Origin of the sequence: Flavobacterium movens (assembly GCF_039581425.1) — a bacterium.
GTDB classification, from domain to species: domain Bacteria; phylum Bacteroidota; class Bacteroidia; order Flavobacteriales; family Flavobacteriaceae; genus Flavobacterium; species Flavobacterium luteolum.
The window spans coordinates 1-230,686 of record NZ_JBCPXY010000009.1; the positions used below are offsets into that span (position 1 = coordinate 1).

Annotated in this window: 171 protein-coding genes (1 of these 171 cut by a window edge); 84 read left to right on the top strand and 87 right to left on the bottom strand. The window is 35.1% G+C overall.

Going from position 1 to position 230,686, the window contains the following annotated elements:
• From AAYQ05_RS16095 to AAYQ05_RS16105, 3 genes are all read right to left on the bottom strand, one after another.
• Nucleotides 1–4,698: beta strand repeat-containing protein (locus AAYQ05_RS16095; RefSeq protein ID WP_343544414.1), on the bottom strand; the 4,698-nt coding region annotated here is incomplete at its 3' end.
• Between the two features lie 56 nt (nucleotides 4,699–4,754).
• The gene (locus tag AAYQ05_RS16100) at nucleotides 4,755–6,698 is read right to left on the bottom strand and encodes an OmpA family protein (protein ID WP_343544415.1); all 1,944 of its coding nucleotides are present in this window, start codon (nucleotides 6,696–6,698) and stop codon (nucleotides 4,755–4,757) included.
• An 11-nt stretch (nucleotides 6,699–6,709) separates the two neighbouring features.
• Entirely contained in the window at nucleotides 6,710–7,621 is a 912-nt protein-coding gene (locus AAYQ05_RS16105; RefSeq protein ID WP_343544416.1) for a PorP/SprF family type IX secretion system membrane protein, read from the bottom strand.
• 1,337 nt (nucleotides 7,622–8,958) lie between these two features.
• On the opposite strand from AAYQ05_RS16105, the gene AAYQ05_RS16110 reads away from it, so the two are divergent.
• Nucleotides 8,959–11,112: a TonB-dependent receptor gene (locus AAYQ05_RS16110; protein ID WP_343544417.1), complete on the top strand. Its 2,154-nt coding sequence runs from the start codon at nucleotides 8,959–8,961 to the stop codon at nucleotides 11,110–11,112.
• Nucleotides 11,113–11,238: 126 nt separating this feature from the next.
• On the opposite strand, the gene eptA is transcribed toward AAYQ05_RS16110, so the two are convergent.
• Nucleotides 11,239–12,759: a phosphoethanolamine--lipid A transferase EptA gene (eptA, locus tag AAYQ05_RS16115; RefSeq protein ID WP_343544418.1), complete on the bottom strand. Its 1,521-nt coding sequence runs from the start codon at nucleotides 12,757–12,759 to the stop codon at nucleotides 11,239–11,241.
• Nucleotides 12,746–13,573: a phosphatase PAP2 family protein gene (locus tag AAYQ05_RS16120; RefSeq protein ID WP_343544419.1), complete on the bottom strand. Its 828-nt coding sequence runs from the start codon at nucleotides 13,571–13,573 to the stop codon at nucleotides 12,746–12,748. Before AAYQ05_RS16120 ends, eptA begins: the two co-directional genes overlap by 14 nt.
• 617 nt (nucleotides 13,574–14,190) lie before the next feature.
• Between AAYQ05_RS16120 and AAYQ05_RS16125 the strand changes: the two genes are divergently transcribed.
• The 7 genes from AAYQ05_RS16125 to AAYQ05_RS16155 all read left to right on the top strand — a co-directional run bounded on the left by AAYQ05_RS16125 (nucleotide 14,191) and on the right by AAYQ05_RS16155 (nucleotide 22,459).
• The gene (locus AAYQ05_RS16125; RefSeq protein ID WP_343544420.1) at nucleotides 14,191–14,607 is read left to right on the top strand and encodes an EamA family transporter; all 417 of its coding nucleotides are present in this window, start codon (nucleotides 14,191–14,193) and stop codon (nucleotides 14,605–14,607) included.
• Between the two features lie 79 nt (nucleotides 14,608–14,686).
• Nucleotides 14,687–15,364 carry a response regulator transcription factor gene (locus AAYQ05_RS16130; protein WP_343544421.1) on the top strand — a complete coding sequence of 226 codons (678 nt, stop codon included), beginning with the start codon at nucleotides 14,687–14,689 and terminating at the stop codon, nucleotides 15,362–15,364.
• Nucleotides 15,333–16,622, top strand: a complete 1,290-nt coding sequence (locus tag AAYQ05_RS16135; RefSeq protein WP_343544422.1) for a sensor histidine kinase — start codon at nucleotides 15,333–15,335, stop codon at nucleotides 16,620–16,622. The genes AAYQ05_RS16130 and AAYQ05_RS16135 overlap by 32 nt, the downstream gene beginning before the upstream one ends.
• Nucleotides 16,623–16,711: 89 nt before the next feature.
• Nucleotides 16,712–17,122, top strand: a complete 411-nt coding sequence (locus tag AAYQ05_RS16140) for a PepSY-like domain-containing protein (RefSeq protein ID WP_343544423.1) — start codon at nucleotides 16,712–16,714, stop codon at nucleotides 17,120–17,122.
• Between the two features lie 10 nt (nucleotides 17,123–17,132).
• Nucleotides 17,133–19,544 carry a TonB-dependent receptor gene (locus AAYQ05_RS16145; RefSeq protein ID WP_343544424.1) on the top strand — a complete coding sequence of 804 codons (2,412 nt, stop codon included), beginning with the start codon at nucleotides 17,133–17,135 and terminating at the stop codon, nucleotides 19,542–19,544.
• A 75-nt stretch (nucleotides 19,545–19,619) separates the two neighbouring features.
• Nucleotides 19,620–21,578, top strand: coding sequence for an LTA synthase family protein (locus AAYQ05_RS16150; protein ID WP_343544425.1), 1,959 nt, complete (start codon nucleotides 19,620–19,622; stop codon nucleotides 21,576–21,578).
• 2 nt (nucleotides 21,579–21,580) lie between these two features.
• Nucleotides 21,581–22,459, top strand: a complete 879-nt coding sequence (locus AAYQ05_RS16155; protein ID WP_343544426.1) for a diacylglycerol/lipid kinase family protein — start codon at nucleotides 21,581–21,583, stop codon at nucleotides 22,457–22,459.
• 68 nt (nucleotides 22,460–22,527) lie between these two features.
• Here AAYQ05_RS16155 and AAYQ05_RS16160 read toward each other — a convergent pair whose 3' ends face one another.
• From AAYQ05_RS16160 to AAYQ05_RS16170, 3 genes are all read right to left on the bottom strand, one after another.
• A complete protein-coding gene (locus AAYQ05_RS16160) occupies nucleotides 22,528–23,598 on the bottom strand; it encodes a glycosyltransferase family 9 protein (protein ID WP_343544427.1) in 1,071 nt (356 codons plus the stop codon).
• An 81-nt stretch (nucleotides 23,599–23,679) separates the two neighbouring features.
• Nucleotides 23,680–24,441, bottom strand: a complete 762-nt coding sequence (locus AAYQ05_RS16165; protein WP_343544428.1) for a phosphatase PAP2 family protein — start codon at nucleotides 24,439–24,441, stop codon at nucleotides 23,680–23,682.
• A gap of 244 nt (nucleotides 24,442–24,685) precedes the next feature.
• Nucleotides 24,686–27,142: a TonB-dependent receptor gene (locus tag AAYQ05_RS16170; RefSeq protein ID WP_343544429.1), complete on the bottom strand. Its 2,457-nt coding sequence runs from the start codon at nucleotides 27,140–27,142 to the stop codon at nucleotides 24,686–24,688.
• A 175-nt stretch (nucleotides 27,143–27,317) separates the two neighbouring features.
• Between AAYQ05_RS16170 and AAYQ05_RS16175 the strand changes: the two genes are divergently transcribed.
• Nucleotides 27,318–27,668 (top strand): helix-turn-helix transcriptional regulator, encoded by a 351-nt coding sequence (locus AAYQ05_RS16175; RefSeq protein ID WP_343544430.1) that lies wholly within the window; start codon nucleotides 27,318–27,320, stop codon nucleotides 27,666–27,668.
• A gap of 21 nt (nucleotides 27,669–27,689) precedes the next feature.
• Here the strand turns inward: AAYQ05_RS16175 and AAYQ05_RS16180 are convergent, their stop codons facing one another.
• The 3 genes from AAYQ05_RS16180 to AAYQ05_RS16190 form a co-directional block, all read right to left on the bottom strand.
• A complete protein-coding gene (locus AAYQ05_RS16180; RefSeq protein ID WP_343544431.1) occupies nucleotides 27,690–28,724 on the bottom strand; it encodes a sulfite exporter TauE/SafE family protein in 1,035 nt (344 codons plus the stop codon).
• Nucleotides 28,725–29,096: 372 nt separating this feature from the next.
• Entirely contained in the window at nucleotides 29,097–29,756 is a 660-nt protein-coding gene (locus AAYQ05_RS16185) for an outer membrane beta-barrel protein (RefSeq protein ID WP_343544432.1), read from the bottom strand.
• A 308-nt stretch (nucleotides 29,757–30,064) separates the two neighbouring features.
• A complete protein-coding gene (locus AAYQ05_RS16190; RefSeq protein ID WP_343544433.1) occupies nucleotides 30,065–30,625 on the bottom strand; it encodes a hypothetical protein in 561 nt (186 codons plus the stop codon).
• Nucleotides 30,626–30,807: 182 nt separating this feature from the next.
• Between AAYQ05_RS16190 and AAYQ05_RS16195 the strand changes: the two genes are divergently transcribed.
• Complete coding sequence (locus AAYQ05_RS16195; RefSeq protein ID WP_343544434.1) at nucleotides 30,808–31,212, top strand: helix-turn-helix domain-containing protein; 405 nt, start codon at nucleotides 30,808–30,810, stop codon at nucleotides 31,210–31,212.
• 85 nt (nucleotides 31,213–31,297) lie between these two features.
• On the opposite strand, the gene AAYQ05_RS16200 is transcribed toward AAYQ05_RS16195, so the two are convergent.
• Together AAYQ05_RS16200 and AAYQ05_RS16205 are read right to left on the bottom strand one after the other, a co-directional pair.
• The gene (locus AAYQ05_RS16200) at nucleotides 31,298–32,335 is read right to left on the bottom strand and encodes a hypothetical protein (protein WP_343544435.1); all 1,038 of its coding nucleotides are present in this window, start codon (nucleotides 32,333–32,335) and stop codon (nucleotides 31,298–31,300) included.
• Between the two features lie 69 nt (nucleotides 32,336–32,404).
• Nucleotides 32,405–32,632, bottom strand: coding sequence for an SH3 domain-containing protein (locus AAYQ05_RS16205; RefSeq protein ID WP_343544436.1), 228 nt, complete (start codon nucleotides 32,630–32,632; stop codon nucleotides 32,405–32,407).
• A gap of 16 nt (nucleotides 32,633–32,648) precedes the next feature.
• Between AAYQ05_RS16205 and AAYQ05_RS16210 the strand changes: the two genes are divergently transcribed.
• Nucleotides 32,649–32,990 carry a hypothetical protein gene (locus AAYQ05_RS16210; RefSeq protein WP_343544437.1) on the top strand — a complete coding sequence of 114 codons (342 nt, stop codon included), beginning with the start codon at nucleotides 32,649–32,651 and terminating at the stop codon, nucleotides 32,988–32,990.
• 149 nt (nucleotides 32,991–33,139) lie between these two features.
• Here AAYQ05_RS16210 and AAYQ05_RS16215 read toward each other — a convergent pair whose 3' ends face one another.
• The gene (locus AAYQ05_RS16215) at nucleotides 33,140–34,162 is read right to left on the bottom strand and encodes an META domain-containing protein (RefSeq protein ID WP_343544438.1); all 1,023 of its coding nucleotides are present in this window, start codon (nucleotides 34,160–34,162) and stop codon (nucleotides 33,140–33,142) included.
• A gap of 327 nt (nucleotides 34,163–34,489) precedes the next feature.
• Nucleotides 34,490–35,125 (bottom strand): MEDS domain-containing protein, encoded by a 636-nt coding sequence (locus AAYQ05_RS16220; RefSeq protein WP_343544439.1) that lies wholly within the window; start codon nucleotides 35,123–35,125, stop codon nucleotides 34,490–34,492.
• Nucleotides 35,126–35,295: 170 nt separating this feature from the next.
• Between AAYQ05_RS16220 and AAYQ05_RS16225 the strand changes: the two genes are divergently transcribed.
• Nucleotides 35,296–35,541: a ribbon-helix-helix domain-containing protein gene (locus AAYQ05_RS16225; protein WP_343544440.1), complete on the top strand. Its 246-nt coding sequence runs from the start codon at nucleotides 35,296–35,298 to the stop codon at nucleotides 35,539–35,541.
• Nucleotides 35,534–35,812 (top strand): type II toxin-antitoxin system RelE/ParE family toxin, encoded by a 279-nt coding sequence (locus AAYQ05_RS16230; protein WP_343544441.1) that lies wholly within the window; start codon nucleotides 35,534–35,536, stop codon nucleotides 35,810–35,812. The genes AAYQ05_RS16225 and AAYQ05_RS16230 overlap by 8 nt, the downstream gene beginning before the upstream one ends.
• 65 nt (nucleotides 35,813–35,877) lie before the next feature.
• Here the strand turns inward: AAYQ05_RS16230 and AAYQ05_RS16235 are convergent, their stop codons facing one another.
• From AAYQ05_RS16235 to AAYQ05_RS16245, 3 genes are all read right to left on the bottom strand, one after another.
• A complete protein-coding gene (locus AAYQ05_RS16235) occupies nucleotides 35,878–36,576 on the bottom strand; it encodes a DUF1826 domain-containing protein (RefSeq protein ID WP_343544442.1) in 699 nt (232 codons plus the stop codon).
• A gap of 216 nt (nucleotides 36,577–36,792) precedes the next feature.
• Nucleotides 36,793–38,157 carry an NAD-dependent succinate-semialdehyde dehydrogenase gene (locus AAYQ05_RS16240; protein WP_343544443.1) on the bottom strand — a complete coding sequence of 455 codons (1,365 nt, stop codon included), beginning with the start codon at nucleotides 38,155–38,157 and terminating at the stop codon, nucleotides 36,793–36,795.
• A 210-nt stretch (nucleotides 38,158–38,367) separates the two neighbouring features.
• Nucleotides 38,368–39,795 (bottom strand): amino acid permease, encoded by a 1,428-nt coding sequence (locus tag AAYQ05_RS16245; protein WP_343544445.1) that lies wholly within the window; start codon nucleotides 39,793–39,795, stop codon nucleotides 38,368–38,370.
• 236 nt (nucleotides 39,796–40,031) lie between these two features.
• Between AAYQ05_RS16245 and AAYQ05_RS16250 the strand changes: the two genes are divergently transcribed.
• A complete protein-coding gene (locus AAYQ05_RS16250; RefSeq protein WP_343544446.1) occupies nucleotides 40,032–42,257 on the top strand; it encodes an NHL domain-containing protein in 2,226 nt (741 codons plus the stop codon).
• Between the two features lie 70 nt (nucleotides 42,258–42,327).
• Here AAYQ05_RS16250 and AAYQ05_RS16255 read toward each other — a convergent pair whose 3' ends face one another.
• The 8 genes from AAYQ05_RS16255 to AAYQ05_RS16290 form a co-directional block, all read right to left on the bottom strand.
• Nucleotides 42,328–43,095, bottom strand: coding sequence for a lamin tail domain-containing protein (locus AAYQ05_RS16255; protein WP_343544447.1), 768 nt, complete (start codon nucleotides 43,093–43,095; stop codon nucleotides 42,328–42,330).
• A gap of 10 nt (nucleotides 43,096–43,105) precedes the next feature.
• Entirely contained in the window at nucleotides 43,106–44,389 is a 1,284-nt protein-coding gene (locus AAYQ05_RS16260; protein ID WP_343544448.1) for a hypothetical protein, read from the bottom strand.
• A 7-nt stretch (nucleotides 44,390–44,396) separates the two neighbouring features.
• The gene (locus AAYQ05_RS16265; RefSeq protein ID WP_343544449.1) at nucleotides 44,397–45,935 is read right to left on the bottom strand and encodes a M14 family zinc carboxypeptidase; all 1,539 of its coding nucleotides are present in this window, start codon (nucleotides 45,933–45,935) and stop codon (nucleotides 44,397–44,399) included.
• A gap of 5 nt (nucleotides 45,936–45,940) precedes the next feature.
• Nucleotides 45,941–47,284, bottom strand: a complete 1,344-nt coding sequence (locus AAYQ05_RS16270) for a putative porin (RefSeq protein ID WP_343544450.1) — start codon at nucleotides 47,282–47,284, stop codon at nucleotides 45,941–45,943.
• Between the two features lie 6 nt (nucleotides 47,285–47,290).
• A complete protein-coding gene (gene iadA / locus AAYQ05_RS16275; RefSeq protein ID WP_343544451.1) occupies nucleotides 47,291–48,442 on the bottom strand; it encodes a beta-aspartyl-peptidase in 1,152 nt (383 codons plus the stop codon).
• Between the two features lie 13 nt (nucleotides 48,443–48,455).
• The gene (gene dcuC, locus AAYQ05_RS16280; protein ID WP_343544452.1) at nucleotides 48,456–49,823 is read right to left on the bottom strand and encodes a C4-dicarboxylate transporter DcuC; all 1,368 of its coding nucleotides are present in this window, start codon (nucleotides 49,821–49,823) and stop codon (nucleotides 48,456–48,458) included.
• Between the two features lie 411 nt (nucleotides 49,824–50,234).
• Complete coding sequence (locus tag AAYQ05_RS16285; RefSeq protein WP_343544453.1) at nucleotides 50,235–51,182, bottom strand: aldo/keto reductase; 948 nt, start codon at nucleotides 51,180–51,182, stop codon at nucleotides 50,235–50,237.
• 99 nt (nucleotides 51,183–51,281) lie between these two features.
• Nucleotides 51,282–52,370 (bottom strand): NADH:flavin oxidoreductase, encoded by a 1,089-nt coding sequence (locus AAYQ05_RS16290; protein ID WP_343544454.1) that lies wholly within the window; start codon nucleotides 52,368–52,370, stop codon nucleotides 51,282–51,284.
• 223 nt (nucleotides 52,371–52,593) lie between these two features.
• Here AAYQ05_RS16290 and AAYQ05_RS16295 point away from each other — a divergent pair, with 223 nt between their 5' ends.
• From AAYQ05_RS16295 to AAYQ05_RS16315, 5 genes are all read left to right on the top strand, one after another.
• Nucleotides 52,594–52,959 (top strand): DsrE family protein, encoded by a 366-nt coding sequence (locus AAYQ05_RS16295; protein ID WP_343544455.1) that lies wholly within the window; start codon nucleotides 52,594–52,596, stop codon nucleotides 52,957–52,959.
• A 151-nt stretch (nucleotides 52,960–53,110) separates the two neighbouring features.
• Nucleotides 53,111–53,578 carry a nucleoside deaminase gene (locus AAYQ05_RS16300; RefSeq protein WP_343544456.1) on the top strand — a complete coding sequence of 156 codons (468 nt, stop codon included), beginning with the start codon at nucleotides 53,111–53,113 and terminating at the stop codon, nucleotides 53,576–53,578.
• 2 nt (nucleotides 53,579–53,580) lie between these two features.
• The gene (locus tag AAYQ05_RS16305) at nucleotides 53,581–54,459 is read left to right on the top strand and encodes a helix-turn-helix domain-containing protein (protein WP_343544457.1); all 879 of its coding nucleotides are present in this window, start codon (nucleotides 53,581–53,583) and stop codon (nucleotides 54,457–54,459) included.
• Nucleotides 54,460–54,508: 49 nt separating this feature from the next.
• Complete coding sequence (locus AAYQ05_RS16310; RefSeq protein WP_343544458.1) at nucleotides 54,509–54,676, top strand: hypothetical protein; 168 nt, start codon at nucleotides 54,509–54,511, stop codon at nucleotides 54,674–54,676.
• A gap of 24 nt (nucleotides 54,677–54,700) precedes the next feature.
• Entirely contained in the window at nucleotides 54,701–55,060 is a 360-nt protein-coding gene (locus AAYQ05_RS16315) for a hypothetical protein (RefSeq protein WP_343544459.1), read from the top strand.
• A gap of 52 nt (nucleotides 55,061–55,112) precedes the next feature.
• On the opposite strand, the gene AAYQ05_RS16320 is transcribed toward AAYQ05_RS16315, so the two are convergent.
• From AAYQ05_RS16320 to AAYQ05_RS16355, 8 genes are all read right to left on the bottom strand, one after another.
• The gene (locus tag AAYQ05_RS16320) at nucleotides 55,113–56,471 is read right to left on the bottom strand and encodes a DUF3108 domain-containing protein (RefSeq protein ID WP_343544460.1); all 1,359 of its coding nucleotides are present in this window, start codon (nucleotides 56,469–56,471) and stop codon (nucleotides 55,113–55,115) included.
• 97 nt (nucleotides 56,472–56,568) lie between these two features.
• Entirely contained in the window at nucleotides 56,569–57,492 is a 924-nt protein-coding gene (locus AAYQ05_RS16325; RefSeq protein WP_343544461.1) for an NAD-dependent epimerase/dehydratase family protein, read from the bottom strand.
• A gap of 68 nt (nucleotides 57,493–57,560) precedes the next feature.
• On the bottom strand, nucleotides 57,561–59,678 hold the full coding sequence (locus AAYQ05_RS16330) for a cation:proton antiporter domain-containing protein (protein ID WP_343544462.1): 2,118 nt from the start codon (nucleotides 59,676–59,678) through the stop codon (nucleotides 57,561–57,563).
• 3 nt (nucleotides 59,679–59,681) lie between these two features.
• The gene (locus AAYQ05_RS16335; protein ID WP_343544463.1) at nucleotides 59,682–60,257 is read right to left on the bottom strand and encodes a hypothetical protein; all 576 of its coding nucleotides are present in this window, start codon (nucleotides 60,255–60,257) and stop codon (nucleotides 59,682–59,684) included.
• A gap of 121 nt (nucleotides 60,258–60,378) precedes the next feature.
• Entirely contained in the window at nucleotides 60,379–62,778 is a 2,400-nt protein-coding gene (locus AAYQ05_RS16340) for an arylsulfatase (protein WP_343544464.1), read from the bottom strand.
• Nucleotides 62,779–62,828: 50 nt separating this feature from the next.
• On the bottom strand, nucleotides 62,829–65,210 hold the full coding sequence (locus tag AAYQ05_RS16345) for an arylsulfatase (protein ID WP_343544465.1): 2,382 nt from the start codon (nucleotides 65,208–65,210) through the stop codon (nucleotides 62,829–62,831).
• Nucleotides 65,211–65,422: 212 nt separating this feature from the next.
• The gene (locus tag AAYQ05_RS16350; protein WP_343544466.1) at nucleotides 65,423–67,000 is read right to left on the bottom strand and encodes an arylsulfatase; all 1,578 of its coding nucleotides are present in this window, start codon (nucleotides 66,998–67,000) and stop codon (nucleotides 65,423–65,425) included.
• Between the two features lie 59 nt (nucleotides 67,001–67,059).
• Nucleotides 67,060–69,432 (bottom strand): sulfatase-like hydrolase/transferase, encoded by a 2,373-nt coding sequence (locus tag AAYQ05_RS16355; protein WP_343544467.1) that lies wholly within the window; start codon nucleotides 69,430–69,432, stop codon nucleotides 67,060–67,062.
• Between the two features lie 390 nt (nucleotides 69,433–69,822).
• Between AAYQ05_RS16355 and AAYQ05_RS16360 the strand changes: the two genes are divergently transcribed.
• From AAYQ05_RS16360 to AAYQ05_RS16425, 14 genes are all read left to right on the top strand, one after another.
• Nucleotides 69,823–71,025, top strand: coding sequence for a glycoside hydrolase family 88 protein (locus AAYQ05_RS16360; RefSeq protein ID WP_343544468.1), 1,203 nt, complete (start codon nucleotides 69,823–69,825; stop codon nucleotides 71,023–71,025).
• Nucleotides 71,026–71,036: 11 nt separating this feature from the next.
• Nucleotides 71,037–73,019 carry a heparin-sulfate lyase HepC gene (hepC, locus tag AAYQ05_RS16365; RefSeq protein WP_343544470.1) on the top strand — a complete coding sequence of 661 codons (1,983 nt, stop codon included), beginning with the start codon at nucleotides 71,037–71,039 and terminating at the stop codon, nucleotides 73,017–73,019.
• A 156-nt stretch (nucleotides 73,020–73,175) separates the two neighbouring features.
• Complete coding sequence (hepC, locus tag AAYQ05_RS16370) at nucleotides 73,176–75,152, top strand: heparin-sulfate lyase HepC (RefSeq protein ID WP_343544471.1); 1,977 nt, start codon at nucleotides 73,176–73,178, stop codon at nucleotides 75,150–75,152.
• A gap of 880 nt (nucleotides 75,153–76,032) precedes the next feature.
• Nucleotides 76,033–79,185 carry a SusC/RagA family TonB-linked outer membrane protein gene (locus tag AAYQ05_RS16375; protein ID WP_343544472.1) on the top strand — a complete coding sequence of 1,051 codons (3,153 nt, stop codon included), beginning with the start codon at nucleotides 76,033–76,035 and terminating at the stop codon, nucleotides 79,183–79,185.
• 18 nt (nucleotides 79,186–79,203) lie between these two features.
• The gene (locus tag AAYQ05_RS16380; protein WP_343544473.1) at nucleotides 79,204–81,090 is read left to right on the top strand and encodes a RagB/SusD family nutrient uptake outer membrane protein; all 1,887 of its coding nucleotides are present in this window, start codon (nucleotides 79,204–79,206) and stop codon (nucleotides 81,088–81,090) included.
• Between the two features lie 198 nt (nucleotides 81,091–81,288).
• Nucleotides 81,289–82,254 carry an ROK family protein gene (locus AAYQ05_RS16385; RefSeq protein ID WP_343544474.1) on the top strand — a complete coding sequence of 322 codons (966 nt, stop codon included), beginning with the start codon at nucleotides 81,289–81,291 and terminating at the stop codon, nucleotides 82,252–82,254.
• On the top strand, nucleotides 82,241–83,491 hold the full coding sequence (locus AAYQ05_RS16390) for an MFS transporter (RefSeq protein ID WP_343544475.1): 1,251 nt from the start codon (nucleotides 82,241–82,243) through the stop codon (nucleotides 83,489–83,491). The genes AAYQ05_RS16385 and AAYQ05_RS16390 overlap by 14 nt, the downstream gene beginning before the upstream one ends.
• 165 nt (nucleotides 83,492–83,656) lie before the next feature.
• Nucleotides 83,657–85,036, top strand: coding sequence for a sulfatase family protein (locus AAYQ05_RS16395; RefSeq protein WP_343544476.1), 1,380 nt, complete (start codon nucleotides 83,657–83,659; stop codon nucleotides 85,034–85,036).
• Between the two features lie 37 nt (nucleotides 85,037–85,073).
• Entirely contained in the window at nucleotides 85,074–87,743 is a 2,670-nt protein-coding gene (locus AAYQ05_RS16400) for a DUF4962 domain-containing protein (protein WP_343544477.1), read from the top strand.
• 8 nt (nucleotides 87,744–87,751) lie between these two features.
• A complete protein-coding gene (locus tag AAYQ05_RS16405; protein ID WP_343544478.1) occupies nucleotides 87,752–90,430 on the top strand; it encodes a DUF4962 domain-containing protein in 2,679 nt (892 codons plus the stop codon).
• Between the two features lie 76 nt (nucleotides 90,431–90,506).
• Complete coding sequence (locus tag AAYQ05_RS16410) at nucleotides 90,507–94,547, top strand: hybrid sensor histidine kinase/response regulator transcription factor (protein ID WP_343544479.1); 4,041 nt, start codon at nucleotides 90,507–90,509, stop codon at nucleotides 94,545–94,547.
• A gap of 187 nt (nucleotides 94,548–94,734) precedes the next feature.
• A complete protein-coding gene (locus AAYQ05_RS16415; RefSeq protein ID WP_343544480.1) occupies nucleotides 94,735–95,883 on the top strand; it encodes a BT3233 family polysaccharide utilization protein in 1,149 nt (382 codons plus the stop codon).
• A gap of 32 nt (nucleotides 95,884–95,915) precedes the next feature.
• Nucleotides 95,916–96,707, top strand: a complete 792-nt coding sequence (locus AAYQ05_RS16420) for a gluconate 5-dehydrogenase (RefSeq protein ID WP_343544481.1) — start codon at nucleotides 95,916–95,918, stop codon at nucleotides 96,705–96,707.
• 500 nt (nucleotides 96,708–97,207) lie between these two features.
• Nucleotides 97,208–100,807 carry a heparin lyase I family protein gene (locus AAYQ05_RS16425; RefSeq protein ID WP_343544482.1) on the top strand — a complete coding sequence of 1,200 codons (3,600 nt, stop codon included), beginning with the start codon at nucleotides 97,208–97,210 and terminating at the stop codon, nucleotides 100,805–100,807.
• A 104-nt stretch (nucleotides 100,808–100,911) separates the two neighbouring features.
• Here the strand turns inward: AAYQ05_RS16425 and katG are convergent, their stop codons facing one another.
• On the bottom strand, nucleotides 100,912–103,185 hold the full coding sequence (gene katG / locus AAYQ05_RS16430) for a catalase/peroxidase HPI (protein ID WP_343544483.1): 2,274 nt from the start codon (nucleotides 103,183–103,185) through the stop codon (nucleotides 100,912–100,914).
• A 484-nt stretch (nucleotides 103,186–103,669) separates the two neighbouring features.
• Here katG and AAYQ05_RS16435 point away from each other — a divergent pair, with 484 nt between their 5' ends.
• The gene (locus AAYQ05_RS16435; protein ID WP_343544484.1) at nucleotides 103,670–104,461 is read left to right on the top strand and encodes a polysaccharide lyase; all 792 of its coding nucleotides are present in this window, start codon (nucleotides 103,670–103,672) and stop codon (nucleotides 104,459–104,461) included.
• A 102-nt stretch (nucleotides 104,462–104,563) separates the two neighbouring features.
• Here AAYQ05_RS16435 and AAYQ05_RS16440 read toward each other — a convergent pair whose 3' ends face one another.
• From AAYQ05_RS16440 to AAYQ05_RS16460, 5 genes are all read right to left on the bottom strand, one after another.
• The gene (locus AAYQ05_RS16440; protein WP_343544485.1) at nucleotides 104,564–105,547 is read right to left on the bottom strand and encodes a GNAT family N-acetyltransferase; all 984 of its coding nucleotides are present in this window, start codon (nucleotides 105,545–105,547) and stop codon (nucleotides 104,564–104,566) included.
• A gap of 161 nt (nucleotides 105,548–105,708) precedes the next feature.
• Nucleotides 105,709–106,377: a GNAT family N-acetyltransferase gene (locus AAYQ05_RS16445; RefSeq protein WP_343544486.1), complete on the bottom strand. Its 669-nt coding sequence runs from the start codon at nucleotides 106,375–106,377 to the stop codon at nucleotides 105,709–105,711.
• 60 nt (nucleotides 106,378–106,437) lie between these two features.
• Nucleotides 106,438–106,584: a hypothetical protein gene (locus AAYQ05_RS16450; protein WP_343544487.1), complete on the bottom strand. Its 147-nt coding sequence runs from the start codon at nucleotides 106,582–106,584 to the stop codon at nucleotides 106,438–106,440.
• Between the two features lie 610 nt (nucleotides 106,585–107,194).
• Nucleotides 107,195–108,217, bottom strand: a complete 1,023-nt coding sequence (locus AAYQ05_RS16455) for an LLM class flavin-dependent oxidoreductase (protein WP_343544488.1) — start codon at nucleotides 108,215–108,217, stop codon at nucleotides 107,195–107,197.
• Nucleotides 108,218–108,361: 144 nt separating this feature from the next.
• Entirely contained in the window at nucleotides 108,362–109,978 is a 1,617-nt protein-coding gene (locus AAYQ05_RS16460) for an arylsulfatase (RefSeq protein ID WP_343544489.1), read from the bottom strand.
• Nucleotides 109,979–110,611: 633 nt separating this feature from the next.
• Between AAYQ05_RS16460 and aspT the strand changes: the two genes are divergently transcribed.
• From aspT to AAYQ05_RS16480, 4 genes are read left to right on the top strand one after another with little or no spacing between them, the layout of a single operon-like run.
• The gene (aspT, locus tag AAYQ05_RS16465; protein ID WP_343544490.1) at nucleotides 110,612–112,306 is read left to right on the top strand and encodes an aspartate-alanine antiporter; all 1,695 of its coding nucleotides are present in this window, start codon (nucleotides 110,612–110,614) and stop codon (nucleotides 112,304–112,306) included.
• A gap of 35 nt (nucleotides 112,307–112,341) precedes the next feature.
• On the top strand, nucleotides 112,342–113,988 hold the full coding sequence (gene aspD, locus AAYQ05_RS16470) for an aspartate 4-decarboxylase (protein WP_177209752.1): 1,647 nt from the start codon (nucleotides 112,342–112,344) through the stop codon (nucleotides 113,986–113,988).
• A gap of 28 nt (nucleotides 113,989–114,016) precedes the next feature.
• The gene (locus tag AAYQ05_RS16475; RefSeq protein ID WP_343544491.1) at nucleotides 114,017–115,066 is read left to right on the top strand and encodes a type II asparaginase; all 1,050 of its coding nucleotides are present in this window, start codon (nucleotides 114,017–114,019) and stop codon (nucleotides 115,064–115,066) included.
• Nucleotides 115,067–115,086: 20 nt separating this feature from the next.
• On the top strand, nucleotides 115,087–116,280 hold the full coding sequence (locus tag AAYQ05_RS16480; RefSeq protein ID WP_281632413.1) for a porin: 1,194 nt from the start codon (nucleotides 115,087–115,089) through the stop codon (nucleotides 116,278–116,280).
• A 382-nt stretch (nucleotides 116,281–116,662) separates the two neighbouring features.
• Here AAYQ05_RS16480 and AAYQ05_RS16485 read toward each other — a convergent pair whose 3' ends face one another.
• The 4 genes from AAYQ05_RS16485 to AAYQ05_RS16500 are packed head-to-tail and all read right to left on the bottom strand — an operon-like array spanning nucleotide 116,663 to nucleotide 121,456.
• Complete coding sequence (locus AAYQ05_RS16485) at nucleotides 116,663–117,862, bottom strand: ABC transporter permease (protein ID WP_343544492.1); 1,200 nt, start codon at nucleotides 117,860–117,862, stop codon at nucleotides 116,663–116,665.
• Nucleotides 117,831–119,006, bottom strand: a complete 1,176-nt coding sequence (locus tag AAYQ05_RS16490) for an ABC transporter permease (RefSeq protein WP_343544493.1) — start codon at nucleotides 119,004–119,006, stop codon at nucleotides 117,831–117,833. The genes AAYQ05_RS16485 and AAYQ05_RS16490 overlap by 32 nt, the downstream gene beginning before the upstream one ends.
• Before the next feature lie 5 nt (nucleotides 119,007–119,011).
• On the bottom strand, nucleotides 119,012–120,004 hold the full coding sequence (locus tag AAYQ05_RS16495; RefSeq protein WP_343544494.1) for an HlyD family secretion protein: 993 nt from the start codon (nucleotides 120,002–120,004) through the stop codon (nucleotides 119,012–119,014).
• Nucleotides 120,005–121,456 (bottom strand): TolC family protein, encoded by a 1,452-nt coding sequence (locus AAYQ05_RS16500; RefSeq protein WP_343544495.1) that lies wholly within the window; start codon nucleotides 121,454–121,456, stop codon nucleotides 120,005–120,007.
• A 632-nt stretch (nucleotides 121,457–122,088) separates the two neighbouring features.
• On the opposite strand from AAYQ05_RS16500, the gene AAYQ05_RS16505 reads away from it, so the two are divergent.
• Together AAYQ05_RS16505 and AAYQ05_RS16510 are read left to right on the top strand one after the other, a co-directional pair.
• The gene (locus tag AAYQ05_RS16505; RefSeq protein ID WP_343544496.1) at nucleotides 122,089–124,077 is read left to right on the top strand and encodes an alkyl/aryl-sulfatase; all 1,989 of its coding nucleotides are present in this window, start codon (nucleotides 122,089–122,091) and stop codon (nucleotides 124,075–124,077) included.
• A gap of 167 nt (nucleotides 124,078–124,244) precedes the next feature.
• Entirely contained in the window at nucleotides 124,245–124,925 is a 681-nt protein-coding gene (locus tag AAYQ05_RS16510; protein WP_343544497.1) for a metal-dependent hydrolase, read from the top strand.
• A gap of 165 nt (nucleotides 124,926–125,090) precedes the next feature.
• Here AAYQ05_RS16510 and AAYQ05_RS16515 read toward each other — a convergent pair whose 3' ends face one another.
• Complete coding sequence (locus AAYQ05_RS16515; RefSeq protein ID WP_343544498.1) at nucleotides 125,091–125,927, bottom strand: alpha/beta fold hydrolase; 837 nt, start codon at nucleotides 125,925–125,927, stop codon at nucleotides 125,091–125,093.
• A 275-nt stretch (nucleotides 125,928–126,202) separates the two neighbouring features.
• Here AAYQ05_RS16515 and AAYQ05_RS16520 point away from each other — a divergent pair, with 275 nt between their 5' ends.
• Nucleotides 126,203–126,991, top strand: coding sequence for an alpha/beta fold hydrolase (locus AAYQ05_RS16520; protein ID WP_343544499.1), 789 nt, complete (start codon nucleotides 126,203–126,205; stop codon nucleotides 126,989–126,991).
• 86 nt (nucleotides 126,992–127,077) lie between these two features.
• Here AAYQ05_RS16520 and AAYQ05_RS16525 read toward each other — a convergent pair whose 3' ends face one another.
• A complete protein-coding gene (locus AAYQ05_RS16525) occupies nucleotides 127,078–129,048 on the bottom strand; it encodes a sigma 54-interacting transcriptional regulator (RefSeq protein WP_343544500.1) in 1,971 nt (656 codons plus the stop codon).
• Nucleotides 129,049–129,254: 206 nt separating this feature from the next.
• Between AAYQ05_RS16525 and AAYQ05_RS16530 the strand changes: the two genes are divergently transcribed.
• Together AAYQ05_RS16530 and AAYQ05_RS16535 are read left to right on the top strand one after the other, a co-directional pair.
• Nucleotides 129,255–131,690: a histidine kinase dimerization/phosphoacceptor domain -containing protein gene (locus AAYQ05_RS16530; protein WP_343544501.1), complete on the top strand. Its 2,436-nt coding sequence runs from the start codon at nucleotides 129,255–129,257 to the stop codon at nucleotides 131,688–131,690.
• Nucleotides 131,691–131,916: 226 nt separating this feature from the next.
• On the top strand, nucleotides 131,917–132,687 hold the full coding sequence (locus AAYQ05_RS16535) for an alpha/beta hydrolase (RefSeq protein WP_343544502.1): 771 nt from the start codon (nucleotides 131,917–131,919) through the stop codon (nucleotides 132,685–132,687).
• Between the two features lie 77 nt (nucleotides 132,688–132,764).
• Here the strand turns inward: AAYQ05_RS16535 and AAYQ05_RS16540 are convergent, their stop codons facing one another.
• From AAYQ05_RS16540 to AAYQ05_RS16560, 5 genes are all read right to left on the bottom strand, one after another.
• The gene (locus AAYQ05_RS16540; RefSeq protein ID WP_343544503.1) at nucleotides 132,765–134,189 is read right to left on the bottom strand and encodes a SusD/RagB family nutrient-binding outer membrane lipoprotein; all 1,425 of its coding nucleotides are present in this window, start codon (nucleotides 134,187–134,189) and stop codon (nucleotides 132,765–132,767) included.
• Nucleotides 134,190–134,201: 12 nt separating this feature from the next.
• Nucleotides 134,202–137,393, bottom strand: coding sequence for a SusC/RagA family TonB-linked outer membrane protein (locus tag AAYQ05_RS16545; protein WP_343544504.1), 3,192 nt, complete (start codon nucleotides 137,391–137,393; stop codon nucleotides 134,202–134,204).
• Nucleotides 137,394–138,268: 875 nt separating this feature from the next.
• On the bottom strand, nucleotides 138,269–138,712 hold the full coding sequence (locus AAYQ05_RS16550) for a hypothetical protein (protein ID WP_177209761.1): 444 nt from the start codon (nucleotides 138,710–138,712) through the stop codon (nucleotides 138,269–138,271).
• A 182-nt stretch (nucleotides 138,713–138,894) separates the two neighbouring features.
• Entirely contained in the window at nucleotides 138,895–139,530 is a 636-nt protein-coding gene (locus AAYQ05_RS16555) for a hypothetical protein (RefSeq protein ID WP_343544505.1), read from the bottom strand.
• A gap of 185 nt (nucleotides 139,531–139,715) precedes the next feature.
• Nucleotides 139,716–139,919: a hypothetical protein gene (locus tag AAYQ05_RS16560; protein WP_343544506.1), complete on the bottom strand. Its 204-nt coding sequence runs from the start codon at nucleotides 139,917–139,919 to the stop codon at nucleotides 139,716–139,718.
• 183 nt (nucleotides 139,920–140,102) lie between these two features.
• On the opposite strand from AAYQ05_RS16560, the gene AAYQ05_RS16565 reads away from it, so the two are divergent.
• Nucleotides 140,103–141,530: an FAD-dependent oxidoreductase gene (locus tag AAYQ05_RS16565; RefSeq protein WP_343544507.1), complete on the top strand. Its 1,428-nt coding sequence runs from the start codon at nucleotides 140,103–140,105 to the stop codon at nucleotides 141,528–141,530.
• A gap of 400 nt (nucleotides 141,531–141,930) precedes the next feature.
• Nucleotides 141,931–142,134 carry a hypothetical protein gene (locus tag AAYQ05_RS16570; protein ID WP_177209765.1) on the top strand — a complete coding sequence of 68 codons (204 nt, stop codon included), beginning with the start codon at nucleotides 141,931–141,933 and terminating at the stop codon, nucleotides 142,132–142,134.
• Between the two features lie 41 nt (nucleotides 142,135–142,175).
• Here the strand turns inward: AAYQ05_RS16570 and AAYQ05_RS16575 are convergent, their stop codons facing one another.
• The 7 genes from AAYQ05_RS16575 to AAYQ05_RS16605 all read right to left on the bottom strand — a co-directional run bounded on the left by AAYQ05_RS16575 (nucleotide 142,176) and on the right by AAYQ05_RS16605 (nucleotide 149,007).
• Nucleotides 142,176–142,424 carry a hypothetical protein gene (locus tag AAYQ05_RS16575; RefSeq protein ID WP_177209766.1) on the bottom strand — a complete coding sequence of 83 codons (249 nt, stop codon included), beginning with the start codon at nucleotides 142,422–142,424 and terminating at the stop codon, nucleotides 142,176–142,178.
• A gap of 174 nt (nucleotides 142,425–142,598) precedes the next feature.
• Nucleotides 142,599–143,618: a cytochrome-c peroxidase gene (locus tag AAYQ05_RS16580; protein ID WP_343544508.1), complete on the bottom strand. Its 1,020-nt coding sequence runs from the start codon at nucleotides 143,616–143,618 to the stop codon at nucleotides 142,599–142,601.
• A 58-nt stretch (nucleotides 143,619–143,676) separates the two neighbouring features.
• On the bottom strand, nucleotides 143,677–144,543 hold the full coding sequence (locus tag AAYQ05_RS16585) for an MbnP family protein (protein ID WP_343544509.1): 867 nt from the start codon (nucleotides 144,541–144,543) through the stop codon (nucleotides 143,677–143,679).
• Between the two features lie 250 nt (nucleotides 144,544–144,793).
• On the bottom strand, nucleotides 144,794–145,162 hold the full coding sequence (locus AAYQ05_RS16590) for a hypothetical protein (RefSeq protein ID WP_343544510.1): 369 nt from the start codon (nucleotides 145,160–145,162) through the stop codon (nucleotides 144,794–144,796).
• Nucleotides 145,163–145,429: 267 nt separating this feature from the next.
• On the bottom strand, nucleotides 145,430–147,409 hold the full coding sequence (locus AAYQ05_RS16595; protein ID WP_343544511.1) for a TonB-dependent receptor plug domain-containing protein: 1,980 nt from the start codon (nucleotides 147,407–147,409) through the stop codon (nucleotides 145,430–145,432).
• Between the two features lie 4 nt (nucleotides 147,410–147,413).
• Nucleotides 147,414–148,337, bottom strand: a complete 924-nt coding sequence (locus AAYQ05_RS16600) for a hypothetical protein (protein ID WP_343544512.1) — start codon at nucleotides 148,335–148,337, stop codon at nucleotides 147,414–147,416.
• A gap of 259 nt (nucleotides 148,338–148,596) precedes the next feature.
• Nucleotides 148,597–149,007 (bottom strand): hypothetical protein, encoded by a 411-nt coding sequence (locus tag AAYQ05_RS16605; RefSeq protein WP_343544513.1) that lies wholly within the window; start codon nucleotides 149,005–149,007, stop codon nucleotides 148,597–148,599.
• A gap of 443 nt (nucleotides 149,008–149,450) precedes the next feature.
• Here AAYQ05_RS16605 and AAYQ05_RS16610 point away from each other — a divergent pair, with 443 nt between their 5' ends.
• From AAYQ05_RS16610 to AAYQ05_RS16670, 13 genes are all read left to right on the top strand, one after another.
• The gene (locus AAYQ05_RS16610) at nucleotides 149,451–150,266 is read left to right on the top strand and encodes an alpha/beta fold hydrolase (RefSeq protein WP_111424722.1); all 816 of its coding nucleotides are present in this window, start codon (nucleotides 149,451–149,453) and stop codon (nucleotides 150,264–150,266) included.
• A 59-nt stretch (nucleotides 150,267–150,325) separates the two neighbouring features.
• The gene (locus AAYQ05_RS16615) at nucleotides 150,326–150,643 is read left to right on the top strand and encodes a phosphoribosylpyrophosphate synthetase (protein WP_343544514.1); all 318 of its coding nucleotides are present in this window, start codon (nucleotides 150,326–150,328) and stop codon (nucleotides 150,641–150,643) included.
• 81 nt (nucleotides 150,644–150,724) lie between these two features.
• Complete coding sequence (locus AAYQ05_RS16620; protein WP_343544515.1) at nucleotides 150,725–151,357, top strand: hydrolase; 633 nt, start codon at nucleotides 150,725–150,727, stop codon at nucleotides 151,355–151,357.
• 107 nt (nucleotides 151,358–151,464) lie between these two features.
• The gene (locus AAYQ05_RS16625) at nucleotides 151,465–152,793 is read left to right on the top strand and encodes an alginate export family protein (protein WP_343544516.1); all 1,329 of its coding nucleotides are present in this window, start codon (nucleotides 151,465–151,467) and stop codon (nucleotides 152,791–152,793) included.
• A 54-nt stretch (nucleotides 152,794–152,847) separates the two neighbouring features.
• Nucleotides 152,848–153,582, top strand: coding sequence for a M17 family peptidase N-terminal domain-containing protein (locus tag AAYQ05_RS16630; protein WP_343544517.1), 735 nt, complete (start codon nucleotides 152,848–152,850; stop codon nucleotides 153,580–153,582).
• Between the two features lie 7 nt (nucleotides 153,583–153,589).
• On the top strand, nucleotides 153,590–155,476 hold the full coding sequence (locus tag AAYQ05_RS16635) for an amidohydrolase (RefSeq protein ID WP_343544518.1): 1,887 nt from the start codon (nucleotides 153,590–153,592) through the stop codon (nucleotides 155,474–155,476).
• A gap of 10 nt (nucleotides 155,477–155,486) precedes the next feature.
• Nucleotides 155,487–155,921 carry a DoxX family protein gene (locus tag AAYQ05_RS16640; RefSeq protein WP_343544519.1) on the top strand — a complete coding sequence of 145 codons (435 nt, stop codon included), beginning with the start codon at nucleotides 155,487–155,489 and terminating at the stop codon, nucleotides 155,919–155,921.
• Between the two features lie 361 nt (nucleotides 155,922–156,282).
• Nucleotides 156,283–156,756, top strand: a complete 474-nt coding sequence (locus tag AAYQ05_RS16645; protein WP_281632382.1) for a Dps family protein — start codon at nucleotides 156,283–156,285, stop codon at nucleotides 156,754–156,756.
• 8 nt (nucleotides 156,757–156,764) lie between these two features.
• Nucleotides 156,765–157,436, top strand: coding sequence for a YoaK family protein (locus tag AAYQ05_RS16650; protein WP_343544520.1), 672 nt, complete (start codon nucleotides 156,765–156,767; stop codon nucleotides 157,434–157,436).
• Between the two features lie 121 nt (nucleotides 157,437–157,557).
• Nucleotides 157,558–157,848 carry a GNAT family N-acetyltransferase gene (locus tag AAYQ05_RS16655; RefSeq protein WP_343544521.1) on the top strand — a complete coding sequence of 97 codons (291 nt, stop codon included), beginning with the start codon at nucleotides 157,558–157,560 and terminating at the stop codon, nucleotides 157,846–157,848.
• A gap of 191 nt (nucleotides 157,849–158,039) precedes the next feature.
• Entirely contained in the window at nucleotides 158,040–158,660 is a 621-nt protein-coding gene (locus AAYQ05_RS16660; RefSeq protein ID WP_343544522.1) for an alpha/beta hydrolase, read from the top strand.
• Nucleotides 158,660–159,010 carry a cupin domain-containing protein gene (locus tag AAYQ05_RS16665; RefSeq protein ID WP_343544523.1) on the top strand — a complete coding sequence of 117 codons (351 nt, stop codon included), beginning with the start codon at nucleotides 158,660–158,662 and terminating at the stop codon, nucleotides 159,008–159,010. Before AAYQ05_RS16660 ends, AAYQ05_RS16665 begins: the two co-directional genes overlap by 1 nt.
• Nucleotides 159,011–159,568: 558 nt before the next feature.
• Nucleotides 159,569–160,507, top strand: coding sequence for a ring-cleaving dioxygenase (locus tag AAYQ05_RS16670; protein WP_343544524.1), 939 nt, complete (start codon nucleotides 159,569–159,571; stop codon nucleotides 160,505–160,507).
• Nucleotides 160,508–161,233: 726 nt separating this feature from the next.
• Here AAYQ05_RS16670 and AAYQ05_RS16675 read toward each other — a convergent pair.
• The 8 genes from AAYQ05_RS16675 to AAYQ05_RS16710 all read right to left on the bottom strand — a co-directional run bounded on the left by AAYQ05_RS16675 (nucleotide 161,234) and on the right by AAYQ05_RS16710 (nucleotide 172,717).
• Complete coding sequence (locus tag AAYQ05_RS16675; RefSeq protein WP_343544525.1) at nucleotides 161,234–162,016, bottom strand: hypothetical protein; 783 nt, start codon at nucleotides 162,014–162,016, stop codon at nucleotides 161,234–161,236.
• An 81-nt stretch (nucleotides 162,017–162,097) separates the two neighbouring features.
• Nucleotides 162,098–163,507 carry an efflux transporter outer membrane subunit gene (locus AAYQ05_RS16680; protein ID WP_343544526.1) on the bottom strand — a complete coding sequence of 470 codons (1,410 nt, stop codon included), beginning with the start codon at nucleotides 163,505–163,507 and terminating at the stop codon, nucleotides 162,098–162,100.
• A 2-nt stretch (nucleotides 163,508–163,509) separates the two neighbouring features.
• Nucleotides 163,510–166,668: an efflux RND transporter permease subunit gene (locus AAYQ05_RS16685; RefSeq protein WP_343544527.1), complete on the bottom strand. Its 3,159-nt coding sequence runs from the start codon at nucleotides 166,666–166,668 to the stop codon at nucleotides 163,510–163,512.
• 27 nt (nucleotides 166,669–166,695) lie between these two features.
• Nucleotides 166,696–167,829, bottom strand: coding sequence for an efflux RND transporter periplasmic adaptor subunit (locus AAYQ05_RS16690; RefSeq protein ID WP_343544528.1), 1,134 nt, complete (start codon nucleotides 167,827–167,829; stop codon nucleotides 166,696–166,698).
• A 498-nt stretch (nucleotides 167,830–168,327) separates the two neighbouring features.
• On the bottom strand, nucleotides 168,328–169,083 hold the full coding sequence (locus AAYQ05_RS16695; RefSeq protein ID WP_343544529.1) for a LytR/AlgR family response regulator transcription factor: 756 nt from the start codon (nucleotides 169,081–169,083) through the stop codon (nucleotides 168,328–168,330).
• Between the two features lie 5 nt (nucleotides 169,084–169,088).
• A complete protein-coding gene (locus AAYQ05_RS16700) occupies nucleotides 169,089–170,183 on the bottom strand; it encodes a sensor histidine kinase (RefSeq protein WP_343544530.1) in 1,095 nt (364 codons plus the stop codon).
• 39 nt (nucleotides 170,184–170,222) lie between these two features.
• Nucleotides 170,223–171,269: a beta-ketoacyl-ACP synthase III gene (locus AAYQ05_RS16705; RefSeq protein ID WP_177209785.1), complete on the bottom strand. Its 1,047-nt coding sequence runs from the start codon at nucleotides 171,267–171,269 to the stop codon at nucleotides 170,223–170,225.
• A gap of 614 nt (nucleotides 171,270–171,883) precedes the next feature.
• Nucleotides 171,884–172,717: a universal stress protein gene (locus tag AAYQ05_RS16710; protein ID WP_343544531.1), complete on the bottom strand. Its 834-nt coding sequence runs from the start codon at nucleotides 172,715–172,717 to the stop codon at nucleotides 171,884–171,886.
• A 630-nt stretch (nucleotides 172,718–173,347) separates the two neighbouring features.
• Between AAYQ05_RS16710 and AAYQ05_RS16715 the strand changes: the two genes are divergently transcribed.
• On the top strand, nucleotides 173,348–173,746 hold the full coding sequence (locus AAYQ05_RS16715) for a DoxX family protein (protein WP_343544532.1): 399 nt from the start codon (nucleotides 173,348–173,350) through the stop codon (nucleotides 173,744–173,746).
• 431 nt (nucleotides 173,747–174,177) lie between these two features.
• On the opposite strand, the gene AAYQ05_RS16720 is transcribed toward AAYQ05_RS16715, so the two are convergent.
• The 8 genes from AAYQ05_RS16720 to AAYQ05_RS16755 form a co-directional block, all read right to left on the bottom strand.
• Entirely contained in the window at nucleotides 174,178–174,945 is a 768-nt protein-coding gene (locus AAYQ05_RS16720; protein ID WP_343544533.1) for a LytR/AlgR family response regulator transcription factor, read from the bottom strand.
• Nucleotides 174,926–175,942, bottom strand: a complete 1,017-nt coding sequence (locus tag AAYQ05_RS16725; RefSeq protein ID WP_343544534.1) for a sensor histidine kinase — start codon at nucleotides 175,940–175,942, stop codon at nucleotides 174,926–174,928. The genes AAYQ05_RS16720 and AAYQ05_RS16725 overlap by 20 nt, the downstream gene beginning before the upstream one ends.
• A gap of 276 nt (nucleotides 175,943–176,218) precedes the next feature.
• Complete coding sequence (locus tag AAYQ05_RS16730) at nucleotides 176,219–176,947, bottom strand: DUF1223 domain-containing protein (RefSeq protein WP_343544535.1); 729 nt, start codon at nucleotides 176,945–176,947, stop codon at nucleotides 176,219–176,221.
• A gap of 89 nt (nucleotides 176,948–177,036) precedes the next feature.
• Nucleotides 177,037–177,447 carry an organic hydroperoxide resistance protein gene (locus tag AAYQ05_RS16735; protein WP_343544536.1) on the bottom strand — a complete coding sequence of 137 codons (411 nt, stop codon included), beginning with the start codon at nucleotides 177,445–177,447 and terminating at the stop codon, nucleotides 177,037–177,039.
• Nucleotides 177,448–177,543: 96 nt separating this feature from the next.
• Nucleotides 177,544–178,536 carry an alpha/beta fold hydrolase gene (locus AAYQ05_RS16740; protein WP_343544537.1) on the bottom strand — a complete coding sequence of 331 codons (993 nt, stop codon included), beginning with the start codon at nucleotides 178,534–178,536 and terminating at the stop codon, nucleotides 177,544–177,546.
• Between the two features lie 353 nt (nucleotides 178,537–178,889).
• On the bottom strand, nucleotides 178,890–179,300 hold the full coding sequence (locus tag AAYQ05_RS16745) for a cupin domain-containing protein (RefSeq protein WP_343544538.1): 411 nt from the start codon (nucleotides 179,298–179,300) through the stop codon (nucleotides 178,890–178,892).
• 567 nt (nucleotides 179,301–179,867) lie between these two features.
• Entirely contained in the window at nucleotides 179,868–181,124 is a 1,257-nt protein-coding gene (locus AAYQ05_RS16750; protein ID WP_343544539.1) for an aspartyl protease family protein, read from the bottom strand.
• Nucleotides 181,125–181,296: 172 nt separating this feature from the next.
• The gene (locus AAYQ05_RS16755) at nucleotides 181,297–183,885 is read right to left on the bottom strand and encodes a dermokine domain-containing protein (RefSeq protein ID WP_343544540.1); all 2,589 of its coding nucleotides are present in this window, start codon (nucleotides 183,883–183,885) and stop codon (nucleotides 181,297–181,299) included.
• 547 nt (nucleotides 183,886–184,432) lie between these two features.
• On the opposite strand from AAYQ05_RS16755, the gene AAYQ05_RS16760 reads away from it, so the two are divergent.
• From AAYQ05_RS16760 to AAYQ05_RS16770, 3 genes are all read left to right on the top strand, one after another.
• Nucleotides 184,433–184,666 (top strand): hypothetical protein, encoded by a 234-nt coding sequence (locus AAYQ05_RS16760; RefSeq protein ID WP_095931884.1) that lies wholly within the window; start codon nucleotides 184,433–184,435, stop codon nucleotides 184,664–184,666.
• A 269-nt stretch (nucleotides 184,667–184,935) separates the two neighbouring features.
• Nucleotides 184,936–185,274 (top strand): nucleotide pyrophosphohydrolase, encoded by a 339-nt coding sequence (locus tag AAYQ05_RS16765; protein WP_343544541.1) that lies wholly within the window; start codon nucleotides 184,936–184,938, stop codon nucleotides 185,272–185,274.
• Nucleotides 185,271–187,460: a DNA/RNA helicase domain-containing protein gene (locus AAYQ05_RS16770; RefSeq protein WP_343544542.1), complete on the top strand. Its 2,190-nt coding sequence runs from the start codon at nucleotides 185,271–185,273 to the stop codon at nucleotides 187,458–187,460. Before AAYQ05_RS16765 ends, AAYQ05_RS16770 begins: the two co-directional genes overlap by 4 nt.
• A gap of 64 nt (nucleotides 187,461–187,524) precedes the next feature.
• Here the strand turns inward: AAYQ05_RS16770 and AAYQ05_RS16775 are convergent, their stop codons facing one another.
• The gene (locus AAYQ05_RS16775) at nucleotides 187,525–188,994 is read right to left on the bottom strand and encodes a DUF8370 family protein (RefSeq protein WP_343544543.1); all 1,470 of its coding nucleotides are present in this window, start codon (nucleotides 188,992–188,994) and stop codon (nucleotides 187,525–187,527) included.
• Between the two features lie 277 nt (nucleotides 188,995–189,271).
• Complete coding sequence (locus AAYQ05_RS16780; RefSeq protein WP_343544544.1) at nucleotides 189,272–190,015, bottom strand: SDR family oxidoreductase; 744 nt, start codon at nucleotides 190,013–190,015, stop codon at nucleotides 189,272–189,274.
• A 335-nt stretch (nucleotides 190,016–190,350) separates the two neighbouring features.
• On the opposite strand from AAYQ05_RS16780, the gene AAYQ05_RS16785 reads away from it, so the two are divergent.
• Complete coding sequence (locus AAYQ05_RS16785) at nucleotides 190,351–190,686, top strand: winged helix-turn-helix transcriptional regulator (protein WP_177209806.1); 336 nt, start codon at nucleotides 190,351–190,353, stop codon at nucleotides 190,684–190,686.
• A 377-nt stretch (nucleotides 190,687–191,063) separates the two neighbouring features.
• Nucleotides 191,064–192,140 (top strand): calcium:cation antiporter, encoded by a 1,077-nt coding sequence (locus tag AAYQ05_RS16790; protein WP_343544545.1) that lies wholly within the window; start codon nucleotides 191,064–191,066, stop codon nucleotides 192,138–192,140.
• A 99-nt stretch (nucleotides 192,141–192,239) separates the two neighbouring features.
• Here the strand turns inward: AAYQ05_RS16790 and AAYQ05_RS16795 are convergent, their stop codons facing one another.
• Together AAYQ05_RS16795 and AAYQ05_RS16800 are read right to left on the bottom strand one after the other, a co-directional pair.
• Entirely contained in the window at nucleotides 192,240–194,093 is a 1,854-nt protein-coding gene (locus AAYQ05_RS16795; RefSeq protein WP_343544546.1) for a peptidase associated/transthyretin-like domain-containing protein, read from the bottom strand.
• Between the two features lie 105 nt (nucleotides 194,094–194,198).
• The gene (locus AAYQ05_RS16800) at nucleotides 194,199–194,693 is read right to left on the bottom strand and encodes a hypothetical protein (protein ID WP_343544547.1); all 495 of its coding nucleotides are present in this window, start codon (nucleotides 194,691–194,693) and stop codon (nucleotides 194,199–194,201) included.
• A gap of 433 nt (nucleotides 194,694–195,126) precedes the next feature.
• Here AAYQ05_RS16800 and gnd point away from each other — a divergent pair, with 433 nt between their 5' ends.
• The 4 genes from gnd (at nucleotide 195,127) to AAYQ05_RS16820 (ending at nucleotide 200,854) form a co-directional block, all read left to right on the top strand.
• Nucleotides 195,127–196,536 (top strand): NADP-dependent phosphogluconate dehydrogenase, encoded by a 1,410-nt coding sequence (gene gnd, locus AAYQ05_RS16805; protein WP_343544548.1) that lies wholly within the window; start codon nucleotides 195,127–195,129, stop codon nucleotides 196,534–196,536.
• 34 nt (nucleotides 196,537–196,570) lie between these two features.
• Nucleotides 196,571–198,100 carry a glucose-6-phosphate dehydrogenase gene (gene zwf, locus AAYQ05_RS16810; RefSeq protein ID WP_343544549.1) on the top strand — a complete coding sequence of 510 codons (1,530 nt, stop codon included), beginning with the start codon at nucleotides 196,571–196,573 and terminating at the stop codon, nucleotides 198,098–198,100.
• A complete protein-coding gene (gene pgl, locus AAYQ05_RS16815; RefSeq protein WP_343544550.1) occupies nucleotides 198,084–198,800 on the top strand; it encodes a 6-phosphogluconolactonase in 717 nt (238 codons plus the stop codon). The genes zwf and pgl overlap by 17 nt, the downstream gene beginning before the upstream one ends.
• Before the next feature lie 329 nt (nucleotides 198,801–199,129).
• The gene (locus AAYQ05_RS16820; RefSeq protein WP_343544551.1) at nucleotides 199,130–200,854 is read left to right on the top strand and encodes a tetratricopeptide repeat protein; all 1,725 of its coding nucleotides are present in this window, start codon (nucleotides 199,130–199,132) and stop codon (nucleotides 200,852–200,854) included.
• Nucleotides 200,855–201,010: 156 nt separating this feature from the next.
• On the opposite strand, the gene AAYQ05_RS16825 is transcribed toward AAYQ05_RS16820, so the two are convergent.
• From AAYQ05_RS16825 to AAYQ05_RS16835, 3 genes are all read right to left on the bottom strand, one after another.
• Nucleotides 201,011–201,559, bottom strand: coding sequence for a hypothetical protein (locus AAYQ05_RS16825; RefSeq protein ID WP_343544552.1), 549 nt, complete (start codon nucleotides 201,557–201,559; stop codon nucleotides 201,011–201,013).
• A gap of 346 nt (nucleotides 201,560–201,905) precedes the next feature.
• Nucleotides 201,906–202,505, bottom strand: coding sequence for an REP-associated tyrosine transposase (locus AAYQ05_RS16830; protein ID WP_343544553.1), 600 nt, complete (start codon nucleotides 202,503–202,505; stop codon nucleotides 201,906–201,908).
• A 184-nt stretch (nucleotides 202,506–202,689) separates the two neighbouring features.
• Nucleotides 202,690–203,049, bottom strand: a complete 360-nt coding sequence (locus tag AAYQ05_RS16835; protein ID WP_343544554.1) for a nuclear transport factor 2 family protein — start codon at nucleotides 203,047–203,049, stop codon at nucleotides 202,690–202,692.
• Between the two features lie 240 nt (nucleotides 203,050–203,289).
• Between AAYQ05_RS16835 and AAYQ05_RS16840 the strand changes: the two genes are divergently transcribed.
• From AAYQ05_RS16840 to AAYQ05_RS16870, 7 genes are all read left to right on the top strand, one after another.
• Nucleotides 203,290–203,649, top strand: a complete 360-nt coding sequence (locus tag AAYQ05_RS16840; RefSeq protein ID WP_177209817.1) for a hypothetical protein — start codon at nucleotides 203,290–203,292, stop codon at nucleotides 203,647–203,649.
• 216 nt (nucleotides 203,650–203,865) lie between these two features.
• Nucleotides 203,866–204,960: an efflux RND transporter periplasmic adaptor subunit gene (locus AAYQ05_RS16845; RefSeq protein ID WP_343544555.1), complete on the top strand. Its 1,095-nt coding sequence runs from the start codon at nucleotides 203,866–203,868 to the stop codon at nucleotides 204,958–204,960.
• A gap of 50 nt (nucleotides 204,961–205,010) precedes the next feature.
• Nucleotides 205,011–208,127 (top strand): efflux RND transporter permease subunit, encoded by a 3,117-nt coding sequence (locus AAYQ05_RS16850; RefSeq protein WP_343544556.1) that lies wholly within the window; start codon nucleotides 205,011–205,013, stop codon nucleotides 208,125–208,127.
• Nucleotides 208,128–208,130: 3 nt separating this feature from the next.
• Nucleotides 208,131–209,621 carry a TolC family protein gene (locus AAYQ05_RS16855; RefSeq protein WP_343544557.1) on the top strand — a complete coding sequence of 497 codons (1,491 nt, stop codon included), beginning with the start codon at nucleotides 208,131–208,133 and terminating at the stop codon, nucleotides 209,619–209,621.
• Nucleotides 209,622–209,780: 159 nt separating this feature from the next.
• Nucleotides 209,781–210,341, top strand: a complete 561-nt coding sequence (locus AAYQ05_RS16860; protein WP_343544558.1) for a Crp/Fnr family transcriptional regulator — start codon at nucleotides 209,781–209,783, stop codon at nucleotides 210,339–210,341.
• A 73-nt stretch (nucleotides 210,342–210,414) separates the two neighbouring features.
• Nucleotides 210,415–210,741 carry a DMT family transporter gene (locus AAYQ05_RS16865; protein WP_026728926.1) on the top strand — a complete coding sequence of 109 codons (327 nt, stop codon included), beginning with the start codon at nucleotides 210,415–210,417 and terminating at the stop codon, nucleotides 210,739–210,741.
• A 456-nt stretch (nucleotides 210,742–211,197) separates the two neighbouring features.
• A complete protein-coding gene (locus AAYQ05_RS16870) occupies nucleotides 211,198–211,644 on the top strand; it encodes a GNAT family N-acetyltransferase (RefSeq protein ID WP_343544559.1) in 447 nt (148 codons plus the stop codon).
• Nucleotides 211,645–211,648: 4 nt separating this feature from the next.
• On the opposite strand, the gene AAYQ05_RS16875 is transcribed toward AAYQ05_RS16870, so the two are convergent.
• Entirely contained in the window at nucleotides 211,649–212,512 is an 864-nt protein-coding gene (locus AAYQ05_RS16875) for a LysR family transcriptional regulator (protein ID WP_343544560.1), read from the bottom strand.
• A 61-nt stretch (nucleotides 212,513–212,573) separates the two neighbouring features.
• Here AAYQ05_RS16875 and AAYQ05_RS16880 point away from each other — a divergent pair, with 61 nt between their 5' ends.
• Both AAYQ05_RS16880 and AAYQ05_RS16885 read left to right on the top strand, forming a co-directional pair.
• Complete coding sequence (locus AAYQ05_RS16880) at nucleotides 212,574–213,095, top strand: GNAT family N-acetyltransferase (RefSeq protein WP_343544561.1); 522 nt, start codon at nucleotides 212,574–212,576, stop codon at nucleotides 213,093–213,095.
• A 1-nt stretch (nucleotide 213,096) separates the two neighbouring features.
• Entirely contained in the window at nucleotides 213,097–213,984 is an 888-nt protein-coding gene (locus AAYQ05_RS16885; protein ID WP_343544562.1) for a DMT family transporter, read from the top strand.
• Nucleotides 213,985–214,243: 259 nt separating this feature from the next.
• Here the strand turns inward: AAYQ05_RS16885 and AAYQ05_RS16890 are convergent, their stop codons facing one another.
• Nucleotides 214,244–215,578 carry a sensor histidine kinase gene (locus AAYQ05_RS16890; protein ID WP_343544563.1) on the bottom strand — a complete coding sequence of 445 codons (1,335 nt, stop codon included), beginning with the start codon at nucleotides 215,576–215,578 and terminating at the stop codon, nucleotides 214,244–214,246.
• Nucleotides 215,579–215,580: 2 nt separating this feature from the next.
• On the bottom strand, nucleotides 215,581–216,930 hold the full coding sequence (locus AAYQ05_RS16895) for a sigma-54-dependent transcriptional regulator (RefSeq protein WP_343544564.1): 1,350 nt from the start codon (nucleotides 216,928–216,930) through the stop codon (nucleotides 215,581–215,583).
• Nucleotides 216,931–217,216: 286 nt separating this feature from the next.
• Here AAYQ05_RS16895 and AAYQ05_RS16900 point away from each other — a divergent pair, with 286 nt between their 5' ends.
• From AAYQ05_RS16900 to AAYQ05_RS16915, 4 genes are read left to right on the top strand one after another with little or no spacing between them, the layout of a single operon-like run.
• A complete protein-coding gene (locus tag AAYQ05_RS16900) occupies nucleotides 217,217–217,927 on the top strand; it encodes an ABC transporter ATP-binding protein (protein WP_343544565.1) in 711 nt (236 codons plus the stop codon).
• 3 nt (nucleotides 217,928–217,930) lie between these two features.
• Nucleotides 217,931–220,342 (top strand): ABC transporter permease, encoded by a 2,412-nt coding sequence (locus AAYQ05_RS16905; protein ID WP_343544566.1) that lies wholly within the window; start codon nucleotides 217,931–217,933, stop codon nucleotides 220,340–220,342.
• Between the two features lies 1 nt (nucleotide 220,343).
• The gene (locus AAYQ05_RS16910) at nucleotides 220,344–222,755 is read left to right on the top strand and encodes an ABC transporter permease (RefSeq protein ID WP_343544567.1); all 2,412 of its coding nucleotides are present in this window, start codon (nucleotides 220,344–220,346) and stop codon (nucleotides 222,753–222,755) included.
• 32 nt (nucleotides 222,756–222,787) lie between these two features.
• Nucleotides 222,788–225,211 (top strand): ABC transporter permease, encoded by a 2,424-nt coding sequence (locus AAYQ05_RS16915; RefSeq protein ID WP_343544568.1) that lies wholly within the window; start codon nucleotides 222,788–222,790, stop codon nucleotides 225,209–225,211.
• 205 nt (nucleotides 225,212–225,416) lie between these two features.
• Here AAYQ05_RS16915 and AAYQ05_RS16920 read toward each other — a convergent pair whose 3' ends face one another.
• Together AAYQ05_RS16920 and AAYQ05_RS16925 are read right to left on the bottom strand one after the other, a co-directional pair.
• Nucleotides 225,417–226,028 carry a DUF417 family protein gene (locus AAYQ05_RS16920; protein WP_343544569.1) on the bottom strand — a complete coding sequence of 204 codons (612 nt, stop codon included), beginning with the start codon at nucleotides 226,026–226,028 and terminating at the stop codon, nucleotides 225,417–225,419.
• A gap of 79 nt (nucleotides 226,029–226,107) precedes the next feature.
• Nucleotides 226,108–226,920 carry a helix-turn-helix domain-containing protein gene (locus tag AAYQ05_RS16925; RefSeq protein WP_343544570.1) on the bottom strand — a complete coding sequence of 271 codons (813 nt, stop codon included), beginning with the start codon at nucleotides 226,918–226,920 and terminating at the stop codon, nucleotides 226,108–226,110.
• Nucleotides 226,921–227,173: 253 nt separating this feature from the next.
• Here AAYQ05_RS16925 and AAYQ05_RS16930 point away from each other — a divergent pair, with 253 nt between their 5' ends.
• Entirely contained in the window at nucleotides 227,174–227,743 is a 570-nt protein-coding gene (locus AAYQ05_RS16930; protein WP_343544571.1) for a Crp/Fnr family transcriptional regulator, read from the top strand.
• Between the two features lie 56 nt (nucleotides 227,744–227,799).
• Nucleotides 227,800–229,491, top strand: coding sequence for a dihydroxy-acid dehydratase (gene ilvD, locus AAYQ05_RS16935; protein ID WP_343544572.1), 1,692 nt, complete (start codon nucleotides 227,800–227,802; stop codon nucleotides 229,489–229,491).
• Nucleotides 229,492–229,601: 110 nt separating this feature from the next.
• On the opposite strand, the gene AAYQ05_RS16940 is transcribed toward ilvD, so the two are convergent.
• Entirely contained in the window at nucleotides 229,602–230,156 is a 555-nt protein-coding gene (locus AAYQ05_RS16940) for an NAD(P)-binding domain-containing protein (protein ID WP_343544573.1), read from the bottom strand.
• A 163-nt stretch (nucleotides 230,157–230,319) separates the two neighbouring features.
• Between AAYQ05_RS16940 and AAYQ05_RS16945 the strand changes: the two genes are divergently transcribed.
• Nucleotides 230,320–230,686: the start of a sensor histidine kinase gene (locus AAYQ05_RS16945; protein WP_343544574.1), read on the top strand. 2,645 nt of this gene lie beyond the right edge of the window; the window shows 367 of its 3,012 coding nt (coding positions 1–367); its start codon is at nucleotides 230,320–230,322; its stop codon lies off the right edge, out of view.

The window sequence follows — 230,686 nt, forward strand, 5'->3', positions numbered from 1 at the left end:
CACTACCGCTTTTCTGGTATTGACGGCATTCTCGCACACACCATCCCCGCTCACGCTCACATAGTACGTAGTGGTTGTTGCAGGACTAACGTTATAGGTAGCTCCAGTGCTGAGCACCGTTGTGCTGGTCTGGTCGGCATACCATCTGAAGACCGGAGTGGTAACCGTAGTGGATGAAGCCGTCAGCGTGGCGGATGCTCCCGCACAGATCACAGCATCGGAGGCTGTAATATCGGAATCAAGTCCCAAAGGATTAACCGTCACCGCTACCGCCTTTCTGGTATTGATTGCATTCTCGCATACAGCATCACCGCTCACGCTCACATAATACGTAGTGGTTGTTGCCGGCGTCGGGCTGTAGGCAGCTCCAGTGCTGAGCACCGTGGCGCTGGTCTGGTCGGCGTACCATCTGAAGACCGGAGTGGTAACCGTAGCAGATGAAGCTGTCAGCGTGGCCGATGCTCCCGCACAGATCACAGCGTCGGAGGCTGTAATATCTGAATCAAGCCCCAAAGGATTAACCGTCACCACTACCGCTTTTCTGGTATTGACGGCATTCTCGCACACACCATCCCCGCTCACGCTCACATAATACGTAGTGGTTGTTGCAGGACTAACGTTATAGGTAGCTCCAGTGCTGAGCACCGTTGTGCTGGTCTGGTCGGCATACCATCTGAAGACCGGAGTGGCAACAGTTGATGAGGAGGCAGTCAGCGCAGCGGATGCTCCCGCACAGATCACAGCGTCGGAGGCTGTAATATCGGAATCAAGTCCCAAAGGATTAACCGTCACCACTACCGCTTTTCTGATATTGACGGCATTCTCGCACACCCCGTCACCGCTCACACTTACATAATATGTAGTGGTGGTTGACGGAGAAGGACCATAGATTTCTCCTATTGAAAGTGGCGTAACAGATGTTTGATCCGCATACCAAATGAACTCAGGATTAATAAGAGATGATGATGCGGTTAAAACTGCAATCTCACCCGAACAAATAGTCTGATCAGCCACAATTATATCTGCGTCCGTCGCTAATGGATTGATTGTCACTGTCACCGCTTTTCTGGTATTGATTGCGTTTTCACATACTGCATCCCCGCTCACACTCACATAATAAGTCGTAGTTGAACCTGGCGAAGGACTGAAAGTTGCTCCATTATGAAGTATAGTTGTTGCCGTCTGGTCAACATACCATCTGAATACTGGAGTAGTCACTGTAGTCGATGAAGCTGTCAAAACAACTGCATCATTTGGACAAGCTGTGACATCTGTAGCTACTATATCTGTAGCTGTTGCTAAGCCGTTAACTGTAACTGTTACAGCTTTTCTTGTATTGATGGCATTCTCGCAAACTCCAGTACCAGCAACACTTACATAATACGTAGTAGTAGACACGGGTGAAGGATTATATGTGGCTCCAGTACTCAATACTGTTGAAGTAGTTTGATCAGCATACCATCTGAAGACCGGTGAAGCGACACGTGAAGAAGCGGTCAAAGAAGCAGTAGAGCCTCCACAAATTTCTTGATTATCGGTGGCTATATCAGATGATGTAGCCAATGAATTTACTGTCACTACAACTGCTTTTCTTGTATTTACTGCATTTTCACAAACTCCGTCCCCGCTTACACTCACGTAATACGTTGTAGTTACGGCTGGAGAAACAGTATAAGTATCGCCAGTGTAGAGAACTGTAGCACTTGTTTGATCGGCATACCATTTAAAAACTGGCGTGGTCACGGTAGCTGATGAAACCGCTAGTGCTGCAGAAGAACCGGCACATATTGTTGCATCTGTACTTACTATATCAGAATCAAGCCCTAAAGAATTTACTGTTACAACAATTGGTTTTCTATTATTGATCTCATTCTCACAGACATCATTACCTTTTACACTTACATAATACGTTGTAGTTGAGGTTGGAGAAACAGTATACGTTGTACCAGTATTAATTGCTGTCGTACTAGTTTGACCAGCATACCATGTAAAGGTAGGAATACCAATAGTCAATGTACTTACCGTTAGCGTAGCACTACCGCCAGGACAGACTGCACTATCTGCACCCGTAATATCAGATGCGACAGCAGAGGTATTGACATCTACAGTAATCATTCTTGTTGTTGCGGCTGATGGACAGCCACTCAAGCCAGTTATAGTATAGGTAATTGTTGCAGTTCCCGGTCCATTACCAGTAATTACCCCATTTGCATCTACAGTGGCAATACCAGGATTATCTGTACTCCAAAGTCCGCCCGGGTCGCCATCAGTAGTAAAAAGGGTTGTATCTCCAGGACATAAATTCTGTTTTCCTGATAAAGTCCCCGGATTTGCTTGAATAATATTTACTGAATAAACAGAAGGTATAACCGGACAACTTCCCGTTTGTATTATTGTATATTTTATATTCGTTGTACCACGTGCAACACCGGTCACCACGCCATTTATATCAACTGTTGCAATCGTTATATCCTCGCTTTCCCAAACACCTCCTGGAGTACCGCTCGAAGTTAATGCAGAAGTACCACTAATACAAATATCCTGATTTCCTGAGATAGTACCCGATTCTGCCGCATCTTCAACAGTAACGGTTCTTGTTGCAGATACATTTGTGCATCCTCCCGTTCCTGTTATTGTATAGCTTATAGTTGTAGTGCCAGCTAATAATCCCGTAATTATTCCACTGCTGTCTACAGAAGCAATTGTAGGGTCTAGACTGGACCATGTCCCCCCCGCATCACCATCTGAACTAAAAGTGGTCGTTGTTCCTTGGCAGATATTTTGCGTTCCTGATAAATTTCCGGCATTTGGTGGTGCAGTTATGGTCAAAGTTACAGGAGTCCGCACTGCTGTGACACACGTACCATTATTTCCTTGTGCATAATAAGTAATGGTCCCAACAGCACTAAGAGTTGGAGAAGCTGCAATATTTCCTCCCGCAGCTGCATCATACCAAACAACAGACTGGCCAGCAGGAACACTTGCGGTTGCTGTAAGTGTAGTTGGAAAACACCCCTGGGATGATACGGTTGTATCTACTGGAACACTAGCCGCCGTTAAAGTAATTAACGCATTGTTGGATATGTTCCCATCTGCATCCCTTCCATTGTAAGCAATTGGTGTTGGACTTATTACACTGCTTGATTCTGGTTCAAAAGTTACTTGTCCAGATGTATTGATTTTCCATATTCCATCTCCTGGAATAGTCATTTGTATTATATCGCCAAAACCATCTACAACAATATTTGTTGCAGTGCCGGGATTCACTAATCCTGTTGTAAGGGGGACAATAACTTCTCCTGTAGTGTCATTGGAGAGTACATTAATCAGACCAGAAGGTGAACCAACATTAAAACAGGCAAAATCAGGCGTTGCAGCCGGAAGCCCAATGGCATAATCTTCAACTTCCCCATCCATAAAAGCACCTCCGGAATCAGCAGTCGTTATAGCTTCTGTGGTTACTCGCACCCTAAGATATGTTTTTGCATGTCCGGATGTATTGGTCAATGTAACATTATTCCATGTAAGGTTTACGCTTCCTGACAATGTTCCCGCGGGAGTTGTTGCGGTAGTACCTTCTCCTTGCTGAAAAACACCATCATTGTTCCAGTCAATCCATGCCACATAATTTGCTGCAAGCCCTGTATTATTGTGAAAATTGGCAGCAACTGTATAAGTGTTGATTAATTGTCCATTATTGGTCAATGGCGGAATGGTCGGAACACCATCATCATCAATAGAACTATTAGCCAACACAGAAGGCTGACCATCCGCCTCAGCAAGATTTGAATCTCCTAACGAAAGAGTACCAACAACCCCGTGCGAAGGACCGCCTGATGCCAACAAGGTTTTATAACTGTCTGGCGCATCACCAAAATCAGAACTAATTGTTATTACGATTGGACTTAAACCGGAAGCTTGAACGTTGGCCTGGCCTGTAACGCTCCAAATACCTGTCATTAGAAAAAAATCTGTCACTTTGGTTGCGGACGAAGGTGGCGTAAATAACACCTGATGATTTAAATCATCTGGCGTTCCCGAGCCTCCATTTGTTGTCTGGCGTCTTATGGTCATTGCGTTTGGCAAAGCGGCCGAAGCAGTAGCGCCAATAGAATTATTAATTAAAGTCCTCCAGCTGTGTCCTGCTGCAGAAGTATTTATATTTTGATTTGTAAGTTGTGTCGTCGGACCGCTGATGGAATAAGGGACATATGTATTGCCATTATATCCAAAAAAAGCCACCCACTCTGCATTTCCGTTCGGTGTGCCATGAACCCCATCGATATCTAAAGCAAGAAAATTGATGCTGGAAATTGGCCTGCTGAAATAAATCCTGAAACCAATACTGTTCGTGCAGTTGTTTCCCAATCCATTATCGGCATTTTGGGTATTCGCCATTTGAATTTTAGTGAAATTTGTCGGTGTTTTATCTCCCACATAAGCAGGAAGGGTAATTCCTGTGAACAGTCCTCCAATATCTGGTCCCGCAGTTCCTGAACCCGCGGCTCCTGTAGAATGTGTGGCGCTGCCTGTAGTTATCATCTGTGCTTTTACAATAGTCCCATCAGGCATTCTTTTTCCATTTGGCATTGAGCTTAAAATATCAGCAATTGAAAAACTGTAATTCGTTTGAGCAGATACACTTGTTATTAAAAACACTGTAATAAATACTAATAAGATTTTAACTGTATTTTTCATTATCGATAAATTTTAGTGTGCTATATTTTTTTCTTTCAGATAAGTTGTAGCCGACTTTACAAAGCAGTAATTATAAATTCGCTTCGTCTATTGGCTTGATGTTCTTCTTCGGTACATTGAACCCCATCTGAACATTTATTGACAAGTTGTGTCTCTCCGTATCCTTTTCCAGTCAAGCGATCGGCTTTTACGCCATTTTTTATCAACCAATTAATTGTTGATTTTGCTCTTCGGTCAGATAAAGCTTCGTTGTATTGATGCGATGCTCTGCTATCGGTATGCGAACGAATATCAAGTTTCATATTAGGATACTCATTTAATACCGCCAGTATTTTTTCTAAATCTATGGCCGCTTCTGTTCTGATATTGGATTTATCCAAATCAAAGTAGATCATTTTTATACCAAAGCAAACCCCTAGATCATCGCCAACAGTTACTCGGCAAATACTTCTATCTAAAGCGATTGGCAAGCTGGTTTTTCCGTTATTTTTGGGAATAGTTATGGCTACTTCTTTAGTTTCATATTCTGCTTTTTCAGCTCGGACTTGATACGATTTACCGCATTCTACAGAAAAAGAATAATTTCCTGAATCGTCTGAAATGGTAGTATTTTTAACAGCCATTTGATCGTCATACAAAGTAACCTTAGTTTCTGGCAAAACTGCTCCTGTTTGAACATCGGTTATGACTCCATAAAGTTCCTGAATACAATTAAGTCTTCTAGTTTCTAAGAAACTATAGATGTCATCAGAGCCATGACCCCCGTCTTTATTTGAACTAAAATATCCTTTTCGGGTCGCAGGATCAATGATGTAGGCGAAATCATCTTTGGGAGAATTGACATCTGAACCTAAATTTTGAATATTGCTTATTTTGCCATTAGAATCAATATTGGCCACAAAGACATCCAAACCTCCCAAACCGGGATGACCGTCTGATGAAAAATAAATCTCATTTTCACTTGTTACATACGGGAACGTTTCTTTTCCTTCTGTATTGATTGTATTGCCAAGATTTTCTGGAGTACCATAGCCACCATTTGAATTTATGCTTACTTTATACAAATCGGATTGTCCGATTGTGCCTGGCATATCAGAAGCAAAATAAAGTGTTTTTTCATCTGGACTCAAGGCAGGGTGCGCTACACTGTATGTATTGCTATTAAAAGGAAGTTCGGTAATATTTGACCATTTATTATCCTTATCTAACGTGGCTTTATAGATTTTTATAAAGGTAGTTTTGTTCTCATCTTTTCCTTTTTTTCCGTTGAGGTAATTATTTCTAGTGAAATAAACAGTTTTACCGTCACGCGTAAAAACCGGAGAAGCTTCGTGGAATTTGGTATTTATTGCAGATTTAAACTTATTTACTTTTGTCGATTTTCCGGTTTCAGGGTCAAGATCTGCATTGTAGATATTCGTAAAATATTCACCGGTCCATTTATGTTTTCGCTGTGTAAAATTTCCTGTATCTCTGGCAGAAGCAAAATAAAGTTTGTTGTTGTAAACAAATGATCCGTAATCTGAATATTTGCTGTTGACCCCAGCATCTTCAATTTTATATCTTCCCGAATTTGCTTTTATTACATCCAAATAATTTACATCGTCTTTATAAAGTTTTCCTCTGTTGTCATTTTTTGATTTCAGATAAAAATCATCCATAAGCTTATTTGCTTTGTCAACCTCGCCTATTGATTTTAGTGATTGTGCATATCTGTAATAATACTCGGGTTCAACAGCGGTATTCATTGCAAACAACTCGCCGTACCATTTTGAAGCTCCTGCAAAATCAGAATTAAAATAATAGGAGTTGCCTAGCTTTTTAAACATATCCTCAGATTTGTAACCTTTATTGGCTACTTTTTCGTATGTTTTTATTGCATCGACGTAAGCGTAATTATCATATTTTTTATCTCCAGAATTTACTTTAGCTTGCTGCGCATAACTGCCAAAAGAAAAAGTACTTACAACTGTAAGGAAAAGTAGTGTATAGTTTTTCATGATACTTTTTTTTAGAAGAAACGAGGAGTTGTGATTTTGCCATTGTTTATGAAGAATTCATAGCGCAGAAATATTTCATGCGAACCAGAATTATAGTTCCTTAATTTGGTGGTTTCTTGATCGTATCCATAGCCAACATATAATCCATCTGTGATTTGAAATCCAGCCATCGCACTCACGGCAGCGTCCCAACGATAGGCAACTCCGAGTGTCAATTTTTCGAAGAATAAAAAATTAGCCGATACATCAACCTGAAGTGGTGCTCCTTCGACCATTTTAGTCAACAGTGCTGGTTTAAATTTTATTTCTTGTGAAAAATTAAAAACATAACCGCCTATCAAGTAGTAATTGATTTTGTCTTTATAAATTGCTACATCATTGTCGTCATATCTGTTGGTCTGAATAAAGTTGGGAACAGACAATCCAATATAAGCTCGATCTGAATGCCAATAAATTCCAGCTCCTACATTTGGAGATACATCGCTGTCTAAGTTTTGAAATTGAGGATCACCTTGATTTTCAGGATTTAGTTTACTTGCATCAAGATTAAAGACATCAACCGAACCTTTTATTCCGAAAGAAAGTTTCCAGGTTTCTGATGTGGGAACAGTATAGGACAAATCTACCGAAAACTCATTCTCATTTGTAGGTCCAATTTTGTCATTGACTAAAGAAGCACCGAGTCCAATATTGCTATTGTTTATCGGAGTATTTACAGAAATTGTATTTGTTTTTGGTGCACCATCTAGCCCTACCCATTGGTCGCGATGCAAAGCAAAAACACTCAAAACGCCACGAGAACCGGCATAGGCAGGATTTATGTTTATTGTGTTGTACATATATTGCGTAAACTGCGCATCTTGCTGTGCATAACTGCCGCAATATCCAAATAGAAATATGTAAAAAAGTAGTTTTTTCCTCATCTTTCAAATTTTTAAATTTAACATTAAGGCATGACGAATTAGTCATAAGAACTGACGTTCTGCAACAAAATCAATAGAATAAATGACTGATTAGTCAAATCAGTTCCAATAGCTTTATTGGAATCTTACAGACTAGACCAAAGGGAAATGATAAAATTTTAGGAGTGTAATATCCGGCTTGGAAAATATAAAGTGAATCAACACTTTATCAAAAGGCTTCAATTGTTTGGCTGATAAAGAATTTTAAACTTTATTAAGCACTTAATGACTTAAAAAAGGCGCAACAAAAAATTGATGACAAACCGAATGAGTTTATCATGAATTGATTTATGATGGGGTAGGCAAAAAATTTGAGGGCAGAAATTCAATTAATAATACACTCATTTTATTGATCAGATAAAATAAGGAAATCTAGTTCTCATATCATTTCTTTTACAATGAGAACTGGTTAACAGCCTGCATTAAAAAAATCAAACAAAATAATTTTAAGATCTCTAAAGATTCAAAATTTTAGTAGTTAATTTACTCGCTCAATCATACTATTATATAAAAATTTCTGGTTACTAAAGTTCAAAAACACAATAATAGTATTAAACCTCTTACAAATCTAAAACTTTTATATTGATAATCAATGATTTAAATTATTTAATTTTACATTTTAACATAAATAATTCTAAATCCAGCTTTTTCTACTTTTACTTTTCCTGAAGATAGCTCTAAAGAAAAAACCAATTTTTAACTCCGTTGGAACAACAAGCACGTAATTCATAGAGCCAAAGAAAGACAATTCTAACTGAAGTTAGAATAATATTTATAGAATTGCATCTTGGTTTACTGGCATGAACCAATAGAGTTTTTACATTTTTTTTAATCAATCCCCAACAGGACATCTAAACCAAATTTACAAAGCCAATGGAAGACAGACATTACTTGTAGTAAGCCAATCTCTTCAAATCATCCAAAAAAGATGTTGTAATTTGTCCTGTCGAGGTCACTAAAAAACGTTAATTCTTAGGAATTAACGTTTTTTTTATGCCTTCATTCTACACTATTAATTTCCTTTAAAAAAAAAAATAAGCAGTTTATACTTATCAGATTATTAAACCTTCGTTTGTTGATGAAAATTTTGATTTTTCTTAAGATTTCCTTAAGACATTTCAATTTCTTTAAAACCAAATTAATCCACAACAGCAAGAATAATTCTAAATATCAAACACTTACAATTCATATTTAGATAAATATTGGCAACTGTAATCCAAATATCATGATTTTAAGATTGTGTGAACTACTATATTTGTTTATTTTTGACTATTTTAATTAAGTCTAAATAAGTAAAAATGAAATTCTATCTACCCTTTATGCTGCTTCTTATAGCAGCAAATTCTCTATCCGCACAGACAAATAAAAATAATTCAGAACAACAAGCTGTTCAAGATACAATCAAAGAAAAATCAAAATCTGATAATGAATTGCACGAAGTTGTAATCTCTGCAACCAGACAGCCTGAAAGTTTGGATCAAGTTCCTTCTTCGGTAACTCTTATTTCTAAAAAACAGCTTCAGCAACAGTTAAGCATAAGCACTAATCTTATTGACATTCTAGGTGCCTCAGTTCCCGGACTGGGATTCAGTACCAATAGAACCTCTAACTTAGGGCAAACTCTACGAGGACGTCGTGTTCTAGTAATGATTGATGGTATTCCACAATCTACACCTTTAAGAGACGGCGCTAAAGATATCCGTTCACTTGATCCTGCGGCCTTAGATCGTGTGGAAGTCATCAAAGGAGCAACTGCTATTTATGGTAACGGTGCCGACGGAGGTTTAATTAACTACATTACTAAAAAAGCAGATCAGAATAAAGCTTTCAGCGGAACTACTGAAGCAGGAAGTGCTTTTTCATTAATTAAACCAAAGGAAACTGCGGGATTCTTTATATCGCAACTCTTCAGCGGTAAAATCAATAAATTTGATTATGTGGTCAGTGGCCGTTATGAAGAAACAGGTCTTTATCGTGATGCAAAAGGAAGAGTTCTTTCGCCAGATTATGGTATGAATGACCTGCGAAACTGGAATGCATTTGCGAAACTTGGCTATGACTTCAATCCAGATAATCGTCTAGAAGTTATGTATAATTATTATAAAAGTACTCAGATTACCGACTACATCGCAAAGGCTGGTGTTTATGGAAACTTCGACAAACCGACCATTGGAGTTATAGGTCAAAGACCTGGAGAACCTGAAGGAACTCCATACAACCACAATGCAAGTTTAACTTATACTGGAAAAAATATTATAGGCCATACAGATCTGAGCGCCGTTTTATATTTTCAAGATTATTTAACTGTAATTAATTACAGCGATTTTTTTGAAAATAATGGTCAACCTGCAACTCAAAGTAAAAAGTTCGGATTCCGTCTCAATATGAACAGTCCTTATGAGGTGAGCAGTCTGATTAATGGAAATATAACCTACGGACTCGACATTCTTTCTGATATAACAGATACTCACCTAACTGATGGAAGACTAGTTATCCCAGAAATGAAAATGTCTAATCTAGCTCCTTATTTCCAGATCAAAAATATGTTCGGACCTAATTTAGTTCTGAAAACAGGTTTAAGACTAGAGAATGTTCATATTTCTGTACCTGATTATACTACAATTGCAATTCGCAATTATGTAACAAGCACTTACGTTGGCGGCGGTATCGCTGTCAATGGCGGAGATTTAAACTTTAACACCTTGATGTTTAATGCGGGACTTCGATATACGAAATGGAATGCTTTTAAGCCGTTTGCTAGTTTTTCACAAAGTTTCAGTGTTGCCGATTTAGGTCTTGTATTGCGCGCGGCGAAAGAAAATACGGTAAGCAATACCTCTATTAAAGCAGTAGTAGCCAATAATTACGAAGTAGGATTCTCAGGCTCTGTTTCTGATTTATCTTATGAAGGAGCTGTTTATTATAGCACTTCTAAACTAGGCGCTTCTTATGTGTATGTCAACGGAAATCCACAGATTTCACGTTCACCAGAGAAAATTTATGGTTTTGAATTTGGAGCGAAATACAGATTTCACCCAAAATTTGATCTTGGAGCAAACTATTCTTATACGGAAGGTAAACGAGAAACTGCTACAGGAGAAGTATATCTTGGAGGAGATCGCATCAATCCGCCTAAATTAACTGCTTTTGCAGCATATAGACCAATAGAGAACTGGTCAATCTTTACCCAAATGATTAATACTTCTGGAAGAGATAGATTTGAACCAGTAAACGGTGCGTATACTTATGGTACAGGTCCTATTAAAGCATTTACTGCTTTTAATCTTTCAACAAGCTATATTTTCAGAGAAAAAACAACGCTTCGTTTGGGAGTCGAAAATTTGTTTAACAAAGATTACTTTTCTGTAATCTCTCAATGGCAAGTCAATAATATGAGCTATGTTAAAGAAAACGGGACTCGCATGACTGTAAGTCTTTCTCATTCTTTCTAAAAATTATTATTCTTATTATCATAAAGTTTTTCAAAAAGAAAATCTTCGATAGATTGTTACCTTGTTTTTTTATTTTTTTTGATCAAAAGCTGTCCTTTGCGGACAGCTTTTTTTATTTTCTGGCCATTATTTAAAAATATTCAGTTCTTCATTGTAAACAGGACTTCCTATATTTAGAAAATTTAAAACACTATGAAACACATGATTTTGCGATACTGTTTCATTTGGCTTAAGCTGTTTTGAATTATCTGATACCCAAACAATAAAAGGAATTTCATATTGTTCTTTAGGAGCAATACTCAAAGGCACGCCATGCATATACAAGTTCTTTTCTCCTAAAGATTCTCCGTGATCTGAAACAAAAATCATAGTGCTTTTGTATTCTTTTAATTCTTTTAAATCATCAATAATTTTAGAAAGAATATAATCGGTATAAACGATGGTATTATCATAGGCATTCATCAATTCCTGCTGAGAGCATTTACCCAATTCTACACTGTTGCAAACAGGTTTAAAAGACTCAAATCTTGGCGGATATTTCTTGCTGTACAAAGGCCCGTGACTGGTGCTGGTATGCAATACAATTAATACTTTATTCTTTTTACTGGATAATATCTGTTCTTTCAGTCCCGTGAGCAAGATTTCATCATAATTGCATCCTTCTCCTTTGCAGTCCTTCATCAAATATTCCCTATTTTGATAATTTTTGATATGAACAGGAGGCTCTCCCCAATTTGTTGTTCTCCAAATGACTTCTACATTATTCCTGTAAAGATAATTTGGAAGAATCTCATACAAATCATCAGAATTGGTATGTTCTAAAATACACTTAACACCAGCTGTTGTATAGGTTGCACATGACGAAGCATCAAAATGAAAGAGGTTCTTTTGTGCAGACAAAAACGGATTAGTATTTTTCTTGTAACCATAAAGAGAAAAATTCTGTCTTCTCGCCGATTCACCAATAACCAAAACAACAACCGATTTCTGATTATCTTTTATAGTAGCTTTTGGCAGTAAAATTTCTTTTTCATTCTTTTTGTATTTGTGGATGTAAAAAAGCGAAATGTTTACCGAATAAGACCATGGCATTGCAAGTCCGCCTAATTTTTTGGAGTTTTTATCAATCCAAAGCCAATTGCTTGCATTTGCAAAAACTAAAACAGCAATAAATAGTAAGGTAAGTGAGGAAAGAGTCAGAAACTTTCGCAATGAATCCTTTATTATTTGTGCTTTTATAATGAAAATTGCAGGAATAACGCCTAGAAAAATAATGTAAAGAATTAATTTAACCGAGAAAAAACTGCTTGATTCTTCAAAATTAGTATTCAGTATATTGCCAATCATGCTTTCATCAATTATAACACTGTAAGTATTAATAAAATAAACTGCAACAGAATTAATCAGAAAGAAAATCGTAAGTAAAAATTTTCCAAGATTACGAGAAAGAGAAAAAAACAAATAAAAAACAAAAGCATTTAAAACCAGCATTAATATTATTAAGCTGATAATCAATACTAATCCGTTAAAACTTTTGTAATCAACATTATTAAAAACATAGCTGTAAAATGGCAAGTGAAAGAATAAAAAATTCAAAAAACTCATTAGTAAAACAAAATGAGTAAGTCGCAGGTTATTTTTTAACATAGATATAAATGATTAAAAACAATGATACAGCCACGCAAATTAAAGCGTAATAAAAAATTAATAAATTCTCAGAAAGTATTCTACAGATTAACGAAATGCAACATCCCAAAAACAACAGCATAAAAATAGGATAATATTTTTTGTCATTAATCCATGTCCAAATTTTATACTTTCTGTTGATAAAAATACCCGAAAGTCCTGCAATATATCCTATAATTCCTCCTGTAATAACATCAATCGGATAATGTGCCCCAACACCTACTCTTGTAAAAATCAGAATCAATCCCATTATAACAATAAAAAAAGACCAAATAAATTTATACGACAGTTTCTTTGGCATAAATCCATACAGTAAAACCGACAATATTGTAAATATAGTTATCGAATGTCCTGATGGTAGACTATTATGTCCGCAAACAGCCTTACCTACGATATAAAAACTGTTATTATTAAAAACTGCTGCTGGTCGTGGAACTGCGAATGCCTTTTTCAATACACACGAAAATATAAGCGAAACAAGCAATCCTGAAAGTAACGATTCCCAAACTTTTGGAGCAAAAACAAATAAACTGCTTAAAAATGATAAAAAAATCATTGCATCTCCAAACTGTGTTAAATTGTACTCAAGTTTTGGATAGTGTCCTAAATAATAATTTATAGTGTAGAAACTCTTCTTTTGAATCTCAATATAACTGTTAACTGTCATCGCGTTATGACAGTATAAAAATAGCATTATCGCAGTTAAGAGAAACAGCGGAATAAAAAATGAAGAAAGTCTAAGTTTTGAATAATTAAGAATAATATTGGTATTCATTATATTTCTGGGTAAGAATTATGTATTAATTTAGATGAATCAAATAGTACTGCTGTGGCGGTAAAAACACTAGGAACCAATCCATCTTTTAGGAGAATTTGAAGTATAAAAAGCAGAGAGAAAAATCGGAGAACTACTTTGAGTCAGAATAAATTCTAAACTTGGATTAAGATTTAAAGAATCTATAAATGCTGAATTCAGGTTTTTACTTTTAAAAACAAAAAAAGTAATCTGCGTAAGAAATAAAAGAGAAAAGCAAAGTATTGAAACCGATGAGAGAATATAGATTCTACGGCATCTATGCTTAATTAATCTGTTCCTGCCTTTCATGTTTAATTATTAAAAACAGGCCAAAGGAATTTGTCAATTTAGAAGAAATTTAGAATTTTTGATAGGTTCTATTTTTATTTGCAAAAGATTAACGAATAGGTCTCAAAAACTTTACATTACAAGCAGTACTTGCTTAAGCGTAGACAAATACTTATTTAAAAAATTCAGGATTAATTCAAAGTTTAGGTATAATTTGAAAAATTATTTTTACCTCTTTTTTTATCCAATTTATTAAAGAACGTAACAATAGATTTTCGATTTAAAATTTAAATGAAAAACAAAAACATATGTGGATCGTATTTGCTTTACTTTCAGCTTTCTTTGCTGCACTGACGGCTATATTTGCAAAAATAGGCATCAAAAATGTAGACAGTGATTTGGCTACTGCAATCAGAACTGTCATTATTCTAATTCTCGCTTGGGGCATTGCGTTTGCCAGAGGTGGCACAGCCACAATTAATTCTCTTTCCAAACAAAATCTGATTTTTATAATTCTCTCTGGTATTGCCACAGGCCTCTCTTGGATATTTTATTTTAAAGCACTGCAGATTGGAGAAGTATCCAAAGTTGCTCCTGTTGATAAACTGAGTGTAGCTATCGCTATAGTGCTTTCTGTTATTTTCCTACACGAAAAAATCAGTTTTCTAGGTATTATGGGGGTACTTTTAATTATCTGCGGTACTATATTAGTAATTTATAACTAACTTTAAAATGTGCACTAAGATATATTTGACTATATTTAGTATTCAAAGTTTCTTCAAAATTCATTTGTAAAATTGCAGCATGAAAATCTTAATTATAGAAGACGAGCAGGAAATTGCTCAGAGTATAAAGAATTACTTTAAAGACAATGGCATACAATGTGAGACTGCTAAAAATTATAGTCTGGCATTGAGCAAAATCGAAAATTATGATTATGACTGTATTCTTTTAGACCTTATGCTGCCCGACGGTGACGGTTTTGATTTATTAAGGGAACTTAAAAGAAAAAACAAAACAGATGGCGTAATCGTGATTTCGGCAAAAGAAAATCTGGAAACTCGTATTGAAGGATTTAATCTTGGCGCCGATGATTATCTCACTAAACCTTTTCACCTGGCTGAACTTTTGGTTCGCATGCAGGCTTTAATTAGACGTAAAAATTTTAAAGGAAATAACAATATTGTTTTCAACGAAATTACAATTGATATTCTCTCCAAATCAGTTACGGTAAATGATCAGAAACTAGATCTTACAAAGAAAGAACTCGATCTTCTGCTATTTCTAATCGGAAACGAAGACAAGGTGCTTTCAAAAGCTGCAATTGCAGAATATCTTTCGGGAGATATGGCCGATATGCTTGATAATCACGATTTCATCTACGCGCACATCAAAAACTTAAAAAAGAAAATTCATCAAGCAGGTGGTAGTGATTACATCAAAACCGTATATGGACTTGGATACAAATGGGAAAATGACTAAAAAGAAACTGCTCCATAAAACCACCAGAAGCTTCCTTATTTTTGCTGTTATCATACTTCTGGTTTCTGCTCCGGTATTCTATTATATTAGCCAGTGGCTCTATATTTATGAAACCGAAGAGGTCTTGCTTATGCACAAAGGCGAATTTGAAAAAGAAAGCCGAGAAAATTTTACTGAAGCAGATATAAAACTCTGGAATAAATACAATCGTGATGTTATGATTGTTCCAGATATGGGAATTACCAAAGATTCTATTGTTGGCAAAATGATGTATGATGAAACGGCTGGCGAGAAAGAACCTTTCTATCTTATTTATGCTCCAGTTGATATTAATGGAAAAAGATATACTTACACGGAGAGAATAAATCTCTTGGAGATGGAGGGAATGGTTTACAGTGTAGCCATTATGTTCCTTCTTATCATTATCATTCTTCTTATCGGAATTATATTGCTTTCAAAAAATACGGCTGCTAAATTGTGGAAACCTTTCTACAACACACTAAACCAAATTCATGAATTTGAAATCGATAAAAACAAAGCACCTCACTTTCCTCCTACAGATATTGAAGAATTTGACAGTTTAAATAAGAGTCTCCAGCTCTTAATTGAAAAAAACACCGCCATCTATAAAAGCCAAAGAGAATTTGTAGAAAATGCCGCGCACGAACTCCAAACACCTCTTGCGTTATTTCAAACCAAAATAGATACGCTTTCACAGCTTGAATTAAATGAAAAGCAGTCTAATCTTGTAGGTTCATTGAGCAGAGATGTTTCTAGACTTAACAGGCTTAATAAAAACTTATTGCTGCTTTCTAAAATTGATAATGAGATTTATCTTGAAAAGAATGATATTCTAATCAACGATTACATCAAAAAACATCTTGATTTTTTTACAGAACAAGCAACCTCAAAAAATCTGACTGTTATAACAGAATTTACATCTGACTTAAAAATTAACGGAAACCCAGCTCTGACAGAAGTTTTGATAAATAATCTTTTCTTGAATGCAATTCGTCACAACGAAAAAAATGGAAAGATAGTTATAACAACTCTTCAAGATGAATTAATATTCTCTAATTCGGGCGACAAAACGCCTCTTGTTATAGACAAACTCTTCAACCGTTTTTCAAAAAGCAATCCATCCTCTCAAGGCAATGGACTAGGTTTGGCCATTATTAAAAAAATTACAGAATTAAACCATTGGCAAATCAAGTACAGTTTTTCCAACAATCTACATAGTTTTAGCGTTAAGTTTTAAAAATTCAAACTTCCTACAGATTCACTTTTCAAATTTGTGCTAGGTTTTTTATTAATTAAAAAAAATAGCACAAATGAAAAATTCACTTCTTGCTTTTAGCACTGCTTTTTTCCTGCTTTGTTTCTGCACAGAACATAAGCGGTAAAGATGTTCCCAATATTGTAAAATCAACTTTTCTAAAATCCTATCCTAATCAGCCTGATGTAAAATGGGAAAAGGAAAAAGGTAACTATGAAGCCAATTTCAAAACTGGTAGTACAGAACGCGCCGTGCTTCTAGATGCTAATGGAAACATATTGGAAACGGAAGAAGAAATCAGCGTTAAAAAACTTCCTGCCAAAGCTCTCGCATACATCGAAAAAAACTACAAACACAAAAAAATCAAAGAAGCTGCCCAAATAACTGATAGTCATGGTACGATTACCTTCGAAGCACAAGTGTCGTCAATCGATTTAATTTTTGACAAACAAGGAGCCTACATTAAAAGTATTGCAGATTAAAACCACACCAATGAAATTAAAAATATTCTTAGTACTGTCGCTACTTATAGCGAAAATTTATAATGTTACAGCGCAGAACTCAACTGCAACCATCTCAGGAATAATTAAAGATAAAAATTTAAAAACAGCAATTCCTTATGTCAACGTAGCATTAAAAAACACCAAAGACCAAAAAATAGTTGCTGGCACCGTTACCAATGAAGAAGGACGTTTTAATGTCCCTGGAGTTCCTTCTGGAAATTACACCCTCGAAATCAGTTCAACAGGCTATAAAGGCAAATCTCAAAAACTTTTTGTTGGAACTCTTTCTGATTTTTTAGATTTAAATAGTATCGATCTTGAAGAAGATATTAATGCTTTATCTGAAGTTGTAGTTACTTCAAAAACTTCTGAAGTGAGCAATAAAATGGATAAAAAAGTATTCTCGGTAGCAGATAATATTACCCAAAGCGGAGGATCTGTACTGCAATCCATGCAAAGTCTCCCGGGCGTAACGCTTCATGATGGAAAAGTGCAGCTGCGCGGCAATGACAAAGTAATGGTTCTTATTGACGGAAAACAGACTGCGCTTACAGGTTTTGGAAACCAATCGGGTCTTGATAATATTCCGGCTTCTGCTATTGAAAGAATTGAGATCATAAACAATCCTTCTGCTAAATTTGATGCCAACGGAAATGCAGGTATTATAAATATCATTTATAAAAAAAACAAACAAGAAGGATTCAATGGTAAAGTTGGAATAAGTTCTGGATATGGCGCCCTATGGGAACGAAAAGCCAATCTGCCAACAATTCGTCCGCAGTATCAGGTTACTCCAAAAATAAATCCTTCACTCTCACTTAACTACCGAAAAGAGAAAATTAATGCTTATCTACAAGCCGATTATCTTTACACAGAAACCCTAAATAAAAACGAATTTGTAACCAGAACTTATGATGACGGCAGCGTTATTAATCAGCAGACGGTCAGAAATCGCAACACACATTTTACTACGCTCAAAACAGGACTGGATTGGAATTATAACGAACATAATAGTTTTTCATTTTCTGGGCTTTTTGGAAGTGAAAAAATCATTGACAATGGAGATGAACCATTCTTCAATCAAGATTATTCGCAACGACTTCGCCTGTGGTCATTTTTAGAAGATGAACTTAAAACAACCGTAATGGCCAGCGCATCTTACGAACATAAATTTAAACAGCCTGGACATAAATTAAATGCAGGAATCAACTATACTTATCATCAGGAAGATGAGAAATATTTCTTTACCAATACTCTTCCTTCTTCTGTTGGACAGGATTCTTTTAAGCTTCTTTCGGATGAAAAGGTTATCGATATTAATCTTGACTATATCAAACCATTAAAATACGGAAGGTTTGAAGCGGGTTTTAAATTTAGAAACCGAGAAATTCCAACCAATATGCAATTCTTTCCAGGAGAAAACTCCCCGATTGATGCCAATGCTGGCGGTTGGGCCAATTATAAAGAAATTATTCCTGCTCTATATTCTAATTATATTTACGAAACGAGCAAAATTGAGGCAGAAATCGGACTTCGTCTTGAATATGTCGATCTACAGTACGATGTTAATCCTGATCATCCTACCTATAAAAGTGACGGTTATAATTATACAGAACCATTTCCTAATGTTCGTTTTGGATATAAAATAAATGATGAAAATAAAATTACTGCCTTTTATAATCGCAGAGTAGACAGACCTGCAGAAGTAGATATTCGTATTTTTCCAAAGTATGATGATGCCGAAATTATAAAAGTTGGTAATCCTGCTTTGCGTCCGCAGTTTACAAGTGCTTTTGAGGTTGGGTACAAAAAAACAATGCCAAAAGGCTACTTCACCTCTTCTGTTTACTACAGAATTATAAATGGAACTATTTCCCGAATTGCAACTACTGTTCCTGGAAGTACTTTGATATACAATGTGTTTCAAAATGCCGATAAAAGTTCTTCAGTCGGAATTGAAGCTGTATATTCTCAAGAAGTAACATCTTGGTATTCTTTTAACATTAACGGAAACCTTTATCAAAACACAATTGACGCCTTTACCGTTACGAATCTTTATCCTATTCCAAGTATTTATCATGGAGACCGTCAGCAGGTGGTTTCAGGAAATTTAAAATGGAACAATACTTTGCAATTAGGCAAAACATTGAAAGGTCAAATTTCTACACTTTATCTTGCTCCAGATATTATTCCGCAGGGAAAAATTGGCTCGAGATTCTCTGTTGATCTTGGACTTAAAAAAACAGTACAGAAAGGTAAAGGAGAAGTATTTTTAAATGCTACAGATATTTTTAATACTCTGGTAATACAAAAAACAGTTCAGGGCGAAGGTTTTAGCTATAATAGTAAAGATTATTACGAAACACAAGTTGTTCGATTCGGTTACAGTTATAAATTTTAATATTCACTAATAAAACCAAAATTCAGATTTAATTCAGAATTGAGTTGTAAAATTTGCCTCACTTTTTTTAATGTTATGGGTAAATTATCTTTTCGTTCTGGCAGATATGCTGTATTAGTTCATTTCATAATCTGGTTCTTAATTCTATCTCAAATTCTTAGAATTACTTTTTTCATTTGGCAATATGATGAGGTTTCTTGGAGCATCATCAATTTTATAAGAACACTGCTCACCGGTTTTTTCTTTGATATAGGAACCATCTCTTTTGTGTCGCTGACAGCAGTTTTATATTATACGATTATGCCCAATAAATGGATTGGTTCTTATCTGGATCGAATTTTGGTTTATTTTTTTACCACATTAACCATTTTTATTCTTGTTTTTACCTTTTTTGCAGAACTTACTTTCTGGGATGAGTTTAAAACTAGGTTCAATTTTATCGCGGTTGATTATCTAATTTACACACACGAAGTGGTAGCCAATATTGAGCAGTCCTACCCTCTTCCATTACTGGTTGGCGGTGTGCTGCTTCTCACGATTGCTTTTATTTTTATTTTTTACAAAAGACAAGCCTTCACTACAACTTTTACAGCAAAAGCAAATGCCAAGATTAGATTGTTGGTCTTGGGTTGCACTATTGCGGTGAGTTTGTTTTTTGGCTTTTTTGTTCATAATTATCAAGCCGAATGGTCTGATAACCGCTATAATTCTGAAATTTCAAAATCAGGAATTTATTCTTTTTTTGCCGCTTTTCGCAACAATCAAATGAAGTATGTTGATTTCTATACTTCTATCGATAATGATGAAGCTTTTGCGATAATTAAAGAAAAACTTAAAACTCCAAATGCACGTTATAATTCAATGGGATATTCTATCCACAGAACTATAACCGACAGTATGCCATCGTCTTCAAGAAAAAATGTGGTTTTTGTTCTTGTCGAAAGTCTTAGCGGAAGCTTTTTGAAGGAATTTGGAAACAAGGAAAACATTACTCCTTTTATGGACAGTCTGGCTCAAAAAAGTATATTTTTTAATAATCTTTATGCAACAGGCACTAGAACAGTTCGCGGTATGGAAGCTGTTACATTATGCATTCCTCCGACACCTGGACAATCTATCGTAAAAAGACCCGAAAATCAAAATCTTTTTACGGTTTGCAGTGTTTTTAAATCTAAAGCATATGATTGTAATTTCTTTTACGGAGGCGACGGTTATTTTGATAATATGAATGCTTATTTTGGCGGAAATGGCTTTACCATTTACGACCGAGGACGTGGCAGTGTATTGAGTGATAAAATTAAAACCGTAAGACATAATATAAATGACAATGAGGTAACTTTTGAGAATGCGTGGGGAATTTGTGATGAAGATATTTTTAATAAAATGCTCAAAACAGCCGATGAGCAGTATAAAAACAAAAAGCCTTTCTTCAATTTCGTTATGACTACTTCCAATCATAGACCTTATACTTATCCTGAAGGAAAAATTGATATTCCCTCAGGAACTAGCCGAGAAGGTGCTGTAAAATATACTGATTTTGCTTTACGAGAACTCTTTAAAAAAGCTAGCCTAAAGCCTTGGTTTAAAAACACTATCTTTGTTATTATTGCAGATCATTGTGCTAGCAGTGCGGGAAAAGATGAAATTGATGTAGCCAATTATCATATTCCAGCATTTATTGCAAACCTGCCTGAAGAATACAATCAAAAAATAGACAAACAGTGTTCTCAAATTGATCTTTGGCCTACCTTGTTTTCTATTTTCAGATGGAACTATGAATCTGATTTTTTCGGAAATAATGTGTTGGATCCTAAATTTGAAGAACGAGCATTAATGGGAACCTACCGAAAATTGGTATTGATGAAAAAAGAAAAAGTGATGATTTTGTCAGACCAGAAAAAACAGGCTTTTTATACTTGGAACAAGCAAGATAACAGTCTTAAATCCTTACCTATGGACAAGTCTTTCCTAGAAGAAACTATAGCTTGGTATCAGACTGCAGATTACCTTTTTACAAATAAACTTTTAAAATAATAATGATCTACATACATTTTATAATCAATCCAATTTCTGGAAGTGGAAAGCATAATATCACCACTTCTTACCTTTTGAGTCAATTCCCAAAGGAAGAGTACCAAATTGAGATCGATTATACGAAACAAAAAAAACACGCTATTGAGTTGGCAAAAACAGCCGTTGCAAACAATCCGCATTATATTGTTGCATGCGGTGGAGACGGCACTATAAACGAAGTAGCATCAGCTCTTATTGGCTCTAATATTAAACTGGGAATAGTTCCCGTCGGATCAGGAAATGGATTAGCCTCAAATTTAAATATTCCGCGAAATTTTGATAAGGCCGTGGAAATTATTAAAAAAGGAAATACAGTTTCTATTGATGTTGGAAAAATAAATCAATACTATTTTTTCAGTAATATGGGAATTGGTATTGATGCTATGATTATAAAGAAATACGAACATTCGGGAAACAGAACCTTATCTTCGTATATTAAAGCGGCGCTTTCTTCAAGTTTTCAGTTTAAACCACAATATACCGTTGTTTCTTCTGACGGAAAAAAACACGAAGTAAATCCTTTTATGCTCTTTATTTCCAATTCTAACGAAATGGGATACAATATGAGCCTTACTCCAAAAGCAAGTCTTAGTGATGGTGTTCTCGATATGGTTATTATTCCTGAACTTACATTTTTAGAAAAATTGCTGCTTGGTCTTAATGTACTGAAAAATTCAATCGAGAAGTTTAAAAAAGCACAGCATGCACTAGTACGAGAGGTACATATAGAAATGCCTCATAAAATTTTTATAGACGCACAAATCGATGGGGAATTTCAGAACTTAAAAACCAATATTATCCAAGTTAGTATTCTACCGAAAAGCATTGAAGTCTTGGTTTAATTTCCTTGAAAACGATTTTCAACTCCAAATAAGTTTCTTTATCAGTAATCTTATTTGGAGTTTTATTTTTAAATGACCACTTCTCTGTCAAGCAAAATTTCGTCCATTACCAAAATGTATTGGTTTTTATTTACAATAGCATTGGTATCAATTCCGATTGAACCAAATCCATAAGGTTCGTATTTTTTAAGATTAGAAACAGAGAACAATCCCAGCGTGCTGGTATGCGATGCATTTGCCAGATGCATTATACCACTATCAGCCCCAATAAACAAAGCGACATTGGCCAGTACAGAACCTATTTCACGAATGTCTTTGCTATAAAAACTGGCTGCTTTAAACTGAATCTGAGATACATTCTCTACAGGTAAAATTTCAAGTAGATTATAGTCTCGTTCGTATTTTGCTTTTAAAAGCTCATAGAAATCCTCCCACCAAAATTCCGAAAAACATTTATTTCCTGTAGCATAAGTAAAAAAAGCAACTGTCTTTTTATTATTATCAAATTTATCCAAAAGGATTTTTCTGCCTTGAACAAGTTCTTGAGCGCTTAATTTAAGATCTGTTTCTGAGACTGGATTTTCAGTACGCTCTAAACCAATACTTTTTAAAAATGCTCTAAAATTGTATACTGGATATTTTGCAATATGTTCATAATCATCTGGTCTTAAAACATTCTCATCGAGATCATCTCCAAAAAATTTAAAAGTGGCTTTAGAGCGTTCCACAGCAAGTCTTCCCGATGAGGAATCTTTATCTACATTTATGGCTATATCATAGGTTTTACGTTCAATTTTAAGCCAAACTTTTAGATAAATTAAAAGATTTCTGAAAGGTTTTTTAGGCAAAACAATCACTTCTCCTGTTTGGCTATAATTATTTAAAATCAATGGCATTAATCCTCCTTTGACAAAAAAATCAATTTGCGCATCAGGAAAAATAGAATTGATTTCCTTAACTAAGGGAGTAATAAGCAGCAAGTTCCCGAGTCGTGCGTTCGGTCGACAGATTAAAATTCTTTTTACCGCTTTCGGATCTTGAATAAATTTATCAGAAAACTTAGGGGAAGAACCAATGTTTTTAGTCAAAAAACGCATTGCAGTTCTTCGAAAAGCATTCACTTTTTTAGGTATTTTCATTTATACAGAAAGATTTAAAGCTTAAATCAGCTTTGTGGTATTTAAATACTTACGTTAAATTCAAATTACTTGCGATGTACCTTAAAACTGTACAACCATTCCAGCGCCCATTTGCTTGCCATTATAAAAAGGAGCAATCATCGAGGTTACTTTGTTTTCTTTGGAAGGAAAAAAAGTGTTTTTTACATACGGAAACAGCCAGTATGCCGCTTTGGTGCTTAATATTCCAATTCCCGCTCCTGCCGCAACATCGGTAAGCCAATGTCTGTTATTGTACATTCTAAAAAGTCCCGTTCCTGTCGCAACTATATAACCGCTTATTCCGTACCAAATAGATTGATCTTTATATTCCTGCCAGAGAAATTCAGCTCCAGCAAAAGCATTTGCAGTATGTCCTGAAGGAAAAGAATTATTGGCAGAACCATCTGGTCTTTCTACTTTCGTAATACTTTTTAAAGCAAAAACCGTAGTGCTCATCATCAGATACGATGTAGCCAAAATTATAGATCGGTCTTTCAGGTTGTTTTTCCCTTTTATGCCCATCGCATTTAGAGCGTACACAGATGCAGCAGGTACATATTGCGAAAAATCATCGATAGTGATTTTATTATCAATATGTTCGTTTACCTCTTCTTTAATTTCTGCATTAAAACCCTTAAGCTGATCGCTTTCAAGTCCGATAAATCCATAACCGATAAGCACGGTGGGTATGATAAGCTGCTTATAATTAAATTTTAAATTATGGACGGTATCAGTATCCTTTACCGCTATAGAATCAGAAACAGTCTTTTGTGCATTTGTAACCGTTATACTCAAAAGAAATAATAAAAAAAATTTTCGCATTTTAAGAGAAATTAGAAATCGAAATTAAACTGGCTATCAAACTATTGAAGTTTTATTTCTAAAAACTATCGCAACTTTAAACAGCACATAACCCAAATAAATCCGAATTAGCTGCAGCAATAAACAACTCATAATAAACCATTTAATTTCAATGCAAAACTCTTTAGTAATCCTGAATTAATTCTGAATTAATTCTGAATTAATCTCCTGCGATTCTTAATATTGCATTAAGCAATACAATAAATTAAATGGTTGGCTGTTGAGGTTCATTGTGATTATCGCCTTCTCCTTTCTTAAATTCTAATTTTCCGAATTTATAGCTAAACGAAATTCCAAAAGACTGAACAGGAATTTCTTTTATATTCACCTGATTAAAACTCGCACCATATTTAGTCGATCTTTGGCTCATATATTTATTAAAAGGATTCGCCATTGTTAATCCGATACTTGCAGATTTTTGCAGAAACTGCTTTCTTAGAGCCAGATTATAAAAGAATGAAGCTGGTCGATTTCCTTGAATATTTTTCTGAGAAGAGCGGTAATTTCCAAAAATCTCTCCGGTAAAAGAAGGTGCAAACTGATAGCTCAAATTCAAATTTGCTCTGTAATTAAAGCCGCTCACAGTAGGCAAAGAAGGATTGGTTGTTGTACGGTCTCCAAATTCAATTGTAGATCTTATATTTAGCTTTTCATCAATTTTAATAGATCCAAATAAGCTTGCTCCAATATCGGTTTGAGTTCCAATATTGTAACGCTGTGTTAGCGTTACATCTGTATAATCTGTTCCGTTGACATTCAGCACAGAATGATAGGTAGAAAAGCTCTGGATATCATCGGTATTTCGTCGGTAATAACCAGAGAAATAAATATTGGCATTATTAGTAAAATTTTTACTGTAGCCTAGTTCAAAACGATTCCCAATTTCTGGCTTCAAAAATGGATTTCCTGTACTAATGTTATGCGGATCGCTGATATTAAAAAACGGATTTAATTCTTCGTAATCAGGACGTTCTATTCGATAGCTATAAGAAAATTTGACAGACTCATTTTCGTTGAATTTATGCTGAACAGTAAAAGATGGAGCAAAAGTATTGTAATCAGGAATACTTACTCCAACGAAATCGGCAGTTGTATTGGTGCGTTCATATCGAAGACCCGCTCTTCCTTCTAAAAAGTTTTTAAACAATGAAAAAGATGTAGATGCATACGCTGCATAAATATTTCGTTTGTACTGAAATCCATAAGTTTGCCCCTGATTATTTATATAAGAACCATCTAATGCAAGAGTATCTGTAATGACATTACTGTTGATGTTTTCTAAAGATACTTTTGATCCCATTTCAAAGACAAATCCCTTAGAAATTGGTCTAACAAAATCTAGAGAAAGTTCTACTTGATGATCGTTTCCTGGATTATAACTTCTAAGTCCTGAAGTCGGGTTTACATTGTCTCTATAATCGGTTTCCTGCGACGCATCATTTGTGCTTTTGCCATAACTTGACGTTACCAGAAAATTCAATTCTTGATCTTCTCTATCAAAAGTCTTTTTATATCCTAAACTCCAATCGATTGCATTATTTTTAAAATTACTTACAGAATTTCTTTCGCTCATAATTTCAGACAAAACAGTACCGTCAGCCAAAGAAGAAGTTTGGTCTTGCAATGTGATTCCAGATGAATTATTCTCAAAATGATTATATCCCAAAGTAGCCGTTAATTCGTCTTTTGGTGTTATGCTCCAATTTGCATTTATCCCCGTTTGATAACCGCTTCTGGTAAAAGGACTTGTGCCATTTTGATACAATCTGTTTATACTGTCTCTAGTTGCATTGTAAGAAATACGGTCGCTTGAGCTTTTTGTTTTCGTTGTCAATTGCTTATTTCCGCTAAAATATACACCTACGCCAAAATTTCCTTTTCGTGCATTTAGATTAAAAGAACCATTCTCTAATCTTGTTCCTGCCGATAAGTTTATACTGCTGTTAATTCCTTGAACTTTACTTTCTTTTAAAACAATATTTATAATACCTCCAGTTCCAGCTGCATCATATTTAGCGCCTGGACTGGTAATAACTTCAATACTTTTGATCTGACTTGCTGGTATAGATTGCAGTGCATCTGAAACGCTGGCTCCAAATATGCTCGAAGGTTTCCCGTTTATTAAAAAACGGATGTTTGGATTTCCTTGCAACTCCACATTTCCGTCAATATCAACACTTATCATTGGAACATTCTTTAGAACATCAGTAGCAACACCACCCTGACTATTAAGGTCATTAGCAGCGTTATAAACCATTTTATCAATTTTGTTTTGAACGGTCTGCGTTTTTGAAACAATTTTTACTTCATCTAATTGATTTGATGAAGGAACCAATTGAATATTTCCTAGATTAATTGAATTTCCCGAAGTATTTACTTTTACAGCATTGTACACGATTTCTTTATAACTGATAAAATCGATGGTAATGCGATATTCGCCCGTTTGAAGATTATCTATTGAAAACATTCCGTTCTGGTCGGTTGTCTGGCCATTAAAAGGTTTGCTTTCTCCAGTGCGAAACACACTTACAATAGCCATTTCTATAGGAACTTTTGTTTCAGAATCGATCACCTTTCCAGTGATTTTTGCTTTCGCATTAGAAGATTGTGCAACCGCCGCAAAAGGCAGAATATAAAGCAGACATAAGATAAAATAGCGCATAGAGAAAATTTATTTCAGCAAAATAAAAACTCAAATCTGAATATATCTTGAAGATTTTCATTGCTCTTTTATTTTCTAAAATGTATTAAAAAGCGAAAAATTCAGAATTAATTCAAAATTGGCTTTCATATTTGGAAACACTTCAAACAATAATTCTTCTGAAAATTAAATAGCCTTGAAAAAAGTAAAACTTATCGAAATGCGCCTGAAACGGGAAATAAATCAGGATTTGATGGCCGTAAAAGTCAACATGACTCAGCCTACTTACAGCCGCAAAGAAAGAGGACTTACTAGCATTACTGCTGCAGAATGGGACAAAATAGCTGAAGTTTTAGGCGTTGACAAATATGAAATATACGAAAACAGTTCCCGAAACAGCATGCTCTCTGGAAATCTGAAAAAAACAAATACGATTATTCCTCCTGATCTCCTTGAACAGATTGAAAGCCTTAAAAAAGAAAACAAAGAATTGAAAGCAGAAATCAGAAGATTAAAAGCTAGAAAAAATAAAAAAGATTCGAAGTAAAATCTGACAACGATTTTTAATTCACTTAAAATCAATCTTATGAATCAGTTTATTGTTTTTAAAATAATAAGCTTCATAAGATGTTTTATTTATTGCATATACAGCTTCAATAATTATTTTATCTGCATTGTTGCTTATGCTTTTTACCAATGATTGCTGTTCAGCAGTCAAATCCTTCATCGGAATTATTTGTTCAAACTCAAAACCTTCGTCATAAGTAAATTCCATTGCAAAACGTGCATTTTGCCATTTTAACTTTGCTTCAATTCCTTTTGACATGGAAGTTGCGGTAAAGTTCCCTCCTTTTTCCATTGCCAAAGTTGATGTTGTTTTTCCTAGAATTACAAATCCAGAAAGTACCATTGCATAATAGCCGATTTTTTTGAAAACAAACTCGCTTAATTTTGGCAAAACCCACTTCATAGACAAAGATGAAAGTATAGCTGCAACGGCAACTACAACTCCTATCGAAATGACTTTCATTGATATCAATCCAAAAAGTGTGTACAGAACTATTTTAATTAAATGAAGAATAATTTCGTTGGCCGCTCTCGTAGCAACTATCTCCTCTTTTGATAATCCATAGCGCAGATAAAATTTATTAAAAAGAAGTCCAACAACTCCGGTAAGACCTGAAAGAAATCCTGCTGAGAATCCGATAAGGCATAAAAGCCAATTTGCTGTCTTTTCTCCTGCATTTATTTCCGCAGGCTTTTTAAAAATAAACGGAAGATTGCTTATCAGGAAAAGTCCCATTGCGATTTCTAAATATAATGGATTTAAAAATTTAAGCAACCACGCTCCTAACCAAACTGCGGGTATTGCTGCGGGAACAAAATATTTGACAATATGCCAGCAGATATTTTTCTTAAAAAGAATAATTCTCGAAGCAGAACTTGTAAACGTTCCTATTGAAAGAGCTGCAGGAACCTGATTCATTGGCAATAGCGCACCAAGAATTGGAATGAGCATAAGCCCTGCTCCGCCTCCACAGATTGCACTTATAGCAAATGCCAAAAAACTGCAGATAAATATTATTATTAAACTTGTAACCATTTTATGTTTATTAAACTTTGTTTATCTAACTTGAAAAAAGTAAGGCAAGTTATAAACGAATGTTGAATAAAACCTGAATAAGGTTTTGGCTCTAATTTTCTAGTTACAAGCATCATAAAATAAGTTAATAAAAGCACTATCAAATGTTTCCAAAAAGTCTGGCAATATGGCAGTGCAAATAATCAAAATGCTTTTTCAAATTTTAATATATCAGTTCGCGAATCTAGAACCACACACTAAAAATGTACAATTCTAAAATCAAAAAAAAGACAGATACCAAAATATCTGTCTTCATTTATAACGATAAATAATTAATGTAATTTAAAGAACCTTCGAAACTTCTAAGACTTCTATAAGAGATTAATTTCTAGATTATTTTTTGCTAAAATCATAGCTTAACGAAGCACCAAGTCCGAACTGAAATGTTGATGCATAATCAGTAACTGCCACTGGTCCCCAATAGTAGTCCCAATAATAATCATATCCAACAGCTGCCGACATAGACTGCAAATAAGCATGAAGATTAATAGACAATGGCGAATCTGTTTTTACTTTCACACCAGCTTTAATCTCCCAAGCAAAATACGTTCCGTTGCCGCTTCTTGGCGTTTCAAGAATTGAAACTCCTAAACCAGCACCAAGAAATGGAAGCGCTTTTTGAGAGCTTGAGCCAAAATAATACGTGTAATCTGCCAATATGTAGTTGATTGCACCTTTATCGTCTCCAGCATTAAGCTGAGTTCCAGGCGGAATAGTGTTGGCACCATTCGTTATTCCAACTTTCGTATACAAAGGCATGTGTGTATCTAGCCTGTTATACTTTAACTCGATCGAAGCATTATCCATTATAAAATATTCCAAACCTATTCCGTACTCAAAACCATCTTCTACCTTGGCGTAAGAAGAATCAAAATCTACTCTGTCGGAAAAAGTATATCCTCCGTACAGATTAAGCAAAAATGACTGACTGCTTTGCGCTGACATTGCCAGTGAAAGGAAAAAAAAGAAACCTAATAAATGATACTTTTTCATAATTTAAAATTTTAGTTTGTAATAATGGGAGTTACTATTTTCAAGCCAGTTAGCTTAATTGAAACTAGAGTCTGCATCAATGGCTTATTTATACCCAAAGTTATCTTACAAAAACGATTCTCTGCTAAAATGCCAGCTCAATTATGTTTCATATTATAAAATGAAACCATATTTTATGAAATTTCTGGAAAATTATGTGTGTTATTTAGAAATAAAAGTGCTGTTAACAGCTTTTTATAGTTTGCAGAACAGAAAAACGGAAGACATTTATTTAGCTTCTTTTATCTTAGAGTTAGATAAAAGATATTTTATTCTGCCAAAGAGCCAATCTGTTTTGTTTTCTTGATTTTCTCGACTCCCCTTTCTCTTATTAATTCTGCCGCATCGAGCATTTTTATGACATAAATATAAGGTGTCGTTAAATCAGGGTCAGAATCTGCGACATGCGGAGACAATGAAAGTTCTAGAATTTGATATAGAAAGGATTCAAATTCTTCTGGCGTTCTTTCTTCGAATGCTTTTTGAAATACTATAAAGGGATTCTCGTACTCTTCTTTTGTGAGGGATGAAAGATGAAAAACCGTTTCAGATCGCAAAGAAGCTGCAACTTTCCATTTCTTGCTTTTCTCTTTCAGACAGCAGCAAATTTTGAGGAAAGATTTGATAACCGTATACAAAACAAAAACATCTGAAGGATTGTCTTCTTTGCAGACTTTTGTTTTATAACAGTATAATACCGCTTCGCTTAAACTCTGTTTGTAATAATCGAGGTCTGCAAAAGTAAAAAAAGCATCGATTGCCTTAAACGGATTTTCTGCCGTATATCCTGTCCAAAAGCTAGTTTCGAAGGTTGTTTTATTCTTTTTCATGGCTTATAGTTTAAAATTCTAAAGCGAAATTCTGTTCTTTCTAAAGGATAATCTATTCTAAAAACAGATATATTATCTTACAAAAATAGATTCGATTTTACCGTATATTTTTCTATCTTTGAAACTTAGGATTTTTAATCTAGACAGATTTATCTTGAACCTTTAGAAAATTGATACTCATTATGGAACAGAAAATACATCAGGGAAGAAACGTAAAACGTTTTAGAGAAATGCTTAACATAAAGCAGGAAGCTTTGGCTTATGATCTGGGCGAAGACTGGAACCAAAAGAAAATTTCTATGCTCGAGCAAAAAGATGTAATTGAAGAAAACCTACTGAAACAAATTTCAGCGGTATTGAAAATTCCTGTTGAAGCTTTTCAGAATTTTGATGAAGAACAAGCGGTAAATGTTATTGCAAATACTTTTGGTGACAATGGTATTGGATATCAGAAAAATGATAATCCTATTTTTAATCCTGTAGAGCAAGTGCTAAGACTTCACGAAGAAAAAATTGCTTTGTATGAAAGAATGTTGAAAGAGAAAGATGAAATGATGGTGAGGCTTGAGAAATTGATTGGGAAGTAATTGTTTATAGAAATATATAATTTTAGAAAGAGACTTTTTTGGGTCTCTTTTTTATTGAAAATAATTCAATATCATATGTAATTGTTTATTTCCAGATTTCTTTAAAAATCACTTTTCCAAAGAAATAATCCCCATTAAAATTATCCATAATCATTTGTATCTCTGTTCCTGCTTTCAACATAAGATTTTCTATATTTTGGGGAGATAAAATGGAAACTAGTTTTAAATTTTCATTAATTACACTTTTATAATCTATTTTTAGTTTGAATAAATTTTGATCACTTGAATTAACTTCTTCAATCTCAAAATCTAAATTTTTAAATTCTTTTCTATACCCATGTAAAGAACTTGAAATAGGGTCATTAATTATTAAACCTCCAAGTAAAGGTATGCTAATATTAACAGCATTTATCTCCAATTCAAGATTAATTTTCGTTATAGTCTTGGATTTAAATATGCTTTTTTCAGTTTTATGATTTGTAGCAATGTCAATTTTATGCCTATTCGTGAAACAACCAATACCTGTGTCAGTGAAACTATATATTTTTTGGTAATTTGTATTTATAACGTTAGACCACATAAATGACTCATTAATATATTCTTCAATAGAGTCTTTTTCCTCTTGGGTGGTACTGAGTTTTATATCATTTTTTTGTATCATTAAACTTGAATCATCAAAAAAAACCAAATCAATGGCCTTTACTTTTAAAAATGAAACAGTATAATAATGAACTTGAGTTAACTTTTTTATAAAGTTTTCATCTATTTTAGTAGATTCCTGAACAACAATTCCATAAGCTTGCGCTTTCAAAATCGCAGGTTTAGTAAATGAATTTGTTGTTGACGCTATTGTAATATCTATTCCTAAATCATTTTTTTTTGTTGCAAGTTGCTCAATCCAAGTGACATCTTGCACCGTAGTCGGTCGATCTCTACATTCAATGGAAATCTTTCTTTCAATATTTTCTTCATCCTTAAAGCTAATTAATATATCAACCTCTCTTTTACTTCCTGTAATTTTGTCTATTAAAAAACTAGGAGATTCAACTTTATAGATTGAAGGATCAAGTATTCTATAATATTTTTCATACTCAATCTCAAATTCTCTTCCTTTTCTACTCATTTTAATTATTCTTTTTAATGTTTATTACGTTAAATTAAATACATTTTGGGATTTGGCTAAATATTTCCTCTATATCTTATATACATATTTCGCATTCACATATCCAAAATTACCCGATTGAATCACCTTCACCTGCAGCCATTCCCCATCAATAGCAATAACCATTAAGATATCATATCTTTTAAGGTTTTCTATTACTTCATATTCATTTCCAGGCCCTTTGCGCAATTTAAGGGTTTCAACATTTACAGCCAGCATATCTTCAGGACTATAGGCAATTACACCTTTTTTTATCACAGATTCCTTCTTTGTTTTGGATTTAACAGACGTCTCGGAAGTAAAAGAAACTGCTGCAGATTTTGCTGACGAATTTACATTCCTGCTCTTTGTAGCTTTAGGTGATGCCGTATATCTGACAGGCCGCGAATATGAAGAACATACACCGCAACTCCCACCATTGGAACAATGTGCACACCTACTGCAATTCGAACAGGCACTGCAGTACGCACTGCCAGTACATCTGCCTTCTTCTTTAGGTTTTGCATCGCAACAGCTTGCCATCAGCTTATTGTTCTGTGCACTCGAGGTTAATGTTGTAAAAAAGAAAAGTGCAAAAGCAAATATTATTTTAATCATAATAAACCGTTTTATTTAAGACAAACCTAAAGAAAGCTTTTCAAAAAAATATACGGTTTTCCGTAATTAGAGATTTACCCATAAAAAAACCAGTGAATCAACTTCACTGGTTTTCTAATCATTCTTTATAAATATCATCCATTTAAAGATGACTTATAAAAACTGAATTTATTTTGTAATGCCAAACATCATGACCAATCTATCGTTTAGATAAAAATTAAGCGTTTGCTCTGCTACATCAAAGCGTAAATCTTTATTGTTTAAATAAGACAACATTTTTTGCTCTGTTTTATTTACTTCTTCATCAATACACGCCATTCTTGTAGACGCTACTTTATCGAAAGAAATAGTATCACCGTTGGTTTCATAAGTTCCAGAGAAGTTGTTGCAACCTGAATTTCCGCTCACTTTCTTTTCTGTTGGGTTAAACTTAATAGAAGCTTTTCCGTAATCTTGTCCAACATTTTCTAGTGCGATTAGTTTCCAATTGTTTTTTGCAATAAAACTCCACAGTTCATTTTGAGTTGGAATAGAAAATTCCATAACCACTTTGTTCTTAGTATTTTTAAACTGTACTTTATTGTTTTTCTTTACAATTTTAAACTTTTTATTGGTGATCGCAGCGCTAAAATCTTGTTCCAATTTCATGCTTTCACTATCACAAGCCATTAAAGTTCCCATTGGAGAATTGGTCTTAATTTGATTTTTTGAAGAAAGCTTCGTGTATTTTACGTTGAAATTATTACATCCGTTTTTACCGCTTATTGTGCCCGTTTCATCGTTAATGATGATAAATGCTTTTCCGCTGTTTATCTTTTTTCCGTTTAATTGGGTTAAAATCATTTTGGTATTATAAATTCCTTTTTCCTTAGTTACAGGAGTTTTAGAAATTATGCTTTTCAATTTATATTCGTATGCAGAAGCATCAGCCGGAATAGGTTCTGGTCTTTTAGTTTTCGTAACCAGTATTTCATATCGGTTTCCTTTTTCAAAATTAAAACCTTCAATATGATTATAAAAAAGCTGCCATTCTTTGTCGTTGTCATACTTTACCTGTAGACATTCCATTGGGCCAACACCCGTACATGGCACTTTACTTTCTTTTACAAACATTTTTAAACTTTCCTGACCATATGTAAATGTTGATAATAACACTACAACAAAAACATACATACATTTAAATCTTTTCATTTATTTTAATTTTTTTAGAACACCGATTAAGCGTTCTGATTATTTATGATTTTTTTGCAGGCACGAATTGTGCCACTTTAAAATAAAGAATGTTTTTAACTTTTTTTTATCAGCCCTGAATTTCGTTTTTTCTTTAACAATTAAACTACTACATACTCATAATCAGCTTGTTTGCATAAATATAACAAAAACTCTCCATTCTGTTATATTTAAGAATATTTTTGTAGGATTTAAACCTTATTTAGACTTAAAACTGCCATCATCGAGATATTTGACATAATTTTTAACTGACCGATAAATTAGCCTAACGGAAAAAGAAAATATGATTTAGGATTTAAGCGCACTAGATCGAGAAGAAAGACTAGAAAGCAATTCTAAAGGTTCTACATAATGCGGGTTTTTGCTGATCTTTCCGTCTTTGATTACATAAGGATGTGTAAGTAATATATCTGTAAGCGTATTTGAGCTGAAACTACTTATATCGTACATGCAAATTAATGAAACTGAATGTTGTGGAGTCAGCAGATTCAGTCTGGCTTCATATTCTAAAAGTTCATCGGTTCCTGGCAGGTTCTTGAGCGCCCAAACCATATCTCCGCAAGCTCTGACACTATCATAACCCGCTCTTGAAGCCGACAGTAAAGTTTGTTCGAGCATTTTGTACATTTTATCTGCAGCGAACTCGCCATCTTTGATATAAGAATTTTCAGAAGCCATCACTTCCAATTGACCGCTAGACAGTTTTTCAGCGATAGAGATTCCATTATCAGCTAGACAACGGCAATGTTCACCATGACGGTTTCCTTCAAGAATGTTGATTACTTTGTCATTGGCCTCCAAACCCTCCAAAATATAAGGAATGATTACTTCATATTGCTGTTCTCTCGAATCGAAAAAACCGCAAATGTGCATTGGAGCTGACAATAATTCTCCGCATACCGAAAAAGGAGTTTGTGTGTTCATGTATCAAATATACGCATTTAGTGTTTTGCAAACACTTGATGCTGAAATTTTCAATAGAAAATTCTGCTGATACTGTCTCATTTATCCCAAAATAAAAACGAATTCATTTAAATTATGTTTTTATTTCGAAACTTTGGTGTAAATTTACACCAATACAATTTTAAATTATTATGACACGACAAAGTATATCATTAACTGCTCCTAATGATGAGTGGTTAAAAAATCAGGTTGACACAGAAGAGTTTAGCAGTAAAAGTGAAGCTATAAACTATTTGATTAAGCAAGCTCGCACAAAAGAAGAATACTATGAGTTTGTAAGAGCTAAAATAGATAAGGGAGAAAAAAGTGGCTTTGCAGAAAAACAAACTAGACAGGAAATGTTAGCCGAATTTAAAAAAGATCTGCCTAATGTATAGCTATTATTTAAGTAGCGAAGCCAAAGAAGATTTAAAAAGAATTTATTATTATGGTGTTAGTAAGTTTGGCATTAATCAAGCCGACCACTATTTTAATATGTTTTATGATTGTTTTGAAAAAATAGAGGAAAATCCTTTTTTATTTCCATCAGCTGATCACATTAAAATAGGATATCGTTATTGTGTAAGCGGAGTTGATACTATTTATTATCAAATTAACGGAGATAAACGCGTAGAGATTATTACCATTATTGGAAGACAAGACTTTTAAAGCAAATCAGTTTGTCTAAAATGCCTTTTTTTATCATAGAAATTTACCTCGCGAGGACTCCCCATTTAACAAATCAGCAATAATCTATATTCTCCATCATTTTCTACTGGTGCTCTATGAACACAGGGCAATACTTCTTGTTTTGGATGATCTACAGCCAGACGCCAAAGATGTCCTAAGCCTAGATTAATAGGTTCTGCATCTTCGTGCAACTGATAATGTAAATCAAAATAATTTTCCTTTAAAAAATCTTCGAACTCATTCTCTGCTCCATCATGAAGCTCTTTTAGCTTCGCACGAATTTCTGGAATTAAGATTTTTTGTTCTGCCTGCGTATTAGAAACAATATCGCTTGCTGCTCCGTGATAGGTGCATAAAAAAGTATCTGTCGCAATAGGCGAACGATCTACGTGAAACGAATAAACATCTGTAGATATGAAATCAAATTCATCATCACGTTCATAACATTTCAGTAAATTGAGAGATGGCGAAGCTCCGAAATCGGCTAATAATTGTAAATCGTTTAAGATTATTTCTCGTGCTACATTTCCCTTTTCTGAAAGTTGAAGCGCAATTAAATCTTTGGGAGAAACTTCGGTTATATTTTCGCTTAAAGACAACTTGGCAACAATCTCGCTAAAATCGCCATCCAAATTTCTGTGCCAGCAAAGCGCATTCATTTCTCCTTTAAAATTGGTATGTACAAGTTCAGAGAAAGTAGATACCAGCTTAATTTGGTTGCTAGCAGAAAATGTATTATTCATAGTTATTATGCAAAGAAATTAATTATTCTAACCCTTTAAAAAATATATTTTAACACATAGAAATATAGATTATTGTGTCTAAAAAAGAGAGCAAAAGAAACAAGTTTCAACACATAGATAAACTATATGTGCATTAAAATTAGTGAAACGCCTTTTTTTAATCTTCAAAAAAACTATGTTTCTATGTGTTAAAAATAATTGCACCTAGCGTGGCTTTTAATTTTTATATTTATTAATGTAAACCGTTTTCTTGTTTACAAACTCCTGAATACCATCTTGCGAAAGTTCACGTCCGTATCCTGAATTTTTAGTTCCTCCAAAAGGCAATCTTTGGTCGCTCTTTACGAGTTCGTTTACAAATACTGCTCCTTCATCAAATTTTGGCACTAATCGGACGGCTTTTTCAAAGTCTTCCGTAAAAATTGTAACCCCAAGTCCAAACGGACTGCTATTTGAAAGTTCGACAGCTTCTTCTTCATTTTTAAAAGTCGTAATTCCGATTACGGGACCAAAAATTTCTTCTTTAAAAATAGACATATCTGCAGTAACATTGTCTATAACAGTAGGTTCAAAATAAGCTTTATTTCTTTTGCCTCCCAGCAAAACTACCGCGCCTTTTTCTAGTGTCTGGTCAAGCTGTTTTTCGAGTTCTTCGGCAAGATCAACACGAGCCATAGTTCCTATTGTGGTTTCTTCACTTAAAGGATCTCCGTGACGAAGACCTCTAACACCTTCAAGAAAGGCTTTTGTAAATTCTTCGGCAATAGATGATTCTACCAATAAACGCTTTCCAGCAATACAGCTCTGCCCCGCATTCTGAAAACGTGCCTGTACACAAGTTTTTACTGTCTGTTCTAGATTACAGTCTGCAAAAACAAGCAATGCATTGCTTCCTCCCAGTTCTAGCACTGTTTTTTTAATTTCGCTTCCCGCAACGGCCGCTACAGCCCTGCCCGCTGATTCGCTTCCGGTAAGTGTAACCGCCTTCACTTTTGGATTTCTAATGATTTCTTCTACCTTTTTGCTGCCAATTGGGAGATTAGTAAAACAACCTTTAGGAAAACCAGCTTTTTCGAATACTTTTTCAATACTCATAGCGCACTTCATTACATTGCTGGCATGTTTCAATATTCCGACATTTCCGGCCATAAGCGCAGGCACAGCAAAACGCATAACTTGCCAGAACGGATAATTCCAAGGCATAATAGCCAAAACAATTCCAATTGGTTCGTAGCTCACGTAACTCTTATGCGCTTCTGTTTCAATTATTTTATCTGCAAGCATTTCAGAAGCATGCGTCGCATAAAAATCACACAAAGCAGCGCATTTTTCTATTTCTGCTATTGACTGAGTAATTGGTTTTCCCATTTCCAGAGTTATAATCTGCGCATATTCACGAACATTTTTTCTCAGTTCCTGACCAGCATTTTTCATCAATATGGAACGTTCTGAAAACGGAACTTCTTTCCATAATTTATATTGCAGATCTGCCGTATCAATTGCATTTTTAATATCTTGACTCTCTAATTCAGCACATTCATATACCGTTTCCTGGTTATAAGGATTTATAGACTTTATCATAATTTATATTTTAATCTATTTAATTTAAAGCTATGTAAAAGGTACAATTTATTTTAGTTTTATCAAATAGGGTTATTTTTCTAAACCAGAAAAACATATTGCAAGTAACCAGAATAAACTAAACTGTTTTATCATGACTAGTGAAAAAAAAAGCATTGAAAATCATGTCAATGCTGATTTTCAATGCCTAGAATAAAAATACGATTAAAACTACGTATTCTTTGTTTTAAAAACTTTGTAAAATACAAAAAGAATACCCAGCCAAATAGGAATTAATTCTACTGATAATTTCATATTAGTCATCCACATAATACATAAAATACCTAATAAAAATACAAAACAGATGTAATTGCTAACTGGATAAAATATGGATGCAAACTTAGTTTTTGTGTTTTCCTTTTCTTTCGTACGTCTAAATTGTAGATGTGTATACGAAATCATAACCCAGTTAATAACCAAGCAAGACACTACTAGAGACATTAAAATACTAAATGCCTCTTCTGGAATTACTTTGTTGATTAAAATACAGATCGCTGCAAAGCATGAAGAAATTAAAATGGCGTTAACAGGTACTGATTGTTTGTTTAGCTTCTTTAAAAACTTAGGAGCACTGCCTTGATCTGCCAAACCAAATAACATTCGTGAGTTACTGTATACACTACTATTGTATACGGATAAAGCAGCAGTTAACACAATTAAATTCAACACATTGGCAATCAATCGCGTAAAATATATTTTGTTGCCAAACAGCTCAAATTCCATTCCGTTTAAATTCTGAAAAACCATTACAAACGGACTGCTGTCTGTGGTAATTTGTCGCCAAGGTGACAAAGCAAATAAAATGACCAAAGCACCCACATAAAATATAAGAATTCTATAAATAACCTGATTGGTTGCTTTTGGAATATTTTTTTCAGGATTCTCGGCCTCAGCAGCGGTAATTCCAATTAGTTCCAAACCTCCAAAAGAAAACATAATTAAAGCCATTGCTGATAATAATCCTTGAAAACTTCCATTAGCCGTTTTTTCGAAGAAACCTTTTGGAAAAAAGCCTCCATCGTTATATAAATTATGAATTGTAGCATGCTCTCCTCCTGTCCCACTTATCAATAAATAAGTCCCAAAAAGAATCATTGCAATAATGGCAACCACTTTTATAATTGAAAACCAGAATTCTGTTTCTCCGTAAACTTTTACCGAAGCAAAATTTAAAGCATTGATAACTAGAAAGAAAAACAAACTCGACGCCCAAAGCGGAATCTCTGGCCACCAAAATTGCACATAAACACCAATGGCTGTAAGTTCGGCCATACTGACTAAAATATATAAAATCCAATAATTCCAACCAGATGCAAAACCAGCAAAAGAACCGCAATATTTATAGGCAAAATAGCTAAAACTTCCAGATACAGGCTCTTCGACAACCATTTCTCCAAGCTGTCTCATAATAAAAAAGGCAATGATTCCAGCAATAGCATATCCTAAAATAACAGATGGACCTGCTAATACAGCTGCTGGACCAATACCAAGGAAAAGCCCTGTTCCAATTGATCCGCCTAAGGCAATTAACTGAATGTGGCGATTAGTCAATCCGCGTTTAAGCTGATTGTCTTGTAGATCTTCATATTTTTCTTTCACAAATTAGATTTTAAAGGAGTTAAATATTTTCGGAAATGTATAAACAGCGAAGATAAGTTAAAAAAGGAATCGTGCAAAGCCACTCTTTTAAATATTATTTGAATCAAATGCCTAAATCCTATTTAATTTGTTTTTGCCATTCTTTTAAAGCATTATCTAACAAGCGAAAAATAAATACGCTATTTCTTAATAAAAAAAGACTATTTTTATCTCGATCTATCAACTAATCTAAAAATATGAGGCAAACTTTACTTTTATTATTTATTTTATCTTCTCCATTCCTAATCAAAGCACAGACTGTCAGCACACTGGCAGGCGGTGGCGACAGTGTAGGAATTTTTTCAGAAGGAATCGGGACAGGACCAGAAGCTAAATTCAATAAACCCGAAGCCATCTGTTCTGACGCTAACGGAAATATTTACGTCGTAGACGCACGTAACCACAGAATTAGAAAAATTTCTCCTGAAGGTTATGTAACTACGCTGGCTGGTTCAACACAAGGTTTTGCCGATGGACAGGGAACAGCAGCAAAGTTTGACACTCCTTATGGAATCTGTATTGACAAAAATGGAAATTTATATGTTACGGATCACGAAAATCATAAAATAAGAAAAATTACTCCATCTGGCCTGGTTAGTACTTTTACTGGATCAACAAGTGGTCTCGTTAATGGAAATATATCGCAAGCAAAGTTTAGCCGACCTTATGGAATCTGCATAGACAATAGCGGAAATTTGTATGTTACCGACTATGGAAATGATAAAATAAGAAAAATTACTCCTGCAGGTACTGTCAGTACGATTGCTCCTTTAGAAGTTTTTGATTCAGCTAGAGGGATATGCATTGATAAAAACGGAAATCTATATGTAACTTCATCTTATGAATGTAAAATAAAAAAAATTACCCCGACAGAAAGCGTGAGTGTACTTGCTGGTTCAAGTGAAGGATTTGCTGATGGAACTGGCAGCGCCGCAATGTTTAAGACTCCAGCCGGAATTGATGTTGATACTGACGGAAATTTATACGTGGCAGACATGTTCAATAATAGAATTAGAAAAATTTCTCCTACAGGTGTAGTAACTACTTTCGCTGGATATGGATTAAGAAGCTTTGAAGATTTAGGCGACAAAGCTGGTTTTGATGCTCCATCGGGAGTTCATATAAATGCCGACGGAAGTATTTATATCGCGGACACCTACAATGATATCATTAGAAAAATCACGCCCTCGGGAACTATCAGCACTTTTGCAGGTTCAGATGTAGGAAGCAGCGACGGAATACGAATGATAGCAAAATTTGCAAGCGTAAACGGGGTCTGCACAGATGCTACAGGAAATATTTACGTTGCTGACACCGGCAATAACCGAATTAGAAAAATTACACCAGAAGGCATAACAAGCACTATTGCAGGATCATCTGAATATGGTTATGCAGACGCAACGGGTCCTTACGCTAAATTTAATTCCCCAATGGGAATCTGTATTGATGCTGCCGGAAATATATATGTGACAGATTCAAAGAATTACAAAATAAGAAAAGTTACACCACAGGGTGTAGTGACTACCGTAGCGGGTACAACCATCGGAATCTTAGACGGTCCTGGAAACACTGCAAAGTTTAGTGATGGTATAAATGGAATCTGTGTAGATAAAAATGGGAATCTCTATGTAGCAGACAACTATAATTTTAAAATCAGAAAAATTACTCCTGATGGCACAGTAAGTACATTTGCAGGCTCTACGTTTGGATTTGCTGATGGTCCGGGCGCTACAGCCAAAATCTGGCAGCCTACAGGAATCTGCATTGACAAAAGCGGTAACTTATATGTGACTGACAGAATCAACCAGAGGATTAGAAAAATAACGCCTCAAGGTGTAGTAAGCACTCTAGCAGGATCAACTGAAGGATATACAGATGGCCCTGGAGCCAGCGCGCAATTTTCTTTTCCAGAACAGATCGGTATTGATGGCAATGATAACTTATATGTAACGGAGCAGTCGCTTGGGAATTTTTTAGTTCGAAAAATCACCCCTTCAGGAACTGTAAGCACTTTGGCAGGTTCTACAGCAGGCTATTTAGATGGTCCTGCATTATCTGCGCAGTTCTTAAGCCCTTTTGGAATAACGGGCGATACCGCTGGAAATGTATATGTAGCTGATACTGCCAATAGGAGAATTAGAAAAATTACGCAGAAAAATCTTAGTGTTGACAAAGCGAACTACCCTGATTTTGTAGTGAGAGTTTTCCCAAACCCAACAAGCAGTCTGCTAAATATTGAACTCGAAAATGTAAGCGCCAATACTGAGGTCACAATAGCTGACGTACTGGGTAGACAGGTATTTTCTTCAAAAATGGAAAATTTAAAAATGAGTATAGACATTCATAATTTTGTTAAAGGCATTTATTTTCTAACCTTAAAAAATGGCTCTCAAAAAAGCTCTCAAAAAATTATTATTGAATAGATATAAAAAAACCGCTTTTAGCGGTTTTTTTTTATGATTTTAAGTGGCATGCCTACGTAAGATATTAATTTCAACGAAGCCCTAAATTGGTGTAATCCCATGTTCTATCTCCAGAAATAGTCCATTCTGAATTGCTGGCAGACGTTCCTTTGGTGGTGGCCCAATCAGGGTTAGGATCTTTTACGGTTCCTTTTCTCCAAAACGTTCTGTTACGTGTGTCTTTAGTTTCTCCTGCAATTGTCCACATAAAATTATTACGGCTACTGTTGCTTCCTCCCGAAGTTACACGCGCTACATTTGGACTACCAAAAGCATCAATAAGACTATAAGATTCCCCGTTTAGAGTATATTTTCCTGCTGCATCCTTTTTTAAAAGAGCAATACCGCTATTTCCGCTTAACTGCAAAGGTTTGCTTGCATCTGCATTTGCACTGCTTGTAGTCCCCCATTCGATATCACGTTTTACGGCAGTTGTATTTGCCTGCGGCGAAGCAATTACATAACATTTTCCTTTTTCTAATGATCCTGTCAATAATAAATAATTGGCACTGCTGGTAAAGCTCCAATCTGTCAACGTGCTTTCGTCTGTTGTAGCCTGATATCCAATAGCATATTTCGACAAATCTATCGTATTTCCAGTACCGTTATACAATTCCACATAGTGATTTCTAACACCGCCTGCGGTTGCATCTGTGTTAATGAATGTTGCAATTTCAGTTATAAGTAGATCTTTTCCTTCGTCTGGTGAAGGCGGTTCTGGTGACGGACCCGAAAAATCAATATTTGAATCGCATCCCGCCATCAATAGGGCAATCGCTAGTATTTTTAGTGCTTTCATAACTATTAATTTAAAATGAAATTTGTACCGCAAGGTTATTGATCCAAGTTGTTTTATTCTGACCGGCTCCGTTCTGGTCAATATAGGTCGCATTAATTCCAAACTTCAAAGCATTATTCATCATATATTTATTAAATGCCGCCGTATACCAATGTTGAGTCTGAATTATAGATGTTGCTACATCAAACTCAGGCTTAACGTATGAATAACGTCCTTCAAATGCCCAACCATCGTGTGTTACATACGACGATTGAACGTTGATTGCGCTTCCCACACTATATTTCGCAGAAGCATTTTCGGGTGTAAGCCTAACCGCGCCTGCAGTGTCTGTGAATAAATCTTTTCCATGAATAGATCCATCAATGTATTCTCCCACAAAAGCAAAACCGTTATACTTAAATATTAAATCCAAAACGAATTTATTATAATTTGCAAAAGCTGCTTTACCATTTTCATCATAAATACCTGAAACTGTACCATTTCCAGCGCCAATAGAATTACTCGTTTTTACATTATAACTGTCAGCAACTCCAATCGCAAATTTTGGTTTTGGTTCGTGATAAATGTCCTGAGATATAAAAGCATTATTTTTGATAAAATCTCCCAAAGGCATAAAATCAATTCTTCCACCGTATTTGAAACCAGAATTAGCTACTGGATCAAAGAATCCCTGCCCTTCTCCTGTAGTGATCGATACAGATGGATACAATCTCATTTTATTAATGCTGAAATTGGTTTCAAAATACAAACCGCCTTCTCTTGTTGTGCTTACAAAATTTTGCATTAAACCGCCATATATACTTCCATCATTCGATTTTCCAGATATTGTTGGTGCCATAACCGATGCATATCTTTCATCGGCCATTGCAAGTCTGTTATTGGTATTGGTTTGTCTTTCACCAAATACAAGTCTGTACTTTTTATTTTTGCTGGCAATTCCAATCCATCCTTCCAATATACCAGTTGTTCCAGTAAAATCAGATAAAATGGCCATTGTAAGCCTATTGTCGTAAGCCGAAAAATTAAGTCCGAGACGAACAAGATTAAGAGATAACTGTTCTGAATTTGTGGTCACATCTTCAACATCTTCACTCTTTAACTGAAAACCAGGCTGCAAAGTGGCATTAATATTAAAAATAAATTTGTCTTTTTTGCTAAGCGTGATATATGTGCCTTCTCCAGTAACATAACGGACATTTGAGTCAGATTTTCCTACCTCAGACACTTGCGCACGTAACGATTGAAATGCAATTGCTAATGTGCAAAATATAAACAGGGTGTATTTTAATTTCATACTGTTATTATTTAGTGGATAATTGAGATAATTGTTCACGAGATATACGATATATAGGAATCATATTTTCTTTGCTTTTTTTTCTGATAATATTATTTGCATACAGAGAGTTTGCACCATCAGGCTCTATAAGGTCAGCTATTACATTGCTCATAGGCTGTTGAGAATCAATAACAAGAGCATCTTCTGGTATAGAAACTGCTCCTTCTACAATGTTTATTTGTCCGTTTTGATTTACGGCATATTGTTCTATATGATTAAACTGCAAGGGCTGTTTTATCACTTTCACCGAAACCCCCGATACTTCAAGCACTTTTTTTACTTTCTCCGATGCTGGAAAGATTATAAATGCACCAGGTTTTGGCCGAGTAATAACAGGTGACTGATTTACATTGTAATTAGCGTTAAAAACAATGGTTGTATCAGAAACTTTACACTTATCTACAAAATGATAATCCCTTTTTATTATTTCAGGTTTTGAAGTGCTTACAGAAACACGTGAAGCTTCTACAGCATTCTTATTAGCTGTTTTAATAGCAGTTCTTATTTCCGCTTCATGATCGTGTGCAATCTTTAAATATGATAATCCTGTGAGAGCTGCCGTTTCAATTCTTCTTTTAGCCGACTTTTCTTTTTCTGATAATCCGCGAATTTCCATTAACATAGAAATTCTATTTTGCAGTGCGTAATTAGTTGCGCTTGAACGTGAAGCAATACCTCCTATATTTAGCCAGACTTTATTATCTTTCATAAATGTGGTACAATAATCTGCAACTCTTCGGCCATGACTGGTTAAAAAAGATTTTGTTGGCTCTACAAATACTGTTTTGATTACATCGCGAATTGCAGGATCTACATTTAGATTTCCCGTATAAAGAAATAAAATATCATAAGCAGATGTATAACAGTCATTTAATTCTTTAAAATCTAATCTTGCTGGTGAAAATTCATGAAAATCTACCACTACATGAGGATCAAATTTATTAATTGCTATTTTTAGATTCGTACTCTCTTTTGCATTAAGAATAGTGAGATCTCTATTTAAATCGACACTGTTATTGCTTGCTCTTGTTTCTGCAGTTCTTCCGTCTGCATTTACCATTGGTATAACCTGCAAAATCATATTATCAAGCATGGCAGTATTTGAAGCATCATGGGTTACCAAATACATTAAATATAGCATACCATCGGTTGATAATGGTTCATTACCATGAATACCTCCTATAAAAGTGACTCTCAATTTATCTTCATCTGCTACCTTACTTTTACGTGTCAGTAAAACCATGGGCTGATTTTTTCCTTTTTGAGTCGTTCCAATTGAACTAACCGTCATTATATCTGGATATTTGGCTGCTAATTCCTGAATAAAAGAAATCACATCTTTATACTTAGTAAAGTAATTAAATGTCGAATTCCCTTTTGTAATTGGCAATGGCATATCTGTTGCTGGGTCTGGAAAATATTTTTGATAAATATCTTCTGTCTGCCCCTGCATTACGGAGACAGCACAGATTGTAAACATGATAATTAATAGTGACTTTTTCATTTTCGCTATAATTGAAGAGTAAACATTATTTGGCCATATATATTTCCCTTTACATCAGGAGTTTTTAACATGTCTTTGTATTCCTGATAACCCACTTCTGTCTGCAGTTTTAAATTATGCCCGCTAAAATAAAAGGTTCCAACACAACTGTAATAACGGTTCATGTCTGCAAAATTGGCGGTATTAGGATCATTCTCGATATATGAGTATCTGCCAGATAAGGCAAATGCATTAAAGCAATATCCCACTTGCACATTGAATCCGCTTCCAACATTTAATCGACTAAGCACCGTATTTTCAATCTGTTCTGGAGTTTGGCCAGTATATGGCGTAAATTTTCCGCTTGTGTTAAACTCTCCCGCAATACCTGAAGGCACTTTAGCATGAGTATAAACATATTCGCCTAGAGAATACCATCCGCGATATTTGAACATGTAGTCAATTCCCGTCTTAATTAAATCAGGCAAAAGCTCATTCTGTGCTGCATCACCATAAATATACCTTCCTCCATTGGTTCCCTTTGCTGAACTAATACCATCATTATAACTAAAAGTAGGACCGATTATTAATTTCGGCACACGTTCATGCACTAAATCATCCATAAAATATTCACCTCCTTTACTAAAGGTTCCAAAAGGCAGATAATCTAAACGAATACCATATTTAAATCCGCCGTAATTCTTTTGCAAAGCAGAAGTTCCGTCTCCGGTAGTGATGGAAACATACGGTTTGAGGACATTTCCTCCAAAACGATATACGCCATAATATCTTATTCCATAATCAAATATTGGATCAAAGGCTGTAGATATGGCACTTCTTTCAATAAAACCAAGAGATTCTCCTTCTATCCTAGCTTCTCTCGAGTCGTCATAATTGGCACGCACACCAAAATTTATTCGATGGTTGGGAGTTGGCCTATATTCTATTAATGCGTCTTGTAAAGTACCATTATAAGAACGCGATCCAGTTGTCGTGCTCTGGTAATTTCCAACTAGATTTACACGGAGTCTTACATATACTTTTTCATTGAATAAAGTTCCTCTGAAATTAAACCTAGCTCTACGAATATTAAATTCTGAACTATACGTGTCAAAGCTGTCAGTAGAATTCACACCTGCCAACAACTGCAGACTTTGCGTAAAGTTAAGCCAAGTGCTTTCAGATTCCAGCGTCAATCCATCACCTAATGAATAGCCTTTTTTCAAACGCATGGCTTCAGATACATCTTGAGTTTGAGCTGTCTGTTCAGAGTCCATTTCGTTCCTTACCTCCAGTTCGTCATCTTCCTGTGCTATTGCAAAGTAGCAGTTTGAGAAGAATAACAGCAATAAGAATAGTTTTATTTTCATATTCATCTAATCTTTCTTTTCAAAACTTCCGCGTACTAAAATTTCTTTTTCCTTCATCATTACTCTACCTCGAGCTATGACATCCGTCAAATTAAAATTGGAATCAAACAAACATAAATCGGCGTCACCTCCTGCGAAGACTCTCCCTTTTTGTGTAAGTGATAAATTACGTGCAGGACCTGATGTTACCAACTGAATAGCTTGCCCTATTGGCATATTAGCCTCTTTTACCAGTTTTTGCACCTGCTTATAATTCAGATCAATGGGTGCTTTTTTGAAGCCTACCAAATTACCGTCTTTGTCATTTACTCCTAAACCAGCGTTACCATCGCTGCTGAAGGTCATATTTTCTATTGGAACTCCTTTATCTAGAGCATAAAGCACTTGTTTATACGGTTCGTCAAATTTAGTTCCGCCTGTTGTTATATCAATCATTCCGCCCAGTTTTGCAAAGCGAATAGCTTCCTCAAATAAAGGAGCTGTTCTGCCTACGTGTGTTGGCGATATATTTCGAATAGGAAAATCGTATTGTTCTACCAAATCAAGCAATAACTGCATGTTGGTTTTGAGTGCTCCGAGATGCACATGCATAATTCCTTTTTTTCCTGATGTCAAACCGCCAACATGCACATCTTTTAAAATAGACAACAGTTCTTTGGCGGTAGGAAAAGAAGAGCGTTCGTCACTGATTGCTACTTTGCATCCTAAGACTTTATCTATAAACAGCATATCTTCTAATACTGAACCCATCATAGTGATTGGAGGCAAACCAAAATAGCTGGTTAGCATATAAGCGGTAATGCCTTCATTGTCTAGCGCTTTGGTTTTAGCGTAAAGTGCTTTCAGACTTTTTGTTGCTCCATCTGTACCTAGCAGTCCCACTACAGTTGTTGTTCCGCAGGTAATAAATTCAGTCAAAGCAATTTCTGGCGTAAGCGACTGAAAGCCGTGCTTACCGCCAGCACCTGTAATATGCACATGCTGATCTATAAATCCAGGAGTTACTGTTTTTCCGTTTGCATCAATAATCTCAACATCTGGAAGATTTGGGCTAATTTTATCACTGATTAGCGCGATTTTTTCTCCGCAAATCAGAATATCTTTTTTCCCAAATGATTCGGGAGCATATAGGATTGAATTTTTTATCAGTTTAAACATCTTTATTTAAGTTTTAAATAAAATAGTGAAATACAAGCATAAACAATAAACCTACTGACATGGGAATTACGTTGCGTTTTGCAAGATCCATTGGCTGAACCTCTGCTATTTTAGCGATACCTACTATTACACCCGCAATTGGCGATACTGCTCTTCCCATGCTAGATGAAAGCTGCATTGGCAAAATAATTCCTGCTGCTGATGTATTAAATTTGGCTGCGATTCCAGGAACTAATGGCGAGAAAGAAAAGAAAGAAGCATTACCGCTGCCCATGAGTACAGAAGCTAGGAAAATTATAATAGTCATTAATATTCCAATACCTACTATTCCAAGTCCTAAACTCATTGAAGCATTGGTTAAGCTATCAATAAATCCTAGTGAAATTAATCCGTTAGCGAATATTTCTGCACAAACAATTAGTGTAACAACAGATGCAAATACTTTACCCATTCCTTCCCAAAATATTTTAAGTGAGGCAAAAACTTCTTCGACATTTCGTAACCTAATTATTTCCATTGCCATAGAAATAACCAATGATATAAGCATTGCAGTTGTCGTATCAAGATGAACAGGTTTACTGAAAATATTGAGAATTGGAGAAAATACAATTAAGAGCAATAATGGTAAAACAGGCAACACTGCATAAACCAAAGGTGTTTTCAAAACAATTTCATCAGGATTATAATTTTCATGATGTTCTTTTGGCAATTTTTGGTCATAATGTCTGTTTACAAAAAAATAGACTATCATAAGAAGCGTAGTCATCGGAATTACCAGTGGCAGCTGATACTTAATAAAATACTCTACATTGTGCATATCTAGCAGTTGCGATGCGCGGGCAGTATTTGCCGATGCTGGCCCCATATCAAATACAGTACAGGCAGAAATAACAGCCACAGCCGAAACCCTACTTACTCCTAATGAAACTAATATTGGAAAAAATGATGCAACCAATAATAAACCTAATCCTGTTGCAGATGGTGTACAAATAAAAAGAACCTGACCGATAGGTATCACTATAGAAGCTGCGATGTACGGAAACTTTTTAAAAACTCCAAGCGGTTTAACAGCAACATGCACTAATGCGTCGCTAGCTCCAATCGCTTTCATATAAGCAACAAAGCCGCCAATTGTCATAATCATGAGTCCGACATTGGCAGTCTTATCAGATAATGATTCTTGTAAGCGTTTAAATAAGTCGAATACGAAAATTCCTGTTGGCTGCGCTACAGGAGTGATAGGAAAACTTAACAAAGTAGCCATGACCATCATCAAGATGCCAGCAAAAAGAAGAACAGCTTGCGGATTGAATTTTTTCACAAGCAGATATGCTGTTACGGCTATAAATAAAATACTAACCACCAAACCTAATACATTCATAAACAATTAGATAAGTTAGACAATAAAAATATTCGATTAAATTTAGCTCTTTTTTTGTTTTATTTTAACAACCTTATTAAAATTAGCAATTAAGCAAATCACGCTCTGTTTATGCAGTTTTTTATTAATAAATCTTAAAGAGAAACAGCTTTTTATGCAAATAAATCAAATAGAACGGTTTTTTCCTAAAGCCTCTTTTTCTAAAAAACATACAGCATTGACTGTAAAATACTTAACAAAAGGTAAATAAGATTTATTTTACAATATTTTCAAACCATAAGATTGTCTAAATATGAATATAGAAAAATGGAAACTTAGCTTTTTGAAGTTCATAGAAGTAACATAAAAAAAGCCTATTTTCGATGGAAATAGGCTTTTTTATTATGGTTTTAATTTAATGCTAAGCATGCTTTAACTCCATTCCGGAAACTGAGTTTTATTTAAATCCAATTTTGCAATCGCTTTCATATCAGCATCATCAAGCTTAAAATCAAATATATTTAGGTTTTCTAAAATATGTACTTTTTGAGAAGATCTCGGAATAGCCACAATACCGCGCTGGTAATGCCATCTTAAACTTACCTGTGCAGTAGTTTTACCATGCTTCTTCGCAATTTGAGTTAATACTTCATTTGTAAAAAGATCGTTTCGGCCTTCTGCAAAAGGCGCCCAAGCTTCTGTTTGGATATTATGCTGTTTTAGCACCGCATAATCATTTGTCTGCTGAAAATAAGCATGGGTTTCAATCTGGTTTACAACTGGTTTTACCTGAGCATAAGACAAAAGATCTGTCAATTGAGCTGTATCAAAATTACTAATTCCAATAGCTTTTATTTTTCCTGCTTTATAAAGTTCCTCCATTGCTTTCCAAGACCCTTTTACATCACCTCTCGGACGATGTATTAGATACAAATCAAGATAATCAAACCCCAGTTTTTGAAGCGTTTCTTCAAAACCTTTTTTGGCATTTTCATATCCAGCATCATCAACCCATAGTTTTGAGGTCACAAAAAGCTGTTTTCTATCAATTCCGCTTTGTTTTATCGCTTTTCCAACTTCTATTTCATTCCCATACACTTTTGCAGTATCGATAAGACGATAACCTGCAGATATAGCTTCTACAACAGATTTTTGACATATATCACCGCTTAGTCCGTAAGTTCCAAACCCGAGCATAGGCATTTTCAATCCATTATTCAATTTAACATCTGGAATGCCTTTAGCATTTGTATCTATCAATACATTTCCGAATACTTTAGGCGTACCTAAAATGCCCAAGTAAATTCCAACAGTCGCTAATGAAGTATTTCGTAAAAATTTGCGTCGGTTTATTTCGCTTTTTTGGTTTTGAGAATCCATGATTTTTGGTGTATTAGTCAGTTCGTAATCAATTAATAAAAATATATATTATATTTTAGATACATCTTCAATATTCGTCAATTAAAACACTACAAAAACTTACAAAGAACCTGCTTTTACAAAAGTCTGCCATCCGCGCATGGTTTCGATAAAACGTTCGCTAAGTCCGCCCTGTCTCAGGTAATCCGCCATTACAGGCAGCTGCGGACTATCGTACATTGGGTTTGCTTTTACCTGAAGAGGAAAATCACGCTGTAAAATTGCCGCACGTGCAATAAGCACAAAATCGCATCCTTCATCTAGAAGTTCTCCGGCACGCTGCGCACTCATAATTTTTCCTGCCGCTCCTAAACGCACACCTTTACGAGGAAGTTCTGTAAAAACACTCAACATGGTTTTTCCTTTAAAGGTTCCTTCACGAACAATTTGAGTCGAATCCCAAAGTGCTAAATCCAAATAATCAATTAATTCCCTGTCAAATATAGCAGCCGTAACTTCACGAAGTTCTTCCAAAAGCAGTCCGTAACGTTCAATCGACAATCTCCAGCCAATCTGAAAATCGGGACCGCAAGCTCGACGAATTCCTTCAATAACCTCAATTGTAAAACGAGCGCGGTTTTCTAAACTTCCTCCATACATATCGGTACGATCGTTTAAGTTTGGAGACATAAATTCAGAAAGAATCCATCCAAATGCTCCATGAACTGAGATTCCGTCAAATCCCGCTAGCTGAGCTCTTTTTGCCGCGGCAATAAAACTGTCGCGAATTCTTTCTACTTCTTCGGTTGTAATTGCTTTTATACCTTCTAAAGTTTTACTAGAAGCTGGAGCCGGAATTCCTCCTATAGAAGGTTTAGCACGATGTCCCGCATGATGCAATTGCACAGCAGACAACGCACCACCGTCACGAATAACCGATGCCATTTGGGTTAAACTAGGCAAATGATTATCACTATGAATACCTAATTGGCGTTCGAATGCTATACCTCCAGCCTCCACCGTTGCAGCACTGGTTTGAATTAATCCGTAACCGCCTTGCGCAAGCTGTTCCATCCAAAATTGATCGTATTGAGATGCAGTGCCATCAAATTCGCTCTGCTGGCTTGTTAAAGGTGCCAGCATAAAACGATTTCTCATTGCTGGACCATGCAGTAATGTAAGCGGTTTAAATAAATCAGAAACAGCCATTTTATTTTTTTTAAAGTTCAACTTAAGTGCATTATTATCTAATGCAAAGTTGTTAAGATCATCTCTCCTGAGAAATGGATGATTTTTACTTTATAATGGACGTTTTAAACCTAAATTCTTCTGAAAAACTTCTGATAAAAATTCTCCATCATAAAGTAAATTTCCTCCATTCTCTGGCAGGCATTGGCGTCAGATCTTTGCGGTATTATTAAAACTTATTCAAATGAAAAAAACAGCTATTATTATTCTTTCTGACCCAAAAGCGGGTTCAGAAGAAGCGTTAGGACGTGTATTCAATGCTTTAGCATCAGCTTATGAATTTAAACACGAAGGTGAAGATGTAAAAATTATTTTTCAAGGTGCAGGTATCAGATGGCCTGAACAGCTTGACAAACCAGAACATCCTGTTAATGCTCTTTATAAAGAAGTAAAAGATCATGTTCACGGACTTTCTAAAGGTTGTGTTGCTGTATTTGGCACCGAAGTATCGGGTTATGAATTATTAAATGACAACAAAGTTCCTGGAACTCCAGGTCTTCCGAGTTTTGTAAACCTTAAAAAAGAAGGTTACGATATTCTAATTTTCTAAGCCAAAATTTAAACTGCCCTTTATTTAGTAACAGGGCAGTTTAAAAATTGCAATAGAATTCGACCCATCTAATCCAATAAAGCAGTTGCTTTTTTGAGTAATTTAGCTAAAACTAGATTGTTCCTTAAAATCAAAAATTAAGTTTAAAGTTATGCAAGAAGATTTTTCATATTATATGCATCAATGTTTAGATCTTGCCAAAACAGCTCTTAAAGCTGGAAATCCACCTGTGGGCGCACTGATTGTGCTTGATGGTAAAGTAATCGGTACGGGAATTGAATCTGGAAAATCAACGGGAGATATTACCAATCATGCCGAAATATTGGCGGTTAAAGATGCATTAAAAAACGGATTTTCGGATAAGTTGCATCTGGCAAAAATGTACACCACGCACGAACCTTGCATTATGTGTTCTTATATGATTCGTCATCACAAAATTGCTGCAATTATTTATGGTACATCTGTGCCTTATGTTGGCGGTTTTACTTCGAAATATAATGTTCTAAGTGCTGAAGATGTTCCTAAATGGGGACAGAAACCAAAAGTCGTTGGCGATGTTTGTGTTGATGAATGCAGTGAATTAAATGCTCAATTTTTAGAACTACTTGGCAAATTATAAAGATGTTATCACAATCTGTACATACTCTGGTTAATCAGCAAAACGGAAATTTATCTTTCAAGGTTTTTGAATTTGATAATGCTAGTTATTTTGATCATATTCAGCGTAATAACTATTTTACGTTAATTATAATTACTTCGGGAGAAGGATTAGCCAAAGTTGATCTTTCTGAATATGCATTCAAAGAAAACACTTTATTTGCCTTTTATCCGTATCAGCCTTTTATGCTAGCTTCAGAAGGGCCAATTGCTGGTGTTTCCATTCAGTTTCATCATGATTTTTTCTGTATTTATCGACATCATAAAGAAATTGCAGCAAACGGAATTCTATTCAATAATGTTTATGAGCAGCCTTTTATTCTTTTAGATCAAAATAACAAACAGACATTGATGAATATTGTCAGAGAAATTGTCAATGAGCTGAAAATGGAAGCTTTGAGAAAAGATGAAGTTCTGGTTTCTTATTTGAAAATATTCTTGGTTTTTGCCACACGAATAAAACTCGAACAACAATCTGTGAAAGAAATAAACGGAAATGAAAAACAGCTTTTTATAATTCAAAATTTAAGAAATGCTATTGAAGATCATTTCCGAACGAAACATTCAGCCAGTGAATATGCCGAAATCCTTCATGTAACTCCGGTTGTACTTGCGCGTGCAGCAAAAAATCATTTTAATATGACACTTTCTGACTTAATTACAGAACGTATCATTGTGGAAGCAAAAAGAGAATTGTACCTCACAAACAAAACAGTCAAAGAGATTGCTTATGAATTGGGCTATGATGACGAATACTATTTTAGCAGAGTATTTAAAGGCAAAACCGATATTTCTCCGCAATCCTACAGAGAAACAATAGGTTTTAACCGAGGTGCGTCTTGAAGATTCTAATACATTTATTTTTATCCTAATTATCAAATAACCAAAAACGATGCAAACAGAAAATTTAGAAATTCCGAAAATAAATTTTGATGCAAATGGAGAATTAATAATAACGGCCTCTCCCACTTCATCGAAACATGATTTTGATTTTTTTGAAGGAAAATGGAAACTTCATAATAAAAAACTCAATTCGAGATTGTCTAATTGTACAGAATGAACCGAATTTGAATCTACACAAGAAATGTATAAGGTTTTAAACGGAATCGGTAATATTGATAATTTCCTTGCCACATTTGACGGACAGCCATTTGAAGGTATGACCGTTAGATTATTTAACCCGAAAAGCAGATTGTGGAGTATTTATTGGGCCGATTCTAATGAAGGAAGATTAGACCCGCCAGTTTTAGGTTCTTTTGAAAACAATGTTGGCCATTTTGTGACTATAGACATTTTTAACGGAAAAGATATTCTTGTGATTTTTCGCTGGGATGTAAGAGATAAAAATAACCCTGTTTGGAGTCAGGCATTTTCTGAAGATAATGGAAATTCTTGGGAATGGAACTGGTACATGTATATGTCTAAGTTTAATCCGGAAAACTAATAAAAGTAAAGCCGCATCAAACTTCCTGTTGATACGGCTTTCTTATTTTTTATTATATTTCTTTTAAATTTACTTCTTTCTTTTCCCCATCCTTATCAATAGTTACACGCTTCTCAATGTTAGCTTTATCACTATAAGATTGGCTAGCTGTCCCATAATTGGTTGTAGAACCTTGATAGCCAAAATAATTATAATAATTGGTATATCCTGATACGTATGAATAATTATAAGAATTTGTAAAATCAAAGCTAACCATAACCACATAAGTTCCTGGCATTAAATCTGCAAACTCAAAATGTCCCTGATCGTCATATACTTTGGCTTTTTTAACCGAATAACCAAAATCGTTATCCAAAGGAACTTCTGGCATTTTTTTCTGTTTTCGAATTTTCTTGTTCACTTCCAGCCATTCTTCATAATAAGCAGAACTTGGAAAAAGCGTAATTTCTGTTCCTTTTGGAGCATATTGTTTCTTAGCTGTATTAACTAAACCTCCTAATTTTTTACCAGAATCGGATCTTGCGTAAGCGGTACCAATTATAACACCATTGCCATTAGAAATCTGTCGGGCAACTTCTTCTTTATTAAATTTGTTTTTAATAGGCTGATAATCTAATTCTTCGTTAACTGTGATTTCCCACATTCCGTTTGCCATAGACATTTCTCGCTGCCAAAGACGGTGGTCTTTTTTGTCTATAATATAATTGTAATAAGCATTGGTGCTTTCTTCCAGAACTGAAACAATCCATGTATCGTGTTTACCAGTTCTCGGAGAATTGTAGACGTAACTTTTAACCTCTTTGATCGTGTAATATTCAACCAGCACATTTGACTCATCATTATAATAAAATTGAGGGAAACGGCCTTTATAGCCTACATCTAATGGTAATGTTCTGATTAAATGATCCGTCCAGTTGAAGTCAAAAAATTCTTCTTTAGGCTTCAATTTTAGCTTTTTATCTTTTTTGGTTTTCTTCGAATAAAAATTACCTGTAATCGTTTCTCCAAAATTAAGGTTTAGTTTTGCATTCTTCGTTTCATCAGAATAACTAATCGCTTTCAACGTTAGAGCGTCGGCTGTACTAATACGCGTGGTAGATTTTCCGTTATCTTTGGGAGTGAAAGTATTGTTTAAAGTTAATTGATTATTGGCCAAAACAATATCGTAGGTCAATGCTCCCATGTTTTTCCATTCCGTACCTTTTACATAATAAACGGTATAAAGCGATTTTTCGGGTTTAATGTATTTGGTATTGATATCTTTACTTCCAGGAACTATCTCTTTTTGACCGAATGCAATAAATGGAAGCAGCATCATTGCACATAAAAGGGGTTTTACCAAAATTGCTGTTCTATTTCTTAAAAATGCTAATTTCATTGATAAAAAACTGCCTAAACTGTTAACTTTCATTGGAAACTATTTGATTAGGCACAAATTTACTGACGGCAAATACAGAAAACAATACCTGATTTCATGGTTATTTTCCAATCAAAATTCAGCTTCATTATCATTGTTCTTCTCTAATCTGTCCAATTCCGTTTTTATAGTTTGTTACGGCAAAATCTGGGAATCGCTTTCTAAATTTTGAGTCATCAAAAATATTGTCGTGTTCGTATCTCGGAAGCAATTCCTGTAGCTCTTTTAGCCTCTTATTGAAAAGTGCTCCTATTTTAAACACAAACTTTGGTATAACAGCATATTTTAATTCGCTCTCGTATATTTCAGAAGTCAGCGCAATAAATTCTTTATAATTAAGATGACTATCATCAACAGGTAAATGCCAAGTCTGACCAAAAGCGTCCGGTGTGTTTCCTATTAACGCAGTAGCACGGCTTGCATCTGGTGTCCAAATTAAGCTTCTTTTTTTAGTATCACTTAAAGGCACTTTTAGTTTTTTATCTTTTCTGATGTTATCAAAGATTAAAGTATTGGTAATACTCTGTGTTTTATCTGGACCATAAAATTCAGGAGCACGACAGATAACTGCTTCTAATTGACCTGACTTTATTTCGTTTAAAACCATTTCTGCCATTTCTTTTCTAACAATACCTTTTCTTCCTACTGGTTCAAAGGCTGTGTCTTCTGTAAGCCTTCTATCATCCTGCGGATACATATAAGTATTATCAAAAAAGACAAGTTTTGTTTTATTGATTTTACAAGCTTCGATAGTATTTCTTAGAATTAATGGAAATTGTTTCTCCCATAGATCAGAATCCATTGGAAGTCCTAACGTGAAATAAGCAATTTCGCTGCCTTTTACAGCTTCTATGGCTTTTTCTTTATTCATTAAATCTGCTGAAAAAACCATATCGGTATCATTTACTTTTTTAGCTTTACGGCTTACAATCCGAATATCTGAAGTAAAATTTCTTTTCAGTTCTCTAGCCAGTTCTTCGCCAATCTGTCCGCTGGCTCCTAATATTGTCTGCATTCCGTTAAATTAGCTTTTCTTTAATACTTATTGTTTAACAACTTTTTTTATTCTTATAAAGAGAATAATTATTTAAAAATACTTCGAATCGCTTTTCCGATTTCAGCAAAATCATCATGACTGCTGACTGACCTTTTTTCGGTATTGTTTGAAGTAGTTTTAGAAAAAGGATAGATAAGCATGTAGTTGTTGTTATTAAATTTTAGATTTAAAAGATCTGGAATATCTCGCATTCGCGAAAAATACGAGTGCATTCCCTTATCTCCCATCATAATAATTAATCCTTCATTTTCTTCAATAGTCAGGGCGGTTTGCTGAGCATCTTCCCAATTGGAAAAAACATCAAATGTTGCTTCTATAGAAGCTTTTTTAGCAATTCGTTTTAAGATATTTAGTGTTTTTTCTTTTCCGTAAAAACTCATTTTGGCTCCAGAATTACGGCCAATATTCCAGATTCTTAACATCGAATGAAAAAATCCCGCATCCAATTCGGCATCTGCTGGAATAAAAACCAAATATCTTTTAATAGTCGCCGCCGGCTGAACCGCATGATAGACCATTAAATTGATATTTTTATTTCGCAGATAACCATTATACAAATTGTATACAAATGAAGCCGAAAAGCCTTTTCCGCCTTCCAGACCTACAATAAGATCAGTAATATCTTTTTCCTTTATCACATTGCTTATTCCCCCAGCTGTATCATTGTCATGGCGTGTAATTGGATGCAGTTCTACATCTGCGGCCGAGGCGGCTTTTATCGCGTTTTCTAGTATTCTTTCTGCATTTTTTTCAGAAGATTCATTGGCATCTTCATTAATCACATTTACAGCGTAAAGCTGTTTGTTTGATGCCGTTTTTACCATCAAGCCAAGATTCACCATTTTTTCTACCGTAGCTTCATGATTCACAGCAAGCAGTATATTTTCTTTTTCTTTACTATCGCCCGACACTGTATTGTCTTTTTCTGCTTGTGCAATGCGTTGTGCACTCGCCATAGAAACAAACGATGATATGGTACAAGAAACCAAAATAAGAAGAATACTCCCGTTAAGCACATGTTCGTTTAAAAGTCTTATGGGTTCACCCGCATCATTTTCGCCAATAATTATATTGTAACCAACCATGACAGAAGCTAATGTCGCTGCCGCAGATGCCGAACTCAGTCCAAAAATTAACTGTCCTTCATCATTAGTAAGCTTAAATGTTTTTTTCGTCAGAATAGCTGCAACATATTTTCCTCCTATTGATGCCACCAACATAATTGACGCTACCCATAAAGTTTCCCAGCTTTGTATGAACGCATTAAAATCAATCAACATTCCAACACTAATCAAAAAGAAAGGAATAAAAATGGCGTTTCCGACAAACTCGACCCTGTTCATTAAAGATGATGTATGCGGAATTAATTTATTTAAGGCCAATCCAGCAAAAAAGGCACCAATAATAGATTCGATTCCTGCCAATTCAGCCAAAAGCGCTGCCAGATAAATCATAACCAATACAAAAAGATATTGCGAGATTTTGTCATCTACAGTTTTAAAAAACCATCTGGCAATTATTGGAAAAATAAGCAGCACAATTAAAGCAAAGACAACCATTGAAACCGATAATTTTACCCAAAAAGCTGTTCCCACTTCTCCCTGCGACATTCCAACGATAGCCGCTAAGACTAAAAGCGAAAGCACATCGGTAATCATCGTTCCGCCTACTGTTATATTTACAGCAAGGTTTTTGGCAATCCCCAAACCGCTTACCATTGGATACACAATTAAAGTATGCGACGAAAAAAGACTGGCAAACAAAATTGAGGTAAGCAGTGAAAAATGAAGTAAATAATAACCGCCTACTAGCCCTAAAGCAAACGGAACGGCAAAAGTGAAAATCGAAAAGATAATACTCTTCCATTTGTTCTTTTTAAAATCGGCCATATCAATTTCTAGACCTGCTAGAAACATGATATACAAAAGACCTGTAGTTCCTGTAACCACCACACTGCTGTCTCTAGAAAGCACTCCAAATCCATTAGGACCAATAAGAGCTCCCGCAATAATAAGACCGAGCAAATGTGGTACCTTTATTTTATTCAATAAAAGCGGAATACATAAAATAATGATGATTTCGATAAGATACTTTAAAAGAGGATCTTCGATAGGAAATGTTATATGATGTATACTCAGTAGCATAAATTACTTTTTAGCAGATGGAGTAAGTTCGACTGAGAATTTTGCGATACAATTATCCTGACCCGTTATAGTCTGCGTGCCTTTTATGATATTTTTTTTAATATCATCTAGCACTACGCTGACTTTTATTTTGTTTTTTGAAGAAGCTTCTTTTGCCGAATCAAGGACAATTTTACTTTCTAAATATTGTCCAGCAAAAACACGTTTAATTTCGTTATTACTTAAGACGTTTGTAAACATTCCGGTAGAATCTGACACAAACTCCCAAACCTCGCTGCGCTGATCGCCAATAACATAATTGCTGCAGTTAGATTCTCTGCAGATCATTTTGCTATTCCACGCCACTTTAAGATTTTCTGGCCATTCTTTTATTTGAGGAAGCGTATCTTTTACTTTAGAAACAGACAATAAACTGTCTCTCATTTTTAAGAGCTTATCATAATCTGCTTCTTTATCTTGAAATTGTTTTTCTCTTTCTAAAAGCGCATTTTCACGCATAATAAGTTCCTTTTCTTTTTTATTGCTGCAGGAAGATAAAACAAGTACAAAAAGGATAAGGAATAGTCTATTTATAGTCATAAAAATTGGTTTTGGATTCTACAAGATAAGCAGAAAAATCCTTTTAGCAGGCCAAAAACAGATAAAAAAGAGATTTTTTTTCTCTTTCTTATCCGTAAAACCAAGATTTTGAGTGCTGTTTTTATAATAAATTTACTTTCACGCTATTTATTTTTCCTTCAAATTTAAAAGGCGCTTTTTTATAATAACGAATAGAAACTGGCCCTCCTAAATCTTCGCCGACATCAAAGGTTTCGCTGGCTGTAAAAGCTACTGGAACAGTACGTTTTACTTGTCCTTTAGCATATTCTTTGCCGTCAACTGTGATAACAATATCTGCTGGCGCTCCAGGTTTTGCAATTGTTGTCAACACTTCGATTGTGTGTTTTCCTGCGGGAATTTTTTCTGATGATTCTACGTTATAGCGTTCGATAATTAGCATATTGTATTCGTAAACTAATTTTCCGTTATCCATAAACAAAGTCACACCGCCGCCAGAGCCTCCAAGCGCATATAAAACTCCTGAAGCATTTTCTTTAATCTCAACATCAGCGACTACTTTATTGCTTTTTTTACCTAAACCGGGCGCACTGAATTCGGGCATTCGTTTTGTAGTTTCATCAAAAACCCAAGAAGTATACGGCGCTTTAATAACATCTTCGGGGTGAATGCGAAGCCAGATTCCGGCACCAATTGGGTAATCTTTATTCTTTTTGGCTTCTTCGTTAAAGACTTCCTGAAGCTCTTTTAACTTCTGTGGATTTTTAGCCGCCAAATCATAATACTGTGTATAATCTTCTTTAATGTTGTACAGTTCCCAAACATCTTTAGTAGAATCCCATTCGGCTAAACCTTTCTGAGCAGGAATCCACGGATATAAAGGTCCAAAAGTACAAGCGTACCAACCGTCCTTGTAAACTCCACGACTTCCGTTATTATCAAAAAACTGAACTTTAGATACTTCTTTAGCTTTAGCATCATTAAAAGTATATTTAAAACTCACTCCATCTAATGGCATTTGTTCAAAACCATTAACCACTTTTGGTGCTTTGATATTTAAAATATCATAAATAGTCGGCACAATATCATTGATATGATGAAACTGGCTTCTTGGTGTGCTGTCGGGTTTTATCATTTTTGGCCAGCGAACCACCATCGCATTCTGTGTTCCTCCAAAATGAGAAGCCACTAATTTTGTATGCTTAAAAGGCGTATTTCCAGCCCAAGCCCAAGCAGCGTGGTAGTTGTTTTCTAAAAGAGGTCCACCAATTGCGTCCAATCCGCCAAGTTTATTCAAAGCATCTAACTGCTGTTGAATAGTATTTGAAACTCCGTTTTGAGCCAATAATTCGCTTATGGAACCATTTTGTCCTTCGGCACTTGAACCATTGTCGCCCCAGATAAAAAACACGATGGTGTTGTCTTTTTGTCCATTCGCTTCAAGCGCATCCAAAACACGGCCTACTTCATGATCTGCATGTTCTACATATCCGGCAAACACTTCCATCATACGAATTTGAAACGCTCTTTCAGATTGTGGAATACTTTCCCAAGATGCCATTGTTTTGTCTCTCGCCGTCAGCATGGCGTTTTTAGGAATCCAGCCTAATTCTTTTTGGCGTTTAAATACTTTTTCGCGATAAGCGTCCCAGCCATCATCAAATTTACCTTTGTATTTATCGGCCCATTCTTTAAAAATATGATGCGGTGCATGACCGGCGCCAGGCGCAAAATATAGAAAAAATGGTTTATCAGCCGCATACGATTTGTGCTCTTTCATCCATTCAATAGCGTGATCCGCCAAGTCGGTTGTTAAATGGTATTTTTCATCTTTTGGCGGTTCAATTGGCGTGAAATCATTGATCAATCGTGGTTCATATTGCGAAGTTTCTCCCGCCAAAAAACCATAAAAATGCTGAAAACCATAATTTACCGGCCAGTAATCAAAAGGTCCGGCAACTGTTGTTTGGTTAGCAGGCGTATTGTGCCATTTTCCAAAAGCGGAAGTGCTGTATCCATAATCTTTTAAAACCTCGGCTACTGTTGCCGCTTCTTTCGGAATAATTCCGGTGTAACCGTCCCAATCGACTGCTCGCTCAGCAATGGTTCCGTTGCCAACATTTGTATGATTTCTGCCAGTTAATAAAGCAGCGCGGCTCGGAGAACAGATTGAGGTTGTATGAAACTCATTATATGCAATTCCTTCTTTGAATACTTTGGTTAACGTTGGCGTATTGACTCCGCCTCCAAAAGTCGATGGTGTACCAAAACCCAAATCATCCATTAAAATAATTATGATATTTGGAGCGTCTTTCGGCAAATGATCTGGCTGCGCTCTTCTTTTGTGTGTGCTTTCTGCCAATGTTTCGTTGGCAACGCTCGCACTAGGAACTGGTGGAAAAGGCAGAACATCTTGTGCATAAATTTTTATTGTACTGCTTAAAATTAAAACCACTAATAAAAATATACTGCCGATATTGTTTTGGAAAGAACAGTTAAATTTTAAATTAATGATTTGCTTTAAACTATAATATTCTTTCATGATTTCCTGATCTTAAAGGTTCTGATACTATTTTTAAAACTTAGATTCTGTTAGCTTTTCTTAGCATAAACAATTTTTGTCTTTCCTATTTTCCCATTAAACGGAAATGGAGCTTGATCAAAATAGTCTAAAGAAACCGGAGAATCTAAATCGGTACCAATGTCAAAAGTGGCATTTGATGTAAAATGAAGAGACATTGCTGTAGGAACCGTTCCCTGGCCAACTGTTGATCCGTTGACTTTTAATGTCACGTTCATCGAACCTCCTATTTTATCTACTAGTTTTGACTCGACTTCAATTTTTACTTTGCCTTTTGGTAGTTTATCTTTCGATTTAATTTTAGTTCGTTGTACTTCAAATAAATTAAACTCATAATTTAAATAACCATCTTTTACATAACAGGCAACTCCTCCCGAAAATCCCGCAAGCGCATACAATACTCCGTTTGCATTTTCAGGAACTTCGACATCCATTGTGACAATGCTGCTTACTTTTCCCAATTTTGGAGCTGCAGACTCCGGCATTCCTTTTATTGGCGAATCAAAAGTCCATTCTGTTAATGGCGAAGAAGGCGCATCTTCTGGATGATAAAGAGCGGTTGACCATAATCCACCGCCAATTGGAAGATTTTTATTTTTTGCCGATTCTGTTAAAAACAAGGCTTTCATTTCTTCAAGTTTTTTAGGTTCTTTTGCTGCCAAATCAACTGCCTGAGACCAATCTTGATCCAGATTGTACAATTGCCACGTGTCAGTAAGCGGCGACCATTGCTTAATACCTTTCGGAATCCCTCCTACCCATGGTTCTCTTGGTCCTCGCGCACTTGCAAACCAACCGTCTTTATAAATACCTCGGCTTGCCATGATATCAAAAAACTGCGTATGACGTGTTCCGGGTGCTTTTGGATCCGTGAATGTATAAACCATACTCACTCCGTCTAATTCATCTTGTGCAAAACCATTTACAACTTTTGGAACCGGAATTTTGTCGATTTCATATATAGTTGCCGCAATATCTATAACATGATGAAACTGCGGTCTTGGCGTTTTGTCGTGTTTAATACCTTTTGGCCAAGAAATAGCCATAGGCTGACGCGTTCCGCCAAAATAAGCACCCTGCAATTTTGTTCCCTGATATGGAGTACTTGTTGCCCAAGCCCATCCGGCGTTGAACATATTGTCAGTTTTTGGTCCGCCTAGAACGTCTAAACCTCCTAATTCATTTAAAGCTGTAATGTGCTGTTCAATTTTTGTCGGAATTGCATTTTGTGCCAATTGTTCACTGATTGTGCCATTTAAACCCTCTGCAGAAGAACCGTTATCACCCCAGATGTAAATAATAATTGTATTATCAAGTTCTCCCAATTTTTCAATCTCGTCAATAACTCGTCCTGCATTATAATCGGCATGTTCCGCAAAACCAGCCCAAATTTCCATAAGTCGGCGCTGAAAAGGTTTTTCTGCTTCTGGAATATTTGCCCATGAAGTCATAGATTCGGCTCTTGGCGTAAGCAATGTATTCTGTGGAATCCATCCCTGCTCTTTCTGACGTTTGAATACTCTTTCACGATAAGCATCCCATCCATCATTAAATTTGCCTTTGTATTTATCTGCCCATTCTTTCATTACATGATGTGGACCATGGGCAGCACCTGGCGCCCAATACACAAAAAATGGTTTTTCTGGTGCATATGCTTTTTGTTCGTTTAACCAAAGTATAGCATCATCAGCCAAATCTTCTGATAAATGATAATAATCATGCCCTCCAGAAGTTTTTGGATGTTCTACATATGATGTATTTCGCACCAAAGTTGGTTCATATTGAGAAGCTTCTCCTGCTAGAAAACCGTAAAAATATTCGAATCCATAACCTGTTGGCCAATAATCAAAAGGTCCTTTTGATGTAATTTGCTCTTCTGGAGTATTATGCCATTTTCCAAAAGCTGCGGTATTGTAACCATAGTCTTTTAAAATCTCGGCTAATGTTGCAGAACTCTTCGGAATCGTACCACTAAAACCATCAAAATCATTCGCAATCGCAGCAATCTGACCATTACCTACGCGAGTGTGATTGCGTCCTGTTAGCAAAGATGCGCGTGTTGGCGAACACATGGCAGTTGAATGAAAACGATTATATGAAATTCCGGTATTAGCAACTCGCGATAATGTTGGCGTGTTTATTTCTCCTCCATATGTAGAAGGCGCTCCTGGACCGGCATCATCCATTAATATTATTAAAATATTTGGTGCATTTGCAGGTAGGTGTTTCGGTTCTGTTCTTTTTTTATAAGTGGAAGTTTCGATTGTAACACCAGCTTGAGATGCTGACGGAGCCGGAGGAAATGGCAATACATCCTGCGCATTTACAGAAAATATCGATAAAACATTTATACTAAAAATGAAAATCAGCTTTGTATATTTTTTAGTTTTCATAACAGATTGTTTATTTAAACTCATGTTTTTTTTAGCATTTTGCAATTCAGTATCAAATACCTTATTACAAAAATAAGGTACTCACTATAGTTGGAACGAAAACCCAGAACACAACTGGTTTCATTTTATAATCTGCAACATGTTTGCTCTTAAAGCCAAAAACTCCTCAGTAAAAAGGAGTTTTCGCTTTTGATAAACTATTTAATAAAATATTATTCAGCGCCCGGTTTTTTCAAACCAATATCTTTCATGGGATATTTTTGATACGTTCCTAAATGAGCAGCAATAAGTCCCATTACGCCTGGAATTCCCCATTCAAAAAAACGATGCCCCGTGCTTAATTGCTCTTTTGGATCTGTGTATAAATTATATACCCACGGACTCATTCCGATACTTTGAATCGTAGACTGATCCAGATTTTTTCGTTCTGCCGATGTATTAAAGACATTCATATGCACTTTGTATTCCTGCCATCTCACGGCCATAAATTTGGTTTCAGAATACATAAAAACGGCATTTCGATTCGATACTCCTTTATCTGATAAAAAGAACGATAACTGATCTACTCCATCAATATAATTAGATGATGGAATTTTATCTAAAACTCCAGCTGCCGAAAGAGAAGTATTGAACATATCGCAAATATCAAATAATCCATCGCTTATGCGTCCCGGAGCTATCATACCTTTCCAATAAGCAATTCCCGGTACGCGCACTCCGCCTTCCCAAGTTGTTCCTTTTCCTCCTCTAAACGGAGTGTAACCGCTATCTGGCCAAACATCTTCATTTGGGCCATTATCAGAAGTAAGGAATACTAATGTGTTGTCGTCTATTTTTAAATCTTGTAAAAGTTTCATCAATCTTCCCACAATATCATCAACTTCAACTACAGCATCTTTATAAGGAAATGCCGCTGGACTTTTTCCTTTGTAACCTTCAGACACATAATTTTCGTTATGCACTTTAGAAAAAGAATGAATCAAATAAAATGGCTTATTCTCTTTAACTGAACGTCGAATAAAGTCTTCACTGTAATTAGCAAAAACCTGATCAACTTTTGAAAGCTCTTCAATAGTAGATATCGGCTGAACTATTTTATTTTCTTCGCCTTTTTTGCCTGTCAAAATATTTTGGTCAACCAATTTTTTAATTGCATTTAATCGGTCTGGTTTATTAATTAGATCCGGATAGATCCATTCGTTAACAAACTGTGCGTATTCTGACTGAACAGAACCAAATCCGAGCCATTCATCATATCCTACTTCGTTTGGCAAACTTCCTTTGCTTTCTCCCAAATGCCATTTACCCGAAATAGCCGATTTATAACCATTTTGAGAGAGTATTTTAGCCGTTGTATTCTCAGAAGCCCAAGGATTCACTTTTGGGTTTTCGCCTGTCAAAGTTGGTCTCGTTAATCCCGATCTTGCCGGAATTCTTCCTGTCATAATTGCTGCACGACTAGGTGTACAAGTTGGCTGCGCATAAGTAGAAGTCAGCTGTAAACCTTCATGAGCCAGTTTATCCATGTTTGGAGTTGGTGCGCCAATCGCTACACCTCCTCCATAAACACCAATATCTCCATACCCCATATCATCAATTAGAATAATCAAGATATTAGGTTTCTTTTTCAACTTGCTCATTTTATCCTTCATCTCTTTGTCCTGATCTGGATGCGGAATTGCTGGCTCTAAATAATCTTTTACTTTAACCGTTGGGTTAAAATAATTTTGCTGCGCGCTGATTTCGGTTACAAAAGCTAAGACAGCTAATAGAACAATATATTTTTTCATAATTCTTTAAATGAATTGATAATTGATAATTGATAATTGATAATTGATAATTGATACACTTATTTCAAGTCAATATCAACCTTATCAACAATTCCTGTAAACTTAAATGGAGGTTTGTACGATTTTGCAACGGGAGATCCAGAATCTTCACCAATTCCGAAAGTATCAATTCCGAAACGAGCGGCTACGGTTTTATCAACTCGCCCTTCGCCGACTAATTTATCATTGATATAAAGTTTTCCTGTTCCACCTTTTCCAGTTCCTCCGCCATCATAAGCAAAATCAAATCGCACAGTACTTTTTCCAACCGGAAGTGATTCTTTAGAAGTAATGACGTAACGGGCATCATCAAAATAATTATAGTGATAAACCAACTTTCCGTTCTGCACATATAAAGCAAATCCTGCCGAACTTCCTCCAGAAGCCACAATGATACCACTGTCTGATTTTGATTTAAGTTCAATTTCTGCTGTTATACTATGCGATTTATTTTTAGTATTTGGCGACGCTGTTTCAGCCAATCTCGTTGCTCCTGCGTAAAAAGTAAAGTGTTTGCGTTTTGGGTCAGATGGCGTAGGTTTTGGCGAAATTAATCGGCCAGTTCCTCTATCATCTAATGGATACACATTATACTTTTTGGCTTCTTCTGCAAAAATCTTTTTCAGTTCTTCCACTTTTTCAGGATATTTTTTAGCCAAATCAACCGATTCGCTATAATCTTCATCAATATTATAAAGTTCCCATTTGTCTTTATCCCAATTTCCTGGCGCATAATCCTGTCTCCACGGAAATGTGTGTTGGGTAGCTGCAACCCAACCATTATCATAAATGGCTCTATTGCTGAATACCTCAAAATATTGTCTAGTTCTAACTGGTTTTGCATTTTTATCACTAAAAGTAGACAAGAAAGAAACCCCATCCATAGGTTTCTGTTCAACCCCATCGACAGTTTTTGGTGCTGGCAAATGAGAAGCCTCTAAAACTGTAGGAAGCACATCAATCAGATGCACAAACTGACTGCGCATTCCGCCTTTATCCTTAATTACTTTTGGCCAGCTAACCACCATTGGGTTTCGGCTTCCTCCAAAATGAGAAGCTACTTGTTTAACCCATTGAAAAGGAGCATTTCCAGCCCACGCCCAAGCTACAGGATAGTGTGGTTCTGTATCTGGATCTCCAATTTGATCAAGATGTTTTAAGTTATCTGCCAAAGGAGTGGCGATTCCGCTTAATGCTTTTACTTCATTAATTGTACCTTCCATTCCGCCTTCAGAACTTGCGCCATTGTCACCAACTATATAAAATATTAAAGTATTATCGGCATCTGGAAGTTTGCTAATGGCTTCTAAAAGGCGTCCCGTTTCATGATCGGCAAACGAAAGATAACCCGCATAATTTTCCATCAAACGCGCAAACAGTTTTTTCTGATCTGCCGAAAGTTTATCCCAAGGTGTAACCCAGTCAGGTCTTGGAGTCAATTTTGTTCCTTTTGGAATAATTCCCATTTTTAACTGACGTTCGTAGGTTTCTTGTCTTACCACATCCCAACCTTTATCAAACTGACCTTTAAATTTGTCACGCCATTCTTTTGGTGCATGATGTGGTGCATGTGCCGCTCCTGGAGCAAAATACATCATAACTGGTTTTTGAGGTGCAACCGATTTACTATATTCTAACCAATTAATGGCTCTATCGGTCATATCGGTCATAAAATGATAACCTTGTTCTGGAGTTTTATCTGGTTCTACTGCTTTCGTATTTTCAAAAAGAACTGGATAATATTGATGCGTTTCACCACCAATGAATCCGTAAAAATAATCGAAGCCTAACCCCGTAGGCCAACGGTCAAATGGTCCTGTAATACTACTTTCCCAATCTGGCGTATTATGATTTTTTCCAAACCAACTCGTACTATATCCGTTTCCTTTTAAAATTCTACCAGATGTTGCAGTAGTTTTTGGAATCATACAATTGTAGCTTGGATATCCTGTTGCCCATTCGGCCAAGAACCCAGAACCCGCATTATGATGATTTCTTCCTGTCAACAAGGCTGCGCGCGAAGGCCCACAGATGGCTGTAGTATGAAAACGGTTATATTTTAAGCCATTTGCGGCAAGTTTATCTAATTCTGGTGTTGGAACCGGTCCTCCAAATGTGCTTACCTGTCCAAATCCAACATCATCTAAAAGAATGATAATCACATTTGGCGCTCCTTGCGGAGGCGTAACCAATTTTGGCCATTCTTCTTTGGAGTCTTTGTAGGTTTCTCCAATTTTTCCGCCAAAAGGAGGTTCTGGAATTGGCAGTATTGTTCGATCTAGTTCTCCTGAATCGGTTTTTTCTGTTACAGAATCGGTTTTCTGAGATTGATTGCAGCTGAAAAGAAATACAGCTAAAATGAAGAGCAGTTTTGGGCTGATAAACGGTTTCATATTACAAGATTTTGTTATTCGTAATAAATTTACAAACATGGGTTTTACAAAATCTTTTGATGATGTTTCAAATTATAATTTGCAACAAAGTTTTCATTATTTTCTGTTCCAACTCACCCAATCTCTCGATTAAACTTAGTAATTCATTCTATCAATATGTTATTTATATCAAAAAACGCTTTAATTACAAACAATAGCTTTTAACCGTAAAATTATTTCATAACCCGATTGACAATCTTCGTGATACTAAAATTTGAAATGTACTATTGACACACATTTAGACAAATTCGAAACATTTATAGTAAAAACTGAAACACGGTTTTCGTAGTCCCTTTTAATTTCGCTTTAAAGATATTCAGCCAAACCGAATATCAATAAACCGATTACACTATGAAAAAAAACTTTAACCTATTTCTGGCACTTGCATTTACCGCATTAAGTTCTTCTGCAAAACCTGTTCTAGAAGATCCAACGCCACTTTGGTTTACAAAAACGACCGAAGTAATTCACTTTCAGTTAAACAAAGCCGCACAAACTTACAAACCTGGAAAAAATCCGAGATCTGTTAATCCAGACGGAACCGTTCGTCTTGCAGGAATAACTGATTGGACAACAGGTTTCTTCCCTGGAAGTTTGTGGTACGGTTATGAACTAACAGGCGATAAAACAATGGCAGAAGAAGCGAAGAAATTTACCCTTGCTTTAGATTCTATCAGAAATATCAAAAACACGCACGATGTAGGTTTTATGCTGTATTGCTCTTATGGAAATGCCTACAGAATTACCGGAGACAAAATTTATCTCCCTGTTTTGGCAGACGGTGCTGCAAATCTTTATGCACGTTTCAGCCCTGTAGTAGGAACTATTCGCTCTTGGGATTTTCCGTGGCTGCATTATCCCGTAATTATAGACAACATGATGAATCTCGAATATTTGTATTGGAGTGCTACTGAGTTTAATAAACCTGAATATGCAAAAGTGGCAGATACACATGCTTTAACGACTATGAAAAATCATTTTAGAAAAGATTACAGTTCATACCATTTAGTAGATTATGATCCGAATACAGGTAAAGTTTTACGCAAAAGAACGCATCAAGGTGTTACAGACGAATCTTCGTGGGCGCGTGGACAAGCTTGGGGATTGTATGGTTACACGATGTGTTATGCAAACAGCAAAAATCCTAAGTTTTTACAGCAGGCAGAAAACATTGCCAAATTTATTATGAACCATCCTACAATGCCAAAAGACAAAGTGCCTGTTTGGGATTTTGATGTTCATAATGCTTTAGATACCGACGAACTTGCTCCACGAGATGCTTCAGCTGCTGCTGTTATTGCTTCTGCTCTTTTAGATTTAAGTACTCAAGTTAAGGATGGAAAAAAATACGTTGACTATGCCGAAGAAATACTAAAATCCTTATCATCTGATGCTTATCTGGCTAAACCCGGAGAAAATCATTTCTTTTTGTTAAAACACAGCGTGGGCGCTTTTCTGTACAATTCTGAAATTGATACACCGCTAGATTATGCCGATTACTACTATCTGGAAGCATTAAAGAGATATGCGGCAATTAAAAAAATTGAAATCTAAATTAGATGAAAATGCGTCTTTTTATAAAAACTTTCGTCTTCTTCTTTATTTTACTTTTAATGCAAAAAACTTTTGCACAAGATGTTAAGATAACCAAATCTAGCTTTAATGCCATAAACTTAGATTATAAAGGACTTGAAAAAGTAAAAAAACTAGTTTCTTCATCTAAATATGAAGAAGCAGCAAACCGACTATTAGATTATTATCGAAATCGTACCGATGTTCAGCATTTGAATTTTAATGCAGCTGATGTAGAAAAATTAAAAGGGAAAAAGGTTAACAACAATACCTTAGAACTTGCCAATAATATTCTGATACACAAATTTAAACCGCATAAAGGGTATCCAGCATATGATTACGGACAAGATATTAATTGGCAATATCGTCCTGTACAAGATCAATTACTGTCTACCTTTTTACATCGAACTGCTTTCTGGGAATCATTAGGTATTGTCTACAATAGTACGGGAGATGAAAAATATGCCAAAGAATGGGTTTTAGAAGTACGCGATTGGATTAAAAAAAACAAGCAAGGCACCTATCCTGACGAAAAAGATTTTGCGTGGAAAGCTTTTGTGGTTTCTTTCAGACTTAATCATTGGTCTTCGTATTTCAATATGTTTTTGAATTCGCCAAACTTTACTCCTGCTTTTTTAATGGAATTTTTGAATTCTTATAATGAACAGGCAGAATACGTATCCAACAATTATACAGATGTTGGAAATCATAGGTTGTACGAAGCCCTACATATGATGTACGCAGGTAGCTTTTTTCCTGAAATGAAAAATGCTGCTGCTTGGCGTAAAAGCGGAATTACCGTTTTAAATGAAGAAATTAAAAAACAGGTATTGCCTGATGGCATCCAATTTGAACTTTCGCCTTCTTATCATATCGGAACCATTAAAATATTTTTAGATGCTTTACAGATAGCCCAATTAAACGGAATAGAGAATGAATTTCCAGAAAGCTATAAAAATCTAGTCGAAAAAATGGTGCTTGCGGTTGGTAAATATTCATTTCCAGATTATACTTTCCCGTTGTATGGAAACTCTTTTTTAACAACCAAAAGTGCTATGTTAAAGAGTTATCAGATCTGGGAGAAAGCTTTTCCAAAAAATGAAATTATTAAGTATTATGCATCAAACTTTAAATCAGGAAAAAAGCCTGACTATTTATCAAGCAGTCTTCCATATGCTGGTTTTTATGCTTTTAGAAATGGCTTGGATACCACTGCAACCGTAATGCAGATTAAAGCTGGGCCTCCAGCTGAGTTTCATTCTCATCCTGACAATGGCAATTTTGCACTTTGGGTAAAAGGTCGAAATTTCACTCCAGATTCAGGCAGTTTTGTCTATGCAAATGTCGGCGATCAAGAGAACTCTAAAAGAGATTGGTACCGCTCTACTAAAGCGCATCAAACTTTAACACTTGATAATCAAAACATAACAAACGATGCCAAACTATTAGAATGGCAACCTGATGGAAACACTCAGATTTTGTCTTACAGCAATCCGAGTTACAAAGATTTAAGCCACGAAAGAACTTTCCTTTTTATCGATAACACTTTCTTTCTCATTATTGATCAAGCAATTGGAAACGCAACTGGTAATCTAGGAATTCATTATAATCTTAAAGAAGACAGCAATGCTTCAAGCAATTCTTTAGACAATAGCATTACAACTCATTATGAAGATGGAAATAATTTATTGATACAAGTCGCTGATAAAGAAAAAATTGCTTTAAAAGAAGAATCTAGTTTTGTTTCGTACGAATATCAAAAAGAAACACCAAGACCTGCTTTTGCTTTTGAAAAAATAAAAAACAATCAGCAGACACAAGGCTTTATTACCTTATTACTTCCATTTGATGGTCAAAAAGCTCCAACAGTAAAAATTACAGAAAACCCCGAGCACAATATTTCTAAGGGAAAAATTGATCTAAATATTACTATCAATGGAAAAGAAAGCCACATAAAGAAAAACCTTGTTCATTAAACTAATATGACGAAAAAATCAATCAAAACTATAGTTTTATTTGAGCTTTTTCCAAAATTAAAAACAATACAAAGCTATCTTTGATATGATAATATCAACTGGATAGCTTTTTAATTATAACAACAAATTATCTAACTCACTTAATTAAAAACCTAAATGAAGAATTTAAAGAAAACAGCCATCTTGTGCTTTCTCTTCCTGTCTTGGTTCTTGGGCAATGCGCAAGAAAAACCAATAAAAAAAGAAAGCTTTGACATTATCAATCTAAACTACAAAGGCTTAGAAAAGGTAAACAGTCTTTTTAACGCAGCCAAATACGATGAAGCAGCGCAAGAACTGCTAACGTATTATCGAAATAGAAAAACCGTTAAACATCCTGATTTTAATGCGGGAGACGAAAATAGATTTCGAGGAAAAGAAATTGGTAAGGCAAATCAGGAAAAAGCAGACAATGCTCTCCAACATAAATTTCAGCCTCAAAAAGGATATGGGTTTTATGATTACGGAAAAGATATCAACTGGGAATATTGGCCCGTAAAAGACAATGAAGTCCGCTGGCAATTGCACCGCGTTACATGGTGGCTCCCAATGGGAATGGCATATCGCAGTTCTGGAGATGAAAAATATGCCAAAGAATGGATTTTCCAGTTTCGCGATTGGGAGAAAAAGAATTACTTAGGAAGTTCTAAAGAAAATGATTCTTTTGCATGGCGTCCATTGGAGGTGTCAGATCGTGTGCAAAGTCTTCCACCTACATTCAATCTATTTGTAAACTCTCCGAACTTTACTCCTGCTTTTTTAATGGAATTTTTAAATTCTTATAACAAACAAGCCGCATACATTCCGGAACATTATAGCAAAGAAGGCAATCATTTATTGTTTGAAGCACAGCGAATTTTGGGAGCGGGAGCATTTTTTCCTGAACTAAAGCAAGCTGAAGCATGGCGCAAAAGCGGTATCGAAATCCTAAACCGCGAAATAAAACTGCAAGTACTTCCAGACGGCATACAATGGGAACTCTCTCCTATTTATCATGTTGCGTGCATCGATATTTTTCTAAAAGCTTACAATTCGGCTAAAATGGCTGGCGTAGAAAAAGAATTTCCAGATACTTATTCGAAAACCATCGAAAAAATGATTTTAGCTTCAGCAAGCATGATGTTTCCTAATTACAACAATCCGATGTTTGGTGATTCTTGGCTGGTTGAAAAAGAAAACCGTTTAAAACAGTTTAAGATTTGGTCTAAAGTGTTTCCAGAAAATGCACAAATCAAATATTTTGCAACCGACGGCGCAGAAGGAAAAAGTCCTGATTATTTATCGAATGCCTTACCAAACGGCGGATTCTATACTTTTAGAAACGGATGGAACGATCAAGCTACCGTCATGATTGTAAAAGCCGGACCTCCAGCAGAATTTCATGCTCAGCCAGATAACGGAACTTTTGAACTTTGGATAAAAGGAAGAAATTTTACACCAGACACAGGCTGCTACATTTACAGCGGTGATGAAGAAGTTACTAAAAAAAGAAATTGGTTTCGTCAGACTAAAGTCCATAGCACTTTGACACTAGACGATCAGAATATGGTGATTACCAAAGCAGAACAAAACAAGTGGCAAACGGCCAAAAACCTAGATATTTTAACGTATACCAATCCAAGTTATAGCGACTTGAATCATCAGCGCAGTATTTTGTTTATTGATAATAAATACTTCCTAATAATCGATAAAGCAATCGGAAAAGCAACTGGTAAATTGGGCGTTCATTTTCAGTTAAAAGAAGATAGCAAACCTGTTTTTGATAAAATAAATAACAAGGTATATACGGCCTATGAAGACGGAAATAACCTTTTAATTCAATCTTTAAATACAGATAAAATTGCATTAAATGAAGAAACAGGAAAAGTTTCTTATGCTTATGCAAAAGAAATAGCAAGACCTGCGTTTGTCTTTGAAAAAGCTAAAAATGATGCAAAAACAGAATCATTTGTAAGTGTTGTTTATCCTTTTGCAGACAAAGCTCCAGATATCAAAATTCAGCCCAACAAAGACAATGATTTTGAAAAAGGAATTATTAGTTTAAACATTCTAATTGATGGCAAGAAAAGTGAGATTAAAACTCAGCTAAACTAAACATTACAATTACACTTCTTAAAAGCGCCTAAAAGTAAATTTTAGGCGTTTTTTTTATTCAAAAAATTCATTCCGTAGGAATGTCTCGTCGGTAGAATTAAATATAAATCACGATTGTACGTTCCGTAGGAACGTTTGATTAGCCATCAGACATATTATTTATTCCAAAAAAACAGGTGTCCCTACAGGACACTATGCTCAACAACGCTATTTTTTTCTACCGACGAAATATTCCTACGGAATATTAATTATTATTATGAATACCAAATTTGTTTTTTATACCCCTCAAATCTGCATAAAGAAACATTTTTTCTATTCTTTGTTATTTTAATTTTTTCAATTAATAAGGATAATCTGAAACTCTTTTGTTCAAACAAATCTTCAACCCGAATTTGAATTTGTAAAGATAATTTTACGTAACATTTTACTTCATTTCACTTAACTTATAAATTTTACGCAAACGATTTAGAGATTGCTCGTAATTGCTAGCTTTGCACCAAAAAGTAATTCAGCAAAAAACCACTAAATTCAAATTAAACCCTGATTTTAAAGGACTTTAAACATTGTATTAATCAAATTCAATAGTATTTTGGACGCATTCAAAACTGTCATGAAAACCCGATTTCTATATTTGTTTCAATTAAAAATCAAAAAAACATGACTAATCCAAAAAAAATGACCAGGCCTTTACAAAATTTAAATCTCTTTCCTAAACCTAAAATTCCGTTGCCCTTTTTTCAAGTTATTTAATTGTTATGATTTTCTCCACAACAGCTATCTAAAAAATATTGTGGTGATTTTTTAACAAAACCTAAAACCAACTGAAATAACATCAACAGGAATTATACTCAGTACTTATTCCTCTTTTAAAGAAAAAATTATGAAAAGGATTATATTTTTATGCTTACTGCTAACCACATGTAAGATGATGTACGGGCAGGACAAAGTAACCGTAACAGGTAAAGTAACCGATGCTCAAAATCTGCCAATGCCAGGAGCAACTGTTACAGAAAAAGGAACTAAGAATGCTACCCTAACATCAATGGACGGGGATTATCAAATTAAGGTAAAACCAAATGCCACGCTTGTGTTTTCTTTTATTGGTACCAAGACGAAAGAAGAACAAGTTAAAAACAGAACGCAAATCAATACCAAACTGATTGATGACGCCAACAATCTTGACGAAGTAGTTGTTGTTGGATATGGAACTAAAACCAGAAAAAATATTACAGGAGCTATATCTTCTGTAAAAGGCACCGAAATAGCTAAAACTCCGGTTCAAGATGTTGCACAAGCAATGCAAGGACGCATCGCAGGATTACAGGTAACCATGCCAGACGGAACTCCTGGTGCACAGCCTTCATTAAGAATTAGAGGAGGAACTTCTATTACCCAAAGCAACGAACCGCTTTATGTCGTAGATGGAGTGGCGCAGACTGGTGGACTTTCATTTTTAGATCCGATGGATATTGAGTCTATAGATGTGCTAAAAGATGCTTCTTCAACATCTATTTATGGTGCTCAAGGTGCAAACGGGGTTGTTTTAGTAACTACAAAAAGATCTCCGGGCGGGAAACTTAGATTAAGTTATGATACCTATGGCGGAATAAAAACAATTGCCAAAACTTTACCCGTAATGAATCCGTATCAATATACACAATTAGTATATGAAAGCGCCACAGATGATACTAGAATGCAAAAATACCTGAGCACTTTTGGTACTTATGATGAAATGGAAGGACTTTACAAAAATAGACCAGGCATTAACTGGCAAGATGAAGTTTTTGGAAATGCTGTTGTAAATCAATATCATAAAATTGGTATTAGTGGCGGTGAAAGTGATACAAAATATAATGCTTTTTATTCTGTAAATAATGACCAAGGAATTATGATAGGAAGCGAATCTGTAAAAAACATTGCAAAATTGCAAGTAACACAATCTATCAGTAAAAAGTTTACAGTAAATGCAATTGTCAATTATTCTAATCAGAAAATAACAGGAATGTCTACAAATGAAGGTGGAAATGCGAGATTAAGCATGCTTCAAAATTTATTGCAATACCGTCCTACAATTGGAAAAAATGGCTCAGATGAAGATCTTAAATATTTATTGGTAGATCCGATAGATAACCAGGCATCACCAACATTTCAGAGTCCGCTTGTTACTATAGACAACCAAAAAAGAGAAACTGTAAACCGATCTCTAAATATGAATTTCCAGCTTTCGTATTTCATTACGCCTAAATTAACCTATAGCGGTTTAGTAAGTTATACAGATAATAGTAATAAAAGTAAATACTTTAATGGTGCTGACGGAATTCAGGCTATTAGATCTGGAGGAGCAAATGGAGGCGTTACGCATAATCTTGCCACACGATTAAACTACAACAACGTATTAACTTATAGTAATACATTCAATAAAAGTCACAAACTTAGCGTAACGGCTGGTCAGGAATATATCTATAATTATTCTGAAGGAATTACGGCTGCTGCATCTGCATTTCCTGATGTAAATTTAGGATGGGATAAATTACAGCTGGGTACAATTGCTGCAATACCAACGACATTTGCTGAAGATGACAAATTACTGTCATTTTTTGGAAAAGCAGATTATTCATTCAAAAGCAGATACTTATTATCAGCGAGTTTGCGTGCAGATGGTTCTTCAAAATTCGGAACACAAAATCAATGGGGAGTTTTCCCCTCAGTTTCTGCTGCTTGGAGAGTTATTGAAGAAGATTTCATGAAAAACATTCCAGCATTTTCAGATTTAAAATTACGTTTAAGTTATGGAGAGGCAGGAAACAACAGAATTGCAAATTATGCCGCATTAGGTATTTTCAATTCGGGATCATATCCTTTAAACAATCAAGTAAATATTACTGCTTTCCAAAATAACCTTCCAAATCCATATTTGAAATGGGAATCGACCAAATCGACTAATATCGGTCTTGATTTAGGATTTTTTAAACAAAGAATATCATTAACGACTGAGTTGTATGAAAATAAATCGAAAGATCTGCTTTACAACACTCGTGTTCCTGCAAGTTCTGGATTTAAAAAACAGTTTCAGAATATTGGGGCAACTTCAAACCGAGGTATAGAATTTACACTGAATACCATTAATGTTAAAAACAACAACTTTAACTGGAATACTACTTTTAATATTGCTTTTAACAAGACAAAAGTTTTAGGTTTAAGTGAAGGCGAAACCTCGTTAATTACAAATAGCTACACCGACAAAAACGATTATATCCTACAAGTTGGAAAACCAGTTGGAACAATGTACGGTTATATAAGCAATGGTTTGTATCAGGTAAGTGATTTTGATTATAATGCAACAACAAAAGTGTATACTTTAAAATCTGGCGTTGTAGGCGATAATATTGTTGTACAGCCTGGATTTATTAAGTTCAAAGATATTAGTGGTCCTGACGGAAAACCTGATGGAGTAATCAACGATTTGGACAGAACTATTATTGGAAATGCGAATCCTAAATATACTGGCGGACTTAATAATACTTTCAGTTACAAAGGGATTGATTTGAGTGTTTTTCTAGACTTTACTGTAGGTAATGATATTTACAATGCCAATGTTTTAAATAACTCAAGACTTAACTTAGATAATTTAAACACGTTTGCCATCTATGCCGACAGATGGATGACCATCAATTCTGCTGGACAGCGTGTAACAGACCCTGATGAACTAACGGCTTTAAACGTTGGAAAAACGAATCCTGCTTTTAACGGAAATGCTACAGGACGTTTGTATAGCGACATCATTGAAGATGGATCTTTTTTAAGAATCAACAATGTGAGCTTAGGTTACACATTGCCTAAAGCATGGCTGAAAAAATCATATATCTCAAATTTGAGAATTTATTTTACTGCCTATAATTTATATGTATTTACCAAATATTCAGGCTATGATCCTGAAGTTAGTGTAATGAATAACGCAATTACCAGAGGAGTCGATTTTAGTGCTTACCCTAGAAGTAAATCCTTTGTTACTGGCTTAAATATTTCACTATAATTTAAAGATTAGAAAAAAATGAAAAACAAAATATTTTCCTCTGGAGCAATTATAGCAGCTAGTGTATCTTTTCTTTTACTGCCGCTTAATTCATGCGAAAAAGAATTAGAGGTAACTCCATATTCTTATTTTACAACAGCTAATTTTTTCAAAACTCCAGAAGAGGCTAATATGGCTATATTGGGAGTTTATGAATCGATGTCGTCTTTTGACAGTTATGGCTGGAACATTTCTATACTTTTTGATACCGATACTGATATTCAGCAAATAAACGGATTAAGTGCCGATGACTGGCGTACGATACCGCATTATCAAGGTATTTCGCAAACAAACGTTTTTTATGCCGTTTGGAGCAAGTTATACGAAGGAATTGATAGAGCCAATGTTGCCATTGAAAGAATTCCGCAAATGGCATTATACACCGAAGGAACACAGGCTCAGAAAGACCAATTAAACAAATTTATTGGTGAAGCTAAATTTTTACGTGGTTTTTACTACTCTGAATTAGTTCGTTTATGGGGAGATGTTCCTTTTAAAATAAAAAGCTCACAAGCTGGAGATGATTTAAAAGGCGGACTTGTAGACCGAAAAGAAATATATACACAGATAATTACTGACATGCAGGAAGCTGCTCTCCTATTGCCAGAACAAATCCCGACAGATGAACGTGTAAACAAATGGGCAGCCAAAGCTATGTTGGCAAGAGTTGCGTTATTTGCTGGCGGATACTCTTTAGGCGCAGACGGAACGATGAGCCGTCCTGCTAACTATAGAGATTATTATAAATTGGCACAACAGCAAATCAACGAAATAATGGCGCAAAATCCGTATAAGTTGAATCCGTCTTATTCAAAAGTTTTTAAAAATCAGTGCCAGCATATTTTAGAACCGACTGAAAACATTTTTCAAGTTGCTTTTTACAATCCTGCAGGATATAGAGAAAATTCCTCTAACATTGGTAATTTTAATGGTGTAACAACGGCAAATGGTTTTTATTCTTCAACGAATTCAAGATGTGTCGTTCCAAAACCTTTTTATAACGGATTTAATGCTGCAGATCAGAGAAGAGATTTCTCAATTGCCATGTATACGCTTAATGCAGCTGGAAATAAAGTTCCTCTTTTAACAACTAGACAAGACGAAAGCTGGACAGTTGGAAAATGGAGCCGTGAATTTCAAACCAATTCCATCCAAGAAAAAGCATACAGCCACATTAACTGGGTTATTATGCGTTATTCTGACTTACTTTTAATGCGTGCCGAAGTTGAAAATGAGTTAAATGATGGCCCAAATGCTGCTGCATATGATGCCATTAATCAAGTTCGCCAAAGAGGTTTTGGTGCCGACATTCAAGGAAGCCGAATTGCTGTTGATTTAAAAACAAAAGGTTCTGGATATAGCTCTGCTGCAAATGTCGTAATCCAGATTACAGGTGGCGGTGGTTCTGATGCTTCTGCCGCAGTCGTAACGCTTACAAGTGGTACAATTGGAACGATTGCAATGCTTCGTACTGGCGACGGTTATACCTCTGTGCCAACTGTAACCATTACAAGTACCGACGGAAAAGGTTCTGGCGCAACGGCAACTGCTAGAATTTTACCAAAACCAACAACAACAGAAATTAATTTGCCAACTGGCCTTGATAAAAATAGTTTTCTTAAAGCCGTTCAGCAAGAAAGGGCTTGGGAACTTTCTTTTGAAGGAATGAGAAGAGCTGATTTGATTAGATGGGGACTTCTAGCAGACAAAATAACCGAAACTGGAAATGCGGTAAAACTTATCCGTTCTAATTATTTCTATCCAGCAGTAGGAAACTTTGTAACAGGAAAACATGAACTTTATCCTTATCCGCAAAATGAAACTGATGTAAATAAGAACATTACAAGACAGAATCCTAAATATTAAACTGGTTGTTCTTATAATTCATTAAACGAGAATGAATTTATTCTCTCGTCTTGAAAAATTCTTTAAAAAACATTAATGCAGAACCAAGTTCTGCATTAATTGTTTCTTCTGAACTGAAAACCGCATTTTCTTATTAAAGCAGATTTATCCTTAAATGTTAAAAGAAACACTTTAAAAAGGATTAATAAAAATACAATTATGATAAACTTATATAATTCTGAACTGGCACAATCCTACGCAGTTGGAATCGATGTTGGCGGAACTTCACTTAAATGTGGTCTTGTCAATGAAGAAGGAAAAATTTTACTGTCCTTTCTAGTTCCATTACAGAATGCTCGCACCCAAGAAGAAATTATACAGCTAATCGCAGATGCAATCACACAATGCACCTTACAACTAGAAAAGCCAATTGCTGGTGTGGGAATTGGTTTTCCTGGACTTGTGGAAAATGGCGTAATCATAGGAGGTGCAGATAATTTACCCGGTTTTAAACAATTGCCATTAAGCGATATTTTACAAGAACTAACAGGCCATAATATCATTATTGATAACGATGCCAACTTAATGGGTCTCGGCGAATTAACCTATGGAGCAGCAAAAGATTGTACCGATGCCGTTTTTCTAACTGTAGGCACAGGTATTGGCGGAGCCATTATGATTAATAAACAACTTTACGGTGGCTTCAATAATCGTGGCGGTGAATTGGGACATATTATAATACAGCAAAATGGTTTAACATGCTCTTGTGGAGGACGTGGCTGTCTGGAAGCTTACGCATCTATTACTGCTTTAATTGAAGATTATAAATCGCAAAGCAACTTTTCTTCCAAAGAAATTGATGGACGTTACATTATCGAGAAATATCATACTGGAGAAAAATATGCCATAAGTTCAATGGAACGTCATTTTGATTATTTAGCGGCAGGTATAGCAAGTTTTATCAATATCTGCAGTCCGCAAAAAGTAATTATAGGTGGAGGAATCAGCGAAGCTGGCATGTTTTATATCAATGAATTAAGGCACAGAGTAAAAGCACTATCAATTCCAGCTGCGTCGGCTCATACTCAGATTGTTGCAGCCAAATTAGGAAATCAGGCAGGTATATTGGGTTGCAGTGCAAATGTTTTTCAGAAATTTAAACTCGAGCAGTATGAAACGAAATAATTTTCTGGTTGTAATGATATTAGTTATTTGGTTCGTAATCTCTTTTGTAACCAATATTTTAGGCCCATTAATGCCCATCATCATTCAAACGTATAAACTCAGCCTGACTATGGCGGCTTTTCTACCATTCTCATTCTTCTTAGCATATGGAATTATGTCTATACCGGCTGGAATACTAATCGAAAAAATAGGCGAAAAAAAAGCAATGCTACTTGCTTTTTCTTTGAACTTGGTAGGTTCAGCAACCTTTGCTTTAAATCCTCTTTACAGTACCGCTTTAAGCTCTTTATTTGTAATTGGATTAGGAATGGCAATGCTGCAAGTTATTATTAACCCGCTGATGCGTACAGCTGGTGGCGAAGAAAACTTTGCTTTCTACTCTGTTATGGCACAGCTAACATTTGGTTTCGCCTCTTTTGTTAGTCCATTTGTTTTTACTTATCTCTTACACCAAAACAATACTTTTCTGGACTTTATTTTTAACAATCTTGTTCAAAATAATTTAAACTGGACAATCTTATACTGGCTGTTTACTCTGATTTTTATGGTTATTATTCTAGTAATAGCACTGCTGAAAATACCAATTGTAAAACTCAATGATGATGAAAAAACAGGTACTTTTCAGGTATATTCAGAACTGCTAAAGAAACGAGAGATTTGGCTTTTTTTTCTTGGAATTATCGCTTACGTGGGCACAGAACAATCGTTGGCCAATTGGATGTCTGAATTTTTAAAAACCTATCATAGCGTTGATCCTGCTAGTAAAGGCGCAACTGCTGTTGCTTGGTTTTGGGGAGCTATGACTTTTGGCTGTTTGCTTGGACTTGCTCTTTTAAAACTATGGGATTCTAAAATAGTTTTAAAAACAGCTAGTATTTTCTCCATGATAGTTTTAATTGCCGCATTATATGGCGATACTGAAATAGCCATTGCCGCATTTATCGCTTTAGGTTTTACAATTTCAGTTATGTTTTCAATCATATTTTCTTTAGCACTTAATTCTACTAACAAGCATCATGGCTCATTTTCGGGAATTCTCTGTTCTGGAATTTTTGGAGGTGCGCTTGTGCCTCTTATTATTGGCACTCTAGGTGATTATCTCGGGCTACGTTATGCTATGTCTTTTCTATTTCTAACTCTTGGTTATATTTTATTTATTGCTTATAGAGCAAAACCAATAGTTAATAATAAAACCACCAAACTGAAAAACATTTTCAAAAGCGAAACACAAAACTAAAGCGTAAAATAAGTCTTAAATAGCCTATAAGCATTTATTTTAATTAAAATTAATATCATTTTGCACAAAATCAAAACTATCTTAAGTCAATGATGCCTAAATTCGTTTTGTGCTTTCAAAGACAATCAAACAAATAAAAATACCTATTAAACTAATCTGATCATAATGATATTTAAAAAAACAATATTTCTGCTATTTATAGCAGGTTTGATCGCTTTTCCATTTGCCAGTATAGCTCAAACCAGTGATCGTCCAAATATTCTAATTATAATGACCGATCAGCAGACTGCTGATGCCATGAGTATTGCAGGAAATAAAGACTTATATACACCAGCAATGGATAAATTGGCACAAAATGGTGTGCGTTTTACTAGAGCATATTGTGCTCAGCCTTTGTGTTCTCCATCGCGCAGTTCAATTATGAGTGGAAAAATGCCCTTTGAAAATGGTTTTATCGGAAATGCTCCAGAGAAAGATGGACAATGGCCTGAAGATTTGCTTATGATGGGAAAAATTTTCCAAAATGGAGGATATAAAACAGGTTATGTAGGAAAATGGCATTTGCCTGTACCAACTGCAAAGAAAAGTCAGCATGGTTTCGAATACATTGAAAACACAAACTTTCAAGATTATAATGATGCCGCAACCCCTTCATTTTGTGCACGCTTCATCAAAGAGAACAAAGACAAACCATTTTTACTTGTCGCTTCTTTTTTAAATCCGCATGACATTTGTGAGTGGGCACGCCACGAAGATCTAAAAATGGATGTTCTGGAAAAAGCTCCACCCCCAGCACAATGTCCGCCCTTGCCACTTAACTGGAAAATTCCAGATCATGAGCCTAAAATTGTGCGCGAACAGCAAAAAGTAAATCCAGGCACATATCCAAGTGTAAACTGGACAGAAGATCAATGGCGCCAATACCGATGGGCTTATAACCGTTTGGTAGAAAAAGTAGATGTTTATATCGAAATGGTTCTCGCTTCTTTAAAAAAATACAATATCGAGAAAAATACCATCATCGTTTTTACAGCTGATCATGGTGACGGTTACGCGGGCCACAGCTGGAATCAAAAACAAATATTATACGAAGAATCAGCAAAAATACCTTTTATCATTTCGAAAATAGGCCAATGGTCACCACGAACTGATGAAATGCTGGTTTGTAACGGAATTGATATTATTCCAACTATCTGCGGATTTACTGGAGTACAAAAACCCAATTATTTAAAAGGAATCGATCTTAGCAAAAAAATAGCCAATCCAGCGCAAAACCTACGCGACACATTGGTTATTGAAACCGATTTTGCCGATAATGAAGAACTTTTAGGAATTAGCGGACGCGCTGTCATTTCTAAAGATTTTAAATATATCGTTTATAATAAAGGCGATTTAAAAGAACAACTATTCAATCTAACCACAGATCCAGGAGAAATTACAAATCTAGCTGTTAATTCAGCCTATAAAAAACAGCTGAATGAAATGCGCCGTTATTTAAAACAATGGTGTAAAGAAAACGGAGATACTTTTCAATCTGGATTGTAAAACCAAAAACAAAATTATGTTGCATAAAAAAACATTTATGTTATTACTTTTTGTAGTCACATTTCAAATATATAGCCAACAGCCAGCGACAATTAAATTAACAGCCGAAACACTGCATGGCAGATTTAGAGAATGGCCCTATCCTGCTAATGGAGTAAATATCAATACAAACGCTCCGGCGTTGCTATGGCCGGGAACAAATGGTAAGAAAAAAATTATGCTGCAAGGAGATATTGGAGACGATTTTACGATCGATCCAAAAATTCATTATGTGGTTTACAAAGTAATGCTGGCCTCTGATCCAGATTTTAAACAAAATTTAATCAGCAGTGAAGAGCAAGAATGGGCAATGTATCCACTACATCAGCCTTTGAAACCTGGAAAATGGTATTGGAAATATGCTTATCGTGAAAAAAGCGCACAAAACTGGATTTGGTCGCCTTCTTACGATTTTATCATTAATCCTGAAACTGCAAACAATCCCGTTTCACCATCAGCCAGTACTGTTTTACAGCGAGTAAATGGACAGCATCCAAGGCTTTGGAATATGAATAAAATAGGCAATGAATTTTACTTGAAAAACCTATCTAATCCTGAAGCTAAAAAATTTATCGCTTACGCAGAAAAATTAATGCTTGAGCCACTTCCCGAGGAAAAACCAAGACGCTACATTGATACAACTGGTAAATCGGAACTTCAGAAAAAAATCAATATTGAGGCCATGTATCATGGTTTTGGAGATATGGTAGGCAATCCTGTACGCAATCTTTGCATTGCCTACCAGCTCACTAAAGACAAAAGATTCATTTTGGACGCTAAACGTAGAGCACTCAATATTGCCAACATGAATCCAGATGGATTAGCTACTCGCGATGATTTTACTGGAGGAGCAATATTAGAAGCTGTTGCATGGTTTTACGATGCTGGTTTTGAATTTCTAAATTCAGACGAAAAAACATTTTTAAAATCTGTTATCAAATTACGCGGTGAGCGAATTTACCGTCATCTTCCAAACCGCTTCGAAATCAATATAAACGACAACCACATCTGGCAGATTACATTACGAAATCTGGCAATAGGCGCCGTAGCAACCGTCGACGAAGTGCCTCAAGCCAATAAATGGCTGACTTATATTTATGAAGTCTGGTCTGCTCGATTCCCTATTTTAAGCAATAATGATGGAGGATGGCATGAGGGAAGTGGTTATTTTAAAGTAAACTTTAGATCATTTATTTATTTATCACAATTATTAGGCGATTTGAGCGGTGTAGATTATTTTCAGCTACCTTGGATGCAAAACCTTCCATACTTCCTGCTCTATACACATCCATCGGCGGCATCATGCATGGCTATGGGTGACATGTGGGAAAAAGAACCTAATATTTCTAAGACAGATGCTTCCTTTGCTGACGCTCTTACGTATAGAATAAACAACCCTTTTCTTAATACTTATGTAGCAACAATTAAAAAGGATTATCGTAGCTATTTTACAGGAACAGATGATTTATTGCTTTATCGATTAATAAACTATAAATCGGAACGAAATCTGTCTGAATCGTCATTTGCTGAACTTCCAAAATCACGTTGGTTTAAAGATGTGGGTATAGCTGCTATGCATGAAAATCTATCAGATTCATCAAAAAATTTAAGCAGTTACTTCTTTAGCTGCCCTATAGGCTCTTCTGGACACGGTCATGCTTCACAAAATGCGTTTACTATTAATTATAAAGGCAAAACAATATTTGGAGGTACTGGCTATTACAGTAATTTTAGTGATCGTCACAACCTTTTAGATTATCGCACTTCAAGAGCATATTCGACTATTTTGGCAGATAGTTTAGGACAAAAAATTGGTGAAGACGGCTATGGCTGGACGCCGCGTTTTATTACGGGAAAACACATTCAATATGTGCTTGGTGATGCCACAAAAGCTTATGGTCCTATTACAAATGAATTTTGGCTAGATCGTTTTCAAAAAATTAATGTCGTACCAAATGAAAAAAATGGATATGGAGAACGAAATATTAAACTTTATCGCAGACATTATCTACAGTTAGAAGATGGTTATGTGGTAATTTACGACGAACTCGAAGCTGAAAACCCAGTAAAATGGACTACCCAATTTCAAGTACCTTATTACACAATCGAATCAAAAGGAACAACCAATAATAAACAGCAGAATTTTACCGTAAAAACAGATGTAGGCTTAGTTAATACGAGTGTTTTTGCTAACAATGAACTTAAAATGCAAGTACACGATAAGTTTACCGAAGCTGCCGTAAACTGGAATAAAGTAACTGGTCCAGACGGAAAAGTTTTTGAATACAAAAATCAATGGCATGCAGGAATAACTTCAACGCCAAGTAAAAAAATGCGTTTTTTAACCGTCATTAAAATCGATGGTAAAGCTTCAGATACTATAAAACCAGTATCATTAGAAAATGGAAGCATTCAGCTGAATTTTGGCAACTGGGAATTATCTGCACAATTAAATAGTGATGAAGCGCCAATGCTGAATATTAAAAATGAAAAATTAAACTCAGCCTTTAATTATGGTACTTCCTTTATTAAACTAGGGAAAAAAACATATCAGCACCAAACCGGCGGAAGCTCAATGCTTGTTGAAACAATCAATAACAAACCAATGCTGCAAGAAGTAATCGATGAATTACCAGATGTAGCAAAATATGATTCTAAAACCAATTAATGATTACCATGATAAAAAGAATAAGTTTTTCGATCTTACTAATTATAAGTGGTAAAGTATCTGCTCAGCAACCTGCAGAGATAAAACTGACCGCCGAAAAATTACATTCGAGAGTACGCGAGTGGCCATATCCTGTAAACGGTGTAACGGTTCCAACAAATGCTCCTGCTCTGCTTTGGCCTGGAACTAACGGTAAAGAAATGGTGAAACCAATGGAAAGCGGCAGTGCGATTCCCGAAGATCCAAATATTGGCAACGTACGATATAAAGTGATGCTTGCCAGCGATAAAAACTTTACCAAAAATGTAATTGCCAGCGCAGAACAGCGTTGGGCCGTTTATCCTCTGCATCAAGCATTAAAAGCTGGAAAATGGTACTGGAAATATGCTTATGCCCTAAAAAGCAGCAATCAATGGACATGGTCACCAACTTACGATTTTGTAATTGATGCCAAATATGCAAACGAAAAAGTTTCTCCGCCAGTAACCGAAGTTTTAAAACGAAATGAGGGAGCACATCCAGTTTTGTGGAATATGCGTACTATTGGCGATGATTTTTATAAAAACAATCTTGATAATCCTGAGGCGAAAAAGTTTATCGCTTTCGCGGAAAAATTAATGCTTGCTCCTCTTCCAACTGAGAAACCACAACGCGTCATTGATACAACAGGCAAAAATCCTTTAGAGAAAAAGATCATTATTGAGCGAATGTATCACGGTTTTGGAGATGCTGTTGGAACTCCTGTTCGCAATTTATGCATTGCCTATCAGCTTACTAAAGACGAGCGTTTTATTTTGGATGCCAAACGTAGAGCAATAAACATTGCCCACATGAATCCTGACGGACTAGCAACAGGCGATGACTTTACAGGCGGTGCCGTACTTGAAGCTTTAGGATGGTTTTATGATGCAGGTTATGAATTCTTATCACCTCAAGAAAAAGAACTTTTTAAAAACATTATTAAACTTAGAGCCAAAAGAGTTTACGATCATTTGCCTAATCGTTTTGAATTGCACGTTAGCGACAATCACGTTTGGCAAATTACCATGCGAAATCTTGCTATTGCAACAGTTGCGGTTATAAATGATGTGCCTGAAGCAAAAGAATGGCTTACGTATTTGTATGAAGTCTGGTCGGCGCGTTTCCCGGTTTTAGGCACAACAGATGGCGGCTGGCATGAAGGAAACGGCTATTTTAGAGTTAACTTTAAGTCGATTATTTATCTCTCTCAAATGTTTGGCGATTTTAGCGGAGTCGATTATTTCAAACTGCCTTGGATGCAGAATCTGCCTTACTATATGCTTTATACACATCCCAATAAATCGGCAAGCACTGCGATTGGCGATATGTGGGAGAATATTCCCTGCATTACAAAAGGCGAAGCTTGGTTTGCAGATGCGCTTACTTATAAAATTGACAATCCGTATTTAAATTGGTATGTTGATGGAATAAAAAGAGAATATCCATCGTATTATCATGGTACAGACGATTATCTTCTTTTTCGACTTTTAAATTATAAACCAAATCGAAATTTGCCTGCTTCCTCGCCTTTTGTTTTACCAAAAACACGCAAATTTGGAGATGTCGGTGTTGTCGCGATGCACGAAGATTTAGCTAATGCCGATAAAACGCTAAGCAGTTATTTATTCAGCAGTCCGTTTGGTTCTTCTGGACATGGGCATGCTTCGCAAAACGCCTTTACCATCAATTATAAAGGAAAAGTAATCTTTGGAGGAACAGGTTATTACAGCAATTTCAGCGACAAACACAATCTTCTCGATTATCGATCAACAAAAGCTTATAATACCATTTTAGCAGACAGTTTAAATCAAAAAATTGGTGAAGAAGGTTACGGATGGATTCCGAGAGCGATTGCTGGAAAGCGCATTCAGTACGCTTTAGGAGATGCAAGCAATGCGTATGGCGAAATTAAAAGTGAATTTTGGCTGAATAGATTTGAACAAATCAAAGTAGTTCCGAGCAAAGAAAACGGTTACGGAGAATCTGGAGTAACCTTATACAGAAGACATATGCTGCAATTAGAAGGCGGATATATTGTTTTATATGATGAACTGGAAGCCAAAACTCCAGTAAAATGGACAACACAGTTTCATTGCCCTTATTACGCAATTGAAGGTCAGAATTCCGAAAACTCAAATCAGCAGCAATTTGCAGTTAAAACCGATTCAGGAAGTGTTACGGCGAATGTTTATGCTGAAAGTCCTTTAAAAATGGCGGTACACAATCAGTTTTTCGAAGCTGCTGTAAACTGGAATAAAGTGACCAATGATGAAGGACAAATTAAAGATTTTAAAGATCAATGGCACGCGGGAATCACTTCTCAGCCAAAACAAAAATTTAGATTCTTAACCATCATCCAAATTAGAGATGGCATAACAGAAGCCATTAAAACACTATCCAACAAAGATGGATTTACAGCTTTACAAGTTGGAGACTGGAATATAAAAGCGCAATTAAACGGAGAAAAACCTGCGGCATTGCAAGTTTCAGGAAACGCAGTAAAATCAATGTTTAGCTACGGAAATCTGCCAATTCAATTTGAAGGAAAAAAATACATGCCAAACATCGATGGAAGTTCTTTATTGCTTGAAATTGATCATGCTAAAGTAATCAGACAAGAAGCGATAGACGAATTGCCAGATGTCGCTAAATATGATAAAAATTAAGAATAAAAAGTGTTTTCTTTTTATTTAAATTTAAACATTCAGTAAAAACAAATAACAAATTATAATTCAAACCTTTATGAAGAAAACGATTGTCCTTTTTACGTTCTTCTACATAACTCTTTTCAGTGCGAAAAGTTATGCCCAAGTGCAAGATCGCTATTTCCGAACCATTTCGGTTGATAAAGGCTTGTCGCAAAGTTCTGTTTTTGCCATTCAGCAGGATACTTTGGGTTTTATCTGGATTGGAACTCAAGACGGATTAAATCGTTATGATAGTAAAGGTTTTAAAGTGTATCGCCCAGTAAAAAATACTAAAAATAGTCTGCAATCGTATTTCATTCGAAGTTTGTTTACAGACCACAAAGGGCGATTATGGATAGGTGGCAATCAAGGTTTAAGTGTTTATAACTATGATACTGATAACTTTACAAATTACCAGTTTCCAAAAAGTTTAGGCGAATGGTATATTTCATCTATTACAGAAGACAATGAAAATCGAATTTGGGCAGCATCAATTACAGGAGAAATTTTTGTTCTTTCTCCTAAAGATGGAAAATTTACAAATATTAAATTCAAAGCATCTTCTCACGAAATAAAGGAGATCGCTTATATCGGTTTTTGGCAGCAACAGCTTATTATTGGTACAGATGTAGGGCTTTTTCAATTAAACTCAAAAACACATCAAATAAAAAAACTAAATCTAGGAATAAACAAACCCTACATCAATAATGTTTTTATAGATAATAAGAACTTATGGATTGGAACAGAAGGTTATGGAGTAATTCTTTATAATGGTCAAAACCGCCAGACTTCCAACCTTATACACAACTCATCATCGAACAGTATTGCTGATAATAATATTCGCTGTGTGGGTAAAGATACAGAAGGTAACATCTGGTTTGGCACTTTTAGAGGTCTATCTATTTATAATCAAGCTGCCAATTCTTTTACAAATTATTATCATCAAATTTCACAGCCTTATACGATTGCTCAAAATTCGGTGCGCTGTTTCTTGAAAGACAAACAAAACGGAATCTGGCTAGGGACATACTATGGCGGCATCAATTACTATCATAAAAACGATATAAAATTTAATATCTTAAGCCAAAACTCAGCTAAACCGTCTTTAAACGACGAAGTAATCGGAGTGATCAAACAAGATTCTAAAGGCAATTTCTGGATTGGAACCAATGACAAAGGAATAAATTGTTGGAACAAAAATGCTGGTACAATCCGTTATTTTTCGAATAATGAAAACAATCCTAACAGCATAAGTTCTAATAATATTAAAGCCATTGCTTTTGATGATAATGGTAATGTGCTTATTGGCACTCATAATGGCGGAATGAATCTTCTAAATCCAAAATCAGGAACAGCACAACGATTTCTTCACGATGAAAAAAATCCGAACAGCATTGCAGGAGATTTAGTATACGCACTGCTTAAAGATTCTAAAGGTCGTATTTGGGTAGGCACAAGAACTGGTTTAGATCAATTTCATCCTGAAAATAAGACTTTTACCCACATTCATCTTGACAAAGCAGGAAAACGCTTGGCATCAGATGCCGTTACTTTTTTATTTGAAGACAGTAAACATCGCATTTGGATCGGAACTACAAACGGAGTTACGTTATTTTATCCTGATTCCTTTTTATTTGGAAATGTTGGCCATGGAAAATTAAGCGATGATATTATCAATTGTATAACTGAAGATCAAAAACATCGAATTTGGATTGGCACCAGAGAAGGTTTACGTCTATTTGATGAAAATCAGGAATCTTTTATAAGCTTTAAAGCTAGAAAAGACTTTTTTGAAGAAACCATCTATGGCATTGTACCAGATAATGATAATAATTTATGGATTTCTACCAACCATGGTTTAATCAAATTTAACCCTGACAACCGCTCGATCGAAAATTTTGACGAAAGTGACGGTCTGCAAAACAAGCAGTTTAACGAATATTCGTTTTGTAAAGCACAAGATGGTATGCTCCTTTTTGGTGGCATAAAAGGCATTTCGTACTTCTATCCTACTATGATCAAACAAAAACCGCTGCCTTTAAAATTAAACTTTACCGCTTTAGAAGTTTTAAATAAAACCGTTGCAGTAGAAGATGAAACCGATATTTTGGAACAGCATATTGATCAGGTTAAAGAGCTCGAAATTGGTTCAGAATACAAACAATTTAGCATCTTTTTTAATACGTTCAATTACATTTCTTCCAACAGAACTTACTATTTCTACAAACTGGAAGGCATTGATAAAGACTGGCAAAGAACAGACCAATTGAAGGTAAGCTACAGCAATTTATCTGCAGGAAAATATAATTTTCAGATAAAAGCTGTTGGTCCAAATGGCGAAATGAGCGCTGTTAGAAGTTTGCAAATTGTAATACTTCCGCCTTGGTACAAAACGATATGGTTTTCTTTGTTGTTGCTTGCTATTATTGGTACAGCAGTTTATATCGGTTTTAAGATCATTAAGGAAAGAATTCAAGCCGAGCAGCAGTTAAAACTGGAAAGAATTGAGAAGGAAAGAGTGAGTTATATCAATCAAATAAAAATGGATTTCTTTACTAATGTATCACATGAACTCAGAACTCCTTTAACGTTGATTCTAGCGCCTTTAGAAGAACTATTAAAAATGCCGTTTGCAGACAAAATCACCAAAAAGAAACATGAATTAATGTTCATTAATGCCAAACGTCTTTACAATTTGGTCGATCAGCTGTTTGAGTTTAGAAAAACAGAAATGGGAACGCGTCCGTTAAAAGTGGGCAAAAGCGATATTGTTCGTTTTACGCAGGAAATTTTCGAATCGTTTAAACCGCTTTCAGAAAAAAACAACATTCATTATACTTTTCATTCAGCCGAAACACAGCTTGTATTTCTTTTTGATAAAGATGCGATGGAGAAAATTTTGTTCAATCTCTTGTCTAATGCTTTTAAATATACCAAAGAAGGACAAAGTATTCATGTTGAATTATTGAAGAAAAACGATACGGTACAAATAAAAGTCGCTGACACGGGAGTCGGAATTAGTGCGGAGAATTTATCTAAAGTCTTTGATCGTTTTTATCAAGTAAACAACCGCGAAATGAATTTGGGCTCTGGTGTTGGTTTGGCTTTTACAAAACGTTTGGTCGAATTGCATCATGGCGAAATTAGTGCCGAAAGTGCCGAAGAGCAAGGAAGTACTTTTACAGTTGCCATTCCGATCTTGGATCAGGTTTATAAAAACGATCAGCAGATAGAAGAATCATTATACGATTTGTCTATTGTTACCGATAATGAATTGGATAATGAAAATGAAATAGAAGAAGAAAATGAAGTAATAGACAGCAATCAGCCAGTGAAATTACTAATTGTAGACGACAACAAAGAAATACTAGATTATCTGCAGGATTATTTTAGCAAAACCTACGATGTAACGGTTGCATACAATGGTCAAATGGCATTAGATTTATTAGAAATTAATCCTTTTGATTTAATTATCAGCGATGTAATGATGCCTGAACTGGATGGTTTGCATTTTTGTAAACGTGTAAAACAGAACATTAATACGTCGCACATTCCGCTGATGCTCTTAACGGCACGAAATGAAACCAGCCAACAAATAAAAGGCCTTGAAATGGGAGCTGATGATTATATTACAAAACCATTTTCGACGCCACTATTGGCTGCAAAAATCACTAATCTATTGCGTTCTCGTAAACGATTAAAGGAATACTATTCAGTTGGAAAAGAAATGGTTCCAGAGAATATCGCATTCAATACTTTAGATGAAGAATTTTTAAAAGAAGCCATTAGAATTGTCGAAGATCATTTGGCAGATTCTGAATTTACAGTAGATCATTTCAGCCGTGAAATCGGAATGAGCCGTTCGAATCTTTATATCAAATTAAAAGCAATCACGGGCGAATCGGCAATGGATTTTATTAAACGAATCCGTTTTAAAAAAGCTGTAGAATTAATGCAGAGCAAGCGATATACAATTGCTCAAATAACCTACATGTGCGGTTTTAATTCGCCATCTTATTTCTCAACCGCTTTTAAACAACATTACGGTTGTATGCCAAGCGAATATTTAGCCCGATTAGAAAACACAAAAGAATAACTTACAACAACACAACGATACCTTAATGCAAACATTTCATCAATTGATTCTACGAACCTAAAAATGGTTTAAGCTAATTTTTTAAAACTCTAAAAATTTCGTCCGAAAAAGAACTTTTATTAGTCGGACAGCCCAATCTATGCCTTAACTGAGCCTATTCATTCAAAAAATATTCAAAACAAATCTCATGAAATTTTCACACTTTATCTTACTGTTTTGTGCTTTACCTTCTGCATTAATTGCTCAAAACAAGGCTAGCATTACCATTACAAACCATTCTGCTCTAGACAGAAAAGAAACGGTGACAGCCATAAAATGGAAAGACATTCTTCTCTCTTATCCGCAGATTGATACTGCCGATTTTTTAATCATTGACCCTAAAGCAAAAAAGCAAATTCCATTTCAATTAGAGCACAAAGGACAATCTGCGATTCAGAATGTATTGGTTCAAATAGATCTTAAAGCAAAAAGTTCGCTGCAGCTTTTCATTCAAAAGGGAAAACCAGAAAAATTCGCTTCTAAAACTTTTGCTCGATTTGTCCCTGAAAGATTGGACGATTTTGCTTGGGAAAATGATAAAATCGCTTTTCGTGCTTACGGAAAAGCTCTGGAAAAAACAGAAGGCGATGCTTACGGTTTTGATGTTTGGGTAAAAAATACTTCTAAACTGGTTCTAAATGATCGTTATAAACGCAATGATTATCATATCGATCACGGTGACGGACTTGATTACTATCATGTTGGCTATACTTTGGGCGCAGGAAACATGGCTCCTTTTGTAAAAGATACTATTCGCTATTCTGGAAATTATCATCAATGGAAAATATTGGATAGTGGTCCGCTTCGCACGACTTTTCAACTGATTTATGACAGCTGGAATGCTGGCGGAATTAAAGTGAAGGCTACAAAAACCATTTCTATAGATGCTGGTTCACAGCTTAATAAAATTGAAAGCAACTATACTTTCGACGATAAAAACCCTTTGCCTGTTGTGGTTGGGGTTATAAGACGTGATAAGCAAGGCATAATTGGCTTAAATGAACAACAGGGAATTATGAGTTATTGGGAACCCACTTTTGAAAAAGAAGGAACTACAGCTGTCGGTGCAATATTGAGCACTCCTGCCCAAAAAATGTGGGTAGATAAAGAACAGCTGCTAGCCCTAACTTCGGTAAGAAATAACGAACCTATTGTTTATTATTCTGGGGCTGCTTGGGACAAAGCGGGGCAAATAACCAATTCTAAACAATGGCAGGATTATTTGGATCATTTCAATCAGGGACTTCAAAATCCTTTGATTGTAAATGTGAAAGAAGCATCAAAAACAAAAAAATAATTAAGAATACTATTAACCAAAAAACAAAAAAAATGTCAATTAACTTATTTGATTTAACAGGGAAAACAGCGCTAATTACAGGAGGAGTTCACGGATTAGGAATGGCAATGGCGAAAGGTCTTGGACATGCAGGCGCAAAAATTGTGGTAAACGATCATTCTTCGCAAGAGGCTATAGACAGCGCAATTGCAGAATATAAAGCAGAAGGAATTGAGGCGTATGGCTATTTATTTGATGTAACCGACGAAAATGCCGTAATAGCAGCAATCAGCAAAATTGAAGCTGAAGTTGGGCCTATCGATATTTTGATCAATAATGCCGGAATTATTAAAAGAACTCCGATTATCGAAATGGAAGTTGCCGATTTTGAAGCGGTTATAAAAGTAGATTTAACGGGTCCTTTTATTATTTCTAAGAATGTTGTAAAAGGAATGATTAACCGCGGTGGCGGAAAAATCATTAATATGTGTTCTATGATGAGCGAACTGGGAAGAGATTCTGTAAGTGCGTACGCATCGGCAAAAGGAGGTTTGAAAATGTTAACCAAAAACATGGCGACAGAATGGGCTAAATTCAACATCCAGACTAACGGAATTGGTCCTGGTTATTTTGCGACAAGTCAGACAGCACCAATTCGAGTAAATGGTCACCCTTTTAACGAGTTTATCATGGGAAGAACTCCTGCAGGACGTTGGGGAGATCCTGAAGATTTGCAAGGAGCGGCAATATTTTTAAGCTCAAAAGCCAGTGATTTTGTAAACGGACACGTGGTTTACGTTGATGGCGGAATTCTAGCTACAATTGGAAAACCTTCAAACGAATAATATTTTATACAGCTGGTGCATTGGTTTATTGAAAATCGATGTACCAGTTTTATTTTATCGCTTAAAATTCAATTGACTAATCAGAAATAAAAAATACCTTTTCTAAAAATGGTCTTCCTTAATCGGTAAACACTTGATTTTATAAAAATCAAACTTTTTACATTCTTCTTAATTGTAACTGGTTACAACTTCAAAAACATCCATAAAATCAAAATATGCGATGCCGTAAATATTCTTAATAGCGCTCAGATAGTGTTTTTTTTTGATATAAACCCAAGGAGATTAAAAATTCTATTGGAGCCTCCATATCTATAAAACATCATCTATCAAATTTGATAAAATTGAATATTTACACAAATTCAAAACATTTATATCCGAATTTGAAATATCATTTTCATTCCCACATTTAACTTAGTCATCCAAAACCACAAAATCTCTTTGGCTATTAAATGCGACCCAAAGAAAAGCTTATTTACTAACTCAACCAAAACCAATTAATTATGAAAAAAAGTTTACTTGTTTTACTTTGTGTATTTTCTTTATTAGAAAGTAAGGCACAAAATTCCAATTGGGAATACAACTTTGGCATTACCGCCTCGATGCCATACGCATCTACTGCTTATAGTTCAACTTATTTGCCTTCACCAACGGCTGGCGGAGGTACTGCTAGTGTAAGAGCTTCGTCTACTACTGAAGGTTTTGTTGAACTCACTTCTTCTAATTTGGCAGGAGGTTCGGGAGCCGAACTTAAAATGAATGGTGGTACAACCGTATCGGGTGCAAAATTTGGCTTGGGGCCTTTTACAGCTACAGCCATTGCAGCATTTGAATGCAAGATCAACATTACATCAGGAACTAATGGCAGATTCTTAATCTATTTTGGCAATGGCAGCAATTTTACCAACGGTAGCGGAATAAGTTTACCGCAAACATTTGCTGCTTTAAGACTGTCTCCTACTCCCACTGCTGTAAGCCTCGATTGGCTTTCGTCTACGACAAGTCCAAACTATACAACAGCAGGGCTTTCGCAGGTTACAATAAATAAAAGTCAGGTTTATGCTCTAAAATTTTTTATGAACAACAGCAATGCTGAAACTTCCTATACAAGCGGAAGTGCGTCTAACTTAACTACTCATACCCTTGCCGCAGGAACTTTTGACATCTGGATCGACAATATTAAAGTACTTACCAATGCAGATCCTGGAACTGGTTTTCTTCCGCAAGGCTCTAATATTAACAGTATGAATCTGCTAAATGTGGGAGCAGGATCATCAGCACCTGTAATGTATATGGATGATATCGTTTATTCTAACTCTTTAATTGCAACACCACCCACACCACCTGCAACAATTACTGGTACCCTTGTTACTGTTGACTATGAAAGTGGTACAGCAAACTCTGGAATTTCAAACTTAACTACAACACATGCCACTGCTAGTGATGCGGAATACTTGGTAAGTCCTGGTCGTACTGGCAATTATGCTATAGCCCACCGTGTGACCATTGGAGATTCGGGATATTTTTCTGATAACCATTGGCGAAGCGAGGCAGCCACAGCTCAAATGCCTACAGACGGGAAATATTATCCGGGAGATGAACGCCGTTTTGAAGTGAGTCTATTGCTGAAAGATTGGGAATCTTATACTGCGGGAATGGCTCAAAATGGAGACATTATTTTCCAAGGCAAACAAAGTGGCGGAGAAAATCCTGCATGGTATTTAAGCGCAAAACGCAATAGCATTACCTTCCGTATACCTAACGACAATATTGAACCCTCTATCATAGACGATTTTCGTCCTTACATCAATCAATGGATTGATTTTAGGATTGATGCAAAAATGACAACTGATAATACTGGTTACTATAAGGTTTATTATAGGTTACCTGGACAAAATGATTATACATTGGCATGGCAAGTGAGCAATTTTAAAACTTTCAATCAGGATGTTCCTGAAGCTAATCCTTCTGGATATTTGAAATGGGGCTTGTATCGTCCCGGACAGTCTATTACATCTGATCCTCCTAATGTTATGACACGTATTATTTATCATGATGACATCAAAATTTTTGAGCTGAATAATACTAGTGCACCTGTACAAATCTGGGGAAACACATTTACTGGAAATAATGTTGAATTTATTGTGCCTATTACAGCAGGAAACACCACAAATCCTAATATAATCAGTGACGGAAATACGGCACCAAATTTTTATTACGGCACTAGCGGTGGCCTCAATACAGCAGGCGTAATTAGTGGTCGTGTTTTACTAAATGGCTGGACCAGCAAAACAAATACTTCAGATCCTGCTACTTCATTTAATCCAGATCAGTATTTTGAGTTCAAACTTCAACCTAAAAATGGCTACAAAATAGATTTTTCTAATCTTCAATTTACGGCTAGAAAAGGAAACGCTTCTGATCCAAGCACATACGTTATAAGATCCAGCATAGACGGTTTTACAAGTGATATTACGGCACCTCAAAGTTTTACTGGAACAGCCGCAACCTTGCTTACTTATGACCTAAGCCCCCTGACCAATATCAAAACCCCGATTACATTGCGTTTATATTGGTACGGATCAAACAGAATCTCTGGAACTTCTTTAGTGGGTATTGATGACTTTTCATTCAACGGTCAAGTTAAACCAGTACTTTATCTGCCTGAAATGTCAAATATTATCACTAACACTAATACCGGTTTACCTACCTATACAGCACAAGCCAATGAATTTGACATCACCGCTTTAAACAACTGCAGTAACGTTGCTTACAGCTATTTGCTTACTGGAGCAACCTCTGCTACTGGTAATACTACATTAGCCAATAAAGTTTTTAATAAAGGAATTACAACTGTAACGTGGACAGCAACCGATGGATGCAATAATAGTTCGACTTCTTTCACTATTACAATTAATGATACAGAAAAGCCTGTTTTTGCAATACCCGCTCCTATAACGCTCTCAAATGACGAAAATCAGTGTGGAGTAGCATTTATATTAACTCAACCAATAGTTACCGATAATTGTGCTGTAGCAAGTATTATCAATAATGCACCGACAGTATTTCCTCATGGTACAACAACTGTAATATGGACGGCTACCGATGAAAATGGCAATACCGCGACAACTTCCCAAACAGTAACGGTTACTGATGCACAAATACCAACTGTAAACTCAGTTGCTTCTGTTGTTCTTTGTTATGAATCAAGCGGAAATTACAATATACCTTTAGCAACTGCTACCGATAATTGTGCAATTGATACCGTTACTTATACAATTACAGGTGCAACTACAAGAAACGGAAATGGATTAGATGCAAGTGGAAATTTTAACGTAGGGACATCCGTTATAACATGGATCGTTACTGATAACGCAGGAAATAACAGTACCAATACCTCAACAGTAACCATCAATAATCCGATTGCGGCTCTCATTCCAGATGTATATGCTGTAAATCCGGGAGGAGATGCTAATACTATTTACTTAGGATATGGCCCCTCTTCTTTAACATTGAACGCAACGCCTACAAATGGAACAGCACCTTTTACTTATTTGTGGAGTAACGGAGCTATAACAGATGCTATTTCTATTAATCCGTCAACACCGGGAGTTCACGATTACAGCCTAACTATTACTGATTCGAAAGGCTGCTATATTACCATAACAAAACAAATAAAAGTAATCGATATTAGCTGTGGTGCAAAAAAAGTACTAATATGCCATACGAACAATAAAAGTCTTTGCATTTCTGCCAACGCTGTGTCAGCACATTTAGCACATGGCTGTCATCTAGGCTCATGCGAGGCTACTTTGTCTTTAAAAAATACTGCAACAAAAATTTCAGAATATCAAATAGATGATTTTATAGTTAATGCATCGCCAAATCCAACAAAAACTGAATTTCAGATAAACATCATTGGAGGTGATGAAACACAGGCTATTTATATTAATGTGTTCGATATATTGGGAAGAAAAATAGATACTGTCAAATCAAATTACACGTCGGCTATAATATTAAAAAATAACTTTAGTGCAGGAATATATCTTGCCGAAATATGCAGTGGAACAAATACAAAAACCATTAAACTTATAAAACAATAATGTAATTCTTATTTGCAAAAATCCATCTCATAAAAAAACTGCCCCGAAATAGTGTTTAGCTATCAGGGGCAGTTCCTATTTATTAACTTATTGCTTCTACTGTATTAAGCCTTTAAGTCGAATCTATCTAGATTCATTACTTTAGTCCATACTGCAATAAAATCTTTCACAAATTTTTCATGCGCATCAGAAGCTGCATATACTTCTGCAATTGCTCTTAATTCTGAATTTGAACCAAAAACAAGATCGGCACGTGTTCCAATCCATTTAGGCTGTCCGGTGCTTCTATCGTTTCCTGCATAAAGTTCCTGATCATTAGAAACCGATTGCCATTGCGTGTTCATATCTAGCAGATTTACAAAGAAATCATTTGTCAATCGACCTGGTCGAATGGTAAAAACACCATTTTTACTTCCGTCAGCGTTAATATCCAAAACGCGAAGTCCTCCTAAAAGCACTGTTAATTCTGGTGCTGTAAGATTCAATAAATTCGCTTTATCTATAAGAAGCTCTTCTGTTAAAACAGATGATTTTGTTTTTCTATAATTTCTAAAACCATCCGCTTTCGGTTCAAGATATCCAAAAGATTCAACGTCTGTCTGCTCGGCAGAGGCATCCATGCGCCCTGGAGAAAAAGGAACTGAAACTGAAGCTCCAGCATCTTTAGCCGCTTTTTCAACAGCAGCAGAACCAGCCAAAACAATTAAATCGGCTAATGAAACTTTTTTATTACCATTTACGTCATTAAATTCTTTTTGAATACTTTCTAATTTATCTAAAACCACTTTTAATGCAGCAGGATTATTTACTTCCCAGTCTTTTTGTGGTGCAAGTCTTATGCGTCCACCGTTTGCACCGCCTCGCTTATCTGATCCTCTAAACGTAGATGCAGAAGCCCAAGCTGTTGAAACTAACTGAGAAATACTTAAACCTGAATTTAATATTTTCTCTTTCAGCTGAGCTACATCTTGATCATCAATTAATGTATGATTTACTTCTGGAATAGGATCTTGCCATAGCAATTCTTCTGCAGGCACTTCAGATCCAAGATAAAGAGTTTTTGGCCCCATATCACGATGTGTCAGTTTGAACCATGCGCGAGCGAAAGCATCTGCAAATTCATCAGGATTTTCAAAAAATCGGCGTGAGATTTTCTCGTAAGCTGGGTCTAGTCTTAACGATAAATCGGTTGTAAGCATTGTTGGCAAGTGCTTTTTATTAGGATCAAAAGCATCTGGAATAATTGCTTCAGCATTTTTTGCCACCCATTGATGCGCACCTGCTGGACTTTTAGATAGCTCCCATTCAAAACCAAATAAGTTTTCAAAGAAGTTGTTGCTCCATTGTGTTGGCGTTTTTGTCCAAGTCACTTCAAGACCACTAGTAATTGCATCTGGACCTTTTCCTGAACCATAACTGTTTTTCCATCCTAGACCTTGCAATTCTAAGCCAGCCGCTTCTGGTTCTTTACCTACGTGATCAGATGAAGCGGCTCCGTGAGTTTTACCAAAAGTATGTCCGCCAGCAATTAACGCTACAGTTTCTTCATCATTCATCGCCATACGTCCAAAAGTATCTCGTATATCTTTAGCTGCAGCGATAGGATCAGGATTTCCGTCTGGCCCCTCTGGATTTACATATATAAGTCCCATCTGCACTGCTGCAAGAGGTTTTTCAAGATTTCTACTATGAATTTTTCCATCTGCATCATCATCTGACGAAACAACACCATGATCTTTCGGAACTCCTTCTGAACCATCTTTGTAACGTTCATCGCCACCAAGCCAAGTAGTTTCAGATCCCCAGTACACAGATTCGTCTGCTTCCCATACATCGGCACGTCCTCCTGCAAAACCAAATGTTTTAAAGCCCATTGACTCCAAAGCAACATTTCCTGTTAAGATTAGTAAATCGGCCCATGAAATTTTTTGTCCGTACTTTTGTTTTATTGGCCAAAGTAATCTTCTTGCTTTATCAAGGCTCACATTATCAGGCCAGCTATTAAGAGGTGCAAATCTCTGTTGTCCAGCTCCAGCTCCTCCTCTACCGTCATGCACTCTGTAAGTTCCCGCGCTATGCCAAGCCATTCTAATGAAAAGTCCGCCATAATGACCAAAATCGGCAGGCCACCAATCTTGTGAATCAGTCATAAGAGCATGTAAATCTTTCTTTACAGCTTCAAGATCTAGGGTTTTAAACGCTTCTGCATAATTAAAATCCGTATTCAGCGGATTTGACAATACTGAATTTTGTCTTAGAATATTTAATTTTAACTGTTGAGGCCACCAGTCACGATTCTTCGTTCCTGAAGCTGCTTGTTTGTCTATGCTCCCGTTATGAAAAGGGCATTTGCTGATGTCATTTGATTGATTATCCATAGTTGAAAAATTTTATTTTTTACTAAATTACAAACTAATGAAAGAGAAAATTAGGGCTGTGGATTGTAATTACTACTTCCAAAATAGACAAAATCTATTCATTGTCATTTTTCATATTTAAAATCCTTATAACTCATATAGTACACAAAAAAGAACATTTCTTGAAAAAACATTTTTTTCTGCTATGAGATATTGACTACATAAATTTAATAAAAAGAATCTTTTCATTTATAAAAAATTATAGCCCAGTCACTTGCTGTAAATATTATACTCCAATGGAACATTTTTGAAGAAAAGAGAGTTGTATTAATCTTTAAAAATATACAAAAAATATAGCTCGGATTTCTGTGTACGTAAAAACGTACTTTATTGCTCCTGCCTAAAATTTATATTATTCAACTTTACACTTTCGGTTCCCAAATACCGTAATCTACTATCTATTATTACTAACTATTAATCGTTTACTAACCTTAAAACTAAAAAAATGAAGAAATTCTTAAAATTAACCAGCGTATTATTTATTACAGCATTGGTGCTTAATTCTTGTGAAAAGGAACAAGAAGATGTAAATGCGCTTCAAACTGCTAAAAAAGAAGCACAGCAAATTGCTAGTAAAGATACGCTTGCATCTAATTCTGTATTAGAAGGCAGTACAACAGCTAAAGGAACAGCTGGAGCAAGAACCATTACATTGCAAACTAATACATTATCTTGTCCTGGCGGTTTATGCACATCATACGGCGTTTGGTCTACGGGTGTTTATACTGTTTGGTTTCAAATGAAATTTAACAACGGATTTTACTGGAGCCGAGGCGGAAAATGCGGATATGGAATCTTAATTGGTGACCAAAACACAGGTGGTGACGCAGCATGGGACGGAAATGGAGGAAGTGCCAGATTTATGTGGTACTGCCCAAATGGATCAAACACAGCTAAAGGAAGTGGCGCTTATCTTCAGCCTTATGTGTATTACAGAGATCAGCCTGGACAATATGGAAATGACTTTGGTAAAAAATATTATATCCAAGAAGGTGTTACGTATAACTGTCAAATATCTGTAAAGTTGAATACAGGTTCTAATACAGACGGATATGTCAAATATTATGTGAATGGCACAGAAATATTAAATGAAAAAATTCGCTGGGTAACGAACGATGCTAAGCGAAATGTAAATGCTGTAAGTCTACACACTTTCCGTGGCGGAAGTCAAGATTACTGGACAGCTCCAGTTACAAGTTCTATTTATTATCCTAGCGCATCTTGGGACGCTCTATAATGTATAAACTTTAAAACAATTTGGGCCGGAAAAATTAAACTTCCAACTTCGATGCTTTTTATTATTTGCAAATAAAAACATCGAAGTTGTTTTTACTTAGAATTAAGGCTCTAATTCTTTTCTAAAACAAATACTGGTTTCGATGCCAGCATATTGTCCATAGTTTTCAGTAACTCCGTAACCACTTTTAGTATATAATTTAACTGCTTCGACCTGCACATTACTGGTTTCCAAAACGGTCACTGCATAACCTAATTCTTTAGCCCAGTTTTCAAGTTCATTCAAAATTTTATGGGCTATGCCTCTTCCTCTAAATTCTTCAGAAACAAACATACGTTTTACCTCGACAGATTCGGCATCAAATTGCTTTATAGCTCCGCAACCCACTGCAGTGCCGTTGACAAACGCAATAATAACATGCTTAATACTGTCCAATTTATTAAATTGATTAAAGTATTCCTGCATCTCCCCATTTCTGCTTGCTAAATTGGCATCCAATTCTACAATTAATTTTGAAAAATCTGCATTCTGAGAATTAGTTCTTTCGAGTTTCAAATCTTCTGTATATCCGTATATATTCATATCGATTAAATTTTGTTCACCCTTTCTGTAGTCTTTCTTTAAAAGTCCTTCGTATATAAACCCAGCGCGTTCAGCAACTTTAATACTTGCTATATTTTCCTCAGCAATTTTCATAAAAAGTCTATTAAACTTCTTTTCAGTAAAACACCAATTTTTAAATGCATTTAAAGCTTCTGCACCGAAATTACAACCATTGTACTGCTTAAAAATAAAATAGGCAAGTTCACCTTTAGGTATTTTCCAATCGATTTCTCTTACCGATATATGTCCTATAAGTTCCTTGGTTTCTTTTTTAAATATTCCACAAGCATAACTTTTATTCTCTTTCCAATCCAAATCTTTCTGCTCGAAATACTTTTTTGTTGATTCCAAGCTGTCATTAACCTTGATCATATTAGCGAAGTAATCGTATAAATGATCGCTGTTATCATTCAAAGCATTTAAAAAGTATTCTGAATCTTCCTGTCTGTAGGGCTTTATTATAAGTCGTTTGGTTGTAATCATTATTTTGGTAATTTGTAAAATAAGAAAGTAACGAATGCTCTTTCAGAAGATAAAACTAAACAAAAACCTTATGCTTAGAAATGCTATTTTTTTATTTGTTAATGCTTTTTTTGCATTACTATCATATTGATGCTAATCGGAATTAATTTAGATAGATGTTATTATCCTGCACTCTCTTCTTTTTCTTCAGGATCATAAAGCATAGCAGTACAAAAACAGTTTTTTCTTTCTTTGCTCATTAAAATGGAACAGTTTATGCAGGATTTACAGTTCTCCCAAAACGTGTTATCTGATGTTAATTCTGAAAAAGTAACGGGTTGAAATCCTAATTCGTGGTTCATTTTCATTACTGCAAGACCAGAAGTTAAACTGAATATCTTGGCCGTGGGATACTTTTCGCGGCTAAGTTCAAATATTTTGTCTTTAATTTTTCTAGCAAGACCGGTATGACGAAATTCGGGCGCTACAATAAGACCAGAGTTTGAAACATACTGACCATTTTCATAGGAAGAAATAAAAGAAAAACCAGCCCATCTTCCATCTGAAGCAAAGGCAATGACGGCTTCTCCCGTACTCATTTTCTTTTCGAGAAATTCTGGTGAACGACCTGAAATACCTGTTCCGCGGGCTATGGCAGAAGATAATGTAACCTCGCAAATTTGCTTGATCCAAAAAGTATGGATTGATCTGGCTTTTTCAATAATAAAATCGGTTGGTGATTCAGCCTCTTGATCAGATGAAACTGCTTTCTTATTTGGAGGTAAAATAGAGAAAAAGCTCTTTTTTGTCAGGTTTATATTTGGATTGATTATGGGATTTATAATTTTCATTGCTACAGTATTTTTCGTTCATTAATAATAGTCAAAAGTGTAAAACTGTTTATACTTAGTTTACACCATTTGAGCTATCAGAAAAACAGCGATAAAAAAGACAATGCTAAAAACCATCACATTAATAAACTGGTCTTTATGTTTCATTGATTTATTGGATACATATTCTTTTGTAATTTTCTTGCTTCGAGTTTTATCTGTTTTCATGTTATTGTTTTTTGGTTCTCATTTTTATCAGCAAAAAACAAAGCACATGCCAAAACATTAAAAAACAAAACAACGCTTTAATTATCAGCAATTTGAAACAAATTTATTTTTAATCATGAAACAAATACCTATCAAAATGATAAGATGAACATTCCAAAATGAGAATCAAAATTCCCTACGTACCAATATTCAATATTCCGCTAGGAATATCTGGTTGATAAAAAATAAGATGAACATTCCAAAATGAGAATTAAATTCCCTACGTTCCAATATTCAATATTCCGCTAGGAATATCTGGTTGGTAAAAAATAAGATGAACATTCCAAAATGATAATTAAATTCTCTACGTCCCAATATTCAATATTCCGCTAGGAATATCTGGTTGGTAAAAAATAAGATGAGCATTCCAAAATGATAATTAAATTCTCTACGTCCCAATATTCAATATTCCGCTAGGAATATCTGGTTGGTAAAAAAATAAGATGAACATTCCAAAATGAGAATCAAAATTCCCTACGTTCAATATTCAATATTCCGCTAGGAAAGCTCATAAATAAGAAAAGCCTCAAATAGTACTATTTGAGGCTTTTCTTTGTATATTATTTTAAAATTATCGCCAACCCAATGCAGGCGCAACATGTTCTAAAATAGACGATAAAATATGTATGTTATAATCAACACCTAAAGTGTTTGGAATAGTCAACAACAATGTATCTGCTTCTTGAATCGCTTCATCTTGAGCTAATTCTTCGATCAATTTATCAGGTTCGGCCGCATAGCTTTTACCAAAGATTGCTCTTTTATCTTGCTCAATATACCCGAAACTATCATTTCCCTTTGCTTGCCCACCAAAATAATATTTATCCTGATCGTTGACTAACGCAAAAATCGAACGACTAACAGAAACTCTTGCTTCACGCTGATGTCCTGCTTTTTTCCAAGCTTCTTTGTACAATCTTATCTGTTCTGCCTGTTGAACATGAAACGGCTTGCCATTTTCGTCATATTTAAGCGTAGAACTTTGAAGATGCATTCCGTTTTCGGCTGCCCAAATAGCAGTTGCATTTGAGGCTGCTCCCCACCAGATTCGTTCTCTCAATCCTTCAGAATGTGGTTCGATACGCAACAATCCTGGCGGATTTGGAAACATCGGGTACGGATTAGGTTCTGCAAATCCTTCTCCACTCAATTTATCCAAAAATTCTAAAGCTTTCTTACGTCCCATATCGGCATCGGTTTCACCAGTATCAGGTTCATAGCCAAAATAACGCCAACCATCAATAACTTGTTCTGGCGACCCTCTGCTTATTCCGAGTTGTAAACGTCCTTCTGATATCAAATCGGCAGCTCCAGCATCTTCAACCATATACATCGGGTTTTCATACCTCATATCGATAACTCCTGTTCCAATCTCTATTTTGTTCGTCTTAGCACCAACCGCCGAAAGCAGAGGAAAAGGTGAAGCTAACTGCTGTGCAAAATGATGCACACGAAAATAAGCGCCATCTATTCCTATTTCTTCAGCCGCAACTGCCAAATCGATAGATTGCAACAAGGTATCTGCTGCTGTACGAGTTTTGTATGATGGATGATTAGACCAATGCCCAAATGATAAAAATCCTATTTTCTTCATAATGGCTTCTATTTTTTTATTCTCTCAAATATACGCATAACTGAGAAGAAAAAGAAAACCATGTCTTTTTCTTGAAAAGGACATGGTTTTGCTCATTATATAAACTTTTAAAATAGACGATTTGCCTATCTACCTTTTTAGTTATTACTTAGTATCGACACTCAAAGGCGGAAGATCAACTTTCTTTTCATTCATCATTTTTTTCACTTGTTCGATTGTTCTATAACGCTCTATCTGCATTTCTCCAGTAAAAGTTTCACTCTGAGGCGCTCTTGGAGGTATTTTAGCATACGTTTTCATCAAATCGGCAATAGCTTGATTAAAAATGATAGCTGTCCATGTTTTCTCTGTCCAGCTGTTCATGAATAAATCATAACGCTCTTGTGGATCTTGCCATAAATTATAAATAGCAGGAACTGTCGCTACATAACTTTCATCTCCTCTCCAACCAAGCTGCTGTCCAGGTGCATCACTTCCGGCAATAGCACCATTATCTCCTCTGGTATTAAATACTGCTTTGAATTTTCCAATACGCACAGCTCCTGGCGATAATTCTGCTTCTGTAAAATAAAACCATTTATCACGAAGTGGTGTTCCTTTTTTAAATAACACATTAGACATATCATAACTGTCAAATACAATATCTACACCTGCTCTATCTTTTTTAGGAAGTTCTACACCAGCAAGACTTGCAAATGTTGCCATAAGATCTAGTCCGCCTACAATATCATGGCTTTGGCTTCCTGCTTCAATTTGTCCCGGCCACCAAGCAATTGCAGGTACACGGCTACCTCCTTCTCTATCGGTTCCTTTTGTACCTCTAAAAGGCGTATATCCAGAATCAGGATGCACATCTTGCCAAGCGCCATTATCTACCGTGTATATTACGATAGTATTATCAGCAATACCTAAAGAACGAATCTTATCCATGATACGCCCTACATTGTAATCCATCTCTACAACGGCATCTGAGTATTTGCTTTTACCTGGCGATTTGCCAACAAATTCTTTGGAAGGAAGATTAGGCTGATGGTTTTTAGCAAAGTTGATACACATAAAGAACGGATCTTTGCTTTTTCCATATTCATCAAGTTGTTTCAAATTGTTCTCTACCATCATCATATCTAGCTCGGCAATATTATCTTCTGTAACTTTGCTTACTTCGCGCGCTTTTCCGCCTGCTTCACCTTCAAGAATACCAGTAGTTACCTTTTTAAAAAACGCTAACATTTCTGGAGACATCTCTGGATTCCAAGATTGAAAAGCATACGTATAAGCATTTAAATGATAAAGCACTACATTCTGCATTTTATCAAAACCGTGAGCTATAGGCATAGAATAATCTGCTTCTCCAAGGTGCCATTTTCCTGAAAAATAAGTTTTATAATTGGCTTTTTTAAGTACCGAAGCCAATGTCCATTCTTCTTTTGGCAATCCGCCTCCTTGTCCTTGAAAAGCAACAGTCGTCATTCCGCTTCGATTCGGAATACGCCCTGTTAGCATCGCAGCTCTTCCGGGAGTACAGCTAGGCTGTCCGTAAAAAGACCAAAACTGCATCCCCTCTTTGGCCATTCTGTCCAAGTTTGGTGTTGGCATTCCGCGTCCGACTCCTCCTCCGTAAACTCCTAAATCTCCCCAACCAGTATCATCAGAAATTACCATAATAATATTAGGTTTCTTCTTGGTTTGTCCGCTTACATTTCCAAGGAAAGTAAAACTAAGCAAACCTGCAAAAATTAGTTTTAAGGCATTTTTTTTCATGATTTTTTTAGGTTTTAATTATTTATATAGCTTGCTTTTAAGTCGCACGAAATCATGTGATTTTGTATATAATTCTTGAGGAATTCACATAAGAAAAACGACTTTTTTGAGGAAGTAAATTACAACTATTAGACAAGCCTTATTTTTTAAATAGGTTGCAAATTATAACTTGCAACAAGAATTATGAATGCTTTTTAACAATTGAGATACAACCGAAATTACTTTTACTACAACTCCATTTTCTAACATTAAACTTTCCAGTTTAATTTCTGTAGAAATTCCATTATGCTATGATTGTCTGTTTATTGCACAAAAAAGTGCAGCTTGTTTTAGCAGTAAACCCTGTAAACATAGCGGCTTCATTTACACCCTCACTCTCTTTATTTCACACAAATAACTGATTTTCAACACCAAAACAATCAAAAATCACTGTATAAAGTTTCATTTTATTTTGTTGCAAATTATAATTTGAAACATCTACACCTTTCAATTTGTACAATTATTCTCAGTTTGTAGCCTATATTTGAGGGATGTAAAAAAAATCTGTTTTTACAAGCCCTCCCCTTATCTTTCTCCTACTCCTCGATTTTCATAATCAATTATTGATATATCTAAACTAAAAAACAAATAATTATGGATTGGATTATTACTACATTAAAAGATTATCCCGAACTGGCAGTTTTTCTCACACTATCATTAGGCTATTTTATCGGAAAATTTAAAATTGGAAGTTTCTCTTTAGGAACTGTTACCAGTGTTTTGCTTGTGGGAGTCTTAGTCGGACAATTAGACATTATAATTTCTCCAAACGTTAAATCTGTCTTTTTTCTCATGTTTCTTTTCGCTGTTGGTTACAGCGTTGGCCCTCAATTTTTTGGAGGTTTAAAAAAAGATGGACTGCCTCAAATGTTTTATGCAGCTATAGTATGTGTCCTATGTTTAATATGTCCCTATCTAATAGGTAAAATTATGGGCTACGATATGGGCTTAACCTCTGGTATGCTCGCGGGTTCTCAAACCATATCTGCTGTAATTGGTGTTGCATCAGACACGATCAATCAGCTCAATATTCCGGCCGATCAAAAAACGGCTTTAATCAATAAAATTCCAGTCGCATACGCTGTAACCTATATTTTCGGAACAGCAGGTTCTGCTTGGCTATTGGCTTCTATCGGTCCAAAATTATTAGGTGGCAATTTAGTAGAAAAAGCAAAAGAACTTGAGATTCAACTTGGAGGAGATGCCATAGGAGATGATCCAAGTATTGCCTCTGCTTATGATCGTGTAATTTATAATGCTTATCAGATTTCGTCAAACTCTTATGCCAATAACAAAACAGTTGCTGAAGTTGAAAACGAGCTCGAAAGAAATAACAGACGTTTATTTATACAGCGAATTCGAAGAGGAAAAGAAATTATAGATGCTACTCCAGAATTTGTAATTAAAGAAAATGATGTTGTTGCTTTAGGTGGAAGAAGAGAATATATGATGAACTATGTTGCGGTGAATGAAAAAGAAGTTCTGGATATCGAACTTCTTAATTTTCCTGTAGAAGTATTAAGCATATTAATTGTAAAAAAAGAAGTCATAAACAAAACCATTGCCGATTTACGTCATTTAAAATATATGCATGGTGTTGTGGTAAGATCTCTAAAACGATCAGGGATTCAGATGCCCATATTACCCAATACTGTTCTTCAAAAAGGAGATATGATCGAACTGATTGGTATTAAACGAGACGTAGATCAAGTAGCGACACATATTGGATATCCTGACCGCCCTACAAATACTACAGATATGGCTTTTGTAGGTTTAGGAATTGTATTAGGAGGATTGCTTGGCGCACTGACTATTAAAGTTGGCGGAGTTCCAATAAGCCTTAGTACTAGTGGAGGTGCCTTAATATCTGGACTTTTCTTTGGGTGGCTAAGAGGTCAGCATCCTACTTTTGGACGAATTCCTGAGCCTGCCTTGTGGATTATGAATAATGTTGGTTTGAACATTTTTATAGCCGTTGTGGGTATTACAGCGGGACCGAGTTTTATTGTAGGTTTTCAAGAAGCTGGCTGGGGACTTTTCATTGCAGGTGCAGCGGCAACCGCTATTCCTTTAATCCTGGCACTTTTTATCGGAAGATATATTTTCAAATTCCATCCTATTATAACCTTAGGATGCGCTGCTGGAGCAAGAACTACTACAGCGGCTTTGGGAGCTTTACAAGATGCTGTAAAAAGCAAAACCCCTGCATTGGGTTACACTGTCACCTATGCCGTTGGGAATACGCTGCTCATTATATGGGGCGTCGTCATTATTTTAATCATGAGTTAGTCGAATTTTTTATATAATCTCTAAACATTTTAGTTATGGCAATTGATATTTCAAAAATAAAAACATCAAGAGAGGTAGAAAAAACACTTCAGACCCTCAGTCCATTTGAAATTAAAAACGAATTAATTCATCTGGCAGAAGAAAGCGCGCTTAAATCGACAGCGATAACGCTTAATGCGGGAAGAGGAAACCCAAACTGGATTGCTACAGTTCCGAGAGAGGCTTTTTTCCTATTCGGACAATTTGCATTAGAAGAATGTCGTAATGTTATGGAAGAACAAGGCATTCTAGCAGGAATTGTACAAAATAAAAGTGGTGTGGCTTCACGTTTTGAAGCATTTTTGGCTAAACACAAAGATAGCCCTGCTGCATCGCTTTTAGGGAAAACATATCATTATGGTATAGACAAACATGAGTTTGATGGTGATGCGTGGATTCGCGAATGGATAGAAGCTGTAATCGGATTTAACTATCCTGTCCCTGATCGTATGTTAAGTCAGATTGAAATTATTGTTCATGACTATTTGGTGCAAGAAATGTGCGGCGCAGGAAATGACAAAGGCAAGTTTGATATTTTTGCTGTTGAAGGTGGAACTGCCGCAATGTGTTATATTTTTGATTCGCTTATGCAAAATCACCTTACCGAACGCGGTGATAAAATAGCATTACTTACTCCTACTTTTACCCCTTATATTGAAATTCCAGAATTAGATCGATACAAATTTGATGTCGTTTACGTAGAAGCAAGCGGCGTTGGAGAAAACGGTTTTCATACGTGGCAATATCCAAATTCTGAGTTAGATAAGCTTAAAGACCCAGCGGTTAAAGTTGCTTTTGTGGTAAATCCGAGCAATCCGCCATCTTCTGCAATGAGTACTGATACACTTAATTATATTGCTGATATAGTAAAAAATCATAATCCTGGTTTGATGGTGATTACAGATGATGTTTATGGAACTTTCGTTAATAATTTTAGATCATTAATGGCTATTATTCCGCAAAATACCATCACAGTATATTCATTCTCAAAATATTTTGGCTGTACAGGCTGGAGACTAGGAACAATTGCCATTCATCAGGACAATATTTTCGATAAAAAAATTGCCAATTTAAGTCCTGCTCACAAAAAAGAACTGCACGATCGTTATTCTTCTCTGACATTACAGCCAGAAAAAATCAAGTTTATTGACAGACTTGTTGCCGATAGCCGTCAAGTGGCTTTAAACCACACGGCAGGACTATCCTTGCCTCAGCAATTTCAAATGATGCTTTTCTCTGCATTTTGTTTATTAGATACTCAAGATGTTTATAAAACGCTTACTCAATCTATTATCCAAAAACGTCTTAGCTTATTATGGGAAGGACTAGAAGTTCCAATTCTTGAAGATCCAATGCGTGCAGGATATTATTCTGAAATTGATGTTATGGTGGCTGCAAAACATTTTTACGGAGATGATTTTGCGAATTGGCTGAAAAAGAACTTTGAACCTGTTGATGTTTTATTCCGCTTAGCAGAAAAAACAGCGATTGTACTTTTAAATGGTGGCGGTTTTGCTGGTCCAGAATGGAGTATTAGAGTTTCTCTTGCCAATCTTCCAACAGATAGCTACTTAATTCTTGGAAAAAACATCCGTAAAATTTTAATGGAATATGTAACCAGCTGGGAGAACTCAACAAAATAATAAAAGTTAAATTAAACACATCTGATCTATGAAAAATTTATTTACATTATTATTATCGGTTTTATTAGTAACAGGTATTTATGCTCAAAAATTACCTAGAATCAAGATACTTGCAACTGGAGGGACAATTGCAGGAAAAGGAGCTTCGGCAGACCGTTCTGCTTATAAAGCGGGAGAATTGCCGATAAAAGATTTGATCGCGGCCGTTCCGGGAATTGAAAAAGTTGCCGAAATTACGGGAGAACAGATTTCAAACGTAGGAAGTCAAGACATGACCGTAGATATCTGGATTAAGCTTAATAAAAGAATAAACGAAATTTATAAAAATAATGAAGCTGATGGTATTGTAATCACTCACGGAACCGACACACAGGAAGAAACAGCTTATTTTTTATCGTTAACCGTAAGATATGATAAGCCTGTAGTTATTACTGGCTCTATGCGTCCGGCAACAGCCATAAGCGCAGACGGTCCAAAAAACTTGTATGATGCGGTGACTCTAGCGGCTTCAAAACAAGCCGAACACAGCGGTGTTTTACTAGTATTTAATGAGTACATTTTGACTGGAAGAAATGCTGTAAAAACTAGTACAACGCACTTAAATGCCTTTACGGCTCCAAATAGTGGCCCGATCGGACAAGTTTATGATGGAAAAGTTACACTTTATGAAACCCCAGTTCGAAAAGCCAATAAAAATACCCCGTTTGATATTACAGGTTTAACCTCTTTACCTGAAGTGGCTGTTGTAGAATTATATGCTGATGCTCCAGCAACTGCATTAAATGCTTATGTGGCTTCTGGAGTAAAAGGAATTGTAACGGGCGGTCTTGGCAACGGAAATCTTAATAAAGTAAACTCAGATGCTGCAGTTGCAGCAATTAAAAAAGGAATCGTTGTGGCGAGAGCCTCAAGAGTTCCGTCAGGAAGGGTGACCTTATTTGATGAAACTGATGATCAAAAGCTTGGTACCATAGTCGCAGATGATTTAATTCCGCAAAAAGCGAGGATTCTATTAATGTTGGGACTTACACAAACTACTGACAGTAAAAAACTCCAAGAATACTTCTTTGAGTATTAAACCAATTGAAATTGTAAACTATGCGTATCTTAACTTCAATAATTTTGGGCGTTTTTCTGGTGGCTGGCGCTTATGCACAACAGGAAAAACAGACTGATACCATCTTAAATCACAAAACTCCATTGATAAAAGCAACCAAAGTTGATTTGCTCAATAATGTTGATTTAATTTTTAACACTCAATTAGGCTTTAATACCTATGTCGACGACGGAAAATATACTGGCAGTAAATTTGAAGTAAACCAGTTTAGATTGGAAGTAAAAGGAAAAGTCTATAAGGATAAAGTATTTTTTAGGTTTAGAGACCGTTATACTAAAGAAACCGAACCGCAATCTACAGATAACATCAGCAGTTCTACAGACTTGGCTTTTATTGGGTATAATATATCCAATAGAACCAGTATTGCTATCGGAAAAATGACAGCAAACTGGGGTGGTTATGAGTTTGACATGAATCCGATTGACATCTATCAATATAATGATATCGTAGATAATTCAGATAACTTTTTAACTGGAGTTCAAGTAAACTGGAAATTAAATGCCAATCACGTTTTTTCTGGTCAGATTTTAAATTCGAGAACAAAAACTTTCTCTGAACTGTATCAAAATGTACCTGATGTTGAAGAGGCAAAATTTCCTGCTGCATACGTCGGAAACTGGAACGGAAGCTTTTTAGACGGAAAATTTAAAACTATTTATAGTTTCAGTATTTTTCAGGAAGCCACAAAAAATGGAAAACCTGTAAATATGTATTATACAGCGTTAGGGAATCAGTTTAGAACCAAAAAATGGCTTTTTCAATATGATTTCAAATGGAGCAGCGAAGATCTGGATCGAACAGGAGTTGTGAGCAATATTATTCCAGATACTGTTTTAGATCATGCAGCAGAAAATGTGTATTATATTGAACATTGGCTTAGAACTGTATATTCTCTCAATGAACAATGGAAACTTACAGTAATCGGAATGGTAAGCAAGGCTTCATGGAAAGAAATCCCTGATCCAAATGTGAGTTCAAACCGAATTCGTACTGCTTGGGGCGTTATTCCAACAGTAGAGTTTTATCCGATTAAAAACTTTAACTTGAAGTTTTTTGCCACTTATGTAGCTCGATGGTACGATTACAGTGATTATTCGAAAGCAAGTTTAGGACAATCTAATAACAATACTGGCAAAATTATGCTTGGTGTAATTTCTCCGTTAGTCGTGTTATAAAAATTTAAGTAACTAACTCAATTCAAAAGCTGGAGCAAATCGTAAAATATGATTTATTCCAGCTTTTTTTATTTGTTTTTATGAAGATTTAAATAGGCTTTAAAAGCTAGTTTATTTTTTCTCTCGCAGATTGAGCAGATTAATTAGATTTAAGAATCATTCGCAATTCAAAGCTCTTTAAGTTGAGCTTTTTATGAATAGCCTCCAGCTTTAGCTGGAGGTATTTAATGATTGTAATAACAAGGCTTTAGCCAAATTGTATATTTTTGGCTAAAGCCATTTTGATTCTCCTTATTTAAACTCCAGCTAAAGCTGGAGCCAATTCAAATTAATAACTGGTTTATAAACATTTCACGCGTGTCCCCGTGGTTGAAACCACGGGCTATGTTTTAAATATATGCATAATGATTCGCAACACATATAACTCATAACTCTTTTTCAAATATTTTAAACGAATAAAACAGATTATACTATAAAAAGCAAAAAGCAGAATAAGATGCAATAAAACTGGCGGATTATCCCATAAACTTGCCCCAGACTGCACAATAGAGGTATATAAAACAATAAAAGGCGTTGTAGGCAAAAGATTAGACAGCCACTGCAATGCTAGCGGAAGTGATTCAAAAGGCCAGCTGTATCCGGTAATCAAGAAAATCGGATATGTAGAGAAAGCCATCATCTGCAAACAAAGCAATTGCGATTTGAAAAGCGAACCAATAAACTGAGCCATTGGAATTAAAGTAACAATAAACAAAAGCAATAATAAACTTAATTCAAACCCGCTGCCTCTCATGGGCAAATTAAGCAGTTTGTAATTTACATTTAAAAAGAAAAAACCATACGAAGAAAAAAGTATCAAATAAAACAATCCTTTTCCCCAAATACCATTAGAAATGCCAGAACCCAGCCATTCGCCTAAACGAGAACGCTGACGCTCACCAGCAACACTTTCGCACAAACCAATTAACAAGGTCTGCTGTAAAATCAAGGCCAGCAATCCTGGCAATAAAAATGCGCCGTAACTCGATCTTTCGTTAAACAAAGGGCGATAATCTAAATTTACAGGCATCACGTTTTCCATAGCAATAGTAGTGCTCATGCCTTCTTTTTTCTGATAATATTGAAGCCTCACTCCTGCTCCAACTGTCAGGCATATCTGCTGTACATTTAATAACAAATCACTCGAAGGAAGAAATCTTGCAGCGTTTATAGCCAATACCACATTGCTTTGTTTTAAACTCAATAAATTGGCTTCTGTTCCTTCTGGAATGTAAAAATAGCCTTGGCAATTTCCTTGATACATCTGTTCTTTTGCCTGTTCCAAATTTGAAAAATGAACGAGTTCTACTATTGGCGAATCATCTATATTTTGCTGCAGCAAACGCGATAATCTGGAGCCATCATCATCAACAACCGCCAATTTTACATCAAATTCTTCTTTGTTGATATAAATACTTCCGTAAAAAAAAGCGTAAAGCAAAGGAGCAATAAGAAGCGTAAGCAGTAAACTATGATCCTTTACTACTTGCGAAGCTTCCCTCAAAAAGAGACTAATCAGCGATTGTTGCGGTTTCTTTTTCATCTTTAATCGAATTAAATTGACGTTTAAACAACAACATTGCTGTCGGATACATTACCAGACAAAACAATAAGAGTTTGGCCATTTCTCCTTGAGCATATTTCAAGGGCAAATTCATATAATACACCTTAAAAAATCCGTCTAAAAAAGCGGTATAAGGCATAATAAGCGCATAATATTGATCGTACCAAGGCATTGCCCATCTCGGAAAAGTAAATCCGCTGAAAACAAAAGCGGGCGAAGTATAAAAAAGAGCGACATCTCCCGAAAGCATAACGTCTTTAAACAAAGCCGATATAAACATTCCGATGCCAATGCATGCCAAAGAAAGCATGGTGTAAAGCACAAAAAACTTTCCTGTTGCTGCGGGAACGCCAATATCAAAAAAAGTAAAAATAATTCCTGTAATAATGAGAAAATTAATCCAGCTGATGCTGAGATGCGCTATTGTTTTTCCGATAATAACAGCAACAACAGAACCTTTTGATGAATCGTAAAGTTCCTGCATCGTTCCTGTAACCCATTCATAATTTAAAGCCAGCATAGAACTAATAATCAAAATCATCTGCATTCCGACTGTTATTAATCCCGGAACCAAATATTCTTGGTAATTGTAAGTTGGATTATAAAGCTGATACGTTCTCAGACTAATCGGGTTTGCAATTGCCATTGCCTGATCACCTTTCATTCCGGTTTTTACCAATTTCTGCAAAATTACGCCTGTACTTCCTGTAATTACAACTTCGGCGACAGCCTTATAAACTAACTTAGCAGGAACAAGCGCGGCGGCATTGGTATACAAAGTCACATTGCTCGGGTGGCGGTTATAAATATTCTTCTGCAGATTGGCAGGAAAATGTACCGCACCCAATATTTTTCCTTCTTGAATCAATTTTTTAACTTCAGCTTCACTGCTTACTCTTCTAGTAATTTGAAGCGTTTCTTTTTGTTCTAATAAAAAAATCAGCTCTCGGCTTATCGCGCTTTGATCTTCATCCCAAATAGCAAATGCCAAATTCTTAGCATCCTGCTTTTGGTAAATAAGAGCATAGAAGAAAAACAAAGCGACAGGAACTACAAGCATTACCAAATAAAATACCTTTAGACTTAGAATGCGCTTCCATTCTCTAATAATTATGTTCAGCATAAAAATCATTGAGGAAGAATTAAAGAAGCGGTCATTCCAGAACGAAGTCCTTTAATTTGTGCAAGGTTTTCGGGTTTTACTTCTATTGTAAAAGTTCTCAGTTCAAATTCTCCTTTATCCTTAGAAGGAACCCAATTGGCAAATTCTAATGTTGGCGCAATAGAATGCACAACGGCATCAAACGTTTCTGGTTCGCAACCGGGAACTTTAACCGCTGTCTTGCTTCCAACTTTAAGCAGATTGGATTTGTCTTGTCTGATATTAAACTTAATTATAGTGGAGTTTTTTTTCTCTATGGTCATAATCGGATACCCAATAGAAATAATTTCGCCCTGATGCGTAACCAAATTAGAAATTACGCCATCTGCAGGAGCATAAACTCTAGTATTATCCCCAAGTGCTTTGGTCAATTCATACGCTTGTTCTGCTTGTTTTACAATAGCATTTGCCGTTTTTAGTAATTCTGGTCGAGTTCCGTTTTTTAACATCTGAAGATTTAACTGGGCCGTTTCCATTTCTTTTTTAGCTGCTTGAAATTTAAAATAGAAAACATCTTTTTCTTGTCCCGATATTACATCTTCATTATACAGTCGTTCCATACGGTCATAAGTCGTGCTAAACAATTTATACTGTTCCTGACTAATTTGATATAGTTTAGAAGTCGCTTCTATCAATTCTGGTCTTGCTCCTTGTGTAAGCAGTTCCTGCTGTCCTTTTGCGGCATCAATTGCCGATAATGCCTGAGCTTTTATGGCGTTTATTTCGTTAGAACGAAGTACAGCCAGCAATTGTCCCGTTTTTACGGTATCACCCTGTTTTACAAGCAATGAATCTAATCTTCCTGGAAATTCGGCCGCTACGTCAACACTTGTTGCATCAACCATTCCTATAAAATTGTTGTCTTCTTTGTTATTGTCTTTTAAGAAAAAAATCAGTCCTGCTATTACTACAAAGATTGGAATGATCAGCGCCCAGTAGTTTTTAAATATATCTTTCATCTATTTAATAAATTGCGTTATTTGACTTGGATTTCCTAAACTATTAAAATATTCAGCTAATGCTAAGTAGTATCCTAAAACAGCGGTATAATACCCTTTTTCTATTTCTGTTTCCACCAGCAAAGCATCATTAACGTCTTTTGGCGATGAAAGCTGATTGTTCATTCTTTTGGTAATTAAACTGCTAGTCGTATTGGCTTCTTTTCTGGCCGCATCCATAGCCATAACATCATTTTGCAGTGAACTCATTTTATTCTTTGCCACTCTCGACTGCACTTGAAGCATTAGACTGGAATTCTCCTCTCCTAACTTGGCTTCTTCAATAAGCTGTTTGGCTGCTAAAGTCTTTTTATTGGTCAGCCCGTTATACAAAGTCCATTGCAATTCTAAACCTACGAACCAATCGGGAATAGAAACTGGCAAATCTTTCTGATACAAATTGTAGTTACCTATCGCAAAAACATTAGGCAAAGCCATAGACTTACTGATTTTTTCAGCAGTTTCTGCATAAGAAATTTTGTTGTTTGCAATTCTGTAAACTGGATTGGTAAGCCAATACTCTTTCATAGGTTTTTCTAGATTGATTTCGGCATATCTTAAAGTATCAGAAATCACTATTGTGGTGTCAAGGTCAACTCCCATTAATTTATTCAATTCAAGATGGGCATTTTGTTTTTCCATCTTGATATTATTGTACTGACTTTGCGCTTGAATTAAAACCACATTGGTCCAGTTTTTTTGGTACGGAGGCAGAATTTTGTTTTTGACCAATTCTTCGGCGTAGTTTCTATTTTTATCTAAAGCACTTACAATTTGTTCCTGCTTTTTAATTAAAGAGTTGAGGTATAATATTCTTAAATACTGAATTGCAATTAAAAAATCGACTTCTTTGCCCGCAATCTCTACTCCAATTCCCGCCGAATTTGCAACTGATTGAGCCAGATCTATGCTTGAATTTATTTTATTTCCAAGAAAAATAGGCTGACGAACTCCTACTCCAGCAACAAAATAAGACTGCTTGCTTAAACTCGGATTATAATCGGGATAAATACCGCCAATAACCGTTTTTGAAGCATTATAAATACGATCTTGTGCAGCCTGAGATAAATTGCCTCCTGTAATTTCATGATAGATTTCATTTGCCGTGTTGACACTTTGTTTAGACGAGCCTTCAACAACTCCGTCTCTAACGGTCTGCAAGTTTATCGTTAGCGGACTGCTCAAATAAGAATAACTTGATAAGAGATCTACTTTAGGCAAATAGCCTTTCTTTTCGGCCTGAAGATTATATTCGCCTGTTTTTAATGCAGATTTTGCCTGTTTGATCGTAATATTATTTTGCTGTGCTATAGAAAAACATTCTTCAAGAGAAGTGGTCTGCGCTTTTGTTTCCAAACCAAACAAAAAGCAAAACAAAATAAAAGGTTTTAGAAAATGTAGTCTTATATGCATCTATTTAGTATTCTTTTAATTGAAATTACTTTTAACTAGCGACTTCTTTGCTGTTTAATTAAAAACAGCCGGATAAAATAGAAATGAGATAAAAACTTATTTTTCAGATAAATTCTGAAATTGTTTGAATGTATTTAGAATATACTGTTTACGAAAATATGGGGTTCTTAACCTAAACAGCTACAAATAGTATAACAGCAAAAAACACATATAAACCGATATACCAACTAGTTAAAGATAAAGATTTTATTTTATAAGAGCTATTTTAATTTATAGAAAATCAGAGACTATATTAAATATAAATTTTATCAACTGTTTCTCTAGACAATCAATTAAAAATTAGAAATCAAATAGTTTTAAATCAACAAAACTTCCAAAATAGCTGCATTTTCCCAAAATCATTGTTTCAGATTATAACTTGCAACCTGTTTCAAGCTAAAAATCAGACTTTTAATACTCTTTCTTAATAATTTTATACAACTGAGAAAAAGCTTCTATTCAATTTACATAAGATAAAACTTAACTACTTCTTTCTAAATCGTAATAATTTTAAATCATTTTTCAACACTCCATAATCCCCCTACCCCTACAATACAATTATCCATGTTTATTAATTTCTAAAATCAATACTTATGAAAAAGAAAATTCCTGAACTCCTATTAATGATTCTATTAGCGGTATTTATTTGCGACGGCGTAAAAGCGCAAAATGCAAATTCAAACAAAAAAGAAGCTAGTACCTTCACCAAAAAGAAACAGGAAGATCTGCTTTCTTATCTTCCTTTTAATGACAATACCGATTATGAAAATGCCCGAAAAGGTTTTATTGCAACTCTTCCTGAAGGAGAAATAAAAGACGAAAAAGGGAATGTTGTATATAGCATGAAACAATATGATTTCATAAAAGGTAAAGCTCCTGCAACTACTAATCCAAGTTTATGGAGACAAAGTGAGATAAACAGTATTCATGGTCTTTTTAAAGTTACTGACGGTATCTATCAAATACGTGGATTCGATCTTGCAAATATGACCCTTATTGAAGGAAAAACAGGATGGATCATAATTGACCCTCTTTTGTCTCCTCTAACGGCTAAAGCAGGACTAGAACTAGCTAATCAGAAGCTGGGAAAAAGAAAAGTGTCTGCCATTATTCATACACACAGCCACATTGATCATTTTGGAGGAATTAGAGGTGTTGTGGATGAAGCCGATGTAAAAAGCGGTAAAGTTCCAATTTATGTTCCCGAAGGATATTTTGACGAAGCCATTAGTGAGAATGTTATGGGAGGAAATACCATGGGAAGAAGAGCTTCTTATATGTATGGAAACCTCTTGCCAAAAGATGCCAAAGGAACTCTCGGAACTGGATTAGGCCAAACAACTTCTACTGGACTGGCAGGAATATTGGAAGGAACAGAAATCATTAAAAAACTTGACGGAGAAAAAAAGATTATTGACGGAATAACGGTTGAGTTTATTTATACACCTGAATCGGAAGCGCCAGCAGAAATGATGTTTTATTTCCCAGAGTTTAAATCTTTCTGTCAGGCAGAAGATATTAGCCATACGCTCCATAACTTATACACTCTTAGAGGCGCAAAAGTTAGAAATGGACAAAAATGGAGCGAGTACATTGACTTATCACTTCAAAAATGGGGTAAAGATGTACAATCAACATTTGGTTCTCACCACTGGCCAACATGGGGAAATGAAACAATCAACACCTACTGGAAAAGCCAGAGAGATTTATATCGATTCATTCACGATCAAACACTTAGATTAGCCAATGAAGGATATACGCCTGTTGAAATTGCCAATATGATCAAACTTCCAGAAAGTCTAGACAAACAATTTTATAATCGCGGATATTATGGTTCTGTAAGCCATAATATTAAAGCGCAATACGATCTTTATTTTGGATGGTTTGACGGAAATCCAGCAAATCTTGACAAACTGCCACCAGAAGAAGAAGGCAAAAAGTATGTAGAATTTATGGGCGGAGCAGCAAATGTATTAACCAAAGCAAAACAATCTTTTGATAAAGGCGAATACAGATGGACAGCTACAGTGCTTAACAACTTAGTTTTTGCCGATCCTAAAAATCAAAGTGCCCGTAATCTTCTTGCAGATACTTACGAACAATTGGGATATCAGGCAGAATCTGGACCGTGGAGAAACTTTTATTTATCTGGCGCAAAAGAATTGCGAGAAGGAGTTAAAGTAATGCCTTCACCAAATACAGCAGGTCCTGATATGGTAAGAGGAATGTCTACAAGTTTGTTTTTTAATTTCTTAGCTATGAAATTTAAAGGTACAGAACCTGACGCGGCAGCCATGAAATACAACTTCAATATTACAATGCCGGACGTTAACGAAAAAGTGGCGCTTCTAGTAGAAAATGGCGCTGTAAATCCAAGAATTGGCAGTAATGTTAGTGAAGATGTTACAGCAAGTCTTACTATAAATCGTAAAGATTTAGATCGAATCAGCTTAGGAGAAAGTTCTTTTAAAGACCTGGTTGATAATGGCACAATTAAAATTGATGGAGATAAAAATGCCTTTATTAAATTTTTAGGAAAAATTGACAGCTTCAATTTCTGGTTCCATATTGTTGAACCTTAAGTAAAACTTCTAAAATCTCAAATACACCACTTTTCGAGTCTTCGAAAAGTGGTTTTGTTTTTCTTAATTTCAAATTATCTATTAAATCATTTTAAAAATAGTTCGTCTTCACTGGCATATTTCTTGAAAATTATCCTTCATTATTAACTGATTTAAAACTATTTATCATGAAAATTACTTACTACGGACATTCGTGTTTTTCTGTTTTTGCCAACGGAAAACACCTTCTTTTTGATCCTTTTATTACACCAAACGAATTAGCCAAAGAGGTTGATGTTGATGCCATAAAAGCAGATTATATTTTTATTTCTCATGCGCATTATGATCATATTCTAGATGTAGAACGAATTGCTAAAAATACAGGAGCAAAAGTGCTCGGGAATTTCGAAATCTATAATTGGCTATTGAAAAACGGAATCGAAAATGCGCATCCTATCAATCCAGGCGGTAAATTTGATTTTAATTTCGGAACTGTAAAATGTGTCATAGCACAGCATCCAAGCAGTTTTATGGATGGTTCTTATGGCGGAATTGCCTGTGGTTTTGTTCTTACAACCGCCGATGGGAATTTCTATTATAGTGGCGATACCGCTCTGACTTTAGACATGCAGCTTATTCCAAAATTCACAAAACTTGACTTTGCTGTTTTTCCTATTGGTGATGGACTCACAATGGGAATTGAAGAAGCAATAGAAGCTTCTAAACTTGTTGGAGTAAACAAGATATTAGGCGTTCATTATGATACTTTTGGTTTCATCGTTATGGATCATCAAAAAGCTTTAGACGCGTTTAAAAGTGCTTCGCTACAATTATTTCTCCCTAAAATAAACAGTACGATAAATATATAAATTGGGTGTTTTCTTTGCTATATTTCGCTAAAAGACAGCTTTTAGCGAAATATCATTTGCCATTAGTTCTGGGAAAAAGCCTGATTTTTTTTTACATAAAAAAAAGGAATAGCTGCTAACACTATTCCTTTTGCATATAATTAAGTTATGCTGATGAACTTAAAATTATATGTATTCTATAAAATTGATGATATACTGTGCTGTCAATTCAGGATATTGATGCTGAGGTCCATGTCCTGTTCCAGAATACACGATCATTTGCGCATTTGTCATTTGATTGATAATCGGATACCAATTGTCTACCGCAAAACTGATATCATGATCTCCAGAAATAATCAAAATTGGTGTTTTTATCTTTTTAAGCTGTTCTCTGAAATTTAAAGCATCTTCTCTAAAAGTATCTCCTCCGCCAAAATACAATTGAAAAACATCCATTGTAGAAGGAATTTTTTCTACTTCAATTCTTTTATGAATTCTATCATGCGAAGCCTTTGCTGCCAATCGGCTGGATTCTGATTTTGGTTCAAAAAATAAAACAATTTCATCGTCAAAATCATTTAATGGTTTTAATGCAGCATCAAAAAAGGCCTGTTCGATCGGAATCTCATTTTTCCCCGGCGGATTTGTTCCAACCAAAATAGCATGCGTCACCAAATTAGGATATAGTAAAGTTGCCGTTTGCGCTACTAATCCTCCATAAGACCATCCTAAAACAATAACGGAGTCCAGCTTTAAGAAATCTGCTAGATCTTTAACATCTTTGGCTACAACTGTAATATCTGGAGTAAGATTTCCTGTAGAAGAACCAATTCCAGAATAATCAAATACGATAACGTTGAACTTTTTTGCCAGCTCAGCAATAAATAACGGATCCCAAGTATCCAGCGTTCCTCTAAAACGGTTCACAAAAATTATTGCTTTTCCTTTTCCGTAAGATCGATATGCAATTTTACGGTCAACAAGTTCTGCGAAACTTGTTTCTGTATTATAAATTTTTTCCATAATTATAATTTAAAAGATTGAACCCTATATTATTTTCTAAGAGGCAGACAAAGATTAAACCAAAACGCAGAAGCTTAAAAATAAAGCACTTGCAAGCTTTTTTTAGCTATAAACTGATGATATTTCAATAATAAAAACTTGATTTTAACGATATATAATAACTCAGAAATCATCTGCGTTAGCAATTCTTTTATAATCAATGCTTTACAAAAAAGGCATCTCTTTTGTTTTTAAAGGTGTATTGGTTTTCTAGAAATTAATCTAATAGCTTCGATATGATGTATTTATCTAATAAAAAAACGATTATGTTTGTCACTGGAGCATTTGTAAGCCATACTTGCTGGAAAGAATGGATTGTTTTTTTTGAAAGTAAAGGATATAAAACTGTCGCACCGCCCTGGCCGCACAAAAACGAACTGCCTGCCGTTTTAAGACAAACACATCCCGAGTCAAAAATTGCTCAAATTGATTTAAATAATCTCTTGGATTACTATATCGAAATTATGGACAAACTCCCCGAAAAACCTATTATAATTGGTCATTCTTATGGCGGTCTTTTAACTCAAATACTAATTCAGAAAGAGCTATGTTCTGCAGGAATCTGCATTAATTCTATTCCGCCAGCTAATGTGCTTTATTTTAATTTTCCTTTTTATAAAACGATCTGGAAAACTTCGAATTTTTTCAGTTCAAAAAGGAAAACCTATTTAATGTCTTTTAAGGATTGGCAATACTATTTTACTGGTAAAATGACTTTTGAAAAACAAAAAGAAAGCTATGAAACGTTATTAATTCCAGAATCGAAATTAATTATGCGTGATATTTTTACCAAAACAGGAAAAATAGATTTTAAAAAGAAACACAATCCACTTTTGTTTATATCGAGCTCAGAAGATGTTTTTACTCCCGTTTCTTTGAATTATTCCAATTTTAAAAAATACAAAAACCTGCACTCCATAACTTGCTACAAAGAATTTCAAGATTCAAATCATCTAAGTATCATTCAGGAAAACTGGGAAAATATGGCTGAATTTATCGCAAATTGGTTAATGAAAATTACTTAATTGATCGCGGATTTTTTTTGTGTTCCCGTGGTTGAAACCACAGGCTATATTTGTAAATGTCGCTAAAAACAGAATCAACATTTCTACTAAATAATCCCTTTCTTTATTTCCAGCTTTTTAATTTTAGAATTCAAAGTCGACGGATGAATATCCAGAATTTCAGCAGCGCCGCCAGATCCTGAAATTTTTCCGTTGCATTTTTTAAGAATATAGAGAATATAGTCCCTTTCGTTTTCTAATATCGTTTTTATCGAAAAGGATTCAGAAACTGGTTCAGGATGCATTTTTGATGACATAGAAAGCTCAATTTCTTTAATCGTATTTCCGTCCGTCAGTAAAATTGCTCGTTGCATAACGTGTTCAAGTTCTCTAATATTTCCTGGCCAGTTGTAATTCATAATCTGCTGCAAAGCCGCATCAGAGAGAATTGGTGCTTTTCTGCCCATTTTATCACTGTAAACCGCAATAAAATGATTGGCTAAATCAGGAATATCTTCTTTTCTCTTTTTTAATGGCGGCACCATAATCGGGAAAACGTGCAGACGATAATACAAATCCATTCTAAACCTTCCTGCTGCTACTTCTTCTTCTAGATTTTTATTAGTTGCTGCGATAATCCTAACATCAATTTTCATAGAAGAAGTACCGCCTACGCGTTCAATTTCTCTTTCCTGCAAAACACGAAGCAGCTTTACCTGAAGTTCTAGAGACATTTCTCCTACTTCGTCTAAGAAAATCGTTCCTCCGTCTGCCAATTCAAATTTACCGATACGTTTATCCAATGCGCCTGTAAAAGCCCCTTTTTCGTGTCCAAAAAGCAATGATTCAGCAAGATTTTCGGGAATAGCTCCGCAATTAATGATAACTAAAGGTTTGTCTTTTCTTGGAGATAAGGCATGAATACTTTGCGCAATTTTTTCTTTTCCTGTCCCACTTTCGCCAAGAACGAGAACTGAGGTATCTGAGGGCGCCACTTTTCGGATATAATTAAAAACAGAATTCATTTGCGAACTATTGCCAATAATGCCTTCAAAACCTTCTTCGGTAGCAACTTTAGCATTTTTGATTTCAGTTTTTTTGGAAGACACGTTTAAATCTTCTTTCAAATAAATTTTAGCTACAAATTGACTGAAAACGGGTTCTAGCGAACTTAAAATTCTTAAATGTTCCTGAGAATAAACATTCAGATTACGGCTGTAAAAAGTAAAATGATAATTCTGGATAGCAGCAATTGAAAGCGGAAAAACCAAATACGATTTTATTCCGAAATTATGAGCAATCAAAGCCTTCATAGGAGCTTCCTGAAAGTTATTTATCAGTGCTTCCTCACTATAAATTATTGGCTCTTTATCTGTTTTTGACTTTTTATAAGTTTCGTTTATCTCTTTTTCAGATAATTCTGTTATTTGAGAAAGTTTCTGTAGGTTAATAATCTGATACTGATCTATATTTCTGCGAACAATTCCGAGATTATCATAATGTGTGGCCGTTACAAAACCCGTTTCTAAATAATCAAAAGGAATAAAAGTCTGAACCGCTTTTGCAAAAGTCAACAAAGCCTCTTCCTTCTTTACATCTGAAATTATAATTTCTGAAATTAATTTCTGAAGCTGAAACTGCTGCCTCAACTGACTTTCGAAACTATATTGCTGACGATAAAAAGCGATCTCGAGAGTTGTAAGAACATCTTGATCTCGAAATGGTTTTACAATAAACCCGTATGGCTGTGTGGTTTTTGCCTCGTCTAAAATACTTTTACTGGAATTGGCCGAAAGAAATATAAAACCTATATGTTTTTCTTTAAGAATATGTGCTAGTTCTATACCATCTCCCTTACCTTTGAGCATGATATCCAAAAATACCAAATCTGGTTTTTCAATCTCAATCTGCTCCAAAGCCTGCTCTACCGATCGTGCAATTCCTGTAACTTCATAGTTTGCTTTTTCAAGAATTAACTGTAAATCGTGTGCCTCAATAAACTGATCTTCAACAATTAAAATTCGCTTTTTTAATGCTGAAAGACCAGCTTCAAATCCGTTATCGGCAGACTTTTTCATAAGTGAGTAAATTTTGTTCCATATTACACTTAATTAATTGATACAAAAATAGTTAATTATCGTAATTAAAATTAAGCGTATCCAAATTTAGCTAAATAAAAATCATATTTTACCATAATTTTCGTGTTATTTTGCAACACAAACACAATTGTTTCTCTTTATATTTGTGAATTAAACACTTACTAAAATTTAATTCTAATAAAACGATGAAGCCACTGTACTTTTTTTGTTTGCTGTTCTTTATTACAATTAATTTCGAAGCACAAAATCATCCCGCAACAGCTGGTTATGATTTAAAAAAGAGGCGTCTATTAATACATACCTGTTCGTCCTATTTATACAATTCCAATCAAGGATCAATAGATGCAGACAGTGCTGTAGTTTTAACTTGTAAAGCCTATAAACTTCCTGTCTCTTTAGCTTATGATGAAGGTTATAATGATGGTTCTTATCTAATTGGAAATGATTTAATTGAAAAAGGAAATATAGAAGCTGCCAAAAAGCTTTACCACAAATCAAAAAACGTCGATAAAATAAAACTGGCTCTGCAATTGGGAACTTTTTATTTATTCAAACCTTTTACAAAACCAGACGACATAAAAAACGCTAATCTTTATATATCTGAAGCCGTTAAAATCAGTAATCAGTTAAAAATTCAAAAATGGCAGCATCAGAGTTTGATGTTATTGGGAAAGTTTTATTCTCAAATTAACAACTATCCTGAAAGCAAAAAGTGTTTTCTTCAAGTAGTAAATGAGTGCCGAAAACAAAATGACAAAGCCGCACTGGCAGATGCATTATTTAATCAGGCTAGCAATCAGCACGATTTAGATCCCGAAAAAGAAAAAATCTTAATAGAAGCGGAAGCTTTATATAAAACTTTAGGCTTTGAAGAAAAAAGACTTGTAACGAAAGCACGAATATGCACCATTTATTTTTGGCACGGAAAAATAAATGATGCCAAGAAAATCCTTTATCAAAATATTGCCGATATGCGAAAAATCGGTTTTAGGCAGCAGCAATTTAGCGAAACCACAATTGCTTATATCGAAGGCGTGCAGTTTAATATGAAGAATGCGCTGTATTATGCCCTAAAAAGTGTCGAAAGCATGGAATCTACCAATGATTACACCTTTGCCGATATTTTTTATATGCGATTGGGATTAATTTATTTAAATATGGGTCATATTGACGATGCAATGAAGGCTGCTGAAAAAAGCATTAAATATGGACAAAATGCCTATAATAGCGGTAGTTGGTACAAAAGTTTTATGACAGCAACTGTAGCTTTATCGATGAAAGGGAAAAACAAAGAGGCTGTTGAATACATGAATTCGGTAACGAGCAAATATCCGCCACCCAATAAGTTTGACAATATGCTTATGAATTATGGTTACGCTAATTGCTATTGGCGAATTAAAAACTACGGCACCGCAGAAAAATATTTTATAAAAGCAGGAGAAGCTGCCGATGGCTTAGATTCACCACAAACGTATCGAGATATCTGCAATACCTACTCGTCAATTGCTTTGTTTTACTCAAACCGAAATAACCTGCAGAAAACAAAATTGTATATCGATAAGATTGCGGCCGTTTCAAAAAAGTATAGTCAAAACTACAATTCTGAAGCGCTACAAATGTCTTTATATAAATTAGATTCCTTGAATGGCGATTTTAAATCGGCTTTGGCGCATCATAAATTATATAAAAAAATGAGTGATTCTCTTTTGGATTATGCTAAAAACAAACAGATTGAAGAACTTAGAATACAGTATGAAACTGAAAATAAAGAACAGAAAATCAAATTATTAGACAAAGAAACAGATCTACAGCAAACGGCATTAAAAAAATCAAAATTATTAAACACTGTATCGATCTGGAGCTTGGTTTTATTGGTTCTTTCAATTGTCTTATTGTACAATCGCTACCGTTTAAAACAGAAAACCAATGCCGAATTAGAACTGAAAGAAAAAGAAATCAATCAGAAGAACATCAATCTAAGGCATTTGCTTGATGAGAAAGAATGGCTGTTGAAAGAAATTCATCATCGTGTAAAAAACAATCTTCAAACTGTAATCAGTCTTTTGAATTCGCAATCGGCTTATTTGGAGAATGACATGGCATTATCGGCTATTAAAAACAGCCAGCATCGTATTCATTCCATGTCCTTGATTCATCAGAAATTGTACAATTCAGAGAATATTTCGACGATTAATATGCCCAATTATATCAAAGAATTGGTAGAGTATTTAAAAGAATCTTTTTCGCTTGGACAGCGCATTCGTTTTGAACTCAAAATTGATCCGCTTGAATTAGACGTTGCACAAGCTGTTCCGCTCGGACTTATTTTAAACGAATCGATTACCAATTCTATAAAATATGCTTTTCCAGACAACAGAACCGGAATGATTTACGTGACATTGCAAGCCACATCTGAAAACAAATATCTCTTGACTATTGCAGATAACGGAGTTGGTTTTGATATGAATATCAGCAATAAAAAAATCAACTCGTTTGGATTAAGTCTGATAAAAGGCTTAAGTGATGACTTAGATGCTACTTTTTCTATGGAAAACAATAACGGAACGATTCTGAAAATTGAGTTTTCAAAAGAATTTCCAATCAATGAAAAAAGAAGATAATCTAAAAAATAAGCGTGAATTGATTTTATAGCGAAATCTCACTAATATAAATTTGTTTAGCGATATATAGTGCTTTTATATCGACAAAAATAACGATAAGCTCCTATTATCACATACTTTAAAGCATGGCATATAAATTGTTTTTTTGAAAAAAAAGTTAACTTTTATAAGATTCAAGACAAGAAATTTTAAAAGAAATTCTAACATTAATCAAATAAAAAGAATCATGTCAAAATCAAAAACAATTGTACTGATACACGGAAATTTTGTCAATGACAAAACTTGGACCGACTGGAAAAAGTACTATGAACAAAAAGGATATACTGTTTATGCCCCTGCCAATCCTGGGCACGATGGAAATCCTGCCGACTTAAGAGCAAAAGTTCACCCAGATCTGGTTAAAACTGGATTTATAGATATTGTGAATAATATCAGTAGATTAATAGATACTTTACCTGAAAAACCTTTGGTAATTGGACATTCTATGGCAGGAATGGCTACGTTAAAATTGGTAGAATTAGGAAAAGCTACTGCCGGTGTAAGCATTGACGGAGCACCTCCAAAAAATGTTTTTCCGCCATTTCAAACCTTAAAAACTGCATTGCCTGCTTTTGGTTTCTTTTCTTCTAAAAAATATTTCATGGGAAGCCGTGATTGGTACGATTACGCTTTTTTTAATACTATGCCTGCAGCAGAAAAGAAGAATGCTTTTGAAAAATTTGCGGTACCCGAAAGTTATAAAGTAAGTCGAGAATTGGTTTTAAATTCTTTCTCTAATATCAATTTCAAAAAACCGCATGAGCCAATTCTATTTATTGGCGGTGGCAGCGATCATATTTTTCCTCCAAGCCTTACCGAAACAATAGCTCGAAAATACAGCGATAATGCGGGGAGAGTTGATCTTAAAATATTTGATGGAAAAAGTCATTTTATCTGCGGAGAACCTGGCTGGGAAAATGTTGCCGATTATATTTTAAACTGGTATGAAAAACTATAAAAAAATTGTTAGCCAAATAAAAAGCCCTGCATCTTAATTGATACAGGGCTTTTTGACTCAAAAAAACAACACATTGTTTATTTCACATCAAACCATAATTTGGTTGTCAATAAATCTTTTCCCTGTTCTGTAACAGCGGCTTGATAACTAGCTCCGTTTAGTGACTGCTCAGTACCAGGATAGAAAAGACGCGATGGAATTTTTCCGTCCAAAACAGTAGCTGGACCAGCTGTTAATACTGGATAATCTAATCTTCTCCATTCTGTAAAAGCATCAAGACCTTGTCCGAAGAAAGCAATCCATTTTTGCGTACCAATCGATTTAGCATAATTTGAAGCATCGTATTTTACACTTGCCTGATTCAGATAAGTTGAAATAGTGGTCGCATTGGTAACTCCAAACTGGTTTAAAGAAGCCGTAATGGCACTATTATAATACTGTTCTGCATCTCCAGAAATATAACCGCGTGCAGCAGCTTCTGCAAGATTAAACAGAGTTTCAGAGTAAGAAGCAATTACTGCTGGCGAAGCCGATGTCAGGAAATAAGTTCCCGGTTTTGATGTTTTCGCAAAACCTTGGCTATTTGCATCACTATTTGATAATCCATTTGCTCCTCCAACATATTTACCTACGCTTGCGTCTGATGGCAATTGCGCAAAAACTGGCAAACGAGGATCTGATAATGCGTATAATTGGTCGACCATAGTTTTCGAGATACGAAAATCATCTCTCGTTTCAAACCAAGCCGAAGCAGGGTTTTGCTGTGGCGAACTGGTATAAACAAATTGGAATGTTTCGGTATTACTGCTTATTAAACCTGCCGCATCACTTGTAGCGTCAATAGCAGTTTGTTTGGCCAAAGCAGGTTCTCTGTCGGAAATTCTCAAAGCAATACGCAAACGAAGTGAATTAACCAGTTTTTTCCATTTCAAGATATCTCCTTTATAAGCCAAGTCTCCAATAACACTTCCGTTTGCAGGATTTAATAGCGATTGCGCTTGTTTTAAATCTTCCAATAATCCTGTGTACACTTCTTTTTGAGTATTGTACGCTGGCGTTACATTTTGCCCCGCTTCTTTGTACGGAATGCTTCCGTAAGCATCTGTCAGCAATAAAAATGTCCATGAACGAAGAGTTAAAGCGATACCTTTATAATTAGAGTTAGCTTGCGCATCTGGAAATTTTAAAATGGTATTCAAATCTGTAATTAGAGTCGAATATCCTTTATCCCACAATGTTGTGAAAGAAGCATTCGAAACATCATATCGATCTGGTTCTGTATATTGGATTTTTGCCCAATGCTGTACAAATAACAAAGTTGAGTTAAAGTTATTTACGTCTCCCCAATACAAATCTGCTCCTTGTTTTAAAGTTCCTGTCAGCAAATAAGGCGCTAACGGAGTTTCAGTTGCATTTGGGTTTTTATTTATATCGTCTAAAGTATCACTGCAAGAGCTCAGTGCCAATGCAAACAGTATTGTATATGATAGTTTTTTTAGCATGATTCCGAGTTTTTAAAATTTAACATTAAGATTAAGACTGAAGTTTCTGGTTGTTGGCAACGCTAAACTTTCTAATCCTTGTGCATTTCCTGTATTGAAAGCCGTTTCAGGATCAATATTTGGTGCATCTTTGTAGATAAAGAATAAATTACGGCCAGCAGCAGTAACGCTTGCTCCTTCTAATCCAAGTTTTTTAATGAGCTTTTTATTAAAATTATAAGTAAGCTTGATCTCTCTCATTTTTACAAAAGTTGAACTGTAGATATACGCTTCGCTAATGTTGTAAGAAGCTTTGTAATATTCTTGTGCACTAATCACTTTATTGTTTGGAGTTCCGTCTGCAAATACACCTCCGAAAATCATTCCATCGTCATAAACCGTTACTCCGCTTGGAGCAGCTCCGCCAGCTACGAGAGTTTTCGGGTTAGCCGTATTGTTTCCTGGATAGTAATAGCTTAATCCGCCGTTTTCAGCACCACGACCTGGAAGAGTCTGTGCTAAAACTCCAGTATAGTTTCCTGTTCTGTTGGTTCCAGAGAAAAGTTCTCCACCAACACTAGCATCAACAAGGAATGAAAGTTCAAGATTCTTGTATGTCAAAGTATTTGTAAGACCTGCTAAATAATCTGGCGTATAATGTCCTAAAACTCTTTTTGTCGGATCTGCTTTTGGAAGACCGTTTGCTCCTACCACAATATTACCGCTTGCATCACGCTCGTAGGCTGTTCCGTAAAGTGCTCCGTAAGCTTGTCCTACAGATGCCAAAACATCAACACCTCCAGAAGAACCAATTGTGTAGTTTTTAATATCTCCCGCGTAATCTAGAATTTCTACTTTACTTTTATTTTTTGAATAATTTAAAGCCACATTCCATTTGAAGTTTTCTGTTTGAACTGGATTTCCGTCCAACTGCACTTCTATACCTTGATTGTTAATTTTACCTGCATTGATTAACTGTGAAGTATAACCACTCGCCGCTGTCGTTTTTATTTCTAAAATCTGGTCAAAACTATTCGTATTATAATACGCTACATCAAAATGAAGTCTGTTTTTCCAGAAAGAAGCTTCAAGACCTACCTCAGTAGAACGAGTTGTTTCTGGTTTTAAGTTTTCATTTAATTTCTTTTGAGAAGAAGTCTGGATCGGATTTCCGTCAAAAGCAGTTTGGAAATTATAAACTGTAGCCAATTGGTACGGATCTGCATCGTTACCTACTTCAGACCAACCACCTCTAACTTTTAAGAAATCAAGCGTACTGCTCTTAATGTTTAATGCATCGGTTAAAACTACACTTCCGTTAAAAGAAGGATAGAAATAAGAACGGTTGCTGCTTGGTAACGTAGAAGACCAATCATTACGTGCCGTAACGTTCAAGAAAGCATAATTTCTAAAACCAAACTGAGCAGAAGCATAAGCGCTGTAAACTCTCAATCTAGATAATGAATTTGATGACGTCAACGGATCTCTCGAGTTGGTTAAAGTATACAAATCTGGAACTGCTAAACGTGGCGCTTTCTGATAGTTGTTGGCATCGCTATGGTTACGAATGTTGAATCCAGCAAGTGCATCTACAGTAAAATCATCATTAAGCTGTTTTGTGTATTGAAATATACCCTCAGTATTTTGTTCATTTACAGTATAAGCATCTTCTGCATACGATCCGAAAGGAGTTCCATTTGTACCATACTTGATAGTATATTTTCTGCGATCGTTGTAATAATCAACACCTGTACGGAATCTAAAGTTAAGTCCTTCAGCCAATTTCGCATCTAAGTGAATATCTCCAATTATACGGTTACGCTGTTGGCTTGTTGTATTGTAATACGCATTCCAATATGGGTTGCTGTAGTAACTGTTATTCCAGTTAGTGTTCCAGTCTTTATCCAATTCATTGATGTCAACTTGACGTCCGAACCAAAGAAACTGCAGCATTACACCTGCCGCACGTCCACCAGATGGACCTCCTGGCAATTGTGGAGAATTCGTTACAATATAATTCGCATTAACCCCAACTTTTACATTTTCAGAAATCTGATAATTGGTATTAATTGTAAAGTTTGTTTTGTTTATTTCACTGTTCGGTACAGTTCCAAGCTGTTTTTGGTTGTTTACACCTAAACGGAAATCCGATTTTTCATTCGATTTTGCAATAGAAACGCTATTATCATAAGTAAGTCCTGTGTTAAAGAAGTCTTTCACATTATTCGGATGCGCCACAAAAGGAACTGCTTCACCTTTAGAATAAAACTGCGGAATAAGACGACCGTCCAATCTTGGGCCCCAGCTTTCATCAACACCATCATTAACTCCCCCTCCTTTTCCGTCTACGTAGCTGAATTTTCCATTAGAACCTTGTCCAAAACTATTCTGGAAAGAAGGTAATGTAGCGACTTGAGAAACGGTTATACCAGTATTAAAAGTAACTCCATATCCTGATTTTTGGCCTTTTCCAGATTTTGTAGTAATAAGCACTACACCATGCGCAGCACGCGATCCGTAAAGAGCAGCAGCATTTGGTCCTTTCAAAACTGTCAAAGTTTCAATGTCCTGCGGATTTAAATCGGCAATTGCATTTCTAAAATCACGTGTAGCTCCACCAAAATTCAGTTGTGAGTTATCTACAGGAACTCCGTCTACCACAAAAAGCGGCTGGTTGTTTCCTGCGATAGAAGTTTCTCCACGAATAATAATACGTGAAGATCCCATATCTCCTTGTGAATTTGTAATACGAACACCTGCCACTTTACCCGAAAGAGCATTCAAAAAGTTGGTTTCTTTTGTAGTTGCCAATTCTTTTCCTTTAACGGCTTGAGTCGTGTATCCTAAAGATTTCTTTTCTTTTGAAATTCCAAGTGCCGTAACCACTACTTCAGATAATGCATTTTGTTCTTCGGTAAGGTCAATAACAATTGCGTTTTTGTTGACTACAACTTCTTCTTTTTTATATCCTAAATAACTAATTAAAAGCGTATAAGGAAATTTTTGTCCTGTTTGGAAGAAAAATTTTCCATCTGTATCTGTGATAACACCATGTGTAGTTCCTTTAATAGTTACTGAAGCCCCGATAATTGGCTCTTTTGTAACGGCATCGACTACTGTTCCTTCCAGTTTAGACTGAATCAAAGGCTGAGTATCTTGAGCTTTAACTCCTATGGAAATCAACAAAATACATAACCAAGCATATCTTTTTAATTTTATTTTCATTACTTTGTTTTAGTTTAATAATAAGGCGAGCTGTGAACAGATTTTTACTATTCCTGCTTTCCTTGTAGAGATGACAATTTCTTTAAACTCTAACCATTTCTGCTGCAACAGAAATGGTTTCTTTTTTTATCTGCAGCACATTCGTTTTTTCATTTTTACTTTTTTTAGATTATTATTTTATTTGGCCTATACAATTTTTACCCTTGTTCAGGATAGTGTTATTAAAAATCTATAATGAATTTAAAAAGAGGAATTTTAACCGTAGTGATGCATAAGGTGTGAATCTCTTATGCTTTTATATTTCTGAAAATGAAATGATAAGGTTTTAATCTCTGTATTTCTAACTAAATTTTAAACTCTACTAATTTGATAGAACAAAAGTATGTTAAAAATTTAAGTTCCCAAATTTTAATTAAACTTTTTGCAAAAAAAATGTTAATCAATTTAAACAGAAAACCTTAAACAATTAAAAATAAAACAGTTAGACAAAATTAGGTTTTTTATCGTTTTATAAGAATTCTACTAAAAGCTGAATATTTTCACTTTGCGAATCCCGATATTTATCGGGAATGTGTCCATTGCTCTATAGCTTTATATTTTTATCGCAAAGTGCGCTAAGATTTTTTAAATACAATCCTAAGCAGAACATAATTTAAGTTCGCAAAGCTTTGTCAACTTTCATTCTTAAATGATTCTTAGAAAAAAACTTGGTGCACTTTGCGAAAAACCTTTGCGCTCTTTGCGTTAAATATTACTCGCAAAGTGCGCTAAGATATTTTTATTGTGAGACTAAAAAGGATTTAAGTAAAGTATAAACAAAAAAAAACTCCAAGATCATAAGACCTTGGAGCTTTCTATATTTTGGTATTGAAATATTATAATTCGTTAAACTCGTGCAATGATTTCAATGTAGTTTCATAAAACAAGATTGCAGCGATAAGATTTCCTTTATCAGAATAAGGCATCATTTTTCTTTGGAAATCTACTGTAGTGTCTAAGAAAACATTTGTGCCTTCTGCCTGTCCATCTAAGATTTTTTTATTCTCACTAGTGTCCGGAATACCTAAATCTGCCATTGTTACACCAGGTTTAGTAACCAAAGCAATGTAAGGAAGTGTTTTTACAAGAACTTTAATACGTTCAATGTACAATTCTAAAAGTTCTCCTTTTTGCATACCACTTAATTCTTTTTGGTCATGGTATTTACGGATTAAGGCTGTTGTACTAATGATACTTCTTGGTGCATTTTTTGCCTGTGCAGAAACAGCAGCAGTCGTCAAGAAGAAAAGGACACATAATAAAATAATCTTGCTCTTCATTTTCTTAATAGATTTGGTTCTTGAATAAAAACAAAAATATATAAATTATGTTAAAATGCAACTTTTATAATTTCTTTTTCACAATAAAATTATATTTGTGACGTTGCGATAGGGAAAATAGTACAGCCAAAGCAAGAATTTTGGCTATTTCAGCACATTTTTCCAAAAGTTATTTTACTGTTTTACGACTTAATTATTCTAAAACGGCTCGGATATTTTATCCATAAACTCTTTTTGTTGCCATAATAATCCATAAATTCTCCACAGACAAAAACAGCATGAACTTTTGACCAAGCCACAACGCCGCAATAGTCTGTTCCTGATTCTTTTTTTAATTTTTGAATCTGCTTGCCTAATGCAAATCCGAGGTATTTGTAAATTGTTGGAGTATACACTGTCCCATCTTCTAAATCTTCCAGTGCTTTGTCAAAAGTAGATTCTTTATCTATAATCTGTTTGTATTTTGCCATTACTGCGTAAGTCAGCTCTGCATAATCGGTAATTTTTTCGCTATCGCAATTGTCTTTAATATAAACAAAACCTGCAGATTCTTTGGCTTTATTTATTTCACTGCTATTCAGATTAAATGTTGCGTTGTTTTTTAGTGTGATTTTATATAAATCGTCGTTTAACTTTTCGCTCACAAACAAGTTGTCTAGACCATAAATGTTTAAAGACGCTTTAATAAAAGCAATAGATGAACAATTGGTACGTTCGCCTTGTTTAAAACTCTCGAATATTTTATCAGAGCTCAGTTGTGAGTAAGAACTTGGACAGACAAACATTAAAAGTAAAAAAACTGAAGTAACCGATTTCATGCTTTGTATTATATAATTGCTTCCCTATTATGGGATAGTATTGTATTAGATTATTACAAATCTATAAAAATCAAGTCATATTTTTTACTTCTTCTCTTTTATCTCTTAAAAAAAGTCGTTTAAAGGCAATAAATGAATTTGGTATCAAAAGAAAACGCCTCAAACAAACTTGAGACGTCTTTGTATTACTTTTTTTCTTCATTATTCAATTTATCATCGAATTCTGGTTCTTGACCTTTAAACTTTTTGGTGTCAACATCATAATTTTCATCATTTGTCAAAACTTCGTCGTGTTCTTTATATTGATGTTTTCTAGTATCGTTTCGATGATCTCCTCCGCCCTGCTGTTTAGGATTCGGATTTTTCTGGGTTTGATTATTCTTTTCCATAATTCTTCCTTTTTAAATGATTATTAAAATTACCTCAAATACAATAGCTTGGCTTATATAATCATTTTTAAAAATTATAAAATAATCCTATAAAACACTGAAAATCTTACCTCATAAAGATTAACGATTTATTCTGACATCATTTAGTTATTTTTACACCTTTAAAATAAGCTACAACAGATTATGTGGACTATATGTCATGAATGCCAAGGACAAGGCAAAATAAATCGCGGACTCACTAAAAAAGCACAACGACGTTATCAGACAGAATTGGCTGCATTTGAGAGTATACAAAGCGGTGTTGCACCAATTCGTCCTAAAGCTCACTTGCATTTGTGTACAAATTGTTCGGGATCTGGATTAATTCAATCTGAGAAGTATCTTGAACCTGATCTTACAAAACCACATATTGCCATTATTGGTGCTGGTATAGGCGGTGTCGCTTTGGCTGTGGCGTGTTTACATCGCGGAATTCCTTTTACAATTTATGAAAGAGACAGCGACTTCAATGCGAGATCTCAGGGCTACGGACTTACTTTACAGCAAGCCAGTAAAGCCATGAAAGGGCTAGGAATTACTTCTTTGGATGGCGTAATTTCAACAAAACATATTGTACACAATACTGAAGGCAAAATATTGGGTGAATGGGGAACTAGAAAATGGCTAGAAACTGCCATCAAAACACCTACAAAACGCACCAACATACATATCGCTAGACAATCGCTTCGATTGGCGCTTTTGGAACAGCTTGGAAGAAATAATAATGTACAATGGGGACATCAATTAGTAGATTTTAATGAATCTGAAAACGGTGTCGAACTTAATTTTCAGGTAAACGGAGAATTAAAAACTGCAAAAGCCGACCTTCTCGTAGGTGCAGATGGCATTAGAAGCGCCGTTAGAAAACTAACAATTGGGGACGAAACTACACCGCTTCGTTATTTAGATTGTATTGTAATCTTAGGAATTTGTCCTTTAAGTTCACTAGAAGGATTTTCAAGTGATTTATTAGATGGCGCAACGATATTTCAGACTGCCAACGGAAATGAACGTATTTATATAATGCCATATACTGCAGATTCTGTAATGTGGCAGCTAAGTTTTCCGATGGCTGAAGAAGAAGCCAAAGAATTAAGTGCAAAAGGTCCAAAGGCCTTGAAAGAAGAAGCTCGCAGAAGAACGCAATGGCACGCTCCTATTCCTCAGATTTTGGCAGCAACACAGGAAAATTTAATTTCTGGATATCCTGTTTACGACCGTGAATTATTGAGTTCGGAGTTACTAGAAAAAAATAAAAATATTACTTTAATTGGCGATGCGGCACATCCAATGAGTCCGTTTAAGGGACAAGGTGCCAATCAAGCCTTACTCGATGCTTTAAAACTGGCTAGAAAAATTTCGAAAGGCTGTAACGCTAAATCGAAATGGAGAGAAAGAGGATTGAGAGTATGTGTACTAAACGAATTTGAAACCGAAATGCTCGAACGTAGTGCTACAAAAGTGCAAGGTTCTGCAGATGCTGCACAGTTTTTACATTCTGAAATTATACTTCAAGAAGGCGATGAACCGCGAGGAAGGTTTCTTAATAGAGAGGAAGACAGAAAAAATTAAATGCAAAAAAGGCTGCCTCAAAAGCATAATCATTTTGAGTTAACAGGATATTGATAAAATTATTCTATCAGCAAACCCCAGCGGGGTAAAATATTTATAGAATTCAATAAGACAAATAAAGAATAGCTCCGGAGGAGCGACATATATTCCGATTATGAAAAAAATATGTCGCTCCTCCGGAGCTATTTTTATTGCAAAAAACATTTTTGACTATAAATATTTCGCTTCTCTGAAGCTTAAAAAAAAACAGCTGTCTTTTTGAGACAACTGTTTTTATCAAGTTAGTTTTCAAACCTATACATGCAAATTAAACAATAATTTAATATTATTTTATAATTAATTATGATTGGTTATTTCTACTTTTATAATCTCATTTACAAACAATTATAATAATTACGTCATGAAAGATTTACAAATAAATTTCAGTCCAAACAATGAAACCTGTACAGACCGAACTTTGGTTTGTAATGGTGATAATAACGAATTAATATTCCGTAAAACTTATGTAGGAGATTGGGGAGATTGGGACGAGAAACCAGATGATGCTAAACAAGATAAGCCTATTTATCTGGATCAAAATACAAGTTTTACAAGTGCAGTTTAAATCTGCGATATTAAGCACTACAATTGTACAATTCTATCAAATTATGCTAGAACACTAATTGTATTGCTTAAATTTTCTTTGTTTATAAAATCTAAAATAAATTCTTTTACCTCGTTGCTTGCTTCTGTTTTAGTTGCAAACGAATTAATGTAAAATTCATCGTCCTTATCGCTAATATGGATAATTTCTGTGTAGCCTTTGGTGATTAAACTGCCTTTCAGCTTAATTATATTGACCTGCTGCTTTCCGTCAAGCTCTTTGCGAACCTGTAATTTTATAGCTCTTTCCATATTCAAATACTTTTAAATAATTAACTATCATTCAGTTACTAAATTTAAAACATTTAATCTATCGAAATCAGATTTTAACACTATTCGCAACGTATTATTTATCAACATATTATAAACATTCCTTCTTTTTTATAAAAGAAATGCCAAATACCAGTAAAATCAAGTCTTTCGAGATTACTTCCCTGTAAAATCTTTGTCGCTCAAAGTTTTCATGAACGCAATAAGGTTTTCTTTTTCCAATTCTGTAAGCGGAATTCTGTTACTATTATTTTTAAAAACAGGATCTAAATTCTCTGCTTCCAAAACACCATTGTCAAAATAATCCAAAACAGATTTTAAAGTCGCGAACTGTCCAAAGCTTCCATAAGGCGCCGTATATTCAACATTACGCAAACTTGGAACTCTAAAACTCATAAAATCAGACGGAATTCCGGTAACTCTTCCTCTTCCCGCCTCATTTGAATCTGTATTTAGTGGAAATCCAATATTTCTAAAACTCTGGTCTGTAAACAATTCTGTACTATGACAGCTGGCACATTTCTGCTGAAACGTTGCATAACCCGCCGCTTCACTTTCTGTAAACGTCTGACCTTCTTTTCGTTTTACTTTGTCGTATTTGCTATTAGCAGAAATTAAAGTGTATTCAAACTGAGCAATACTTTTATAAATTCTATCAGCTGTAATTTCCTGATCTCCAAAAGCTTTTTTAAATAAGTCTTTATAAGATGCATCGTCTTTAATTTTTCCGATCACTTCCAGAATCGAAGAATCCATTTCTTCGTGGGTAATAATGGGCACTAATGGCTGTGTTTCTAACTGGAGTCTGCTTCCATCCCAATTAAAGAACTTTAAAAACATTAAATTCTGAAGCGGTGGCGCATTTCTAAGTCCGACTCTTCCTTCAATACCAATTGCTTGTGCATTATGATCTGCAAAAGCATTTCCTTGAATATGGCAACTTGAACATGAAATTGTATTGTCTGCGCTAAATCTTTTATCAGAAAAAAGTTTTTCGCCCAATTCAGCTCCATATTTTGTAGGCTTATTCAAACTCACATAACTGTTTACTTCTGGAAAATCTGTGGGAATATGTAATGAAAGCTCAGGATTATCAAAATAAGTCTCATCAGAATCACTACTGCTGCAAGAAGTGAAAAAGATTGCGGTTATAATGAAGCGGACTATTTTTTTCATTTTAATGAATTTTAAAATAGAGCCGTCTTTTTAAGTTCAGACGGCTCTGAAATATAATTTAGTTTTCTACACTAGTTACAGAAAACATTCCTGAAATATCGTTTGTTCCGTTTCCTCCTAAATTATCTACAAATTTTACCATTTGAGCTGCAGTATGCACATTTGGAGTAGCATTATCACTCATACCTGTTCCTGTTGATAATGTAATTGTATTGATTTTTCCGCTCAATAATTTATCAAAATCAGCTTTAATTTTGATTTTTGGAGCTTTACTTCCAACCACTGCATTTGTTGTAAGACTTAATGTAACATCTCTATAAGCATTTACACCTTGCGTGTAAGCACCTTCTGTTCCGGCAACAGTACTTCCAGTATGAATAGACATTACTTTGTTATCTGTATCATAAAAACCTTCTACTTTTGTAAAACGGTATCCAGTTCCCCATTCCCACATCATCTGAGTGTCATTTGCTCCAGCAGCTGCATAAAATTTAGGAAATCTTGTTTGGTCTAAAGTATTTTGTTCTGTCTTGATTCCTAAACCAAATTTAATCTGTTTGTATGTTGCAGATGGTACATTACTCAAAACATAACTCAAAGAAGCTGCTTTTGCCTGATCAATAACCGTTGCGCCTTTATCTAAATCATTTACGTTGTAAGGCACTTCACTTCCGTCATCTTTTATAAGACGAATGTTACTGATCACATATTTTACTTCAGAAAAGTGATGAATTTGTCCCGCTGCGGAAGTATTTGTAGTTGCAGAAGCTGAAGTCGCATCTCCTAAAACAATTGTTTTATCTTTGAAAGTATTATTGAATTCCAGCGTTAGATTATTTGCTGCAGGAGTACTATCATCATTTGAACAAGATGCAAATGCCAAAGCTGCTGTTGATAATAAAAGGTATTTTTTTAAAGTTTCCATTAATATGATTTTAATTTTTGTATTTTTTTCTATTTTAAATCATTTAGCTAAATTATTCTAACACATAGAAACATAGCTTTCCTCACTTAAGAAAAGGCGTTTCACTAATTTAAATTCACATAGCAGACTATGTGTTAGAAACCAGTTTCTTTCAATTCTCTTTTCAACATTAAAAAAACCTATGTTCCTATATGTTAAAAATAAATCTTGTTTATTTAACCAATGATTATCTTATTAATCCTTAAGAAGATTATACAATAGGTGGCGGTACAAAAATTTCGAGACAAGGTTCTGTCTGATCGGTTTCTTTATAAAGAGTAACTTTTTTAGAATGTATAATTTTTGGAATAGAAACTGCAAATTCAATATTGGAGATTAAAGCGATATCAATCTTTTTGCTAATGCTTCTCAATTCTAAATCTGTATTTTTTTCCGTTTCCTGAAGCTCTTTCTTTAAATGGCATTTACCATGACATTGCAACTCTGGCTTGGCTTTATTGACACAAAACTCTTTTTCTATAGCATTTTGATTCAGTTTAAAGTGCACAATGATAAGTGCCTGCTGGAAAGAAACCAGCAGGAACAGAATTGTCATTGTGATACTAAAAACCTTTTTCATTTTACTTATAATTATTGTTTAACACATAGAAGCTATATGCTATCCTTTTTATGCGCTTTTTTGTCATTCTGACGAAGGAAGGATCACACTTGAAGCTCCGCAATCTATATCGTCAATCTTTGTCGAGTTTAGTTTGTGATCCTTCCTTCGTCAGGATGACAAACGTTGTCCAAGAACTATGTGTTAGAAACTAGTTTCTTTCTCTTTTCTTTTCAACATTAAAAAAACTATGTCTCTATGTGTTTAAATTTAATCTTACCAAACAGATTAGAAATTCAATTTTAAAGACGTGAAAATATTACGTCCCATTCTTGGGATATTTCCCCAGTCGGCATACGTGCTGTAGTATTCGTTTAATACATTCTCTGCGCCAATCTGTACTGTGCTTCTAACTTTATTGATTGTGAAAGAATAATTGGCAGAAATATTCCATATTGCATAAGCTGCCGTTAAATCTTCACCATATTCCGGACTGTAATTAATCTGTTCAAAATCGCCATTTACAGAAGTCTGGATTCCGAAGTTTTTATACATATAATGCAATGAAGTCACATAACTTAACGGACGTATAAATGGGAGATTTCCTCCTTTATTATCCATTCCGCGGGCATAAGTAAGCGTTCCTTTCCAGTGAAGATGCTCCAAAATATCATAACTCACATTCGCAGACATATTCAAAAGTGTTGCATAATCTAGCGAAGTATATCCTTTTACCCCAACTGACTGATAATTCATCGGACTTCCTAAACTCAAGATTTTACCAATAATATAATTATCAATGTAGAAGTAATTAATTTTTCCTTGAATGCTTAATCTTTCGTTTGTAAAACCTGCGCTTGCATTTCCTTCATACGAAATTTCATTTTTCAGATTTGGATCTCCGATGTAATCATAACGGTCAAAACTATTATAAATGTAATATCCGTAACCCTCAGAAACAGAAGGCGCTCTATGGCCGTAACCTGTTCCTACAGAGAAATTAAACTGATCTATATTTAATTGATAACTAGCATTTAAACTTGGCAGAAATCTCGTTTTTTCCTGAGGCGCTCCAGGATGAAAAATCCAGTTGAACTCTATATACTTAGAATAATTGTAATTTACTCCCAAAGAACCTCCTAGATTTACCGTGCTTTTCTCCGAAAGTTCCCAAGAATTATTCATAGAAAGTCCAGCAAAACGAGTCGTTACCCAAGGCCAGCTATAAGCAAACATTGTTCTCTCACTCCTATCTTGCGGATACATGCGCATTTCTGCAATCGACAAATTATCATAAGCATTCAACTGAATTTCAGACGAATAATTATTCTTTTTCAAATTGGCTTTAGAAACCAATCCGTAAGTCGTGCTCCAGCCCGGCATATCCATGTGAACTAAATTTTCTGGTCGAGTTGTATCATCCATATAATGCTCAATGGCATTAAAATATACTTTTGTGTTCACTACCCTAACCAAACCTTCTTCAAACAATTGCTTATAAGAAGCCGAAGTAATCAGCGCGCGCGAAAGCCACAAATCCATTGGCAAAGCAGGATAACCAACATCTTTTGCCACATCAAAAATAGCATCCAATCGTAATGACGATAAGTCGCTTGTTTTATACGCTAATCCTAATGAAGTGTTGAATTTATTGTATTGCGAATGCTTTACTTCATCGTTATTTCCATCATGATAATTATCGGCTGTTCGGTACGAAATGCTTCCGTCTGCTACAAACTTAGTTCCCGAATAAGAGATATTTCCTAAATTGAAAAACTGCTTATTATTAAACTCAAAACCTGTTTGATACGCTCCGTTCCATTTCTTTTGAAGACCAAATGGCGTACTTTTTCGTTTTAAATCGATGCTTCCTGCAATGGTTGATCCGTGCAGACTTCCCTCCTGTCCCGATTTAATGTCAATTGCTGCTAGATTATTACTTTCTACATAAGAGGTAATCGGGTCCATCTTGTCAGTACAAGCGCCAAAAACGTGCATTCCGTCAATAGTTACCGTAGAACGTTCTGTGCTCATGTTGTTCAATAAAGGTTCCCAAGCATAAGCTCCACGCTTTATGAAACTGATATTATCCGATGATGATAGAAATTCATCAACAGAAACTGCCATTTTCATCTCGGTTTCAATTTTCTTTTTTGTCGCATTTTTTACGGTTACTTCTTCTAAGTTTTTGATGCTGTCGTGATGTGCATGCTGATTTTGTGCTGTTACCGACAATCCCAAAAAAAGCAGCATTATAATATATTTCATGTAATTAGAATAAAGTATCAATATATAATTCGCTTTTCACACCTTCTACTCCTGGCGTATGATCCGTTGGAACTACAGTTCCTTTTACGATTAATCCGTTCTGATTCATCATAATGAAATTCAAAGTCCAGTTACCAGTCATTGTATAATTAACAACACCATGATACAGACCATCGTTTTCCTGAACCAAATCCTTGTTATTTGGTGAAGAATGATTTCCCATAGAAGGTTCAGGCATTCTAGGATCTAACTTTAAAGTATATCCAGCAACTTCTGAGTAAGAAAATTGCGTTGGATCTGGAAAAGCTCCAGCAGGAGTCATAGGTTTGTTGTATTTGTAAACTCCGGCCACAAGCGGATTCTCTGAAACAGTCGGTTTTTGTGGTGAAACGAGCGCGATTACATATTGTTCTCCGTCATTTCCTGCAAAAGCCGTCATGTTAAGATTCTTATTGGTTTGTTTTTCAACTGTTACATCTTTATTGATCTCCTGTTTTTGATTATCAGCCGTAAAACTGATGTACAATTTCCAGCTAGCAGTTGTAGAACTTTCACTAGTAAAAACAGAATAACCGCTATAATATTTATTAGCAGCATCGTACGCCATATTATACTCATGCGGACATGAGCTTTTGCTTCCGTCAGCGTTGCTTAATATTGGTAAAAAAGTTACAGCAGATGAAGTTAGTTCTTGATTATTCTGAGTATTGACAATTTTTAAATGAAGCTCATTATATCCTTTGTAAAATGTTCCGTTTAAGGCGTCTATAGTAATTTTATAGTTGCCACTTGTAAAAGAAGTTGCTTCTTTAAATTCGTAATTTCCAGGAACCTCAGAACCGGTTTCAGCTTCGTAATCTGTTTTATCAATTGTACAGGAACTAACCGCAAATAATAATGCGATAATCCAAAAATTAAAAGATTTCATTTGATGATGTTATAAAAAACGTTTAAAATTTAGCATCATGCCATAAATTTTTGAATACCAAAAAAAAGAGTCAAAATGCTGTAAATGAGCCAAAGGATTGGCAAGTGTAAGTGAAAATGGAAGCGTTTTTCCCTTTCAATTACAAAAGAAGATCAAAATTAGTTTCAAAAAAGAAAAACAGATTATACAGAGCCAATCCAAAAGTTAGAATTTGGAATTTGGAGTTTAAAATATTTGGAATTTAAAACTAAAGTGACCTCTACGCTGTATAGAGCGGAGGATGAAAAGTAAGATTAGAAGCCCCGATTGGTTTCTTATCAAATAAAATAGAAGAATTATCTTTTGATTCGATAACAGGAATTGCTTGAAAACTAATTTCAGCAGTATTTTGAACGTATACAAGCTCTAATTTGTCTTTTAGACTGTCTTGCATTTTTCGTTCGTTATCAGAATATTTTTTAATGCTTTTTTGAAGTTCGCATCGACCGTTACAGCTGTTAAAAGCTTGCTTACGTTGTACGCAAATGGTTTTCGCAATTTCTTTCTGGTTAATTTTAAAAGAAGCATAAACGAACAAGCTGCCAAAAGATGGCGACAGAATTAAAATAGAAAGTGCTATGATGATTACCCTTTTCAATTGCTTGTTCAATAGTTGCTGGCAAAAGTACATACTATTTTGTATTTATTTTAACTAATTATTCATTTTTTATTGGATAACAATACAATCGATCTTATTTGCAAAAAACGAATTATTCATAAAATAACGAAATATCGCAAATAAGAAAACATTCCATTTTTATTAAATCCCTTAAAACAAAGGAACTACAACTAAGGCACGTTAATTGGCTACTATTTGGCATCATTCCTAAAATATAAAAATGCGAAATATGAAAATTGCCGAAATAACCTTCTATATACAAGTTCTATCACGTTCGAAACACATTTTTTTCACTTCTTAATCTAGATTAACCGATAGACCTTTCACTCTGTAATACATTTGCAGTGTAATCATAACAAAACAAAACACAATACCACTTATAAGTTTAAATTTTAAACCTATAAATCAATTTAAATTAAAAATATAAACAAATATTAATCTTAAAATCAAAAACCATGAGCACATTTACAGTAAAAGACGGAGCAGAAATTTATTACAAAGACTGGGGAAAAGGACAGCCAATTGTTTTTCATCACGGATGGCCTTTATCAAGCGATGATTGGGACGCACAAATGATGTTTTTTCTTCAAAAAGGATACAGAGTTATTGCACACGATCGCCGCGGACACGGACGTTCTAGCCAAACTTCTGAAGGAAATAATATGGAAACTTACGCATCAGACATTGCTCAATTAGTTGAAGCTTTAGATTTAAAAGATGCAATTCACGTTGGTCATTCAACAGGAGGCGGTGAAGTAATTCGTTATGCAGCAAAATACGGAAAAGGACGTATCTCAAAAGCAGTAATTATAAGCGCTGTACCGCCAATTATGGTACAAAGCGAATCGAATCCAGAAGGTGTGCCTTTGTCTGTTTTTGACGAAATCAGAAAAGGAACAGCTTTTACGAGATCACAATATTTTTATGATTTCCCAATTCCTTTTTATGGATGGAATCGCGAAGGACAAACCGTTCAAGAAGGAATTAAGCAAAATTGGTGGCGTCAAGGAATGATGGGTTCTGTTTTGGCTCATTACGAAGGAATTAAAGCTTTCTCTGAAACAGATTTTAGAGAAGATCTTAAAAGTTTAGACATCCCAGTTTTGGTTTTACATGGAGAAGATGACCAGATCGTTCCGTATCATCAAGCACCAAAATCGGCTGCATTGCTTAAAAACGGAAAATTGATTTCTTACCCAGGATTTCCTCACGGAATGCCAACTACAGAAGCAGAAACAATCAACAACGATATTCTAGCTTTCATAAAATAACTCCAAAAAACATAACTGTCTGCAAAGAAGTTTTGCAGACAGTTTAAACTCTCCAAACCATGAGTTCTCTACAACAACCCTATTTTGAAACCGTTACAGAAGCTTTACAATGGCTGAATGTACAAGGTTTTACAGAAAACTTTAATCTCGATTCAGATTGTATTCGATACAATAACAATACGCTTAGTATGTTTCCAGAAGAGTTCAAAATCGAATATTTATTCCGTTTTGAAGGCGACACCGATCCAGGCGATGAAGATATTGTGTACGGTATAATCTCTGACGTCTACAATGTAAAAGGTGTTTTAACCAGCGCTTTTGGGATTTATGCAGATTCTGTTTCTGCCGAAATGATCAAAAAACTTTCTACGCATTAATATAACTCAATTGCGAAATATCGCTAATAGCTAAATATCCCAACAAGTTTAACTAATTATAAATCTAAAATAATACACATCATGAAACCATCAGTTAACTTATTAACTCCAGACAATCACGCTTTAGTATTAATCGATTTTGAAGGCCAGATGGCTTTTGCAACAAGCAATCTTCCTGTGCACGAATTGCGTACCAATGTGGCAATCGTTGCTGGAGCATCAAAAATCTTTAATGTGGCAACAGTTGTAACTACAGTGGCAGAAGAAAGTTTCTCAGGCCCTGTTTTTCCCGAAGTGGAAGAATTTTATCCAATTGCAACTTCTGGATATATTGACAGAACCACTATGAATACTTGGGAAGATGAAAACGCTTACAAGGCTATTGTAGCGAAAAACAAAAAGAAAATAGTTCTAGCAGGTTTATGGACAGGAGTTTGTATCGTTGGCCCAGCTTTGTCTGCTATTGAAGAAGGTTACGAAGTGTATGTCATTACAGATGCTTGCGGTGATGTTAGTAACGAAGCTCACGAACGTGCGGTTCAGAGAATGATACAAGCTGGAGTGATTCCAATTACTTCTATCCAATATTTATTAGAACTTCAGAGAGATTGGGCTCGCGAAGCGACTTATGGTCCTGTAACTTCTTTAATGAAAAAATATGGCGGTTCTTACGGTTTAGGTATTCAGTACGCGCACACGATGCTAAAACACTAATCAGGAAACCCAAATTTAGTACCAATCTCTTACGCTACATTATCTTGGAATCATCAAAATCCATATTGCCAAAAATCCTTTTGCTTGTTATTCTTGCTTTTCTTTTAATGGGAAACAAAATATCAGCACAAAATTTTAAACTCTTGCGTTATGATGAAAATTATGAGTTTTTAAAAGATTCTAACAGAAACTTTTACGAAAGATTAAAATTCATTCCATTAAATCAGAAGAAGGATATTTATATGTCAATTGGTGGCGAAGCACGATATGAATATGTTGATTTTAATAATGAAGATTGGGGTAGATTTAATGTCGGACATAACAATTTCCTACTTCAACGCTACGATCTTCATGCCGATATTCATTTAGGAAAAACCTTTAGAATATTTGCTCAATTGAGAAGTGCCTTAGAAGATGGCCGTACAAATGGAGCGCGCGGAATTGACGAAGATCAGCTGAATGTTCAGAATTTATTTTTGGATGTGAATGTCTGGCAGCAAAAAGACAAAAAAATAACGATTCGTGCCGGAAGACAAGAATTAGATTATGGCTCTGGAAGATTGATTTCTGTTCGAGAAGGTCCAAACGCAAGGCTCTATTTTACAGGAGGAAAATTGATGTATACTTCGTCAAGAGTATCTGTTGATGCTTTTGCGATGATGGCAGATACTGTTTATACTGGCGTTTTTGACAACAAAATGTCTAAACAGCTTAACCTTTGGGGAGCTTATTCTAAAATAATATTTCCGAAAGCAGGAAATCTCGATCTGTATTATCTCGGGTTCAGAAGAGATGCCTCTGTTTTTGAAGAAGGAATTGCTCCCGAAAGACGCCATACAATAGGTTCCAGATTATGGAAATATGGCGGCGGTTTTATCTATAATCTAGAAGCAGCTTATCAATTTGGAACATTCGGATCTGGAAACATTAATGCTTGGACAGGCTCTATTGACGTTGGATACATGTTTGAAAATGTAAAATTCAAACCAACCATCAATCTTCGAAATGATTATATCTCAGGAGATAAAAATCAAGGCAATGGAAATCTCCAAACGTTCAATCCTTTATATCCAAAAGGAGGTTATTTTGGTTTTAGTCCGCAAGTTGGGCCTGTAAACCTTATCGATATTCATCCGTATGCAACTTTTGATTTACTTTCGAATTTAAAAATGCAGGTCGATGTAGTTTTAAATTGGAGATATTCAACACAAGACGGAGTTTACAGACCAAGCGGTATCTTAAACCTTCGCGGAAGCGATTCTGATGAAAAATATATTGGAACGGCTTATCTCGCCAATTTTACATACGGTATCAACAAATATATTTCGGTTGTCAGCGGTATTCAGTATTTCAAAACTGGCGCTTTTATCAATGATGTCATTCCGAATTCTAAAGACGGTGTTTTCTTTAATGCCAGATTAACATTCAAATTTTAATTGTCAATTATCAATTGTTAATTATCAATTTCTCACAAACTAAATCCATAAATAATGAAAACAACAACTTCAAAATACAGCTTTAGATATTCTCATCTGATGCTTCTAATTATAACATTTGCAGGCGCACTTAGTAACAATGCATTTGCACAAACTGCTTCAATAGGTTCTACAGTAACTTGGGGGAAAGTAGACGGAATTGCAGTAAACGGATTGGTTCAAGGACCATCTGCAGCAGAAGCTGATTTACAAGTTGCCTGCGTTTTTGAATATACAGAAGGTGATATTTTTAACCCTCCTGCCCTTCCTGCAAACTTAAACGGAATGGTGCATCTAGACGACGCGTTAAAAGGCATTATAACCGAATTACGCAAAAGCGGAAAATTTCAAGGACATGCTCTAGAAACTTTACTAATTACACCTCCAAAAGGCACTTTGGCATCCAAACAATTATTATTAATCGGATTGGGAGACCGCAATAAATTTACTCCAGATTTAATGATAAGCGTTGGAAGCACTGCGATGCGCGAAGCCTTACGTTTAGGTGTTTCCAATTATTCTTTTGCAAGTGATATTAAAGACGCTGGAATCGATTCTCCAACCGCTTTAGTTGCCGAAAATGTAGTTTTAGGTTCTTTCGAAGCGTATAGAACGCAATCTTATTTAAAAGAGAAAAAGTTAACGGATTATAAGCCTCTAACAAAAATCATTCTACTTGCGGGTCCATCATTTTATACCGTTGCCGGAGAAGGAATTAAAGAAGCAATTGCAAAATTAAACTCTAAATAATCGAATTATGAAAGCAGATTTAATTTTATTCAATGGAAAAATTCATAGCTTCAATCCAGAAACTCCAGACGTTACTGCAGTTGCAATTAAAGACGGAAAATTTATTGCTGTTGGAAATGACAGCGATATTATGAGTTTTGCTTCTGAAGAAACCAAAATAATCGATCTTCAGAATAAGAGAGCTGTTCCTGGAATCAATGACTCTCACATTCATCTTATTCGTGGCGGATTGAACTATAATTTAGAATTGCGTTGGGATGGCGTTCCTTCTTTAGCAGATGCGCTTCGAATGCTGAAAGAACAAGTAGATCGCACTCCAAATCCGCAATGGGTTCGTGTCGTTGGCGGCTGGTCAGAATTTCAGTTTGCCGAACGCAGAATGCCGACTTTAGAAGAAATCAATGCCATTGCGCCAGATACACCTGTTTTTATTCTGCATTTGTACGATAGAGCCATTATGAACAGAGCGGCACTTAGAGCTGTCGGATACAACAAAAATACTCCTACCCCTCCAGGCGGACAAATAGAACGTGATTCCAACGGAGAACCAACAGGGCTTATAATTGCTACACCAAATGCAATGATTTTGTATTCGACTTTGGCTAAAGGTCCTACTCTTTCTTATGAGCATCAAATCAATTCGACGCGTCATTTTATGAAAGAATTGAATCGTTTCGGAATCACAAGCGTAATTGATGCTGGTGGCGGATTTCAGAATTTTCCAGACGATTACAAAGTGGTAAATGAATTGAATGAAAAGAACCAATTAACGGTAAGAATTGCGTACAATCTTTTCACACAAAAGCCAAAACATGAATTTGAAGATTTCTCCGATTGGATTGATACCGTAAAATTATATCAGGGAAATGATATGTACCGCCACAATGGCGCTGGCGAAATGCTAGTTTTTTCTGCTGCCGATTTTGAAGATTTTCTGCAGCCAAGACCAGATCTTCCAGAAAATATGGAAGCCGATTTAGAAAAAGTGGTGCGCCTTTTAGTCGAAAATCGTTGGCCATTTAGACTTCACGCAACTTACAATGAAAGCATTACCAGATTTTTGAATGTTTTTGAAAAAATAAATCAAGATGTTCCTTTCAACGGACTTCCTTGGATATTTGATCACGCTGAAACGATTGACGAAAGAAACATCGAGCGTGTAAAAGCTTTAGGAGGCGGAATCGCGGTACAAAGCAGAATGGCATATCAAGGCGAATATTTCACCGATCGTTACGGAGCAAAAGCTGCCGAAAACACACCGCCAATCAAAAAAATGATCGAAATGGAGGTTCCCGTTGGCGCAGGTTCAGACGCTACACGTGTGAGCAGTTACAATCCGTGGGTTTCTATGTATTGGATGACCGTCGGAAAAACAGTTGGAGGTTTGCAATTGTACAACGAAACCAGATTGAACAGACAAACAGCTTTGGAATTGTACACAAGAGGAAGTGCTTGGTTTTCGCAGGAACAAACTAAAAAAGGAGATATCAAAGTAGGAATGTTTGCTGATTTGGTGGTTTTAGATCGAGATTATTTTACCATTGACGACGAAGACATCAAAAAAATCGAAGCTGATCTAACCATTGTAGACGGAAAAATTGTGTATGCAAATGGAGATTTTTCTTCTTTCTCTCCGCCTCATATTCCGATTTTACCGGATTGGTCGCCAACGAATATCTATAACGGATATCCTGTGAGAAGCGGTTTGCAAAGCGCTATTGAAAAAAATGCAAAAGCAGATGCAAAACCAAAACTAACCTCGCAGATTCACAGCTGTAGCGGAAGTTGCGACGTGCATTTACACAATCACGATGCTGCCCGAATGAGCAATGTTCCAGTTAACAATTATAATGCATTTTGGGGCGCTTTGGGCTGTTCTTGTTTTGCTTTTTAAACTTAAAAAAATGATTGATATTATAAAACAAATCCTTTATTCCGATTTAGGATCATCATTCAACAATGCGGCTCTTTTAGTATTTAGAATTCTGCTTGCCATTGAATTGTTCAGAGTCCACGGAATGAAGAAATTCAGAGCCGAAGACGGACAAAATGAACATGTGCCAAATCCGTTGCATTTGCCAGAAAAACTAAACGGTTTAGTAGCAACGTTTTCAGATACTGTAATTCCGTTTTTCATTATTCTCGGACTTGGAACAAGGCTCGCTGTCTTGCCTACAATTGGCGTAACCGCAATTGGCTATTTTGTGGTTCACAAAAACGATTCGCTAGAAGTGCGCGATGTGCCATTTATGTACACTTTATCCTTATTACTGCTTCTTGCCCTTGGCGCTGGAACCTATTCACTTGATTATTATCTAATAACGTTTCTAAACAATTAATTTAAATACAAAATATTTTTAACACATAGAAACATAGCTTTTTGAAGCGAGTAAAAGGCGTTTCACTTGTATTAATACATATAGCATATTTATTCTCTCGCAGATTGAGCAGATTAAGCAGATTTTTTAATTTTTAATTTTTAATTTTTAATTCTTTCATCTGTCTTTTTCAACACAACAAGCTATGTGTTAGAAACTAGTTTCTTTCTTTATTCTTTTCAAAACAAAGAGAAAGCCTATGTTTCTATGTGTTTATCGATTTAGATTCCTCCAAAACTCATAACTCATAACTCATAACTCATAACTCATAATTCATAATTCATAACTCATAATTCATAACTTAACAAAACCTAATTTAAAAATGAAAGCAAACATCGGAATCAAACAAGAGAACATCTCAAAAATCGTCGAAATTTTAACTAAAGTTCTTGCAGACGAATTTATACTTTATACCAAAACAAAAAGAGCACACTGGAATGTTGAAGGTCCTGATTTTTATAACAAGCATATTTTCTTTGAACAGCAATATGATGCAATTGACGAAATCGTGGATACTGTTGCAGAAAGAATCCGTTCTTTAGGTCATTATACACCTGCAACTTTAAAAGATTTCTTAGCATTAACACATCTTACCGAAGAATTACAGGAGAAAAACGACAGTAATGGTTTTATTAAAGAATTACTTTTAGATCACGAAAGCATTATTATTTATCTGCGAGAAAACATCAATCTAATTGCTAACGAGCTACAAGACGCAGGAACAAGCGATTTTATAACTGGTCTTGTAGAAAATCATGAAAAAATGGCGTGGATGCTTCGCGCTCATTTAAACTAAAAAATATTATGGAACTAAAACAAAACAATATTTGGTACGTAACCCTGCTTCTAACAATCATAGCAGGGTATTGCGATACTGTAACCTTTGTCGCTGCCGATTCGATATTTTCGGCGCACGTTACAGGTAACTTTATCGTATTTGCTTACCAGATTATCAAAGGCTCAGATCTTCATGCATGGATAAAACTGCTTACTTTTCCCATTTTTATTATGGCAGTAATTATTGGTGGAAGAATTGCATTAAAAGCTACTAATCGTTATACCATTTTACTTTGGGAAGGCATAATACTGCTTTTAAGCGGCATTGCTTCTTACGCTTTTGGCTATTTGCAAAACTTCGAACAATGGACCATGTATACGGTCGCTATGTCAACCGTTTTTGCAATGGGACTTCAAAATGCTTTTGGAAAGCTTTACACAAAAGAAACCTATGGCCCGACAACTATGATGACCGGAAATGTAACTCAGGCTTCTCTTGATCTAGGAAATCTATTAAAAAACGGATTTAAAGATGTCGAAATCCTCGCAAATTTTAAAAAACAGCTGATTACTATAATTGGATTTCTTGTCGGATGTTTTCTTGGAGCTGTTGCAGGAAAGTTTTTCGGATTAGGCACTTTAATTCTGCCAGGAATTGCTATGATTATTTGCTATTTTTACCATCGAGACAGCCAGTAAGCAAGCCTTTTTGAATTGTAGTTTACCAATAAAATAGTATCTTTAAAGAATGGTTTTATCGCTTTTTCCTAAAAAAAGAAATAACTGAAATACGTATAAAACAGAAATATAACCCAATAATATGGAAATAATAAAACTAGAATTAGACGAAAAAAAACATGGCGCTTTTAATCTTTATGTTGATGATAAAAAATTAGGAGAAATGACAGTAAGCATCAAACCTGATTTACTAACGGTTTATCATACTGGAGTTGAACCAGAAGCTGAAGGAAAAGGTTATGCAAAGAAACTTTTAGAAGAAATGGTGTCATACGTTCGCGCCAATAATTTGAAGGTTTTACCGCTTTGTCCTTATGTTCATGCGCAATTCAAAAGACATCCAGAGGAATATGCGGATATTTGGAAGAAATAGTAAAGTCTATAAATATTAAACACATAGAAACATAGTTTTCTTTCCTTAAAAAAGATATTAGAAAGAAACTAGTTTTTCACACATAGATCTATGTTTTTTTAAACAAAGTGAAACGCCTTCTATACATTCATAAAAGCTATGTTTCTATGTGTTTAAAATAAAAAACTGCAGATTAAAAAATTAAAATCATTATGAATACAGAAATATTAACAGACGGCGTTCCTTTAAATGAAGCGAAAAAAGCTTTAATTATGATTCACGGACGCGGTGCGAGCGCTCATGATATCCTTTCTATCGCTAAACATCTTAAAGTGGAGGATTTTGCTTTGGTTGCTCCTCAGGCAGAAAATAGAACTTGGTATCCGTATTCGTTTTTAGCGCCACTAAACGAAAATGAACCTTCTTTTTCAAAATCTTTAGAAGCAATTCATCAGGTTGTTGTCGCGATTCAGCAAAACGGAATTGAGAAAGAGAATATTTGTTTCTTAGGCTTTTCTCAAGGAGCTTGTCTTGCTTTGGAATTTACAACCAGAAATGCAGCAAAATATGGTGGAATAGTAGCTTTTACAGGGGGACTTATTGGAGATAAAGTATATGAAAATCATTATTCTGGAAACTTTGAAAATACACCCGTTTTTATTGGAACAAGCGATCCTGATTTTCATGTTCCCGTAGAAAGAGTAAATGATACCGAAGCGCTTATGACCAAAATGGGTGCCGATGTTACTAAAAAAATCTACCCAAATATGGGACATACTATTAGTAAAGATGAAGTAGATTGCGCTAATGCATTGATTTTTAATAAAAAATAATGATTACCATAACTCGTGTTTACAGCGATTCAAACGGAGAAAGTCATTTTGAAGATTTTCAAGTTCCACTGAAAAACAATGGCGATATCGGCTTTTTATCTGATGATGAGCCTGTCAAATCCATTGTTTTTAGAGAAGTAAGTCCATCTTACGATTACGATTTTCACAATGCGCCAGGTCGCCAGTATATTGTTTTACTGGAAGGTGGCGTAGAAATCGAAACTTCGCTGGGAGAAAAAAGAACATTCCCTACTGGTTCGATTTTATTGGTAGAAGACACTACTGGAAAAGGTCATAAAACTAAAAACATCGAACCAAAGCTTCGAAAATCAATCTTCATAAAACTATAATTAAAAAAAACTGCCACTCCCGATAGCTATCGGGAAAAAGGATTCAATGGATTTTTTTTGCCACGAAGACGCGAAGACACAAAGTTTTCTTTTAAAGAATAATAAAAAGGAATCTCGCAAAGACGCAGAGTCGCAAAGCTTTTTTCTAAAATAAACTAATAAATTAATTTAAATCTGCTCAAATCTTTTTATCCCGATAGCTATCGGGAGCGTGAAAAAACATCAATAGTAAACACAAATCTATGTGTATTTATATAAGTGAAACGCCTTTTATACATCCCAAAAAAGCTATGTTTCTATGTGTTAAAAAAATAACCAATCCCGATAGCTATATTTCATATCATTAAATCACGATATATCGTGTAATATCAAATTTAATTTTTCTTAAAAAACCCTGAAAACAAAGCGTTTAACAAAATGGAATAGGGTTTGGTTATTCTTTAAAAAATTTAAAAACGTACCGTATTTCATTTCTTAATCTAGGTTAATCGATGCAGAAGCATAACGGACGTAAATTTGTAAAAGAAAATCAAACAAGAATTTAATATAACAAATACCATGGAAAATAAAATATTAGGCTTACACCATATTACTGCAATCGCAGGTGACGCTAAACGCAATTTTGACTTTTATTCAAAAGTTTTAGGATTACGATTTATCAAAAAAACAGTAAACTTTGACGATCCTGGAACGTACCATTTTTACTTTGGTGATGAAGTAGGAAGCGCTGGAACAATCTTAACTTTTTTTCCTTGGGGAGAAGGAATCCAACAAGGAAGAAAAGGGTCTGGAATGGCAACCGAAATTGGTTATTCTGTTCCAAAAGGAAGCTTAGATTTCTGGCAGAAACGTTTCGAAAAATACAATGTAATTTACAATAAACCTGCTGAAAAGTTCGGAGAAAAATACCTGACTTTCCTAGATCCAGACGGATTAAAATTAGAGTTAATCGAATCTAAAACAGACGATAACAGAAAAGCTTGGGAAACTGACGAAGTAAAAGCTGATGTGGCTACAAAAGGTTTTCATAACATTACTTTGACTTTAAACAGCATCAAAGCAACTGCTGCCATCTTAACAGATATATTTGGATATAAATTAATAGATCAGGAAGTAAATCGTTACCGTTACGCAACAGATGCTGTAGAAAATGCTGCCATTGTTGACTTGGTAGAATTGCCAGAAGAAAAACGCGGTTTAAATGCAAACGGAACAGTTCATCACGTAGCATTCCGTGTTCCAAACGATGAAATTTTAATGAAATTCAGAGAAAAAATTGAAGATTACGGATTGTCTATTACACCGCAAATTGACAGACAGTATTTCCATTCTTTATATTTCAGAGAACCAGGAGGCGTTTTATTCGAAATTGCAACAGATAATCCTGGGTTTACTGTAGATGAAAGCTTAAAAGAATTGGGTCAGAACTTAAAACTTCCTGCTCAATACGAACCTCAAAGAGCTGCAATTGAAGCTCATTTGGTTAAAATTAATTAATGTAAAAACTAAGCCGGTTTGTTTTAAACCGCAACACAACTATTTGAAAAAAGAGGTTTTCTTTTGAGAAAACCTCTTTTTTTGTAAACTTTCGAAAAGCATAAAAAATGTGTCGCTCCGCTGGAGCTTTTTCCCATTTGTCTTATTGAAATTCTCTAAATATTTTGCCCCGCTGGGGCATTACCTAACAATTTACAATATAAAGCTTTAGAAGATTTCTCTTTACACGCTTCGGAGAATTGGAATATTTATAGCAAAGATTGAACATTTACAATATAAAGCTCCAGAGAAGCGACATATAAGAATTCAAAAAATGTCCCTCCGCTGGAGTTTTTTTCCCATTTGTCTTATTGAAATTCTATAAATATTTTGCCCCGCTAGGGCATTACCTAACAATTTACAATATAAAGCTTTAGAAGATTTCTCTTTACACGCTTCGGAGAAGCGAAATATTTATAGCAAAGTATAGTCATTTACAACATAAAGCTCCAGAGGAGCGACATATAAGAATTCAAAAAATGTCCCTCCTCTGGAGCTTTTTTTCATTCGTCTTATTGGAATCTCTAAATATTTTGCCCCGCTAGGGCATTACCTAACAATTTACAATATAAAGCTTTAGAAGATTTCTCCTTACACGCTTCGGAGAAGCGGAATATTTATAGCAAAGATTGAACATTTACAACATAAAGCTCCAGAGGAGCGACATACTTTACTCCACTTCGAAATTTAATCTTCTGCAGCCATTAATTCTAGTTTAGCCATAATCAATGCAAGATTATTTTCAATCTTAATTTTTCCATCACGCCATTCTTTTTTATTTGATCCTCTTGAAATTCTAAAAATAAAATCGCCTGTAAAAAAATAACCCCAAGTTTCTCTCAGACCATTTTTGATTAGTCTTTTTTGTGCTTCTCTTAAATCAACTTTTATTTCAGTTCCGTTTTTAAAAGCCACAGTATCCAATCCGTCGAGACCTTTTCTAAATTCATGCCCACGGTATCGAACCAGTTTAATAAAAGCATTCATAAACAGCAAGGCACGATTTAGGTTTTCGACAGAAACGCTCAAATCCAAAATCTCCAATTTATCGGCTAGAACGTTATCATTTAAAATTTTACTTTCCCAGTACTCTTTAGTCGAGGTGATAATATCAATTGACTTATCGAGCTTTACATCAATAGTCAAAGGAGCTTGAGAGTCATTTTTTATACTTTGAGTTAAATCAAGTAAAGGTGTAGATTTAGAAGGAACTCTAAGTTGCATTTCGTACGTCTTTTTAAAAATAGCAATCTCATTACTTCCGTCAAAATCTACCGGTAACTGTGGAATGATTTTTCTCTTATATTCTGGCCCAACCCAATGTCTGCTTTTTGGTAGCGGAATCTTCATTTTTTCGCACGCATTTTTAATTCCCATACTGGAAACTTCATAATGTTTTGCAATCTGTGGAATCGGAAATTTCCAAACCAAACCATAAAGTTCTGATCGGGTAAAAGTAATTTTGTCCATAAATCAGTAAATTCAATTCAAAAAGAAATTCACCACCTCTATAATTGCTTAAAGAAATGGTGAATCATCAAAAATTAAGTGTTACTCTACTCCGCCGCCCAAAGCACGGTACAGGTTAATTGCTGCATTCAGCTTTTCGAGTTTTATTGTTACCAGATCCAATTCGTTTTGAAGCGAACTGTTCTGGGCAGCGATTACTTCAAGGTAATTTGCCATTCCGCTTTTGTAAAGCAAAGAAGCATCCGAAGTTGCTTTGTCTAACGACTCTGCTTTATCTTTCGCTAAAATCATACGTTCATCGGCATATTTTAATCTAGACATAGCATCGCTTACTTCTCCAACTGCGGTTATAAAAGATTGTTTGAATTGTACAACCGCTTTTTCTTGTTCGATAACAGCAACTTCGTAAGCTGTTCGCAATGCCTTTTTTCTAAAAATTGGCTGTGCTAAATTGGCTGCAATCGTTTTGGTAACAGAACCTGGAAAATTAAACCAGTTTTCGAATTCAAACGAATTGACACCAATTGACGGATTCAAACTCAAAGTTGGATACATAGTTGCTTTTGCCAATCCCGTTTTAGCGTTAGCAGACATTACGGCGTATTCACTGGCTTTTACGTCTGGTCTTCTACTTAAAAGCGAAGCAGGAATTCCTGCTGGAAAAACAACGGCAACTTCGGCTGCATCAATGTTTCCTGCTCTTTCAATCTTGTCTGGATATTCTCCACATAAAATCTGCAAAGCATTTTCTTGAACCGCAATATTCGCTTTCGCTAAAGGCACCAATAATTCAGCTGTTTTTTTCTGAGCTTCAGTCTGATTAACAGCCAAAGAACTAATTGAACCTGATTTATACTGTAATTGCATCATGTTCAAAGTATTGGTGCTCAACTCGATGTTTTTCTCAGCAATTTTCAATTGTTCGTCTAAACCTAACAAATTATAATAAGATTGCGCTACCTGAACAATAATTCGGGTTTTCAATGCCGAAAGATTTTCTGTCTGAGCAAAATATGCTGCTTTTGCATCTCTTTTCTGCATCGCTGCTTTTCCCCAAATATCTACTTCCCAAGAAAGACGAAGATTCGCACTGTAATCGTCCATATAATCTTTACCAATAAACTGCTGGCTCAAAGATCCATTCAAAGAGTTTTTTGATGGATAAGCACGGCTTGCACCTGCATCAAAATCAAGCGTTGGCATTAGAGACAATTTGGCTTGTTTATAGTTCAAGTCAAGCTGTTCCATGCTTTTCATGGCAATGATGACTTCATTATTTTTAACCAAAGCCTTTTCAATCAAAGCAACCAGAAGAGGATCTTTGTAATAGTTTTTCCACGGAAGCAAAACCGTATCTCCAGTTACCGCGATTTCCTCGCGGAATTGGTCTGGAGCATTTAAATCTGTACGGGAATATTTTTTTCCTACCACACACGACGTCATAATCGCTCCGGCAAATAAAACAATTCCGATTTTATATAGTGTTTTCATTATTATTCTTTTATCGTTTGAACTTGAGTCGCGATCTTTTTTCTTGATACTTTTTCCTGTAAATATTGGAATACAATGAAAAGCAACGGAATGACAAAAACACCCAACACAACACCGCTAAACATTCCGACAGCCGCACTCACGCTGATAGATCGGTTACCAACTGCAGTTCCTCCAGAAGCAAACATCAACGGAATCATACCTACAATAAACGCTAGCGAAGTCATGATAATTGGTCTTAACCTAGATCTTGAACCTTCAATTGCGGCTTCTACTATCGTTAATCCAGCCAAACGTCTCTGCAAAGCAAATTCGACAATCAAAATCGCGTTTTTAGCCAAAAGTCCGACAAGCATGATTAATCCGACCTGCACATAAATATTGTTATCTAAACCAACCGCTTTAATTCCGGCGAAAGCTCCTAAAATTCCTGTCGGAATAGAAAGCAATACCGCAAGTGGCAATAAATAACTTTCGTATTGAGCAGCAAGCAGGAAGAATACAAACAATAGACACAACCCAAAAATGGCAACTGTCTGGCTTCCTCCTGCTTTTTCCTCAAGACTTAAACCAGTCCATTCGTAAGTATAGTCAGATGGTAATTTGTCTAAAACCTTTTCCAGATTTTCCATAATTTGTCCGTTACTATAACCAGGCAACGCCATTGCTGTAATGTTCACCGAATTATAAAGATTGTAACGGTTTACCGATTCTGGTCCGTACACTTTGTGGAACTTCACAATTGATTTTACTGGAACCATCTGCATATCGCCATTTCTAACGAAAATTTCATTAAACGCATCTTCATCCATTCTAAAAATACCGTCGGCCTTTACATTCACACGGTAAAACTTACCAAATCTCGAAAAGTCAGCTGATTGATCTCCTGCAAAATAGGTTTGGATATTTCCTAAAAGTTCTTTGATATTTACCCCCATTTGACGCGCTTTATCTTCGTCAACTTCCAATTCCAACTGTGGATAATCGGCTCTAAAAGTCGTGTAAGCATATTGCACTCCAGGCTGTTTCATAATCTGTGCGATCACTTTATCAGACATGGCTTTTAAAGTTTCTGGACTTCTCGCCATTCTATCCTGCAACACAATCTCAGCACCACTCGTTACCCCAAAACCTTCAACTGGAGGCATTCTGAAAACCATAATCTGACCTTCTTTAATTTTTGCCAGTTTTCCGCTTACGATATTCATGATCTCTTCAATATCCTTAACTGCTCCCCTCTCTTTTTTTGGCTTCAGTTTTATAAAACCTAATCCATAAGCAGGACTGGCACTATTGCTCAAAATATTGAATCCTGTAATACTCGTATTAACATCTATAGCTTCTATTGGAGCCAATTCTTTTTCTAATTTTTGAATTACAGCAGTTGTACGATCAAGCGCCGTTCCTGGCGGCATTGATAAACTGTATACCATGAAACCATCATCTTCAAGAGGCACAAAACTTTTTGGCGTAGACATCATGGTATATACCGCAATGGCAGTTATTCCTGTAACTACTCCTGCAGCAAGCCATTTTCTTCCAATTAAGAAACGAACACCTTTGATATATCTTCCCGTTAAATTGTTGAAACTTGTATTGAATCCAACGAAAAAACGATCTTTGAAACTTGTTTTATGTTCATTATTATCTCCATGTTTATGTCCGTGATTTTTTAGCAAAAGCGCACATAATGCAGGGGTTAGCGTCAAAGCGTTTACAGCCGAAATGATAATAGCAATCGCCAATGTATAAGCAAATTGCTTGTAGAAAATCCCTGAAGATCCTGTCATAAATCCAATCGGAATAAATACCGCTGACATGACCAGAGTAATCGAAATTACCGCTCCCGTAATTTCTGCCATTGCACTGTGTGTTGCTTCTTTGGCTGAAATTCCTTCGTCTTCTTCCATTTTACTATGCACCGCTTCAACAACTACAATCGCATCATCGACCACAATTCCGATCGCTAGAACTAAAGCAAAAAGCGTTAAAATGTTAATCGTAAATCCGAAAACCAACAGGAAGAAAAACGTTCCCACAATCGCAACCGGAACCGCAATAGCCGGAATAATCGTCGAGCGAAAATCCTGAAGGAAAATAAATACTACAATAAATACTAGAATAAAGGCTTCTAACAAGGTCGATTTTACCTGTCCTGTTGCTTCATCCAATCTTTCTTTGGTACTCATTACGTTAACGTATTTAATACCCGGAGGAAAAGATTTAGACAATCGTTCTACTTCTTTATTAATTCCGATTTCGATGTCATTGGCATTAGAACCCGAAGTTTGTAAAATCGCCATCGTAACGGCATTTTTACTATTCGATTTATTATCACCACTGTACGAAATAGAACCAAATTCTACTCGCGCTACATCTTTAAGTCTTAGAACATTGCTTCCAACGTTTTTAACGACAATATTTTCATATTGCTCTGGTTTGTTCTTTTTTCCTTTGTAACGAATTACATATTCTAATGCCGCTGAAGATTCTTCTCCCAATTTACCAGGAGCCGATTCTAAACTCTGTTCCGCAATAGCCTGAGTTACATCTGACGGAACCAAACCTGCATTGGCCATTTTACGAGGATCTAGCCAGATTCGCATTGAATAATCTTTCTGCCCGAAAATCTGAACCTGTCCTACTCCCGGAACACGTTTCATTTGAGGCACTAAATTGATATTGGCGTAATTCTGCAGGAACAGCTCGTCGTATTTGCTATTATCATCTGTATACAAGTTGAAAATAACAATCATACTATTTTGCTGTTTTGAAGTCGTTAATCCCATACGGATAACTTCCTGAGGCAGTTTTGGCGTTGCTTGCTGTACTCTGTTCTGTACGTTTACCGCAGCCTGATCTGGATCTACGCCTTGTTTAAAAATGACGCTGATCGAAAAAGATCCGTCATTACTCGCAGTAGATTTAATGTACTGCATATTCTCAACTCCGTTAATCTGCTCTTCTAAAGGCGTTACTACCGAACGAATAACGGTTTCACTATTTCCTCCCGGATACGAACCGCTTACCATAACAGTTGGTGGCGAAATATCTGGAAATCGCGTTACCGATAATCTGGTAAGACCTATAATCCCCAGTATAACCAGTACAATAGAGATAACTGTGGCCAATACTGGCCTGTCTATTATTTTCTTTAACATGGAAATGTTATTTTATTGAATGAAAAATTATTTACTGCTGGTGTTTTTAGCAGCGATTTTTGGAACGACTTCCATCCCATCATAAAGGACATCGATATTATTGAGTGCCACTTTATCTCCAGCTTTCAAACCAGATTTTACAAAATAATCTGCTCCAGCGCTTCCCGCGATTTCAATTGGAACCATGGCTATTTTGTTTCCTTCTTTCAGAATAAATACAAAAAATTTATCTTGAATGTCTTTTACGCTCGCCATTGGAACTGTAATTACAGATGATAAACTTTTGTTCAAGACAATTCTTGCCGAACCTCCAGAACGCAATTCTTTTTTAGGGTTTGGAAATATGGCTTTTAAGGCAATTGTTCCTGTGGCACGATCAATGTTTCCGCTGGCCACTTCCAATTTTCCTTTTTGATCGTACTCGCTGTCATCGGCCATAATTAAACTTACAGTCTGATTGCTTTTTGGATCTTTTGAAAAAGCCAAATAATCTGCTTCTGTCAAAGAAAAATATACAAATACGCTATTAATCTCTGAAAGTGTCGTTAATGGAACGGCATCATTTGGCGTAACCAAGTTTCCGATACGGTTTGGAATACGGCTAATATAGCCGCTCACAGGAGCTTTAATCAAAGAGAAATCGGCATTTAACTGAGATGATCCTAAAGCGGCTTTTGCTTGTGCTACTTGTGCTGTTGCGGCTTCGTAATTGGCTTGAGCTGTTTTTAACTGCATGTCTGAGAAAACTTTTCCTTCAACCAGAGGTTTGATTTTCTCTACTTCCAATTTCGCATTGGCCTGATTAGCTAAAGCGCTTTTGTAAGCTGCACGGCTATTATTTACTTGTTCAGCATAAACATCGCCTTTAATTTTAAAAAGAGATTGTCCCTTGGTTACATAGTCTCCCTCTTTTACATAAATAGCTTCAAGATATCCTGAAACCTGAGCTTTTATATCAACGTTTACAGTACCTTCGACTGTTCCTGGATATTTCTTTTCTATTTCTCCTGTAACCGAATTGGTCTGAAGAAAGTCTACTTCTGGCTTTGGAGGGGCCATTTGTGCATCTCCGCTTTTTCCGCATGAAGAAAGGGAGATCATTATCAATAAAATTGCAATCCTGCCAATTGCTTTATTATTTTTAAAAAACTGTTTTGTCATTTTACTTTTCATTTTTAAATGAATTACCTCAAATTTGGCAGCAAAATAACAGCGTAAAACCGTTTTTTTAAGGAAGAAATTTACCCAAACGACATATTTTGATACTGAAACGGAGGATTTTTTTTTAAGGTGCTAAGTGGCTAAGATGCTAAGGTTCTCAGCTTTTTGTTTTGCCTCAAAGACGCTAAGACGCTAAGTTTTTTTTAGAATAATGAAAAGGAATCTCGCAAAGTCGCAGAGTCGCGAAGTTTTGTTATGCCACAGATTAAAGGATTAAAAAGGATTATTTCTCGCTGATTGAAAAGATTTTGATGCATTCTTTGTCATCCTGACGGAGGAAGGATCACACACGGAATTCCGCAACGTATGACGGGACAATCTCTGTCGAGTTTCTAGTGTGATCCTTCCTCCGTCAGGATGACAAATAGTACGCAACAAACTTTTCGTAGAAAACAAAAAACCTTAGAATCTCAGCATCTCAGAACCTTAGCACCTTTCTTACCTATCCATCCACTGTTTAAAGAAAGGAGTTTTTTCACGACTAATGATTACCTCTCGTTCGGGATCTAGTTTTAGTTGAATTTTAAGTTTTGCGTTGAAGTAGTTCGCAATAGATTTGATGCTTTCGGCACGAATGAAAAACTGACGGTTGGCACGGAAAAAGATATTCGGATCCAATTCCTGCTCCAGTTCTTCCATAGTTTGCGGAATAGAAATAATGACACCAGATTTAAGGAATAAATTACTGGTTTTGAATTCAGAATATATAAAGTCGATATCTGAAACGTCTACGCTTTTGTAGCCATCTCGATAGGTTACTAAAAAGCGCATTCTGAAAACTGGCTTTTCAATCAGTTCTTTTAAAATTCCAGCGATATTGGTTACGTTGGATTCGTTTTTATTTAAAGATTTAAATTTAGATAAGGCAAATTCCAATTCGTTCTTTTCGATAGGTTTCATCAAATAATCGATGCTGTTAACCTTAAAAGCGCGAATCGCATATTCGTCATACGCTGTCGTAAAAATGACTGGACAAGTGATATTGATTTCATCAAAAATTGCAAAACTTAATCCGTCGGCTAGACGAATATCCATTGTGATCAAATCTGGACAAGGGTTCGATTTTAACCATTCTACTGTATCCACAACAGTATCAATGATTCCTAAAATTTCACAATTAGGTTCTAGTTCTTCGAGCAGTCTTTTTAAACGGCTGGCGTTAATACTTTCATCTTCTACAATTAAAATTTTCATAACTTTTAAATTAATGGCAGACGTACCTCATAATAGCTGCTTGATTCATTAAAAATCGGCATTCTTTCGGATAAAATTTTATAACGAAATTCGATGTTTTTATTTCCAATTCCTGTTGAAACCAGACTTTTTCCAGCAGTTCGCTGCAAGTTATTACGAACAATAATATCTCCAGAATCAGAAAAAACAGTAATTGTAAGCGGATTGGCCAATGTTGCCATATTGTGTTTTACTGCATTTTCTACCAACAACTGCAAGGTCAAAGGCGGTAAATGAAGTGCTAAAGAAAGAGAATCAACCTCAATTATTAAATCGATTTTATCCCCGAGTCTTTTCTTTAATAAATAAAAATAAGCATTAAGAAATTCTATTTCTTCTTTTACGGTAATAGTATCTTTATTAGAGTTCGAAATCATATAACGATATACTCTCGTTATATTTTCTAAAAACGAAGCCGCTTCTTTCTGATCTTTATAAATCAATTCGGTTAATGTGCTGAAATTATTGAAAACAAAATGCGGATCTAACTGCATTTTTAAAGATTCTAATTTCGAGCGCGTTACTGCTTCTTGCAATTCTGATGCTTTAACTTTTAATTCAGCGGTTTCTATAGCATTTAAACGCCATCTGTTCAGCAGAAATATTCCGGTATGAATAGCACTTATGAAAAGCGAAATTATGGCTGCCATAATTTTAGACTGCCAAATGGTAACCAAATCATTTACTTCTAAAGCTGTACATGGATATAAATAATCCCAAAGCCATGAAAAAAAGTAATTTAAAAGTATATTTCCTGCAATTAAGCAGATGAATTGGGCAATGGCCCTAAAAGCCGGATTTTGTTCCCAGCTTATATAATAGTTTAATTTTCGGCCAACAAACAAAGTGAGTTCTGTAAGTATGGCGCAATACAATAAAATAATGAAGATATCGAAGGTCTGATCTAAGTCGAGCAAACCTTCCTCTTCAAAATTTCTATACGGATTCAAGAAATAATAAGACGAAAGATAGACCAAAAAAACGGCTGGAATTACTATAACCCTGTAGTACTTATAGAAAAAATTCTTGCTCGATTTTTTATTTTGGTTCTTTCTCCCCATTAATTCACCCAACTTGTAAAAATTGAAAAATCCTATTTATTAGTGTTCTACTAAAACACCTTCTGCCTTATTGATGGCTGTAATAGTTTCAACTGATTTTCTCTCACGCATAACACCCCATTTCAAGCAAGTTGCTCCCCATGAAAATCCTGCTCCAAAAGTAGTTATCAATACATTCTGTCCTTCTTTAAAATCGTCTTTGAAATCCCACAAACACAAGGGAACTGTTGCAGATGTTGTATTTCCGTAACGATCAATGTTTACTTTTACTTTTTCAAAATCAATTCCTAAGCTTTCGCCTACAGCCGTAATAATTCTCAAATTAGCTTGGTGTGGAACTACCCAGTCAATTTGGTCTGCTTCTAGCTCATTTTTTGCCAAAGCATCTTGCGAAACCTGGCTCATTGCAGCCACCGCTCTTTTAAATACAAAAGCTCCGTCTTGTTTTAAATAGTGTGTTCTGTGCAAAAGACTCTGCATAGAAGTTGGATTTCTAGAACCTCCAGCTGGTACAGCCAAAGAAGAAACACCGCTTCCGTCTGTTTTAAGAATCGTTTTCATTAAACCTGCATCAGATTCTGTTTTTTCTAATAAAACAGCTCCTGCTCCATCTCCGAAAAGAATACAAGTATTACGATCTTCATAATCTACGATAGAGCTCATTTTATCTGCTCCAACGATGATTAACTTTTTGTAGCGACCGCTTTCGATCATGTTTGCTCCCATTTCTAGTGCATACAAAAATCCGCTGCAAGCTGCATTCATGTCAATTCCAAAAGCATTTGTAAGTCCGCTTTTATCGCAAACAATACTTGCTGTTGGCGCCAAAATGTGATCAGGAGTTGCTGTAGCTACAAGCAACGCTTCTATTTCTTCGCGATCTACATTATAATTTTCGATAAGATTTTCAATCGCCGCTGCGGCAAGATCAGATGTTGCTGTATCGTCGTCTGCGATTCTACGTTCTCTAATTCCAGTTCTTTTGATGATCCATTCCTCCGATGTATCGACTGTTTCTGAAATTTTCTTGTTGGTCAGAATTGATGATGGTACGTAACCACCTATAGCTGTAATTACTGCGCTCATTGTTTTTTGTTTTTTTTTAAGCTTTGTACTCTTAGAACCCAATGCTTTTACCTTTTTCTTCTTTTTAACAGCTCATATCAAGGAATAAAATCTTTTAGAGCCATCGCAGGAAACTGCACCAGTATTCCTTAAAAGCTAATTAAATCTGATGGCAATAACTTTTTCTGAGAAATGATGTTTAAAAAAATCTTAACAAACTAAAAACATTATACAAAATCCAATTAAAATAAATTAAAAACCTACACAAAGCCTTCTCTCGGTAGTACTCGGTACAGAACCTTTAATTTATTTTATTTTTAAAATCATACAATGCGGTTTCAGTTTGCAGATAATTCCCAATTTTTAGCTGTTGCCATACTGATAAAAAAACCTATCTGCATTAAGTTTTTAGAGTGCCACAAAATTAATTTAAAAATATCTGAAACAAGCAGACAATTAAGAATAATTAACAAAACTGCCTTAAATGTTAAAATATACTTTTGAAATTCGGCAATCAACCCTCAAAATTATAGAATCCCTAAAATCAAAAAAAATCTGTTAAAATTTATTTTGATAAAATTTCCTCAAAAAAACCTTGTAATTTTTATATCATTATTTTTAAATCAAATCAATCTTTAATAATTCGGAAACGACAATAATGGGATATCAAGACCCGCTGCCAGAATCCTAGTTTTGCTTCTGTGGACTAAAGAATCCCAGAAACCATACTTTTGAGGCACCATAATCAGCAAATCGGCCTCATAATTTTTAATTTCTTTTCTAATTTCGTTAATAACGGCATTCGATCTTACCGTTTTATACATGTATTTTACGTCTTCAAATTCTTTTTCGATATTCGAATTCATTAAAATTCTGTGCTGTTCTTCTTTCAAATCATCTAATTTATCGTCTACGCTAAAGAACTCAATTTCCGCGCCAAAATCTCCAAGAGCATTTTTGATCCAGCTAAACTTTTTAATAGCCGAAAAACTTAAGCTATCACAAGCATACAATACCTTTTTGATATCTAAGAAACGTGCATTTTCTGGAACAGCTAAAACCGGAATAAGCAAACTTTTAATCGCTGTTGTAGTTGAATTCCCTAATAATTCCTGTTCAAAAGAACGTTCTGCCATTCCCATTACCACAACATCTGCATTTGTTTCTTTGATAATTATAGGAAGTTCATCTTCAAGAAAAGAATAAGTACAAATTGAAGCGGTTTCAATTTGATGCGAATCAGCTATTTCTTTGGCTGCATTCTCAAGCTTAGAAATAGCTCTGTCAATCTGCTTTTGCATTGCATCTGCAGTGATATGTGAGTTGGCACTGTGTACACTTAAAGAAAACGAATTAAATAAAACCAATTTTGCGCCAGTAGCTTTTGCTAGTCCAGCTGCGTAGGCAACGGCGTTATTTGCAATATCAGAAAAATTTGTCGCGGCGATTATAGTAAGAGGTGAAATCATAAAAAATAGAATTAAGCTTTCTGCAAAATTGCTCAATTATATGCTTTAAACCTTTTTTATATAACTGAATAATCAATTTTCACGACCCAACCGTAAAATATCATTCCTGAAAAAATAGCCTTTCCTTTTTTGTTTCTTACTTTAAAAAAGATAAAATGCAGGTGTGATTTAACCGCGAAGCACGCAAGGTTTTTTACCCGTTGGAATTTGTAAAAACGCAAAGATCGCAAAGCTGTATAGATAAAGCTGATGAAAATTACTCGTAATCGTGATAGCTATCGAAAGCTAAGTCACGAAGGATTATATTTTTAAAGCCACAGATTAATAAGATTAAAATGATTTTGTTTCACGCAGATCCTGCAGGTTTTAGCAGATTTTAATTTTTAAATCTTAAAAAAATCTGCGCTTATCTGCTTAAATCATTTAAAATCTGCGTGAAATAAACCTTTGTGAACTTAAAATCTCCAGAATTTATATAAAAAAACCTTAGCGCACTTTGCGATAAAAAAACACCACCTCTCTCCCTGTCCAGTTCACCCTAAAGTTTGTCCGTTTCAACAAGTTTCCGATTTCGTTTTTAAGGCTTTCAACGCACATTTGTACCGTTAAATAACTTTAAATATCAAAATCATGAACTCAAAAACAACAAAAATTATCTATTGGACAGGCGCAGTATTAACTTCTTTATGGTTTGGCGCAAGTGGTTTCTTCGAATTAACAAACAATCCATTGGTTTGGGGAATTACACAACAATTGGGTTATCCAGCACATTTTATTTATATCCTTGGCGTTTTTAAAGTAGCTGGTGTTATTACACTTTTAATTCCGAACAAATTATTACGATTGAAAGAATGGGTTTTCGCAGGTGTATTTTTCGATATCATCTTTGCTTTCTTTTCAAAAATTGCCGTTTTAGGTTTTGGTGCTGCGACAGATGCGATTATTGCCTTTATTATGGTAAGCGTAACGTATGCAATGTATAGAAAATTTTATACAGCAACTTATACTCCGTCTACCGAAAACTTTTAATAGAGATAGAAAAAACAAGAAGCTTTCTCAAAGGAAAGTTCTTTTGTATTTAACTGAATATTAAAAACCAATTTATAAAGAAGAGCCTCAGCGGGGTAAAATATTTATAGAATTTCAAATAGACATATAAAACAAGCTCCAGCGGAGCGACATATATTAAAGATCATGAAATATGTCACTCCTCCGGAGCTTTATATTGTAACCGCATACTTTTTTCTATAAATATTTCGCTTCTCTGAAGCTTAAAAAAGAGAAACTAAGCTTTTGATATGGTCTCTACGAACTTTAAATTTAATTTTTTGCAATGAAAAAAATCATTCTAATTCTCTGTTTTATACTTTCAGCTTTGTTTTTCATAAGCTGTTTTATGTTTCCAGGATTATAAAATCAAGCCAATTAGTTTATCTCAGAAAATGATGAATTAATTGGTTTTATCGGTTTTCTAACCAGCTTAAAAATGCGGTTGCTTTTTCTTTTCCAACCAATATTTTTTCTTCTGTCGGAACACTTAATTTCACGATTATTTTACGCGAAAAATAATGTTCTGCTTCGCGAATTGCTGAAAAATTAACCAAATATTGTCGGTTGATTCTAAAGAACTGAATTGGAGATAAAAGCTTATAAATTTCATCTAACGACTGTGTTAATGGATATTCGTTTTTATCTAAAGTCATAATCGTTGGCGTTTCATTTTTGATAAAGAAAAACGCAATATTCTCCGTTAAAACGGTTTGATATTTGTTGTTTTTGAAAACTAAAAAGCTGCTTTTACCTTTATTTTCACCAGTTCTAGTCAATAAATAATCAAAATCGGGAATGGCCTTTTTGTTTCTCTGAAAGAAGTTTTTTAGTTCTCCCGCTTTCTTTAAAGCCTGCGAAATGCTATCTCTCGAAAAAGGCTTCAAAACATAATCAATTCCGTTTGATTTGAATGCTTCAATCGCATAATCATCAAAAGCAGTACAGAAAATTACAGGCGACAAAACCTCAACATTCTTAAAAATCTCAAAACACTGACCGTCTGCCAGCTGAATATCCATAAAAATAAGATCGGGCTGATCTTTTTCTAAAAGATAATCTACTGCGCCGTCAATGCTTTGTATATAAGACAAAATCTGAACATCGGGTCTGATGCTCAGAATTAATTGGCCAAGTGCTTTGGCTGTTTTTACTTCATCTTCAATTATTATGATAGTCATAATTTAGGGGTATTTTTACTTTAAAGGTAGTTTCGTCTTTGTCAATTTCGATTTCTTTATGAATCAGGTGCATAAAACGCTGGTTGATATTATCTAAACCAACACCTGTAGACACGGCGCCTCTTTTGAGCTGAATTTTATTTTCAACTACCAGAAACTCGTTTTCTGTATAAAGTCTTATTTTTAAAGGTTTGTCTAAAGAAACGACATTGTGTTTGATACAGTTTTCAATTAATAACTGCAGCGTAAAAGGCGGAATTGCCGAATCGTATTGTTTCGAATCAATTACGTTTTCTAAGACAAATCCGTCTTCAAAACGCGCTTTTAACAGATATACATAAGAATCTAAAATCTGAAGTTCTTCGCGAAGCGGAATCAAATCCATTTTTCTACTTTCTAACGTAAAACGATAAAAATCGGATAATTTTAAGATAAAATCTGAACTCTGCGGATCTTGGATATCCACCATCGATTTTAGCGTATTCAAACTATTAAACAAAAAATGCGGATTTACCTGCTGTTTCAATAATTCGTATTGAGCACCAAGATTTACGGCTTTTGTACGTTCTAGCTCAACTCCCATTTGCTGTGTCTGATAATTTTGAAAAAGCAAATGCAGAAACATATACACAATCAAGTTGATTAAAACTCCACGAAGTTCAAACATGATTGGCGCATCCATTTTTGAAACCTGAAACAGTTCCTGATGCGCAATTACTAAAATCACCATTAAAACAATCCCCAAAATAACACTCAGTAAAAGTTTCCAATTAAAGAGACTTTTATTGGCATGATTAGCAGAAAACTTTGGCAAACTGTAAATGTTGTAATACCATATAAAAAGGGAAAACAACAGCGTAATCGAAGAATTTATAATAAGGTCTCCAAGTGTAGAATCGGCATCAAATAATTTAGGTATCGAAGCCATAACTGCCAATGCAATCGAACTTCCCCAAATGACTTTGAGCGAAACCTGAAAACGTTTTGTTTTTTCCATATTGTAATTGGTTTGTTATGATCAAAGATAAGTTTATTTGAAAAAGATTTGACGCAGATTTTTAATGATTTTAGGAGATGTAAGCAGATAAATTTTAATCTCGCAAAGCTTTCTATTCTCATTTTTTGTCATCCCGAGGAACGAGGGATCTCCGTAAGAAACTCCGCAAACAAAATCGACAATCTTTGTAGAGCTACTCGTGGAGATCCCTCGTTCCTCGGGATGACAAACTGTGTGGCAAACTGAAAGCAAAGAAATCCCCGTGACACAAAAAAATCAAACCCGTTTAACTCCCAAAATAGCACCTGAATTCATATCTTGAACAAAGCCAATAATTTCAAAATCCTGTGCATTGTAATTTTTAGGAAGATGAACAGATGCCGTTCCTTTTTTATTTTTATTTAAATCTACAGATTGCAGATTCCGAACAATTTGATAATGCGATAAAATACGATGTGCATTCTCGCCTCTTTTTACATTACTTTTGGCTTCTTTCTGAACAACTGCAAGCAATAGACGACTATTTTTTGAAGTGCCTTCAACACTATAATTTACAGAAATTGAATTTTCATTTTGATTTGCTTCTAAATTTAAACTTGCTAGAGCTTGTTTAGAAAGTGCCGATTTAATTCCGTTTCGCAAACTCGTTTCTTGAGAACCTATATAATCTGTTTTTCCGTTAATGATTACTTGAGGCGTGTAGATTGGTTCTTTTCCTAGAAATTGAGCGTAATCATATTGTCTTTTGGTGAAATCGGCACTACTAAAAATATCTTTCCAACCTTGCTTGTCCCAATAATCTACATGATACGCCAATACAAAAACATTTTTATCTCGGTATTCATTCTGAATTTTTCCCAACAATTCATCTGCTGGCGGACAACTCGAACAGCCTTCCGAAGTATATAATTCTAATAGTGCAAAACCTTTTTTATCTGTGTTCTGACTGAAAATGCTATTCCCTATTGAGAAAAATAGCATTATAAAAGTGATTAGTAGTTTCATGTTTTTTGTTTTTGGTTGATAGTTGCCGGTTGATAGATTGCATTATTTTAAAAAGCCAACAACTATCAACCAATAACCATCAACTAAATTTAAAGAATATTAATCTCAACGTTTATATTTCCTCTCGTTGCTTTAGAATATGGGCAAGTCTGATGCGCTTGCGCCGCCAAAGCTTCTGCTGTTGAAATATCAATTCCTGGAAGACTAATATTTAATCTTGCCTGAAGCGAATATTCTCCTTCTATTACGCATAAATCTACCTCGGCATCTACAGCGGTTTCGGCTGGAAGTCTAACGTCAAGTTTAGAAGCTGCAATTCCTAAAGCTCCAATAAAACAAGCCGACCATCCTGCAGCAAACAACTGCTCTGGATTTGTTCCCGGACGCGAAGATCCCGGTGCGCTTAATTTAATATTCAATTGTTCGTCTAAACTTTGAGAAGCTCCTTCTCTACCGCCTGTTGTGTGTGTTTTTCCTGTGTATAAAATTTTTGTTCCCATGATTTTTTTGTAAAATGTTATTTGTAAAATGTGAAATGTTTATAGTTATTATTTTTTGTTATTGATTTTGGAATTTGGGATTTAAAAAATTGGAATTTATTTTAAATTATCTGCGTCAATTATCGCTTGTGCAAACGCTTTTGGATCTTCTTGCGGAACGTTGTGTCCGATTCCTTTTAGAATTCTGTGCTCGTATTTTCCTGTGAATTTGTTTGCGTAGGCTTTTCCATCCGCGAAAGCGCCATCAAAATCACTTCCTATTGTAATGGTTGGAACTTTAATCTCTGGTTTTGCAGCAAGGCGTTTTTCTAGATTATCGTATTTAGCTTCACCTGCTTCTAGAGACTGTCTCCATCTGTAATTGTGAATCACGATTGCTACGTGATCGGGATTGTCAAAAGATTGAGCTGTTTGATCATAAGTTGCTTTGTCAAAATTCCATAACGGAGAAGCAATTTTCCAAATTAGTTTATTAAAATCGTACGTGTTTTGAGTGTAACCTTGTTTTCCTCTCTCGGTTGCGAAATAATATTGGTACCACCATCCTAATTCGGCTGTTGGAGGAATCGGTTTTAAGTTTGCTTCTAAATTCACCACCAAATAACCACTTACAGAAACCAAACCTTTCACACGTTCTGGCCAAAGTGATGATACGACAACCGCTGTTCTCGCGCCCCAATCGAAACCGCCAATTACGGCTTTGTCAATTTTTAGTGCATCCATAAAAGCGATAATATCACTTGCTAAAGCTGCTTGCTGACCGTTTCTGAAAGTTTCTTTTGATAGAAAAGTCGTTGTTCCGAATCCGCGTAAATAAGGTGCAAAAACGTGATAACCTTTTGAAACCAAAATCGGAACGACTTCGTTATAACTGTGAATATCGTAAGGCCAACCGTGAAGTAATATCACTGGAGTTCCGTTTGACGGACCTGCTTCTGTATAACCAACATTTAATAATCCAGCGTTGATTTGTTTTAATGTTCCAAGTGAACTGCTTACTTCAATTGTTTTTTGTTTTGAAGTTTGTGCTTGAGTGAAAGTTGCATTCATAAAAAGAATAGCGATTAGAATATTTGATAGTGTTTTCATAATTTTTATTATTTGATTAGTTGATTATCAGTTAATTTCTTTGTCAAAGGTATTTTGACAATGCTTGTTTTAAAAGGTAAAAAAGGTGAGGTGGACAAAGTTGAGGGTGAAATGGACAGGCTTTGTTTTTTAACCGCAAAGAGCGCTAAGAGTTACGCAATGTTCGCTAAGTTTTTTACAAAGCTTTGCGCTTAGTTATTTTTGCCACAGATTATAAAGATTAAAAGAATTTAATAATCTGTGGAAATCATTTTAATCTGTGGCAAAACTTTCAACACAAAGCTTTGCGAACTTTACGCATTTCAGCAGAAACCAATAGTAAAAAAGCCTTGCGTACTTTGCGGTTAAAATTTTTAGTTTTTCATTACAAGTATCGGTTTCCCCTTTTCTACAATATAAGTCGCCAGTTCTGATGCTTTAGCATTTGTATTATTTTTAGCCGAATGCACCACGCCTGCCGGAATAAAAAGTACTTCGCCTGCTTTTAATGTTACAGGTTTTTCGCCTTCGATCTGATATTCCAGCGAACCTTCAACAACATAAATGACTTCTTCGCCTGGGTGAGAATGCTTTCCAAAAGCTGAATGTCCGTCAAAATCTATTCGTGCCTGAACCATTTCTTTTCCTAGAGTACTTAGATCATGTTTTTGCAAATCGACGCGTTTTACTCCTTGAGCTGCAATCTGATTCGGAACTAAAAAGGCAATGATTCCTAAAACAATAATTGCGATTATAACCCATGTTTTTTGTTTTTTCGTTTCCATAACTTCTGATTTAAATTATTTGTTTTCGTTAATTTCTTTGTCAAAAGTATTTCGATAACCCTTCTTACGAAATCAGAAAATAGGTGAAACGGACAAACTCTAAGGTGAACTGGACAGCGCGTGAGTTGTGATTTGTAAGATGTGAAATGTTTGAGGTTTAACCGCAATCCCGATAGCTATCGGGAGCAAAGTTTTTTTGCTTATAGGAATTTTATAAAAACGCAAAGAACGCAAAGCTTTGTTTTTATTTTTTTTGCCACAGATTATTAGGATTATAAGGATTATCTAATCTGTGGTAATCTGTGAAATCTGTGGCTATAATAAAAATTCGCACAGCTTTATCTTTATTCTTTTGCCACAGATTATAAAGATTAAAAGGATTTCTAATCTTTATAATCTGTGAAATCTGTGGCTATAATAAAAATTCGCACAGCTTTGCGTGCTTTGCGTATCCCGATAGCTATCGGGATTGCGAACATTGCGGTTAAATAAACAGTTATCAAAAAAAAAGTCAGGACTAGTATGTTACTACTATTCCTGACTTATATAATCCTTCTGTGGCTAATTTTAGTTCTCTAATTTTAAATAATTACCATCAAAACTAATCATGACCTTTTCAAATTGGCCAAGTACATCCTGACCAATATTCCCATAGTTTACTTCGCCATAAACACCGTAATCCTTTGGGGAAATTTCCATTTTTGGAAGCTGAATAATTTTATTTCCAAGTGATATTGGCTGATCTTTTAAAACCAAAACTTCCGTCGAAACAACTTCTGCACCGGCACTAGCGGATTTTGTCGTTTCTAAAGCACCTATAGAATCAAGATCCGTTTTGAAAGTTTCATAAAACGCTCTGTTAAACAAACTTACTTTTGCACCACTGTCAAAGTTAAATGGCAAGGTTTTGCTTTTATACTTCAGCATTACAATCGCTCTTAGTTCGTCTACAAACAAGTTTTTTTCGTTTGTTTCAGATTCTAATTCTTTAGAAAAGGTAAGTTTATCTTTTTCAATTGTAATCGTTCCTAACTCTTTTATTATCGGAAAACCAATAATTCCGTTAATCACATACGCTCCATCTGCAAAAGTAAAAGCCTTATCGGGATATACTAAAAACACTGCGTTATAAATTTTTAATTCTCCTAAATTAATCTCCGACGCGACACCAATACGGACTTTGTTTTTCTGTCCTGTAAAACTCTCCACCGAAATATCATTGTCTGGAAGAATTTTAAATCCCATTTTCTTTGCAATGCTTTCTGTAATACAGCTAATTCCTGCTCCAGTATCAAAAACAAAATGAGACACCGTATCTTTTACTTTAACCTCTGTTGTAATCAAACCCGCTTTGTCTTTTACAGCGGCAACAGTAATTTTAGTAAACTTATCTATAGATTGTGGCCTAGTACCTCTAAGCGTCTTCCAAATTTGCTGTGTATTTATTTCATCCTGAAGTTCTTCTTTGGTAAAACGCTGCTGAAATTTCATCGTCAAAACTTTAGAAGCCATATAAGCAGAATTATAACTAAAGAGTTTGATATAATTATCATCTTTCAGCTTTGTAAATTCATAACTATTTATAAGTTCGTTATTTTTCAGACTGTCCAAATACTGATTTGACAGCTTTGGTTTATTACACACATTGGCATATAATCCTTTATAGAAATAATAATCTTTACCCTTTTCCTTGCTGTTAAGACTGTCCATTTTAGCAAACTGATGCTGTTTACTCAGCTGTTTTAAAATAGAATCTGATTTCGTCTGCCCTAATACTATTTGTACCGCAAATAAAAGACCCAATAAAAGTTTGTTAGAATTCATCTATCTGATTTTTTGAATGTTAAATATAAGGAAAATCGGAAAAAAATTGAAGTTCAAAATTCCGATTATTTGATTTGGAATTTGGGTTTTCAAAAATTGAAATTTCAAAAAAAAATCAGGCTTAGCATTTAACCGCCATCCTGATTTTCTGAATTAAAATTAACCTTCACTTTTATCTTCTGCCTCTAAAGCCACCTCCGCCGCCTCTAAAACCTCCGCCGCCGAAGCCACCGCCATTAAATCCGCCTCCACTTCTTTGGATATTTTGGAAATTTCGGGTTTGCATTTCACCTCGATCTCTTGACATAGCCGAACGATCAAGATCGTTTGTAATATCTGGACGTCCAGGTTCTCCAAGCGGTTTATTGGGCTGTCCGAGTGTTTGATCTGCTTTAGGGAAATTATCGCGTTGCATTCCGTCTCCCATCCGAGTTTCACCTCCTAGATTTTGACCCGCTTTTGGCAAATTATCACGCTGAATTCTTTCGCCTGCACCATTTGCCCCAAGTCCTTCATTAGGTCTGTCGCGCTGAATCCTTTCACCTGCTCCATTTGCTCCAAGTCCTTCATTAGGTCTGTCACGCTGAATTCTTTCTCCTGCTCCATTTGCGCCAAGTCCTTGATTGGCTCTATTCTGAATCCCTTCACCCGCTTTTTTGGATGATCCCAAAGTTCCCGCTTGTGTCCAGCCACCGTTTCCGTTGTTATAATGACTCCAGTTTCCGTTGGCATCTCTTTTATAAACATGTCCGTCGTGACCAGCATAGAGATTATTATTGGTATGAATTGTAGTTCCTCCGCCTCTTCTGTGTGTAATTACACCTTTATTTCCACCAGAAGTTTCATAACCAATCGCTGTTCCGCGTCGTGTAGTGATATGTCCCGTCTGCGCCCACTGATTTCCGTTTGTCGCAGCCGAATGTCCCCATTGCGCATACGCATTATGCCCTTGATTGGTTCTCGCATAATTTCCCGTCCACGGATTGTATGTACTTGCAGCCGTGCGTCCGCCATACCATCCTTGCACACTTGCAGAACGACCGTATCTTCCCGTTGCAGGATTATACCAAGCCGAAGTTCCCGCAGCTCCATAAGGCCCGTAAACACGTCTTCCTGCGGCATAACCTCCCGTCCACGGATTGTAAACCGCTCCTCCTCCGTACGCATAAGGCCACGGACGATAGATTGGATACAGTCCGCCGTAATACATATAAGGCGGATAATACCATCCTGTGCCATAAGTTAATATAGCGCCAAATGTTGCACCAATAATAAAAGCACCTAAATAACCTGCTGTTGCACTACTTTCAACCGTTGTGTCGGTTGTAGTTTGCGTCACATACGTAACATTATAAACTGGCGAACTTGGCGGAATCGTATAAATTTCTTGCGGAACAGAATCGCAGGTTTTCCAAGGTCCGTTTGGACTGGTCGACATAAACCAAACCGCCTGAAAGCACAAATAATACAAATCGCCTACTTTTATAATCTTCTCCTGCGTGTTGCTTGCATATTGCATTTTCGTTCCATCGATAGGTTTAAACTGAGGTGTTCCGCCATCATACGATACTTTTACTTTCGCTTCAGCATCCGATTTCTTTAAAATAGCCGTTGTTGGAACCTGCGATAACATTACAGCATCATTGGCTTCCTGAGTTCCAGGCACAGACGACAATACATTGGCACGCGGAGAATCTTTCGGAATTTTAGCAAAATCAGCAGGAAGACTATTACTAGCATAACTCCACGGTCCAGTTAGATCTTTAGATTTAAACCATCTTCCAGACAATAATACATAATACTGACCTTTGTTTTCATCAGCAAAAACATCATTCTCGGTATTGTCAATATATAACAATTTAGTTCCTGGAATTTTAACGAATTTCGGACTTCCGTTTATGGCAATCAACTCAGCAGGTTTATTGCTGTAGAAAACTTCAGGAGCTCCACCAGAAGACGGAGGCGGAATCATTTTCTTAACATCATCAAAATTCTGACCCGAAGGCAGATTGTTTAAACCCGAAGGCAATTTGGTTGTTTTGGTCCATTTGCCCGCGACATTTTTCGAAGTCAGCCAGATATTCTCTACCAATAAATAATAATCCTTTGTCGTTTTATCAAAAAACAAATCCCAATTGGTATTTACCACATATTGAATATCCGTTTTTTCTACAGGCACCAAAACCGGTTCGCCTTGCACGATAAGCAAAATTGACGGATTTGTGCTGTAAAAAATCGCAGGAGGATCGTTTTTAGCCGCAATTCCCTTTGGCGGACTTTTGGTATGACTCAAATCTGCCAATATACGATCTACCGAAATAGGATCTCCACTCTGAGGCAGCGTTTCTTTAAACAGCTTTTCCATTTCAGGAACTTTCTTTTTGTCAAGAGCTGGAAACCGGATATCGGTTACCTGAAGATTTTTTATAAAAGCGCTTCGGTTATCTTTGTCTACCAAAGTTTCCGCTTTCAAAGAAGCCACGCCCAAAACCTGTTTTCCATCTTTTGGAGTCAGCGAAAAAGCCACTCGAGCAGTAATTTCTTTAAAATCTTTCCAGTCGTCTACCTGAGGCTGATAATAAACCAGTTTTGTACCGTTATTTTCAGCTTCGCGAGGCCAACCTCGATCTGCAATTAATGTAGAGTCGGCAGTTTCAGACTTTCCAGTTTCAGAACTTGACTGCTCCGTATTTTTATCTTTTTTGCAGGAGAACAAAATTGCACTCAAACAAACTCCAAATATTAGAAAAGCATTTCTCATAAATTTAAAAGTTAGATTATTCATTGAAAATTTATTTTCTCGATCTTCGTATAAAATTCTTTCCTATAAAATTAAATTCACTGTATAAATAAAACTAAAAATCAGCCACTTACTTTGTTTCACATTATAATTTGAAACCAAATAAGTGCCAAAATGACCTTTCTTTTCTAGAACCAAAATTTTAATCTGAACCCATAAATTGAGCCAAAATGAAGCATTGATATTGATTAGGAGCTATTTCCTGCTATCCGCTATATCTTTTGTGGCGAACCCCGCCACAAAAGGATGCCGCTACTATCGGGGCTAGGGCACTCATTTTCAAAAGGAAGTTTTTGGGAAATTATTATTTAAGAATTGTATTACTTTTTACAGTATTAAACCAACTTCTTTTTTAATATATTTGCAGTCCTAAAAGTTAAGACATGATTACAGAAAAAAAGTTTGCCCGTGTGGTATGGTGGCGGTATTGGAAACAACTGCAACGCGTTCTTAACTGCGTAGGACACCTAACCTACGCGGGTTTTATATTTCCCTAAAAGTTAAGATTATGAGTACCAAAACCCTTTCAAAAGAAGCCGAAATCGGTCTAATGAATTTCTTCAACGACAGAATTGACCCACTCGATATGGCGAGAGCCATAAGACAGGTAAATCTAACCCTCGCATTGGGCGTTCTAAACGATCAAGAAAACATTCAGTTAAACGCTGCCAAACTTGGAGACAGCTTCTATTGGCTCAATGAACTAGCCGAAATTTTAGATCCTTATCTGGATTTGGAGTAATTAGTTTTTTTTGAAAATTAAAACCCTTGGTCTTTTAGGAGATTGAGGGTTTTGTTTTTTGATATGTTTTAGGAAAAAAAGCGCAGAAATACTTATTGTTCGTTTTTATTATTTTAATGTTTATCAATGTACATTCAAGAATTATTAGAGATCTTTATTGAAAAAATGATACTTTAGCAATTGAATAACTTTTCAAAATTACTTGGAACTTTATAATCAAGATTATTGCTTTAAAATATTCTTCATTTTCAAAAATAACAAACATAGTTATGGATAAGTACAATAAAATCATTAATGAATTAATTCAATTTAGAAATGAAAGAGACTGGAAACAATTCCATGACTCAAAAAATTTAGCTTTAGCTATTTCTCTTGAAGCTGCTGAATTAAATGAGCTTTTTTTATGGAAAAAAGATAACGAAGTAGAAAATATCAATAAAGATCGCTTAAAAGAAGAAATAGCTGACATACTTTCCTATACTTTTTTGCTTGCTGAGAAACACAATCTAGATGTTTTTGACATTGTTTCAGAAAAGATAAAAAAGAATGCTCAAAAATATCCTGTAGATAAGGCTAAAGGAACAGCTAAGAAATATAACGAACTATGAATTTATCATTTGGATTGTCTATTGAGGTTTCTGAACAATATGATTTTAATAGAAATTCTTTATCTAAAATAAGCCAAAATCTTTGGGTAAAAAACCAATGGCCATTAGTTTATTTCATTCAAAATGAAACAGAACGCATTGCCTATGTTGGCGAATCAACCAATGCTTATAATAGAATTCAAAATCATCTCAGTAATCCAAAAAAGTCCAACGTTTTAAATAAAATTTCGATTATAGGAAGTGATAAGTTTAATAAATCTGCAACTTTAGACATTGAATCAAATTTGATACAATACATTACTTCTGAAGGAACTTATCAACTTCAAAATGGAAATTATGGATTGGTTAATCATAATTATTACCAGAAAGATTTATACAAAGATCTTTTCAAAGAAATATGGAATAAACTTATTGAAAAGAAAATTGTCAGTAAATCTCTCACTGAAATTGAAAATTCTGAACTTTTTAAATATTCCCCATACAAATCATTAAATGAAGATCAATACAATTCTGTTTTAGAAATTTTAAATGGCCTATGTTTAAAAGAGTCTAACAGAATTTTTATTAAGGGCAGCGCAGGAACTGGTAAAACTATTCTTGCCACGTATCTAATAAAACTTTTGCATTCTGATGTTTCAGAAGATTTGGAAGAATATAACGATGATGAATTAAGAGAAATAAGTTATATAAGATCTTTTCAATCAAAATATCCGAACGCCAAAATTGGGTTAGTAATTGCAATGACTTCTTTAAGAGAGTCATTAAAAAATGTTTTTAGAAAAGTCCCTGGCTTAAAACCGTCAATGATTATTAATCCTTCGGAGACATTTAATCTAAATGAAAAATATGATTTGTTAATTGTAGATGAGGCACATCGATTGAGGCAATACAAGAATATTGGTTGGATGGGAGCTTTTAAAAAAAATAATCTAAAATTAGGATTAGATGATTCAGGAAATGAATTAGACTGGATATTAAATAACAGTAAAAATCAAGTTTTCTTTTACGATTCTGCTCAATCTGTAAAACCTTCTGATATTGATGAAAATCATTTTACTAAGCTTTTGAACGATCAAAAAACTCTAAATCTTACATTGACTTCACAAATGAGAGTTAAGGGAGGAAATAATTATATTTCTTTCGTTGACGAATTACTTCATAACAAAAGGAAAGAAACAGAATTCTTTCAAATTGAAAATTATGAATTAATACATTTCGATTCATTAAATGATTTGTATAATGAACTCAAAATAAAAGAGGAAAGTCATGGTTTATGTAGATTGGTAGCCGGATATGCATGGCCATGGCAATCAAAAATTGATAAAAATGCTATAGATATTGAAATAGATGGCTTACAATTTCAATGGAATCAAACTGAAAAAGATTGGGTAAACTCACAAAATGCTTTTCAGGAAGTTGGCTCTATACATACTGTTCAAGGGTATGACTTGAATTATACAGGAATTATCTTTGGAAGAGAGATAGATTATGATACAAATACAAGAGAAATAGTTGTTGATGCCAAAATGTATTTCGATAAATATGGTAAAAATGGAATAAATAATTTAGAAGATTTAAAGGTTTACATTATCAATATTTATAAAACGATAATGTATAGAGGAATTAAAGGAACCTTTGTTTATGCTTGTAATGAAAATCTACGTAATTATTTAAAAAACAACATTGAAACTTTTAAATATAAAATTCCTTTTAGAATATTACCTTTTTCAGAAGTGAAACCATATGTTAATTCTGTTCCTTTAGTTGATGTTACCGCTGCCGCAGGTAGTTTCAGTGATTTACAAATACATTCAGATTTCGAATGGGTTGAATTGCCTTTTAACATTGCTGCAAAGGAAGGTTATTTTGTATGTAAAATTGAAGGCGAATCTATGAATAAAAAAATTCCAAACCATTCATATTGTTTATTTAAAAGGGATTATGGTGGTTCACGAAATGGGAAAATAGTATTAGTAGAAAGTGCAAACATTCAAGATGCTGATTTTGGTGCTGGCTATACTGTAAAAGAATATCACAGTAAAAAAAATATTGAAAATAATCAATGGAGTCATCAAGAAATTATTTTAAAACCTCTTTCTTATCATCCTAACTATAAAGACATCCACTTAAGTAATGATGAATTAGTAAACTTAAAAGTTATCGGAATCTTTGAGTGTATTCTGTAAATGAAATGCAACTTTATAGACTAGTTTCAGTATCTAAGCAAAAGCAATTTGTGAAATAAAGCCATCATTTAACATTGGATGCAGATACTTTTCTACCAGCATCTATCAAAATAATATTTGGCGATTTATTTAGTTTCAATTCTTTCAATATTGCTACAACTTTATTGTATTCTATTATATCAAAATATAATATAACTTTTATTGATTTATTTGTATTGTTAGCTTTCTCGTAAACTTCCACTTGGTTTTCAAGATTCTGTTTTAACTTAGAATTAGAAGCTAATTTAAACTCAATAAGGGTTTTATCCTTTGATCCTTTTGAAACAGCATAGTCAACAGGACCACGACCATTATTAGTTTCTCTATTAACATCAAAATCAGAAGCAAACCATGTGAGTCTATAAATAATTTGTAAATCTTCTTCTCTTTTAATTGGAACTCCACCGATATAAAAAAGTCTATAACCATCATTGTCTTCAATAACTTTTTTTAAATATACTATCCTATCTAAAGCTTCAGCATAAGAGCTTTTTGCTGGAATTTTATAAAACTTCGTATTTGATAATAATTCTACAAAATTTTGAACTTGACTTATAAATAAGGTTTCTACTTCTTCTACCTTTGATTCTGAAATACTTTTAGCTCCTTCTTTATTCTCTTCCTTAATTTTAATATAATATTTTATAATTTCAGGAAATTGCTTGATTGTTTTATGAATCGCTGTCGAAATTTCTTTTTGAGAATTTTTCTTATTCTCTTCAACTTTAGGCAAAACTTGAAAATAATAATTAAAAACTTCGTGTCTCAATTGTTCATTTGGTATCCCTGTAAGTATTCCTGTAAAATTTCCTCGCAAGTCTTTACTATTTATCCAGTTATCATCTTTTGTTAGTAAATCTCGTGGCGTTAGCATAACATAATCTCCATAAATATATGGCAAAGTATATTCTTTAGGCATCCATCTTTCAAACTTATAATCAAAAAACACTTTTTCAACATAAACTTTACGTAAAAATTTAGTTTCAATATTTTCCAATGAAAATTTTTCAGTGTATTCTAACAAAAATTGTTTAATTAAATTTGTTGTAAAATCACTAATATTATCTTTTCCAACTCCTATTTCAAACAATCCCGCTTTTTCAAGGTGAGAAGTCTGATTTACCACTTCTTTACCTAAATCATCAAAAACAATATGTATAGATGAAGAAAAAGCATCACCAAATTTTTTACCTAATCCACTTCCTTTATTGCCAACTTTACTATACCCAAACCAATTTTGTTTAACCTCAGGAAATAAATACCATGATTGCACTTGATGCTTTCTATTTCTTCCCGTTTCTGCTTTTCCTTTTAAAAAAGTTAAATACTTAATTATATCATCATGTAAATTTTGATATTCCTTTTTCTTATTTCCAAATAACAAAAATGGATCAATAAAAAGAGGCAAATCATTTATTAAAGAAATATTAAATGCGCCATAGTTTTCTAATGTTTCTACTTCAACATTAAAAAAATCTGTAAAGTATATTTTCATAACCTTAAATTTTTACTGTTACTATTTAAAACAAAGATTATTTTTTCCCGTAAATTTAATTTATGGAAATCCGTAATACATTAAATTATAATGCAATAGCAATTTTATAAAATAAAAACAAATAAGTTAACAAGTAGTTATACGTGTTTTTATCTTTCTTCAGCATTAGTCTTTTTTAAGGTATTTTTAATTTCAAAATATTAAAATCAATTAAAATAGAAAATGAACCTACATTTTCTGCAAGCTCATTTTTCATTTTAAATCAAACAACAATAATTCACCCCAAACTCATCCCACCATCCATAATAACATCAGCCCCAGTCATAAACACTGCAACATCACTACTTAGATAAGAAACCATTTTAGCCACATCTTCTGCCCTTCCCATTTGTTTTAGAGGGACTTTTTCTACTACGACATCCATAATACCTTTTACAGTGGCTTCGTCTAGGCCTACTTTGTTCATGACTTCGGTTTGGGTTGGTCCTGGGCTAACCGAATTGACACGAATCTTTCTTGGCGCTAATTCTAAAGCAGCGGATCTCATAAACGAATTCAAAGCTGTTTTACTCGCCGAATAAACCGAAGATCCCGGGCCTGGCATACTCGCAGTATTTGAAGAAAGAAATACCACCGAAGCGCCATCTTTCAAAATTGGGATAAATTTGCTTAAAGTGAAAAAAGCACCTTTCAGATTCACGTTCATAATGCTGTCATACAACTGTTCTGTAGTTTGTTCAATTGTTCCTAAACCCGCGATTCCAGCATTGATAAACAAAATATCAACCGAACCGAAATCGGCTTTTACCTGAGTGGCCAGTTTTTCGATATCCGAAATATTCGATTGGTCTGCTGTGATGGCTGTAACGCCTAGTTCTAAAGCTGCTTTTTCTATCGCCTCTTTTCTTCTTCCTGTAATAATTACGTTTGCGCCTTGCTCTTTTAATTGTTTGGCTGTTGCGTAACCTATTCCGCTGTTTCCGCCTGTTATAACGGCTGTTTTATTTTTTAGATTTTCCATCTTTTTGATTATTTAAAGTTTATTTGGCAAATTTAAATTCAAATTGATATAACTTTGTAACCAGTGTCATGGAGTATACCAAACTAAATAATTTGATTTTTCAATGGAAAAAAGTATAGCCACGAATTGCTCCGCCTATTCGCTGTCGCTCGAGTCACGAATTTATTTTTATAATCTATGCCTAAAAATGTGATTAATTATACGAATTGTATTGATTGAATATCAATCAATATAATTCGTGAGGAAAAACTTTGAAAAAGAAAAAATTCGTGAATTACTTCGTCTGTCCCTTCGGTCGAGTCGTGGCAGAAAAACTTTGATAAAAATTAAGCAAAATGGAAAGAAACCAGAAAGAAGAAGTACAAGCGCTTCAGGACACGTTGCATGTTTTGGGCGGAAAATGGCGTTTGCCAATCATCAACTCCATCTGCAACGGAAATCATCGTTTCAGGGAAATCGAACGCAGTATTCCAGGAATTACGACACGTATGCTTTCGCGAGAACTCAAAGAAATGGAATTGAACATGCTGATTAAAAGAACCGAAGATCGCGATGCCGAAATTCAGGTAAAATACGAATCGACACCTTATTGCAAATCTTTTGGTCCTGTAATCGAAGAAATGATCAAATGGGGAAAATCGCATCGGAAGGAGATTATCCGAAATTCTTAAAATATTCTCTCGCAAATTTTGCAGATTTCGCAGATTATACAAATTAAAAAAATCTGCTTTATCAGCTGAATCTGCGAGAGAAAAATAGAGAATCGCTAAAATTGTTTAAACACAAAGCCAACTTTGTCAAAGTTCGAAACTTTGACAAAGTTTATACAGCTTAGGAAAATCGCAACGAAAGAAATCGTTTAAAAATTCTTAAATTGAGTTGTAATTTTATTTGGTCAAAAATCTGTTTTTTGATTCAAAAAACGCCCTAATAAACTTAAAAAGCGCTTAAAACTGCCTTTTTTTATCATTTTTAGCTATAAAAGTTCTATCTTACAAAAAAGGCAAACGCCTGTTCTTTTGTCCTATTATTCTAAAAACTACAAAAAATGAAACAATTATTACAGTGGACCATCATAATTCCGATTCTCTCATGGGCGCTCTTATTTAGCGGACTGATAGTAAACAGCACTATTTTTCAAATCGTTGCAAGTATTCTGCTTATTTTAAGTGTGATGTCGGCTGTACATCATTCAGAAATTATTGCCGAACGTGTTGGAGAACCTTACGGAACTATTATTTTGGCTATTTCGATCACTGTAATTGAAGTTTCTATTATTGTTTCTTTAATGCTTTCTGAAGGTTCAGAGGCAGCTTCTTTGGCCAGAGATACGGTTTATGCTGCAACTATGCTTATCTTAAATGGAATTATAGGTTTGTGTCTTCTTATTGGAAGCATTAAACATTACGAACAGAATTTCTCTCCTTCTTCGGTAACCATTGGTTTAGTTTCGCTTATTTCGATTATTGTATTTACTTTAGTGTTTCCAACATTTACAGAAAGTGTTCACGGTTCTTATTATTCAACCCCTCAGCTCATTTTTGCTTCGATTGCCTGTCTTATTATTTACGGTTCTTTTTTATTTGCACAAACCAAAGGATATCGCCAATATTTTCTAACCAATACTACAAACGAAGACGAATCTAAAACACATCCAATTGAAATCAATAACAAAACATTTTACACTAGCCTAGTCTTTTTATTAGTGAGCTTAGGAATTGTGGTTTTACTGGCCAAAACCCTTTCACCTACTATTGAAACTATTATTATAAGTCACAATCTTCCAAAATCTTTGGTTGGGGTTATAATCGCCATCATCATTTTATTGCCAGAAGCCATCGCCGCGATAATTGCAGCCAAAAAGAACAGATTGCAAACGAGTCTAAATCTAGCTTTAGGTTCTGCACTTGCCAGTATTGGTTTGACTATTCCAACTGTTGCGCTCGTTTGTATCTTATTGGGAATTCCTATTGTTTTAGGACTTGATATTAAATCTATTGTTCTTTTGGCACTGTCTGTTTTTACCGTAATGCTTTCTCTTAGCAAAGGAAAATCGAATATCGTTTACGGCGTTGTGCTTTTAGTCAATTTGTTTGCTTATATGTTTTTGATGATTTATCCTTAAGCTTTCAATTAATTTTAGTTGCTTAAATGTGTATTCGGATTCGATTCCTGGCGACTCTAAACTGTAAAACCAATATTTACAGGATTTTTTTATCATTTTTTAGAACAGTGTCAATCCAAAACTCCATCCTATCCATCCCAGAATATCTTTGCTATTATTATTGATTATAGTATAGCGTTTGGTACGATCCTGAACAAATGTAGAAGTATTTATATTGCCATTTTTATCTTGTTTCTCAGACCAATAGAAATTTAAAGAAGGTCCTGCAGATAGCGCTACACCTTTACACAATTGAAAAGAAAAGGGAGAATCAAATTTAGATAAGGAATTATAAATGTCCCAATTTCCTAAATAAAGATACTGCGTGCTAAATTCGGGATTAAAAGTAAAACGTTTCCCTAACGGAATGTTCTTTCCTAGTCCGATTCCGAAAGAGAATAGTTTTTCTTCATCGGTTCTATCGCTTCTTCCCGCCATTAAAATAGTATACATTTTATGATCTCCTGTTTTTACAGCAAGATTTATATCTGAAATTTCGTTGCTCGTTATACTGATTTTTTTATAACCGCCTTTTTTAAAGTTTAACAAACCAAAACTATAACCAGACGGTGAATCTGTAATGTTAACTAATCCAAATTGGACTCCATGCAATTCTTTAGCATAATTAAAAAGACCTGTAATTTGAGCACCTCGCACGGTATCTTTTCCAATATTGTAAATTCCCGAAAGCTGTAATCCATTTTGAGAACCCTTTACTGTATTACCAATTCCTGCAATTTGAAGTCCTTTAGAATCTTTATATACATTGTTGTAGATACCGCCCATTTGCAAACCGACTTGCGAACCTTTGACACTATTATGAATACCACTTACTTGCAATCCTCTTAAATTGCCAAAAACATTATTATAGATTCCGGCTAACTGAACTCCGTTTACAGATCCTCCAACGGTATTAAATATTCCGGCTATTTGAAGCGCGTCAACATTCATACGATTGATGTTGTAAAGTCCTGCCATTTCAAGCCCGCGAACTCCAGCATTATAACCTCCTAATATATTCAGCGAAAAATTATTGACAATCTGCGTATTCAGCATTCCTCTTGTACTGATACTCGGAATTAAAGAAGCCTGCAAAGGAACCTTAGAAATAAATCCTCCTAGATTGAGCGCTTGTATTTTTTGTTTGGAGGAAATAAAGAAACGGCCAATTCCTGATCTTTCAATTTCAGAGAAATCACCATCAATATAATCTGTTTTATTTTTTTTGTCTCCCATCTGAATTTTAATTTCAGAAAGAAATACCATCGTTACCGTTTTATAATTCTCCTTAACGGCTGTAAGTTCTATAGCTTGAGGTGCATTTTTTAATCGAAGTTCAAAAAAACCATCTTTATTGGTTAAGGTAGACACTAGTGCATTCTTCTCTAATACACTCACATTTTCAATACGATTATTGGTTTGTGTATCTACAATATAACCAATAACAATTTGCTGTCCGTCACTCATAACAGTGTTTTTTTCTAACACCAAAGCAAGTTCTAAAGGCGCATAACGAACAATAACAAATCCTGGCGATTCTTTAAATTCATATTTAGCACCTAACAACTGATCTAAAACTCCTTTTATGGTATTATTATCGGCATGAATGCTAACGACGCTATCTTTTACAGCCAGTTTGCCATAATAAGCAAATCTAAAATTTCCTTTTTCTTCCATTAAGTCCAAAACACTGCCTAATGGTTTCTTATCTGCTTGAATAGAAATTTCATTTTCTAGTACCGATTGTGCATTTGCTTTAAAAAAGATACCCGAAGTAAGGGTTAAAAAGACGGCTGTAAAAACAAACTTTATGTTTCTTGGCATAAAAAGGATATAATACTTTAATGAATTAAATCTTGGATCCAATGATTGGGTTTCCAAAATTACCCCAATTCCTATATTTTCAATAACCATTTTTATAATTTTTTACATCTTTTTTCTTACGAGCATGAAGATGCTGCTAATAAAAGTATTCGCAAAAAATAAGACAAAAAAAATCACAATTGAGAGGCTCGCTTCTCATATTCTATATCTTCGTTTTTTTACGTACTGAATTACGAGAAATACAATTAGTCCAACTATTAAATAAAAAGAAATTTTAAAATAAATATTTACATAAAAAGAATTTATTTCAGAATTATAATATTCCTCAGGAGCATTCTTTAAAAAAAAATCTCCAGTTAATTTACTTTTATAAAGAGGCTGTTTATTAAAACTTGATTGAAGGTAATCAAGTTTAGTTACTCTTAATTCTAATTTAGAATTGTTACTCAAAACTATCCCTTTTACAAGGTAAGATAATCGAGTTCCTTCACCTGTTCCTGTATCTTCAGAAATTTTCTTTATCAATAAAAAATCATCACTCATGTATAATTTTTTATTTCTAAAGCTTTTTAAATTTTCATATTCACTCAAATAGCTGTGGGAACAGATACTTCCAATTGTTATTGTTAATGAAATTATTACATTGCAAACAAAAGCGAAAATTAAAAAGGAGATTAGTATTTTTTTCAAAATTTCAAATTATTATTCATATTGTACATATTAAAAAATGCGAATAAATTTCAATTTTTATAAACGTTTTCAAATTATCTCTTTTACTATGATTATATCATCAATAAAGGAAAATCATATCGAAAGTAAATTATTAGAAACTCATAACCAAACAATCGTACTATTACAACGTTTTAGTAACATAAACTGATAAAAAACAGGAATAATAAATGTTATTTTTACACATAAAAAGTATCACAATAAAGACCAAAACTGAACGATTTTACCCCTCATTTTTCAGCATTTTTCTCTAACTTAGCGCTCTACATTTTGAAATGTAAGATTAAAATAACCATTGTTTTTTGGCAAAACATTGAATGAAAAAGAATTACCATACTTTCTCTTACTTTTTGCTGCAAAAACATTCTTCTAATAATTTAGTTAATTGAAAACTATGAGCAAATTTGATTTTGGAATTGTAGGACTCGGCGTAATGGGTCGTAACTTACTTTTAAATATCGCCAGCCATAACTTTGCGGCTGCAGGTTTAGACTTAGACACCGAAAAAGTCAATTCTCTTCAACAAGAAGCCGATGCTAATCACACTATTGAAGCGACAACAGATGTAAAACATTTTGTAGAGCTTATTCAGCAGCCAAGAGCGATTATGTTATTGGTTCCTGCTGGAAAACCAGTTGACAGCGCCATCGCTAGCTTATTGCCTCACTTAGATAAAGGAGACATTATTATTGACGGTGGAAATACTTATTTTACAGATACTGACAGAAGATTTATTGAATTATCTGAAAAAGGAATCCACTTCTTCGGAATGGGAATTTCGGGTGGTGAAAAAGGTGCTCGTTTCGGTCCTGCTATGATGCCAGGAGGAGATCAGAAAGCGTATGAAAGATTACGTCCTATTTTTGAAGCAATTGCAGCAAAAGTAGAAGGCGAACCTTGCGTAGAATATTTAGGAAATGGTTCTGCTGGAAACTACGTAAAAATGGTTCATAACGGAATTGAATACGGAATCATGCAATTGATCTCTGAGATTTATGACTTAATGAAAAGAGGTTATAACTTGGATGATGCAACGATTCAGAAAACTTTTGAAGAATGGAACCAGACTGATGATTTGAGATCGTATCTGATTGAAATCACTGGAAAAATCCTAAAACAAGAAGATACAGACGGAGGTCTTTTAATTAATAAAATTTCGGATTGGGCAAGATCTAAAGGAACAGGAAAATGGACTTCGCAAAATGCAATGGATTTACAAGTTCCAGTTCCGACAATCGACGCAGCGGTTAACATGCGCGATATGTCTAAAACAAAACCAGAAAGAATTGAAGCGGCTACAAAATTAGTTTGGAACGCTGATGGAACAAATGTTTCTCAAAGCGAAGCAATTGCGTCTTTAAAATCGGCTTTGTTCTTTTCTATCGTGGTGACTTACGCTCAAGGTTTAGCACAGCTTCACACGGCTTCTAAAGAATACAACTATGGCTTAAATTTAGAAACAGTTGCTAAAATCTGGCGTGGCGGATGTATTATTCGTGCGACAATTTTAGAGGATTTCAGAAAAGCTTATGTTGCAAAATCAGACTTGCCAAACTTGCTTTTAGATAACGGAATTGCTTCAAAACTAACCGAAAATCAAGCAGGAATGCGTGCTGTAATTCAATTTGCAGTTCAAAAAGGATTACCTGTTTCAGGATTAATGAATTCGCTGGCTTATTTTGATGCTTACAGATCTGCAAATCTGCCAACAAACTTAATTCAGGCACAACGTGATTTCTTTGGAGCACACACTTACGAACGTATCGACAAAGAAGGTGTTTTCCATACCCAATGGGCTGAATAAGACAACTAAAAAAACAACACAACTAAACCACACAATGACTAAAAATAAACTAAAGAATCCAACAATCATTGTTATTTTTGGTGGAACTGGAGATCTAGCAAAGAGAAAGCTATTCCCCGCTTTTCAAAATCTGTACCTTGACGGACGTATGTCTGAAAAGTTTCAGATTATTGCTCTTGGAAGAGCTGAAAAAACCAATGAAGATTTTCGCGCTTATGTAGCAGAAAATCTAAATCTATTCTCAAGAAGAAAAGGAATTGATGATCCAGAAACAGAAAAATTTCTTTCGCACATCTCGTACCACAGTCTTGATATCGATAAAGAAGAATCGTATATTGGATTAAATGAAAAAATAAATAATTTTGACCTTGCTTTTGGCGAACGTTCTAATCGTCTTTTCTATCTTTCGATTACGCCTTCTTTCATTTCAACGATTTCAAGCAACATCAAGAAAATTGGCCTTGCGGCGAATGCCAAACAGGATCGCATCATTATTGAAAAACCTTTTGGTTACGATAAAGCTTCTGCAATCGAGTTGAATGAAATGCTTTCGCAGACTTTCAAAGAAGAGCAGATTTACAGAATTGACCACTATTTAGGAAAAGAAACTGTTCAGAATATTTTGGCTTTCCGTTTTGGAAATTCAATGTTTGAGCCTTTATGGAGCCGTAATTTCATTGATTTCGTGCAGATTACCGTTGCAGAAGAAGTCGGCGTTGAAGAACGCGGCGGATTCTACGAAGGTGTTGGAGCATTGAAAGATATGATTCAGAACCACTTGTTTCAGATTTTATGTATGACAGCTATGGAAGCGCCTGCTTCTTTAAATGCTGATGATATTCGTAATCGAAAAGCAGATGTTTTGAAGTCAATTCGTCGTATTAAACCAGAAGAAGTTGATCATTATATTGTAAGAGGTCAGTACGATGCTGGAGAAATAAAAGGAGTTCCTGTTCCGGGTTACCGTCAAGATAAAGGCATTGCGCCAGATTCTAATACAGAAACTTATGTTGCCATGAAAATCTATTTGGACAACTGGAGATGGCAGGGAATTCCGTTCTACTTGCGTTCAGGAAAAAGAATGGAAGAAAAACAGTCTTCAATCATTATCCAGTTTAAACCAGTGCCGCATTCTTCATTCTCATACGGAAAAGAAGGCATGACACCAAACCGATTGATTATCAACATTCAGCCTTCAATGGACATTAAACTGCAGTTTATGACCAAAAAACCGGGCTTATCGATGTCTTTAAGACCTGCAGAGATGGTTTTTGATTATTTTTCTTGTTCTACAATGTCGCCAGAAGCTTATGAAACCTTAATTGCAGATGCATTATTAGGAGATCCTACCCTATTTATGCGTTGGGATCAGGTGGAAGAAGCTTGGGATGCAATTGAAACGATTCAGCAAGTTTGGAAAACAACGCCTCCAAAGAATTTCCCAAATTACAAAGCAGGAAGCTGGGGACCTGAAGAAGCTGATGAATTGTTAGCGCGCCAAGGCCACAAATGGATTCCGAATACACAAACAAAAGAAGAAGTTTTAAATGATACAGATTTATAATAACATAGAAGAAATTAATACTACAGCAGCAGATCTTTTTGTAGAATCGGCTCAGAAAGCAATTGCTGCAAAAGACAAGTTTACAGCTGTACTTACAGGAGGTTCTTCTCCTGCTGGGATTTACAAATTATTAGCTTCTGATGCTTACAAAAACAAAATAGACTGGAGTAAAGTTTATATTTTTTGGGGTGATGAAAGATGGGTTCCGCTTAACGATGATTTTAGTAATGCTAAAATGTCTTACTCCACTTTATTGAGCCACGTTCCTATTCCGCAAGAGAACATTTTTGAAATGTACAAAGACGGCGTTACACCAGAAGAATATGCTGCTGAATACGAAAAGTCTATAAGAACAGTTTTGGGCGAAGAAGGTAAATTTGACTTGATTCTTTTAGGTATGGGAGATGACGGACACACGGCTTCTCTTTTCCCAGGTGAAGCGGTTCTAGAAGAGCAAACTAAATGGGTTGATGCTTATTATTTGGCGCCGCAAAAAATGTATCGCATCACGCTTACTGCTCCATTAATCAATAAAGCTGAAAAAATTGTTGTAGTGGCTTTTGGAGAAAAGAAAATCAACGCTTTAAAGGAAGTTACAACTGGAGCTTACAATCCAACATTATATCCAATGCAATTGATTAAACCTGTTTCTGGCGAATTATTGTTTTTGGTGGACAAAGTTGCTGCTGGAACAAACTAAGAAATTGTTTATTTCCATATAATTTAAGGTCTATACTGAAAAGTGTAGACCTTATTTTTTTGATTTTTTTTCTCTCGCAGATCTTGCAGATTTGGCAGATATTATAAGTAACAAAATCTCCTGAATCTGCTAAATCTGCGGGAGAACTATATGCTCAAATAAATTCAAAATTGATTGCAAAACACTGAAAAACAAATATTTACAGAAACCTATTTCTTTTTTATTTAATTTTGTTTAATACTCTCCGTTTCAATCTATTAGATTATAAGCATCATTTTTATTCTTCTCGAGCTTTTACACTGATTATATAATTTCAAATCCATTTTGCAATGAAATATAATTACTTTTTAATTGCTGTTTTTCTTCTTTTTATTTCCTGTAAAGAAAAAAACACCGAACCCAAATCAGTTAAAGTCAGTGCTTCGCAAGGATGTTATATTCCGAAAACGAACGATAAAGATTGGTATACCCAAAACAAAAAAGCGCCTAAGTTTAGAGGTCTTGATGGTGTGAATTTTAAAATTACAACCAATAATCCTGAAGCGCAGGAATACTTTAATCAGGGAATGATGTTGGCGTACGGATTCAATCATGCCGAAGCAGCAAGATCATTTTATGAAGCTTCGCGTTTAGATCCAAATTGTGCTATGGCGTATTGGGGTTTTGCTTATGTTTTAGGTCCGAATTACAATGCGGGAATGGAAGAAGATAATTTTCAGCGTGCTTATGATGCGGCTCAAAAAGCTAAGAAACTTTCTGCGAAATGTTCTCCCAAAGAAATGGCTATGATTGATGCATTATTAACGCGTTATGCTAAAAATCCTCCTGCCGATAGAAAACCGCTTGACATAGCTTATGCCGAAGCGATGAAAAAAGTATATACTCAGTTTCCCTCAGATCCCGATACTGGCGCGCTTTACGCGGAATCTCAAATGAATCTCCATCCGTGGGATTTGTATGAAAAAGGCACTGGGATACCTAAAAAATGGACTCCAGAAATACTAGCTGTTTTAAACGAATTGATTACAAAAAATCCGAAGCATCCTGGCGCGCATCATTTTTTGGTTCATGCGGTAGAAGCTTCTTCACATCCAGAAAACGGACTTAAAAGTGCTAAATTACTAGAAACTTTAGTTCCCGGTTCTGGACATTTGGTGCACATGCCTTCTCATATTTACATTCGCACAGGAGATTATCACGAAGGCACACTTTCCAATATTGAAGCAGTTAGAATTGATAGTTTGTATTCTACCGCCTGTAATGCACAAGGCGCTTATCCTCTAGCCTATTATCCGCACAATTATCATTTTTTGGTGGCTACAGCGGCTTTAGAAGGAAATTCAAAATTGGCTTGGGAATCGGCACAAATCTTACAGCAGCATATGTCTCCTAAAATCATGCGTGAAGCCGGTTGGGGAACTTTGCAACATTATTATAGCATTCCATATTATATCTCTGTAAAATTTTCGATGTGGGATAAAATCATGGAGATTCCACAACCTGAAAAAGACCTCGTATATCCGAATGCGATTTGGCATTATGCAAGAGGAATGGCTTATCTTGGGAAAAATGATATTGCCAATGCCGAAAAACAGCTTGCTTCTCTGAACCAATTAGCAAAAGACAAAACCTTAAAAGAGGTTACCATTTGGAATATCAATACCACTTATGATCTTGTTCAGATTGCTGCCAATGTTCTTTCAGCAGGAGTTGAAGCCAAAAAGAATAATTTGGATAAAGCAATTATTCTTTTAAATAAAGCAATCGCAATCGAAGATCATTTAAATTACAACGAACCGCCAGATTGGTTTTTCTCTGTTAGACATTATTTAGGCGCAGTTTTACTTAAAACTGGAAAATACGCCGAAGCTGAAAAAATCTACAAACAAGATTTACAAACGCTCCCAAAAAACGGCTTCGCCTTAATCGGACTTTATAATGCTTTAAATCAACAGAAAAAAGAAAAAGAGGCTTTGAAAATTAAAACCGCTTTTGATGATGCTTGGCAATATGCCGATTTTGAGATTAAGGATTCTTCTAGTATTATGGAGTGATTTTATTTTTTAAGATGTCATCGTAAAAACTCGGAGACTTTTATTACGTTTAGAAATTCTAAGACCAAAAAAAATTGCGCAAAGTCAGAGACATTTGCGCAGCTTTTCAATTAAAATTCAGAACTCTTTGCGGAGCGGAGCATAAATTAAAATACTTTACCCCATACTCAACAACTGTTTCTTTTTTAAGATCCATTTATTATTCATTTTCTCAAAATAATATTTGTCTTTTTCCATGCTTATGCCTATTCGTTTTTTTACTACGACCTGAGCAATATTATCCTCTAATGTAAAATTTGAAAATTGAACAAACAAGTATTTTAAATCTTCGTCATCTCTTGGGACGAGTTTTATTTCATAATCCGATTTATAATTTGCTATACATTTCTCATCTAATTTAAAATTCAAAAAAGCACCAAAAGAATTTTTGTCTGTTACTATAGAATCCACTAAAGCTATTTTTAATTTCTCTATTTTAATATCTTTAAATTTAGGAACTTTACTCATGTCAAAATTTTCGACTGAGTCAATCAAAATTTTTATATTTTTTGTTATAAATTCTGATGCTATTTGCTCTTTTAAATTATCACTTTTTGCGTCTCCATCGACTTTATTTTTACAATTTAAAAATAACAATGAAATTAATAATATTATAAACTTACCATTCATTTTTCTTAGTATTAATTGTTGAACCATTAATTCCATTTATTTAACCAAACGCATTAACCTCTCCCCAACTCTCCGAAGTTTTCCTACTAGCGCTACGAAAATGTCCCAAGCTCTCCGAAGTCTTCTTGCTAGCACTACGCAAATGTCTCCGCCTTTGCGCAACCTCTAATACTTTTTAAAAATACAAAACGTCTAAAAAGTCTCTGACTTTTAAAACGAATACCAGTTATCTATCATCAAGAGAAATAACTTCTATATTCACCTCTTGGCCCCTGCTCTCCAAAGTCTTACTTGAGAGCGCTGCGCAAATGTCTCTGACTTTGCGCCACCTCTGATGTTTCTCAAAAACACAAAAACATCTAAAAAGTCTCTGACTTTTAAACTAATACGAGTTATAAAGATTTATCGATTTCGGATCTAGTACATTAACTATTGGATTATCCGCTTTCTCAATTTTTAATAAGCCCGAATCGCTTATATAATTACTTGCACTTGAATAAATGTAATCTGAAGCTTTTGCTACCAATCCGGCTCTCACAGGATTCAAATGTACATAATGAAGCTTTGACCACATAAATTCTATTGAATAAATTTCTTCTGCGTGATTTCCGTACTGCCAAAATTGGAATTTTTTATTTCTCTGATGGCTTTCTGTTGCCAGTTCAAAACGTTGCAGCATCCACTCTCTTCTACTTTCAGGACCATTTTGAATCTTTTCCAAAATATTTTTTGCAATAAACTTTTTAAAATCTCTTATCAAATCTGATAATTTTCCATCTTCAGATTGTATTATTAAATGAATATGATTACTCATAATTACGTAACCATATAAAATCATTCCTTTGTTTTTAATGCAGTAATCCAGACATTCAATAACAATATCACGATAACATTGACGTGTAAAAACATCAATCCAGTCTACAACTGTTGGCGTAATAAAATGAGGCAGTTTTTGATCTCGAATAACATAACCTTCTTTCATTTGATTTTTTTTATTCAAAAATAATGATTTTTCTTACTTATTGGATTTTTAGAAGTAATCATAAAAAGTCGGAGACTTTTATCACGTTTAGAAATTCTAAGACAGAAAAAAAATGCGCAAAGTCAGAGACATTTGCGCAGCTTTATAATTCCAGTTTGGAACTCTTTGCAGAGCGCGGAAATAATTAATTCTCAATTAACTCAATATCCATCGTTTTAATCAATCCGTCTTCAAAAGTATAAATATGCTTTACAAATCCTTCAAACATCAAATTACCTTGAAGATCCTTTACTGTTTGGTGAACTTTTACTTCTAAACTTCCATTTTCTCTTTCATCAAAACCAACTGGTAACACTTTCGGATTTATTTCTGTCCATTGTCTTGTCCAATACTCTCGAATTTCATCATGACCACTAATATAACCACCTTCCCAAGCTTTTGACCATTGTACATCATCTTGCATTGTAGATAAACAATTAGCTATATTTCTTTCGTTAAAAGCATTGTAAGCCTTTTCTATTATTGGTTGAAATTGATTTGACATATTTGATTGTTTTTTAATTAGTTCTATAAAAGTAGCACAGAAACAATAACTTTTTAATACAAATCTCAATAAATATCAAACCCCTAAAAATCAACTCCAATTATTATCAAATTTTTAAATCTCATGGTTTTTAGAAAAATTTTAAGAAACCTTGTTTTTCAAATTACTATATTTGGCGCACTTTAGAGAATAATTAATCCACTTTCTAAGAAACAAAATTGTAATTCCTGCTGTAGTTGTATGAAACCCACTAAGTTCATATATATCGTTTTACTTTCGCTGCTTTGTTTTTTCAGAGGCACCGAAACGTATTCGCCGATTTATACTTTCAGCAACTGTATTACTTTAGATAGCGTTGCGGCAGACGACACGCAGATTTTTTCTTCTGACTTTTCTTCTTCTAAAAATCTAGAAGTTCATTATAAGCTCAAAAAGAAAATGAAATGCAGAGCGACTACTTTAGAACAAAGTACGATCAAAGCTCCTTATTTCAGTAATTTGGTTAATTTTAAGCTTTATAAAGAAAGCTTAATCTATGGTATAGCTTCAATATACCATATAGAAAGACATCCTCATCTTCATTTGTACCAACTTTTCTAGGCTACAAAATTTCGTCGTTTTTATATTCTAGTGTTCTGGAAAAATACCTCATTTACGTATGTGATTGAGCTGTTATTGCTATAAAAACATTTCCCTAAAACGGTACTTTTTCAAATAAAAGCATCCGTAAACCTTATTATTTTCAAAATCCAAATTCAGACTCCCGATATTTTAATATCAAGGGAGCACATCTATTTATTCAAAAATTTAAACCTAATGATGAGCATTTATAAAAATCCATTTCTTTTATGCACCTTGGCTTTATTCGTTTTAGTCTCGTGCGGTGATAAAGCAAAAAAAGATTCAAACAACATAAAAACGGTTCCTGTTTATAAGGTAACTCTAAAAGACACCATAGTTTCGAGCAAATTTGTTGCCGATGTACATGCTAAAAACAATGTAGAAATTCACGTTCGTATTCCAGGTCTGTTAGACAAAGTTTACGTTAGCGAAGGACAAAAAGTAAAAAAAGGGCAAATCCTTTTTAAAATAAGTGATGTTGAACTTCAAATTCAATTGCTAAAAGCCGAAGCCGTTTACAAAAGCGCAAAAGCCGATTTACGAATTGCAACTGTAGAACTAGAACAGGCGCAAACCCTTTTCAATAAAAAAGTAATTGCAGATAAAGAATTAGAATTATCGAAAGCAAAAAATGACGCCGCTTCCGCGAAATTAGCGCACGCAGCTGCCGAAAGAAAAGCTATCAATCAACAAATTAGTTTTACCACAATCCGCGCGCCATTTGACGGAACAATTGACCGTATTCCGTTCAAAGAAGGAAGCTTAGTCGAAAACGGTTCATTATTGACTACTGTTTCTCAATTAGACGATGTGTACGCCTATTTCTCAATTCCTGAGAATACCTATTTCCAAATGATGGAAGACAAAACCTTAAACACTCAAGGCGATATCAAATTGGTATTGCCAAACGGAATGGTTTATGGACAAAAAGGAGAATTAAGAACCGCTGACGGAGAAATCGACAGAGAAACTGGTTCTATTCAATACAAAGCAAAATTTCACAATCCGCAAGGATTTATCAAGCACGGAACTTCTGGCAAACTGATAATTTCGGAGCCAAAAACCAATGCAATTTTAATTCCGCAGAAAGCTGTTTTTTCTATTCAAGACAAACAATACGTTTTCCGCGTGAACAAAGATGGGGTAGTTAAAATGACGAATGTTACCATTGAAACGACTCTAGATGATGTGTATATCTTAAATGACGGTCTAAAAAGCGATGACCTAATTGTACAAGAAGGTACGCAATCATTAAGAGACGGCGATAAAATCAACATGAAACAAATGTAGGTTATCGACTTGTAAAACAGTTATTTAATTATTTATCTAAAACATTTAAAATGATAGAGTTATTTATCAGAAGGAAAATATTGTCATTAATCATCTCGGTTATGATAGTCCTTCTGGGATTGCTGGCATTGTTTCAGCTCCCTATTACCCAATTCCCAGATATTGTACCACCGTCTGTAACCGTTACAGCAAAATATACAGGAGCAAACGCAGAGGTTTCTGCCAATGCTGTTGCTCTTCCGTTAGAAAGAGCCATCAATGGTGTGCCTGGAATGACGTATATGTCAACCGTTACTTCCAACGATGGTTTAACTTTAATTCAAGTTTTCTTTGAAGTAGGAACCGATCCCGATTTGGCTGCCGTAAACGTGCAGAATAGGGTTACCACGATTTTGGATGAACTTCCAGAAGAAGTAATTCGTGCCGGAGTTACGACCGAAAAAGAGGTAAACAGTATGTTGATGTACTTGAACATTACAAGTACCGACAAAACTCAAGATGAACAGTTTATCTTCAACTTTACGGATATTAATATTCTTCAGGAATTAAAGCGTATTGATGGTGTTGGACGTGCCGAAATCATGGGGCAGAAAGAATATTCGATGCGTGTCTGGTTAGATCCAGAAAAGATGCTTTCGTATAATATTTCGGCAAATGAAGTTATTGCTTCACTTCAAAAACAAAACATTTCTGCCGCGCCAGGTAAAGTAGGTGAAGGTTCAGGACAAATGAACAATCAATTACAATACGTAATTAAATACGGTGGAAAATTCTTCGAGCCAAAACAATATGAAGAAATTCCGTTAAGAGCCAATTCAGACGGAACTATTTTAAGATTGAAAGACATTTCGAAAATTGAATTTGGTGCGATGAGTTACGGAATGGTTTCTAAAACAGATGGAAAACCTTCGGCATCAATCATGTTGAAACAACGTCCAGGTTCGAATGCTTCTGAAGTAATTGCGAGCGTAAAAGAAAAAATGACCGAACTGAAAGGTTCTTCTTTCCCCCCTGGAATGGAATTCAACATTGCTTATGATGTATCTCGTTTCCTTGACGCTTCGATTCATGAAGTATTGAGAACTTTGGTTGAAGCCTTTCTTTTGGTAGCATTTGTAGTTTTCCTTTTTCTTCAAGATTGGAGATCGACTTTAATTCCAGTATTGGCCGTTCCTGTCGCGCTTATTGGTTCGTTTACCTTTATGTCGATGATGGGATTTTCGATCAACTTATTAACGCTTTTCGCTTTAGTACTTTCGATCGGAATTGTGGTCGATAACGCGATTGTCGTCGTCGAAGCCGTTCACGTAAAAATCTCCGAAGAACATATGTCACCAATGGAAGCTACCATTAGCGCCATGAAAGAAATTACAGGTGCCGTTATTGCAATTACGATTGTAATGGCAGCCGTATTTATTCCCGTTGCATTCTTGAGTGGTCCTGTTGGAGTTTTCTACAGGCAGTTCTCATTGACAATGGCGATAAGTATCGTAATTTCAGGTATTAATGCCCTTACCCTTACTCCTGCCCTTTGTGCAATTATGCTAAAAGCGCATGATCCTAACAAAGAGAAAAAATCATTATTAGACAGATTCTTTCACAGATTCAACCATTGGTTTGATAATATTACTTCAAAATACATCAAAGTATTAGTAAAATTTGCTGATCGCAGCACCGTAACTATTGGGTTATTAGTATTGTTCTGCATATTAACTTGGGGAACAACTAAATTTTTGGCGTCAGGATTTATTCCAACTGAAGATCAGGGAATGGTTTACGTAAGTGTTACAACACCACAAGGAGCAACGGTAGAACGTACTGAAAAAGCTTTGGACGAAGTAACTAAAATTGCTCAAGGAATTAAAGGTGTCGACAACGTAACCACTCTTGCGGGATACAGTATTGTAACTGAAATTGCAGGTGCTTCATACGGAATGGGAATGATCAACCTAAAAGACTGGAGCGAACGTGATATTTCGGTTACCGAATTTATGGCAGAGCTTACAGAAAAAACCAAAAACATTTCCGATGCCCAAATCGAGATTTTTGCACCGCCAACAGTTCCAGGTTTTGGTAATACAAGTGGTTTTGAGCTTCGTTTACTAGATAAATCTGGAGGAAGTATTACCAATACCGATAAAGTAACCAAAGAATTCATCAAAGAACTGAATGCATCGCCAGAAATTCAGAACTCTTTTTCGAGTTTTGATGCTACTTTCCCGCAGTATTTAATTCATATTGATTACGATTTGGCGGCCAAAAAAGGAATCTCTGTAGACAATGCCATGTCAACTTTGCAAACCATGTTAGGTTCGTTTTATGCTACCAACTTTATCCGTTTCTCTCAAATGTATAAAGTAATGGTTCAGGCAAGTCCGCAATTCCGTCAAAATCCAGAAAGTATTTTAGATATGTATTTGAAGAATGACGCAGGCGAAATGGTTCCGTTTTCTACTTTCATCAAATTAGAAAGAGTTTACGGACCTGAGGTTCTAACACGTTACAATATGTACATGTCCGCTATGATTAACGGTGAACCTGCCGAAGGTTACAGCTCTGGAGATGCGATTGCCGCTGTTGAAAAAATTGCTGCCGAAAAACTGCCTAGCCGTTTCGAATTGGAATGGTCTGGTATGACACGTGAAGAGATTTTATCAGGAAACCAAACCATTTACATTTTTGCGCTTTGTATACTTTTTGTATACTTATTATTGGCCGCGCAGTACGAAAGTTTATTGCTTCCGTTCCCAGTATTATTAAGTCTTCCCGTAGGAGTTTTCGGTTCTTATATTGCGCTTGTAATGGTTGGACTTGACAATAACATTTACGCTCAAGTAGCACTCGTCATGCTGATAGGTCTGCTTGCCAAGAACGCCATTCTGATTGTAGAGTTTGCAATGGCACAAAATAAGCTCGGACGAGATATTGTCGAAGCAGCGATTGAAGGAGCAAGACTGCGTTTTAGACCTATTTTGATGACCTCTTTTGCTTTTATTTCAGGATTAATTCCGTTGTGTATCGCTTCTGGTGCGGGTGCAATTGGTAACCGTTCCATCGGAACAGCAGCTGCAGGAGGAATGTTAATCGGAACTGTATTTGGTCTTTTAATTATTCCGGGACTTTACATACTGTTTGCGAAATTGGAAAAACGAATGAATAAAAATTAAACAATGAAAGAGATATTAAATCAATATAAAAATGCTGATGTGCAGTTTCTAAGGACAACCAAATGTGCCGTTGTAATAACAGGAATTTTACTTTTGACAGCTTGTTCTGCACCAAAAGTCAGTATTAAACTAGACGCTGCAAAGCTTCCAGAAAATTTTGATGCACAAAGGAAAGAAGCATCAAACGAGACTTTTATTCCATTAAAAACAGAAACTTTTTTTAAAGATCCCAAATTAGAAGCTTTATTAAAAAAAGCCATTGCAAAGAATCCTGATTATTTAATCATGCAGGAAAGAATCCTAATTGCCAATTCGCATTTAAAAGTGGCAAAACTGGCGCTTCTTCCCTCTTTAGATTTTGTTGCCGATGCATCGGGAACGCATTACGGAAAATATACAATGGATGGAGTTGGTAACTTTGATACTAACTTTTCTCAGAATATTTCCGAAAAACAAAGAATCAACGAAGATGTAACTCCGAACCTATTTTTAGGCGCGAAAGTTTCCTGGGAAGCTGATATATGGGGGAAACTGAGCAATCGTAAAAAAGCAGCGCAACAGCGATTTTTTGCTTCACAGCAAGGAATGCGATTGTTGCAAACTCGCCTTTTAAGTGATGTTGCCGACTTGTATTTCAAATTGATCGCTTTAGACAAACAAAAGTCGATTTACGATAATAACTTGAAAACGCAGGAAAGAGCTCTTGATATTGTATCGGCACAAAGATCTGTTGGAAAAGCTACAGAATTGGCTGTACAACAGTTTAATGCGCAAAACAATAACATTCATGCAGAAGCTTCAGAATTGCATTTAAGCATTGATCAGACAGAGAAAGCTTTATTGACTCTTTTGGGGGAATATGGCGGAAAAATTGACCGAAGCAGCGATTTCTTAGCTGGACATTTAGAGGTTTTAAACCAAAAAATAAGCGTAGATTCTATCATTCATAAAAGGCCAGATGTATCTGAAGCTTACTTCGAATTATTAGCAAGTAACGCAGATGCTAAATCGGCTCGCGCTGCCTTTTTCCCAACGATAAATCTGGGCGGTTATGCAGGTTTCAACTCATTCTCATTCAACACTCTTTTTGATGCGGGTTCTTTTGCATGGCAATTATTAGGAGGTTTGACAGCTCCTGTTTTTAATAAAGGACAAATCAAACAGGAATTTTATGTTTCGAACAGAAGACAGGAAATCTCATTCCTTCACTATCAAAATGCAGTGACTACAGCGTTCAACGAATTGAGCGCTTTACTGCACCGAAATGAAGCTTATGAAGATGTTTTAAAATATAAATTGAACGAAATTGATCATCTCGAAATTGCCGTAAATGTCTCAAACGATTTGTATTTGAGCGGTTATGCCAATTATCTGGAAATCATCAACGCGCAAAAAAATAAATTGCAAGCCGAATTGGATTTTGTTGATATCCAACTTCGAAATGCAAACTCTCAAGTACTGCTTTACAAAGCTTTAGGCGGAGGAATAAATTAGTTTATATGTTGGTCAAAAATGGCTTCTGTTTATAATAGCTCATCGCAGAGGTTGTTTTTAAGTCCCGTTTCTATTTTGAAACGGGATTTTTTTTATAAAACCAACACTCATTTTACCGTTTACTTTTTACCTTTATTCCAAAATACTAAAATTCCGTTGATGGATATTTCCAAAATTCTCGATTACATACACGAACTTCCTGAGCAATCTAAGTTCGCTTTGCAAAACAATGTTACAGAAATTGCTTTTGCTAAAGGGCATATTTTGCTAAAAGCCAATAAAGTAGAATCTAATATTTATTTTATAAAAAAAGGATTAGTACGAGCTTATGTAGAAAGAGATAATGAAGTTACGTTTTGGTTTGGAAAAGAAGGCGAAACCATTATTTCGATGAAAAGTTATGTGGAAGACCAACCTGGTTATGAAACCATCGAACTTTTGGAAGACTGTGAATTGTACGAACTTAAAACGGAAAATCTTAGAAAACTCTTTAATGAAGATGTTCACATCGCCAATTGGGGACGTAAATTTGCAGAAAAAGAATTAATCAAAACCGAAGAACGTTTGATTTCTAAACAGTTCAAAAATGCGTCTGAACGTTATTTGGAATTAATGAAAGATCATCCCGAACTCTTGCAAAGAGTTCAACTAGGACATATTGCTTCCTATTTAGGAATTACACAAGTCAGTTTAAGCAGAATACGTGCAGAAATAAAATAACTTCATTTTTTATCATTTGTTAATTTTTTTCTGATTTCCATAAAAGAACTTTGCATCACAAAATTTTAACTATATGAACTGGATTATTTTAATCATCGCGGGTCTATTTGAAGTAGCCTTCGCATCATGTCTTGGAAAAGCAAAAGCAACTACTGGAACTGAAATGTACTATTGGTATATTGGTTTCTTTATTTCGTTAACCGTAAGTATGCTTTTATTAATGAAAGCTACAGAAACCCTTCCTCTAGGAACGGCTTATGCTGTATGGACAGGAATTGGAGCTGTTGGAACGGTTCTAGTGGGTATCTTTGTTTTTAAAGAACCAGCAGCATTCTGGAGATTGTTTTTCTTGGCTACTTTAGTTGGTTCTATTGTTGGTTTAAAGGCAGTTTCTCACTAAAAATATATTACACGAATTGGATACAACTTTGTCAAAGTTTTAAAGCTTTGACAAAGTTTTTTTGTTTTTAAACTCATGGAAACGTAGATTTCCCTCTCTAAAAAAAAGGTAATTGAAAGAAACTAGTTTCTAACACATAGAATTTTCACCCAATCTTGTCATTCCGACGAAGGAGGAATCTCCGCAAGTAGCTCCGTTCAGAATAGTTGCCAATCTTTGTAGAGTTTCTTGCGGAGATTCCTCCTTCCTCGGAATGACAAACTGTTGACGTAAACTGTTGCCTTAACTTTGACAAAGTTTCCACTTTCGTTTTGTGTTTTCGGCTTGTAATTTGGAATTTAAGATTTGGAATTTAAAACAACTAATGCAATTCCAGCATCACATGATAAAAAAATAGCATTTTTAATCATTATTCTCTCCTTTATCTTTGCCAAAAATTAAAGCCTAAAATTAAAAATGACATTCAGCCATTCCATTAAATCTTTTGACGAATTAACCAATCACGAAATGTACGATATGCTTCGGTTAAGAAGTGACGTTTTTGTAGTAGAACAAAACTGTCCTTATCTCGATTTAGACAATAAAGACCAGAAAGGTTTTCATTTATTGTATTATGTCGATAACGAATTGGCAGGTGTCACGCGCTTACTTCCAAAAGGAGTATCGTATGATGAAGTTTCAATAGGAAGAGTTGTAATTGCCAAATCGCATCGCGGATTAGGTTTAGGAGTAAAACTAATGGAAGCTTCGATTGCAGGCTGCGAAGAGAAATTCGGAAAAAGTCCAATCCGAATTAGTGCGCAATACCATTTGTCCAAATTCTATCAGTCTTTGGGATTTGCAGAACAAGGCGAAGTTTATGATGAAGATCGAATTCCGCATATCGGAATGCTTAGAGCTTAACGCTTTACGGAATAATCAATTTTAAAACATTGGCTAATACCGGATTATGATCTTCGGTTCTCCAATTGATATATAAATCGGTTTCCAGCGGTAATTTGATAAATCGGATTCCTGGAATTTCATGAAAGACATACGAATCGGGTAAAATCGCGATTCCGAGTCCTTTTCGAACCAAAGCAATTATAGAAGAACCAAATTCAGACTGAAGATAGGCTTCTGGCGCGTTATCCAAAGAATTGAATAATCTCTGAATAAGGTCGCTGTAACTGCTGCCTTCGTCATTGGTTGGCAAAATAAACTTTTGAGAAGCAAGAGTTTCTTTAGTAAAATCCTCTGGCGTTTGATATGGATGATCTTCTGGAACAACAACCGCTAGGTGATCAGTATAGATTTTTTGAGATTGAATATCTTTTGAATTATTGATATCTCTGGTAATCGCCAGATCAATTTTATAATTTCGCAGAAAATCCTGCTGATTCTCGTACAGCACCTGAACCAGTTTGATTTTTAGTTTTGGAAAAGCTTCTGAAATACGGGACAAAATTTCGGGCATTAGAGAAGCCGAAATAGAATCGGGATGAGAAATGGTAATGGTACCACTCTCGCCTAGCTGAATTTGGCGGGCAGATTGATGAATAAACTCTAGTTTACTCAATTCAACCTCCCATTTTTCTTTTAAGAACTGACCGGCAGCAGTAAGTTTAACGTTGCGTTTATTACGCTCAAACAACTGCACGCCAAGCTGATTCTCAAGAGACTGAATCTGACGGCTAAGTGCCGATTGTGTAATATTCATCTTTCCGGCGGTGTTCCAGAAATGAAGTTCGCGGGCTAAGGCCAAAAAATATTTAATCTGCTGTAAATCCATTGATGCAATTTACGCATTTATAAAGAATAAAAAATAGCTTAAACGCATTAAAGAAACAAAAATGAATACGCTAAAAATAACCAAAGCCACAACTGATGACGTCTTAAAACTACAATCAATTGGCAGACAAACCTTTTCTGAGACTTTTGCTGATGTCAACAGCGAAGAAAACATGAAAAAGTATCTGGACGAAAGCTTTGCTACAGCAAAACTAACAGCAGAATTAAACAATCCTTCATCGTATTTCTATTTAGCTGTTTTAGATGAAAAAATAGTTGGTTACTTAAAATTGAATACAGCTGATGCACAAACTGAAAAAGAAGATTTAAATGCCTTAGAAATAGAACGTATTTATGTAGCAAAGGAATTTCATGGTAAAAAAGTCGCGCAGGCACTATACGCTCAAGCAGAAGAAATTGCCCAAGAAATAAAAGCTACGTACATGTGGTTGGGCGTTTGGGAAAAGAATTTTAGAGCAGTAAGTTTCTACACTAAAAATGGTTTCGTTCAATTTGACACCCATATTTTTAGATTAGGCAACGACGAGCAAACCGATTTAATGATGAAAAAAGTATTGAATTAAAATGGAAAGAAGACAGCTTTTATTGTTTCTACTAATCTTAGGCACTGCATTCTGGGGAGTATCCTACTCCGTTACCAAAATGGCAATTGGCCACTATTCACTAAACGTATTTTTATTCTATCGTTTCCTGCTGGCTGTTGTGGTATTGAGTATTATTTTTTGGAAATATGTCAAAGACATTAATCGAGAAGCTATTAAAACAGGCTTTTTGCTTGCTGTACCCATGTTTTTAGGCATTCAGCTTCAAACTGTTGGACTTAAATATACAGATGCTTCTCAGTGCTCTTTTATTGCAGGATTAACCGTAATTATTATTCCGTTATTAAAACTAGCGATTTATAAAACCAACGCTTCACTAAAAATCTGGATTGCCGCTTTGACGGCTTTAACTGGGTTATTTATTATTGCCATTCAAGATAAATTTACCATAAACTTTGGAGACTTATTTACCATTGCGGGAGCCTTTGCTTTTGCAGTTTATTTAATTGCTGTTGAAAAACATTCGGCCACAAAAAACCTTTTGTATTCTATTGTGCCAATGTTTGCGTTTTGTGCGCTTTTTACATTCTTTATAGCGATAACAGACAATACATCAGAATGGTTACCTCAAAATAATACATTTTGGATGGGCGTAATTTACTGTGCTTTGTTTTCTACGGCTTTTATGTACACGGTTTCAAACGTTTCGCAACGCTATTTGTCGGCAGAACGCGTAGCGGTTATTTATTTGTTTGAGCCTGTTTTTGGGGCAATTGGAGCGTTCTTTATTTTAGGTGAAAACCTTTCATGGCGTTTACTTTTAGGCGGAACGTTGATTTTTTCTGCTACAATTATTTCTGAAGTCAATTTTAAAAGTGAAAGATTAAGACTGTTTATTAGAAAAAACTAATACTCTACTGAGTGTTTGGATGCTTAATACTTTACGAAGAACTCTGTTGCTTCGTAAACTTTGTCAAAGTTTGAAACTTTGACAAAGTTCCGTCAATGCTTGTCATTCCGAGGAACGAGGAACCACACTAGAAACTCCGCGCCGAATTTCTCCAATCTTTGTCGAATCCCGCGTGAGATTTGCTTCGCCTGTTCGCTATCGCTCAGGTTTCCTTCGTCGAAATGACAAAAATGCGCAAACTAACTTTAGAGTGTATCTATCAATCCTCAATCAAAGAAATCTCAAAAGTCGTTTTTCCATTTTCGGTTTTATGAGAAATATAACCGCCGTGTGCTTCTATAATGTTCTTAGATAAAGTCAGACCAATACCAGCGCCTTCGGTTCGGGTGGTGAAAAACGGAAGAAATATTTTGTCCTCAATTTCTTTTTCGATTCCTTTTCCTGAGTCCGAAACTTTTATAAAAATGCGATTGTTTTTGGCTTCCGCCGAAATCGAAATCTGCTTCGTATTGCTATTTTCTAAAGCATTAATCGAATTCGTTAACAAATTAATCACTACCTGTTCTAACTGTTGAGAATCGACATTTATCAAATAGTTTTGAGTGACGCCATTAATTACTTCGATATTATTTTTTCTAAACAACGGATTCATAACTTCAATGCAGTTTTCGACCAAATAGAGCAATTCTGCTTTTTCTTTTTTGGGTGAAGGAAGCATTGCCAATTTTCGATATCCCTCAACAAATTTCTGCAAATGGTCGCTTCGTCTCAGCATTGTTTGCACGCTGTTTTTTATGTCTTCTAAATCTTCTGTCGAAAGCGAATCTTGTTCTACTAAATCCTCTAAATTCTGGCAAATTGAACGAATTGGCGTTATAGAATTGAGCAATTCATGCGAAATCACTTTCATCAAATTAATCCACGCATCTTTTTCTTTCTTTTCTACTACATTCTGAATCGAATCCAACAGAACAATAAAGTAATCCTGACCGAAAATTTCAGTTCGTGAAGCCTGCAAAACAAACGTCTGTTTGCTTTGTTCGTTTATACTAAGTTCGATTGAAGTTTTAATTTCATGAAAATCATCTTCTTCGATAATTTCACACAAAGATGGCAGCTGATTTTTAAGATATTTCCATTTTGAAACTTTCGGAACATTAAAATGGCTCGAGAAATAATCATTCATCAAAAAAATACTCCAATCGCTTTCCTGTTTCTGCAAAATAATTACACCCGATTCTATATTATTTAAAATCGAACGGTAAATAATATCTCTCGTAACTTGCTCATTTTGTTTACTTTTCAAAGTTTCATACAAGGTAAACAGCTCGTTATAAGTACTGTTGAATTTATGTTTAGAAAAATCGGAACTAAAATCATCCTGCAATATCGAAGAGATGGTTTTATTATAAATCAAGACCATATTTCTAACATAAAAATACATTTCCCTTCCTAGCAGAAAAACCATGCATAGACCAAAAACTCCCGTAAAAAGCAAGCCAATTCTAAAGAAATACAGCGACAATTCGATTCCGATCACGATAAAAATTAATCGCAGAAAAAGGAGTTTATAAGTTTGTAAAGTTCTTAGCATAACTAGTCGATATTGATATTAAATTTCTCCAAACGTCTGTACAGTGCGCCTCTTGACAATCCCAATTCTTCGGCAGTTTTACTGATATTGTTGTTGTTTTTAAGCAGTGCTTTTTCAACCGCTGCTTTTTCAACCGAAGAAAGCTGAATGTCATCTGAGTTTTCCTCGTAAGGCGTTATCGTTTCTAAATCCAGATCAGAAACCGTGATGGTGTTATTTTCACAAAGAATAACCGCACGTTCAATCTTATTCTCCATTTCACGGATATTTCCGTTCCAAGCATGTTTTTCAATCTGCTCTAAGACTTTTTTATCAAAAGTAATTTCGTCACGGCCATATTTCTCAATCATTTTATCCAAAAGATATTCGGCAAGCGGAATCTTATCTTCGTGACGTTCTCTCAACGGTGGCAAAATAATTTCCATCGTATTAATGCGATAATATAAATCTTCGCGAAAGTTTTTGTCAGCAACTTCAAGTTTTAAGTTCAAATTGGTTGCTGTAATAATTCTAACGTTTAAAGGTCTTGCTTTCGTTTCTCCTAACCTTGTTACGGTTTTGGTCTGGATCACTTGAAGCAATTTCGATTGCAGATGAAGCGGTACATTTCCTATTTCGTCTAAGAAAATAGTTCCGTTCTGCGCCATTTCAAAACGTCCCGCTGTATCGGTTTTTGCATCGGTAAAAGCGCCTTTGGCATAACCAAACAATTCGCTTTCGAAAATATTTGAATTTAAAGAACCCAAATCAACTGCAATAAACGGCTGATTTTTCCTTTCAGATTGTGTATGAATATGATGCGCGAGAACAAATTTTCCTGTTCCGTTTTCACCCAAAATCAAAACATTGGCATCAGTTTTTGCGACTTTATCTGCCAGAGAATAAGCCTTTTTTATAATTTCAGAACTGCCAACAAAAAATTCCTCTTTTATCTCAACTTCCTTGTTTTTCTTCTGTTCTTTTCGAGCTTTATCGACTGCTTGTTTTACCGATTCTAGAAGCTTTTTATTTTCCCAAGGTTTTAGAATATAATCAAAAGCACCCGATTTTAAGCCTTCAACAGCTGTTTCTACTTTTCCGAAAGCAGTCATTAAAATTACAACTGTTTTCGGCGAAAGCGTTTTTATTTCTTTCAATAAATACAGACCTTCTCTCCCATCTTCAAATCCTAATCTGTAATTCATATCCAAAAGGACGACATCAATGGCATTTTTTGCCAATAATTCGACAATGTTTTTCGGATTATTGAGCGTATAAATGTTTTCAAAATACTTTTTCAGATAGACTTTTGATGCAAAAAGAATGTCTTCCTGATCGTCGATGATTAAAATAGATGCGTTGGTCTTTTTCATTATTGTTCAGTTTTGGACGAAAGGTGTCCACTTATGGACAGTTTAAATTTATTCAGAAAAATAATCCCTTAAAAACAAGGTATTTACAAGGTTTAATTTACTGGCACGAAAATCACATTAGAACTTGTAAATCATTAATAATTAACCTCTTTCGGAAGTACAAATAACAAAATAAATAGCGATAAATTAAAAATAATTTATCTTAATTTTCAGACTTGTTTCTGTCATTTCCAAAGGGCGTATAAATTTTAAAAGAAAATCAATCAAAAATTAAAACAGTCAAATTATGATTACCATTACAAAACTTTCAAAAGTATTTAGAACTGAGGAATTAGAAACCAAAGCATTAAGTGAAGTTTCACTGACCATCAATCAAGGCGACTTCGTATCGATTATGGGGCCGTCTGGAAGCGGAAAATCGACTTTATTGAACATCATTGGACTTCTAGACAGTGCTTCAAGCGGAAGTTACCAGCTTCTTGATCAGGAAATGGTGGGTTTGAAGGAAAAGCAAAAATCGCAAGCCAGAAAAGAAAACATCGGATTCATTTTCCAGAACTTCAATTTAATTGACGAATTATCGGTTTTTGATAATATCGAACTGCCTTTAATTTACAGCAATGTTCCTTCTGCCGAAAGAAAATCGCGAGTAAACGAAATGGCAAAAATTTTGGGAATTGCACACCGATTGAAGCATTTTCCGCAACAGCTTTCGGGCGGACAACAGCAGCGTGTAGCCGTAGCAAGAGCTCTAATCAATAACCCTAAAATTATTCTGGCCGATGAGCCAACAGGAAATCTAGACAGCAGAAACGGAAATGAAGTAATGGAATTGTTGACCGATCTTCACGCCAGCGGATCGACCATTTTGATGGTAACACACTCAGATTACGATGCTTCTTTCTCACAAAGAACTATTTTAATGAAAGATGGTGAAATCCTTTCTGAAAAAGTAAATCATAGAAATGTTGATGTTTTAGTAACTGCTAACAACTAGTTTATGCTTCAGAATTGGATTAATATATTTATTTATCAATTAAAGCATAACAAGCTTTTCACAGCTCTGAACATTCTAGGTCTGAGTATTGGAATTGCAGGTCTAATCTTTGCAACGCTATATTGGAACGACGAATATTCGTATGATAAATGGAATCCTGAAAAGGATAAAACATTTATTGTAATGAATGATTTGGGCGAAGGAAATATTTGGGCTACTAATTCTGCGAAGACAGCTCCATATTTAAAATCCTCAACTTCTTATCTAGAAAATTATTGCTATTTCTATAATTATTACAGTAGAGAAACAATACAATTTAATGGTAAAACAGAATTGCTTGATAAAATCTTTTCTGCACAAAAAAGTTTCTTTTCTTTTTTTCCGTTTGAATTCAAATATGGTAATGCAAAAACGGCACTTCAAGAACCGCAAAGCATTGTTTTTTCTGAGAAAACGGCTTTTCGTTTATTCAAAAATGAAAACCCAATTGGCAGGCAAGTAAAATATGCTGACAAAATGTATGTTGTTCGAGGAGTTTACAAAATACCTGGAAAATCGGTTGTAATGCCAAGCGCTGTTACAAACAGTATCGAAGAAGATCTAGAAGCGCGTAAGGATCGCTGGAGCTATAGTTTTGGTTTACTATTAAAATTAAAGCAAAGTAGTGATGCGTCTCTTGTAACAAAAAGTCTTGATGAATTCTTTATTGAAGATAATTATAAAAGACAAGCAAGACGTGAAGGAATGACACTTGAAGCATTCATAAAGGCATACGGAGGACCTACAAAGGCTCAATTACTTCCTTTTGAAAATTCGAGACTTTATAATGGAACTTATGTATTTCCAGAGGGATCAGGAAATCTTCAGTTCTTGCGAATCTTAATGGGATTATCTATCGTAATCTTATTGCTTTCAATTGTTAACTATGTTAATTTGGCCACAGCTAATGCAATAAAACGAGCAAAAGAAGTTGGTGTGAGAAAAATTGTTGGTGCTACAAAAGTACATATTGTACTTCAATTTGTATTTGAAACTGCCTTAACCATGCTTTTTGCTTTATTATTGGCACTTGTAATTGTAGAAGTTTCTTTGCCTTTTTACAATCAGTTTCTAAATAAGGAATTGGTTCTTGCGGGATCTCAGTTTTATCTTCAGCTTATTGCAATCTTTATTCTTGTGGTTATTGTCGGTGGTGTTTTTCCTGCGGTTTACATTTCAAATTTCGAAGTTTTAAATGTCTTAAAAGGAAATTTTTCGCAGAGTAAAAACGGTTTATGGCTTAGAAACAGCATGCTTGTTTTACAATTTTCGATTGCGGTTTTCTTTATTATAGGTTCTATTGTAGTGTACCAGCAAGTTCAATTTATGGTAGATAAAGATTTAGGTTTTAATGGATCACAGTTAATGAATATTTCTTTTAGGGAACAAAAAGACAAAGAGCAATTTGAACGCTACGAAAGCATAAAACAAGAGCTGAAGAAAATTCAAGGTGTTGAAGCAGTTTCTGCTGGAGCATTTTCTATTGCCAATGATCAATTTTCTCGAGGTGGTCTACATTATAAAAACAATCAGGAAGTTATCATTCAGCAATTGGGTTCAGATTTTGGAATGCTAGAAATGTTAGGCGTTAAACTGCTAAAAGGAAGATTCCTTTCCGATAAACTAGTTTCTGATACGATTTCTAATGTTTTATTGAATGAAGTTGCAGCGAAAACGATGAATGAAAAAAATCCTATTGATAAAATCATCGATTGGCAGGGTGAAAAATATAAGGTTGTAGGAATTGTAAAGAACTTTCATTATTCCGGTCTTGATACCGAAATTGCTCCTATGATTTTCTTTCATATCAATGCCCAAAAATGGACACAGAGAAACATCGAATCTATTACAGTAAAAGTTTCTCCAAAAAATATGGATAAGACTATTGCTTTGCTAAAGAATTTTTGGGTCAAAAATGTAGATGCAGAGTATCCTTTTGAATATAGTTTTGTAGACAAAAATTTTGCACGTACTTATAAAAAATATGAAGATCAAAGAAACTTATTTGCTTTATTGAATGTTGTTGTAATTCTAATTGCTGTTTTCGGACTGTTTGCCCTAGCTTCTTTTTCTATGGAAAGAAGGCTCAAAGAAATTGCAATCAGAAAAACACTTGGCGCTGAAACCAATACTTTACTGAAAGAGCTATCTAAACAATATGTAATCTTCTGTATAATTGGTTTCTTTATCGGAATCGTTCCTGCTTATTTTTTATTGCAGAAATGGCTTAAAAATTTTCCTTTCCGAATAGATATCACTCTTCTTCCCTTTTTTCTTGCTTTTGTCTCTTTGCTTTTCCTTACACTGACAATAGTATTGCTAAAAGCCTATCAAGTAACAAAAGTGGATGTTTTAAAATACTTAAAATACGAGTAAGATGCTTAAAAATTGGACAAACATATTTGTTTATCATATAAAGAACAATAAATTCTTTACAGCCCTTAATATATTGGGCTTGAGTATAGGAATTGCAGGTTTAATCTTTGCAATTCTATACTGGAACGACGAACATTCTTATGATCAATGGAATCCTGAAAAGGATAAAATCTATAACGTAATGAACGATTTTGGCGGAGGAAATGTTTGGACATCAAACTCCCCGATTCCAGGAAGAATGTTAAACGAAACTACTTCCTATTTAGACCAATATTGTTATTATAGACTGTATTACACAAAAGAAACCATTCAATATAACGGAAAAATAGAATTGGTTGACAAAATCTTTTCAGCTCAAAGAAGTTTCTTTTCTTTTTTCCCTTTTGAATTTGTACGAGGAAATGCTAAAACAGCTTTTAGCGACCAAAACAGCATGGTTCTTTCTCAAGAAACGGCTTCGCGCATTTTTAAGAATGAAAATCCTATGGGAAAACAAGTTAAGTATGCTGATCGAATTTTTGTAGTTCGCGGTATTTATAAAACACCCGAAAAATCATCGATAATGCCTGCTGTAATTACTCCAGTAGTAGAAGATGAATTAGAGCAAAACAAAGATAACTGGGGGTTTAGCTACGGATTAATGCTTAAGCTAAAAAAAACAAGCGATACTACGGCTGTTATTCAAAACTTAGATAAAATATTTCTTGAAGACAACTACAAAAAACAGGCAAAAGCTGAGGGATTATCTATTGAACAGTTTATAAAACAATATGGAGATCCTATAAAATCAAGGCTTCTTCCTCTTTCAAGAGCAAGACTTTATCAGGGAAATTATGCTTTTCCTGAACAAAACGCCAATTTGCAGTTCTTAAAAATTGTAGTGGGTTTATCTATCTTAATTTTAATACTTTCGATTGTAAACTACATCAATATGGCTACTGCAAATGCGGTAAGACGTGCTAAAGAAGTTGGAGTTCGCAAGATAGTTGGCGCTTCAAAACCGCAAATTATTGCTCAATTTGTTTTTGAAACCACACTGATTACTTTATTTTCGGTTTTACTGGCAATGGTAATCGTTGAGCTTTCGCTTCCGTTTTATAATGCTTTTTTAAATAAAAACTTAACGCTAATCGGAACTCAATTTTACTATCAGCTTATTTTAATTTTCTTTTTTGTCATTATCGTTTCGGGCGTTTTTCCGGCAGTTTATATTTCAAATTTTGAAACGCTAAAAGTCTTAAAAGGCAATTTTTCTAGAAGTAAAAATGGTGTTTGGATTCGTAACGGAATGCTTGTTTTACAATTTTCTATTGCTACACTTTTCATTATCGGATCGTTTATTGTTTACAAACAAGTAAACTTTATGATGGATAAAGATTTAGGTTTTAATGGTACTCAGGTTATGGATATTTCTTTTAAACCTCAAAAAGGAAAAAGTCAATACGAAAGATATAAACTCATTAAACAAGAATTGCTGAAAATTAAAGGCGTTGAAGCTGTTTCTGCTGGAATGTTCTCTATTGGCAGCAACGAAAATTCTTGGCAAGGTCTTCATTATAAATCCAATAAAGAAGTCATAACACAGCAAATGCCAATGGACTTTGGACAATTAAATCTTTTAGGAATCCAAGTAATCAAAGGAAAAGATTTGAATCCTGAATTGGCAACAGACAGCATTTCGAGTGCTTTATTGAATGAAACCGCCGCAAAAACGCTTCAGGTAAAGGATCCTGTAAATCAAGATGTCACTTTTGGAGGAAAAAAATTTAAAGTTGTAGGTATTGTCAAAAACTTCCATTACATCGGAATGGAATATAATATTGCACCAATGATTTTTTTCCATATCAAGGCTTTTGACTGGATAGATAACGAGATGCGCTTTATTTCTGTTAAAATATCTACCGATCAAATGCCTGAAACAATCGCTGCTATAGATAAATTCTGGAAAACTAAAGTCGATCAGGAATATCCGTTTGAATATGGTTTTGTAGATAAAAACTTTGCTCGAACTTATAAAAAGTATCAAGATCAAAGAAACTTGTTTGCTTTACTGAATGTTGTCGTAATATTAATTGCTGTTTTCGGATTATTTGCTTTGGCTTCTTTTTCTATGGAAAGAAGATTGCGCGAAATCGCCATTAGAAAAACGCTTGGCGCCGAAACCAATATACTGCTAAAAGAATTGTCAAAACAGTATGTTCTTTTCTGCATAATTGGTTTCCTTATCGGAATTGTTCCTGCTTATTTATTAATGCAGAAATGGTTAGAAAACTTTGCTTCCCGAATCGATATTCCGTTTCTGCCTTTCTTAGTTGCTTTTGTTTCGCTTTTATTTTTAACGCTAACTATCGTTTTAGCAAAAGCCTATCAAGTGACCAAAGTAGATGTTTTAAAATATTTAAAATACGAGTAAACTAACTCCAAAACCAAAAAAACACCAACAAAATGCTAAAAAACTGGATCAATATATTTATCTATCAAATCAAACACAGTAAGCTTTTTACTGCTCTCAATATTCTCGGATTATCAATAGGAATTTCAGGTTTAATTTTCGCGCTTCTTTATTGGAACGACGAACACAGCTACAATGCTTGGAATCCCGAAAAAGATAAAGTTTATCAGGTTTTAGCGCAATTGAGCGATATGCCTGTAACTGCAAATAATCCTGTACGTTTAAAACCTCATTTAGAAAATGATCCCAACGTAGAAGCTGTTGTTTATGCAGATGAATGGTATCAAAAAGACAAAGTGATTTACAATGGCCAAAAGGAATTTGTAGATAAAATCGTAAATGCCGAAAAAGATTTCTTTTCTCTTTTTCCGTTTGAATTTATTTATGGAAATGCCAAATCGGCTATAAAAGACGAAAACAGTATTGCCATTTCAGAGAAACTTGCAGAACGCTTTTTTGGAAATAAAAACCCGATGGGCAAACAAATCAAATGTTTGGATGCTACGTTTACAATTTCAGCTGTTTATCGCATTCCAGGAAATTCATCGATCGCACCAAACATAGTGATAAATCACATGAAAGACTTGGCTGATCCTGACAAAAACCCAGGCCTTTTTGTTCTAAAAGTATTGGTAAAACTAAAAGATCCATCAAAAGTAGAATCGACCAGAAAAATGCTTGATAAAGTATTTTATGACGAGGTTATTGTAAGAACTGCCAAACAAGCCGGTTTTACACCTGCCGAAATGGTCAAGAAAATGGGAAGTTTCAAGGTTTTGATGGAACCGCTTTCATCTGCCAGATTGCATTCTGTTATTGATGGATATCCTGAAGGAAGAGGAAATTATCAGTTTCTGGTAATTATGGCTTGCTTGTCGGTTTTAATTCTTATTCTGTCTATTGTCAATTACATCAATTTGGCAACGGCAAATTCGATTAAAAGAGCTAAAGAAGTTGGAGTTCGTAAAGTATTGGGAGCTTCCAAAAAGCAGATTGTTTGGCAATTCATTTTTGAAACCGTTTTGATGACTGCTTTTTCGGTTTTATTAGCGTTAATGATTGTAGAAATTGCTCTTCCTTATTACAATTCTTTTTTAGAGAAAAATTTAAGGATAATCGAAAGTCAATTTTATCTTCAGTTGATACTAGTTTTTTTCATAACCATTGTATTTGCAGGAATATTTCCGGCTCTATATGTTGCAAATTTTGAGACTTTAAAAGTTTTAAGAGGCAATTATGCTCGAAGCAAAAGTGGCGTTTGGATTAGAAATGGAATGCTGATTTTTCAATTTGCTATTGCTTCCTTTTTTATTATTGGTTCTGTTGTTGTCTATCAGCAAATTAAATATCTAAACAACAAAGATCTTGGTTTTAAAGGCGATCAAGTTATGGCAATTTCGTTAAATCTTCCGTCTTCTTATTATCAGGGGGAAAATGTCGGAAAGAATATTTTTGAAAGATATAAAACTATAAAACAGGAACTTTCAAAAATTAAAGGCGTTGAAAAAGTTTCAACTGGGCTTCTTTCTTTTGATGGAGCAGACAATTCACAATGGCCAATTTGGTATCGAGATGTGCTTTTCAAACAAAAAGCAATCGGACTTGACTATGACATGCTAAATCTGCTAAATATAAAAGTAATAAAAGGCAGAAATCTTAGTCCAAATATAGCTTCAGATACTATAAATTCTGTTTTAGTTAATGAAAAATCATTGGCTTTAATGCAAATAAAAGATCCTATTGGTAAAGAGATCAAAATTGGAAATCAGAAAATGAGGATTATTGGTGTGGTAAAAGATTTTAATCTTTTAAGTCCAGAAGTCGATGTTCCGCCGATTACTTTTTATCATATAAAATCTCTAGATATGGCCAATGAAATGAATCGAATCTATGTAAAATTAAAAGCAGATCAGATTCAAAGTAGCATTGCTGCAATTGAAAAATTCTGGAAAACAAAAGTTGATACCGAATATCCGTTTCAATATGATTTTGCCGATAAAGAATATGCGCGAACTTACGAGTCTTATGTAAAGCAGAAAAATTTGTTTTCTCTGCTCAATATTATTGTGATTCTTATTGCCCTTTTTGGACTTTTTGCTCTCGCATCTTATTCCATTCAAAGAAGAATGAAAGAAATTGCGATTCGAAAAACTTTGGGCGCAGAGACCAATATCTTATTGAAAGAACTGTCTAAACAATATGTAGTGTATTGTGCAATAGGCTTTCTTATTGCTGTATTTCCTGCCTATGTTTTATTGCAGAAATGGCTGAACAATTTTGCCTTTAGAATCGAAATTCCGATGCTGCCGTTTCTACTTTCCTTTTTGCTTTTATTGTTTTTAACGCTATGCATTGTTTTAGCAAAAGCGTATCAAGCAACAAAAGTCGATGTCCTGAAATATTTAAAATATGAATAATTAGTTTTGAGTTTTTGTAAAAAGCTGTGCAAGTCTGAGCCCTTGCGCAGCTTTTTTGTAAAATTATATTCCGTTAGGAATATCTCGTCGGTAGAAAAAAATAGTTGCGTATTTACATAGTGTCCTGTAGGGACACCTGTTTTGCGGAATGAATGTTGCCAGCACAATCATTCCTCCTGCTGATTTTTTCAGGACAGCACATTTATTAAGCGTAAAATCGTTTTAAAATTTTCTTTGCACTGTCTGAAGCGACAATCAATCCACCACTCATCATGATAATGTCTTTGAGAACCAAACGGCCTCCAACAGAAAGATACGGAAAACCAAATTCTGGCGTTGGAAAATCTCCGCCCAAATTCGGCACATAAACTTCTGGCGTTGTGATTAAAAATGATAAAGTTACAAACGCCATTCCGAATGTCAGAAGTCCGCCCAAAAAGCCCATTTTAGGAAACCAGATTCCCAAAAGAACCAACAAACCAATTGTCACAATAACAGTTCCTAGTCCGTAAGAAAAAATATAAGTTCCGTTGGCTTCGTGCCATTTGATGTTTTTCTCAACAGTTTTGCCTTCAACGTTTTTATAAAGTGTGTAGGCTTTTACGGTTTTGCCTTCATCATTTACGACTTGTTCATTGGCATCTTTATAGAAGAAACTCATAAACGGACTATTCGCAACCAGCGGAACAATTCCGTCTGCCTCATATTTAAAGGCTTTTAATCCGCCAATCCATGCCATTACAACAAATATGGCAATTCTTAAAAAGTGAATAAAGTTGTTTTGTCCACCCGCAATAAATCGTATAAATTTTTCCATTTTGATTCTGTTTTAAATACAAATCAAAATTACTTTATGCTTATCTGGATAAAAATGGACGTAAAGGAGTTTTCATGGACTATTTTGCCACGATAGAAATGCCAACTTCTTTTCTGAATTCTTTAGGCGAAATGCCCACACTTTTCTTGAAATATCGGCTGAAATAAAATTCGTCTTCAAAATTAAGATCGTCTGCAATTTCTTTTATAGTCTTCGTAGTCAAATGCAACAATTTCTTAGCTTCCAAAACAATGCGATCTTGAATAAGCTGAGAAGGCGATTTCCCGAAATGTTTTTTGATTCTTTTACTGAAAGTATTGACGCTCAAATTGTATTTTGAGGCATAAAAAGCAACTTCTTTTGCTTCTGAAAAATGAGTGTCTAACAAATGCTGAAACTTCAAAATATCAGCGTTTCCAATAGATTCCTGAATCTGTGGTGACATTTTGAGCTGTTTTTCTTTGCTACTTAAGGCTAGAATGACTTGCAGATAAGATTTTAAAATCGAATTATCATAATCCATTTCTGAGTCTTCTACCCTTTTCATTCTTTCCATAATGCTCGTGATTTCCTCGTAAATAAAATCGGAAACAGCTACAAAAGGTTCACTATAAATATCATTGAATAAAATTCCGTTGCAGGCCACTTCTTTTTTATGGTATTCAATACAGTAAAAATCTCCATGAAAACTGAGAATATTTAGGAAAGGTGCTGTCGAATTTTTCCATTGCAATAACTGATACGGTGTTAAAAACAAAAGACATTTTCCTCTGCATTCATAATCAGTTAAATCAACAGAAAAAGCCGCTTCTCCATCAAACATTAAAATATTGTAATACGGTTCGTTGATTGTCTTTTCAAGAAAAGAAGATTGTTTCAGTTCGATTTTCATTTTACTAAATTACAGATTTGTTTTTGTTTCACACAGATTCTGCAGATTTGAGCAGATTAAAACTTCAAAACTTTGCGCCTTAGTGACTTTGCGAGATTATATTTTAAGTATCTTTTTTCCATTCTTTGAAAAATTGCTCGCAAAGTCGCAAAAACGCAAACTTATTTATATTCATTCTTAAACCGATTTTGACATTCGTCAATGTTTTTTTCCTTGATTAGCTTTACTTTTGATAATGATTAATTTTTGAGAAATGATGAGTGAACTTGAGGCCTTAATTCAGAGCAGATTACAACTAGAAAATGATGAACTGAACACCATTCTATCCTGCTTTAAATTAATACAAGTAAAAAAGAATGAACCACTGCTTAAAAGTGGAACCGTTGCAGATAAAATCTATTTTATTAAAAAAGGCTGCCTGCGATTGTATTACAGCACAGAAGATCATAATATCGCGACTCGTTTTATGGCTTTTGAAGGTACTTTTTTAACTTCAATAGTTAGTTTTATTTCTAGAGAACCAAGCACCGAATATATTGAAGCGGTTGAGGCTTCAGAGCTTTTGGCTATTTCTTATGAAGATTTTTTTCATCTCCGAAACACCATTCCGCAATGGGATAAAATGTACATCTATATTCTCGAATATGGCCTTACGGTGATTACTTCTAAACTCAGCAGTTTATTGACACAAAATGCTGCAGAACGGTATCGAAATCTTCTCAAAAACAACCCCGAACTCATTCAGAGATTGTCCAATGCCAATCTTGCTGCATACCTTAATATTTCGCCAGAAACATTAAGCAGAATAAAATCGCAGATTTAATTATAATCTGTTAACTATCAAAAAAACAAAAAACAACATTAAAAACATTTTCTATCATGAGAAGTGATGAAGTAAAAAAAGGTGTTCAACGAACTCCTCACAGATCCTTATTGCGAGCTACGGGCTTGAAAAATGAAGATTTCAGCAAACCATTTATTGGAGTGGCAAATTCGTTTATCGAAATCATTCCAGGACATTTTTTCTTAAACAAAGTCTCTGAAATTATCAAAGAAGAAATTCGCGCCAATGGATGTGTTCCTTTTGAGTTTAATACAATCGGAATTGATGACGGAATTGCAATGGGACATGACGGAATGTTATACTCGCTTCCGAGCCGTGAAATTATCGCCAACTCTATAGAAAGTGTAATGAATGCGCATAAACTGGATGCGATGATTGCGATTCCAAACTGTGATAAAATTGTTCCAGGAATGATTATGGGCGCTTTACGTGTGGATGTCCCGACCATTTTTGTAAGCGGAGGCCCAATGTCTAAAGGATATACTAAAAACGGAACAGCAATTGACTTAGCAACAGCTTTTGAAGCAGTTGGAAAACACGAAGCAGGAAAAATCTCTGACGAAGAATTATATGATATTGAATGTAATGCTTGTCCAAGTGGCGGGAGCTGTTCTGGAATGTTTACCGCAAATTCTATGAATACTTTGATGGAAGCAATGGGAATTGCGCTTCCTGGAAACGGAACAATTTTGGCTCAAACTCCAGAACGTGAACAATTGTATCGCCAAGCAGCGAGAAGAATCTGTGATATTGCAAAAGACCAACAAGCTATTGAAAAATTCAAATTAAAAAATATTTTGAACGAAAATGCCGTTCGCAACGCTTTTGCTGTCGATATGGCAATGGGCGGAAGTACAAATACTGTTCTTCATATGCTTGCAATTGCGAACGAAGCTAATGTTGATTTTAAATTAAAAGACATTAATACCATTTCGGGAAATGTGGCGCATATTGCTAAAATCTCGCCAAGTTTAAGCACGGTTCATATGGAAGATATCAACCGAGCTGGTGGTGTAAATGCAGTTATGAAGGAAATAAACAAAAGAGGTTCAGGCGTTTTAATTGATAATCTAACAATCAGCGGTGAAACTTTATTGGAGAAAATCGCTAATGCCGAAATTAAAGACACAACTATTATTCATACTATCGATAATCCGTACAGCAGAGTTGGCGGATTGGCCATTTTGTACGGAAATCTTGCTGAACAAGGTGCAGTTATTAAAACAGCTGGTTTAACTGGAGATCGTGTATTTACTGGTAGCGCAGTCTGTTTTGACGGTCAAGCCGAAGCGATTGCAGGAATTATGATGGGAAAAGTAAAAGCCGGAAATGTAGTAGTTATACGTTACGAAGGTCCAAAAGGCGGACCTGGCATGCAGGAAATGCTATCTCCAACCAGTTTGATTATGGGAATGGGACTTGGAAGTTCTGTAGCTTTAATTACTGACGGAAGATTTAGCGGTGCAACAAGAGGAGCATCAATCGGACACGTTTCTCCTGAAGCTGCCGAGGGCGGTATGATTGGTTTGTTAAAAGATGGTGACGAAATTCATATCGATGTAGATCAATATATTTTGTCTGTTAATTTAAGTGATGAAGAAATTGCTGCAAGAAGAGCTGCTTTCAAACCATTAAAAAAACCATTAAATTCAAAATGGCTTTCACAATACAGAGCGTTAGTAACTAATGCAAGTACTGGAGCTGTCTTGAAAACAGATTTAGATTAAAAATTTAAAAAAATCTCAAAAAAAATGTCCCAGAAAGTTAGCTTTTCTGGGAACATTTGGGATTGAACAATTCTAATTATTCAAAGCTGGTTTCGTTATATATTTCTTTTCTAATTCATGAAACAAGAATGCATTGGAAGTTGGTATAATTCTTCAAAATCGATTCCAGCAAGATTTAGGCTTTTAAAAAATGTTTTTGCTTTATTTTTTGCCTGTTTATTCAATCCGGTATAAAATATTTCATTGCCATTCTGATCTTGGTTTATCATAGAAAGCACTTCTGGGTTCACTATATTAAGGACCTTTATAACATGAGATTCTGGCAAAAGCGATGCGATGATTTCGCCCGATGATTTCACATTTGGCTTTAAGCATTCTAGACTAAAAATAGGATTGCTTGCATATATCAGTACCTTTTCTTCCATTTCTGGCAAGTCTGCTAAAAATAGTGCAACATCTTCACGCGGAATAAAAAGTATCAATATATTGGCTTTTGCAGCTTCGTATTTGCTTACCAATTTTACATTCTTCCCTAAGGTTTTAGCTATATCTTTAAACTGGCTATTTTCGCGGGTAGAACTCAATAATACTTGATGTCCTGCCTCGACCGCACGGCTCACAAAATCCATTGTAAAACTACATAAACCAATTACTCCTATTTTCATACTTATAAACTTTGCCTTGAACCTTATAAAGCAAATATAGTCTTATAGACTATTAGAAAGCTTATCTTGTCTGTCTCAATAAATCTACAACGTTGTAGATTTAAAACTACAAACCGTGATTTCTGATTTATGTTTGCTAAGTTTGCCATATAATTTTAGTCAGATGCCAAAAATAGCGGTTCATATTTTACGTTACTGTTGTTTTCTGCTGTTGCTTACTACAACTAAAATGATCTGCCAAGAAAACTACTTGGCGAGATGGTATACTGCGGATAATAATGAACTGCAGCAGAATAGCATAAAAGCAATAGTTCAAGGCAAACACAATTTTATATGGATGACTACCGAAAATGGTATTGTTCGTTATGATGGAAATAATTTTCTTGTTTTTAATTCTTCCAATACCTCTTTAGAACATACGCGTTTTACCGATATTTTCGGAAGCATTGAAAAAGACAGTCTCACAAGTTACAATGAAAGCAAAAAAGAACTTGTCTTTATCAGAAATGCCAAAGTCCAAATTCTTAAAA

Excerpts from the sequence above, each read along its gene's own strand:
- AAYQ05_RS16705 (WP_177209785.1), bottom strand. The coding sequence starts at position 171,269 with ATGAGCGCAGTAATTACAGCTATAGGTGGTTACGTACCATCATCAATT.
- AAYQ05_RS16390 (WP_343544475.1), top strand. The coding sequence starts at position 82,241 with ATGAAACGAAATAATTTTCTGGTTGTAATGATATTAGTTATTTGGTTC.
- AAYQ05_RS16495 (WP_343544494.1), bottom strand. The coding sequence starts at position 120,004 with ATGAAAGATATATTTAAAAACTACTGGGCGCTGATCATTCCAATCTTT.
- AAYQ05_RS16330 (WP_343544462.1), bottom strand. The coding sequence starts at position 59,678 with ATGCTACTGAGTATACATCATATAACATTTCCTATCGAAGATCCTCTT.
- AAYQ05_RS16455 (WP_343544488.1), bottom strand. The coding sequence starts at position 108,217 with ATGAAGAAAATAGGATTTTTATCATTTGGGCATTGGTCTAATCATCCA.
- AAYQ05_RS16305 (WP_343544457.1), top strand. The coding sequence starts at position 53,581 with ATGTTATCACAATCTGTACATACTCTGGTTAATCAGCAAAACGGAAAT.
- AAYQ05_RS16435 (WP_343544484.1), top strand. The coding sequence starts at position 103,670 with ATGAAGAAATTCTTAAAATTAACCAGCGTATTATTTATTACAGCATTG.
- hepC (WP_343544471.1), top strand. The coding sequence starts at position 73,176 with ATGAAGAATTTAAAGAAAACAGCCATCTTGTGCTTTCTCTTCCTGTCT.
- AAYQ05_RS16180 (WP_343544431.1), bottom strand. The coding sequence starts at position 28,724 with ATGGTTACAAGTTTAATAATAATATTTATCTGCAGTTTTTTGGCATTT.
- AAYQ05_RS16345 (WP_343544465.1), bottom strand. The coding sequence starts at position 65,210 with ATGAAAACTAAAAAATATACAAAGCTGATTTTCATTTTTAGTATAAAT.
- AAYQ05_RS16715 (WP_343544532.1), top strand. The coding sequence starts at position 173,348 with ATGAACTCAAAAACAACAAAAATTATCTATTGGACAGGCGCAGTATTA.
- AAYQ05_RS16625 (WP_343544516.1), top strand. The coding sequence starts at position 151,465 with ATGGGAAACAAAATATCAGCACAAAATTTTAAACTCTTGCGTTATGAT.
- zwf (WP_343544549.1), top strand. The coding sequence starts at position 196,571 with ATGACTAAAAATAAACTAAAGAATCCAACAATCATTGTTATTTTTGGT.
- AAYQ05_RS16170 (WP_343544429.1), bottom strand. The coding sequence starts at position 27,142 with ATGCGCTATTTTATCTTATGTCTGCTTTATATTCTGCCTTTTGCGGCG.
- AAYQ05_RS16930 (WP_343544571.1), top strand. The coding sequence starts at position 227,174 with ATGATGAGTGAACTTGAGGCCTTAATTCAGAGCAGATTACAACTAGAA.
- AAYQ05_RS16540 (WP_343544503.1), bottom strand. The coding sequence starts at position 134,189 with ATGCTAAAAAAACTATCATATACAATACTGTTTGCATTGGCACTGAGC.
- AAYQ05_RS16525 (WP_343544500.1), bottom strand. The coding sequence starts at position 129,048 with ATGAAAAAGTCTGCCGATAACGGATTTGAAGCTGGTCTTTCAGCATTA.
- aspD (WP_177209752.1), top strand. The coding sequence starts at position 112,342 with ATGGCAATTGATATTTCAAAAATAAAAACATCAAGAGAGGTAGAAAAA.
- AAYQ05_RS16860 (WP_343544558.1), top strand. The coding sequence starts at position 209,781 with ATGGATATTTCCAAAATTCTCGATTACATACACGAACTTCCTGAGCAA.
- AAYQ05_RS16375 (WP_343544472.1), top strand. The coding sequence starts at position 76,033 with ATGAAAAGGATTATATTTTTATGCTTACTGCTAACCACATGTAAGATG.
- AAYQ05_RS16885 (WP_343544562.1), top strand. The coding sequence starts at position 213,097 with ATGGAAAGAAGACAGCTTTTATTGTTTCTACTAATCTTAGGCACTGCA.
- AAYQ05_RS16725 (WP_343544534.1), bottom strand. The coding sequence starts at position 175,942 with ATGGAAAAAACAAAACGTTTTCAGGTTTCGCTCAAAGTCATTTGGGGA.
- AAYQ05_RS16560 (WP_343544506.1), bottom strand. The coding sequence starts at position 139,919 with ATGGAAAAGAATAATCAAACCCAGAAAAATCCGAATCCTAAACAGCAG.
- AAYQ05_RS16555 (WP_343544505.1), bottom strand. The coding sequence starts at position 139,530 with ATGAAATCGGTTACTTCAGTTTTTTTACTTTTAATGTTTGTCTGTCCA.
- AAYQ05_RS16905 (WP_343544566.1), top strand. The coding sequence starts at position 217,931 with ATGCTTCAGAATTGGATTAATATATTTATTTATCAATTAAAGCATAAC.
- AAYQ05_RS16290 (WP_343544454.1), bottom strand. The coding sequence starts at position 52,370 with ATGGCTGTTTCTGATTTATTTAAACCGCTTACATTACTGCATGGTCCA.
- AAYQ05_RS16185 (WP_343544432.1), bottom strand. The coding sequence starts at position 29,756 with ATGAAAAAGTATCATTTATTAGGTTTCTTTTTTTTCCTTTCACTGGCA.
- AAYQ05_RS16325 (WP_343544461.1), bottom strand. The coding sequence starts at position 57,492 with ATGCAGACAATATTAGGAGCCAGCGGACAGATTGGCGAAGAACTGGCT.
- AAYQ05_RS16420 (WP_343544481.1), top strand. The coding sequence starts at position 95,916 with ATGTCAATTAACTTATTTGATTTAACAGGGAAAACAGCGCTAATTACA.
- AAYQ05_RS16580 (WP_343544508.1), bottom strand. The coding sequence starts at position 143,618 with ATGAAAAAAATAGTCCGCTTCATTATAACCGCAATCTTTTTCACTTCT.
- AAYQ05_RS16910 (WP_343544567.1), top strand. The coding sequence starts at position 220,344 with ATGCTTAAAAATTGGACAAACATATTTGTTTATCATATAAAGAACAAT.
- AAYQ05_RS16890 (WP_343544563.1), bottom strand. The coding sequence starts at position 215,578 with ATGCTAAGAACTTTACAAACTTATAAACTCCTTTTTCTGCGATTAATT.
- AAYQ05_RS16845 (WP_343544555.1), top strand. The coding sequence starts at position 203,866 with ATGATGAGCATTTATAAAAATCCATTTCTTTTATGCACCTTGGCTTTA.
- AAYQ05_RS16150 (WP_343544425.1), top strand. The coding sequence starts at position 19,620 with ATGGGTAAATTATCTTTTCGTTCTGGCAGATATGCTGTATTAGTTCAT.
- AAYQ05_RS16405 (WP_343544478.1), top strand. The coding sequence starts at position 87,752 with ATGATAAAAAGAATAAGTTTTTCGATCTTACTAATTATAAGTGGTAAA.
- AAYQ05_RS16685 (WP_343544527.1), bottom strand. The coding sequence starts at position 166,668 with ATGTTAAAGAAAATAATAGACAGGCCAGTATTGGCCACAGTTATCTCT.
- AAYQ05_RS16750 (WP_343544539.1), bottom strand. The coding sequence starts at position 181,124 with ATGAATTCTAACAAACTTTTATTGGGTCTTTTATTTGCGGTACAAATA.
- AAYQ05_RS16870 (WP_343544559.1), top strand. The coding sequence starts at position 211,198 with ATGACATTCAGCCATTCCATTAAATCTTTTGACGAATTAACCAATCAC.
- AAYQ05_RS16600 (WP_343544512.1), bottom strand. The coding sequence starts at position 148,337 with ATGAAATCTTTTAATTTTTGGATTATCGCATTATTATTTGCGGTTAGT.
- AAYQ05_RS16165 (WP_343544428.1), bottom strand. The coding sequence starts at position 24,441 with ATGCGAAAATTTTTTTTATTATTTCTTTTGAGTATAACGGTTACAAAT.
- AAYQ05_RS16720 (WP_343544533.1), bottom strand. The coding sequence starts at position 174,945 with ATGACTATCATAATAATTGAAGATGAAGTAAAAACAGCCAAAGCACTT.
- AAYQ05_RS16200 (WP_343544435.1), bottom strand. The coding sequence starts at position 32,335 with ATGAGTAGAAAAGGAAGAGAATTTGAGATTGAGTATGAAAAATATTAT.
- AAYQ05_RS16565 (WP_343544507.1), top strand. The coding sequence starts at position 140,103 with ATGTGGACTATATGTCATGAATGCCAAGGACAAGGCAAAATAAATCGC.
- AAYQ05_RS16250 (WP_343544446.1), top strand. The coding sequence starts at position 40,032 with ATGAGGCAAACTTTACTTTTATTATTTATTTTATCTTCTCCATTCCTA.
- AAYQ05_RS16440 (WP_343544485.1), bottom strand. The coding sequence starts at position 105,547 with ATGATTACAACCAAACGACTTATAATAAAGCCCTACAGACAGGAAGAT.
- AAYQ05_RS16880 (WP_343544561.1), top strand. The coding sequence starts at position 212,574 with ATGAATACGCTAAAAATAACCAAAGCCACAACTGATGACGTCTTAAAA.
- AAYQ05_RS16505 (WP_343544496.1), top strand. The coding sequence starts at position 122,089 with ATGAAAAAGAAAATTCCTGAACTCCTATTAATGATTCTATTAGCGGTA.
- AAYQ05_RS16605 (WP_343544513.1), bottom strand. The coding sequence starts at position 149,007 with ATGTACTTTTGCCAGCAACTATTGAACAAGCAATTGAAAAGGGTAATC.
- AAYQ05_RS16120 (WP_343544419.1), bottom strand. The coding sequence starts at position 13,573 with ATGAATACCAATATTATTCTTAATTATTCAAAACTTAGACTTTCTTCA.
- AAYQ05_RS16585 (WP_343544509.1), bottom strand. The coding sequence starts at position 144,543 with ATGGAAACTTTAAAAAAATACCTTTTATTATCAACAGCAGCTTTGGCA.
- AAYQ05_RS16400 (WP_343544477.1), top strand. The coding sequence starts at position 85,074 with ATGTTATTACTTTTTGTAGTCACATTTCAAATATATAGCCAACAGCCA.
- eptA (WP_343544418.1), bottom strand. The coding sequence starts at position 12,759 with ATGTTAAAAAATAACCTGCGACTTACTCATTTTGTTTTACTAATGAGT.
- AAYQ05_RS16675 (WP_343544525.1), bottom strand. The coding sequence starts at position 162,016 with ATGGACAAAATTACTTTTACCCGATCAGAACTTTATGGTTTGGTTTGG.
- AAYQ05_RS16480 (WP_281632413.1), top strand. The coding sequence starts at position 115,087 with ATGCGTATCTTAACTTCAATAATTTTGGGCGTTTTTCTGGTGGCTGGC.
- AAYQ05_RS16255 (WP_343544447.1), bottom strand. The coding sequence starts at position 43,095 with ATGAAAGCACTAAAAATACTAGCGATTGCCCTATTGATGGCGGGATGC.
- AAYQ05_RS16395 (WP_343544476.1), top strand. The coding sequence starts at position 83,657 with ATGATATTTAAAAAAACAATATTTCTGCTATTTATAGCAGGTTTGATC.
- AAYQ05_RS16320 (WP_343544460.1), bottom strand. The coding sequence starts at position 56,471 with ATGAAAGTTAACAGTTTAGGCAGTTTTTTATCAATGAAATTAGCATTT.
- AAYQ05_RS16710 (WP_343544531.1), bottom strand. The coding sequence starts at position 172,717 with ATGATTTCACCTCTTACTATAATCGCCGCGACAAATTTTTCTGATATT.
- AAYQ05_RS16590 (WP_343544510.1), bottom strand. The coding sequence starts at position 145,162 with ATGAAAAAGGTTTTTAGTATCACAATGACAATTCTGTTCCTGCTGGTT.
- AAYQ05_RS16160 (WP_343544427.1), bottom strand. The coding sequence starts at position 23,598 with ATGAAAATACCTAAAAAAGTGAATGCTTTTCGAAGAACTGCAATGCGT.
- AAYQ05_RS16230 (WP_343544441.1), top strand. The coding sequence starts at position 35,534 with ATGTATAGCTATTATTTAAGTAGCGAAGCCAAAGAAGATTTAAAAAGA.
- katG (WP_343544483.1), bottom strand. The coding sequence starts at position 103,185 with ATGGATAATCAATCAAATGACATCAGCAAATGCCCTTTTCATAACGGG.
- AAYQ05_RS16190 (WP_343544433.1), bottom strand. The coding sequence starts at position 30,625 with ATGAAAAAGAATAAAACAACCTTCGAAACTAGCTTTTGGACAGGATAT.
- ilvD (WP_343544572.1), top strand. The coding sequence starts at position 227,800 with ATGAGAAGTGATGAAGTAAAAAAAGGTGTTCAACGAACTCCTCACAGA.
- AAYQ05_RS16825 (WP_343544552.1), bottom strand. The coding sequence starts at position 201,559 with ATGGAATTAATGGTTCAACAATTAATACTAAGAAAAATGAATGGTAAG.
- AAYQ05_RS16425 (WP_343544482.1), top strand. The coding sequence starts at position 97,208 with ATGAAAAAAAGTTTACTTGTTTTACTTTGTGTATTTTCTTTATTAGAA.
- AAYQ05_RS16785 (WP_177209806.1), top strand. The coding sequence starts at position 190,351 with ATGGAAAGAAACCAGAAAGAAGAAGTACAAGCGCTTCAGGACACGTTG.
- AAYQ05_RS16500 (WP_343544495.1), bottom strand. The coding sequence starts at position 121,456 with ATGCATATAAGACTACATTTTCTAAAACCTTTTATTTTGTTTTGCTTT.
- AAYQ05_RS16765 (WP_343544541.1), top strand. The coding sequence starts at position 184,936 with ATGGATAAGTACAATAAAATCATTAATGAATTAATTCAATTTAGAAAT.
- AAYQ05_RS16840 (WP_177209817.1), top strand. The coding sequence starts at position 203,290 with ATGAAACCCACTAAGTTCATATATATCGTTTTACTTTCGCTGCTTTGT.
- AAYQ05_RS16595 (WP_343544511.1), bottom strand. The coding sequence starts at position 147,409 with ATGAAATATATTATAATGCTGCTTTTTTTGGGATTGTCGGTAACAGCA.
- AAYQ05_RS16895 (WP_343544564.1), bottom strand. The coding sequence starts at position 216,930 with ATGAAAAAGACCAACGCATCTATTTTAATCATCGACGATCAGGAAGAC.
- AAYQ05_RS16445 (WP_343544486.1), bottom strand. The coding sequence starts at position 106,377 with ATGAAAATTATAAATCCCATAATCAATCCAAATATAAACCTGACAAAA.
- AAYQ05_RS16220 (WP_343544439.1), bottom strand. The coding sequence starts at position 35,125 with ATGAACACACAAACTCCTTTTTCGGTATGCGGAGAATTATTGTCAGCT.
- AAYQ05_RS16695 (WP_343544529.1), bottom strand. The coding sequence starts at position 169,083 with ATGAAAATTTTAATTGTAGAAGATGAAAGTATTAACGCCAGCCGTTTA.
- AAYQ05_RS16225 (WP_343544440.1), top strand. The coding sequence starts at position 35,296 with ATGACACGACAAAGTATATCATTAACTGCTCCTAATGATGAGTGGTTA.
- AAYQ05_RS16545 (WP_343544504.1), bottom strand. The coding sequence starts at position 137,393 with ATGAAAATAAAATTAAAAAGATATGCTTGGTTATGTATTTTGTTGATT.
- AAYQ05_RS16380 (WP_343544473.1), top strand. The coding sequence starts at position 79,204 with ATGAAAAACAAAATATTTTCCTCTGGAGCAATTATAGCAGCTAGTGTA.
- AAYQ05_RS16615 (WP_343544514.1), top strand. The coding sequence starts at position 150,326 with ATGAGTTCTCTACAACAACCCTATTTTGAAACCGTTACAGAAGCTTTA.
- AAYQ05_RS16475 (WP_343544491.1), top strand. The coding sequence starts at position 114,017 with ATGAAAAATTTATTTACATTATTATTATCGGTTTTATTAGTAACAGGT.
- AAYQ05_RS16265 (WP_343544449.1), bottom strand. The coding sequence starts at position 45,935 with ATGAAAAAGTCACTATTAATTATCATGTTTACAATCTGTGCTGTCTCC.
- AAYQ05_RS16145 (WP_343544424.1), top strand. The coding sequence starts at position 17,133 with ATGAAATTAAAAATATTCTTAGTACTGTCGCTACTTATAGCGAAAATT.
- AAYQ05_RS16415 (WP_343544480.1), top strand. The coding sequence starts at position 94,735 with ATGAAATTTTCACACTTTATCTTACTGTTTTGTGCTTTACCTTCTGCA.
- AAYQ05_RS16735 (WP_343544536.1), bottom strand. The coding sequence starts at position 177,447 with ATGGGAACAAAAATTTTATACACAGGAAAAACACACACAACAGGCGGT.
- AAYQ05_RS16485 (WP_343544492.1), bottom strand. The coding sequence starts at position 117,862 with ATGAAAAAGAAACCGCAACAATCGCTGATTAGTCTCTTTTTGAGGGAA.
- AAYQ05_RS16835 (WP_343544554.1), bottom strand. The coding sequence starts at position 203,049 with ATGTCAAATCAATTTCAACCAATAATAGAAAAGGCTTACAATGCTTTT.
- AAYQ05_RS16490 (WP_343544493.1), bottom strand. The coding sequence starts at position 119,006 with ATGCTGAACATAATTATTAGAGAATGGAAGCGCATTCTAAGTCTAAAG.
- AAYQ05_RS16270 (WP_343544450.1), bottom strand. The coding sequence starts at position 47,284 with ATGAAAATAAAACTATTCTTATTGCTGTTATTCTTCTCAAACTGCTAC.
- AAYQ05_RS16655 (WP_343544521.1), top strand. The coding sequence starts at position 157,558 with ATGGAAATAATAAAACTAGAATTAGACGAAAAAAAACATGGCGCTTTT.
- AAYQ05_RS16865 (WP_026728926.1), top strand. The coding sequence starts at position 210,415 with ATGAACTGGATTATTTTAATCATCGCGGGTCTATTTGAAGTAGCCTTC.
- iadA (WP_343544451.1), bottom strand. The coding sequence starts at position 48,442 with ATGTTTAAACTGATAAAAAATTCAATCCTATATGCTCCCGAATCATTT.
- AAYQ05_RS16295 (WP_343544455.1), top strand. The coding sequence starts at position 52,594 with ATGAAAAAAACAGCTATTATTATTCTTTCTGACCCAAAAGCGGGTTCA.
- AAYQ05_RS16850 (WP_343544556.1), top strand. The coding sequence starts at position 205,011 with ATGATAGAGTTATTTATCAGAAGGAAAATATTGTCATTAATCATCTCG.
- AAYQ05_RS16105 (WP_343544416.1), bottom strand. The coding sequence starts at position 7,621 with ATGAGGAAAAAACTACTTTTTTACATATTTCTATTTGGATATTGCGGC.
- AAYQ05_RS16110 (WP_343544417.1), top strand. The coding sequence starts at position 8,959 with ATGAAATTCTATCTACCCTTTATGCTGCTTCTTATAGCAGCAAATTCT.
- AAYQ05_RS16340 (WP_343544464.1), bottom strand. The coding sequence starts at position 62,778 with ATGAAAGAATATTATAGTTTAAAGCAAATCATTAATTTAAAATTTAAC.
- AAYQ05_RS16535 (WP_343544502.1), top strand. The coding sequence starts at position 131,917 with ATGTCAAAATCAAAAACAATTGTACTGATACACGGAAATTTTGTCAAT.
- AAYQ05_RS16790 (WP_343544545.1), top strand. The coding sequence starts at position 191,064 with ATGAAACAATTATTACAGTGGACCATCATAATTCCGATTCTCTCATGG.
- AAYQ05_RS16920 (WP_343544569.1), bottom strand. The coding sequence starts at position 226,028 with ATGGAAAAATTTATACGATTTATTGCGGGTGGACAAAACAACTTTATT.
- AAYQ05_RS16125 (WP_343544420.1), top strand. The coding sequence starts at position 14,191 with ATGTGGATCGTATTTGCTTTACTTTCAGCTTTCTTTGCTGCACTGACG.
- AAYQ05_RS16875 (WP_343544560.1), bottom strand. The coding sequence starts at position 212,512 with ATGGATTTACAGCAGATTAAATATTTTTTGGCCTTAGCCCGCGAACTT.
- AAYQ05_RS16530 (WP_343544501.1), top strand. The coding sequence starts at position 129,255 with ATGAAGCCACTGTACTTTTTTTGTTTGCTGTTCTTTATTACAATTAAT.
- AAYQ05_RS16610 (WP_111424722.1), top strand. The coding sequence starts at position 149,451 with ATGAGCACATTTACAGTAAAAGACGGAGCAGAAATTTATTACAAAGAC.
- AAYQ05_RS16460 (WP_343544489.1), bottom strand. The coding sequence starts at position 109,978 with ATGAAAAAAAATGCCTTAAAACTAATTTTTGCAGGTTTGCTTAGTTTT.
- AAYQ05_RS16635 (WP_343544518.1), top strand. The coding sequence starts at position 153,590 with ATGAAAGCAGATTTAATTTTATTCAATGGAAAAATTCATAGCTTCAAT.
- AAYQ05_RS16410 (WP_343544479.1), top strand. The coding sequence starts at position 90,507 with ATGAAGAAAACGATTGTCCTTTTTACGTTCTTCTACATAACTCTTTTC.
- AAYQ05_RS16570 (WP_177209765.1), top strand. The coding sequence starts at position 141,931 with ATGAAAGATTTACAAATAAATTTCAGTCCAAACAATGAAACCTGTACA.
- AAYQ05_RS16690 (WP_343544528.1), bottom strand. The coding sequence starts at position 167,829 with ATGACAAAACAGTTTTTTAAAAATAATAAAGCAATTGGCAGGATTGCA.
- AAYQ05_RS16240 (WP_343544443.1), bottom strand. The coding sequence starts at position 38,157 with ATGATAAAGTCTATAAATCCTTATAACCAGGAAACGGTATATGAATGT.
- AAYQ05_RS16755 (WP_343544540.1), bottom strand. The coding sequence starts at position 183,885 with ATGAGAAATGCTTTTCTAATATTTGGAGTTTGTTTGAGTGCAATTTTG.
- AAYQ05_RS16350 (WP_343544466.1), bottom strand. The coding sequence starts at position 67,000 with ATGAAAAAATATATTGTTCTATTAGCTGTCTTAGCTTTTGTAACCGAA.
- AAYQ05_RS16620 (WP_343544515.1), top strand. The coding sequence starts at position 150,725 with ATGAAACCATCAGTTAACTTATTAACTCCAGACAATCACGCTTTAGTA.
- AAYQ05_RS16260 (WP_343544448.1), bottom strand. The coding sequence starts at position 44,389 with ATGAAATTAAAATACACCCTGTTTATATTTTGCACATTAGCAATTGCA.
- AAYQ05_RS16215 (WP_343544438.1), bottom strand. The coding sequence starts at position 34,162 with ATGAAAAGATTTAAATGTATGTATGTTTTTGTTGTAGTGTTATTATCA.
- AAYQ05_RS16820 (WP_343544551.1), top strand. The coding sequence starts at position 199,130 with ATGAAATATAATTACTTTTTAATTGCTGTTTTTCTTCTTTTTATTTCC.
- AAYQ05_RS16740 (WP_343544537.1), bottom strand. The coding sequence starts at position 178,536 with ATGAAAACACTATCAAATATTCTAATCGCTATTCTTTTTATGAATGCA.
- AAYQ05_RS16770 (WP_343544542.1), top strand. The coding sequence starts at position 185,271 with ATGAATTTATCATTTGGATTGTCTATTGAGGTTTCTGAACAATATGAT.
- AAYQ05_RS16830 (WP_343544553.1), bottom strand. The coding sequence starts at position 202,505 with ATGAAAGAAGGTTATGTTATTCGAGATCAAAAACTGCCTCATTTTATT.
- AAYQ05_RS16650 (WP_343544520.1), top strand. The coding sequence starts at position 156,765 with ATGGAACTAAAACAAAACAATATTTGGTACGTAACCCTGCTTCTAACA.
- AAYQ05_RS16795 (WP_343544546.1), bottom strand. The coding sequence starts at position 194,093 with ATGGTTATTGAAAATATAGGAATTGGGGTAATTTTGGAAACCCAATCA.
- AAYQ05_RS16780 (WP_343544544.1), bottom strand. The coding sequence starts at position 190,015 with ATGGAAAATCTAAAAAATAAAACAGCCGTTATAACAGGCGGAAACAGC.
- AAYQ05_RS16235 (WP_343544442.1), bottom strand. The coding sequence starts at position 36,576 with ATGAATAATACATTTTCTGCTAGCAACCAAATTAAGCTGGTATCTACT.
- AAYQ05_RS16450 (WP_343544487.1), bottom strand. The coding sequence starts at position 106,584 with ATGAAAACAGATAAAACTCGAAGCAAGAAAATTACAAAAGAATATGTA.
- AAYQ05_RS16285 (WP_343544453.1), bottom strand. The coding sequence starts at position 51,182 with ATGGATTCTCAAAACCAAAAAAGCGAAATAAACCGACGCAAATTTTTA.
- AAYQ05_RS16195 (WP_343544434.1), top strand. The coding sequence starts at position 30,808 with ATGGAACAGAAAATACATCAGGGAAGAAACGTAAAACGTTTTAGAGAA.
- hepC (WP_343544470.1), top strand. The coding sequence starts at position 71,037 with ATGCGTCTTTTTATAAAAACTTTCGTCTTCTTCTTTATTTTACTTTTA.
- AAYQ05_RS16135 (WP_343544422.1), top strand. The coding sequence starts at position 15,333 with ATGGACTTGGATACAAATGGGAAAATGACTAAAAAGAAACTGCTCCAT.
- AAYQ05_RS16680 (WP_343544526.1), bottom strand. The coding sequence starts at position 163,507 with ATGAAAACACTATATAAAATCGGAATTGTTTTATTTGCCGGAGCGATT.
- AAYQ05_RS16575 (WP_177209766.1), bottom strand. The coding sequence starts at position 142,424 with ATGGAAAGAGCTATAAAATTACAGGTTCGCAAAGAGCTTGACGGAAAG.
- AAYQ05_RS16315 (WP_343544459.1), top strand. The coding sequence starts at position 54,701 with ATGTATAAGGTTTTAAACGGAATCGGTAATATTGATAATTTCCTTGCC.
- gnd (WP_343544548.1), top strand. The coding sequence starts at position 195,127 with ATGAGCAAATTTGATTTTGGAATTGTAGGACTCGGCGTAATGGGTCGT.
- AAYQ05_RS16660 (WP_343544522.1), top strand. The coding sequence starts at position 158,040 with ATGAATACAGAAATATTAACAGACGGCGTTCCTTTAAATGAAGCGAAA.
- AAYQ05_RS16520 (WP_343544499.1), top strand. The coding sequence starts at position 126,203 with ATGATGTATTTATCTAATAAAAAAACGATTATGTTTGTCACTGGAGCA.
- AAYQ05_RS16700 (WP_343544530.1), bottom strand. The coding sequence starts at position 170,183 with ATGGGGAGAAAGAACCAAAATAAAAAATCGAGCAAGAATTTTTTCTAT.
- AAYQ05_RS16630 (WP_343544517.1), top strand. The coding sequence starts at position 152,848 with ATGAAAACAACAACTTCAAAATACAGCTTTAGATATTCTCATCTGATG.
- AAYQ05_RS16665 (WP_343544523.1), top strand. The coding sequence starts at position 158,660 with ATGATTACCATAACTCGTGTTTACAGCGATTCAAACGGAGAAAGTCAT.
- AAYQ05_RS16515 (WP_343544498.1), bottom strand. The coding sequence starts at position 125,927 with ATGGAAAAAATTTATAATACAGAAACAAGTTTCGCAGAACTTGTTGAC.
- AAYQ05_RS16645 (WP_281632382.1), top strand. The coding sequence starts at position 156,283 with ATGAAAGCAAACATCGGAATCAAACAAGAGAACATCTCAAAAATCGTC.
- AAYQ05_RS16130 (WP_343544421.1), top strand. The coding sequence starts at position 14,687 with ATGAAAATCTTAATTATAGAAGACGAGCAGGAAATTGCTCAGAGTATA.
- AAYQ05_RS16335 (WP_343544463.1), bottom strand. The coding sequence starts at position 60,257 with ATGACTATAAATAGACTATTCCTTATCCTTTTTGTACTTGTTTTATCT.
- AAYQ05_RS16510 (WP_343544497.1), top strand. The coding sequence starts at position 124,245 with ATGAAAATTACTTACTACGGACATTCGTGTTTTTCTGTTTTTGCCAAC.
- AAYQ05_RS16855 (WP_343544557.1), top strand. The coding sequence starts at position 208,131 with ATGAAAGAGATATTAAATCAATATAAAAATGCTGATGTGCAGTTTCTA.
- AAYQ05_RS16940 (WP_343544573.1), bottom strand. The coding sequence starts at position 230,156 with ATGAAAATAGGAGTAATTGGTTTATGTAGTTTTACAATGGATTTTGTG.
- pgl (WP_343544550.1), top strand. The coding sequence starts at position 198,084 with ATGATACAGATTTATAATAACATAGAAGAAATTAATACTACAGCAGCA.
- AAYQ05_RS16550 (WP_177209761.1), bottom strand. The coding sequence starts at position 138,712 with ATGAAGAGCAAGATTATTTTATTATGTGTCCTTTTCTTCTTGACGACT.
- AAYQ05_RS16915 (WP_343544568.1), top strand. The coding sequence starts at position 222,788 with ATGCTAAAAAACTGGATCAATATATTTATCTATCAAATCAAACACAGT.
- aspT (WP_343544490.1), top strand. The coding sequence starts at position 110,612 with ATGGATTGGATTATTACTACATTAAAAGATTATCCCGAACTGGCAGTT.
- AAYQ05_RS16355 (WP_343544467.1), bottom strand. The coding sequence starts at position 69,432 with ATGAAACCGTTTATCAGCCCAAAACTGCTCTTCATTTTAGCTGTATTT.
- AAYQ05_RS16730 (WP_343544535.1), bottom strand. The coding sequence starts at position 176,947 with ATGAAACTACTAATCACTTTTATAATGCTATTTTTCTCAATAGGGAAT.
- AAYQ05_RS16360 (WP_343544468.1), top strand. The coding sequence starts at position 69,823 with ATGAAAAAAAACTTTAACCTATTTCTGGCACTTGCATTTACCGCATTA.
- AAYQ05_RS16310 (WP_343544458.1), top strand. The coding sequence starts at position 54,509 with ATGCAAACAGAAAATTTAGAAATTCCGAAAATAAATTTTGATGCAAAT.
- AAYQ05_RS16100 (WP_343544415.1), bottom strand. The coding sequence starts at position 6,698 with ATGAAAAACTATACACTACTTTTCCTTACAGTTGTAAGTACTTTTTCT.
- AAYQ05_RS16670 (WP_343544524.1), top strand. The coding sequence starts at position 159,569 with ATGGAAAATAAAATATTAGGCTTACACCATATTACTGCAATCGCAGGT.
- AAYQ05_RS16745 (WP_343544538.1), bottom strand. The coding sequence starts at position 179,300 with ATGGAAACGAAAAAACAAAAAACATGGGTTATAATCGCAATTATTGTT.
- AAYQ05_RS16300 (WP_343544456.1), top strand. The coding sequence starts at position 53,111 with ATGCAAGAAGATTTTTCATATTATATGCATCAATGTTTAGATCTTGCC.
- AAYQ05_RS16155 (WP_343544426.1), top strand. The coding sequence starts at position 21,581 with ATGATCTACATACATTTTATAATCAATCCAATTTCTGGAAGTGGAAAG.
- AAYQ05_RS16925 (WP_343544570.1), bottom strand. The coding sequence starts at position 226,920 with ATGAAAATCGAACTGAAACAATCTTCTTTTCTTGAAAAGACAATCAAC.
- AAYQ05_RS16900 (WP_343544565.1), top strand. The coding sequence starts at position 217,217 with ATGATTACCATTACAAAACTTTCAAAAGTATTTAGAACTGAGGAATTA.
- AAYQ05_RS16775 (WP_343544543.1), bottom strand. The coding sequence starts at position 188,994 with ATGAAAATATACTTTACAGATTTTTTTAATGTTGAAGTAGAAACATTA.
- AAYQ05_RS16760 (WP_095931884.1), top strand. The coding sequence starts at position 184,433 with ATGAGTACCAAAACCCTTTCAAAAGAAGCCGAAATCGGTCTAATGAAT.
- dcuC (WP_343544452.1), bottom strand. The coding sequence starts at position 49,823 with ATGAATGTATTAGGTTTGGTGGTTAGTATTTTATTTATAGCCGTAACA.
- AAYQ05_RS16640 (WP_343544519.1), top strand. The coding sequence starts at position 155,487 with ATGATTGATATTATAAAACAAATCCTTTATTCCGATTTAGGATCATCA.
- AAYQ05_RS16385 (WP_343544474.1), top strand. The coding sequence starts at position 81,289 with ATGATAAACTTATATAATTCTGAACTGGCACAATCCTACGCAGTTGGA.